The following is a 230,686-nucleotide window of genomic DNA, read 5'->3' as shown; positions in this document are numbered from 1 at the left end:
ACAGAACGATCGGAAGCGCGACCACGGAACCGATGGCGAGAAGCACCGCCACAAGCCCGCCAAAGGTGAAGGCGAGGGAGATCGCGTTGAGCTTGAAAAAACCGCGCTTCTCGTCCTCCTCATAGACCACATTGAGTGCATCGATGATGGCCTTGATGCCGCCATTGGCGCTCCACACGGCAAACAGGAAGGAGAACAGGAATGCCAGTCCCAGCGTGACGTCGCCCTTGGCAAGCACGCGATTGACCTGATCTCTGACGATGCCGAGCGCGCCCTCCGGCAGGATGCCCGCAAGCATCGTCATGTGGTCGTTGATCGTACTTGCTTTGGCGAACAGCGCGTAGGACGAGACGAGGGCGGTGATCGCCGGGAACAGGGCAAGCAGGCCGTAGAACACGACGCCTGCGGCAACCGCGAGAAGCCGGTCTTCGCTGACCTGCTGATAGGTCCTGATCAGGATGTCCTTCCATCCCCTCCAGGGAATTTGCCATGGAGATACCGCGCGGCGGCCGCGGCCCTGATCGCCTGGATCTCCCTCAGTATCCGGCTCGCCCTTGGCTGGCTCAGGGTTCGTGTCGTGCAGGTGACTCACATGGCTCATGGCGAACCGTCCCGCGTCTCTACGCCTTAATGCGCAGCGAGCGACGACGTTCCTGGGTCAAGTCGCGATGAGCAGTTGGCGATACCGCGCCGGAGCGATGCCGCTGACGGTGGCGATCTACCGGCCCCAGCGCAACACCACGGGATCGAGCTGGCGGGCGATTTCGATGAGACCGGCGCGCGCCGCCGGGTGAACCCTTTGCAGGGGGTGGCGCACCGCGTCCGAACCGATCACGCCGCCTTCCTTCATCAGGATCTTGGCAGCCTGCAAGCCGCACTGCCGGTTCTCGTAATTTATCAGCGGCAGCCAGCGCGCATAGGCTGCCATCGCTTCCTCGCGGCGGCCTGCCAGATAAGGATCGATGATCTGCCGGATGCCGTCAGGGTAGCCGCCCCCCGTCATGGCGCCGGTCGCACCGGCGTCGAGATCGGCCATCAGCGTGATCGCTTCCTCCCCGTCCCAGGGACCTTCGATGTTGTCGCCGCCGGCCGCGATCAGATCGCGAAGCTTCGCCGCCGCCATCGGCACCTCGATCTTGAAATAGCGGATGTTCGGAATTTCCCTGGCCATGCGCGCCAAGAGGTCGACCGAAAGCGGCGTCCCGGCAACGGGCGCGTCCTGGATCATGATGGGAATGTCGATGGCATCGGAGACGGTGCGATAGAACTCGAAAATGGCCTTTTCCGGCACGCGGAACGTGGCGCCGTGATACGGCGGCATGATCATCACCATCGCCGCGCCCGCGTCCTGCGCTTGGCGGCTGCGCTCGGCGCAGATGCGCGAGCCGAAATGCGTCGTCGTCACGATCACCGGCACCCGGCCGGCGACATGCTCCAGCACCGCAACCATCACTGTTTCGCGCTCGGCATCGGTGAGGACGAACTGCTCGGAGAAATTGGCCAGGATGCACAGGCCGTTCGAGCCGGCGTCGATCATGAAGTCGATGCAGCGCCGCTGCCCCGCGAGATCGAGCTCCCCTTGATCGTCGAAGATGGTCGGAGCGACGGGGAAGACGCCGCGATAGGGCCGTTGTGCTGTCGGGGTCATTTAAGGATGTTCCGTTCGAAAGGGATCAGTGATTGTATGGTCGTCCAATTCATTCATCAACATGATAGAAGGCTCGACACAATCGAGCAGTCAGACAAGGAAGGACCGATGGGGGGAGTTCTGGAGGGCGTTCGCGTCCTCGATTTCGGACGCTATATCGCGGGGCCGTATTGCGCGACATTGCTGGCGGAGTTCGGTGCGGAAGTCATCCGGGTGGAAAAACGCGACGGCAGCGAGGACCGCTTTGTCGCGCCGGTCGGCGAAGGCGGCGAGGGGGCGCTGTTCCTGCAGGTCAACCGCAACAAGAAGTGCATCACGCTCAATCCGATGAAGCCGCAAGGCCAGGAAGTGATGCGCCGGCTGGTTGCGACCGCTGACGTCGTCGTCGCCAACCTGCCGCCGCAGACGCTGCGGGCGATGAAACTCGACTATGACGCGCTGAAGGCAATCAAGCCGGACATCATCCTGACAACGGCGACCGCCTTCGGTGGGCCGGGGCCATGGTCCGACCGCGTCGGCTTTGATGGCGTTGGCCAGGTAATGTCGGGCGCGGTGTACATGACAGGCCGCGGCGATCCGCCGTACCGCGCCGCGGTGAACTGGGTCGATTTCGGCACCGCGCTGCATTGCGCGTTCGGCACGCTCGCCGCGCTGATCGAGCGCGGCAAGTCCGGGCGCGGGCAGATCGTCGAGGGAGCGCTCTTGGCGACCGCGCTCTCCTTCACCAATGCGACGCTGATCGAGCAGGCGGTGATATCAGCCAACCGCGTGCCCACAGGCAATCTCGGCCAGACCGCAGCGCCCGCCGACATCTACCGCACCAAAGACGGCTGGGTGCTGTGCCAGGTCACCGGCCATCCCCTGTTCATCCGCTGGGCGAAATTGATGGGCGAGGATCATTGGCTCAGCGATCCGCGCTTCGCCGATGACATCAAGCGCGGTGACCACGGTCCTATCATCAGTGAGCGAATGGCGCGCTGGTGCGCCGAGCGCACCACGCAGCAAGCTGTCGATACGCTCGGCCAAGCGATGATCCCGGCCGGTCCGGTCTTAAGCCCACAGCAGGCGCTGGAGCATCCGCACATCCGCGCCACCGGCTTCATGCAGGATGTCGATTATCCCGGCTTGCCGAACCCCGCGCCGACGGCGCGCGCCGCGGTGCGGCTGTCGGAGACCCCCGGCGAAATCGTCACGCGCCCGCCGACGCTCGGCGAGCACACCGATCGCGTGCTGGCCGATATCGGCTACGACGCGGACGCGATTGCAGCGCTGCGGAGAGACGGGATTATTTGAGCGTAGGGTGGGCAAAGGAGCGTAGCGACGTGCCCACCATCTATCATCGAGCGCGCTTCATGATGGTGGGCACGCTTCCGCTTTGCCCACCCTACGGGCTACAGCGGACGTGGTCGCCTTTGCCCACCTACGGATTGCGAACTGATTTGCCATGTGCCCAAGCGAAAATTCAATGCGCGGCTGCGACCAATTGGCACGACGGGCAAATCACCAAAACTCTGTCCAGCCCTTCCGGCAAAAATATTCCGCTTAACTTCGAGAGCAAATCATCTGCATAACTCCGTCCGTCTCACGGCAGATGAGGGGCGCTCGCGATCGTCACGAACGTGCGGTGAGATGCGATGGACGCTGAAAGCGCGCTGCACGTGCGCGCCCGACGCGTACGGCGAAGTCGTGTGGTTCTGGCGCCGCGGTGCTGGCGTTAAGTTGGCGGGAAGTGTCCCGCCGATGACGGTGGCAAGAAAGCCGTTCACCGGGAAGAGCACGGAGTAAGCCGTAAAGCCATTGCGCAGGGAAGGCCGGGATGCTCCCGCTGTACCTGTATGCTCGTGTGCGCGCTCTTAGTGCGCAAACTGCACACGAGACCGCGGGTGCGGCGCGCACCCGGTCTTCCCTGCGCCCTCTGATCAGGAGGGCGGGTGGTTTTCAGGCAAGCCTCGGGCGCAGTGCGTCGCGAGATCGCGAAGGTGTATCCACGTCATTGCGAGCGAAAGCGAAGCAATCCATTGTCACCTCGTCCGCGGAACGATGGATTGCTTCGCTTCGCTCGCAATGACGGGGAGAGAGCGGGGCCTGCATCCTTCGAGACGGCGCTTTGCGCCTCCTCAGGATGAGGTCCGAGACCCTCATGGTGAGGAGCGCGGCAGCGCCGCGCGTCTCGAACCATGAGGCCCGTGCCGAGAGCCGCCGCCTTCCTTGCAAAAGCTTGAAGTTTAAAATATATGCTGAACCATCATCCTGGAGGCATAACCGATGTCCCAATTGTCGCGTTCCTCCCATGCGCTCGTCACCGGCGGCGGGCGGGGCATTGGCCTTGCGATATCGGCGGCACTGTCGAATGCAGGCGCGACGGTGACGGTGCTCGGCCGCAACCGTGCGACGTTGGATGAAGCCATTGCATCCGGTGCGGCGCAGTTTGCAGCCGTTGCTGATGTCGCCGACCAGGCTTCCGTCAAGTCGGCAGTTGCCGAAGCCGCCGCGCGACAGCCGATCGACATCCTCATTGCCAACGCCGGCGCGGCGGAGTCCGCGCCGTTCGGCCGCTCCGATGCGGCGTTGTTCCAGCGGATGATGGACATCAATTTCATGGGCGTGGTTCATGCCGCGCAGGCGGTATTGCCCGGAATGCTGGAGCGCCGCCGCGGTCGGATCGTCGCCGTCGCGTCGACCGCTGGCCTCAAGGGCTACGCTTATGTCAGCGCCTACAGCGCGGCGAAACACGCGGTGATCGGCCTCGTCCGTTCGCTGGCGCTGGAGACGGCCAAGAGCGGCGTTACCGTGAACGCCGTGTGTCCCGGCTTCACCGAGACCGATCTGCTGGAAGGGTCGATCGACAACATCATCAAGAAGACCGGCCGCAGCCGCGAGCAGGCGATCACAGAGTTGTCAAAGCACAATCCGCAAGGACGCCTCGTGGCGCCGTCGGAAGTAGCTGATACCGTGCTCTGGCTCTGCGGCGAAGGCGCCGGCGCGATCACGGGGCAGGCCATCGCGGTCGCCGGTGGCGAGGTCTGACCGGCCAACGACAATAATGCAATTCAGGGAGATCCCATGAGCAAGCCTGCAAATCCCGTCACGCTGCCGCTGGCCGACTATTCGCCGAAACATTTCTTGCTGGCCGTCGTCGATCGCGTCGCCACAGTGACGCTCAACCGCCCGGAGCGGAAGAATCCGCTGACCTTCGATAGCTATCGCGAACTCACGGACTTTTTCCGCGCCTGCGCGATGGACGACGAGGTCAAGACCGTCGTCGTGACCGGCGCCGGCGGCAACTTCTCGTCCGGCGGTGATGTGTTCGAGATCATCGGTCCCCTGATTCAGATGGACACCAAGGGCTTGACCGCCTTCACCCGCATGACCGGTAATCTGGTCAAGGCAATGCGCGCGTGCCCGCAACCGATCGTGGCTTCCGTCGAAGGCATTTGCGCCGGCGCGGGCGCGATCATTGCCATGGCCTCGGACATCCGTCTCGCCGCCACCGGTGCCAAGGTCGCTTTCCTCTTCAACAAGGTCGGGCTCGCCGGCTGCGACATGGGCGCCTGCGCGATCCTGCCGCGCATCATCGGCCAGTCACGGGCTTCGGAACTGCTCTACACCGGCCGCTTCATGACCGCGGAAGAGGGCGAGAAATGGGGCTTCTTCTCCAGGATCGTCACTCCGGAACAAGCGCTGCGGCAGGCGCAATTACTGGCCAAGCAGATTGCGGAAGGACCCACCTTCGCCAACACCATGACCAAGCGCATGCTGGCGATGGAATGGGCAATGTCGGTGGAGGAAGCGATCGAGGCCGAAGCAGTCGCCCAGGCGCTCTGCATGACCACGGAAGATTTCGCGAGGGCGTTCGAGGCGTTTTCGAACAAGCGAACCCCGGTGTTTCAGGGGAATTGAGAGGACGTTGACCGTAGCCCGGGTGCAGCGAAGCGAAACCCGGGGACCACTGCCTCACCTGGCGAGAACCCCGGGTTTCGCTTTCGCTCCACCCGGGCTACGTAACTACACGCAAGCGACCCCTTGCTCCGAAATTATTTTATGCTTAAAGTAATTTGGAACTAGCCCGACAGCCTGTTTCGGAGGCGGTAGATGAAGATCGCGATAATCGGCGGCGGACCGGCCGGTCTCTATGCCGCGATCCTCTTGAAGAAACAGCGGCCGCAGGCCGAGATCACCGTCTATGAGCGCAACCGTGCCGACGATACCTTCGGCTTCGGCGTCGTGTTCTCCGATGCCACGCTGGACAATTTCGAAAAGTACGATCCGCCGAGCTATCGCCGCATCACCGAGGAATTCGCCTATTGGGACGATATCGCCGTGCATTTCCGCGGCACCGTCCACCGCGTCGGCGGCAACGGTTTTTGCGGCTGCTCGCGCCGCACGCTGCTGTTGATCCTGCAGGAGCGCGCGCGCGAACTTGGCGTGACGTTGCTGTTCGAAACCGACATCGATGACGAAGCCCGCTTCGCCGACGCTGATCTGATCGTGCTCGCCGACGGCATCAACAGCCGCTTCCGCGACAAATACATCGGGCATTTTCAGCCCCGGGTCGACCTGCGCTCCAACAAGTTCGCCTGGATGGGTTCGACCCGGCCGCTCGATGCCTTCACCTTCATCTTCCAGGAGACCGAGTGGGGGCCGTTCATCGCGCACGCCTACCAGTACGAAGCGGGCCGCTCGACCTGGATTTTCGAGACCGATGCCGTGACGTTTCAGCGGGCCGGTCTCGAAGGCCTAAGCGAGCGGCAATCCGCCGATCGCATGGCGGAGATTTTCGGCTGGTTCCTCGACGGTCATCCGCTGCTGATCAATCGCTCGATGTGGCGCAATTTCCCGATGATCCGCAGCGAGCGCTGGATCAAGGACAACATGGTGCTGCTTGGCGATGCCAAGGCGACCGCGCATTTTTCGATCGGCTCGGGCACCAAGCTCGCGATGGAAGACGCGATTGCGCTCGCCGACGCCATGGCGCAGGCGCCGACCGTCGACGCCGCGTTGCAGACCTACGAGCAGGGGCGGCGCGAAGAGGTTGAGAAGACCCAGCACGCCGCCGACGTGTCGCTGGTCTGGTTCGAGCATGTCGATCGCTTCTGGGATTTCGATCCCGTGCAGTTCGCCTTCGGCGTCATGACCCGCGCCAAGGCGATCACCTATGACAATCTGACGCTGCGCGCGCCGGAGTTTGTCCGCGAGGTCGACAAGGCGTTTGCGAAGCAGGTGCGTGCGAAAGGCTTTGACGTCGATCTCGACAAGCCCGTGGCGCCGATGTTCCAGCCGTTCAGGCTGCGCGAGATGGAAGTGAGGAACCGCGCGGTGGTCTCGCCGATGTGCATGTATTCGGCGAAAGAGGGCGTGCCCGGCGATTTCCATCTGGTGCATTACGGCTCGCGCGCGATCGGCGGCGCCGGGCTGATCTTCACCGAGATGACCTGCGTCGGCCGCGATGCCCGCATCACGCCGGGCTGCACCGGTCTGTGGAACGACGAGCAGCAGGCCGCCTGGACGCGCATCGTCGATTTCGTCCATGCCAATTCGTCGGCAAAGATCTGCCTGCAACTCGGACACGCCGGCCGCAAGGGTGCGACCAAGTTAATGTGGGAGGGGATGGACCGGCCGCTGGAGCAGGGCGGTTGGGACGTGATCTCGGCGTCGCCGCTGCCTTATTTCCCCGACAGCCAGGTGCCGCGCGAGATGGATCGCGCCGCGATGGATAGCGTCAAGGCCGAGTTCGTGGCGTCGGCATTGCGCGGCGTGGCGTGTGGCTTCGATATGCTGGAGCTGCACTGCGCCCACGGTTATCTGCTGGCGAGTTTCATCTCGCCGCTGACCAATCAACGGACCGACGAATATGGCGGCACGCTCGCCAACCGGCTGCGCTATCCGCTGGAGGTGTTCGAGGCGATGCGGGCGGCGTGGCCGGCGCACAAGCCGATGTCGGTGCGGATCTCCGCCACCGACTGGGCGGCGGGCGGCATCACCGGTGACGATGCGGTCGCGATCGCGCGGGCGTTCGCCGAAGCCGGCGTCGATCTGATCGATGTCTCCACGGGCCAGACCGTGCGCGACGCGCAGCCGGTCTATGGCCGGATGTTCCAGACGCCGTTTTCGGAACAGGTTCGCAACGAGGCCCGAGTGGCGACCATGTGCGTCGGGAACATCACCACCGCGGATCAGGTGAATACGATTTTGGCCGCCGGCCGCGCCGACCTCGTCGCGCTCGGCCGGCCGCATCTGGTCGATCCGTCGTTCACGATGCGGGCTGCGGCCTGGTATGGCGCCGACATTGCCTATCCGCCACAATATCTGCCCGGCAAGGAACAAATTTTCCGCAACAGCGTACGCGACCGGCAGGATTTCGAGGACCTCAAGGTTAAGGCTAAACCGAAAACCCGCGCCGAGCTGAAAGCCGAGGCGACAAAGCCGCTTGCAGCCGAATAGGGTGAATGGCAGGCTCTCTCCGTCACCTCCCTCTCCCCGCCCTTCGCGGGGAGAGGGCAGGGGTGAGGGGCTCTCACCGCGAGCTGTGAACGCGGTGAGTGCGGTACCCCTCACCCGGATCGCACCGGACGATGCTTCGCATCGCCGAGGCGATCCGACCTCTCGCCGCAAGTGGGGCGAGGTTGAGGAAGAGAGTTGGAGTTACGCGCATGAAAGCGATCATCGTCGGAGGCGGCATCGGAGGCCTCACCACCGCGCTGATGCTGCGCGCCCGCGGCATCGACTGCGAAGTATTCGAGCAGTCCGACACCATCCGCGAGCTCGGTGTCGGCATCAACACGCTGCCGCATGCGATCAGAGAATTGACCGGCCTTGGCCTGTTGGATCGGCTGGACGCCGCAGCTGTTCGCACCGATCAATTGTATTACCTCAACCGCCACGGCCAGGAAGTCTGGCGCGAGCCGCGCGGTCTCGATGCCGGACACGACGTGCCGCAATTCTCGGTCCATCGCGGCCGCCTGCAAAGCGTGATCCATCGCGCCGTCGAGGAACGGCTCGGCAATGAGGCGATCCACACCGGTTGCCGGCTCGGCGCATTCGCGCAGCACGAGGGCGGCGTGGTCGCGCACTTCTTCGACCGCACCGGCTCCCATGTCAAAACCGCGCGTGGCGATATTTTGATCGGCGCCGACGGCATTCACTCGCGCGTGCGCGAGATGCTGTTCCCGGACGAGGGTCCGCCGTGCTGGAACGGCCTGATGCTGTGGCGCGGCGCGCGCGACTGGCCGGCGTTCCTGACCGGCCGCTCGATGATCGTGGCCGGCGGGCTGAATGCCAAGGTCGTGGTGTATCCAATTGCGGAAGGCTCGAGTCCATCGAGCCGGCTGACCAATTGGGCTGTCATGGTGAAGATCGGCGACGGCAATTCGCCGCCGCCGCGCCGCGAGGACTGGTCGCGGCCTGGTAAGCGCGAGGAACTGATGCCGCATGTCGAGCGGTTCAAGGTGCCGTATGTCGACGTGCGCAGCCTGATCTCGGCGACGCCGGAATTCTATGAATATCCGTGCTGCGACCGCGATCCGCTGCCGTACTGGACCTGGGGACGCGTCACGCTGCTCGGCGACGCCGCGCATCCGATGTATCCGGTCGGCTCCAACGGCGCCTCGCAAGCGATCCTCGATGCGCGGGCGCTTGCTGATGAACTGGCGCGCGCCGAGCATCCGCGCCAGGCGCTGGTCGCCTATGAGAAGAAGCGCCTGCCGATGACGGCAGAGATCGTGCGCGCGAACCGCCGTGGCGGCCCCGAGGGCGTGATCGACGCCGTCGAGCAACTGGCACCGGACGGTTTTACCGATATCGAAAAGGTGCTGAGCCACGCCCAGCGCGAGGCGATCGTGCGCGGCTATGCGTCCAAGGCCGGCTTCGCCCCGCCGCCGCTTGGGCTAGCGGCGGTGCGGGCGTAGGGACATCCGCGTAGCACGCCCGTAGCCTGGATGAAGCGAAGCGCAATCCGGGACGGTCATGGCCGTGACGCGCGACCCGGATTTCGCTGCGCTCCATCCGGGCTACGGCTAAGGGATATTCTCTCACGCCCCCGGAGGCGGCGGCAGGAAGTGGATGTTGTGCTCGGCCGCCAGCGCCACCACCGCGTCCGGCGTCTGCTCCTTCATGTTGTGGATCGCCCAGAACAGGTCGTAGAGCCGCCGTGTCGGCGAGACCCAGAACAGCGTCTTCGCGGTCCGTCCCGACTTGTTGAAGATGCCGTGCGGCTTGCCCATCGGCAGCCGCACCAGATCGCCGGGTGTCGCCTGTGTGTCGGCGCCGTCGAGGAAGAAGTCGAGCTGGCCTTCCAGGATGTAGAGGTATTCGTCCTGATCGGGGTGGATGTGCGGCGGCACGAAAGTCTCGGGCGGGAACGACGCGTGCCAGGAGAAGGAATGCTCGGTAACGCTCTTCGGCACGTAGATCTGTCCGAGGATGCTCCAGGAAATTCCCTGGATTCCCTCATTGGCGCGGGTGATGCCGGCGATTTCAGTCTTCATGTGCTGTTCCCTTCCCAAACATTATTTCGCGGGCCTGCAATCCTTGGCGTAGCGGTCGCCGTAGTTGGAAAATACCTTCTCGACGATCTCGGTCTGGAATTTGCCGTCCGGACGCTTGGCGACCTTGGTCAGGTAGAAATTCTGAATCGGATAGCCGTTGACGTTGAACTTGAAGTCGCCGCGTAGCGAGGTGAACTCGGCCTTTTTCAACGCAGCGGATACTGCGTCCTTGTTTTTCAGATCGCCCTTGACCGCCTTCACCGCGCTGTCGATCAGCATGGCCGTATCGTAGCCCTGCATGGCGTAGGTGCCGGGCACGCTGTTGTAGGCGGCCTCGTATGCAGCAACGAACTTTTTGCTCTGCGGATTGTCCATGTTCGGCGCCCAGTTGGCGCCGCCGAACATGCCGACAGCGGCATCCTGCTGCGCGGGCAGGGTCGATTCGTCGACCGTGAACGCCGACAGTACCGGAATCTTGTCAGCGAGGCCGGCCTGCCGATACTGCTTCACAAGCCCGACGCCCATGCCGCCCGGCATGAAGGTGAACAGCGCATCGACTTTCGAGGAAGCGATCTTGGTCAGCTCGACCTGGAAATCCAGCGTGCCGAGCGGGGTGTAGCTCTCCTCGACGATCTCGCCCTTGTAGTCGAGCTTGAATCCGGCCGCCGAATCCTTGCCGGCCTGATAGTTCGGCACCAGCACATACATGCGCTTGTAGCCGCGGTCCTGGGCGACCTTGCCGAGGATCTCGTGAACCTGATCGTTCTGGTACGAAGTCACGTAGAAGAACGGGCTGCACTCCTTGCCGGCATAGCTCGACGGCCCCGCATTCGGGCTGATCAGGAACGTCTTGTTCTCGGTCACCGGTCGGTGGATGGCCTGCAGGATGTTGGAAAAGATCGGTCCGACGACGAAGTCGACCTTCTCGCGCTCGAGCAGGCCCTTGACCTTGGTGACGGCGCCATCGGGCTTGAGTTCGTCGTCGACGACGACGACCTCGACGTCCTTGCCGGCCATTTTGCCGCCGAGCTCCTTGACCGCGAGCTGGAAGCCATCGCGGGATTGCTGGCCGAGCACGGCCGCAGGGCCGGACAAGGTCGTGATCACGCCGATCTTGATCTTCTCCTGCGCTACCGCCGGCCCTGCGGCAACACCCAGCAAAACGGCCAGCCCGGTCAGCTTCAACGACTGCTTCATAATTATTCCTCCGTTCGGCGGCTCTGCAGCCAACCCACGCTACATCAAATGCTCGGAGTGCAGCTTATTCTGGCGGTGACTGCAGCTGCAAGCAACAACGGAGCCATGCAAGCCATGCGCCAATTGCTTGAAACTTAAACAAATCTGGACAATGATCCCGAGCTGCGGTCTGTTCGGGGTCGCCGAACGTCCAACGCAGACAAGATAACACCATGACTCTCGATTCAGAGACCAAAGCCGTCGAGCTCCCGGAGCATCATGGCGACGAACTCAGGCTATGGCTTCGCCTCCTGACCTGCACGACCCTGATCGAGGGCGAGGTACGCAGCCGTTTGCGCGAGCGCTTCGATGTCACGCTGCCGCGGTTCGACCTGATGGCCCAACTCGACAAGGTGCCAGAGGGCATGACGCTGTCCGATGTTTCCAAGCGGATGATGGTTTCGAATGGCAACGTCACCGGCCTCGTCGAGCGCCTGGTCGAGTCAGGGCATCTCGACCGTCGCACCTCGGATGTCGACCGCCGCGTGCAGGTGATCCGCCTGACCAAGGCGGGTCGCGCCGAATTCCGCAAGATGGCGGCGGAACACGAATTATGGATCGCAGATATGTTCGCGGACCTGACGCCGAAGGATGTCCGCGAGTTGATGCGCCTCTTGGCCAAGACCAAGGCTTCGGCACAGAAATCCGCGAAGGTGCGGGGCGGCTGAGGCTGACAACGGAAGGGTGATTCTTGAACGCGGATGTGGACTACGAGGCCGAATACAATAACCGCGCGCGAGTCCCCGAACATCCCGCGATCATGTCCGGCTGGTCGCGCGATGCAGCGGCTTATTGCGAGGCGCATCGCGAGCGCCTCAAGGTGATCTCTTACGGCCCGGGCGAACGCAATCGGATCGATCTGTTTGCTGGCGACGGTGCGGGTCCGATCGTCGTCTTTATCCATGGCGGCTACTGGCAGGCGCTCGATGGTTCGTCATTCAGCCACCTGGCTGCGGGATTGAATGCTCACGGCATCGACGTCGCCGTGCCGAGCTACGATCTGTGTCCCGCCGTTTCCGTTGGCGACATCATTGGTGAGATGCGGGCGGCGGCGCGGGAACTGGCAAAGCTCGGACGGCCGCTCGTCGTCAGCGGCCATTCCGCGGGCGGCCATCTCGCGGCCTGTCTGCTGGCGACCGACTGGCACGCGTTCGATCCGTCGCTGCCGGAGAATCTTGTAACCGCTGCCTATGCCATATCAGGCCTGTTTGACCTTCGTCCGCTGGTCAAGACATCCGTCAACACGGCTTTGAAGCTCGACGATGCATCCGCGAAGGCGGCGAGTCCCTTGTTCTGGAAATCGCCGATGCGCGGCAGTCTGGACGCGGTGGTGGGCGGCAATGAGAGCGCCGAGTATCTCCGGCAGAGCCGCACCATTGTCGATGCCTGGGGCGCGGTCGGCACCGCGACGCGATTTGCGACGATTCCCGAGGCCAACCATTTTACCGCCATCGCGCCGCTTACCGATCCAAACTCGCCGATGACGCTGCGGCTGAAGCAACTGGCCGGGCGCTAGTTCATCCCGCGCAGGGTCGCCGATGGCGTCTCGCCGAACTTGGCGCGATAGGCGCTTGCCATTCGGCTGAGGTGGGTAAAGCCGAGCTCGAATGCGATGTCGGTGATGCTGTCCTTAGGGGAGGCGCCGGCCAGTCTGACGTTGAGGTGCGCGAGGCGGATGTCCCGCAGCATCTCCGAGATCGACATTCCGAAATGCCGCCTGAAGCCGAGCTGCAGCGCGCGGATGCCCGTGCCTGCGGCCGCGGCGAGCTGTGCGAGGTCGAGCGGCTCGTCTGCATGCGCATGCAGGAATTCGCGCGCCCGCCGTAGCGATTGCGGCAGCGTTTCGACTCGGCCACCAAATCGCTCGATGGCATCGCTGGCGCTGTGATGCTGGCCGTGGAGCAAAGCACCCAATAATGTCTCGCGCATGTTGGCCGCGGCCATCGGCGAACGCGGTCTTCGCGGTCCGAGGCGCTCGGCGAGATCGACGAACTCCAAAATCTGCGACTGAAGCTCCCGGCCGGCTGCGGAGCAGAGATCGATCGCCGGCTCGAACTCGACCGCACTTGCCGGCCGCCCTGACAGCGCCGCTGCCCGTTGCTCCAGCAGACGACGGTCGACCAGCAGAATGATCTGGGCGCAACTACCCTGCCAGATCATTCGTGTTGGAATCGTCGGCGATAGCAGCGAGGCGCTTGCGCCGGGCGAGGTTGCGACGTCGCGCGAGGCGGTTTGGATCCACGCTGAACCGTGCACGGGAATTTGCAACAGGAAGAAACGCTCGAGACAGCCAGGGTCGATCGACACCGATCCGCCATAGGCGACGTAGTTGACGGAGAACCCGCCAAAGACCGCGCTGTTATGCAGCGCGAAGAATTCGGATGAGGCGCGGGCGGGCTTTAGCTCATGCGGGCAGAATATGCGTCCGATCGCCTCGGCGGCGTCATCGACGCTGTCGGTCGAAACGCGGTTAAATGCCGCCAGCCGGACGGTTGGGTCATGCCTGACAATGCTGGTGCCCGTCTCCACGGCCCGGCTCTCTGCATTATTTGAAGTCTATAATATCTGTGGGCCGGATGGTTGGGAAGGCGATTTGATGGCCGCTTATGCCTGATCGGAAGGCAGCCGATCGTATCGCGCCGCAGCATCCAAAAGTTTTCGCGATGGGTTCGACGGATTCGTTTTCCGGCTAGACGGCCGCCGCGCTGCGTTAGAGCCTGCGCGAACCGTTCTGGGCCTCGCAACCACCAACCACGACAGAGGAGATGGCGACATGGCAGCACTCGAAAAGGGCATCACCCGAAACGGCACCGGCTACGGCGGCAAGACCTGGAATATCCTCGGTCAAGTCTACTTCCCCAAAGCCGTAACCGATTCAACCTTCGCCTTCGAGACCAACAGCGAGCCCGGCCAGTTCGTGCCGGTGCACGTTCACCCCACACAGGATGAATTCATCCTAGTGCAGGAGGGCGTTCTCGATCTCAAGCTCGACGGCGTTTGGATGCAAGCCAAGGCCGGCGACCTTGTTCGAATGCCGCGCGGCATTCCGCATGGCTATTTCAACAAATCGGACAAGCCGGCCCGCGCGCTGTTCTGGGTTTCGCCGATGCAGAAGCTCGAAGCGCTGTTCAACCAGCTCCACAATCTGACCGACCCCGAAGAGGTGGTTCGGATCTCGGCGCAGCACGAAGTGAACTTTTTGCCGCCCGAGGCCAACGAATAACTTCCTGAGCTCATCCTAGCTGGAGACGTCGTCATGGTCAGCCGACAGAAAGTCTGCGTCATTGGCGCAGGCGTATCCGGACTTGCGGCCGCAAAAGCCTTCGCCGCGCGCGGACACGAGATCACGATCGTCGAGCGCAGCGGCGATCTGGGCGGGGTCTGGGAGCCGGCGCGGTCCTATCCGGAGGTGCAAACGCAGAGCCCGAAGGATCTCTACCGCTACACCGACAAGGCGATGCCGGATTCATACCCGGAATGGCCGAAGGGTCCGCAGGTCCACGCCTATCTCACCGAGTACGCAAAGGACAACAATCTCCTCGGCGCGATCCGCTTCCGCACGACGGTGGTGCAGATGGACCGCCGTCCGGATTCTGCGCCCGGCTGGCGGCTCGATCTGCGTGGGGCCGGATGGCGGTACCACGCACGAAGACTTCGATTTCGTCGCGGTATGCACCGGGCAGTTCAATAAGCCGCAGACGCTCAGTCTGCCCGGCGAAGACGCCTTCATGGCGCAAGGTGGACACATCCTGCACTCCTCGCAATACAACGACCCGGCGATTGCCAAAGGCCGCAGGATCGTCGTGCTCGGCGGTTCGAAGTCGGCAACCGACATCGCGGTCAATGCGGTCAATTCCGGCGCCGCGGAAGTGACGCTGGTGTACCGCGAGCCGGTGTGGCGGATTCCCTATTTCATCGGCGGCTTGGATAATTTCAAACGCATTCTCTACATCCGCGCGCAGGAGGAGATGTTCCGGAGCTGGGGCATCGGCGCGATATCGCGGTTAGCGTATGCGGTCGCAAAGCCGTTCATCTGGGCCAACTGGCGCGGGCTGGAGAGCCTTCTGAAGGTTCAGCTCAAGCTCGGCAAATGCGATATGGTGCCGAAAGAGCGGATTGAGGACGGCGTCAACTGCTCGGTGCCGATTGCCACGCCGGGATTCTTTCCGATGGTCGCGGACAAGCGCATCAAGGCTATCCGCGGCAGCTTTGAGCGCTACGACGGCAATACGATCGTGATGACCGGCGGGCAGCGCGTTCAGGCCGATGTCGCCGTGCTCGCGATCGGCTACAAATTGGGCGTTCCCTTCCTGCCGCAGGCGTATCGCGACAAGCTGGTCGATCCTGACGGGCAGTACCGGCTCTATCGGCTGATTGCCAATCCGGACCTGCCCGAAATGGGATTTGTCGGCTTCAACTCCAGCTTCTGCACGGTATTATGCGCAGACCTCGCCGCGAACTGGCTCGTGCGCTACGCCGATGGACAGCTCGCCCGTCAGCCGACGCCCAAGGAGATGCGGGACAACATCGAGATGATGCTGCATTTCAAGCGCGTCGAGCGGCCGGCCGCCGGCGTCTATGGCGGGCTTTGCGTCGCGCCCTATCACTTCAAGCATTTTGACGAACTGCTCGCCGACATCGGCGTATCCGGACGCCGGCGTAATCCGCTCGTGGAGAAATTTACCCCTCCCGATGCCGCCGCTTACGGTCGCTTCCTCGCCGCAGCGCCGAGTTACCGGGCCGTCGCCTAGGGCGGGGAGGAGTTCCCGAAACACCAATGGGAGCCGGGCGGCTGCTGTCCGGTTCTTCCCTATATGGTGGGAAGCGTCATTCCACCCTTGCGAAAAATTGTTTTAAGCCTAAAATGATTAGCGAGACGGCGTTGCCGGGCGTCCTCGATATCGATCTCGGGCCTTTCATTGATGAAAGCGAGGAGAGACGGAAATGTCAGGTAGAACTCCCAGCCGATCCCTTGGTCGGTCTCTTGGTCCGTCGAGCCACGTCGATGATTTTGCGCGGCGAAATCTGCCGCCATCAGAGCAATGGCCGGATCTGCTGCTCGACCGGCCGGAATTTCAGTATCCCGAATATCTCAACGCCGCAGTCGAACTGACCGACCGCATCGTCGAAAAAGGCTGGGGCGATCGGATCGCACTGATCGGCAACGGCCGCCAGCGCACCTACAAGGAATTGGCCGATTGGTCGAATCGCCTGGCGCACGCGCTGGTGGAGAACTACGGCGTCAAGCCCGGCAACCGCGTCCTGATCCGCTCCGGCAACAACCCGGCGCTGGTCGCAGCATGGCTGGCGGCGACAAAGGCAGGCGCGGTCGTCGTCAACACCATGCCGATGCTGCGCGCCGGTGAGCTGAGCAAGATCGTCGACAAGGCGGAGATTGCATTGGCGCTGACCGACAGTCGCATCGCCGATGAGCTGGTCGCATGCGGCAAAACCAGCCGATTCCTGAAGCAGGTGGTGAATTTCGACGGCACGTCCAACCACGATGCCGAGCTCGATCGGGTGGCGCTGAACAAGCCGGTCCGGTTCGACGCGGTGAAGACAGGGCGCGACGACGTCGCCTTGCTGGGATTCACCTCGGGCACGACGGGCGAGCCGAAGGCGACGATGCATTTCCATCGCGACCTCATGATCATTGCCGATGGCTATGCCAGGGAAGTGCTCAACGTTACCGAGGACGACGTTTTCGTCGGCTCGCCGCCGCTTGCCTTCACGTTCGGGCTCGGGGGGCTCGCAATCTTCCCGTTGCGGTTCGGCGCGACGGCGACGCTGTTGGAGAACGCCTCGCCGCCCGAGATGGTCAAGATCATCGAGACCTACAAAGCGACGATCTGCTTCACCTCCCCGACGGCGTACCGCGCGATGATGGCGGCGATGGACAACGGCGCCGATCTGTCATCGTTGCGGATCGCGGTTTCCGCCGGCGAAACCTTGCCGGCGCCGGTATTCGAGAGCTGGACCCGCAAGACCGGCAAGACCATTCTCGACGGTATCGGCTCGACGGAACTGCTGCACATTTTCATCACCAACCGCGTCGGCGATGCGGTGGCGGGCACGACGGGACATCCCGTGACGGGCTACGAGGCAAAGATCGTCGACGACGACATGAACGAATTGCCGGCGGGCACCGTCGGCAAGCTCGCGGTGCGCGGGCCGACCGGGTGCCGCTATCTCGCCGACAAGAGGCAGTCGAATTATGTGCGCGACGGCTGGAATCTGACGGGCGATACCTTTGTCCGCAACGCGAATGGCCGACTGTCCTTTATCGCCCGCTCGGACGATATGATCGTCTCTTCCGGCTACAACATTGCAGGGCCCGAGGTCGAAGCGGCGCTGCTGTCGCATCCTGCCGTCGCCGAATGCGGCGTGGTCGGCGCGCCCGACGAGGCGCGCGGCATGATCGTCAAGGCCTATGTGGTTCTGGCGGGCGGCGTTGCTGCCGATGCTGCGCTGACGCAGGCGTTGCAGGATCACGTCAAGCAGACGATTGCGCCCTATAAATATCCACGTGCGATCGAATATGTCGCGCAACTGCCGAAGACCGAAACCGGCAAGCTGAGGCGCTTTACGCTCCGGCAGATGGCTGCGGCCGGCCCAGCGTCGCCAAGCGTTGCCGCGGAATAATTTCTAACCCTGATGGAGAAAAGCCGGTGACCGCCCCCAAAGGCCCCACACTGAGCGTGGTGCCTCATCCCACGACCGATACCTCGCCGCCAAGCCCGCAAGTGCTGCAGCCGAGCGGCTGGCCGATGCCGAAAGGATACGCCAATGGCATGGCGGCCGATGGCCGTCTCGTCGTGACCGGCGGCGTGATCGGCTGGGATGCGCAGGGCCGCCTGGAGCCCGATTTCGTCGCGCAGGTGGGTCAGACTCTGCGCAACATTGCCGACATCCTTGCCGAGGGCAGCGCGAAACCTGAGCATCTGGTGCGCCTGACCTGGTATGTCGTCGACATCGAGGAATATCTCGCAAGCCTGAAGGAGCTCGGCCGCGTCTATCGCGAGATTTTTGGCGCGCATTATCCGGCGATGGCGCTGGTGCAGGTGGTGCGACTGGTCGAGAAGGAAGCGCGCGTCGAGATCGAGGCGACGGCAGTAGTGCCGCGCTGATCTTGCGTCATGTGGGCTGAAACGTCTGCACGGTCTGACGCGCGCCCAGTGCGTAGAGCTTTGCCAGCGCCTCGGTGACGGCGCCGCGCATGCGAGGATCGGTTCCGAGCGTGCCGAAGATGGAGCCGACCTCCAGCAGCGCGGGAGCAAGCCGCTCCGCGACCGGTCCGGCACGCTCGGCGATATCGGCCAATTCTCTCGCCAGGGGATCACGCAAATCGATCGCGCGGCCTTGCTCGTCGGTCCCGGTGACGTAACGCATCCAGCCGGCCACCGCGAGCGCGTGGGTATCGATCGAAAGGCCCAGCCGCAACCGGTCTTGCATGGTCGCGAGCAGCCGTTGCGGCAGCTTCTGCGATCCGTCCATCGCGATCTGCCAGGTGCGATGATGCAGGGCCGGATTGGAGAAGCGCTGCAGCAGCGATGCACTATAGGCTGCCAGATCCGTGCCTTCAGGCATCGCCAGCGTCGGCGCGGCGTCCTGCATCACCTGTCGGGCAAACGCCACAAAGCGAAGGTCGGTCATCGTTGCGGCGATGGTTTCAAAGCCTGCGAGATAGCCGAGATAGGCGAGCGCCGAGTGGCTGGCGTTGAGTAGCCGCAGCTTCATATGTTCGAACGGCGTCACGTCAGAAACAAGTTGCACGCCCGCGGCCGCAAAGTCCGGCCGTCCAGCCGGAAAGCGGTCTTCAACGATCCATTGCGTGAATGGTTCTGTGATAATGGGCCATGCGTCGATCATGCCGAGCGCTGAAGAAATCTCCGCCCGGTCGAGGTCCGTGGTCTCCGGCACAATCCGGTCCACCATGGTCGAAGGGAAGGCCACCTCCGCTTCAATCCATTTGGCGAGATTGCGCGATCGCAAGGCAGCGAACTGCGTCACGATCCGCCCGACCGTTTGGCCATTGGCGGAGAGATTGTCGCAGGAGAGAACGGTGAAGGGGGCTTCGCCCGCGATCCGTCGGCGCGCGAGCGCGGCTACCAGGAATCCGATGGCCGAGCGTGGCGTGCCCGGGTTCTGCAGGTCGTGAACGATGTCGGGATGATGCTCGTCCAGATCGCCGGTCTGCAGCGTATGACAATAGCCCTTTTCGGTGACCGTCAGCGAGACGATACGCGTGGCCGGGTTGGCCAGGCGCGCAATTAACTGGCCGGGTTTTTCGCTGGCGACGTCGATACCGAGAACCGAGCCGATGATGCGGTGATCGGTACCCACGCCGGAGCGGACGGCCAGCGTGTAAAGGCCATCCTGCGGGGCGAGGGCATCGCGTGTCGCCGGGCTGCGCAAACTGGCCCCAACGATTCCCCAATCCATTGCGCCGCCTGCCAACAGGTGGTCGATCACCACCGCCTGGTGGGCCCGGTGGAACGCGCCAATTCCGAGATGAACGATGCCTGGCGAGATGAGCGAGCGGTCATACCCGGGGCGGCGGATCTGGCCGGGAAGCCGATGAAGGTTGGCATTCGATAGGCGGAACTCGCCGTTTTTCGGGTCGGCTGGCGGGCTGTTTGCCGCGTCGCTTGACATGAGAGGCTCAATCCATCAATCTTTTGGTCAATTGGTAAGGCCAATTTTCCAGATTTATTGGCCTTACCCCGACCAAAGCAAGAAAAATCGATCACTTCAGGGGATCGTCAGGGAGAGCCGAGCGTGCCGCTCGAAGCCGTGGAAGCACGACGCCTTTATCGCCAGGTTGCCGATCAGCTTCGCGCCTTGATCGACAGCGGCGAGTACCGCGTGGGCAGCCGTCTTCCGACCGAGCGCGATCTTGCCGAACAGTTGAAAGTGTCGCGGCCGACGGTACGCGAAGCCCTGATCGCTCTGGAAGTCGAGGGCCGGGTTCGGATTCGCGTCGGTTCGGGGATTTATGTCAGTGAGCCGCCGGCGCTCGCACCGCCTTTGCCTCTGACGGCCGAGATCGAAGGCCCGTTCGAACTCTTACGCGCGCGCGAATTCCTCGAAGGCGCCATTGCCGAACAGGCGGCGCGGGTGGCGACAGCCGAAGACATCGCGCGCATCGATGCTTCGCTGGAGGCGATGGCGACCGTGCAGCATCCCGGCGAAGCCTCGATGATCCATGACCGCGCGTTTCACATCGCGGTGGCCGGATGCCTCGACAACGCTGTGCTGGTCCGCGTCGTCGGCGAGCTGTTCGACCAGCGGCTCAATCCCTATTTCGCCAAGCTCGCGCATTATTTCGAAAATCCGGAATCCTGGAATGCTGCGCTGGCCGAGCACCGCGCGATCCGCGATGCCATCGCCGCGCACGATCCCGACGCCGCCCGCGTCACGATGCGCGAGCACTTGGCGCGTTCGCAGGCCCGTTTTGCGCAAAATTTTGGGGCGGAAGCTTCGTCCGCCTCGCGCATCCGCGCAAGCAGCGGCTGAACGACGGGAATTCGAACGGTTCGGCGAAATGTCGGTCCGGTTGGGTAACAAAAGCAAATTGTAACGACGGAGGAAATTCACGTGTTAAAAAAATTGACGATTGCATTCGCGGCGTCTGCTGCTGCGCTGCTGGCCGCAACCTCATCAGGCATGGCGCAGACCAAGCTGAAATGGGCTCACGTCTACGAAACCTCGGAGCCGTTTCACACTGCCTCCGTCTGGGCCGCTGGCGAGATCAACAAGCGCACCAACGGGCGCTACCAGATCGACGTCTATCCGGCTTCCCAACTCGGCAAAGAAACCGACATTAACCAGGGGCTTTCGCTGGGCTCGGTCGATATCATCATTTCCGGCTCGAGCTTTGCAGCCAAGAGCTTTCCGCCGATAGGCGTGACCTACTATCCCTACACGTTCCGCGATGCCGATCATCTCCTGGCCTACACCAAGAGCGACGTCTTCAAGGAGCTTGCCAAGGGCTATGAGGACAAGAGCGGCCATCACATCGTGGCGGTGACTTATTATGGGGTGCGACACACCTCTTCGAACAAGCAGATCAAGGCCTGCGCCGACATGAAGGGCCTCAAGATGCGTGTGCCTGACGTGCCGGCCTATCTCGCGATGCCGCGCGCCTGTGGCGCCAACACAGCGCCGATCGCCTTTGCGGAAGTCTACCTCGCCCTGCAGAACGGCACGGTGGAAGCCCAGGAAAATCCGCTCACCACAATCGAAGCCAAGAAGTTCTACGAGGTGCAGAAGCACATCGTGCTGACCGGCCACATCGTCGATCACCTCAATACGGTTGTCGCCGGTGCGCTCTGGAAGAAGCTTTCGGAAGAAGATCGCAAGATCTTCACCGACGTCGCCCAGGAAGCGGCGGCAAAGGCCACGGCCGAGATCAAGACCAACGAGGCCAAGCTGGTCGATTTCTTCAAGCAGAAGGGGCTGACGGTCACCGAGGTCAACAAGGACGAGTTCCGCGACACCGTGATCAAGACCACGAAGTTCGAGACCTTCGACTACCGCAAGTCCGACTGGGATCGCATCCAGGCGGTGAAGTAAACGGCGGGCTTTCGTCCGTGCTTTCCGCCATTTTCGACGGCAGGCACGGCGGAAGCCTCGAATACGCCAGCTCGGGGAGGGCGCATGTCGACGGTTGAAGTGCACAAGCAGACCACGGCGGACGAGATCGCCCACACTTTTGAGGACGAGGTGCCCAAGGGCGCCGATCTCGGCCAGTATGCCGCCGAGGATTGGCTCGCGCTCGTGATCTTTTGGATCATGGCGCTCTCCGTCTTCCTGCAGTTCTTCACCCGTTACGTCCTCAACGACAGCTACGCCTGGACCGAGGAGATCGCGACCTACTGTCTGATCGGCGTGGTCTTCATCGGCTCGGCGATGTGCGTGCGGCTGTCGCGGCACATCCAGGTCGATCTCGTGTTCCGCTATCTGCCGCATCTTCCGGCGCGTGCGCTGTCGACCGTCATCGACCTGATCCGGATCGCGTTCTTCGGCTATGCGATCAAGCTGGTTTGGCAGTTCATCCAGATCATCGGCGACGAGCGGATGACCACGATCAAATTTCAAAAGGGATTTGTCTATTACGCCGTGCTGCTCGGCTTCGTGCTGATGTTCGCGCGCTCGATCCAGATCGCCGTCGAGAACTGGCGGCGGGGCTACTCCATCCTGGAGCGCCCCGGCGCATTCGACGGAACGGAAGGGTAGGGCGATGCTGCTGCTGCTTGGGGGATTTCTGCTGCTGATGCTGGTCGGCCTGCCGGTCGCGCTTTCGATGGCGGTATCGTCGCTGGTCTACATTCTCGTCACCGGCATCACGCCGGATGTCACGCTGGCGCAGCGCATGATTGCCGGCGTCGAGAGCTTCCCGCTGCTCGCGGTGCCGTTCTTCATTCTGGCCGGCAATCTCATGAACATCGCGGGCGTGACCGGGCGCATCTACAAGTTTGCGGTCGCGCTGGTGGGCTGGATGCGCGGGGGCCTCGGCCACGTCAATATCGTTGGCTCGGTGATCTTTTCGGGCATGTCCGGCACCGCGATCGCGGATGCCGCGGGGCTCGGCACCATCGAGATCAAGGCGATGAAGGATCACGGCTACTCCACCGAGTTCGCCGTCGGCGTCACCGCGGCTTCCGCCACCCTCGGCCCGATCATCCCGCCCTCGCTGCCGTTCGTGATCTACGGCATGATGGCGAACGTCTCGATCGGCGCGCTGTTCCTGGGCGGCGTGATTCCCGGCGTCGTCATGACCCTGGCGATGATGGCGACGGTGGCCTATTTCGCGCACAAGAACGGCTGGGGCAGCGATACACCATTCTCTTTGCCGCAGGTTGGCTCGGCAGCGCTTGAGATCCTCATCGTGCTGGGATTCCCGCTGGCGGTCTGGCTGCTGGTCGTCGTCGGTCTCTCGGTGAACATGGCGGTCGGAATCGGCCTTGTGGTGCTGCTGGCGCTCGACTGGTATTTCGATTTCTCTGCCGTGATGGCGTTGATGGCGCCAGTCATTTTGATCGGCGGCATGACGCTCGGCTGGTTCACGCCGACCGAAGCCGCGATTGCCGCGGTGATCTGGTCGCTGTTCCTCGGCCTCGTGCGTTACCGCTCGATGACGCTGCAGACCGTCGCCAAAGCGACGTTCGATACGATCGAGACCACGGCATCGGTGCTGTTCATCGTGACCGCGGCCTCGATCTTTGCCTGGCTGCTCACGGTCTCGCAGGCGGCGCAGATGCTGACGGATGCGATGCTGAGCATCACCCAGAACAAATGGGTGTTCCTGCTGCTGGCGAATATCCTGATCCTGTTCGTCGGCTGCTTCATCGACACCATCGCCGCGATCACCATCCTGGTGCCGATTCTGCTGCCGATCGTGCTCAAGCTCGGCATCGACCCGATCCATTTCGGCCTGATCATGACGCTGAACCTGATGATCGGCCTCCTGCATCCACCGCTCGGCATGGTGCTGTTCGTGCTCGCGCGCGTGGCGAAACTGTCGGTCGAACGCACGACCATGGCAATCCTGCCGTGGCTGGTGCCGCTGTTACTGGCGCTCGTCGCCATCACCTTCATCCCGGAGCTGACGCTCTGGCTGCCTAAATACATGGGACTCTCAAGATGACATCGATGGCTTTGGCTGCAACGCTGTTCGGACCGGAAGATCTGCGCATGATCGAGCGGCCGCTCGATCCGCTCGCCTCGGGCATGGTGCGTATCCGTTTCGGTGCCGGCGGCATCTGCGGCTCGGACATGCATTACTACCGTCATGCCCGAACCGGCGATTTCGTCGTGACCTCGCCGCTGGTGCTCGGCCACGAGATTGCCGGTGAGGTGGTCGAGATCGCAGGTTCCGCACCCGGCGTAAAAGTCGGCGATCGCGTCGCCGTCAACCCATCGCGCTGGTGCGGCCACTGCAAGCCGTGCCGCGAGAACCGGCCCAATCTCTGCGAAAACATCTTCTTCATGGGATCGGCCTCGAAGACCCCGCATATGCAGGGCGGCTTTGCGTCTTACTTCGACGCCATCCCGGCGCAATGCGTGAAGATTCCGGATCACGTGACCTATCAGGCGGCGGCGCTTGCCGAGCCGCTCGCAGTGTGTCTGCATGCGGTCGCCCGCGCCGGGGACGTCACTGGCAAGCGCGCGGTGCTGTTCGGCGCCGGCCCGATCGGTCTGTTGACCATGCTGGCGGCGCAGCGCGCCGGGATCGCAGAGACGACCGTCGTCGATATCGCGGCCGCGCCGCTGGCGTTCGCCACGAGATTGGGCGCCAATCATGTCGTTGATATCTCCGGCGGCGAAGAGGCGCTGAAGGCGCAGGCTGCTGCGCAGCCGTTCGATGTGGCGTTCGAAGTCTCGGGTACCGCGGCGGGCTGGGCCAGCGCGATCGGTGCGGTCAGGCGCGGCGGCGTCGTGGTTCAGGTCGGCAACCTGCCAGGCGGGCAGATTCAGGTGCCGGCGAATGCGGTGATGGCCAAGGAGATCGACCTGCGCGGCTCGTTCCGCTTCGGGGCGGAATTCTTCACGGCGGTCGAACTGATCGCCGACGGCAGTGTGGACGTGCTGTCGCTGGTGACGGCGCAACGCCCGCTGGCGGTCGCGCCCGACGCTGTGCGGCTGGCGCTCGACCGTTCGCAAAGCGTCAAGGTCGTGCTGACCGCTTGATTGCCGTTCTCATTTCAGGAGCTTCCGCATGATGCTGCAGGGATGGCGGTGGTACGGACCCAACGATCCCGTATCGCTCGACGATATCCGTCAGGCCGGCGCGACCGACGTAGTGACGGCGCTGCATCAGGTGCCGATCGGCGAGGCCTGGACGCGCTCAGCCGTCGAGGAACGAAAGAACCTGATCGAGAACTCGCAACCGGGCCGCTCGCCGCTGACCTGGTCGGTGGTGGAATCGATCCCCGTACCGGACGACGTCAAGCGATTGGGGGGCGGCGCGACCCGCTCGATCGAGGCCTGGATCGCGAGCATGGAGGCGGTCGCCGCCGCCGGCATCAAGATCATCTGCTACAATTTCATGCCGGTCGTTGACTGGTGCCGCACCGATCTCGAATGGGAACTGCCGAACGGCGCCAAGGCGATGCGCTTCGATCAGGACCGTTTCGCGGCGTTCGATCTGCACATCCTTGAGCGTCCCGAGGCGCCGGCGGAATATTCCGAGGCCGCGCAGCGCCGCGCGAAGCAGGTCTATGAAGCAATGACGCAGGCCGATATCGACTGCCTCATCACCAACATTGCCAGCGCGCTGCCGGGATCGACCACCGATCCCCTGACCATTCCGCAATTCCGCGACCGCCTGCAGCAGTATCGCGGCATTGATTCCAAGGTGCTGCGCCAGCACTTATGCGAATTTCTCGCGCGCGTCGCGCCGGTGGCGGAGCAGCTCGGCGTGACGCTGACGCTGCATCCGGACGATCCGCCACGTCCGCTGTTTGGCCTGCCGCGCATCGCCTCGTCGGCGGAGGACTATCAGGCGCTGTTCGACACTGTGCCATCAAAAGCCAACGGCATCTGCTTCTGCACCGGTTCGCTCGGCGTGCGCGCGGAGAACGATCTGCCTGTCATGGCCAAGCGCTTCGCATCGCGGATCGGTTTTGCCCATCTGCGGGCGACCAGACGCGAAGCAGATGGGCTTTCGTTCTTCGAATCCGATCATCTCGACGGTGATGTCGATATGATCGCGGTGCTCAAGGCTTTGCTGGCGGAGAACCGAAAGCGTTCGGCGGAAAATCAGATCGTGTTCCGGCCCGATCACGGCCACCGCATGCTCGACGATCTCACCGCAACCAAACGCGCCAATCCCGGCTACACCGCGATCGGCCGGCTGCGCGGGCTAGCGGAGCTGCGTGGTGCTATCCGCGCTATTGAACACGCCGGGTAACTGCGCTTCCGTCCGTTTCAGCCCCTGCTTCGCAGCCTCGAAGGCCGCCAGCCGCTCGGCGAATTTGCCGTTCGCAAGGCCAGCGCGCGCCAAAATGGTCGGCGTAGGCAGCGTCTCGAAGAAATGACAGGCCACGCGATGGCCAGGTGCTGCTTCGCGCAGCTCCGGCTCTTCTGCCGAGCAGCGTGCTTGTGCATGCGGGCAGCGGGTATGGAAGCGGCAGCCGGTCGGCGGCCTGAACGGGCTCGGCACGTCACCTTGAAGCATCACGCGTTTGGTGCGGAGCGCAGGATCGGGTTTCGGAATGGCCGCGAGCAGCGCCTGGGTATAGGGGTGCAACGGACGGCTATAGAGCGACTTCTTGTCTGATATCTCGACCAGCTTGCCCAAATACATCACCGCGACGCGGTCGCTGATGTGCTTCACGACAGCCAGATCATGGGCGATGAACAGATAGGAAAGACCAAATCGCTGCTGCAGGTTCTGCAGGAGGTTGACGATCTGCGCCTGGATCGAGACGTCCAGCGCCGACACGGGCTCGTCGCAGACGATCAAATCAGGATTGGCGGCGAGCGCACGCGCAATGCCGATGCGCTGGCGCTGCCCGCCCGAGAATTGATGCGGATAGCGCCCGGCATGTTCGGGCAGCAGGCCGACGATGTCCAGAAGCTCGCGGACGCGCGCTTCGCGCGAGGCGTCATCGCCGATGTCGTGAACCCGCAGCGGCTCAGCCAGGATCTCACCGACCGTCATGCGCGGATTGAGCGAGGCATAGGGGTCCTGGAAAATGATCTGCATGTGCCGACGCATCCGGCGCAGCGCGTCCTTGTCGAGGTCGGCGATCTCCTTGCCCTTGAAGCGCACAGAGCCTGCAGTCGGGTCCATCAAACGCAGGATCAGCCGGCCGGTGGTCGACTTGCCGCAGCCGGACTCGCCGACCAGCGCCAGCGTCTCGCCGCGGGCGATCTGAAAACTCACATCCTCGACGGCACGCACCAGTCCGATGGTCTTGCGGCGGATCAGCCCGCGCGTGACCGCAAAATGCTTGACCAGGCCATCGACCTGCAGGACCGGAACATCGCTCATGACGCCACCTCGACCGGCGCCTTCCAGCATGCCACCCGATGGCCGGGCGCGATGTCGCGCAAGGGCGGCGGATCAAGTCGGCAGCGCTGGTCTGCAAATGGACAGCGCGGTGCAAAGCGGCAGCCCGCCGGCTGGTTGTTGGGACTGGGCACGGTACCTTCGATGGTGGCGAGGCGCTTGCGGTCGACATCGATGCGCGGGATCGAGCCGAGCAGGCCGATCGTATAGGGATGCTGCGGATCGGCGAACAGGTCGTTGACGTCCGCGCTCTCAACGATGCGGCCGGCATACATCACCAGGACCTCATCGGCGACCTCAGCGATCACGCCGAGATCATGGGTGATGATCAGGATCGCCATGCCGAGTCGCCGCTGCAAATCGCTCAAGAGGTCAAGGATCTGGGCCTGGATGGTGACGTCGAGCGCCGTTGTCGGCTCGTCGGCGATCAACAGCGCCGGCTCGCAGGAGAGCGCCATCGCGATCATGACGCGCTGGCGCATTCCGCCCGACATATTGTGGGGGAAATCGTCGATGCGCTGCGCCGCTGACGGAATCCGCACCAATTCCAGCATCTCGATCGCCCGTGCCCGCGCTGCGCGCGGCGACATCGCGGTGTGGGCAAGGATCGCCTCGACGATCTGCTGGCCGACGGTGTGGACCGGATTGAGCGAGGTCATCGGCTCCTGAAAAATCATCGACATCTTGCCGCCGCGCAGCTTGCGGCGTTCGTCGGCCGAAAGCCGCAGCACGTCGCGATTGCCGAACAGCACCGCCTCAGCCTCGACCTTGCCCGGCGGGCTCGGCACCAGGCCCATCACCGACAGCGACGTCACGCTCTTGCCGCAGCCGGACTCACCGACAAGGCCGACGGTGCGGCCGCGCGGAACGCTGAAGTTGATGCCGTCGACGGCGCGAAACAGGCCGCGATCTGTCGCGAAGTGGGTCTTTAGGCCGCGAACCTCGAGGAGCGTGTCCATCAGAAGGAGTAATCCAGTCCCTTATAGAAGGTGTTTTGATAGAGCATGTGCGGCCGGACGCCTTTCAGCTTCTTTGAACTGGTTGTGTACATCGCGACGTTCATCACCGGCATCCAGAGATGCTCGTTCGTTACCTTCTCCTGCACGCGGGCATAGTTGAGTGCGCGCTCGGTGTCGGTCAGGGCGGCGCGGCCGGCGCGCAGCCACTCGTCGGTTTCGGCGTCCTTCCAGTTCATGCGATTGGGGGTGGGGACGTTCTTCGAGTTGAAATAAATGTTCATCAACTCGCCGGCCGACAGATAGGGAACCGTCACCGTCCAAAGCTCGTAGTCCTGCTTGCCCATCTCGGCAGGCGCAATCGTGGAATCGAAGCCCACGATCTTCCAGTCGACACCGATCTTGCGCATGTAGCCCTGAATGGCTTCGGAGACGCGCGGGAAATAGGCGACCTGCGTGAACAGCACCCGGGGGGCGAGCTTCATGCCGTCCTTCTCACGAATGCCGTCGGCGCCGACCTTCCAACCGGCCTCGTCCAAAAGCTTCTTTGCGCGTTCGACATCTTCCTTGATGACACCCTTGGTTTTTTCGGCGAAGTCGAGTGCCTTGGGGTCGACAAAGGTGAACGCCGGCTCGGCATTGCCCAGCATGACGCCCTTGACGATGTCGGCGCGGTTGATCGCGATGTTCATCGCCTCGCGCACGCGCTTGTCTGATACCATCGGGCGCGTGATCTTGTAGCCGTAGTACATGAGCTGGAAGTTCGGTTTGGCTTCCTGAACGGTCAGGTTGGGCGCAGCCTTGACCTGTTCGATGAACTGCAGTGGGACCTGATGGGTAAGGTCGAACTGCCCGCCCATGATGGCGGCGACCCGGCTGGCATCTTCGGGCACGATCTTGATGCTGAGTTTTTCGAACTTCACCGGGCCCTTGTTCTGATACATCGACGGACCCCATTTGTACGCGTCGTGGCGCTTGAGCACGATGTCGGTGCGCGGTTGCCAGCTCTCGAAACACCACGGACCGGTGCCGTCGATTCCCTTGATGCCGTAATCCTTGCCGAGTTGCTCGACGCTTTCCTGGTTGTGGATTGCGTTGGTGTACATGGTGAGCTGCAGCAGCAGCTCGGAGTAGGGCTCGTTCAGCTCATATTCGACGGTGTAGGGATCGGGCGCGCGAAGCTCCTTGATCTCGCCGGCACGCCATGCATAGGGCGCCTTGGTTTCCGGATCCTTGAGCCGCTTGAAAGTATAGATGACGTCGGCGGCGGTGAACTTCTTCCCGCTGCAGAACGTCACGTCGTCGCGCAGCTTGAACGTATAGGTCCTGCCGTCCTCGCTGATGGTCCAGGATTTCGCGAGGTAAGGGATCGCCGTCTTGCCGTCCCAGTCGAGCGCTACCAGCGTATCCTGGAACATATTGACGATATCAGACGTCGGCGACCAGGTGGTGCGCTGGCCGTCGTAATGCGGCGCGTCCAGCGACTTCATTACCCGCAAGGTCTGCGCCTCGGCCATCGCGCACATTCCGGCCGCTCCCAGCAGCGCCGCAACGCCCGTCAAAATGCTGCGCATCGTGTTCTCTCCCTCGTTATTTCTGGCGCGACACGTCCAAGCCTTTGTAGAAAGTATTCTGGTAGATCATGTGCGGCCTGGCGTCGGCGATCTTCTTGTTGGTCACCTGGTCCATGTTGATGTTGAGCACGGGCATCCAGAGGTGCTCGCGCATCACCTTCTGCTGGACCTTCGCGTAGTATTTCGCGCGGTCGGCATCGGTCAGCGCCGAGCGGCCCTGCTTCAGCCACTCATCGGTTTCGGCGTCCTTCCAGTTCATCCGGTTGGGCGTCGGGATGTTCCTGGAATCGAAGTAGATGTTCATGAGGTCGCCGGCCGACAGATAAGGCACGGTCACCGACCAGATCTCGTAGTCCTGCTCGGCCATCTTGGCGGAGGCGATGGTCGAGTCCCAGGGTTGAAGCTGCCACTGGACGCCGATGCGGCGCAGGTAACCCTGGATCGCTTCGGCCACCCGCGGCGTGTTGCCGGCCTGGGTGTAATAGACCTTGGGCTGCAGCTTGACGCCGTCCTTTTCGCGGACGCCGTCGCTGCCCATCTTCCAGCCGGCTTCGTCGAGCAGTGCTTTTGCACGCTCGATATCCTCCTTCACGATGCTCTTGGTGGCGGGGTCGTGATCGAGTGCGTCCGGGTCGACGATGGTGAAGGCGGGATCGGCATTGCCGAGCAGGACGCCCTTGGCAATTTCAGCGCGGTTGATGGCGATGCTCATCGCCTCGCGCACGCGCCGGTCCGCCACCATCGGCCGAGTCGTCTTGAAACCGAAATAGAGTAATTGGAAATTCGGCTTTGCCGCTGTGACCGTCAGCATCGGGGCCGCCTTGGCCTGCGCGATGAACTGCGGCGGGAACTGATGGGTCATGTCGAACTGGCCGGCCATCATCGCCGCCACACGGCTGGACTCTTCGGGCATGATCTTGACGCTGAGCTTTTCGAATTTAACGGGGCCCTTGTTCTTGTACATCGACGGGCCCCAACGGTAGGCATCGTGGCGCTTGAGCACGATTTCCGTGCGCGGCTGCCAGCTCTCGAAACACCACGGTCCGGTGCCATCGGCGCCCTTGATGCCGTAATCCTTGCCGAGCGCCTCCACGCTCTCCCTGTTGTGGATGACGTTGGTGAACATGGTGAGCTGCAGCAGCAGTTCGGAGTAGGGCTCGTTGAGCTCGTACTCGACTGTGTAGGGATCAGGCGCGCGCAGCTCCTTAATGTCGCCGGCGCGCCAGGCGTAGGGCGCCTTGATCGCGGGGTCCTTGAGCCGCCTAAAGCTGTAGATGACGTCATCCGCGGTGAATTTCTTGCCGCTGCAGAAGGTGACGTCGTCGCGCAGCTTGAACGTATAGGTCCTGCCGTCCTCGCTGATGGTCCACGACTTGGCGAGATAGGGAATCGGCGTGCGGCCGTCCCAGTCGAGCGCGACCAGCGTGTCCTGGAACATGTTGACGATATCAGACGTCGGTCCCCAGGTCGTGCGCTGCGCATCGTAATGCGGCGCGTCTATCCCCTTCATGAGCTGGAGCGTCTGGGCCGACGCCGGACCCGTGACGCACAGTGCCAAGGACATTCCCAGCGCGAACCTGATCATGTCTGCAGCCTCGGATCGAGGACGTCGCGGAATGCGTCGCCCAGAAGGTTGGCGGCCAGCACGATCACGAAAATGGCACAGCTTGGGATCGTCGCGATATGCGGTGCCATGAACAGGAAGTCGCGGCCCTGCGCCGCCATCATGCCGAGTTCGGCGGTCGGCGGCTGCGCACCCATGCCGAGAAAACCGAGCGCAGCGCCGATCAGGATGATCTGGCCGAAGCGCAGCGTCAGGAACACGAAAATGGTCGAGATGCAGTTCAGCGTCAGGTAGCGCCAGATCAGTTCGCCGTCGGAGACACCCACGGCGCGGCCGGCCTCCATGAATTCCTGGCCCATCACGCCGATCGCTGCACCGCGCGCCACCCGCGCCACATCAGGCACGGTGGCGACGACGAGCGCTATCACCACCGCCGTCAATCCGGCGCCGAAGATCGCGGCCACCGCAAGCCCGATCAGGATTGCAGGGAAGGCGAGCATCACGTCGACCAGCCGCATGATCCAGCCGTCCAGCCGCCGGTAGTAGGCGGCGAGGATGCCGAGAACGCCGCCGATGAAACCGCCGACGATCACGCCGACCAGCCCGAGCATCAGCGTGTTGCGCGTGCCGTAGAGAACGCGGCTGAAGATGTCGCGCCCGGTATTGTCGGTGCCGAACCAGTGCGCGGCGTCGGGCGGCCGCATCACCTTGGTAAGGTCGGTGAAGTAGGGATCGTAGGGCGCGATCCAGGGCGCAAACAGCGCCGCCAGCACGATTGCCGTGAGCGCCAGCCCGGCGAGCGCAGCAACCCGGTCTCGCGCCAGCCGGCGCAACACCCCGGCGCGCGCGAATACGCCGGTTTCGCGCTCCGGGACAAAGCCTTGTTCGAGAGCCTCGACGCTCATCTGCGCTGCACCCTCGGATCGAGATAGACGTAGAGCACGTCGACGATGAGGTTGATCGTGAGAAAAGCGACGGCGAGGATCATGATCGCGCCCTGCGCGGTCGGAAAATCGCTGGAGACGATGGCGCCGACGGCGAGCCGGCCGACGCCGGGCCATGAGAACATCGTTTCGGTGACGACCGCGCCGCCGAGCAGGAACGCCGCTTGCAGCCCGATCAGGGTGACGACGGGAATCATGGCATTGCGCAGCGCGTGGTGAATGATCACCACCCGCTCGCGCAGTCCCTTGGCGCGCGCCGTGCGGACGAAATCGGCGCCGAGCACTTCGAGCACGGCGGTGCGCGTCAGTCGCGCGATCGGGCCGATCAGCACCGCGCCCAGCGTGAGGGCGGGGAGGATCAGGCTCGGCAATCCGCCGTCCCATACCGGGCCGGTGCGGCCGGTGAACGGCAACAGCGCCCATTTGAATCCGACGAACTGAATCAGGATCAGGCCGATGAAGAACACCGGCATCGACACGCCCGCGACCGAGCAGGCCATGATGACGCGGTCGGACAGGCGCCCGCGATTGACGGCCGCCAGCGTACCGAGCGCGAGCCCGCTCGGCACCGCGATCAACATCGCCCCAAGCATCAGCTCGATCGTCGGCCCGATCGTCATCGCCAGTTCCTCGCTCACCATCCGATTGGAAATAATGGAGCGGCCGAGATCCCCGCGCAGCACACGCAGGATGTATTCGAAGAACTGGATCGGGATCGATCTGTCGAGACCAAGTTCCTGGCGGATCGCGGCAATGGTCTCGGCTTTGGCATCGGGCCCGGCGATGATCATCGCGGGATCGGCGGGCACGACTTGCAACAGGCAAAAGCAGAGGAAAAGAACCCCGAGCAAGGCGGGGAACGAAATCAGCAGACGATGGACAATCTGTTGTCCCATGCGACGCCAACGGACGGGTTGGGCCAAAAGGAACTCTCGCGCCAACGTTGACGCTTTTATTTCCCCCTCGGCAGCCGCGCTTCGTCCGACGTGCGCGGCTTTTGATTATCCTGGATAGTGGCACCTGTCGGACGCGGCGTCACGCTCAATCTGACAGTTCGCTCCCGCTGCGTCCTTTTGCGCGTCGCGCCGCGATGGCATTTCGCAATGCGAGAATTTCGTCTCACGGGAAGCGGTTAAAACGCGCGTTAGCAAGCTCGCAATCTCAGATGCTTCCTGGCCCTGCTGTGTCATCGCTCGCTGATGGCAGGCGAAACTCCAGCGGATGATGTGCATCATCTGTCAATGCTGCGGTCCCATCAGACGTCGAGCATTCTCCGCGCATAATAGATGGTGGTGAAGATTGGCGATCCATTGACGGCCGGAAGCGGTCAGGTTCAGGTACTTGATGCCTTCGTCGAGATGTTCCGAGACGCTGTTCCAGAAGAAGTCCGGATACTTTTCCACCAGATCCGCCGGACATGAATATCCAAGCTGGTGATTCATCCCTGTTTCCTCAAATTCGTAAAAAAGCGCATTGACCTTTCTTGCGTACATCGGGTCGCCAAGTTGCCCGATCAGGTCCGCGGCCTGAACCAGACGAGGTATGTTCGTCTCCGTTGGCTTCCTCTCGGGTGGAGGCGGGAAGCGTGTATGCTCGATCGCCTCAACGATGCGTGCGGCGTCCATCACTGGTGAATTTCCGAGCCGTTCCATGGCAAACAGCTTCGAACGGTCGACGTGGTAGGGCATCAGCGCGGCATCCGACGCTCCGCGAGGCAAGGCGATTCTCCGTCCGTCTTCATCGACCACGAACTCGTCGTCGGTATCGCCGCTCAATATGCCGCGAACATAGCCGATGTCGTGCAGCAGGCAGGCAACGATGAGATGCGTGTAGTCGGAAGGTTCGATACGGCGCGACATCATCATGCCTTGCAGGATGTCGCGGCCGGCCATCGTGACCAGCCACGTATGCTCATAATTGTGATAGAGAGCGTCGCTTCTTCCAATGCATTCGATGGTGATCCGGGCAAGTGAGCCGAGGCGCTCCGCCAGATCGTCATGCATGGGACCAAAGATTTCGCGGAAGTCCTTGGTCAGGAATTTGCCGAGCCTGCGGGCTGCCGACGCCGTGATGGTTCTCATCGTCACTCTCCGATGAACCGGAGCCGTTCAGTGGAAAGGTTATCACAGGTTTCGGCGACGTGGCATGCCGCGGTCGCGGTGTCACATCGCGAAGCGGTTCTTCAGGACAGGGACGGTATCTGCCTCCGCCGTTCGGGCAGCGAAAGGAGCCCAGTAGCATCGTCGGGCGGGCGAAGGGTCGACGGGGAAGCATGCAGTCGCGTGCCCGTGTCGCGAGCAAGCATGATTGCCCGGCAGCCTTGGTTGAAGCTATGCGCCTGGGTCAAACGAAAGTCGCTTCGGCCCGTATTTGATCCGGTGGCAGTCCGCCGGGCCTTCGACTATAGTCTCCGAACCCAGATTGGTTCGCCCGCCAAATGCCCGACGGCTCCGCTACTGCCCATCATTATCGCCCAAAGCTCGCGACCGTCCTGTCCGAGGGATACGATCTCGGCTGCTTTCGAAAGGATTTGCTGGCGGCCTTGACGGTCGCCATCGTTGCACTCCCGCTGTCGATGGCGATCGCCGTCGCCTCGGGCGTTTCGCCCGAGCGGGGATTGTACGCCGCCGTGATCGGCGGCTTTTTAGTATCGGCGCTCGGTGGCAGCCGTTACCAGATCGGCGGACCCGCGGGCGCGTTCATCGTCCTGGTGTCGGCAACCGTGACGAAATTCGGCATCGAGGGGCTGCTGCTGACGGTCTTCATCTCCGGCTTCATGCTGACGGTGATCGGGCTGCTGCGGCTCGGGGCGCTGATCCGCTACATTCCGCATCCGGTGACCGTCGGCTTTACATGCGGCATTGCGGTCACGATCTTTGCCAGTCAGCTCAGGGATCTCGGCGGCCTCAAGCTGCCTGCGGCCGAACCCGGACCGCTGTTGCCGAAGCTTGTGATGCTCGGCCAATCCTTGCCGACCATCAGTCCGGCCGCGCTGGCGGTTGGCGTGGGGTCGGCGGCCCTGATCTTCCTGCTGCGGCGGCTGGCACCGAATTGGCCGGGAATGCTGATCGCGGTCACGCTCGCTTCGGTCGCCGTCTTTCTGCTTCATCTGCCGGTAGAGACCATCGGCAGTCATTTCGGACAATTGCCTGATGGAGTGCCGTCACCGCAGCTACCCTCGATCTCCTATGCTTCGGTGCTCGAGGTGTTGCCGGCGGCGCTGTCCTTCACTCTTCTGGGTGCGGTCGAGAGCCTGTTGTCCGCCAAGGTCGCCGACGGCATGACCGGGCGCAAGCACCGCTACAACATGGAGGTGGTGGCGCAGGGCATTGCGAACGTCGCCTCCGCCATCTTCGGCGGCATCAGCGTGACCGGAACGATCGCGCGTACCGCGACCAATATTCGGGCGGGCGCCTGCAGCCCGGTCTCCGGCATGGCGCATGCGATCCTCGTTTTGGCTTTCATGCTGGTCGCAGCGCCGTTGGCGAGCTTCATTCCGCTCTCCGCGCTGGCGGGCGTGCTGGTGGTGGTGTGCTGGAACATGGCGGAGAAGGAAGAATTCCTTCGCTTGCTTCACGATTGGCGCAGTGCGGCGGTGCTGATCGCAACTTTCGGCCTCACGCTGATCGAAGATCTGACATTCGGCATCATCGCCGGATGCGTGCTGGCCGCAGCGTTTGCGATCTACGATCGCGTCCGCGGCTAATCTTTCGCCGCCGGCTTGGTCGCGAACTGCGGAAACATCGCCGCGACAACGGGGCCGTCGGTCCGCCAGGAATGGCAGCCGCCGATGAAGAATGGACGTTGGCCGGAGTTCTGCTGGTTCTCCAGCGTATCGCGGCCTTCCGGATTCCTGCCATAGGACATGGTCTGATACAGCGTGGTCACGGCAGGACCGAGCAATTCGGCGAGATGCGTGCAGGTCTCGAGCCGGCCGATCTTGCGCCGCACCGTCTCGCGCCAGCCCGGGCCTATTCGCTCGCCGATCAGACGCCGCAGGATCGGCTCGACCTCGATGCAGGTCGGATAGGGCGTGGCGCGCATCATCGCCTCCGCCTCGTGGATGGTCATGCCGTCGTCGATCGCAAGCCGCAGGCCGATGTCGTGGACGGGATCGCCCGGTTTCAGTTCGCCGCGGAAACGATCGGCGCGCTGGGTGAAAGGCTTGGTATCCCGCAGCCAGGCCTCGACTTCCCAGAGCCCGTCGTTCCGCAGAAAGCCTTCGCATTCGACCGACCGCCTGTGCATCAGGCGGCGCGATGGCTTGCTGTTTTCCAGAGACATCAGTCCGTATCCTGCTTCGACGCGTCGCTTCAGCCGAATTTCACGATCATCTTGCCAAGCGCCGATCGCGACTGCATGGTCTTGAACGCCTCGCGAAAATTCTCGAACGGCACGATCTTGCCGACCACGGGCTGCAATTTGCCCGATGCCAGCCAGTCGAACAATTGCGCCATCAGGCGGGCGTGAGTTTCCGGCTCGCGCTTCTGGATCTGGGCGAGGTCGACGCCGAGCAGCGCGCCGCCCTTGAGCAGCGGCAGGTTGAACGCCAGCGCTGGAATGGTGCCGGAGGCGAATCCGACGACGAGGTGCCGCCCGAGCCAGGCGATCGAGCGAAACGCCTGCAGCGATACGTCGCCGCCGACGGGATCGAAAATGACATCCGGCCCATGCCCGCCGGTCAATTCCTTCAGCGTCTCCCGCCAATCCGCCTGGGTGTAGTCGATGGTCTGATCGGCGCCGTGACGAACCGCGAAGTCACGCTTCTCCGCCGTTGAGGCAGCTGCGATCACCCGCGCGCCCATCAATCTGCCGATCTGAACGGCGGCGATCCCAACGCCGCCGGCCGCGCCCAGCACCAGCAATATCTCGCCTTCGCGCAGCGACGCGCGGGCATCCAGCGCGTACAGCCCGGTCAGATAGTTGGCCTGAAACGACGCGCCGGCCTCGAAGGGTATCTGCGGCGGCAGATGCTTGAGCGCCGCAGATGGCACAGAGATATATTCGGCCAGCGCACCGGAACGGGCCATGCCGATCACCGGCATGCCCGGCTTGAACGCGCCGACATTGTCGGCGACGGCATCGACCGTTCCGGCAAACTCCGTCCCCGGCACGAACGGCAGCGGGTCCTTGGTCTGGTAGAGACCCTGCACCTTCAAGCCATCGACGAAGCCGACTGCCGCCGCGCCGATCCTGACGCGGACCTCGCCCGCGGCGAGGCCGGGCGTATCGATCTCCTTGATCGAGATGCCGTCGATTGAATTGTAGTTCTCGACAACGACCGCCTTCATGCAAATTCTCTCATGCGTTTTCCCTTCGTACGCCAAGACCTTGCGCCGGTGTCTTGAGGTGCCTGCGGCTTCTTCAGGTGAACTCTATTCGGCCGCTTCGGCCTGCCGGTCGATCGCCAGCGCGCCTTGCTTGATGAGTGGAATCAAGTCACGGCCGATCGCGATCGTGTCGTGCGGATTCTCAAAGCCGCGCAGCAGGAAGGAATGAATGCCGAGCCGGTAATATTCCAGCACCGCTGCCGCGATCTGTTCAGGCGTTCCAACCAGGCACGACGTATTGCCGGGAGCGCCGGTGGCGCGCGCAATTCCCATCCATAGCCGCTCGTCATGGACGTCGCCGCGCGCGGCGTAACCGAGCAGGCGCTCGGCGGAGTGGTTGGTGGGTTGGGGCGCGGCGCCGGTCTTGCGCTCGACATCCGCCAGTAGCGCGTTCGCCTTGTCCCACGCCGCGCCTTCGGTATCCGCCATGATCGGCCGCAGCGACATGTTGAAGCCGACGTTGCGCCCAAAGGCGGCTGCGCGCCGCCGGAAATCCTGCACCCGTTCCCGCGTTTCCTTCAGCGGCTCGCCGAAGATCGCGAACACGTCGCAATGTTTGGCGCCCATCTCCAGCGCGCCTTCGGACGAACCGCCGAAGAAGAGGGTGGGGTAAGGCCGCTGGTAGGGCTTGATGTCGGAGAAACCGCCCTCGACGCGGTAGAACTCGCCCCTGTGATCGATCGGACTGTCGCTGGTCCAGAGTTTCTGCATGACTTCCAGATATTCACCAGCGCGGCGATAGCGGTCATTCTTGGGCAGGAAGTCGCCTTCGCTCGCCTGGTCCGCGTCGCTGGTGCCGGCGATGATATGCAGCGCCATCCGGGCCTGCGTGAGCTGGTCGAAGGTTGCGACCTGCCGCGCGGCCAGTGCGGGCGCCACCGAGCCCGGCCGGTGCGCGATCAAAAACTTGATCCGCTCGGTGTGATCGGCGGCATAGAGTGCAATCGCAAAGCCTTCGGCGGCGGAGGCGTAATATCCGACCAGGACGGAATCATAATTCCACTGCTCGTGCAGCCGGGTGAAATCGACCACCCATTGTCGCGATATCTGTCCCTTGATCAGGTGAACCGCGACGCCCTCCTGCTGGGTGCCGATCATTCCGATGATTCTTGCGGGCATGGGCGTTTTCCCGGTCGCTGATGTTTGACTGGAATGAAACGCGCAACCCCAAGGGAAAGCAAGTGTTCTGCAGCGTTTTCGCGCGAAGCATGCCCTGGGACTTGATCCGAGGGTGGATACCGGTTCGCGTGAAGAAAACGCGTCAAAAAAGACCTTATCCTGTTCCGTTACACGTCGTGTTCACGGCTGGCATCCGCTGCCGCCATCGCTTCGCCATGCCGGCGTGACAGCGCCGAGGTAATATTGCGCTCGGTCAGGTCCATCAGGCGGTGCATCGCGCGCCGCGCGCCATCGGGATTTCGCGCCCATATCTCGTCGAGGATGGCGCGGTGATAGGGCAGGCTCTTGCGCGGCGCGCCGGGGTTCAGCGTCGAGAGTTCGAACGACATGCGCAGCGCCGCTTCCACCGTAGCGCCGAAGGCGACCAGAAAGTCGTTGCCGGTCGCGGTCAGGATGCCGCGATGGAAGCGAAGGTCGGGCTCGGAATAGGCGCGGCTGTCCATCCCGGCGGCGTCCATCTCGCGATAGGCCCGTTCGATCCGGGCGAGGTCGGCGTCCGAGCCGCGCTCGGCGCAGATCGCGCAAGCCTCCGGCTCGACGATCCGGCGCACCTGCGTGAGCTGGCGAGCAAACTCTTCCGTCGGACGCAGTGCCCATGTCCATTCCAGAAGCTCGGCATCCAGCATGTGCCAGTTGATCCGCTCGCGCACATGGGTACCGGCCTTCTGTCGCGCCGCAATCAGGCCCTTTGCCTTGAGGGTGGACAGCGATTCCCGGATCGAGGTGCGGCTGACGCTGAATTGGGAAGCGAGCTCGATCTCGCGCGGCAGCGTCTTTCCCTCCTGCCATGTGCCGGAGACGATGAGCTTGGCGATTTCGCGCGCGACGTGGGTGTTGGACTGGCGGAGTTCGACGTCCCTGGGCAAATGTGGACCCTCAAGCCTTGAAACAATAATGTCTGCTTTATTGCGATATGATGTCAATTGACATCGCAAAAACAGCGCTTCTGAGGGAAGCCTCCTTTTGACAGTATATTTTATGTCGGTCATATTGTCGAAAAAGACTGTCAGGGAGGCTGCTATGACGAAGAAGAATCCGAGCCACCAGTCTGCGGGCTTCAGCAGGCGAACGCTGCTTCAGGCTGGCGCCGTCACCTTTGGCGCGGCCGCATTTCCCCTGCCGGCCATTGCGCAAACAAAACCGTTTGCCGGCATTACGCTGCGCGGCGCCTCCTTCCAGCACCGCTTCTTCACACTGCTGCAGAACTACATCCCGGAGTTCGAGGCGCAGACCGGCATGAAGGTCGATCTGCAGCTCTCCGCGTTCCCGGTCTACAACCAGCAGGCCAATCTCGAATTGTCGTCCGGCGGTTCGGCGTTCGATTTCGTCAATGTCACCTTCATCCTTGCCGCGCGCTGGGTGGCGGCGGGACTGCTCGCCAATCTCGACGAGTTCACCGGTGATCCCAATCTGACTCCGGCGGAATGGAATCCGAAAGATTTCGTCGAGGGCGCGCAGGTGCCCTACCGCGACGCCAAGGGCGCCACTTACGCCTACTCCTGGGAAGGCGGGGCCATGGTGATGGGCCTGTCGCGCATGGATTTGATGGAGAAGCGCGGTCTCAAGATACCGAAGACCTTTGCCGAGCTGGAGCAGGTTTGCGCCGCGATGCATGGCGCCGACAATGTCAGCGGCATCGTCAGCTTCCAGCTCCATCACTGGTGCCTGCCGCCCTACATCCAGGGTTTTGGCGGCAATATTTTTCGCAAGCCGCCCACCGACATCATGCCGACGCTGAATTCGCCGGAAGCTATCCAGGCCGTTGAATATTACGCGAACCTTCTGAAGAACTACGCGCCGCGCGGCGTGCTCACCTACACCGAGGATCAGGCGCGGCAATCCCACATGACCGGCCGCTCCAATATCTTCATTCATTCCAGCGCCTGGATTACGCCGATCCTGCTCTCGAACGACAGCAAGGTGAAAGAAACCTCACGCGTCGTCAGGATGCCGGCGGGCCCCGTGCATGATTTCCCAGCCGCCAACAGCCAGGGTCTCGGCATTCCCAAGAACGCCAAAAACAAGAAGGCGGCCTGGGAATTCATCAAATGGGCGCTCAGCCCTGAAATCTCGATGCGGCTCGTCAAGGAGCACGGCCATTCCTCGGTCTGCCGCAGATCCGTGATCGAGAGTGAGGAATACCGCAAGCTGAACACGGTCAACGGCCAGGACCTCGGCTCGCTCTATCTCGAAGTGCTGGGGCTGCCGGCCAAGGGCGAGAACTACATGGCCTATCGCACGGTGAAGGAGTTCCCGATCGTCGGCGATGTCCTCAACAAGGCGTTCGAACAGGTGGCGACGGGGCAGCTCACAGCTCAAGCTGCGATGAACGCGGCGCAGGAGCAGGCGGTGGCCAATCTCCGCCGGGCCGGGACCGCGCTTTGAGCGGAAAGGGATTGGTTGACGCCGAGCGCCGCCGCTTCAATCGCCTCGCGCTGGCGCCGAGCCTGATCGTGTTGTTTGTGATCGCAGGCTTGCCTGCGATCTATCTTGTCGTGACCAGCCTGACGCCGTTCCAACTCGTCAATCCGGGATCGTCGACGGATTTCAGCTCGCCCTTGCGGAACTATCGCCTGCTTCCGGGCGACCCGCGCTTCGTCAATTCGCTATGGGTGCAGGCCAAGCTGTCGTTCTGGGGCGTGCTGTTGCAGGTCCTGCTCGGCATGCTGCTCGCGCTACTGCTGCACACGCAGTCGCGCGTCGTGGAATTCGCCCGCACTCTGTTCCTGATTCCGATGGTGCTGCCGCCGATCGTCGTGGCGATCATATGGAAACTGATCTACACGCCCGACATCAGCCCACTCTACTACGCCGCAGGCCTGCTTAACGTGACCATGCCGTCGCTGACTTCGAGCGTCGATTTCGCGCTGACCGCGATCATCATCGCCGACACCTGGGAATGGATGCCCTTCACCTTCCTGATGGTATTGGCCGCGCTGCAGACCATTCCGGAGGAATTTTCCGAAGCAGCCCTGGTCGACGGCGCCAACCGGCTGCAGATCTTCTTCTACATCACGCTGCCCTTCATCACGCCGATCCTGGTCATATCGGGCATGTTTCGCCTGATCGACAGCGTCAAGGCATTTCCGCTGGTGTTCCTCTTGACCGGCGGCGGGCCGGGCAGCGTCACCGAGGTGACGAACTATTACGCTTATCTGCTCGCATTCGACTTCAACGAAATCGGCTATTCCAGTTCGGTTACGATCGTGATGCTGCTGCTCGTCATCGCGGTTAGCCTCGGCGTGGTGTGGATGGGCCGCCGCCGCGAGGCCATGGCATGAGCGGGGGCATGAGTGGCCCGGTCCGCCGTTCGGCCAGCCCGCGCCGGCTCGTGGCGATCGGTGTGACGCTGATTGTGCTGCTGTCACCGTTCCTCTGGCTCTTGCAGATGAGCTTCAAGTCCAATGACCTGATCCTGCAGTTTCCGCCGCCCTTGATCTTCACGCCGACGCTGCAAAATTATGCGTCGCTCTGGCAAGGCGCGTTCGCGGCCTCCTTTGTCAACAGCCTGATGAGTGCGTCGTTCTCCACGGCGCTGGCGCTCATTCTAGGCGTACCCGCGGGCCTACGCGTTGTCGCGATGGGCGGGGCGGGGAAAGCACGCGCTGAGCTTTGCGATCCTGGTGACGCGAATGGCGCCGCCGATCGCGTTTACGATTCCGTTCTTCCTGTTCTATCGCTGGATCGGGCTGCTCGACACCGTCACCGGACTGGTGCTGGTCTACACCAGTTTCAACCTCCCGCTGGTGATCTGGATGATGCAGCCGTTTTTTGAAACCGTGCCGCGGTCGCTGGAAGAGGCGGCGCTGGTCGACGGCGCGTCGACACGGGTCGTCTTCCTCCAGATCGTGCTGCCGATGGTCGCGCCCGGCATCGCCGCCACCGCGATCCTGTGCTTCCTCTACGCCTGGAACGACTTCTTCTTTGCGCTGATCCTGACGCGGACCAATGCACGGACAGCGCCGGTCGCCGTGGTCAACTTCATGAACTACGAGGGCTGGGAGTGGGGCAAGATCGCCGCGGGCGGCTCGCTGGTGATGGCGCCGGTCCTGATTTTCTCGCTCGCCGTGCGCCGCTATCTGGTGAGCGGGCTGACGGCGGGCGCGGTAAAAGGGTGAGAGCGATGCGGCTTCCGACCGGTGCTTCACGATTTGTCTTCATCTTTGCCCATCCGGCCGGCCATGTCGGCGCGCCCCGCCACTACACGCCTTACTTTCAAGGCGCAGGGCTGGACTGGCACATGGTGCTGCTCGACATCGCGCCGGAACATCTTTCCGAAACAATCCGCACGCCCGCGAAATCGCCGAGCGTTGCCGGCTTCAATCTCACGATGCCGCACAAGCCGGCGGCGTTCGCGCTATGCGATGCGGTCGGGCCGGCCGCCGAGTTCGAAGGTGTCGTCAACACGATCCGGATCGAGGCCGGTGGACGGCTGGTCGGGGAATCCTTCGATGGCGGCGGCTTCCTGAATGCGGCGCGCGAGGAGGGGATATTCGATCCCGACCGCCGCTGCGTCGTGATCGGGGCGGGGGGAGCCGGCCGCGCGATCTGTCACGCGCTGGCTGCCGCAGGCGTGAGGCGGCTGCGAATCCTGAACGAAACGCTGGGGCCGGTCGAAATCCTCGCCCGAAAACTCCGCAGCCGTTTTGCCGATATCGAGATCAGCCTGGACGAGAAATTCGACGACGCCGGCCTGCTCGTCAACGCCACCTCACTCGGGCTTTGCGAGACGGACGCCCTGCCGATGAATCCCGCGCGGCTGCCGGATGATTGCGCCGTGTTCGATATCATCGCCGCCCGCCGGACCGAGTTCATGCAAGCTTGCGCCGCGCGTGGCCTGAAGGTAGTTGATGGCGTCGCAATGATCAAACATCAACTGCCCCTGCAGACCGCATTCTGGCGCGGCGAATCCTGAGCCAACCCGCTCTGCAACCGCATGCCATCACGCCAAAGTTCCCCATTTCCCGGTCAATCTCCGCGATGCGCATGGTGAATTGCTGCGCTGCGTTAGATGCGGGACCAATGCACGGATCAATGCGTTAGCGGCCGAACGGCGCTACGCAGCGGGGATCCGGCATGGAAGATCTTCTATCAAAATTCGAACAGGCGTTCGCTTGGGTGCCACAATGGCTGGTCGGGCTTGGCCTCGTCGTCGGCGCCATTGCCGTGGCGCTGTTCGTGTACGGTATTTCTGCAAGAATCATCAAACGCGCGATTGGGACACGCTGGCCGGCCGTGACGTTGCTTCTGCAACGGATCGCTGGTCCGGCGCGGCTGGCGCTTTGTCTGGTGGCCGTGGCGCTGGTGCTGCCGCTGGCGCCACTGAACGACGTGCTGCGTGAACAGCTCAGGCATTTTTTCGTCGTCGCCGTGATCGCGCTGGTCGGATGGATCACGGTTCGCGCGGTGGACATGGGGGCCGCGCGCTATCTGCAGCGGTTCCGCCTCGATACCGACGAGAATTTTCTCGCCCGCAAGCACGTCACCCAGGTTCGCGTCTTCAAGCGGGTGATCGATACCTTGGTCGTCATCATTGCCGTCTCCACCGCCCTGATGACCTTCGAATCCGTTAAGCAGTACGGCGTCAGCCTGTTCGCCTCAGCCGGCGCGGCCGGCCTGATCGTCGGCCTTGCCGCAAGGCCATTGCTCAGCAACCTCATCGCCGGCGTTCAGATCGCGATCACGCAACCGATCCGGATCGAGGACGCCGTCATCATCGAGAACGAATGGGGGTGGATCGAGGACATCGCCTCGACTTATGTCGTGGTCCGGTTGTGGGACTGGCGCAGGATGGTCGTGCCGCTGTCCTACTTCATCGAGCGTCCGTTCCAGAATTGGACCCGCGACACCCAGTCGCTGATCGGGGCCATCACCTTTCACGTCGATTATTGCACCGATGTCTCGCGGATCAGGCAGCGGTTAGAGGAGGCCGTGCGCGAGTCCAAATTGTGGGATGGCGCCGTGGTCAATCTCCAGGTGATCGAGGCCAGCCCGCGGTCGATCGAGCTTCGGGCGCTGGTCAGCGCCAGATCCGCGCCGCAATCCTGGGATCTCCGCTGCGAGATCAGGGAAAAGCTGCTCACCTTCATCCGCGAGGAGATGCCGGAAGCCTTCCCGCGCGAACGCGCCATGATATCGCCCCGGCTCGCCGACTTCAGCGACACTTTCGAGCACGGCGAGGAGCGGTCCCGTTCGGTCCCGGCGAGGGCGCACAGCTAGGTCCTGCACAGGCGAACTTCCGGGTCCGACGGCCTCGCCGAAACTGCCGAATGAGGCCTTGCGTCCGCTTGTTCGGGCTGTAATGGATACGGCTGAACCACTTCAGCAAATGCATCCAGAAGAAGAGATCGATGAGCCAACTGATTGTCCGCGCCGGTGAATTTACTTTCCAGGCCCGCTTCGAGGAGCAACTGGCGCCGAAGACGGTTGCCGCCTTTCGCAAGGCGATGCCGTTCGAGAGCCAGGCGATCCATGTCCGCTGGAGCGGCGAGGGTGTCTGGATGCCGCTCGGCGATCTCGACTTCGGCGTCTCCTACGAGAACCACACCAGCTATCCCGCGCCCGGCCAGATCATTCTGTATCCCGGCGGCATCAGCGAGACCGAAATCCTGCTGGCCTATGGCGGCGTGCATTTTGCGAGCAAGATGGGCCAGCTCGCCGGCAATCATTTCATCACCCTGACTTCGGGGCTGGAGAACCTGACCGCATTCGGCAAGACCGTGCTGTGGAAGGGCGCGCAGAAAATCCGCTTCGAGGAAGTCTGATCATGGCCGCGCCGGCCTACCCGCGCGACTTCCGCGGCTACGGGCGCAACCCGCCCGATCCGAAGTGGCCCGGCAACGCCCGGGTTGCGGTGCAGTTCGTGGTCAATTTCGAGGAAGGCGGCGAGAACAATGTTCTCGACGGCGATCGTGCCTCGGAGGCTTTTTTGTCAGACGTGCTGGGCGCACAGCCCTGGCCCGGACAGCGCCACGCCAACATCGAGTCGATGTTCGAATATGGCTCGCGCGCCGGCTGTTGGCGGCTGTGGCGAGCGTTCACCGAGCGCAATTTGCCGGTCACGGTGTTCGGCGTCGCCAAGGCGTTGCAGCGAAACCCCGACGTGGTTGCTGCCATGAAGGAGGCCGGCTGGGACATCGCCAGCCACAGCCTCAGATGGATCGAGCACAAGGACATGTCGGAGAACGAGGAGCGCACCGAGATCGCGGCGGCGATCCGCGTCCACACCGAGGCGACGGGGCAGCGCCCGCTCGGCTGGTACACCGGACGCACCTCGATCAACACGTTGCGGCTTCTGATGGAGGCCGGCGGTCTGCTTTACCTCAGCGACTCCTATGCCGATGACCTGCCGTACTGGATCAAGTCGCGGGGCTCCAAGCCGCATCTGGTCATCCCCTATACGCTCGACGCCAATGACATGCGGTTTGTCAACGCGCAGGGCTTTGGCGGCGGCGATGAATTCTTCACCTACCTCAAGGACAGTTTTGACGTTCTTTATGCGGAAGGCGAGAGCGCGCCGAAGATGATGTCGGTCGGCCTGCATTGCCGGGTCGTCGGCCGGCCCGGCCGCGCGGCCTCGCTGATGCGCTTCCTCGACTACATCGGAAAGCACGAGCGGGTCTGGGTGCCGACGCGGCTGCAGATCGCGCAGCACTGGCACGCTAACCTCTCGCATCTCGCCGATGACGCCTTCGATATCGGATGAAGCAATGCTCGGCGACGAAATCGTAAGCCGGATCAACCAGCTCGGGACGATTTCCGAGACAGGCGATAATCTGACGCGGATATTCCTTTCGCCCGACCACCGCACCGCGGGCGATCTCATTCTGTCGTGGATGCGGGATGCCGGCATGGAAGCGCATCTCGACGCCATCGGCAATGTCTGCGGCCGTTACGAGGGCGACCGCCCGGGATTGCCCTGCCTGATGCTGGGCTCGCACTACGACACCGTGCGCGATGCCGGCAAATGGGACGGGCCGCTTGGGGTGATCACGGCGGTTGCCTGCGTCGCCGATCTGAACCGGCGCGGCGTGCGGCTGCCGTTTGCGATCGAGATCGTCGGTTTCGCCGATGAAGAGGGCGTGCGGTTTGCCTCCACGCTGCTCGGCAGCCGGGCGGTCGCGGGCACCTTCGACGCAAGTGTGCTCGACGCGCGCGACCGTGACGGGCTCACCATGCGCGAGGCCATGGTGCAATTCGGCCTTGACCCTGGCCAGATCGGTGCGGCGGCGCGCACCCGCCCCGAGCTGCATGCCTATGTCGAACTGCACATCGAGCAGGGGCCGGTGTTGGAACAGCAAAACATTCCTGTCGGCGTAGTGACGGCGATCGCGGGCGCCACGCGGCTCGCCGCAAATCTCTCCGGCATGGCCGGCCATGCCGGCACGGTGCCGATGGCGCTGCGGCGCGACGCGCTGGCGGGCGCTGCCGAATGCATCGTCGCGGTCGAGCAATTCTGCAAGGGCGATGGCGTCGGTCTGGTCGGCACCGTGGGCGTGATCAACGCGTCGCCCGGCGCGACCAACGTCATTCCGGGTCGAGTCTCCTTCACGCTCGACATCCGCGCGCCGGCCGATCTGCACCGCAAGCGGGCCGTCGCCGAGATCGTGCGACAGATCGAGGCGATCGCAAAGCGCCGTGAGCTGTCGCTGCAGATCGATGTTACCCATGAGAACCGCACCGTGCCCTGCGCGCCATGGCTGAAAGCGCAGGTCGCGGAAGCGGTTGCGGCCGAAGGCTACGGCGTGTTCGAACTGCCGAGCGGGGCAGGGCATGACGGCATGGCGATGATCGATATCGCCGATGTCGCCATGCTGTTCGTGCGCTGCCGCGGTGGCATCAGCCATAACCCGGCCGAGCATGTCGAACTTGCCGACGCGGATGCAGGCGCGCGCGTACTGCTGCGGCTGATCGAGAATTTCCGGCCGCGGAGCTAAACAAAGGAAGCGGACGGGCAGGGGTAGCTATTGGCTTGCAGCGGATCCTGCTCAATGCCAAGATCGAGCAACATGACAGTTTGGTGACAGGTTACCCGCGCTTTCGCGGAGAGACGAATCAATCCTGTTTGGGTACCAACGCGTGATCTCGAAGCCTCGGACATCGATCATCCACGCCTATGAATAGTGATATTTCATTTCCATCACATCGCGAGTACCGGTTTTATCAGGGACTGTTTGCGAGCTGCATCGCCAACGGCATTCAGGCCGTCAATTTTCTCAGCGACCGGTTCCTGAGAAAAGCCCATCGCCTTTCGCAGGGCATCGATGAGCTGTACCGGCACGCGATCGACAGCGCATTTTCTCCGCAGGAAGCCTTTCTCGTCACGGGGGCGCCGCACGCAACCGCCTACTACCCGCGGGACTTCGCCTGGTTCTATCCCGATGTTCTAGATCCCGAGACCATCATGGATTCCGACGATGCCATCCGCCGGGTTCGCTTGCTCGAGAAAAGCGTCCGGCTGATGTTGGAGGCCGTTCGCGCCAATGTCGTCACGACCACGATTATTCCGGCTGGCCGCGACCGGTACATCGGCATCAACTACTTTTCGCTGCCTTCGGATACTCTGCTGGGCATCCTCGCAGGTCTCGAGCAGATCATTCGGGCGGACCAAAGGGCATCTGCGTATCTGGCGATGTCGCAAGGCGCGCATGCCGGGCGTCTGCTGCTGGCGGAGTATCGCGAGGACCTGAAGAAAGCGATACTTCAGCTTGCGGAAGCGCTGGAGCCGTTCGAGGACGGCGGCGTCAGCGCTTTGCTGTGTGACGTCAGCGCACCGCGTTCCGCGGCAACCGATACCCGCGCCGAACGCAGGCGCTTTGTCACCAATGCATGCGTTTACGCGACTTTTATCCGCGGGATAGAACTCGGGGTGATCGATCGGACCGACCTGGAAGCTGTGCTCGGCCGCGAACTCCCGCAATACAAAAAGGAGCTGCTCCGGTTGTTCGGCAAACCCGGCTATATCAGGCATGCCTTGCACTCCGGCAGCGAGCTGCCGGCGTCTGCCATTGCGCTCGATTTCGTCAACGTGCACCGCGGATTTTGGGATTTGAGCGACGAGGGTGAACGCGCGTTGTTCGCGGCAACGACAGATTTGATACTCGCCGAACCGCGATTTCGAGTACCAGGTACGTCTCATTTCCTGGTGTCCGCGGATAACCCGCTGAACAAGATGATCCACAAGATCGCAGCACCCGCCTACCAGGGGCGTTCGTCCTGGCCGACGTTCAACGTCGAATTCGCCGATCGCATGCTGGAGTACGATGAACACTCCGGCACCGACAACTATAGGTCCTACGCCTGCGATATATTGAGGGACATTCGTACTGCGACCGAAACGCACGGCGGATATCAGGAGCTCTTGTCCGAAAAGGGTCAGAAATATCGCACATGGGCCTATCAGAGCGCAGATGCCCACTCCTGGTTTCCGCGTTTTCTGTCGGTCTGGCGGCGGGCATTCGGGAAACCGCTGCTTAACGGGAGCTAGGCGGCCTCATTTCTTGTCGGCCGCCGGAGATGGCAAAGAACTGAGAATCGTTACCGCCCATCGAGATTGGCGCCGCGGGCCAACGCGGCCGCGGTCTCAAGTCCGACAGGGCGCACGAGCGGGTCGGCATGGCGGTGAACCAGCCACCACTGCCCGCCTTGCCTGCGGTAGACCTGCGTCACACGAAGTGACCAGTCCTGGTTCGGCAAACCGCCGACTTCGCCGTGTTGACGCTCGATCATGGCTAGAACGACCAGATCGTTCGACGCATACGCTTGGACGAGTTCGAGCTTGGCATCGCCGTTCCCAAAGGTGCTGGCGAGCCGCGCCAGCCGCTCGGGACTCATGTCAAAACCTCGGCTGGCCTCGCCGCCAAACGGCTGCATCAGCGTAAACTCTTCTGCGATGCGCACCAGACCGGACCATTTGTCCATGTCGCCGCGCATGAAAGCCGAAGCCTGAGCCTCGGTCTTGCTGATGAGGTCGGCGAGCTCCTGGTCCCAACTTGCTGACGTTGGGGCCTCTGCGGCGCTGGCCGACAGCGGCATTGCGAGTGCGGCTTTCAGCGCCAAGTGTCTCCAGATGTTCGATTTGAGCATTTCGTGTCTTTCCTTTTGGGTTGGGCCGGCTGACCGGCGGTACCGCCCAAATCTCATTTCAATCATGCTGAATCCAGTGATATGATTTCAGCATTATGCTGAACGAAACTGACCTTTCCCGGATTGATCTCAACCTTCTCGTACTGTTCGAGATTGTCTTTCAGGAGCGGCATGTCGGCCGCTCGGCAGAGCGGCTGCACCTTTCGCCGTCGGCTATCAGCCATGGCCTTGGCCGTTTGCGAACGCTGCTTGGCGATCCCTTGTTTCTCAAGACCCCGAAAGGCGTCGTTCCGACCGAGCGCGCCTCGCAGCTCGCGCCGTCAGTGGCTGAAATTCTCGCGCGTATCCGCGGCATCGTTTCGACGGCTACACCGTTTGACCCGCGGCATTCGACGCGCCGTTTCGTGATTGGCGCGCCGGATGGAGTTTCCTCGGTCATCCTGCCTTCGCTGTTGGAGAGGTTGCGGGAGGTGGCGCCGAGCGTCGACGTGGGTATCCGGCAGCTGCTACCGACGCAAGGCTTCACGGCTATTCACCTTGCGTGGAAGGACGCGTTGAAGGAGCTCGAAGACCAGACGATGGATATCGCGATCATTCCGTTCGACGATATTCCTGTCCGTTTCCATAAACAGAAGCTCTATGAGGAAGAGTTCGTCATCGCCGTTAGAAACGGGCATTCGTTCCAGCGTAATCCGACCCTCAAGCGCTACTGCGAGATGGAGCATCTCGTCGTTTCGCATACCGGAGATGTTACCGGATTCGTGGATGTTGAACTCGCCAGGAAAGGCCTGACGCGGCGCGTGGCCCTGACCGTGCCAAACTTCAGTTTTGCCCTTTCGATGCTGGCCGAAACCGAAATGGTCTCTGCGCTGCCGAGACGATTTCTGGAGATCTACGGCGCCCGCTTCGACGTCGTCGCCGTCAAGGCGCCGCTGCCGCTGCCGCGCTTCTCGATCAACATCGTCCTTCCGAAAGTGGCGATGATGGATGCCGGTCTTGCCTGGCTGGTCCAGTTGCTTGGACAGGTGCAACCGGGAAACGCCGGATCATCAGTTCTTCGATCGGGCAAGCGTCATCGCCGTGTGCACAGCCAATGAGCAACTGCTCGCTTGTGGTGCGTTTGGTGAAGGCAGGCCGAGATCAGTATCCGCAAGTAACGGACTGACAACGCGGCTGATTTTCTCAAGAGCTACCGCTCGACCCAATTGTACACAATGGCACGCGCCTTGCTTGATTTCTCCCGAGGAGTTCTCTCGTTCGGGGCGCGTACGTCATGGCGAACTCAGCAAAGCTCGCAGCGGAGCCGGAGCCGATCGAACTCGACTGGGCGGCGACCGCGCTTCTCATCATCGACATGCAGCGCGATTTCATGGAGCCAGGCGGCTTCGGCGAAACGCTGGGTAACGACGTCAGCCAGCTCGCGCGCGCAGTAAAGCCGATCGCGGCCGTGCTGGATGCGGCGCGCGCGGCCGGCATGCTGGTCATCCACACCCGCGAGGGCCATCTGCCCGATCTTTCCGACGCGCCCCCGGCCAAGGTCGAGCGCGGCGCGCCGTCCTTGCGCATCGGCGATCCCGGACCGATGGGACGGATTCTCATTCGCGGCGAAGCCGGCCATGACATCATTCCTGAGCTCTATCCGCTCGACAGCGAGATCGTGATCGACAAGCCGGGCAAGGGCGCGTTCTACGCCACCGAGCTCGGCGACGTGCTGCAGCGCTATGGCATCGAGAACTTGCTGGTCTGCGGCGTCACCACTGAGGTCTGCGTCAACACCACCGTGCGCGAAGCCAACGACCGCGGCTATCGCTGCGTGGTGCTGGCCGATTGCTGCGCGTCCTACTTTCCCGAATTCCACGACATGGGCCTGAAAATGATCAAGGCGCAGGGCGGCATCTTCGGCTGGGTTTCGGATTCAGCCGCGGTGCTCAAGGCGATTTCACCGGAGATTCCAATAACGGCAGTAGCGGGGGCATCACGATGAGCGCAACGGGAACATCAGGTACATCTACTTTCAGGCCGGCGCTATGGACGCTGGGAGACTGGAACGCCTTGTTCGGCTTCGGCACCAACATCCTCGTCAACATGCTGGTGCTGACCGGGCTGTTGCGTTTCGTGCTGAAGATGCCTGATAGCATCGTATTCGGCCGCATCCTGCCGGCGCTCGGCCTGATGATGTGCCTCTCGACGTTCTATTACGCATATCTCGCCTACAAACTGGCGCAGAAGACCGGCCGCGACGACGTCTGCGCGCTGCCGTCGGGCGTTAGCGTGCCGCACATGTTCATCGTCACCTTCGTGATCATGTTGCCGATCACGCTCAAGACGGGCGACCCCATCAAGGGCTGGTCGGCTGGCCTGGTCTGGGTGTTCTTCCAGAGCTTTATTCTCATGATCGGCGGCTTTATCGCGCCTTATATCAGGAAGATCACCCCGCGCGCGGCGCTGCTCGGCACGCTCGCCGGTGTCTCCGTCACCTTCATCTCGATGCGGCCCGCGTTGGAAATGTACATGACGCCGCAGATCGGGCTCATCTGCTTCGCCATCATCCTGGTGGCCTGGTTCGGCGGGGTAAAGTATCCGAAGGGGATTCCGGCGGGTCTTGTCGCCATCGCCGCCGGCATGCTGATCGCCTGGGGTTCGAACCTTTTCGGCCTTGGTCTTGGTGGGCTGAGCCTGAAGGGCATCGGCGATGCCTTTGCCAATTTCGGCTTCTCGGTGCCATTGCCTGCCTTCGGTCACGTGTTCTCCGGTTTCGAATTCCTCGGCATTATCCTGGTGACGGCGATCCCGTTTGGCATCTACGATCTCGTCGAAGCCATGGACAATGTCGAAAGCGCGGAGGCGGCCGGCGACGAATATCCGACCACGCGGGTGCTGACCGCCGACGGTGTCGTCAGCCTGATCGGTTGCCTGATGGGCAATCCCTTCATCAACGCTGTTTATATCGGCCATCCCGGCTGGAAAGCGATGGGCGGGCGGATCGGTTATTCGGCAGCGACTGGCATCATGGTGGTGCTGCTGTCGTGGTTTGGCATCATCTCGGTGCTGCTGGCGCTGGTGCCCGTGGTCGCGATCTCGCCGATCCTGCTCTATATCGGCATGCTGATCGGCGCGCAGGCGTTCCAGACCACGCCGCTCAAGCACGCGCCAGCGATCGTGCTGGCGCTGACACCCCATCTCGCGGCATGGGCGAAACTGCAGATCGACACCATGCTCGGTGCGAGCATGGCTGCGGCGCAAACCGTCGGCGGTCTTGCCGCCGACAAGGTCGATGCGGTCAAGACGGCCGCCATCGCCGCGCTGCCCCAACAGGGCGTGCTCTATCACGGGCTGGAAGTGATGGGCGGCGGCTCGATTCTCGCCGGCCTCGTGCTCGGCGCGATCGGCGTGTTCGTGATCGAACGTGATTTCCCCAAGGCATCAGCCTTCGCATTGGCCGGCGCCGTCATGACCTATTTCGGCTTCATGCACGGCGAGGCCGTCGGCATCGGTGGCGGGCTCGGCGTGACGCCGGGCGTGGCGCTGGCCTATGCCGTGATGGCGGCGGGGCTGTTCGCGCTGGCGAGGAAGAGCGCGAGCGTTGCCTATCGTTCGCATGCGGAAGTGCCGGTTGCGGCGCCGGCAGAGTGATCGCTGGCGGCAGGTCCGCAATGATCTGACGTCGTGTGAAATTGCGCCGCAGAAACCGCCGCGGCGCAATTTTCATTTTGCGAGCACGAGCAGGGTGCCGCTACCAGCGGAGAAACCCGTTGCAATCCGAGTCATATAGTGTACCATAAGTACATTAAATGCATCGCTCGGAAACGGTCTTTGATGCCCAGCGCCGACTATCAAATCTTTGAAGCCGGAGACGTCGAACTTCAGTCGGGCACCGCGTTTCCGGCGATGCAGCTCGCGTACAAGACCTATGGCGCGCTGAACGCGCGAAAGGACAATGTGATTGTCTATCCGACGTCCTTCAGCGCACAGCACAGCGATATCGAATGGCTGATCCAGCGTGGCGGCGCGCTGGACCCAGATCGCTACTTCATCGTCATTCCGAATCTGTTCGGCAGCGGCCTGTCTTCATCGCCGTCCAATTGCGATGTCACGCCGTTTCCAGCCATCAGCTATCATGACGCAGTCGCGGTGCAGCGCCGCCTTCTCGAAGAGCAATTCGGCATTTCAAGGATCGCGCTGGTCTATGGCTGGTCGATGGGCGGCATGCAGGCCTATCACTGGGCAGCCTGTCATCCCGATATGGTGGAACGGGCGGCGGTTGTTTGCGGCAGCGCCAGATGCTCGCCGTACAATCACGTGTTTCTCGAGGGCGTGAAGACGGCGCTGACGGCGGACCCGGCCTGGCAGGATGGCCGTTTTGTTGCCAGGCCCGTCGCCGGCCTTCAGGCGATGGGACGCGTCTATGCGGGGTGGGCGATGTCGCACGCCTATTACCGGGATGAGGTCTGGCGCGAGGCCGGATTCACAAACCTTGAGGATTACCTGGCGCGATCGTGGGACGTCGCCTTCGCGCGGCGTGACGCCAATGATCTTCTGGCGCAGATCGGCATCTGGCAGCGCGGCGATATCAGCCAATGTCCGGAATTCGGTGGTGACATGAACCGCGCACTGGCCGCGATCAGGGCGCATGTGTTGCTGATGCCGGGCCAGACGGATCGCTACTTCGACATGCGCGACAACGAGGCCGAGCTCGGCCGCCTCGTCAATGCAAAGTCGGCCGAACTCCATCCGATTCCCTCGATCCACGGGCACCGGGCCGGAAACCCCATCAACAATCCCAGAGATCGCGACTTCATCAACGCCGAAATCTCGGCGCTGCTGCAGCGTTGAATCATCCCGGAGGCGTTAGCGACCATGAGCACAGCAATTACCGCAACGGGAGAGAAGCCGCTGACTTCGGCCGAGCTGCGCGCATTATCGGTGCGGTCGAACCTGCCCGGCATCATTCGCGCAGCCAGCCACTACGGCGCAATCGGCGTTTTCGGCACGCTGATCTGGCTCGTCGCCTCGACCTATGGCCCGCACTGGGCGATGCCGCTGATCGTCGTGCAAGGCTATTTCGTCGCCTTCCTGTTCATGGTCGTGCACGAGACCGCTCACAAGACAGCCTTTCGGACCCGCGCGCTCAATCTCGTATTCGGTCATCTGTCTTCATTCGCGATCGGGCTGCCTTACGAATATTACTGCCTGTTCCATTGGGACCACCACCGCTACACGCAGGATCCGGAGCGGGATCCCGAACTGCTGGTTGGCCCGATGCCCGCCTCGGATACGGAGCTTGCGATTGCCTATAGCGGTCTTCGGCAGGTCGCCTTCCGGGTAGGGCTGATGCTTCGCCATGCCTTCACCGGCAACGCCTCCGCCCCCTGGATTCCGGAAGCCAAGCGCCCCATCGTCGTGAAGGAAGCGCGGCTCTATGTCGCCGGCTACGTCGTGCTGCTGCTCGGCTCATTCGCGCTCCACACGGCGCTGCTGCTCTGGGTCTGGATCGTTCCCCTGATCGTCGGCCAGCTATTCCTGCGTCCCTATCTCTATGCCGAACACACCGGCTGTGAGCGAACGCGCAGCGCCTTCCAAAATACGCGTACGACCTATACCGGCATGGTCATGAAGTGGTTTGCGTGGAATATGCCCTACCATGTCGAGCATCACGCCTATCCTTCGATCCCGTTTCATGCGCTGCCGAGGCTGAACCAGATTGTCGACGGGCGGATTGTGTTCCGGGGCAGGGGCTATCTGGCCGTGACCCGCGAGACTTGGGCCTGGTTCCGACGCCAGCGGCATGGCCGTGCCCAAGGCGTCAGCGGCTCCTGATCATCAGCAGGGTGTCGACAAGATTGCGGGCCTGCGCCGGCGAGATCGGCTTGATTCCGAAGATGTAGCGGTAGAACAGGCTGCCATAGATCGCGTCGTACAGGTCCTCCGGCGTCCCGGCCGCGCCGACGCTGCCATCCCGCTGGCCGGCGGCGATCAATTCGACCAGCGCGGTCCTTCGATATCTGAGATAGCGTTCGTAGAATATCTCGGCAGATCCGGTGTTCGAGATGCATTCGGAGATCACCGCGAGCTGCACCTTGCCGAACTCGCCTTGCAGCGCCTTGGCGTAAGCCGCGGCGTGATTTCTCAGGCGCTCCGCCGCCGTGCCTGATGTCGGCAGCGGCAGCATCAGCGAAGCATGATGCAGGAACGCGTCGATCAGCAGCGCCTCTCGCGACGGCCACCATTTGTAGATGGTCATTTTCGAGACGTTGGAGTGCCGTGCCACCGCATCGATGCTGGTAGCGGCCAGACCCGTGGTCGCCATCAGCGTGTAGGCGCTTTGCAGAATGGCGTTGGTTGTTTCGGCGGAACGGGGGCGACCACGGCGGCTTGCCGCCATATCGCCATCCGCTTCGATCCTGCCCCTCGTCATGTTTGGGCTTTCCCGATCAGCGCGGCCGGCGCTGCCGACTATGCCTTAACAAACGCGAGCATCGTGCCGTTGCCCTCGGCCGGCGGCACCACCACGCCACCAGCGCTCTTCACGCCCGTCGCGCCGAGCGCCTTCTCCGCCGCCGCGAGATCGGCCGCGATCACCAGCCCCGCGCCGCCGCGCTCAGGCAGCCCCATCAGCGGGACGTCAGGGTAGCGTGTGCCAAGCTGGGTCTTGGTCAGGAATACGAAGTCGGCGCGCTCGCCGCCCGAAGGGACTGCAATGACGCCGTCCGGTTCGACCCTTGCCTCGCGATCGATCATGCTCGCGAGTTGCGCGGCGTCATCCGCCGGCTCCGGGGTAACGATCAGCACCTGCTTCAGGCGCTTGGCGCCATTGGCATGCTTCATCAGTTCAGGAATCCATACCGTCTCGCGCGTCTTGTGCTGGCAGGCAAAGATGCGCACGCCGCCTGGCGCTTCCGCCGTCGGCCATTGGAAGGTACGGAATTTCGCAGCAGATATCGTGCCATCGGGCATCGTCACGGGACGTTCGAAATCGGTTGGTCCAATCGGCGGATAGCCGCGCGCGCGAATTTCTTCCGCGCCTTCGGCGGAATCCACCGCCGTGAACGCGATGCGCTCGATGCCTTCGCCATTCTTTTCCAGATACGCCCGCGCCGGAGCGTTATGTTCTGTCGGCGTCAGCACGCCGAGCAATTCCATATAGTCGGGGTCAAACATGATGGTGTAATTGCCCGATCCCATATGTGCGCTGTGGGTGCCGCGCGGCGACACGGTGAAGCCGAGCCGCTTGTAGTTTTCGGCGGCTTTGTCGAGATCCTTCACCATGATTACGGCGTGATCGATTCCGATGACGTTTTTGAGTGCCACTCTTTTTGTTCCCTGAGGCTTGTTAGCGGGCTAAGCTAATCAGAACGATCAGTTGCCCGCAAGGAAGGATCATGATGAACACGAGCAACGTCCGCTGGCCCGATTCACTGTGGGCCGCCGTGACGCCGTCGGGGCCTGATTTACCGGAACTGATCGGCTCGCAGCAGGCCGATGTGATCGTGATCGGCGGCGGCTTCACCGGACTTTCCACCGCGCTGCATCTGCGCGAGGCCGGCGTCGATGTCGCCATCGTCGAAGCCGCGGAGCCGGGCTGGGGTGCATCGGGCTGCAACAATGGCCAGGTGATTCCGACGCTGTCGCGGCCTGATCCGGAGGACATTGTCGCAAGGCACGGCGAGGCGGGAGAACGTTTCGTCGGTATGCTGCGTGACAGCGCGTCCTATCTTTTCGACGTGACGACGCGCTATAATATCGACACCGAGGGGGAACAGGCCGGCTGGGTTCAACCGGTGCATTCGCCTGGCCGCATCAAGATCGCGGAACGGCGTGTGCGGCAGTGGTCGAAGTTCGGCGCGCCCGTTGAGTTGCTGTCGCGCGAGCAGACGCGCGACATGCTGGGTTCGGATGCGTGGTTCGGTGGTTTCTGGAATAAGACTGGCGGCCACATCAATCCGCTGGCGCTGGCCCGTGGCCTCGCGCGCACCGTGCTCGGCCTCGGCGCGCGCATTTACGCGCGCTCGCCAGCGGAAAGTTTTGAGCGCCGGGGCGACCGCTGGGTGGTCAAGACGGCCAAGGGCGAAATCTCCGGCCGTGCGTTAGTCGTGGCGAGCAATGCCTATAGCGGCGAATTCTCCAAATCGCTGGTGCCTGAGATTGCACGCGAGGTGATGCCGGTGCTGTCGTGGCAAATGGCGACGCAGCCGTTGTCGGACAACGTCCGCAAGACCATCATCCCGGGCCGGCAGGCGATGTCGGATACCCATGGCGAACTCTATTTCGCGCGCTATGACGCGCGAAACCGTCTGGTCACCGGCGGCGCGGTGATCGGCCCCGGCAACAAGGTGGAGCGGATCAAGGCGCGCGTCACCGAGCGCCTGCAGCGGCTGTGGCCGCAGATCGGCGAGGTCTCGTTCGATTATGTCTGGAACGGCTATGTCGGCATGACTACGGACTTTTTGCCGCGCATCCATCGGCTTGGCCCCAATGCCTATGGCTGGACCGGCTGCAACGGCCGCGCGGTTGCGCTGACGATTCCGCTCGGCAATGAATTGGCAAAGGCCGTTCGCGGCGTGCCGGAGAACGAACTGGCGTTGCCGTTTACCGAGCCCGTGCCCATAGTCGCCCACGGCATCCTCCGCAAGCTCGCGCCGCTGATGCTGCTGGTCTATCGCCGCAGAGATGCCCGCGAGATGGCGTGATCCGAGCAGGCGCGCTGCCGCTTCTCCCTCGCCCCGCGAAGCGGGGAGAGGGTCGGGGTGAGGGGCCTCTCTCCGCGAATCCAAACTTGAGCTCGAACCCGCGGAAGCAGCCCCTCACCCCAACCCTCTCCCCGCGAAGAGCGGGGAGAGGGAGCTGCACCGCCGCCGAGGACGCTACTACACCGCCTCCGTCGCGTGCTCCCGCGCAAATTCTCCGCCCGGAATCGAATCCAGTAGCGCCCGCGTATAAGCGTGTTGCGGATTGCCGAACACCTCCGCAGCCAGCCCGTGCTCGACAACCTCACCATCCTTCATCACGGCAACCAGGTCGCAGATTTGCGCGGCGACGCGCAAATCATGGGTGATGAAGACGATCGAAAGCCCGAGCCGCGCCCGCAATTCGGCGAGCAGCTTTAAAACCTGCGCCTGCACGGAGACGTCGAGCGCCGACACCGGCTCGTCCGCCACCAGCACGTCCGGCTTCAGTGCCAGCGCGCGGGCGAGGCCAATGCGCTGGCGCTGACCGCCGGAGAATTCGTGGGGATAGCGGTCGCCCGCGGAAGGATCCAGCCCGACCAGTGCGAACAGCTCCTTGGCATCCGCAATTGCCTTCGCGCGCGGTGTGCCGTGCACGATCGGGCCTTGCGCCACCAGCTCGGCCGCCTTGCGGCGCGGGTTGAGGGAGGCGAACGGGTCCTGAAACACCATCTGGATATGCCGCGTCTCGCGGCGGACGTTTTCGCGCGACATCTTCGCCCAGTCGTTGCCGTCCAGCACGATCGATCCCGTATCCGGATCGATCAGCCGCACGATGCAGCGCGCCAACGTCGATTTACCCGAGCCGGATTCGCCGACAATGCCTAGCGTCGTCCCGCGCGGCAGGTTGAGGGACACGTTCTTCACGGCCGGCGTCACGCGCGCGCCGCGCCCGAGAAAGCCGCCGGTGCGATAGGTCTTCGAGACATCGGTGATCGTCAGGATGTTATCAGAGGCAAGCGTCCGCGGGGGAGGCGCGTTCAGCGGCGGCACGGCGGCGATGAGCTGCTTGGTGTAGGCATGCTGCGGATGGTGCAGCACATCGGAAGCTGTACCTTGCTCAACGATGACGCCATGCTGCATCACCACCACGCGTTCCGCGATCTCCGCGACCACCCCGAAATCATGGGTGATGAACATGACCGCGGTCCTGCGGCGCTGCTGCAGGTCGCGGATCAGTTTTAGAATCTGCGCCTGGGTCGTGACGTCGAGCGCCGTCGTCGGCTCGTCCGCAATCAGAAGCTTTGGATCGAGCGCCAAAGCCATCGCGATCATGGCGCGCTGGCGCTGACCGCCGGATAGCTCGTGCGGATAGGCCTTTGCTGCAACTTTCGGATCGGGAATGCGGACGTCGGCGAGCAGGGCCAGCACTTTCGCGCCGATCTCCGCCTTCGACAATTTGGTATGGATCGAAAACATCTCGGCGATCTGGTCGCCGATGGTACGAAGCGGATTGAGCGCCGTCATCGGCTCCTGGAAGATCATGGCAATGCCTGCGCCGCGCACCTCGCGCATGTCCGCGATCGAGGCCTTGCAGAGATCGCGACCCTCGAACATCATCCGGCCGCCGTCGATCGTCACCTCGTTGGGCAATAGCCGCATGATCGCGTTGGCCATCATCGATTTGCCGGAGCCGGATTCGCCGACCACGCAGAGGATCTCGTTGGAGGCGATTTCCAGCGACACGTCCCTAAGCGCGTGCGCGCGATCGGCGCCGCCGGGCAGGCGGACGCTCAGGCGGTCGAGCGAGAGGATGGTCTCGTGCTCGCTCATCGGCCCTTCAGCCTCGGATTGAGCGCGTCATTGAGGCCTTGGCCGACCAGCGACACCGCGAGCACTGTGACGAGGATCGCAATACCCGGGATCGCCGAGACGTACCATTGCACCCGCAGCACATCGCGGCCGAGGCCGATCAGGTTGCCCCAGGATGCGACGTTGGGATCGGACAGCCGCAGGAACGCGAGCGCGCTTTCGAGCAGTATCGCGACCGCCATCACCACGCTGGCGTAGACGATGACCGGCGGCAGCGCATTCGGCAGGATCTCGCCGAAAATAAGCTGGATGTTCTTCATGCCGAGCGTCCGGCCGGCCTGGACGAATTCGCGGTTGCGCAGCGACAAAAATTCCGCGCGGGTCAGCCGCGCCGGAGCCGGCCACGACACCACGCCGACCGCGATGGTGACGGTCGTCAGCGTCGAGCCGAATACGGCAACCAACACCAAGAGCAGCACGAAGTTCGGTAGCGTCTGGAACGCTTCGGTGATCCGCATCAAGACATTGTCGAGCCAGCCGCCGTAATAGCCGGCGAAGGCGCCAACGAGGATGCCGATCAGGATCGCGATTGCGGTTGCGACGCCGCCGATCAAGAGCGATATCCGCGCACCGTAGAAAATTTGGGCTGCGATATCGCGTCCTGAATTGTCGGTGCCGAGCAGGAAACGCGGATTGGAGAACGGCCAGACCAGCGGTCGGCCAGCGAGCGCCAGCGGATCGCGTGGATAGAACCAGCCGGCGGAGATCGCCATCGCGATCACGATCACGAGCAGGATCAGGCCTGCCACCGCGGCGGGGCTTCGGAAGTAACGCTTGACCGCATCCATGGCCCTAACCCTCCGCCGTGATGCGCGGGTCGAGCCGCGCATAGATGAGGTCGACGATGAAGTTCACGGTGATGACGAGCAGCGCCGAGACGAACACGATACCAAGCAGCGTATTGAGATCGCGCTGCACCACAGACTCGTAGGCAAGCCGCCCGAGCCCCGGCAACGAGAACACGCTTTCGACCACCACTGAACCGCCCAGCATGGTGCCGGCCTGCAGCCCGATCAGCGTCACCATCGGCAACAGCGCATTGCGCAGCACGTGCCGCGTCACCACGCGCGTCTCGTCGAGGCCCTTTGCGCGCGCGGTGCGGACGTAGTCGAGGTTCAGCACTTCCAGCATCGAGGCGCGCATGATGCGCAAATAGATCGCCAGGAAGATCAGCCCGAGCGTCAGCGTCGGCAGCACCAGGTGGCTTGCGATATCGAGGGCTCGCCAGATGCCGGTCCGGACCGTTCCGATGTCCTCAAAACCGCCGGGCGGCAGCCATTGCAGATAGACCGAGAACACGACAATGGCCATCAAGCCAAACCAGAACGAGGGCGTGGCGTAGAAGATCAGGCCAAGCGTGGAGATCAGCGTATCGGGCCAACGGTTGACGCTGCGGGCGGCGATCACGCCGAAGACGAGACCGAAGAAAAATGCAAACGACAGCGAGGCCGTCATCAACAGGATCGTCGGAGGCAGCCGCTCCAGGATGACCGAGGCCACCGGCTTGCCGTAGATCGAGGAGAAGCCGAGATCGAGCCGCACCAGCCGCCAGAGGTAATTGCCGAGCTGCGCCGGGATCGAGAGGTCGAGCCCGTAGAATTTCCGCAGCTCCTTGGCGGTCGCAGCATCGCCGCCGCCCATCTGCGCCATCATGGCATCGACGGTGTCGCCCGGTGCGAACTGCAGCAGCAGGAACACACCGATCAGAATCAGAACGAGGGTCGGGATCGAGGCGGCAAGCCGCCGCCCCGCTAGGCTCAGAATGCGCATAGACCTATCTTGGCGGATATGGCGTCAAGCGGAAAGCCAAAGATCGTGCCAGCTCGTCGATCCCCAGCGCGGGGTATTGGAATGGTTGCGTGCCTTCGCTGTAATCGTGGTGACGAAAATCTGCTCGATCGGCATCCAGACCGGCAGCTCCGTGTTCACTTCCTTGACGAACTGGGTATAGAGCGCCTTGCGTTTGGCCGGATCGATTTCGGTCGCGGCATCGTCGATGGTCTTGTCGACGTTCTTGTCTTCCCAGCCCCACTGGTTGGTCCAGGGCGCGCCCTTCGGCTGACCCGAGCGATACCAGACCGTGGTCGAGACCGCGGGATCGTTACGGTATTGGTGCCAGCCGGTGGCGAGGTCGAAGGCGTGCTCGTCATAGACCTGCTTTAGGAAGCCGCCGCCGTCGTTGCGCACGATCTCGATCGGGATGCCGATCTCGCCCAGCGACTGCTGGACGAAGGTCGACCACAGCGAGATGTCCTCGCCCCACGGCGCGGGCAACAGTTTTAGCGTGAAGCGCGTGCCGCCGGTGCCCGGCTTGTAGCCGGCTTCATTCAGCAGCGCCGCGGCCTTGGCTTTGTCGTAGGGGTATTGCGGCGTGTTCGGGCCCGGATAGAAATCGGTCGAGGTCGAGGGGATCGGTCCGGTGCCGAGCTTGGCGAAATCGCCGAGAAAATTTTCGATGAAGAACGGCACGTTGATCGCATGCGCAATCGCGCGGCGGACGCGGATGTCGGACAATTCCTTGCGGCGGAAGTTGAACTCGAGCGTATTGGTGCGCGCGTTGCCTTCATTGCCCTTGGTCGAGACGATGAAGCGCTTGTCCTTGGAAAGCCGCGCCAAATCCGAGAGCGTCAGGCTCGAGAATGGAGCGTAGTGAAGTTCGCCGGCTTCCATTTGCGCCGCGGCCGAGGCGCGATCGGTGATCACGCGCCAGACGATGCGATCAAGATAGGGCGCGTTAGGGCGCCAGTAATCCGGATTGCGGTCGGCAATGATATATTGTCCGCGCTCGTATCTGACGAACTTGAACGGACCGGTGCCGACAGGCGAAAGATTGGTCGGGTTCTGGCGGATGTCGCCGCTCTCGTAGAGATGCTTGGCCGAGACGTAGCCGAGATCGGGCAGGGCGCGGAGCAGGAGATTCAGCGGCATCGGCCGCTCGTACTTGAAGATCGCGGTGTGGGCATCAGGCGTCTCGACCGCGGTCAGGAAGAGTTGCAGCGTCGATCCGTAATTGAGGATCTTCTTCCACATGTTCATGGCGGTGAATTCGACGTCGGCCGAGGTGAACGGCTTGCCGTCATGCCAGGTGATGCCCTTGCGCAGCTTGAAGGTCACGGTCTTGCCGTCGGGGGTGGCCTCCCAGCTCTCCGCGAGCACGCCGACCGGCTGGCCGCTGGCGTCGAGATCGACGAGGTTCTCCTGGATCTTGCCGCCGATGATGTAGACGCCGGTGGAAGCCTGAATGCTCGGGTTGAGCTGGCGCTGCTCGGCGGCGTAATGGACGGTAAACACGCCGCCCTTGCGCGGCGTTTCCTGCGCAAAGGCCCGCATCGGATTGACCACGTTGGCCGCAATGGCCGCCGACGTCAGCAGCGCGGTGCGGCGATTGATCTCAAGGCGCGTCAAATCCATGCGAAGTCTCCGAACAAATATTGACGGCGGACCGTTCACGCGTCCGCCTTGAGCTCGATGTTACGATGGAATGCCAACGCGAGTCATTTTCAAATCGCCGCGCGGGTGCGGAAAATCCTGCCAGAAAACAACGTGCTCGCCGGCCATTCGATCTGCCGATTTTTTGCTCGTGAGGGCGAAATCGCGGCTCGCCAGAATAGAGGCTAAGCGGCGGGCGCAGTCTGGGATTGGCGGGTAAAGTCCCGAACAAGGCGCCTCAAACCCCTTAAAAACAGGGTCCGGCGGCTTTGGAGGCCTGAATTTCAGCGAAAAATTGGACGAATCACTGCAACTCGACTAGCGAGATAGTTGTGCAGAATGTCGGAAACCCTGTTTTTTAGGCGGTTTCCGCCATATCGTCGCCTGTGCCAGAATCAATGGAGCAACCATGGCCACCCAAATGTCTAAGTCGCAGCTGATCGAGAAGATCGCGACCACCACCGAAGTTTCGAAGAAAGAGGTCAAGAGCGTGATGGACACGCTCGTCGACGTCGGTCACAAGGAACTGAAGAAGAACGGGGTATTCCTCGTTCCCGGCTTCGCGAAGTTTGTCGTGGTCAAGAAGCCGGCGACCAAGGCTCGGAAGGGCACCAACCCCTTCACGGGCGAGGAAATGATGTTCAAGGCCAAGCCGGCCCGCAAGATCGTCCGGGCCCGCCCGGTCAAGGCCGCCAAGGACGCGGTTTAAGAAAAGCGAAATGGCCCCTGGCGACGGGGGCCTTTTTGTTTGCTGGGCTTGCGCTCCCCGGATGCTGCGCAGCGCGCCGCATTTGCGGCGTGGTGCGCTGCTGATCCGGGGTCCAGCCGTAGGTCCCGGCTCTGCGGAGCAGCGTTTCACGCTGCACCGCGACGCTTAACGATGAAATCGTCTCCTCACACCACCGGTGACCGCCCGCCATCGACATTGATCGCCGTGCCGGTGATGAACGAGCCCTGCTCGGAGGCTAGGAAGCAGGCCAGATTGGCGAATTCCTCCGCTGTGCCGATGCGCCCCAAGGGCGTGCCCTTGGCAAGGTTCTTGGCAAACATCTCGAAGTCCATATCGGGTACCTGCGCGGCGTGGCGCTTGACCCACTGATCGCTCATGATCAGGCCAACCAGCATGGCATTGACCAGAATGTTGTGCTCGCCGCCCTCGCTCGCCATCACCTTGGTCAGCGCCATGCCGGCCGCGCGGGAGACCGAGGTCGGCGCCGAGGAGGCCGCCGGCGCTTTGGCGTAGGTATTGAGCACGTTGATGATGCGGCCCCACTTGCGCGCCTTCATGCCCGGCCAGACCAGCCGGCTGAAGCGGATCGCAGCGAATAGTTTGAGGTCGAGGTCTTCCTGCCAGGCCTCGTCGCTGATGTTCTCGAACGCCATCGTCCGCGCGGTGCCTGCATTGTTGATGAGGATGTCGACCGGGCCGAGATCGGCGACAATCCTTTCATGCGCATTGCCGATGTCTTCCGCCTTCGAGACGTTGCAAACGTAGTCGCGAACTTCCAGTCCGTCCTTAGCGAGCAGCTCCCGCGCCGCTGTCAGATCGGCTGCGCCGCGCGCGAGGATCGCCACTTTGGCGCCGGAGGCGGCGAATTGCCGGGCGACGGCGAGGCCAATTCCCTTGCTGCCGCCGGTGACGACGGCGACCCTGTCCTTCATCGTGACTTGCATGTTCTTCTGCCTAGTTGAACCGGAACTGGTCGAGTGAACCCATTGTTGCCGTGCCTCATCGCAGGGTCAACGCGCCACATCCGATGACGGACGCGTGAGCGGCGGAAATACCATCCGGTTTGGCAGGCGTGTTCGACAAGGATTTTTCCCGTTTGCCCCGGTCGGGAACGGCAATGTTGCTATTTTCGAACGCGCCTTGTGGGGCTCGGCGGCCGCGCCAACATCAAAAAGAACAACAATGGAGTCCAGGAGACCACCATGGGCCTGCAGCAAGCAAAACTCGAATCGCTTCCCTTCGTCACCGCCGAGCTGAACTATCTCGCGCCCACGCCGGGAAAGCCCCGCACCTACGCCTTCGATCCGCCGCCGGGCGAACCCAAATCCACCGCGCTGCCCGAGCCGCACAACGTCCCGATCTTCGACGCGCGCCTGATCGCCGCCAACCTCTCTTTGGACCGCGAGGGTTTTGCGCTGGTCCGCCATCCCACCATCGTCAGGAATTTCTACGACGATAAGGAAGTGAAGAACGTCTACTACCCCGCCGTGGAAGCCTTCCTGAAGGCGACCCTCAAAGCCGACCGCGTCTTCATCTTCGATCACACCGTGCGCAAACGCGTGGAGGGCGCCGCCGATATCAGGGGCGCTGGCCCACGGCAGCCGGCCACGCGCGTCCATGTCGACCAGACCGATAAATTAGGCGCCAACCGCGTGCGCGAGCATTTGCCGGATGAGGCTGACGAGCTTCTGAAGGGACGGGTGCAGGTCGTCAATGTCTGGCGGCCGATCCGGGGTCCGTTGCGCGATACGCCGCTGGCAATGTGCGACGGCCAGACGGTGGAGCCGGGCGATCTCGTTGCTTCCGACCTGATCTATCCAAACCGCAGCGGCGAAACATATTCGGTAAAATACAACCCGAACCATCGCTGGTACTACATTCCGGAAATGCGGACCGACGAGGCGCTGCTCTTGAAGTGCTACGATTCAGCAACCGACGGCCGCACACGGTTCGGGCCGCATACCGCCTTCGTCGATCCGACTACGCCGGCCGATGCGCCGCCGCGCGAGAGCATCGAACTGCGAACGCTGGTGTTCCACAGGAGCTGATCGCCGCGAGCGGGCGGATTCGCATTCCCACCATATTGGTGCTACCTCGCCCCGAAACAGTTTGGGGCGAGACGGCTCATGGACGACGGCAAGGCCGACGGTGCGGATGTCAATTTCCGCGCACTGATTTTTGCGCTGCTGGCGCTGGCCTGCGGTCACATGTTGTCGACGCTGCTGCGAACCATTCCGGCCGTGAGCCTCGACGTGATGGCGGCCGATTTCAAAACGCCCTCGCAGACGCTGGCGAGCCTAACCTCGATCTATCATTTCGGCTTTGCCGCCTCGCAGATTCCGGTCGGCGCAGCGATGGATCGCTTTGGCGTGCGGCCGGTGTCGCTCAGTCTGCTGGCGGGAACCATCGTCGGCGCGCTGGCGTCGGGTCTGGCCACCGGGCCGGAGAGCTTTCTGTTCGGCCAGTTCCTGCTCGGGGTCGCGACCTCGGGCATGCTGATGTGCCCGATGACGCTGGCGGCGAAACAGATGTCGGCGGCGCGCTTCGGCCTGTGGTCCGGCATCATCCTCTCGATCGGCAATGTCGGCATGCTGCTGTCGTCGAGCCCGCTGGCTTTCGTCGTAGAACATTTTGGCTGGCGCGCGGGATTCTGGATTTCCGCTGGCTTCGGCGCCGTAGTAGCAGTGGCGGTATTCGCGCTGGTGCCGAAGCAGCCGGCCGCGCATGCCGATGACTCCTCGCCATTGTCGCAAATGGCCGAAGTGCTGCGCATCGGCTTGTCGCGCCCACTGCGCGGTCTGATCGCGCTGTCGCTGGTCTCGCTGGCGGTCTCGCTGGTGTTGCGCGGATTATGGGGCGGACCCTGGCTGATGGAGGTCAAGGGTGTTGGCCGCATCGAGGCCGGCAACGCGCTCGGCCTGTTCACGCTGGCGTTGATCGTTGGTCCCCTCTTGATCGGCATCCTCGACCGCAATATCGGGCACCGCCGCGAGGTGCTGGCCGCCACCCATTCCTTCGTAGCCGTGTTGCTCGCGCTGATGGCGGCGGGCGCGCCGCATTATCCGCTTTCGGAACTGTTCGGGATGACGGCGATGCCGCCGCGACTCGACAGCGTGCTGCTGGGGCTGATCGGCATCGCCATATCGGCGCAGCCGCTGCTCTTCGGCATGACGCGGCAACTGGCGGGCGCGCAGAACGCCGGCAAGGCGCTCTCCGCCGTCAACCTCGCGTTCTTCCTCGGCGCCGCGCTGATGCAATCGGCAACCGGCGTGGTCGCGGCAATGTTCGGACTGCCTGCGGTGCTGCTGTTCATGGCAGCGGCCGCGATCGTGGGGACGGTGGTGTTTTTGCTGTATACGTAGGATGGGTGGAGCGCCAGCGATACCCATCATGCCGGCCTCCTGCGTTGATGGGTTTCGCAAGGGCTCAACCCATCCTACACTCCGGCGCAGAACGCCAGATATAACGGGTAACCATGTCCGCCAGGATCGATCCCATCACGCGCTCCGTCGTCCAGCACCGCCTCAGTTCGATCGTGAAGGAGATGGGCGAGGCGATGCTTCGCACCTCCTATTCGCAGATCCTCAATTCCAGCCGCGATTTTTCGCTCGCGATCTGCGACCCCGCTGGACGGCTGATCGCGCAGGCCGATCACCTGCCGGTTCATGTCGGCGCGCTGCCATGGGCGACGCTCGCGGTCGAGGAACGGTTCAAGGACGTCAAACCAGGCGACGTGATCCTGCTCAACGATCCCTATCATGGCGGCAGCCACCTGCCTGATTTGACCGCCTTCGTGCCGGTGTTCGACGGCGAGCGGCGGCTGCTCTGGACCATCGTGCGCGCACACCAGAGCGATATCGGCGGCGCCACGCACGGCGCCTATAATCCCGCCGCCACCGAGATCTATCAGGAAGGCCTGCGCGTCCCTCCGATCAAGCTCTACGAGGAAGGCCGCCTGCGCGACGATCTGCTCGACCTGCTGGCGCTGAACATCCGCAACCCCCGCGAATTCCGCGGCGACCTCGCAGCGATGCTGGGGGCCGCGCATCTCGGCGAGCGACGGCTGTCGCGATTGTTTGCGGAGTTCGGTGCGCCGGTGGTCGAAGCCGCGGTGGAAGCGATCCTCGACGCCACCGAGCAGCAGACCCGCGCGGTGGTCTCAACCTGGAAGGACGGCGTGTTTTTCGGCGAGGCGTTTCTCGATGACGACGGCCACGGCCGCACCGACATCCGTATCGCTGCAAAGGTCACCAAAAAGGGCAGCGACGTCGAGGTCGATCTGTCCGATTCCGATCCACAATCGACGAGCTTTGTGAATTCCTCGCATGCCAATATGCAGGCCGCGGTGGCGATGGCGTTTGCCTATTTGATCGACGCGGAGATTCCCAAAAACACCGGCGCGCTGCGTCCGCTGAAGGTAATTGCAAAACAGGGCACGGTGGTGTGGGCCGATCCGGGCCGGCCGGTGACGCTGTGCACAAGCCATCCGTCCAATGAAATCGTGGAAGCCATCGTGAAGGCGCTTTCCGCATCCTGTCCGGAACGCGCAATGGCCGGCTGGAGCCGCAGATTCCGGATCGCGATCCAGGGCGAAGACCCGCGCACCGGCAGGAATTTTATCTGGCACCTGTTTCAGGCGCGCCCCGGCGGCGGTGCGTCTTCCGGCGGCGACGGCTGGTCATCGATCGGCGAGTGGCATTCGGTCGGCGGGCTGAAGTTCGGCAGCCTCGAAGTGGCGGAGGTGCGCTTTCCCCTGCATTTCCGCACGCATGAATTCCGTCCGGGCTCCGGCGGCGACGGCCAGTATCGCGGCGGCCTCGGCGTGTCGCTCGATCTGGTGCTGGAGACGGAAAAGCCCGCGAAGGGCAACACCGCCGGCGACGGCGCGCGACACGGTCCCTGCGGCATGCTCGGCGGCGAAGACGGCAAGCCGCATCATTATCGCCTGCTGTCCGAAGGCCACGAGCCGCGCGTGCTGCGCACCAAGGAAGTCGGCATCGAGCTGCGCCCCGGCGATTGCCTCGAAATCCGTTCCTCCGGCGGCGGCGGCTGGGGACCGCCGGACAAGCGATCGGCGGAGGCGCGCCGGCGCGACCGCGAGCAGGGCCTGACCGAGGCCTCGGCGGAGCAGGCGTCCTCATGATGTTCAGGATAGGCGTTGACGTCGGCGGGACCTACACCGATCTGGTGGCCACGGACGAGACCGGGCGAACCATATTTGCAAAATCGCCATCGACGCCGGCGGATCAATCGATCGGCGTGATGGCGGGCCTGGAAGAGCTGGCGCGGCGGCTGAACGTGACGCGCGGGGAAATGCTCGCGGCAACCGACCGTCTCGTGCATGGCACGACGGTTGCCACCAATGCGCTCTTGGAGCGCAAGGGAGCAAAAGTCGCGCTCATCACCACCGAAGGCCATCGCGACGTCATCGAGATGCGCGAGGGCCTGAAACCCGATCGTTACGATTTGCGCTCACCGCCGCCGGCGCCGCTGGTGCCGCGCGATTTGCGTTTCGGTGTCAAGGAGCGGCTCAAGGCCGACGGCAGTGTCTTCGTTCCGCTTGATACAAAATCGCTAGACAACGCCATTGCCGGCATCAGGCAGTCAGGCGCGACCTCGGTCGCGGTGTGCTTTCTGCATTCCTATCTCAACCCGGTTCACGAACTTGCCGCCGTCGAGCGGCTGAAGCAGGCGCTGCCGGACATTAGCATCTCGTGCTCCAGCGACGTGCTGCCGCAGATCAAGGAATATGAGCGCGTCTCGACCACGATCGTGAACGCCTATGTCGAGCCGATCGTGCGGCGCTATCTGACCAATCTCGAAACGCGGCTCACCGAGGCCGGCTTCAGGGGGAGTCTCTTTGTCGTGCTGTCGCATGGCGGCATGGCGCCGGTCGGAGAGGCCTCTCGGCTCGCTGCGGGCACGGTGCTGTCGGGACCGGCGGGCGGCATGTCGGGCGGTCGGCGGTGTTCTGATTTGGTTGGCATTCCCGATCTGGTGCCGTTCGACATGGGCGGCACCTCCACCGATATCTCGCTGATTTCTGGGGGGCAGGTCTCGCTCTCCGCCGATGGCATGCTGGCCGGCCAGCGTATCGCGCTGCGCAGTCTCGACATTGCGAGCATTGCGGCAGGCGGCGGTTCGATCGCCAGCGTCGATGTCAGCCGCACGCTCCGTGTGGGCCCGGAAAGCGCGGGCTCGGTGCCGGGCCCGGCCTGCTACGGCAATGGCGGCCTGGCCGCGACCGTCACCGACGCCAATGTCGTGCTCGGCTATCTCGACGCCGCCGCCTTCATGGGCGGCAAACGTCCGCTCGACCGCGCGGCGTCGGAAGCAGCCGTCGACCGCATCGCGGCAGCGATGGAGCTGTCGTGCGTCGAGGCCGCCGCCGGCATCTACCGCATGATCAACCTGAACATGGCCGATGGAATCCGCCTGATGACGCTGCGCCGCGGCGTCGATCCGCGAAAATTTGCGCTGTTGAGTTTCGGCGGTGCGGCCGGTCTGCACGCGGCGGAGGTCGCGCGCGAACTCGAGATCAAGCGCATCATCGTGCCGACCGTGGCGTCGGTGCTGTCGGCCTGGGGCATGCTGACCAGCGATCTCCGCTATGAGGTCAGCCGGACGCATTATGGTGCCGGTGCGCGCATCTCGGCCGACGAAGTGCGGGAGCTGTTTGCCGGACTGGAACAGCAGGCAGCCGGCCGGCTGCGTTCGTGGTTCAGCGGGCGTATTACAATCGAACGCTCCGCCGAGATGCGCTACGGCGAGCAGATCTTTGAGATCGACGTCTCGCTCGACGGCCTCGACTGGAACGCCGCCGATCTCGTCGACCGGATCGAAGACCGCTTCCACATCAGGCACGAGGAATTGTACACCTACGCCTCGCGTGGCCAGGAGGTCGTCTTCGTCAACGCCCGCGTCGCCGCGGTCGGCGAGGTCCAACGGCAAGACGAGGGCGCTCGCGAAGCCGCATCATCCAGCGCCTGTTCGCCACGCAGCCGGCGGCAAGCCTTCTTCGGCGGCTGGCGCGAAGTCCCGGTCTACGCGCTCGACGACCTGCAGCCGGGCCATACGCTGACGGGGCCGGCGATCATTGAAGCCGAGACCACCACGGTGCTCGTCGACACTGGCGACCGCGTCACGGTCAACGAGCTTGGTTGGCTGGATATATCGTTGCAATGATATGTAGCCCGGACGAGCGAAGCGATATCCGGGGCCGGCCGTTGTCCCGCATGTCGCGGAGCCTGTCATCGGGCGCGCATTCGCGCGACCCGTTGGCTCATGCGCGCTACGTTGCTGCTCAAATCGCATTACCGATTTCGGCCCCTACACGGCCAATCTCGACCATGCACACGGCCAAGACCCAATTCGTTCGCCAGCCACAACGGAACCGTTGCCTCTTGAGGCCCCTCGCGTATCACCGGCACTACGGGCCCGCCGCATGGATCGACCCGGTCGTCCTCAGGGCGATAACGATATCGTGGAACGATATTGTAATCCCAGTAGGGAGTTGGCCTTACGACGGGCACCCTGATGATGGGCCTTTCCCGTGGTTCACGAACGACTTGGGCCGTCTGCGCATGCGCTGCGGTACCAAACGTGCCCAGGTTACACAGGACCAGGGCCGTTCCCAAAGCTACGATCGTTTTCCTCATGCCTCGACCTCCTTGCCACACACTGCTTAGACGGAACTCGGATATCCAGCGATGTTCGAATTCGTGCCGCTGCTGAGCGGTATATCGGACATCAAACACGCCTGAACCGCAACGTCTCATTTTATGAAGACTGGCGACCCATTTGGCGTGGCAATGCCGCGCCGCCAACATTTCATTTTAACAACCTGAACTCCCGCGCTATCATCGTCATCGCTGGGTGGCGTCACGAGCTCTGAACAGCTCGGGTTCGAGGGGCCGCGTTGATGAAAACAAGAATAAAATGGCTGTCACCAGCCTTCTTCGCATTGTTCTTGGCATCGATACTGGCCGCCCTGCAGCCGGCCCGGGCTGCCGGCGTGACCGACACCGAAATCCGCATCGGCAACATCATGCCCTACACCGGCCCGCTTGCCGCGTTCGCTTCGATCGGCCGGGCGGAGGCCGCCTATTTCGATATGATCAACGAGCGTGGCGGCATCAACGGGCGCAAGATCAGATTCATCTCGCGCGACGACAGCTCAAATCCGAGAACGGCGGTCGAGCATACCCGCGAGCTGGTCGAGCAGGAGCGTGTGCACCTGATGTTCGGGTCGTTCGGCACGCCGACCAATCTGGCGACGCGAACCTATCTCAACGAGAGAAACATCCCACAGCTCTTCGTCGCCTCCGGCGACGAGGCGTGGGCGCATCCGAAGCGGTTTCCCTGGACGATGGGCTGGCAGCCGACGTTCCGGGCCGAGGGGCGCATCTACGCCAACTACATTCAAGCCGCCTATCCGAGCCGGAAGATCGCCGTGCTCTGGCAGAACGATCAGTTCGGACGCGATCTGTTCCGGGGATTGCAGGAGGGGCTCGGCATCACCGCCAACATGATCGTTGCGGATATCGCCATTGATGCTGATATGTCGATCGATACCCAGGTCGACATCCTCAAGAACTCCGGCGCTGAAGTGCTCGTGCTCAACTGCGCACCGCCGATCTCGGCGCGTGCCATCCGTAGAGCGGCTGAACTGGGCTGGCATCCGGTGTTGTTGCTGGTCAATGCGGCAGCTTCGATCGCGAACGCGCTGAGGCCGGCGGGGCTGCAGAATTCCGTCGGCGTGATCTCGACCTCGTTTCTGAAGGACGCCAGCGACGCCACCTGGAAGGATGACCCCGCCATCAAGGAATGGCTCGCGTTCATGGACACATATTATCCCGACGGCGACAAGGAGGATGGCTACGCCATCTTCGGCTACGCGGCGGCCGAGACGCTGGTCCAGGTGTTGACCCAGTGCGGCGACGACCTCTCGCGCGAGAACATCATGCGGCAGGCCGCATCCTTGCGGAACTACCGGAGCACGGTTGCATTTCCGGGAATAGCGATCAACACCGGCCCGACCGACTTCCATCCGATCGAACAGATGCGGCTGGTGCAGTTCGACGGCAGCGCCTGGCAGCCGATCGGCGACGTCATCGAGAGCGCGTTCCTGGGCGCGCCGGGCGATAAATGAATGTAGGGTGGGCTAAGGCGCGAAGCGCCGTGCCCAGCACGTTTCCCATTGCACAAGCTGAATGGTGGGCACGCTTCGCTTTGCCCACCCTACGATCTACGATCATCACCACTGTCATCGCCCGCGAAGGCGGGCGATCCAGTACGCCGAGACGCACGCGATTGAGCCATGCAGGCCGCGGCGTACTGGATACCCCGCATGCGCGGGGTATGACGGCACATGGCTCCGCCTACTTCTTCTGCCCGTAATTCAACAGCCCGCCCTTGCTCTTTGGCGGATGGGCGCGCAGGCCTTCCTCGTTGGGCTCGGTGCCCCAGCCGGGGCGGTCCGGCATTATCAGATGGCCGTCGACGATTTCGGGCACGTGGGTGAACAATTCATGGTCCCACGCCAGGCGATCGATGTCGGTTTCCATGATGCGTAAATTCGGCACCGCGGCGGAGAAATGCGCGTTCTGCATGGTGCAGAGATGGCCGTAGAAATTATGCGGGGCGACGTTGACCTCAAAGTGCTCGGCGGCCGCGGCGATCTTCATCGATTGCCACACCCCGTTCCAGGGCGTGTCGATGATGGCGACGTCCATCGCCTGATCGTTGAAATAGGGCAGGAACTCGCGCAGCCCCAACAGTGTCTCGCAGGATGAGACCGGATGTGGGCTCTGGCGGCGGATGTAGCCGAGCGCCTGCGGGTTGAAGGTGTCGATCTCCACCCAGAACAGATCCATGTCCTTGATGGCGCGCAGTATCTTGAGATAGCCCTCAGTCTTGGCATTGAAGTTGAGGTCGAGCAGCAGATCGACGTCGGGACCGGCGCCGTCGCGGATTGCTTCGAGGTGCATGCAGAGATTGCGCAGCACCTTGCGATCGACGTTGATCTCGGGTTCGAACGGCGAACCGAAGCCCGGCCGCCAGCCCTGCGGCTTGCCGTCGGTATAGACGAAGATGTTGGTCTTCATCGCCGTAAAGCCCTTTTCGCGCACCTCGCGGCCGATCGATTTGACGCCGTCGAGATCGGTAATCGCCGGCTTGAACCAATCGGGATGGTTGATGCGCCAGGTCGCGCAGTGCGACCAGTAGACCCGGATGCGGTCGCGGATCTTGCCGCCGAGCAGTTCGTAGCAGGGCACGCCGAGCGACTTGGCCTTGACGTCGAGCAGCGCGTTCTCGAGCGCCCCAAGCGCCAGCGCCACTACGCCACCCGCGGCCGGGCGCGTCGCGGCGAACAGTTCAGCGTAGATCCGCTCGTGCTGAAACGCGTTCTTGCCGACGACCCGCGCGCCAAGCCGTTCGATCGCCGCCGTCACGCCGGGCGCGCCAAAACCCTCGTCGTATTCGCTCCAGCCGACGATGCCGCCTTCGGTCATGACCTTGACGAAGTGGTAGTTCCGCCAGCCTGCGTCGCATGCGAGCGTTTCGACGCTTCTTATGGTGGTGGCTTTTTTCATGTTTCCTGCCCCCGGGCTTGTTGTTGTGGTTGACTGATAACAACAACGGATTGGCTGAATCGTCAATTGCAGGGTAGCGCAGACCGTCAATGCAGATCGTGCTTATCCGGCGCGCCGTGGCCTGCGTGTTTCGAGACGCGCGGCGCTGCCGCGCTCCTCACCACGAGGGTCTTAGATTGCGGTCTCAGACCTCATCCTGAGGAGGCGCAAAAGCGCCGCCTCGAAGGATGTAACCACCGACGTTCGGGAATGCGCTAGCCCCGTGGCGAAAACAACGTCGGCTTCCGCCGCTCGAACACCTGCCGCCCGTTCTTGAATCCCATCAGCACATCGGGCAATTCCGCAATCGCGTTCGTCCCGCTGTCGGTATCGAGAATAATCAGGTCCGCCGGATTGCCCGGCATGATGCCGTAATCGCGCAGGTTCATCAGCCGCGCCGGCAAGTCGGTGACGAGATCGAGGCAGGCGTCGAACTCGCCGATGCCGGCATGCGCGACATTGGCGTAGAAATTCGCCATCCGCAGCAGCGAGGCGTCGCCGAACGGCGTGAAGGGATTGAGCACATTGTTGGTCGCGACCGAACAGAGAACGCCATCTTCAACCAGCCTGTGCGCCACCGTCAGCCCGCGCGGCGCATTGTGCGTGGCATCGCGGCCCATCAGATAAAGATCGGTTGCGGGCAGCACGGTGACGGCAACGCCGGATTTCGCCAGCCGCGCCGTTGCCGTCTTCAGCCGGTCCGGCGGCAGCGCCGATAATTTGGTGGCGTGACCGATCGCGACACGGCCCTCGTAGTTGCGCCGCTCGGTCTGCCGGCAGACCTCTTCGAGATGACACCAGGAAGGGTCAAGGTCGAAGTCGAGGTGCAGGTCGACGTCGATATCGAATTGCTGCGCCAGGTCGAGAATCTTTTCGAGATGCGAGTTCGGATCGGTGTCCATATAGGGGCAGCCGCCGATCACCTCACCGCCGTCGCGCAAGGCCGCAATGAGCAGTTCCTCGGCGCCGGGATCATTGGTCAGTCCTTCCTGCGGAAACACGCAGATAGAGAGATCGAGCGCCCAGGCATAATCGCGCTTGAGCGCCTTGATCGCCTCAAAACCGCGCAACGCAATCCGTGGATCGATCTCCACGTGGGTTCGCATCCGCGTCGTGCCATGCACGATGGCGCGCTCGATCACCCGCGCGCCGCGGGCGTAGACGTCTTCGACCGTGAAATCGCGCTTCATCGCGGCGACGGCGGCGATGGCTTCGCTGACGCTGCCGTGGTTGTGCGCGCAGCGGCCGAGCAGGCAGGCCTTGTCGAGATGGATGTGCGTGTCGACGAAGCCGGGCAAGGCCAATCTGCCGCCGACCTCGATCTCGGCCGCTTCGCAGTCAAGCCGGGGTTCGATGGCCACGATACGCCCGCCGCCGATGCCGATATCGACCGGGGTGGCCGAGGTTCGCGTCCTGGCGTTGCGGAAGATCAGGTCAAAGGCGGATTTAGTGTTCATCGGACGTCAGGCTGGTGAAGGTCCCAACCTATCGGAAGCCGGGGCGCCGGGCAGCTCCAGATTGTGTGCAATTGGAAGGCTGAACTGTTCAAAATATGTGCATGCAGTTTGCCGCTCGAATTGTAGTATTTCGCCGCACCAGGAGAAACCGCCATGTCCGTCGCCGCCGAAGCCGAAGTGAAGGGAATGTCTGACGCCGAGGTGGTCGAGGCCTACCTCACGGCCTCGATGATCCCGGATCCCGATGCGGCCGCGGCCTACATGAAGCCGGGCACGATCATCACCTTCACCGGTGGCCGGGAGTTCGATCATCCGCGCGGCCCGACCGGCTTCAACGCGCGGCGCTATCGCTGGGTCAAGAAGAAGATGGACCGTTTTGACGTCTGCCCGGGCGCCGGGGAGACCGTTGTCTACAGCATCGGCACGCTTTACGGCGAATGGCTCGATGGCACGCCGTTCGAAGGTAACCGCTATGTCGATCGTTTCGTGGTCAGGGGCGGGCTGATCGTGAAGATGGACGTCTGGAACGACAGCGCCGAGCGGATTTTGGTGCAGATGGGGATTGAGGCGTGAGGCGCGTGGCGGGGCTTCATCCTTCGAGACGCGCTGCTACGCAGCGCTCCTCAGGATGAGGTCTAAAACCCTCATGGTGAGGAGCACGGCAACGCCGTGCGTCTCCGGACGATGCTTCGCAATCGCCGGGCGAACCACGAGGCCACCGGCCACGCACAGATCCTTTACCTCGCCCGCACCACCTTCGGCATCTTCACCACCCGCTCGCCTTCGCTTTCCTCGGCATAGGGCGCCAGAATATCCAGCAAATCGCGGCCGCGCGGCGGGGCGGGGGCTACCAGCGCGCGGCTGGCCACGGAATCCAGATGGCTGTGCATCAGGCTCATCACCTTGGTCTCGTCGCCCTTGACCAGCGCTGCGATGATCGCGCGGTGCTCGTTGATCGCGCATTCCGAGGAGTGCGGCCGGCTGTAGAGCGATAGCGTCAGGCAGCAGCGATAGGCGACCTCGCTGACGTAGCGCACCAGGATCGGACTGTTCGTCATGTTGGCGAGCAGGATGTGGAATTCCGTCGCGAGGCGTATCGACACCGCATCCGAGCCGTCGCGCGCGCGGTCCTCGGCATCGACATGGGCGTTGAGTTCGGCAATCTGGCTCTTGGTCAGCTTGCCGGCGAGCTGGCGCACCACCAGGCGTTCGAGTTCGATCCGGATATCAAAGGCATCGCGCGCTTCCTGCCAGCTCGGCGTCGCCACCACGGCGATCCGGTTACGGCGAAGCTCGACCAGGCCTTCGGCGGCCAATTGGCCCAGTGCGTGGCGAGCAATGGTGCGGCTGACGCCGAACCGCTCGCCGAGCGAATCCTCGGGCAATTTCGCCCCCGGCGCGAGCGCTTGCTCGATGATGGCGCGGCGTAGCGCGCGGCAGATCACGCCGACCTTGTCGGACGGCTCAGCGGTCTTGCTGGCGGAGCGGGGCGCCATCGGCGAATCCTGACGGGTGCTTCGAATGGGGCTCTCTTATCACAATTACCGACTGATTGTGCGCCTCAGTTGCATGCACTTTGAGGGCGGAATTGCACAAAAGGAGTCCGCCGGATCGGGCGGCGAACCGTAGGCCCATTGATTTCAAAAGCAAGTTTCGCTGGCACCCGGCTTGCATGCACTTCCAGCCATGATGCGCATGCAACCATATTCCGAATTTCAAGGCGCGCCGGTTCCGGCTTCCGCCGCTCCGATCGCGATCGAACTCTCGGAGGCCTCCGTTACTTTCGGCCGCGGCGCCCGGGCGGTACCGGCCCTCTCTACGACCACGCTGCGGATCGCCGACGGCGAGTTCGTCGCCCTCGTCGGGCCGTCCGGCTGCGGCAAGTCGACCATCCTGCGGCTGGTGAGCGGTCTGGTGCAGCCGACATCGGGCGTGGTCATCGTCGGCGGCCGCGAAGTCGCCGCGCGGGCGCTCCGCGTCGGCATGGCGTTCCAGAATCCGACCATGCTGCCGTGGATGTCGATCGAGCGGAACATCATGCTGCCGCTCAAGATCGTCGAGCCGTTTCGCTCGCAATTCCGAAGGCTGCGCAAGACCGACTTCCGCGACAAGGCCAACGCGCTTCTGGAGCAGGTCGGCCTCAAGGGGTTCGGCAACCGCTACCCCTGGCAGCTCTCCGGCGGCATGCTTCAGCGCGCCAATCTCTGCCGCGCCTTGATTCACGAGCCGCGCATGCTGCTGCTCGATGAGCCCTTCGGCGCGCTCGACCAGTTCACGCGCGAAGAGCTGTGGTCGATCCTGCAGGATCTCTGGATCGCCCACCGGCCGACCGTGCTCTTGGTGACGCATGATCTGCGCGAGGCCGCCTTTCTCGGCAGCCGCATCTGCGTGATGAGTGCGCGTCCGGGTCGCATCCTCGACGACAGCCGGGTCGACTTCGCCCGGCCACGCACCGTGGCCATGACCTTCGAGCCTGATTTTGTCGCGCTGAACCAGAAGCTCCGTGCCTTCATCGTCGATGCCAGAACGGCTTCAGCGCAGGGAGCAGCCTGACATGCCCGATCTCGATTATCGCCAAAAAGCCTGGTCGGCGGCACTGATCGTGCTGTTCTTCATCGCCTGGGAATTGTTCTGCCTGATATCAGGCATGTCCGACCTGGTGCTGCCGCGTCCCTCGCAAGTGCTCGTCACGCTGGTCGAGAAATTCCCGATCCTGTGGCCGCATGTCCTGCAGACGCTGGCGACGACCATGATCGGTTTTGTTCTTGGCGTCGGCCTCGGCGTCGTATTGGGCGCAGTGATCGGCGTCTCGAAAACCGCGTATGATACGGCCTATCCGCTGCTCGTTGGATTTTCCTCGATTCCAAAAGTTGCTGTTGTGCCGATCTTCGTGCTGTGGTTCGGCTCCGGCAGCGTGCCCGCGGTGCTGACCGCGCTGTCGATCTGCTTCTTCCCGATCGTCGTCAACATCGCGACGGGACTGGCGACGACCGAACCTGAACTCGAAGACGTGCTGAAGGCGTTAGGGGCCAGCAAGTTCGACATCCTTTGGAATGTCGGCTTGCCGCGGACCATGCCGTTCTTCTTTGCCTCGCTGAAAGTCGCGATCTCCTACGCCTTTGTCGGCGCGGTGCTGTCGGAGACCGTCGCCTCGAACCGCGGCATCGGCAACGTCATGATGACCGCATCCTCGAATTTCAATGTGCCGCTGGTGTTCGCCGGCCTGTTCGTGCTCGCCGGCCTCGGCGTCGCGCTTTACGTGATCTTCTCGGTAATCGAGGGGCGCGTCACCGGCTGGGCCACCCGCAAGAACGACATGATCGCCACATGAGCCAAGTTTTGCCAACTGTCATTCAACCCTTATCGAGGAGACCCGCGATGTTAACCAGAGTAAGTGTCGCGCTGTTTGGAGCCGTCCTGTTTGCCGGCGCTGCCAATGCCCAGGAGACGACGATCAAGTTCACGCTGGGCTGGAAGACGCAAGGTTCGGATGCCGCGTTCTTCTATGCCAAGGACAACGGCTTCTTCAAGCAAGAGGGCCTCAATGTGGTGATCGACCAGGGCGAGGGCTCCGGAGCGACGGTGACGCGCATCATGTCGGGCGCCTATGACGCGGGCTTCGGTGACGTCAACGCCATCATCCAGAACGCCTCGACCAAGCCACAGGACGCCCCTGTGATGGTCTACATGATCTGGAACCAGCCGCCATTCGCCATCGTCACCAAGAAGACCAGCGGCATCAACACCATCAAGGACTTTGAGGGCCGCACGCTTGGCGGCGCGCAGGGCACGCCGACGACGCGGCTGTTGCCGGTGTTTGCCAACAAGAACAAGCTGGAGGGCGAGAAGATCAAGATCTCCAACATGGCGCCGAACCTGCAGGAGCCGATGCTGATCAAGGGCGATATCGACGCCGCACTGGTCTTCAACATCACCAGCTATTTCAATCTCGTGCTGAACCGCCAGGACCCCGACAAGGACTACAAATGGTTCTCGTTCGGCGATTACGGCCTCGATCTCTATTCGAACGGCATGATGGTGTCGCGCAAGCTGCTGGTGTCCAATCCGAAGGCCGTCGCTGGTCTGGTTCGCGCCGTCAACAAGGCCGTGATCGCGATCGCCAAGGATCAGAATGCCGGCATGAAGGCCGCGCTGAACTACGACAATCTGATCAATGCCGAGGTCGAGAAGCGCCGCTTGCAGTTTTCCTTCGACAAGCTGATCGTCTCGCCCGAGATGAAGGAGATCGGCGTCGGCGACGTCAAGGACGACCGCATGGCCCGCGCCATCGGCATCATCGTCGAAGGCTATCAGCTCGCCCGCGCACCGGCGCCATCAGAGATTTTCTCCCGCGAATTCCTGCCGCCGCGCGCGGAGCGGGAGCTGGTGTACACGGCGAATTGACAGGGTGGTGTATCAACTCGTCATTGCGAGCGTAGCGAAGCAATCCATGCCTCCGCGCGAGGAAAGATGGATTGCTTCGTCGTGGAGCCTGTCATCGGGCGCGCATTTCGCGCGACCCGTTGGCTCCTCGCAATGACGGAGTGCCCTTATGGCCACCGAAGTTGCCGCACACAGCCTATTCTCTAGCTCCGACCGCGGGCTCCTCGACAATGTCGTGCTTCATCACGACAACGGCCTCATCAGGTCGATCTCGCCGGCGACCTCACCCACAACCGGCCCGCGCTCCCTCATTCTTCCCGCCTTCGTCAACGCCCACGACCATGCCCGTCCGAACGCGTCGTCGTTCGGAGCGCTCGGCATGCCCCTGGAAAGCTGGATCCTGCGTTCCGCGCTCGGCACCCCGGTTGATCCCTATCTGACCGCCGCCTCGGCGCTGGCGCGCTCGGCGCGGGCAGGCTGCGCGGCGATGATGGTGCACTACACCCGGCCAAGCGGCACCATGCCGCTGGTCGAAGAAGCAGCGGCAATTGCACGGGCAGCCTCCGACGTCGGCATCCGCATCGCGTTCGCGCTGGCCGTGCGCGACCAGAACCCGGTGGTATATGGCGAAAGTGAGCCGGTGCTGTCAGAACTCTCCGGCGACGACCGCAAGGCGATTGAAGAGCTATTCGTCCGCGCGCCGGTGCCGCCAAAGGCCTACATCGAACTAACCGATGCGATTGCCTCGGCCATCGCGGGGCCGAAGGTGGACGTGCAACTCGGCCCGGCCGGCGTGCAGTGGTGCTCAAAGCCTCTGCTGGAGGCGGTGGCGGAGAACTCGGCGCGGACCGGCCGCTGCATTCACATGCACCTGCTGGAGACGGTCTATCAGCGCGCCTGGGCGGATGCGAACTTTCCCGGCGGTGTCGTCCGCTACCTCCGCGACATCGGCTTTCTGTCGGAGCGGCTGACGCTGGCGCATTGCATCCACGCTCGCCCTGACGAGATCGAGATGATCGCCGCCTCCGGCGCCCGCATTGTCACCAATTTCAGCTCCAATCTCCATCTGCGCTCCGGCCTCGCGCCGATCGCGGCCGCGCACAAATGCGGCTGCGCCATCGCGGTTGGCGTCGACGGTCTCGCGCTGGATGAAGATGACGATGTCCTGCGCGAGATGCGGCTGGTGCAGATGATGCACGGCGGCCTCGGCTTCCAGCGAACCTGGACCGCTTCCGAATTCCTCGCGCTCGCCATTACCAACGGCCGCAAGGCGACGGGCGCACCCGGTACCGGTGAACTCATCCCCGGCGCACCGGCCGATTTCGTCACCCTCGATCTCGACCGCCTCGACCGCGACCAGATCATCCCCGTCGAGCCCATCGACCTCTTGTTCGCGCGCGGCAACGCGTCGCTCTTGCGTGATGTGGTAGTTGATGGACGGCTGATCGTCAGCGAAGGCCGGTGCACCGGCGTCGACCTGCCTGGAATCGAGAATGAGCTGCGCGGAATCTACCGCGCCAATGCGAAAAAGCTCTCCGCCCTTCAGCGCGCCTGGCCGGTGCTTTCGACCTCGCTGCAAAGCTGGTTCGAAGCGCATTTGGATTGCCGCTAAGCCGAGCCTGTCTTGCGAATTCCGTGATGTGGAACGAAATTCCACTTGCGCAGAATCTCGGCAAAGGTTTCATGTTTAGCCACGAGAAACGAACCGGTGGCCGTGTTTTCGCCGTCGGTTGTTGCATGGGAGAAGCAAGCGGGGCGAGGTGAGGCAGTCACCCCTTCAGTTCGCTCCGACGCCTGAACGGAAACGTCGATGTCCTTCCACAAATTGCTGATCGCCAACCGCGGTGAGATCGCCATCCGCATTGCGCGCGCCGCCGGCGACGCCGGGCTTGCCACCGTCGCGATCTATTCCGCCGATGACGCCCAGTCGCTGCACGTCCGCGCCGGCGATGCCGCGCATGAAATCCCCGGCCTTGGCGCACGGGCCTATCTCGACATCGAGGCGATGATCGCGGCCGCAAAGGCGACCGGGTGCGATGCGCTGCATCCCGGCTACGGCTTCCTTAGCGAGAATTCTGCGCTCGCCCGGCGCTGCGCCGAAGAAAGCATCGTCTTTGTCGGGCCGTCGCCGCAGGCACTCGACCTGTTTGGCGGCAAGGCGCAGGCGAAGGCATTGGCGAAGCGGTGCGGCGTGCCGGTTGTCGAAGGCACCAGTGGCCCAACCAGCCTCGAACAGGCGAAGGCCTTCCTTGAGTCGCTCGGCCCCGGCGGCGCCATCATGATCAAGGCGATTGCCGGCGGGGGCGGGCGCGGCATGCGCATCGTCGATGACGTGGCTAGGCTGGAGGAAGCCTTTGCGCGCTGCCAGTCCGAGGCGATAGCGGCCTTCGGCAGCGACGGCGTGTATGTCGAGCGCCTGATCCGCAATGCCCGTCACATCGAGGTGCAGATCATCTGCGACCACCACGGCGCCATCAGCCATTTGTGGGAGCGCGAATGCACCATCCAGCGCCGCAACCAGAAACTGATCGAGATCGCGCCGAGCCCGTCGCTGACCGATAGCTTGCGCACCCGCATCATCGACTCGGCCAAGGAACTTGCCGCCGCCGCCAACTACGACAATCTCGGCACTTTCGAATTCCTGGTCGATAATGACGCCAGGACCAGCGACAAGGCGTTTGCCTTCATCGAGGCCAATCCGCGGCTGCAGGTCGAGCATACCGTCACCGAGCAAGTGCTCGGCCTCGATCTCGTGCAATCGCAGCTCGCGGTCGCAGCCGGTGCCACGCTCGGCTCGCTTGGGCTCGCGCAGGGCTACATCCCGCGGCCGCGCGGTTTTGCGATGCAGCTCCGCGTCAACATGGAGGTGATGGACGAGACCGGCGCGACCAAACCAACCGGCGGCACGCTGGCCCTGTTCGATCTGCCGTCGGGCCCCGGCGTGCGCATCGATACGTTCGGATATTCGGGTTACCGGACCAGCGCCGCCTTCGATTCGCTGCTCGCAAAGGTCATCGTGCATTCGCCAGGCGGCAACTGGACCGACGTGGTGCACAAGGCCTCGCGGACGCTGCGTGAATTTCGCATCGGCGGCGTCGCCACCAACATTCCCTTCCTCGCCGCGATTTTGGCGCATCCGGATTTTGTCGACAACCGTGTCAGCACCGGCTTCATCGACAAACACGTCGCGGCCCTGGTCGGCGAGGCCGAGGCGACGGCGGAGACGGCCCTGATCGAATCCGGCAGCGCGGCGGACGACGCCGCGCCTGAAGCCGCCGTATCGGCGGGGCCGGCAGGCTCGGAGCCGGTGCCGGCGCCGCTGCAAGGCACGATCGTCGCCGTCGACGTGAGGGAAGGGGACCTCGTCCGCCCCGGCCAGCAGATCGCCGTGCTCGAATCCATGAAGATGGAGCATCTGGTGACGGCGCCGCATGGTGGCAGGGTCACGAAGATCGCGGCTGACGCCGGCGTCACGCTGATGCAGGACGAGCCGATCCTCTTTCTGGAGCCGGCGGAGATCGACGCCCACGATGTGGCCGAGGAGGAGGATTTCGATCTCGACCATATCCGTTCCGATCTCGCCGAACTGATGGAGCGCCACGCCATCACGCGGGACGAAAATCGCCCCGCATCGGTCGAGCGCCGCCGCAAGACCAATCAGCGCACGGCGCGGGAGAATATCGCCCATCTCGTCGATCAGGGGTCGTTCGTCGAATACGGCTCGCTCGCGATTGCCGCCCAGCGGCGGCGGCGCACGGTCGACGATCTGATCCGCAACACGCCGGCCGACGGCCTGATCTCTGGCGTTGCCACCGTCAACGCCGAAAAATTCGGCGCGGACGCCGCCCGCTGCATGGTGATCGCCTATGACTACACCGTGCTGGCGGGCACCCAAGGCCACATGAACCACAAGAAGATCGACCGCATGCTGGGCCTCGCCGAGCAATGGCGGATGCCGCTGGTGTTCTATGCGGAGGGTGGCGGCGGCCGTCCCGGCGATACCGACAGGCTTGGCATGACCGGGCTCGACGGCCCGTCCTTTGTGCAGTTCGCAAAGCTCTCCGGTCTCGTGCCGGTTATCGGTGTTGTCTCCGGCTACTGCTTTGCCGGCAATGCCGCGATGCTGGGTTGTTGCGATGTCATCATCGCGACGAAGAACGCCTCGATCGGCATGGGCGGACCTGCGATGATCGAGGGCGGCGGGCTCGGCGTCTATCATCCGGCGGAAGTAGGTCCCGTGTCGTTCCAGTCGCCCAATGGTGTCATCGACATTCTGGTTGAGGACGAGGCGGAAGCGACGTCGGCGGCACAAAAGTATCTATCGTACTTCCAGGGCGCGGTATCCGACTGGAAAGCGCCGGACCAGCGCCTGCTGCGCCAGGCCATTCCCGAAAACCGCCTGCGGGTCTATGACATCCGCACCGTTATTGATCTGCTCGCCGACGAGGGATCGGTGCTGGAAATCCGTCGCGATTTCGGCGTCGGCATGATCACCGCCTTCATCCGCATCGAGGGAAAACCGTTCGGCCTGATCGCCAACAACCCGAAGCATCTCGGCGGCGCGATCGATGCGGCGGCCGGCGACAAGGCCGCGCGCTTCATGCAGCTCTGCGACGCCTTCGACATCCCGATTATATCGCTCTGCGACACGCCGGGCTTCATGGTCGGGCCCGAGGCGGAAAAGACCGCGATCGTGCGCCATGTCGCGCGGATGTTCGTGACCGGCGCGAGCCTCACGGTGCCGCTGTTCGGCATCGTGCTGCGCAAGGGCTACGGCTTGGGGGCGCAGTCGATGATCGGCGGTGGCTTCCACGCCTCGTTCTTCACCGTGGCCTGGCCGACCGGCGAGTTCGGCGGCATGGGGCTGGAAGGCTATGTCCGGCTCGGCTTCCGCAAGGAGATGGAAGCGATCGAAGACCCCACGGAGCGCGAAGACTATTACAAGGCCAAGGTCGCCGAGCTCTACGCCAACGGCAAGGCGGTCTCGATTGCGTCCGTGCTGGAGATCGACGAAGTGATCGATCCCGCCGGCACGCGGCACTGGATCATGTCCGGCCTGCGCTCGGTGCCAAAGCCGGAAGTGCGCGCGACCAAGAAGCGCCCGTGCATCGATGCGTGGTAGCGATGATCCGTAGGGCGGGCAAAGGCGCGATAGCGCCGTGCCCACCACCGATCATCGAACGCGCTGCTTGATGGTGGGCACGCTTTCCGCCTTCGCTCGTTGAGCTACGGCGGACAAGTCGCTTTGCCCACTCTACGGATTGCGGACTGATTTGCGGCGCGCAAAAGCGAAAATCTAATGCGCGGCTGCGACCAATTGGCACGACGGGCAAATCACCAAAAGTCTGTCCAGCCCTTCTTGCAAAATATTCCGCTTAACACGAGGGGCAAATCAATGGTTTGACTCCGCTCGTCTCACCCGATTGAGGGCGGCTCGCGATCGTCACGAACGTGCGGTGAGATGCGATGGACGCGGAAGGCGCACAAGACGGTGGCGCCTGATGCGTACGGCGAAGTCGTGTGGTTCTGGCGCCGCGGTGCTGGCGTTAAGTTGCGCAAGGTTCATCCTCGCGCGGCGACGGTGGCAAGAAAGCCGTTCACCGGGAAGAGCACGAAGTAAGCCGTAAAGCCATTGCGCAGGGAAGGCCGGGATGCTCCCGCCGAACCTGTATGCTCGTGTGCGCGTTTTGAGTGCGCAAATTGCACACGAGACCGCGGGTGCGGCGCGCACCCGGTCTTCCCTGCGCCCTCTAATTGGAGAGGGCGGGAAGTTCTCCAGCCAAAACTCGCGCAAATGATGCGGCGAGATCGCGAACCTACATTCAGTCGTCATCACCCGCGAAAGCGGGTGATCCAGTATTCCAGAGACAACAGTGATTAAGCCGATAAGCCGCAGCGTACTGGATCCCCCGCTTGCGCGGGGGATGACGATCTCGCGCTGCGTCACTAACTGCGCGTCATTGCAAGGAGCGAAGCAACGACGCTCCATCTATCACCGGGTCGAGGCATGGATTGCTTCGCTGCGCTCGTAATGACGGCACAACAGCAATGCTACCCCAGCCTCAACTCATCATACCCCTTCGCCGCTACCTCATCGCACCTGGCGCGGTACGCCGGCGCGCTGCCGCTGTAGCGGGCGACGATACGGGTCTGTTTGCCTTCGACATTGGTGTTGATGCCGGTCATCCAGGAGTTCACCTCGTTCGACAGCAATCCTTCGCCGAGCGCCTTGACATGATCGGTCCACGACTCGACGCTTTCGGGCGTCGCTTCGAGGCGCGTCAGCTTGTTCTTCATCGCAAACCGAAGCAGCCCGGTCACCCAGTCGACACTGTATTCGATGCTGCGCGGAATGTTGCCGAGCGCGGTGTGCGGCCCCATCAGCATCAGCATGTTCGGGAATTCATGCACCATGATGCCGAGATAGGTCTGCGGCCCGCGCTTCCATTTGTCCTTCAGCCGCGCGCCGCCAACCCCGCGAAAATCGATCTTGTCGAAACTTCCGGTGATGGCATCGAAGCCGGTCGCATAGATGATGATGTCGAATTCGTAATCCCCTTCGCTTGTCCTGATACCTTCAGGCGTGATCCGCTCGATCGGTGTCTCCGTGATGTCGACCAGCTCGACATTGTCCTGGTTGTAGACCTCGTAATAGAAGGTTTCGAGCGGCAGCCGGCGGGTACCAAAGCCGTGATTTTTCGGAATCAGCTTTTCAGCGACGGCCTGGTTGTTCACGCGCTGGCGGATCTTGCGTGCGACGAAATCGGAGATCGTCGCGTTCGCCTTGCGGTCAATCAAGATGTCGCGAAAGTTGCCCTGCCAGATGCCGAAGCCGCGCTCGCTATAGAGCTTTTCATAAAACGCCTCGCGCTCCTCGTCGGATACCTCGAACGCGCCGCGCGGGTCTGGCGTATGCAGGAAGCAGGCAAAGGTCTCCTTGCAGCGGGCGAACATTTCCGGATAGCCGGCCTTGATCTTCGCTTGGGTCTCCGCGTCGATCTTGCCGTTGTGCAGCGGCGCGCACCAGTTCGGCGTGCGCTGGAACACGGTGAGATGGCCGACTTCTCTCGCGATGGTCTGGATGGTCTGCACGCCGGTGGCGCCGGTGCCGATCACGGCGACGCGCTTGCCGGTAAAATCCACCGGCTCCTTCGGCCATCGCGCGGTGTGAAAGGAGGCGCCCTTGAAATCCTCGCGGCCCTCGACCCTCGGCAGGGTAGGTGTCGACAACGGCCCGATCGCGGTGATCAGGAAGCGCGCGCCGAACCGGCTGCCGTCCTCCAGTGTAATGGTCCAGCTCCGCGTATCTTCCTCGTAAGTAGCCACTGTCACCCGGCTCCGAAACTGGATATCGCGGCGCAGGTCGAACTTGTCGGCGACATAATTCAGATAGCGCAGCGTCTCCGGCTGGCCGGCAAAATGCTCCGACCACTCCCATTCCTCCAGCAACTCCTTCGAGAACGAATAGCCATAGGAATAGCTTTCGGAATCGAAGCGCGCGCCGGGATAGCGGTTCCAGTACCAGGTGCCGCCGACATCGGTCGCGGCCTCGAACACCCGCACGCGAAAACCCTGTTCGCGCAGCCGGTAGAGCTGGTACAGGCCCGACATGCCCGCGCCGATAATGATGGCGTCGTAGTCCGGAATCGGCGTCGCTCCCGCGTTTGTGGTTTGCTTAAAAGCTATCCGGTCTCGCGCCTGCGGACAAACCTGTATCAAGGCGTGGCAGGGTTGCGTGTTTGTCCCGCCAAGTCGGCCTCGCTCGGCTTTACTGCCGGCCGCATCTGCCCCTATCGTGGAGCCCAGATCACCCTCAAGGCGACAACAACTCAGGGAGCGAAGCGAACGCAATGAACGACCCCGTTGACGTCCTCATCATCGGCGCAGGCGCGTCCGGCGCGGCGGTGGCGTGGAGCCTGGCTGAAACCAAGATGCATATTCTCTGCCTCGACCAGGGCGGCTGGATGAAGCCCTCGGAATATCCGAGCACGGGGCGCGACTGGGAGGCGAAGTTTTATGGCGAGTGGTCGACCAGCCCGAACGTTCGCGGCCGGCCGGAGGACTATCCGATCAACGACGACAACTCGCCGATAAAAGTCGTGAACTTCAACGGCGTCGGCGGCTCGACGGTGATGTACACCGCGCATTGGCCGCGGCTGCATCCCTCAGACTTCAGGGTGAAGGCGCTGGACGGCGTCGCCGACGACTGGCCGATCGACTACGACACGCTGGTGCCGTTCTTCGAAGAGAATGACCGGATGATGGGCGTCTCGGGTCTCTCAGGCGATCCGCTGTCGCCGCTGACCCACCCGCCGATGCCGCCGCAGCCGCTCGGGCTCTCCGGCCCGCTGATCGGCAAGGCCATGAACAAGCTCGGCTGGCACTGGTGGCCGTCGGACACCACGGTCGCGACGATGGACTACGAGGGGCGGGCGCGCTGCATCAATCTTGGTCATTGCACGCCGGCCTGCGCGCAAGGCGCCAAAGCCTCGACCGACATCACCTATTGGCCGCAGGCGATCCGCGCCGGCGTTGAGCTAAAGACCCATTGCCGCGTGCGCGAAATCCTCACCAACGAGCATGGCATGGCCGCTGGCGTCGTTTACTACGACAAGGATGGCGTCGAGCAGTTCCAGCCGGCCGAGGTCGTCATCATCGCCTGCAACGGCGTCGGCACGCCGCGGCTATTGTTGAACTCGGTCTCCGGCCGCTTCCCGAGTGGGCTGGCCAATTCGTCCGGCCTGGTCGGCAAGAACCTGATGTTCCATCCCTATGCGCAGATCTACGGTTTTGTGAAGGAGCCGACTGACTCGAACCGCGCGCCGCCGACCTGCCTGTGGAGCAAGGAATTTTACGACACCGATCTCTCGCGCGGCTTCGTCCGCGGCTACGGCATCCAGTTCGGCCGCGGCGCGGGGCCGGTGTTCGAAGCCGTCGCGAGCGAGCAGAAGGGCATCTTGCCGTGGGGCGCGGACCATCACCGCGTGTTCCGCAGGCTCAACGGCCATCGGCTCGCGGTGTCTGCGATCTGCGAGGATCTGCCCGAGGAGCACAACCGGGTCACGCTCGATCCCGTGCTCAAGGACTGCCACGGAATCCCTGCGCCGAAGATCGACTACACGATCAGCGAGAACAGCCGGAAGATGATGGAGCATGGATTGGCGCGCGGCCGGGAGATTCTCGAAACCGCCGGCGCGACCGACATTTGCATCAACAACCCGATTCCCTGGGGCGGCTGGCATCTGCTCGGCACCGCGCGGATGGGAACCGACCCCGCGCGCTCCGTCGTCAACGAATGGGGACGTTCGCACGACGTGAAGAACCTCTTCATCGTCGACGGCAGCGTGTTCGTGACGTCGGGCGGCGTGAACCCGACCTCGACCATCCAGGCGATCGCGCTCTACGTCGCCGACCAGATGAAGCAACGCCTTGCCAACCTCTTCGACTGAGACCGCCATGCTCGCAACAAATGAATTGACCTCAGCCCAGCGCGATGACCTTCGCACCATAGCGGCGATGATCATTCCCGCCAGCGACGAGTACAAGGTGCCCGGCGCCGACGATCCCGCAATCCAGGCCGACATGCTGGCGACGCTCGGCCGCGATACTGCGATGGTGCGTGCCGCGCTCGACCATCTGGCGCGTATGGCCGGCAAGCCGCTGGCCGAACTCGATGAGGCCAAACGCGATGCCGTAGCGCAGGAGTTTCGCGCCACCGGCGGCGTTGCGGCTGCAACGCTCGTCCGCGTCGTCCTGCAATGCTACTACCGCGACGATCGCGTGCTGCGCTCGCTCGGCCTCGAGTTGCGTGCCCCGTTCCCGAAGGGACATGTACTGCCCGAGGGCGATTGGTCGCTGCTCGATCCGGTCAAGACGCGAGGCGGCAAGCTGCGGGTTTCCTGAAGCGGAGGGGGAGCAGGCCTGCGCACGCGCCGCGGCTCTTGCGCATCCGGTTCCCGGCCACCATCTGATGAGGCCGAAGGAAATCTCGCCATGTTGGATTTTACATCAGATACCGCCGATGACGGACTGTCATCGCGAACGGCTGAGCCTGCCCGGGACAACGACCGGGTTCTGCTCGACGCCTATTCCAATGCCGTGATCGACGTGACCGAGCGGGTCGGGCCAGCGGTCGTGCGCGTCGAAACCGGGCCGAAAGTACGCAGCGCGCGGGAGCGCGGCGGACTTGGTTCCGGCATCGTCATCTCGCCCGACGGTCTCGTGCTGACCAACAGCCATGTGGTCGGATCGTCGAAAGAGATCCGCCTGCGCGACATCGAAGGCTTCATCACCGACGCTCACGTGCTCGGCGTCGATCCCGACACCGATCTCGCGCTGTTGCGGGCCGATGGGGCGCGCGATCTGCGTTACGCCTCGCTAGGAAATTCCAAGAGCCTGCGTCGCGGCCAACTCGTGGTCGCGATCGGCAATCCGCTCGGCTTCGAATCAACGGTGACCGCCGGCGTGGTGTCGGCGCTCGGCCGCTCGATCCGCTCCATGAGCGGGCGAACCATCGAGGACGTGATCCAGACCGATGCGGCGCTCAATCCCGGCAATTCCGGCGGGCCGCTGGTTTCGTCGGCGGCCGAGGTGATCGGCATCAACACCGCAATCATCAATGGCGCGCAAGGCATCTGCTTTGCGGTCGCCAGCAACACTGCGCAGTTCGTGCTGTCCGAGATCATCCGCCACGGCTATGTCCGCCGCGCCTATATCGGCGTTGCCGGACAAACCGCCCCGATCCCGCGACGGCATGCGGTGGTCGCCGGCGTCGACAACAAGATGGGCGCGCTGCTGGCGCAGATCGAGCCGGACAGCCCGGCCGCGAAGGCCGGCCTGTTGCCGGGCGACGTCGTGATCAAGCTCGACGGCGTCGAGATCAACGGCGTCGACGATTTGATCCGCGCGCTTGACCGCGACCGTATCGGGCGGACGCTGGCGATGGACGTATTGCGGATCGGAAGGTTACGCGGGATCGAGATTCATCCGGTGGAGCGCAAGCCTATCGCACGGCAGTGATGATTGGCCCGGCGCACTTCCCCTCTCCCCTTGTGGGAGAGGATGGATCGACGCCGCGTAGCGGCGGCGAGACGGGTGAGGGGTCTGTCTCCGCGGATAGAGACCCCTCATCCGGCGCTTCGCGCCACCTTCTCCAAGGGGAGAAGGAAGAAAAAGAGTTCAATCGCTACTGCCGCAGCGCCGCCAGCAGTTCGTCAGGCGCTTCGGCCATGATCATGTGGCCGGCGCCGGGAACGACGACGATCCGCGCATTCGGCGTCGCCGCCGCCAGCGCCCTGCCGCCCTTGGCTGGTGTCATCATGTCGCGCTCGCCGAGAATGAAGGTGACGGGCACCTTGACCTGCGCCGCTGCAGCGAGTGCGTTCTGATAGGAGTTGCAGGCGTTGAGATCGCTGTAAAGCACGCCGGGGCGGGTCTGCTGCAGCACGCGCTGCGCGCCCTGATGCATCCACAGTCCCGGCGCAAGGCTGCCGCCGAGCTCGGCCTTGAAGCCGAGGCCCCAGATTGTGACCATGTCGATGGCGTCGGGGTTGTTGACCTCGGCGGCCTTGAGCAGATCGGGACCGACGGTCATCGCGGCGGCGGTGCCGATCAGGCTGAGGGCCGACACCTTGTCGGGATGCCGCGCGGACGTCTCCAACGCAATCAACGATCCCATCGAATGTCCCACCAGCTTCGCCTTGGACGCACCGGCCGCGTCGAGCAGCGCCGCGGTCCAGTCGGCCATGTCGGCGATGGTTGGCAGCGGGCTGCCTCCCGAACGGCCATGGCCGGGCAAATCGGGCGCCAGCACGGAGTAGCCGTGATGCGCGAACCATCGGCTGTGCAGCGCCCAGGTCGAATGATCGAACCCCGCGCCGTGCAGCATCACCACCGCGGGCAGCGACGGATCGAACGGGCGGCCGCCGGTCGCAACGAAGACATCAGCACCGTTGACGGAAAGCTGCATGGGTCAAACCTTTTGCGATGCGCGAAGCGCCTGGCCGAGATCGTCGATGATGTCGGAAACGGTCTCAATACCGACCGATAGCCGCACCAGCTCCTCGCCGACCCCTGCCGCCTTCAGCTGCGCGGCGTCCATCTGCTGATGCGTGGTGCTGGCCGGATGAATCACGAGCGTCTTGGCGTCGCCGACATTGGCAAGGTGGCTGATCATCCGTAAGGACTCGATGAATTTTTTGCCCGCCCCGCGGCCACCCTTGATGCCGAAAGAGACGATCGATCCGGCGCCGCGCGGCAACAGCCGCTTCGCGAGCTGATGGTCGGGATGATCTTCCAGCGCCGGATGCAGCACCCAGTCGACCGCCTTGTTGGCCGTCAGCGCCTCCAGCACCGCAAGCGTGTTGCTCATGTGGCGCTCCATCCGGACGCCGAGCGTCTCAACGCCCTGCAGGAGTTGGAACGCGTTGGTCGGCGACAGACAGGCGCCGAAGTCGCGCAGCCCCTCGGTTCGGGCGCGCATGATGAAGGCGGCCTGGCCGAACTGCTCGTCGAAGACGATGCCGTGGTAGCCCGCATAGGGCTCGGTGAGCTGGGGAAACTTGCCCGACGCGTGCCAATCGAACCGGCCGCCATCGACGATGACGCCGCCGATCGCGATGCCATGGCCGCCGATCCATTTGGTCGCCGAGTTCATCACGAGATCGGCGCCGAGCTCGATCGGGCGGCTAAGATATGGCGTGGCAAAGGTGTTGTCGATCAGAAGTGGAATCTTGGCATCATGCGCGATCTGCGCGACTGCCGGGATATCCAGCACTTCCATCCCGGGATTGCCGATGGTCTCGCCGATCACTAGCCGCGTGTTCGGCTTGATCGCGGCGCGGAATTCATCGAGCGCGCGCGGCTTGACGAAGGTCGTCGTGATGCCGAAGCGCGGCAGCGTGTGGGCGAGCAGGTTGATGGTGCCGCCATAGAGCGATGCGGAGGCGACGATATGATCGCCGGCATTGAGGATGGTAGCGATTGCGAGATGCATCGCGGCCATGCCGCTGGCCGTGCAGATCGCGCCGACGCCGGCTTCCAGCGCCGCCAGCCGCTCCTCGAGTACGGCGGTCGTGGGATTGGAAATGCGGGTGTAGATGTGGCCGGCGCGCTCCAAATTGAACAGCGCCGCGGCGTGGTCAGGATCCTGGAACACGTAGGAGGTGGTCTGGTAGATCGGAACGGCGCGGGCGCCGGTCGCAGGGTCGGGGCGCTGGCCGGCATGCAGGCTGAGGGTTTCGAAGGCAGGCGGCTTGGGTGCGGGCATGCGGGGCTCGTCAGATTATGTAGTGGCGGGAAAGTATTTGATGGCTCAGACGTGCACGGCGGTGCGGACGCGGCCGGCATTGCCGAACACGCGCAAATAGCGTTCGATCTCGGATGGCGTACCGGTGGCCTTCTCGGGATTATCGGACAGCTTCACCGCCGGCCGCCCATCGACGGAGGTTACCTTGCAGACCAGCGAGATCGGATCGAGATCGGCCGATCCATCCGGTGCGCAGCCGACGAAATCATTGGTGAGGTTGGTGCCCCAGCCGAACGAGATGCGGACACGTCCGGCGAAGTGACGATAGGTCTCCTCGATCGAGTCGACGTCCATGCCGTCCGAGAACACCAGGAGCTTATCCTTGGGATTGCGGCCCTTCTGCTTCCACCACTTGATGATGTCCTCGCCTGCCGTGATCGGCGGTGCGCTATCGGGGCGGAAGCCGGTCCAGTCGGCGACCCAGTCCGGTGCGTCGCGCAGGAACGGTTTGGTGCCGAAGGCGTCGGGCAGGGCGATCAGGAGGTTACCGCCATAGGTGTGTCGCCATTGATCGAGGATGCGATAGGGAGCCCAGCGCAGCTCCTCGTCGGAATTGGCGAGCGCGGCCGCGACCATCGGTAGCTCATGCGCATTGGTTCCGATCGCTTCGAGATCGTTGTCCATCGCGAGTAGCACGTTGGAGGTGCCGGTGAAGGAGGAGCCGAGGCCCTCCTTGACCGCCTCGACGCACCAGCGTTGCCACAGATGGCCGTGACGGCGGCGGGTGCCGAAGTCCGACAGCCGGAGACCTTCGAGCTTGCGCAGCCGCTCCACCTTCGACCACAGCTTGGCTTTGGCGCGCGCATAGAGCACGTCGAGCACGAAACGTCCCTGGCCCTTGGTCGCCTGCCGCGAGCGCAGCTCATTCATGATCGCAAGCGCCGGGATTTCCCACATCGTGGTGTGGGTCCACGGCCCGTGAAAGTGCAGTTCGTACTGGCCGTCGACCTTGTTGAGCTCGTATTCGGGCAGGCGGAAGTTGGCGAGCCAGTGGATGAAGTCCGGCGAGAACATCTGGGTCTTGCCGTAGAACGTGTTACCGGACAGCCAGATCAGCTCCTTCTTGGTAAAGCGGATGGTGCGCGCGTGATCGAGCTGCGCGCGCAGTTCGCCTTCGTCGATGATCTCGGCGAGGCGGACCTGCCGGGTGCGATTGATCACCGAAAAGGTGACCTGTTGTTCCGGGTAGAATTCCCGGATCATCTGCAGCATCAAGAGCTTGTAAAAATCGGTATCGAGCAGGCTGCGCACGATCGGGTCGAGCCGCCAGCCGTGATTATAGGTCCGCGATGCAATATCGGTTACTGCCATGCTGGAACTGTACCGCGCCGGGGGCCGCCCAACCAGTGGGTTTTGCCGGCGGCATGGCAGCTCAGCGCGCTATTCCTGCCGGATACGGCCGACCGCAGCAGGAATATCCTTCCAGACCGGCTTGTCCGGAGCAAATTGTTGCCTGAGATAAGCGACTAGTTCAGCGATCTGGCCGTCGGTCAGGCTGTCCTTGAATGCCGGCATATAGCCGAGGTCGGTCGCGGCCGGCTTTGCGATGCCGTGGAGGATGACCTGGATCAGATTGTCGGGCACGGTGCTGTGCAAATTGCTGTTGAGCGCCAGCGATGGCCGACTGCCGAACAGCGGTGCGCCGCCGACCTCGTGGCAGACAGCGCAGGCGCCCTGGTAGAGGCGCGCGCCTACGCTAGAAGCCGCAAGCGTTCGCGTGCCGGTCGAAGCTTCGAGCCTGGCGGCAAGCGCTTGCTGCGCCGGGCGATCGATCGCGGTCTCGTTGAGCGAGGCGAGATAGACCGCCATGGCGCGGATGTCGGCATCAGGTAATGCCGCGAGTTCCCTCACCACCGGCGCCATCGGCCCCGCGGCGACGCCGTGAAAGCGCGATTCGCCGGTTCGCAAATATGCGTACAGTTCGTCCTCGCTCCAAGGGATCGGCGCTTGCGACAACGAAGTCAGCGCCGGCGCTTCCCAGCCTTCGGCGAATCCGCCGGTGAGATAGGCGTTCGCTTTTTCCGCGCCGAGCGCGTTGCGCGGCGAATGGCAGGCGCCGCAATGGCCGAGGCCTTCGACCAGATAAGCGCCGCGATTCCAGATCTCGGATTTTGTAGGATCGGGCTGGAACACGGCGGGTGTGTGGAACAGCGCATTCCATCCGGCCATCAGCGGGCGAAGGTTGAATGGAAACGCCAGCATGTTCGCCGGCGTCTCCGCGCGCACCGCCGGCTGCGCCATCAGATAGGCGTACAGCGCCTGCATGTCGGCGTCGGTGGTCTTGGCGAAGTGGGTGTAGGGGAACGCGGGATAGAGATGCCTTCCGTCGCGATGGATGCCCTCACGCATCGCGCGTTCGAAAGCGGGATAGGACCATGCGCCGATGCCGGCTTCGACATCGGGCGTGATGTTGGTCGAGTAGATCGTGCCGAACGGCGTCGGCAGCGGCCGGCCGCCGGCGTTAAGCACGCCATTCGCAGCGGTGTGGCACACCGCGCAATCGCCGAGCGCGGCAAGTTGCTGGCCGCGCGCGATGGTCGCGGCCGAATAGAGCGAGGCATCCGGCCGCGCGATCGGCGCGATCGCTCGCCACGGCAGCACCGCGGCGCCAATGCCGACCACAGCTGCGCACAACGCTGCGGCGGTGGCGAAAACGCCGCGCCTTCCAGCGAACGGATTGTACCATCGGTTGAGAACAGGCTGTGGTGCGGACGCTGGCGCGGGCAACGCCTCCGCTGTGGCGGGTTGCTCGCCGTGTAGCCCGCGCAAAATGCGCTCCGGCGTGAACGGCAATTCGCGGAACCGCACACCAGTCGCGTCATAGATCGCATTGGCGATGGCGGCTGCGCTGGGGACGGAGGCGGATTCTCCGACACCGAGTGGCGGCTGATCCTGTCGCGGCAGCATCAGCACGTCGATCTCAGGCACCTCGGGAAACTTGATGATGGGGTAGGCGCCCCATTCGCGTGCCGTCACGGAGGTACGATCGAACGACACTTCCTCCATCAGCGCGCGGCTGGTCGATTGGATGACATTGCCGTGGATCTGGTGGCGCACGCCGTCCGGATTGATCATCAGGCCGGAATCCTGTCCGGCAACGACGCGCGTCACGCTGACATCGCCGGTCGCCTTGTTCACCGCGACGTCGGCGATCCACGCCGACCACGCTGCGCCATATCCGGGAAACTTGCTGTGCACATAGAGCGCATAGGCGAAGCCGCGCCCGCGCACGATATCGCCTTCGGCCTGCTTTGCCTCGCGTACCGGCCGCGGCTTCCAGCCGGCGCGTTCGGCCACCGCATTGACGAGATCGACGGCGCGTGCATCCTTCAGATAGCGCAGGCGATATCCGATCGGGTCGACGCCGGCTTCAGACGCACATTCGTCGATCCAGGACTCATGCGCAAAGGTGTTCGGCAGCGCCGAGACGCCGCGCAGCCAGGAGGCGCGCACGATCGGCGGCATGTCATTTGCTACCACGCGCAGATTCTCGTAATCGTAGGGCGGTATCGCGGTGCGATCGCCCATCTCGAAGACGGCCGGCGTGTGTGGAACGGCGCCAGTGAGTAGCAGCGCCAACGTCGGTGCACCGTTCGACGGATAGCGCGTCGCAAAATCGTAACCGGCGACGCTGCCGTCGGCGTTCAATCCGCCGTTGATATCCATCAACTGCGCAGTGCCCTTCGGCTCCCATGCGTGCTCCTGTTCGCGCGTCAATTGCACGCGCACAGGACGACCGACGGCGCGCGACAGTAGCACCGCGTCGGCGGAAACGTCGTCGGCGCAGTTGCGGCCATAGCAACCGGCCGCTTCCAGCCGGATCACCTCGATCTCGGCCTCGCGCCGGTGGATCAGTCGCGCCAGGTCGGTGCGTAGATGATGCGGATTTTGCGTGCCGGACCAGACCCGCGTCAGATCCTCCTGATATTCGGCAACCGCACAGGATGGACCGATCGAGGCGTGCATCTGGTAGGGCCAGATGTAGGTCCGTGGCATCGGCTTGGCCGCGCCGGCAATTGCAGCCTCGACATCCCCCTTGTCGATCAGCGTGCGTGACGTCGACGGATTGGCACGCAATGCGGTTTCGATATCCTTCAGGTCGGGCAGCGTCGGCACCGGCTTCCAGCTCACCTTGAGCTGCGCCGCCGCCTTGATCGCATTCTCCTCGCGCTCGGCGACGACGCCGACGAAGTCGCCGATGCGAACGACGGCAACAAGTCCGGGAATGTCGCGCACCGAGGACTCGTCGACCGCGATCAGGCTGTTGCCGATGAAGTCGCCGACATCGACGCCGACATAGGGCGGGCGAACGACGCGGCCATGCAGCATGCCGGGCACGCGGACATCGTGCACATAGACCAATTCACCGGTTGCTTTCGCCGGAAGATCGACGCGCGGCACCGATTGACCAACGATGCTGTAGGCGCTCACGGCCTTCACGGCAACGTCGTCGGCGAGTTCAAGGCGAATGGTCTCGCCCGCAATCAGTTCGCCATAGCTGACGCTGCGATTGTCCTTGCCGCGGACGAGGCCGTCTTCAATGACGAGGTCGTCGACCGAAAGCTCCAGTCGCTCAGCCGCGCGCGTGACGAGAAACTGCCGCGCCTGCGCGGCGGCCTTGCGCAGCGGCACGGCGGTGATCTGGATCGTTTCGCTCGCAATCGTCGCGCCCTGATTGGGCACGAGGGCTGTGTCGCCCAGCACGACGACGACACGCGCAAAGGACACGTCGAGCTCTTCGGCAACGATCTGCGCGAGCGCGGTTCGGATACCGGTGCCGAGATCGACGTGGCCGTTATAGGCAGTGACCGATCCATCGGCCGTGATCTTGATGAACGTCTCGAACTTGACGGCCTCGACCGGTGATGCCGGACGCACGACGGACAGCGTACCTTGCAACCGCTCGCGATTCTCGGCCGTGTCGGGGACGGTCATCGCGTCTGCGCCTCAACGAGACGGCCTGCGGCGCGCATTGCCGCGCGCATGATTTCGACGTGCGCACCGCAGCGGCATAGATGATGGCGCAGCGCTTCCAGTACCTCGTCTTCCGACGGGTGAGGGGAGCGCAGCAGCAGCGCTTTCGTTGTGATGATCATGCCGTTGAGGCAATAGCCGCATTGCGCCGCCTGCTCGCTGATGAAAGCTTGCTGCACGGGATCGGGATGCTCGCGCGTGCCGAGGCCCTCGAGCGTCACGATGTCGCGCCCGATGCACCCCTCGATCGGGATCACGCAGGAGCGGGCGGCGACGCCGTCGATCAGCACGGCGCAGGCGCCGCATTCGCCGAGCCCGCAGCCGTATTTCGGTCCGTTCAGTTCGAGGTCGTTGCGCAGCACATAAAGCAATGCGGTGTCGGGCGCGGCATCGACATCATGAGTGTTGCCGTTGACGGTCAGCCGCATCGTGCTCAGCCTCATGCTCCCTCAGGCTCTCGTTGCGCTGCAAACTACGCGCTGGACGCTCCCGAAAGATACCGTTTGTGTACAAACGTGCAAGCCGCGCGATCCCGCGCTGCAGCGCGCTGCTCGCTTTATGAACAGAGATGCGAGGCAAATGAGGTATTATGCGGCAAGCGAGGCTTTTGGCTTCCGGGCCCGCTTGACAGCGTTCAAGTCCGCGCGCAACATCATTCGTATACGAACAAATGGTCGGGCCGCGAAGAAGCAGCTCCGATCGGCGCCTTCCCGACTGCAGGCTTGTTCATGACTGACGAGACCGTTGCCACTGGCGACAAGATCCGCTGCGATGCCTGTCCGGTGATGTGTTACATCAAGCCGGGCGCGGCGGGCGCGTGCGATCGCTATGCCAACCATAATGGTGAGCTGGTGCGCGTCGATCCGCACATCGTGTTGGAGCGAACAGTGTCGCACGGCGGACGGCTGGTGCCGTTTCAGGCCGGTGGCGACTGGGACGGCAAACTCGTTCGCGAGCCGAACGTATTCGTCACGGCGATCGGCGCCGGCACGACTTATCCCGACTACAAGCCTGCGCCGTTCATCGTGTCATCGGAAATCGACGGCGTCGACATGGTCACGGTCGTGACCGAAGGTATTTTCAGCTATTGCGGCGTCAAGGTGAAGATCGATACCGATCGCTATCTCGGCCCCGAGACCGCGACCGTCCGCGTGGAAGGCGAGGCGATCGGCCATGTGACGACAAGCGAGTATGGCTCGCAGATGCTGTCGCTCGGCGGCGTGCATCATCTGACCGGCGGCTCCAAGAAGGAGGGCCGCGTTACCTGCGACGCGCTGATGGACCTTTCCAATTGCAAGCCGGTGGAACTGACGATCGATGGCGGCGCCACGGTGGTAGTGCAGGCCGGCCATCCGCCGATCGTCAACGGTGTCGCGGAAGAGCGCATGCGGGTGGGATGCGGCTCGGCAACCATCGGCATGTTCGCCAAGCAATGGCACGGCAAGGTCGATGAGGTCGTGGTCGTGGACGACCACATCACCGGCGTGCTCTCGGAACACCAGGCCGGCAAGCTGCTCGATATTCCCGATACCGGGATCAAGATGAAGGGGCGGCGCTCGACGCCCGGCCGTTACTTCCAGGTCGCCGAGCCCGGGACGGGGTGGGGCGGCACCAATATTTCCGACCCGCTGTCGGTGCTGGGACCGTTCAATCCGAAGGAGGCGCGGCCTGGGCTCACCATGCTGATGGTCTCGACCACCGGCGAGCACGCCGCCTATTACGAACTCGACGAGGCGCTGCGGCCGATCGAGAAGCAGATGCCGCCTGATCTGAAGTTCTCGGTCGAGCGTATCCAGGAGAATTGTGAGCCGGCGCTGTGCACGGTGCTGTTCATGGGCGGCGCCGGCGGTTCGCTGCGTGCCGGCGTCACCGACAATCCGGTGCGGCTGACGCGCTCGGTCAAGGACGCGCTGACGCGGGTCACCAGCGGCGGCGCGCCGGTCTATGTCTGGCCCGGCGGCGGCATCACTTTCATGGTCGACGTCACGCAGATGCCGGCCGGCGCGTTCGGCTATGTGCCGACGCCGGCGCTGGTCGCGCCGATCGAGTTCACGCTGAAACTGTCCGATTACGCGGCGCTCGGCGGTCACATGGATCATGTGCGTCCGTTGGCATCCTTGCGGGAAAACAGCGAATTCCGGCCGATGCCCTATATGCCCGGACGGCGCGCATGAAACGGCTCCCGCAAATCGCGCTTCTTCCTGACGGCAAGCGGCTGCATTTGCAGGATGGTCCGATCGATCTGGTCATCGAGGCGAAGGGAAGTGAAGGTGAGGTGCGCGCCGCTTATGAAGCCGCTGCTTGGCGCTTTACCGGCCTGCTCGATGAACTCTGCGAGGAGTTGATCGAACTTCGCAAAGCCGCCGATCCGGTGCGAAGCACGCTGAACGGTGTCGTCGCACGCCGTATGCATGCGGCAGTCGCGCCGTTCGCGGCCGATCATTTCATCACACCGATGGCGGCGGTGGCAGGCAGCGTTGCGGAAGAGATTCTTGGCGCGATGCTGGGCGCGGCACGGCTCGATCGTGCCTATGTCAACAATGGCGGCGACATCGCGTTGCATTTGACCGGTGGCGAGCAGTTCACAGTTGGATTGATGGACCGACCGGATCGTCATGGCGTGATGCGAACCATCATTATCGAAGCCGATGATCCGGCACGCGGCATCGCGACCAGTGGACGGCATGGCCGTAGCTTTTCGCTCGGGATCGCCGATGCGGTTACCGTGCTGGCGCGTACGGCATCGCAAGCCGATGCCGCGGCCACTATCATCGCCAATGCCGTCGATCTGCCTGGTCATCCCGCCATCATCCGTTGTCCGGCCAATGAGCTGCAGCCCGACAGCGACCTAGGAGCGCGCCTCGTCACCCGCGACGTCGGCGTGCTCCGGGAAAGCGAGATCGACGATGCGTTAAGGGCAGGGGTAAGCCGGGCACAACAATTGCTTGCGGCGGGATTGATCGACGGTGCGGCCTTGCGTCTACTAGGCGAGACGGCCGTGGTGGGTGCAACAGGGATTAGGGCGGGCGCGTTGCCAACGTTTCACGGAAACGCACTAGGAAGAACAGCGCATGCTTGATCGGGAGCGAGGCTGACAGATGAGCGCGATCATTCGCAAGATCGTCACGGTGGTCGAGGAAACCCATCTGGAAATGGGACAGAAGGTCGCGCCGCCGACGCGGCGCGCGGCGGCGATTGCTGTCATCGAGAATCCGTTTGCAGGGCGCTATGTCGAAGACCTTTCGCCTTTGATCGAAATCGGCGAGGAGCTTGGCGAATTGCTCTCGAAGAAAGCAGTTGCGGCGCTCGGCATCGACGGCGCCAAGGCCCACAGCTACGGCAAGGCGGCTGCGGTCGGCGAAAACGGTGAGCTCGAACATGCGGCGGCGATCTTGCATCCAAAGATGGGCGCGCCGGTGCGCAAGGTTCTGGGCAAGGGCGCGGCGCTGATCCCGTCGTCGAAGAAGCGCAGCGGGCCGGGCACAACGCTGGACGTTCCGCTCGGTCACAAGGACGCAGCCTTCGTGCGCAGCCATTTCGACGGGATGGAAGTGCAGATCAACGATGCGCCGCGCGCCAACGAGATCATGGTTGCGGTGGCAGTCACCGACAGCGGCAGGCCATTGCCGCGCGTCGGGGGACTGACGGTTGCGGAAGTCAAAGGCGAAGACGGCTTGAGATAATGACATCAACATTGGAGGTAGGGATGCGACGGAGACATTTGCTGGGAGCGGGATTGGCGATCGCGGTGGCGGGCATGGCTGGCAGCGCCATGGCGCAGAGCGAAATCAAGATCGGCGAGATCAACAGCTATTCGCTCTTGCCGGCCTTCACCGAGCCCTACCGCAAGGGCTGGCAGCTCGCGGTCGAGGAAGTCAACGCCGCGGGCGGCATCAATGGCAAGAAGCTGGTCGTCATTTCCAAGGACGACGGCGGCAAGCCGGCGGATGCGCAGACCGCAGCCAACGAGCTGGTGTCGAGCGAGAACGTCGCGATGCTGGCCGGCACGTTCCTGTCCAATATCGGTCTGGCCGTCTCCGACTTCGCCAACCAGAAGAAGGTGTTCTTCCTGGCGGCGGAGCCATTGACCGACGCCATCACCTGGTCGAAGGGCAACCGCTACACGTTCCGCCTGCGTCCCTCCAACTACATGCAGGCCGCGATGCTGGTGGAGGAAGCCGCAAAGCTGCCGGCCAAGCGCTGGGCGACGATTGCGCCGAACTATGAATATGGCCAGTCGGCGGTCGCCGTGTTCAAGAAGCTGATGTCGGAGAAGCGTCCGGACATTCAGTGGGTCGACGAGCAGTGGCCGCCGCAAGGCAAGATCGACGCCGGCCCGGTGGTGCAGGCAGTTGCCGCCGCCAATCCGGAGGCCATCCTCAACGTCACCTTCGGTGCCGATCTGGTGAAGCTCGTGCGCGAGGGCAATACCCGCGGCCTGTTCAAGAACCGCTCTGTGGTCTCGTTCCTGACCGGCGAACCGGAATATCTCGATCCCTTGAAGGATGAGACGCCGGAGGGTTGGATCGTCACAGGTTACCCCTGGTACGATATCAAGACGCCGGACCATGACAAATTCTTGAAAGCGTATCAGGCCAAGTACAACGACTATCCGCGGCTCGGCTCGATCGTCGGCTACCAGACCATCAAGGCAGCGGCGGCGATCCTTGCGAAGGCCAACTCGACCGATCCGGAGAAGCTGATCGCGGCGACCGAAGGCCTGTCGATGCCGTCGCCGTTCGGCGAGATCACCTTCCGCAAGATCGATCACCAGTCGACGCTCGGCGCCTATGTCGGCAAGACCGCGCTGAAGGACGGCAAGGGCGTGATGGTGAACTCGGTCTATCGCAAGGGCGCCGACTATCTCCCGAGTGATGCGGAAGTCGAAAAGCTTCGGCCGAAGGATTGATTCTCTCTTCTCCCTCTCCCCGCGCTTCGCGGGGAGAGGGTCGGGGTGAGGGGCTCTCTCCATGAATCGAACTCGCAGAGACAGTCACTCACCGCTATCCAGGCCTCATGGTTCGAGACGTGCGGCGGTGCCGCGCTCCTCACCATGAGGGACTAGCAGATCCTCATCCTGAGGAGGCGCGAAGCGCCGTCTCGAAGGATGAAAGCCCCGCTCTGACGATTGCCTAACCCGGACCGCCAATGGCCTTTTACTTCGTTCAGTTCCTGACCGGTCTCGCCAGCGCAGCTTCGCTGTTTCTGGTCGCGTCGGGGCTGTCGATCATCTTCGGCGTGACGCGGATCGTGAACTTTGCCCATGGCGCGTTCTATATGCTCGGCGCCTATGTCGCGTTCACGCTGACCGAGCGGTTCTCCGGCGCGCTCGGCTTCTGGGGCGGCATCGTCGTTGCAGCGCTGATCGTTGCCATCATCGGCGTGCTGGTCGAGATGGTGCTGCTGCGGCGGATCTATCATGCGCCGGAACTATTCCAGTTGCTGGCGACATTCGGCCTCACCTTGATGGTTCAGGACATGGTCGTGCTGATCTGGGGACCGGACGATCTGCTCGGCCGCCGTGCGCCTGGCTTTAAGGGCGCGGTCGACTTTTTCGGCCAGAACATTCCGAGCTACGACCTGTTCCTGATCGCGCTCTGCCCGATTGTGCTCGGTATTCTCTGGCTGTTATTCCAGCGCACCCGCTGGGGCGTCTTGGTGCGCGCGGCGACGCAGGACCGCGACATGGTGGCGGCGCTCGGCGTCAATCAGAAATGGCTGTTCACCAGCGTGTTCGCGCTCGGCGTCTTTTTGGCCGCCCTCGGCGGCGCGCTGCAGATCCCGCGCGACGCCGTGCATCACGCGCTGGACCTGCGCATCATCGTCGAAGTGTTCGTGGTGGTGGTGATCGGCGGGCTCGGCAGCATCATCGGTGCTTTCGTCGCCGCCGTGCTGGTGTCCGAGCTCAACGCCTTCGGTATTCTCATCTTCCCGAAGATATCCATCATCCTGGTATTCCTGGTGATGGCGGTGGTGCTGATCGTGCGCCCATGGGGTCTGTTCGGCAAGCCGGAAGCTGCCGCACGCCGAACGCCGGGCCTGACCGTCACGCCGTGGCGGCCGCTCACCTCGGGTGAACGGTTGATGTCACTGGGCGCGCTGGCTCTTGCGGCCATGCTGCCGTTGTTTGCCGGCAACTACGCGCTCACCGTCGGATCGGAAATCGCGATCTTCGTCATCTTCGCCGCCAGCCTGCATTTCCTGATGTCGGTCGGCGGCCTCGCCTCGTTCGGCCATGCCGCCTATTTCGGGCTTGGCGCCTATGGCGTCGCATTCCTCGCCAAGGCGGCGGGATTGCCGATGATCGTTTCGCTGCTGCTCGGCCCGATGCTGGGGCTGCTGGGTGCCGCAGTATTCGGCTTCTTCGCCGTGCAACTCTCCGGCGTCTATTTCGCGATGCTGACACTGGCCTTTGCGCAGATCGTCTGGTCGATCGCGTTCCAGTGGGTCGAGGTGACCGGCGGCGACAACGGCATTTTGGGTGTATGGCCGGAGAAATGGGCGGCGAGCCCCGCTAATTTCTATTGGTTGTCGCTCGGCATCACGGCGCTCGTGGTCACTGTGCTCCGGGTGATGGTGTTCTCACCATTCGGCTTTGCACTGCGCGCAACGCGGGACTCGCCGCTGCGTAGCGAGGCGATCGGCATCAATGGCAAGCGCGTGCAGTGGACGGCTTTCGTCATATCAGGAACGGTGGCGGGCATCGGCGGCGCGCTGTTCGCCTATCTGAAGGGAAGCGTGTTCCCGGACAGCGTCGGCATTTCGCTGTCGGTCGATGCGCTGGTTATGGTGCTGCTCGGCGGCGTCGAGACGGTTTCCGGCGCGGTGATCGGCGCCATCGTGTTCAAGGCAGCAAACATCTGGCTGGTCAGCCAGACCGATCTTTCGAAACTGGTGCTGGGCGGCTTCATCGTGCTGATGGTGGTGGCGTTCCCCAAGGGTATCGTCGGCACGCTGGAGGCGATCCGAAATCGCCGGCGCTCCTCCGATGCCAAAAAATCTGCGCTGGTCACCTCACGGATCGAGGCCGCCGAATGAGCATGGTCCCTACATTGCTGTCTGTCGAGGCCTTGAGCAAATCCTATGGCGGCGTCCATGCCGTGCGTAGCGTTTCGTTCGAACTGCGTGCGGGCGAAATTCTGGCGCTGATCGGCCCGAACGGCGCGGGCAAGAGCACCTGCTTCGACATGCTCAACGGCCAGAACATGCCGGACAGCGGCCGCATCCATCTGCTTGGCAAGGATACCGTGGGCGAGAAGCCGCGCGCTATCTGGCGGCTAGGTGTCGGGCGCACGTTCCAGATCACGGCGACATTCCCGACCATGACGGTGCGCGAGAACGTGCAGGTCGCGCTGGTGTCGTATGGCAGGCAATTGTTCAATCTCTGGGGCTCGACCGCGGCTTACGCCCGTGACGAGGCGGGCCGGCTGCTCGACCTCGTCGGCATGGGCGCCTATGCCGAGCGGCCCTGCGGCGAACTCGCTTATGGCGATCTCAAGAGGCTGGAACTTGCGATTGCGCTCGCCAACCAGCCGAAGTTGCTGCTGATGGACGAGCCGACCGCCGGCATGGCGCCGCGCGAGCGGATCGAGCTGATGCGGCTGACCGCGCGAATTGCCCGCGAGCAATCGATCGGCGTGCTGTTCACAGAGCACGACATGGACGTGGTGTTCGAACATGCCGACCGCATCCTCGTGCTCAACCGTGGCAGCCTGATCGCCGAGGGCTCGCCAGAGGAAGTCCGCGGCAATCCGCAGGTGCGCGCGATCTATCTCGGCGAAGGACTGGTCTACGATGCGCGTCATCGCGAGGGAGCCGGCGCATGAAGCTGCAGGTCGCCGATCTCAACAGTTTTTACGGCCCGGCGCATATCCTGTTCGATATCGCGCTGGAGGTTGGCGAGGGCGAAGTGGTGGCTTTGCTCGGACGCAACGGTGCCGGCAAGTCGACCACCTTCCGTTCCATCGTCGGCCTCGTCGAGAGCCGTTCGGGGCGGATCGTCTTCGAAGGCAAGGACGTCTCGCGCGAACCGACGCATGCGATCGTGCGCGGCGGGCTTGGCTACGTGCCGGAAGAGCGGCGCATCTTCACGGATCTCACGGTCGAGGAGAACCTCGAAGTCGGCCGCCAGCCAAAACGGCCGAATGCGCCGCACTGGACGCGCGAGAAACTGTTCACGCTGTTTCCCAATCTTGGCGAGATGCGCAACCGGCCGGGCGGGCGGATGAGCGGCGGCGAGCAGCAGATGCTGACGATTGCGCGAACATTGATGGGCAATCCTTCGCTGGTGCTGCTCGATGAGCCATCGGAAGGACTGTCGCCAAAAATCGTCGAACAGATGGTCGACGCCATCTTGGCGATGAAGAAGGAAGGCGTCAGCATCGTGGTCTCGGAGCAGAACCTGCATTTCGCGCGGCTGATTTCGGATCGCGCCTACATCATCGAGCGTGGCAAGATCTGCTTCGGCGGCACGATGGCCGAACTCGACGCGCGGCCGGATATCCGGGACGCGCATCTGTCGCTGTGATCGGCGAGGGGAAGGGCGGGGAACGCAGATGGGAAGGAGTGTTTCGCCGAAACGGAGCTTCAAGCCGCCGCGCCCGTCCTACATACTCGACGAACAGATCGGCTTCATCCTGCGTCAGGTCTGGCAGCGCCATGCCACCATCTTCGCCCGCGAGATCGGTATCAACCTGACGCCGACGCAATGGGCGGCGCTGGCCAAGCTGAACGAGACCGGGCCGTGCTCCCAGAATCTGCTTGGACGACTGACGGCGATGGATGTCGCCACCATCAAGGGCGTGATCGACCGTCTCACCGCGCGCGGCCTGACCGAAACCAGCCCGGATCCCGAGGACGGTCGCCGGCTGCTCGTGAGTCTGACGCGCGCCGGCCAGCAACTGGCCGAGAAGGCCGCGCCGAACGCGCTTGCGATCTCGAGAGAGACGCTGGCGCCGCTGGACGCAAAGGAGCGCGAGACGTTGATCGCATTGCTTGAAAAGTTGCGTTGAGGCTAGCTCGCGTCAGCTCAGGTTGAGCGCCAGCGCAATCGCGCCCACGAGAATGAGGCTCAGGTCCCAAGTCGTATCCAGGTTGAACCAGCTTTGCGATATGAATTTGAGGCCGAGATAGCGGTAGGCGAGCCACGCGCAAAAGCCGCCGGCGGCGGCCATCGCGGCACCGTGGACGATGGCGACCAGCAGAGCCATGCCGAGATTGGCGTTGATGAGGGTACCGGCGGCTGCGTGGCCGCGGTCGAGTTCTGATTCCCGGCAGAGCCCGAGATAGATCGGCACCAGCATCAGCGCGGCGCCATGCGCCAGCGCCACGGCAAAAGACCAAAGCCCCAGTTGCGCCGGTGATATCCGCGCTAAAACTCTCGGATGGCGGCGGTTGGCCAACCGGAACAGGCCGAAGGCGATCACCAGGAGGCTTGCGCCGATCTGGATCGTGCGCTGCCACTCGACGATGGCAACGAGCAGCGCGAAGGGAAGAAGTACGAGCAGCATCGCGAGCAGATGGCCGGCCGTAAGCGGCCCGAGCGCGGCCACCAGCGCACGCGGGCTCCGCTCCATCAGTCCAGCCGAAACAGCCAGCGGCCAGCCCATGCCCGGGTTGATGCCGTGATAGAGGCCGCTCGCGATGACAGCCAGCCAGAGCCAGGCCGGTGTCCAGTCGGATCCGCTCAAATTCAAACCGACGGATAGCAGAACGAATCCGTCGAACAGTCGCCGCCGTCGAGCCGGATCTGGTGCGCGCGGTAACCGTCGGGGAAATTAACCCAGTAATCCCTTGCCAGCTCGAGGCCGCCGTCTGGCTTCGTATTGGCCATCACCATGGCTCCCGGAACACCATCGGGATAGAACTGGTCGTCCCACGTCGAATACAGCGAGTTGGTCCAGTACACCCGCTTGCCGTCGCGGCTGATCTCGACCATCTGCGGACCGCCCGCAAAGGCTTTGCCGTTCGGGTGCGGCGTGCGGCGCGCGATGCCGCCGATGCGTACCGAGCCGGCAAGCTTCGGCCTTCGCGGTTCGTGGACATTGTATTGACGCATCTCGCCGGTGCCCCAGCAGGCGACGTAGAGGAATTTGTCATCCATCGACAAGTCGATGTCCGAGACCAGCGGCGGCACGGCGCCGAAGCCTTGCAGCAGCGGCGGCAGTTGTTCCTTCGCCGCCGGCTCGGGCGGGATCGTCGCCGTCTTCTCGATGTGAAACTTGCCGCCCTCGCGCCACCATGTCCAGATCGAGCCTTCGAGGTTTGTGGTGTCGACCACGACCCCGAGGAAGCCGTATTCGCGCACCGGATCATGCGCGGGACGCACCTCCAGCGCCATCTGATGGTTGGCGCCGAGATCGATGGTCTGGACATTGCGCCGAGCGCGCAGATCCCAGAAGTGGATCCGATGGCCGTATTTGTTGGAGAGCAGATCTTCCGGCACGATCCCGTTCTCGAACTGTGGCGGCAATGCCCACTCGCTCGTCACCATGTAATCGCGCGGCAGGTTCCACCAGAAATCATAGTGCAGTTGCTGCGGCCCGCGATCGATTTCCCACCGTCCGAGCACCTCGAAGGTTTCGCAATCCATGATGAAGACGCCAGGCGGTCCGTCGGTGCCATCCTTGCCGCCGCCGCCGAGCGTAGAGACGTAAATGCCTTCCGGTCCGCAATGAACGGTATGCGGCCGCGAGTATCCCGTCTTCTTGAAGATTTCCTCAGGCTCGATGATCTTGTGAATCGCCGCCTTGGTGGGATCCGGCTTGGTATCGACGATGTAGATGCGGGACGACCGCATGCCGGGAATGATGAGATAGCGGCGCTCGAGGAAGGCATGTCCGGTGAGCGGTGATAGCGCGGACGAGCATGCGTTCCATCCGAAATGGTGAAACTCGTCGCCCTTGTTGGGCATCGTGACGGTATGAACGACCTGGCTGTAGGTCTGGGAGTCCGGCCTGACGTCGATTACGGCCAGTGCGTCCGGCTTCGACGCGTCCGGGCTCAGCAGCACGGTGTAGGCGAAGCTCTCCGGCGGAGCTTCCATGGCAAGCTTTGGCGAAGCGTGAAACGTGGGATCGGGCCGAATGTTCATCGTACTGCCTCCCTGTTTGCCTGGGTGTACAGCAACACGGCGCAGCGGCACGCTAACGGCAAGAAAGCACCGGCGCGTTGAGTTCCTCTGGCGAGTGCCGCCGGCCGGGGTTTGCCGGTCGACAATACACGCAATGTGACCGGCCGAAAATAACGATGGTGCTACCGATCCGGGGGCCAATGCCCGCCGTTGCGCTAAAACTGGATCATAATCGTGCCTAGCACTGCGCATGCGCGGCGAGGAGCTGGCGCATCTTCGATCGCGGCTGGTCGGTGTTCTACGCGCTCGCGAACGTATCGATATCGGCGGCGATCGCGGTGCGCAGCGGCAGGTCTTCCGAGAAATTGCCGCGTCAGCATACCGCTGCCCGATCGACGAGACGGCGGAGAGCGGCGTCGGCCTTGAGCGATCCATCGCCAGATGCGGCCGGTCGATCTTGCTCACCCGAACCATTGTTACCATTTGACTCCATCTCAAATGGATTGATAACATTGTTATCATGGGCAAACCCGCAACTTCGGCAAAGGACTGGTCGATCGTGGTGAAGGGCGCAAAGCGCGAGCTTCTGCTGCGTGCCGCCCGCGATGAGTTCGCGGAGCAGGGGTTGGAGAGCGCCACCATGCGCGGCATCGCGGTTCGCGCCGGCTGCACGACCGGCGCGATCTATCCGCTGTTCGAGAGCAAGGAGGCGATCTATGCCGAACTGCTGAAACAGTCGCTCGCGGCGCTCGATGCTTTCGTTTCCGAGGCGGTGGCCACCGCGCGGACGCCGGAGGCCCAGGTCGAGGCGGCCTGCGGGGCCTTCCTGAACTACTACCTCGATCACCGCTTCGAGATAAATCTGGGACTCTACGCCTTTCGCGGCCTCAAGCGGCTCGGCGTCGGCAAGCCGTCGGATGATGAGCTCAATCAGGCGCTCTGGAAGGTGCTGGAACGCATCGCAGTGCCGCTGACCGAGGTGCGCGGGCTTAAGCCTTCAGAGGTTCGGCCGTCGGTCGCGCTGCTCACCAGTCAGATGATCGGCGCGCTTGTGCTGCAGATCGCCGGACGGCTCGATTTTCTCGATACAAATGCGCAGACGCTGCTTCGCATGATGCTGGCGCAATGCCTTCCGCGCGCGAAACGCGCGAGGGTTAGAGCCGCACGCAAATCAAAACAGTAGGGGAGTAGGCGCAATGGTCCGGATCGAGAAGCAGGGTGCGGTGTGGACCGTCGTCCACAGCCGGTTTGCCGAGGCACGTAACGCCATGGACCCCGACAGCGCCGAGGCGCTGGCGGCGGCTTTCAAGGAATTCGACGCTGACGATTCCGCAAGCGTCGCCGTGCTGTGGGGCGAGGGCGGCGCGTTCTGCGCGGGCTGGGATCTCAAATTCGCCAGCACGCTCTCTGACCGCGAAGCCTTTCAACGCCATGTCGTCGATGGCCTGGCGTTCCCGACCGGCGCAAATCCCGCGCCGCGCGGGCCGCTCGGACCGACGCGATTGGAACTGTCGAAGCCGGTGATCGCCGCCGTCGAGGGACCGGCGGTGGCCGGCGGCATGGAGCTGGCGCTGTGGTGCGATATCCGCGTGATGGCGGAGAGCGCCTATTTCGGCGTCTATTGCCGGCGCTGGGGCATTCCGCTCTTGGATGGCGGCAGCGTGCGTCTGGCGCGGTTGGTCGGGCAGGGACGGGCGATGGAAATCATCCTCACCGGCCGCAAGGTGCCGGCCGATGAAGCGCTGCGCATCGGTATGTGCGAGCAGGTCGTGGAGACCGGCGGCGCACGCGCCGCAGCCGAAGCGATGGCGCGGGAGATCGCGCAGTTTCCGCAGGCAGCCGTCCGGGCCGATCGCCGCTCGGTGGTCGAAACTTATGGCCTGCCTGTCCGCGATGCCTTGCGGCAGGAATGGGCCAACGGCGTCGAGGCCATCTTCAAGGAAGGCGTCAGCGGCGCGGCACGCTTTGCCAGCGGCAAGGGCCGCCACGGTGATTTTGCCAAAATCTGAATTCTCTCATCCAGGGAGGCCATCATGGCCAAAGTGCTCTACGAGCGCGACAGGCGTATCGCACGCATCACGCTGAACCGGCCGGAAGTCATGAATGCGATCGACGACGAACTGCCCGGCGCGCTCGCCGACGCGGTCGCGCGTGCCGACAACGATTCGGGCGCGCATGTGATCGTGCTCGCCGGGGCCGGCCGCGCCTTCTGCGCCGGGTACGACCTGACCGCCTACGCCTCCGGTGACAGGGCCAACCGCTACACTCAGGAAATGCCATGGGATCCGATGAAGGATTACGCGGCGATGTCCGACAACACCAACAAGTTCATGAGCCTATTCCGCTCGAAACGGCCGGTGATCTGCAAGGTACAGGGCTTTGCCGTTGCCGGTGGCTCCGACATTGCGCTCTGCTCCGATATGATCGTGATGGCGGAAGATGCGCGCATCGGTTATCCACCGGTCCGGGTCTGGGGCTGTCCGACGACGGCGATGTGGGTCTATCGGCTCGGCGCCGAAAAAGCCAAGCGCATGCTGTTCACCGGAGACAAGATCACCGGCGTCGAGGCGGCGGCGCTTGGCCTCGTGCTGAAAGCCGTTCCGCCCGACAGGCTGGATGAGGAGGTCGATGCGCTGGCGCACCGCATTGCCACCGTGCCGCAGAACCAACTCATGATGCAGAAGCTGATGGTCAATCAGGCGCTCTACAATATGGGCCTGATGGGCACGCAGATGATCGCCACCGTGTTCGACGGCATCACCCGGCATTCGCCGGAGGGGCTGAACTTCAAGCGCCGCTCGGAAGAGATGGGCTGGAAGCGTGCGGTCGACGAGCGCGACCAGGGTACTTTCGACTGGACCACCAATCAGCCGATCACGCAGAACAGGTAATTCAGGCGCAAGGATCAGAGTCGGCGGAGAGAATTCCGCTCTATTTGACCGTGATGGTAATTTTCTGCGAGACCACCGGAGGAACGTGCGGATAGTGTTCGGCATCGCCCAGCACGAGCTGGAGCGTATGTTTGCCCGGTGGCAACTCGATCCGGGCTTCGGTCTGGCCGGCGCCGAAATGAAGATGTGACTTGTCCTGCGGAATCGGCTCATTGGGATTGAGCGGCTCGTTCACATTGACCAGCAGGTGGTGATGGCCGCTGTTCGGGTAATTATCGCCGGCGTGCGTGACGCCCATGTTGCGCAGACCAAAGCGGCACCAAAATCCGCCCTTGATGACGGCGCCGTTCTGCGGCCAAATGAAATAGAGAAGGGCCTCCTTATGCGAGGGCTTCCCTTGAGCATACGCGGCGGGCGGCAGGCAAGTGAGCGCTGCTGACAGAGCGATCCACTGCATGCACTTCATGACCGCCCTCTTAAGGCTACTTGGGAGATAGCGCGACGCGGAAACCGTGGGTGGGATATCGCACGTTGGTGTCATAGCTGCCGCGGTTTGATACGCGGGCATAGCTTGAGTCCTTCCTCCAGGAGCCGGAGCGGATGACATGCGAGGAACATGCATTCTCGACCCATGCTGACCCGTCTCCTGGCGCGCCCTGATAATTTCTATGCCAGCAATCTTCGACCCATTGATCTACGCCGCCGCCCATATCAAACAGCCCAAAAGGATTTGGCTTGAAGCTGCCGACCTTGACCGGCTGCTCGGTCGCTGGAATGTCGCTGCAGTTCTTGCAATTGACCATGCCGGGCTGAAACTGATCGCCCCACCAGTATCGGGTCTGCGTGCCGCCGCGCGCCGCATATTCCCATTCGGCTTCGCTCGGCAGTCGGTATAGTTTTCCCGTGGTTTCCGCGAGCCACGCGACATATTGCTTGGCATCGCTCCAGCTTACGTTTGTAACAGGCGCGTCGTCCTTTCCGGCTGCCGTGAAGCCGCAGGCCTTCGCGGCGGCGCATGCGTTCCATTCCTGCACGGTGACGGGAAATTTCCCCATCGCAAATGGCTTGACCGTTACCTGACGGACCGGCCTTTCCGAAACGTCTTCGTTGCTACCCATGGCGAAGCTGCCACCCCGAAGCGAGACCATCTCGGGTTCTCGAACCGGTGCGGCCGCTTGCGTCGTCGGCGGAGTCGCGGGTGCGGCGGGGGACGCCGGCGGCGGTAGCGGCGCCGCCTGTTGTTGAGTTGGTGCTACGGTAGGAGAAGGTTGGGGCTGCGGCGCTTGTTGTTTTGCGGTAGGCGCAGGCGCCTTCGGCGCTTCCGCCGGAGATGAAACGGGAGCTGACGCTTGTTCTGCCGCCTTGCGAGGCTGCCCCAGCGTGTACCAGAGAGTGCCGCCCGCAATGATCAGTAATGCAAGAATCAGCAGGAGGGCCAGGATACGTTCGCGCCAGTTCCGACGTTCGTGCAGGGCGGAGGGGTCGGGAAGCACGCGGTAGACCCGGACAGGCTCGGTGATGTTCTTGACCTTTCGATCGCCGAGCGACTCGTATCCGCAAACCAGCTTATGCTTTATCTGCTCATAAATACCGCCGGAGATATAGACTTCGCCGGGATGGGCTATACCCTCAAGCCGCGTCGCAATATTGACGCCGTCGCCATAGACGTCGTCGGTTTCGATGATGACGTCGCCAAGATTGACGCCAATCCGGTATTCGATCCAATGATGCTTGGGGAGTGATGCATTGCGACCAACCACATTTTGCTGGATCACGATGCTCGATCGGACGGCCTCTACGGGGCTATCGAAAATAGCGATGAAGCCGTCGCCCGTGGTCTTAACGAGCCTGCCGTGATGTTCTCTGATGGTGGGTTCGATGAGGTCGCGCTCGAGCCGCTTGACGCGGTTGTGCGTCCCTTCCTCGTCGATCTGCATCAGGCGGCTGTAGCCGGAAATATCGCCTGCCACGATCGCCGCAAGGCGCCGCGGCGTTGGCTCGCGTGGTTGCTCACCACCGCGGCCCGACTTGATGTCACGAATTTGGGCCATGGTTTGGATTGATTTCCTCGAGCTGCAGCAATTTCAGCGTTGGGCAAACAATCTTTCCAGTACCCCCAGCGTACCATGCCGGCTGTTCGCCGCAAAGCAGCCATGCGCGGGTTCCATGCCGCTAAGTGTGAGTGAAATCACATGAATGAGGCTGATCGCCCGCCGCATGTACTCAGGATATGAGCACAGACCCGGAGACCAGTTAACGAGCTCCGATCCTCGCAATTGTGTGGGCAAAGGAGGAACGCGAAGCCGACGCGAAGGCGCGGCGAGTAAAGCTCCTAGCGCGGCGGCGTTGATCAATCCCGTCCCGGCCATCTGGCGCGGTAGCGAATTTCGCTGCCGTCGCTATTGGCTTGCCACGGCCCGAACTCCGCCGTATGCGGCGCCTTGGCCGACGATCCGATGAGATAGAGCCGGTCGGGCTGGCCATTGATTTTGATCTCCAGTTGCCGGTGCGCGGTGCGGAACGCGAGCTCGACGTAGCCGGCAATGATTGGCCTATCGTCGTCGCGACGGAACTGGTCGGGGCGTGGCTCGCCCGGCATGGTGTTCAAGTCGGTTTGCAGTTCGATCGCTACGTCACGGGCGGAGCTAGGCAATGCCGCGCCTGCGGGGAGGCGAACCTCAAAAACGAGAAGCGGATTGGGGGCATTCGGGTTGAGCCAGGGCGTCGCCGTCGTGACGGCGTAGACATAATAAGCGGCCCCGGCAGCGGCGCAGAGTGCAACGACCAACGCGAATGCCTTCAAGCTGTTGCGGAGGGATCCGTCGGCATTTTCTCGGCCGCGCACCCGTGCCACCAGCGTCGTGCCAAACAGGAGGCCTGCGATCGCTCCGCACGGCGCGAACACCAGCAGCGCCAACATGCCTGACATAATTGGACCGGCCCGGTTACCGAAGCCGACCAGCTCAAGCAGCAGCAGTGTCGCGACAAAACCAATGACCGCGCCGACTACTCCGCCGGCCATCTGCAGCGAATTCTTCAAATATTCCTCGAAGGTGTGAGCAAACAGGCCATCAGGCCAGCGCGCATTTGACGGGGCTGACCGGCAGTTCGTTCATCGCTTTCGAGGGTTGACGCAATTTTTTAGGCGCCCGGCGCACTCGCGGGGCCACCGGCGTCAATGCCCGCTGACGATCTCCGGCACCTTGCCGGCCGGCGGCGTGTTGCGGCTGCGCTGGGTGCGGACGATGCCGTCGATGATGGTCATGCCGATGCCGGGGAGGTCGCCGAGTTGCACGCTTTCGAGGATATTCTTGCCGGGCGAGTGCTGCGCCTTATCCATTAGGACGAAATCGGCGGAGCGGCCGACCTCGATGATTCCGCAATCGAGCTCGCGCATGCGCGCGGTGTTGCCGGTCGCAAGGCAGAAGGCGAGTTCGGCGGGCAGTTCGCCGAGTGAGGACAGCATCGAGACCATTCGCAAGATGCCGAGCGGCTGCACGCCGGAGCCGGCCGGCGCGTCGGTACCGAGGATCACGCGGTGCAAATCGCCCATCTCGCGCGCAATGCGCAACGTGTAGAGCGCTGAGCGCTCATTGCCGTTGTGAACCAGCTCCAACCCGCGCTTGCAGCCCTCGCAGATGCAGCGGATCTGGTCATCGGGCAGCGCGGTGTGGCCGCCATTGATATGGCCGACCACGTCGGTGTCGGCTTCCAGCACCACGTCCTTGTCGATCAGGCCGGAGCCGGGAATTGATGGTCCGCCGGTGTGAATCGTGCTTTGGATGCCGTATTTGCGTGCCCAGCCGACCATTTTTCGCGCGGTCGGGCCGTCCTTGACGCCGCCGAGGCCCACTTCGCCGAGCAGCTTGACGCCGGCCGCGGCCATCTCCTTGAAATCGTCCTCGACCATCTCGCACTCGATGACCGGCGCGCCGGCATGCACCTTCACCCCGCCTGGCCGCAGCGTCCAGAACGCGCGTTGCGCAAAGATCGCCATCGCCTTCAGGCCGACGACGTCGCGCGGGCGGCCGGGCATGTGGACCTCGCCGGCCGAGATCATGGTGGTGACGCCGCCATGGAGATAGCTGTCGATCCAGCTGCTCTGGTTCTGCCGCGGCGTCCAGTCGCCGGCGACCGGATGGACATGGCTGTCGATTAAGCCCGGCGCGACGGTGGTGCCGTTGGCGTTAACAACAGTGGTTGCGCCCTCGGTGTTGACGTCCTTGAAGCGGCCGATCGCTGTGATCTTGCCGTTCTCGGCCACGATCGTATCGCCGTCCAGGATCGGCTTCTCCAGCGCCCCTGACAGCATCAGCCCGATATTGTGGATCACCAGCTTGCTCGGACCGGTCGCCTGGGGTGCGTCGTGGGCCATAGATTTTCCTTTTGCTTCAATGCCTTCGCCGGACATTCTGCCCGGCTTGACGATCGGATCAAGCTGGATTATTCGTTTGTATACGAATGATCGTATACCAATGATTTAGCCGGTCAATCCGGCTTGCAGGTCAGGAAGCGGTGCGATGAGCAATTTCAACCAGGAAAGCGTGCTGAGCGTCCATCACTGGACTGATACGCTGTTCAGCTTCACGACCACCCGCGATCCCTCGTTCCGTTTCCGCAATGGCGAGTTCACCATGATCGGCCTGAAGGTCGGCGAGAAGCCGCTGCTCCGCGCCTACTCGGTCGCCAGCGCCAATTACGAGGACCGGCTCGAATTCTTCTCGATCAAGGTGCCGGATGGCCCGCTGACGTCGCGGCTCCAGCATTTGAAGCAGGGCGACGAGATCATCGTCAGCCGCAAGGCCACCGGTACGCTGGTGATCGACAACCTCGAAGACGGTCGTAACCTTTACCTGATCGGCACCGGCACCGGGCTCGCGCCGTTCCTTTCCGTGATCAAGGATCCCGAGACGTATGAGCGTTTCGAGAAGGTGGTGCTGCTGCACGGCTGCCGCCGCGTCGCCGAGCTCGCCTATGGCGAAATGATCACCGAGAGACTGCCGAACGACGAATTGATCGGCGAGTATGTCCGTAACCAGTTGATCTATTATCCGACCGTGACGCGCGATCCCTTCCGCAACCGCGGCCGCATCACCGACCTGATCACCTCAGGAAAACTGTTCGGTGACATCGGGCTGGCTGCGCTCGATCCCGCCCATGACCGCGTCATGATCTGCGGCAGCCCGGCGCTGGTGACGGACACGCGTGCTCTGCTCAACGGCAAGGGGTTTGTCGAGGGCAATCACGGCGAGCCGGCGCAGTTCGTGGTCGAGAAGGCGTTCGCGGAGCGGTAATCTCCTGCGGCACCATAGGTTTATCTCCTCACCCTGAGGAGCTTGCGCAGCAAGCGTCTCGAAGGGCGAGACCTCAGTGGGGCCTCATGGTTCGAGACGCGCGGAGCCTGTCATCGGGCCGCGATACGCGCGGACCCGTTGGCGCTCCTCACCATGAGGGGTTAGAGCTAGGGCCTAACCCCCGGTGCCTCCATCGCCATCCCGCGCGCCCGCGACATCAGGTATAATTCCAGTTCAACCAGTTCCGGCGCGCCGTAATCATAGGCTTGCGCCCGGATACCGGTGATGCAGGCGCGCAGCCGTCGCTGCAGCGAGCCCAGTGATTGCCATTCCAGCCGGTAGAGCGGGTAACCGGTCGGGTGTCCTTGTGTGATCGCGGCGCCGGCGAGCCGCTTGTCCCAATTGTCGTCATGGCAATTGGCGCAGCCGAGATTGAGCTGGCCCTGCCGCTGCATGTAGAGCTCGCGTCCTTTGGCGACGAACGGCGCGAGCTGCGGGTCGGCGCCGGTTTCGATCGGTGCCCCCTGCGACTGCCGCGCGATAAAGGCTGTCAGCGCCAGCAACTCGCGGCTCTCGAAGGGAAGCGGCGTCGCCTGCTGATGATTGGTGCGGCACGAATTGATGCGCTGTTCCAGATTGATGGGGCGGCCGGTTGCCTTGTCGAACGCGGGATAGCGGGCGGCCACGCCCTTCATGGTCGCGCGGGCATTGCCGTGGCAATCGGCGCACGCTTTGTCGGCGGCGCCCGTCTTCCGGTTCCACACTGTCTCGCCATTGAGCACCCAGAGCATGCCGGGATTGGCGGTGTCGTCATCCTGCATTGTCTTTGTGTCCGGCTTCATGAAGCTGTAGCCGGAACGGCGGTCGGCTTGCGGGATCTCGGCAGCGCCTACAGCGCCCACCACCAGCAGTGCGGCGGCTATGGCGCCCAAAAATCTCATTCGACCGAGATTGAGGCGGAAGCGGTTTCGGAAAAACCCTTGTCGCCGATCCATTCGAATTCGAACTTGCCGCTTTCGGTTGCGGTCGTGAAGAAGGAAAAGAACGGGTTGGCCGCGATGGCCGGATACAAGTCGGCGCGGAAGATTTCAGCGCCGTTAAAGCGGCAGGTAAAGCTCGTGACAATATCGCGCGGCACAGCTTCGCCTGATGCCTTATGGCGATAGCCTGACTCCATGATGTGCGACATCAGCGTCTTGATCTCGATGATGTCGCCGCGTTTGGCTTTGGCCGGAACGTTGATCAGCGCGGAAGTCATCAGATCACCTCCTCGGTGCAGGCCGCCAGTGTCACCACGACGTCGACGCTGGCCGACCAGAACGACCCGTCCGAGAGCTTTGCGATCGCGACCACCTTCTGGCTGTCGGTGAGGCGAATGCGGGTCGATACCTGCGCGCGGCCGTTATGCGGGCCGAGATGGAAACTGGCGATATTGGGCTGCGGATTCTTCTCGTTGAAAACGTGGATGCTGCTAACGTGGTCCTCCGGCGCCATCGGGTGGGCGACACTCACAGTCAGCGGCACGGTATTCCCGTTCTCGACCAAGGGCGGCACGTCGAGCTTGACCTTGCCGGTTTTCACCGCGGCGCCGCCGGTGACATTGCGGATGGAGGAAGCGAGCATCTCGGGCGTCGCCTCGGCAGGCCGAAGCGTGACGACGGGGGCCGCGCCAAGCACGGCTGCTCCTCCGGCGAGACTGAGAAACTGGCGGCGTGTCGAATTCGGTGGTGGATGCATCGGACCTTCCTATTCGCGTAAGCTTGCGAGATACGCCACGATATCCTCGATTTGTTCGGCCGACAGGATCGGCTTGCCGCGCCACAGCGTCCCGACGCGAGTGAGGCCGTCAACTCGGTAGTAGGACGGCATGATCGTCGCGGCATTGAGACGAGCGGCATCCACCAGCCGAAGCCGAAGCTGACCTTCGGACCAGCGGCTGCCGGAACCGGTAAGATCAGGCGCCAGGTCGCCCTGGAATTTCTGTTCGGGAAATGGGCCGCTGTGGCAGAGGATGCAAGTGCTGGAACGTTCGACGACGAGCGCGCGGCCGCGCGTCGCATCGCCGGTCGCCCCCGTCAGCGAGTGCGGAATGGCATCGTCGACGACGGTATAGCTGCGAAGTTCCTGCGCACCCGTGCCGCCCGGCAGGGTGAGGAGCGCTCCGGCAAGGATCGGCGCCGATATGCGAAATCCGAATCTAGCCAAAGACTTCCGCCGTAATGGTCGCGAACCAGGTTTGCGCATAGTCGGCTTCGCGTGCGCGGAAATCGCGGGGCACATCCAGCGGACTGACGCCGCCGGCGCCTTCGACATCGGCCAGCAATCCGTTCTTCGGTTGGTATACGCCGGCAATCGAGATGCCATAGTCGGGCGCCGCCAAGCTGTAACAGGTGTTGATCAGCTTTGGCGCCGCGGGCGATCCACCCGATAGTAGCGTGGCGACTGCACGCGCGCACGCCTTGGCCTGCGCATTGGCAGTGAATGCCGATTTAGGCATGCTGCCGGCGAGGCAGGCGTCACCGATGACATGGATGTGCGGGACCGACTTGGACTCGAAGGTCACAGGATCGATCGCGCACCAGCCGGTGTTGTCGGTAGCCCCTGCGATCATGGCGATGCGCCCGGCCCGCTGCGGCGGAATGACATTGGCCACCTGGGCGGTGTGGTTGCCGAAATCGGTGATCAGCGTGTTGGTCGCTGCATCAACGCCGTTCACCTTGCCGCCCTGCGATAGCGACACCCATTCGACCATTCCCGGATAGAGTTCTTTCCAGGCGTTCTGGAACAGGCGCTGCTTGGAGAAGATGTCCTTGGCATCGAGGATGAGCAGCTTGGAGCGCGGCTTCTTGGTTTTCAGGTAATACGCGATCAGGCAGGCGCGTTCGTAAGGGCCCGGCGGGCAGCGGTAGGGATTGGCTGGGGCTGCGATCACAACGAGACCGCCATCGTCCATGGCCTCGAGCTGCTTGCGCAGCAGCAGCGTCTGCTCGCCGGCTTTCCACGCATGCGGCATCTTGCCGGCTGCAGTTTCGTCGTAACCCTGTAGTGCATCGAAACGCAGATCTATGCCAGGGGACAGCACCAGCCGGTCATAGGCGAGCGAGGTGCCGTCGGCGAGACCGACGGTCCGCGCCGCCGCATCGACGGCCGTTGCCGCCTGCGCCGCCACAGTCACGCCGCTGGCGGCGATCTTGTCGTAACCGAATTTTTGCTCATCGATCGAGCGCAGTCCGGCGATGACATTGTTGCTGAACGGGCAGGCGGTGAAGGTTCGGCTCTGCTCGACGAGCGTCACCTGCAATTTCGGATCGATCTGCTTCAGCGCCCGCGCACAACTCGCGCCGCCGAAGCCGCCGCCGATTACGACCACGCGTGCTGCCGCTTGCGCGAACGCTGGCAGTGGAAAAGCGGCCGTCGCCGCGGCGGCCGCGCCGATGCGGCAGAAATCCCGGCGGCTCACGTCATGACTGATACCCATGCCGGCGGCCCCTTATTTCTGTGCCGCGAACCACGTCGCAATCGCGCGCGACTCTTCGTCAGTGAAACCCTTGGCGATGCGGTTCATGACCGTGGCCGGAAGCGAGCCGTCGCGAAATTTGGCCATCGCCGTGGCGATGTCGCCGGCATCGCGGCCGTACAGCCGCGAAATCGACGAGGCGGTTGTTCCGGTGGAATGGCAGCCGGAGCAGGATGCCGCGCCAGGTGGAGGATCGGAAGCCGCAAGCGCCGAGCTCCACGCCGCGACCGCGGCAGCTGCGATGGCGACGCGCAACGCTTTCATCAGCAATCTCCCGATGAGGATACGGCGGCCCCGGAGTGGGGCCGCCGTCCGCTAGTGTCAGGCAAACGTAATATTCTGGTCCTTCAGCGGCACCGAACGAATGCGTTTGCCCGTGGCCGCGAAGTAGGCGTTGAGCACCGCGGGCGCGGCGACACCGATGGTCGGCTCGCCGACGCCGCCCCAGAAGCCGCCGCTCGGCACCATGACGCATTCCACCTTCGGCATCGCGGCGATGCGCATGGAATCGTAGGTATCGAAGTTGGTCTGCTCCATCTTGCCGTCCTTTACCGTGCAGCCGCCGTAGAACAGGGCGGACAGGCCATAGACAAAGGAGCCCGCGATCTGCCGCTCGACCTGCGCCGGATTGACGACGTAGCCCGGATCGGTCGAAGCGACGATGCGATGCACCTTGATCTTGCTGCCGTCGGTGACTGAGATCTCCGCAGCACCCGCGACATAGCTGCCATAGCCCATCACCTGCGCAATGCCGCGATAGACGCCTTGCGGTGCCGGCTTGCCCCAGCCGACTTTCTCGGCCACGGCATTGAGCACGGCGAGATGTTTTGGATGCTTGCTCATCAGCTTGCGGCGGAATTCCACCGGATCCTGGCCGACCGAATGCGCCAGTTCATCCATGAAGCACTCCAGATAGATCGCGTTCTGATTGACGTTGACGCCGCGCCAGAAGCCGGGCGGGACGTGCGGATTGCGCATGGAATGCTCGACCAGCAGGTTCGGCACCGTGTAGCCGATCGCCGCGTCGCCGGAAGGGCTCATGCCCTGGAACGCAACCGTGTCCATGCCGTTCACCAGCGCCGCGGGACGCACCGTGAACAGGATCGATTGGCCGGACAGTCTAACGTGCAGCGCGGTCAGATTGTTGTCGGCATCGAAGGCGCCGGTCAGCTTGCATTGCGTGACCGGATGAAACTTGCCTTGCGCCATGTCTTCTTCGCGCGACCACAGCAGCTTGACCGGCGTGCCGGGCATCTGCTTGGCGATCAGAACCGCCTGTCTGACGTAGTCGGTCATGCCGCGACGGCCGAAGCCGCCACCGAGGATGAGCTTGTGTACCTCGCATTTTTCGGCCGGCAATTCCGATGCTTCCATGGTCGCGGCGAATGCCGCTTCGCCGTTCTGCGTGCCACACCAGACCTCGCATTTGTCCGGCGTATAGAGCGCCGTTGCGTTCATCGGCTCCATGGTCACGTGGTTCTGGTACGGATAGTTGTAGACCGCCTCGACCTTCTTCGCCGCGCTCGCAATCGCGGCCTTGGCGTCGCCGTTCTGGTTGCCGATAAAGGCCGGCTGGGAATTGTCGAGACCTTCCGCCAGCCACTTGGCAATCGACTCGCTGGAGACTTTGGCGTTCTCGCCTTCGTCCCAGACGATTGGCAGCGCATCCAGCGCGGTCTTGGCGTGCCACCAGGTATCGGCGACCACGGCGACTGCGCTGTCACCGACCCGGACCACCTTCTTGACGCCCTTCATGCCGGTGATTTTGGCTTCGTCGTAGCTCTGGAGCTTGCCCCCGAAGACGGGACAATCCTTGATCGCGGCGTTGAGCATGCCCGGCAGCTTGACGTCGGCGCCGTAGATCATCGCACCCGTGGTCTTGCCGACGGTGTCGAGCCGCTTCACGGCTTTGCCGGCGATCTTCCAGTCCTTGGGATCCTTCAGTTTCACATCCGCCGGCGGCTCGAGCTTTGCTGCGGCTTCAACCACCTTGCCATAGGTCGTGGTCCTGCCCGACGGCGTATGGGTGATGACACTGTTGGCGGCGGTACATTCCGAGACCGGCACCTTCCACTCGTTTGCGGCGGCCTGCACCAGCATCATGCGCGCGGTGGCGCCGCCCTTCCGGACATACTCCTGGCTGGAGCGGATGCCGCGGCTGCCACCGGTCGAGAAATCGCCCCAAGGGCGCTTGCGTGCGACACTTTGCCCGGGGGTCGGATATTCGGTTACGACCTTCGACCAGTCGCATTCGAGCTCTTCGGCGACGAGCTGCGCGAGGCCGGTGAGGGTGCCCTGACCCATCTCGGAGCGGGCAACGCGAATCACGGTCGTATTGTCCGGGCGGATCACCACCCAGACGTTGACCTCGGGCGAGCCGTCGGCGGCGCGGACAACCTTGGGTCCGCCGAAGGGAATGTCGAGGCCGATTGCGAGGCCCGCACCGGCGGCAGCGGTGCCGATCACGAAGGCGCGGCGATTCAATTTGGGCATGACGTGCTGATTCATCGTATCACCTCAAGCGCTCGCGGCGGCGTGGATCGCCTCGCGGACCTGCTGGAAGGTCCCGCATCGGCAAATATTGGTGATGGCTTCGTTGATGTCGTCGTCGGTCGGCTTCGGCTTCTCTTTGAGAAGGGCGGCAACCGCCATGATCATGCCGCTCTGGCAATAGCCGCATTGCGGCACGTCGTTCGCCACCCAGGCCTGCTGCACTTTGTGCAGGGCGCCTTCTGAGGCAAGACCTTCGATCGTGGTGATCTGTTTGCCGACGGCCTCGCTGACTGTCATGCCGCAGGAGCGCATCGCGACTCCGTCGACATGGACGGTGCAGGCGCCGCATAGTGCAATGCCGCAGCCATATTTGGTGCCGGTCAGTCCAACATTTTCCCTGATCGCCCAAAGCAGTGGCGTGCCGTCTTCAACGTCCACATTGATTGTTTTGCCGTTAATGGTGAGGTTTGCCATCGCGTATCCCCTGTTCGTCTGACCCATCGGTCGAGACCCGGCGCAATCTGGCCTGCAACCTGGAATCGTTCAAATCAAGAAAACGCGCGGTGGCGATGGGGAAGAAAGCCGATCCGCCGGTGTTGCGTCGGCACGCGCCCGTCGCATGGCTGTCATGTCCGTTCTGCACCCACGGCCAGACGCAGGAAACTCATCAGGCTCCCAAACGCGGCAAAGCCGGCCCCGAGCGCCAGCGCCACCGTGGCGCCGTTGTGACCGGCGAGCGCAAAGCACAATGCCGCCAGCGCGGCGCCGAGGGTTTGCCCGGTCAGGCGTGCGGTTGCGACGATTCCGCTCGCGCTGCCGCTGCGATGCGGCGGCGCGCTCGACATCAGCGCCCGCAGATTCGGCGTTTGAAAGAAGCCGAATCCGATTCCGCAAATCACCATGCGCCAGACGATGTTGGCAACGCTGGCGTCCGGCGGAAGCGTCGCCAGCAGCGCCATGCCGATGCCGAGCAATACCAGTCCGAGGCCGCCGAGGATGCCGACGGGATAGCGATCGGAGAGCCGGCCCCCGATTGGCGCCATGATCGCCACGACCAGCGGCCAGGGCGTCATGAAGAAGCCGGTCTCGACCTGCGACCGGTGCAGCACGTCCTCGAAGTAGAAGGGCAGCGAGACGAACGCCAGTCCCTGCACCGCGAATGTACAGACCGACGTGGCGGCCGACAGCGCGAACATCGGCCGCCGGAACAGATCGATCGGCAGCATTGGCGCCGGATGGTCCGCATCTCTACGCATCATGATCCAGCCGAGCAGCAATGCCGCGCCAAGCGTCAGGCCGACCAGGAGAGGCGGGGCCTGATGCGCCGCGATGCCGATGCCGATGATGAAAAGCCCGAGGCAGCTTGCAGTCAGCGCCGCGCTCGCAAAATCGAACGCGTGCTTCGCGCGCGGCGTTTTGGGCAAGGTCTTCAGGCCGATCCAGATTGCGATCACGCCGAACGGGATGTTGATCGCGAACAGCCACGGCCATGTCCCGATCGCAAGAATGGCGGAGGCGATGGTCGGACCGAACGTGAATGCCGTTCCGACCACCAGCGCGTTATGGCCAAAGCCACGGCCGAGCATATGGGTCGGATAGACGAAACGGACCAGGGCCGCATTCACGCTCATGATGCCGCTGGCGCCCAGCCCCTGCAGCGCGCGCGCCGCCGTCAGGCTGGGTAGCGACCATGCCAAGGCGCAGCCAAGCGAGGCCAGCGTGAACAGCACGAGGCCTCCGATATAAATGCGCTCGTGGCCGACGATCTCGCCGAGCGCGCCCAGCGGCAGCAGCGTCGCGACCAACGCGATCTGGTAGATATTGACGACCCAGACCACGTCGGCCGGGCTGACATGGAGGTCAGCCGCGATGGCGGGCAGCGCGATATTGGCGATCGCCGTATCCAGCGAGGCCAGCGCCAGCGCGGTAAAGATCGCCGCGACCGCCCAGCGCCGGAGTTCCGGCGGCAAGCCGTCGATGGGCGTCGGGGCGGTCGACTTTGCGGTTGTATCCAGTGACATTCTCTCGGGCTCTCCACGCCGGGGCGGTCGCGCCCTCTGCGGCGTGTACTACGGACGCAGCACGGACCACAGGCGCGCCGCTGCATGATGCGTATGCGGACTGATCGTTAGCATTGAAAAAGTCCCCCTCCGCGCCAAATCCGCGCGCCGACTATCGGATACCTTCCCGCCCGCCAAGCGATCGACTAGGCTTGAGGCGCACAGCGACCGCAATTTCATAAAAAGACGGTCACGGCGAGAGGAAACGCTTTGAACGGACTGGCGAGCCGGCGCAGCGAAGCCATGCGTAGCGCAAGTGGGGGCAGGCATGGGCGCGTAGGAGCCGGTCTGTGGGTGTCCCTCCTGCTGGCGATCCTCGGCTTTCTCGTCATCTACCCGATCCTGATGCTGCTGCTCGGCGCGCTTACCGACACCAATCCGGTGGTCGAAGGCATCAGCCTCAGTCATCTCTCGGTGACCAACTTCCTCACCGTGCTGGCCAACCCGAATGTCGCCGAGGCGCTCGCCACACGCTGATTGCCTGTGGCGGCGGCACGCTGATCGCGGTCGCGGTCGGGTTGCTGTTTTCCTGGATCGTCGTCCGCACCAATACGCCGTTCAAGGGCTTCATCGCGGCCGCCAGCATCCTGCCATTGTTCGCGCCGCCGCTGGTCGCGGGAGTCGCATGGGCGATCCTCGGCTCGCCGAAGACCGGCCTGATCAACACCATGTTCAAATGGGCAGGGCTGGATTGGCGCGTCGATTTCTATTCGATGTGGGGATTGGTGTTCGTGTTCGGCATCTACTACGCGCCGTACGTCTACATGTTCACCTCTTCGGCGCTGCGCAACATGGATCCGAGCCTGGAGGAGGCCGCCGAGATTTCCGGCGCCAGCGCGTTCGCCACCTTGTTCTCGGTGACGTTTCCGCTGATCATGCCGGCGATCGTCTCGGGCATGCTGCTGTCGTTCATCGTGATGCTCGGCATCTACGGCATTCCGGCGGTGTTGGGTGCGCCGACCAACCTTGCCGTGCTGACCACCTATATTTTCAAGCTCACCAACTGGTCACCGCCGCTCTACAACACCGCCGCAGCGGTGGCGATCATCCTGATGGTCGTCACGGGCCTGCTCGTGTTCCTGCAGCACAAGGTGCTGAGCGGCCGCAGCTACACCACCGTCGCCGGCAAGGCGTTCCGTCCGCGCAGCCTCGATCTGGGGCTCTGGCGCTGGTTCACCTTCGGTCTCGGCGTTGGCTATCTCCTGGTCGTCGTGGTGCTGCCGTTGTTCGCGCTGATCGTTGCCGCGTTCCGCAAGTTCATGTTCATACGCGATGTCAGCAGCCTGTTCGATGCCAGGCAATATTCCCTGATGCATTTTGAAAGTATCTTCGACAATCCGCTGACCATGCGTTCGATCTACAACGCAGTCGAAGTCGGGCTGATCACCGCGGTGGTGGGCGGCGCGCTGGCGTTTGCGATCGGCTACACCATTCACCGCACCCAGGTGATGGGCCGGCGCTGGATCGACGTGATCTCGACCCTGCCGGTCGCGATCCCCGGCCTCGTGGTCGGCGTCGCCTACCTCTGGGCCTGGATCGGCATTCCCGCAGGGCTTTACGGCACAATCTGGATTCTGGCGCTGGCTTTCATCGCGCGCTTCATGCCGGACACGGTCAAGGCGCTGTCGACCTCGTTCCTGCAGATTCATCGCGAGCTCGAGGAGGCTGCCTGGGTCTGCGGCAAGGGCGTGCTCGGCACCATCAGGACGATCGTGCTGCCGCTGGCGCGGCCGGGCGTGATCGCCTCGATGACGCTGTTGTTTGTGCTGGCGATCCGCGAACTTGGCTCATCGCTGTTTCTCTACACCAGCAACACCATGGTGATGTCGGTGCTGTTGCTCGACTATTACGAAGGCGGCAACCTCGGAAAGACCGCCGCATTCAGCCTGGTGCAAACCGTTCTGCTCGGCGTTCTCATCGGCGGCGCCAATTGGTTGTCGCGCGGTGCGGCGCAGGGCAGCGTCGCCCGAACCGGATAACAAAACGAAGGGGAGGATTGCTATGACTGGAAGGACCTTCACCAACATTGCTGCAATCGCAGGCGTCGCCGGTCTTGCGCTGACATGGAGCGCAGCGGCACAGGCGCAGGAGTTCGGCTCACCCGAATTGATCGCCGCGGCGAAGGCCGAAGGCAAGCTGGTGTACTACACCGCGAATTTCGCCGAGGTCGAGCAGCAGGTCATCAAGGCCTTCAACAAGCGTTTCCCCGAAATAAAAATCGAGATGGTGCGCGCGCCCGGCGGCCAGCTCATCACCCGCGTCAAGACCGAGGCCGCGGCCGGTAAACTGATCGCCGATGTTGTCGATCATTCCGATCGCGCGCTGATGCAGCCCCTGGCGGACATGTTCCAGGATTACGCGCCGCCGAATGCGGCCGACTACAATCCCGACGCGCAGATCGCACCGCAGCTCTGGCCGCGTGTCACGCTGGTGTGGGCGATCGCCTACAATACTGAACTGGTAAAGAACCCGCCCAAGACCTGGATGGACCTCACCAAGCCCGAATACAGCAAGTTGACCGGGCAGGTGATCGCTCCGTCGGGCGGCACCACGTGGACCCGGGTGATGTTCGAGCGCCAGGTGCTCGGCGAGGACTATTGGGCCAAGCAGGCTGCAACCAAGCCGGTGTTGTATCCATCGGGCGCGCCGATGTCGGATTCGCTGGTGCGCGGCGAAATCGCGATGGGGCCTTTGCTCTACAATGCAATCTATCCGAAGCAGAAGGACGGCGCGCCGATCCAGATCTTCTTTCCGCCGGAAGGCGCGCCGGTCAATCCTTATGCCACGGGCATTCCGAAGACCGCCGCGCACCCTAATGCCGCAAAACTGTTTCTCAACTGGTGCCTCTCGAAGGAGGGGCAGACGTTCATGATCAAGGAACTCGGCAACCTCACGTCACTGAAGGTGCCGCCGGCATACCCGGAAGGCTTTGATCCCAAAGTGGTTAAGGTCTGGTTCCCGAAGTTCGACGAGTATGTGAAGTTGCACGCCGCCTGGGTGGCCGAGTGGAACAAGGCCTACGGCTACGGGCAATGATCGTCACATCAGGGAAATTATCGAACCGATGACGGCAACCCTCGAAGTCACCGACCTGCGCAAGCAGTTTGCGATCGGCCGGCCGGCGATCGATGGCGTCAGTTTTGGCGTGCCGGCCGGAGAGATCGTAGTTCTGCTCGGTCCCTCCGGCTGCGGCAAGACCACGACGCTGCGCTGCGTCGCGGGCCTGGAGCACCCGACATCGGGTGAAATCAGCATTGCCGGCAAGGTCGTCTCGTCACCCGAGCGTGGCATTTTGGTGCCGCCGCGGTTGCGCGATCTCGGCATGGTGTTTCAGTCCTACGCAGTGTGGCCGCATATGACGGTGCGGCAGAACGTGGTCTATCCGCTCAAGCACCGGAAATTTTCGCGCATTGAGGCCCGCCGCAAGGTCGACGAGGCGCTCGAACTGGTCGGCCTGTCGGAATACGCTGATCGAGCGGTGGTCGCATTATCAGGCGGCCAGATGCAGCGCGTGGCGCTGGCGCGCAGCATCGTGTACCGGCCGCAGTTACTGCTGCTCGACGAGCCCCTGTCGAACCTCGACGCCAAGCTGCGCCTGCGGCTGCGCGATGATCTCCGGGTGATCCTCAAGCAAACCGGGATGACTGCGCTCTATGTCACCCATGACCAGGCTGAAGCCGTCGTGCTCGGCGACCGCATCGGCGTGATGCGCGACGGCAAATTGCTGCAGATGGATACGCCGGATGCGATCTATAACCGCCCGGCGGATTTGTTCGTTGCCAACTTCACCGGCGCGACCAACGAGCTCGCCGGCACGCTGGTCTCGCGCAACGGCCAATTCGGCATCGTCGATTTCGGCGACGGGCGGCGGGGCGAGGTGGCATTGCTGCATTCGCTCGGCCTGGACGAGAAGGTGCGCATTGCGCTGCGGCCGGAGAACATCGCGATCGGCCAGCATGACGGCGCCAACATTTTTCCCGCCCGCGTTCTCGACCGCCGCTATCAGGGCACGCAGACGGCCTACGGCATCGAACTGTTCGGCCGGCGGCTGGAGGTGGTTGAGCTCGGCACCGCGGCTCGCCATCAGGTCGGCATCGAGACCCGCGTTTCGCTGCCACGGGAGAGTTGCTGGGCCTATCGCGATACAGGACCGACGGCATATGAATAGCGGTTGATAGGCCTACGTGCCCGGGCTCAATCCCAGTCGCGCGTAGATACGCCGCGCATAGGCGCCAAACTCGTCCGTGGTCTTGATCGGCAATGCGCGGGGAAACGGCAGATCGATCGGGAAATATTCTGCCATTCGCGCCGGACCTGCGGTGAGCACTGCGCAATGCGAGGCGAGGAACACGGCTTCCTGGATCGAGTGCGTCACGAACAGGATGGTCTTGCCGCTTTCGCGCCAGATTCGCAGCATTTCGAGGTTCATCTGCTCGCGGGTCAGCGCATCCAGCGCGCCGAACGGTTCGTCCATCAGGATCAGTTTGGGATCGTGGATGAAGGCGCGGGCAATCGCGGTGCGCTGCTGCATGCCGCCGGACAATTGCTGCGGATATCGGTCCTCATAGCCAGCCAGGCCGACCAGGTTGAGCAGATCGCGGGCGCGGCTCCGTGCAGCCTTCATCGGCAAGCCGACGATTTCGGCCGGCAGCAGCACGTTGTCCAAAATGGTTCGCCATTTCAGCAGCAGGGCCTGCTGGAACACCATGCCGATGTCGCGCGCCGGATCAAACGGCGTTTTCGCATTACCGATTTTAATCGTGCCTCCGTCGGCGTCATGCAATCCGGCCAGGATCTTCAGCACGGTGGTCTTGCCGCAGCCGGACGGGCCGACCAGCGAAACCAGTTCGCCTTCCCCGACGTCCATGGTGACGTCGGAGACGGCGAGGAATTCCGCGCCCTTGGACCGGTAGACCTTGCGGACGTTGCGCAGGCTGATGAAGGGCTCTTCCGCAGTCATGCCAGCCATTTCTGCAGGTTCTCCCGCACGAAGCTATCGTCGGAGAGATCGGCATGTTCGCGGCAGACGCGGTCGATCTCCTGCATCTGGCCCGGGCTCAGCCCTTCAGCGGGATCGAGGCACCAGAGGCCCTGCATCAATCCCTGCCGCCGCAAGATTTCGTGGCAACCTGCGATGCAGCCGTGAAAATTATGGGCAACGTCGAAGAACGCGCTGTTGCAATCGGTGACACGCGCGTCGAGCGCCAGCAAATCGGCCGGCAGGGTGTCCTTGCCGCGCGCCGCCTTGCACATTTCAAACTGCTTGATCGCGCTTGCGGTCCACACCGACCAGTGCCCGAGCAGGCCGCCTTTGAAGTAGGCTCGAGTGGTGACGCCCTTGTCGCGGAGGTCGAACGGCAGAGTGAGGTCAAGCAGGATGTGATCGTCATTGCCGGTATAGAGCGCGACGCGGTCGAGCGCGTTCGCCGCCGCCACCCCACGCAGCACGTCCAGCGTCCGATAGCGATTGAACGGCGCAACCTTGATGGCGATGACGTTGTCGATACCTGCGAAGCGACGCCAGAAATCGGCGCTGAGGATGACGCCGCCGACGGCCGGCTGCAAATAGAAGCCGACCAGGGGGATCTCGCGTGCCACCGCCTCGCAATGCGCGATGATCTCGTCCTCGGATGCCGATTTCATCGCAGCCAGGCTGAGCAGGCCGGCGTGGTAGCCGATGCCGCGTGCGGTCTGCGCTTCTGCGATGGCCTGCTGCGTCGGACCGGCCAGTCCCGCGACCATCGCGACCGGCCGCCTGGTCCATGAAGCGGCGGTCTCGGCCGCCAGCTCCAGCACCGGACGGTACATGCCGACGTCGCGGATCGCGAATTGCGTGGTGTGCACGCCCACGGCCAATCCTCCGGCGCCGGCATCGAGATAATAGCGGGTCAGTGCCCGCTGGTGCCTGATATCGAGTGCGCGGTTGGCGTCGAGCGCGAGCGGATGCGCAGGGAGCACGGTACCGTCGGCGATCAGCTTTCGAACCTCGGCCTTGATTTCGCTATGATGCATGGCGGCGCTTCCTATCCGAATTCCGGGCCGGCGACGGCGAACGGTAGTTGCGCGGGCGAGGCAGTCGCGGAGCCAAAGCGCATGCGCTGAAACGGCCGCTCGATATTCCAGCCCGAGCGAACGAGACCGCGCAGAAACGCATCCTGAGAATGAACGGCATCGATCAGCCAGGGGCCGGTCTCAGAGCTAGTGATGGCGTCGACCAACGCCAGCGCCTGATCGGCGTGGTCGGCCAGGACCGGACCGATGTGCCGCGCGGTGCGTCCATCGCGGACGAGGGCCATGGCTCGAGCATCCGACACGATGCGAGAACCCGGGCGCGCAGCAAATTCCGACAGCAATGTGCTGCGGTCGAATCCCATGGCGCTGCCATCGCGCGCGGCCAGGGCTTCGAGGTTGCCGGCCGCTAGCGGCCTTGTCGCTGTGGTGCCTTGCGGCTTTTCCAACCGCAACCTTCGCAATTGCAGCGTCGGCGCAAAACCGAGCGGACCATAGACGGTCGCGCCAGCCGGCGTAGCGTCAAGCCAGGTTGTGAGCCCGCGCCGCGCGGCCGCTTCCAGGCATGCATCGACGAGCCTGGTCGCAAGGCCGCGGCGACGAAAGTTGGCGGTCACCAGCACCATGCTGATCCAGGCATTGCCCGCCGAGTAGGGCATCAGCGCCGCTGTCGCCACCAACCGGTCTGCGTCGCGCGCGCCGAATACGACCCCTTGGCTCAGGAAAAATCGCCAGTCGGCTTCGTTCTGGTTCCAGCCGGCTTCGGTCGACAGCACGAGCCCGGCCTTCGCATCGCTGATGCCGAGCTCGACGATGGGCTCAATAGCGGCCATCGCGCACCTCGTATTTGGTGGGCTTGCCGAGGCTCGGCATTGATCGCGACACCCAATCGGCTGTCCAACTGATGAGCTGCTCGGTATCGACGATCGGCAGGCCGAATAATTTTACCGCCTGCGACGTGTCGGTGAGCCACGCCGTCGGCTCCTCTTTGCCGACAATCACGGGTGCGCGGCCGAAGCGCTGGCCGAATTTCGCGGCGAGATCGCGCACCGCCAGGATCTCGTGGCCACTGACATTGATCGGGGAGGTCGGCGTATCGCAATGCGCCAGACAGCGCAGCGCTTGCGAGGAAGCGTCGCCTTGCCAGATGAAATTGACATGGCCGAGGCTGACGTCGATCGGCTTGCCGTGCAGCACCTTGCTTGCGATATCGTGCAGCACGCCGTAACGCATGTCGATCGCGTAGTTCAGCCGGAACAGCCGTCCGGGAGTTCCATGCTTGCGTGAGAAATACTCGAACATGCGCTCGCGCCCGACGCAGGATTGCGCGTATTCGCCCGGCGGATCGGGCGCCATATCCTCGGCCGAACCCTTGCCGGAGACCGGCACGAACGGATAGACGCAGCCGGTCGAGAACGCGACGATACGCGACGCCGCAAAGGCCTGCGCGACCAGGGCCGGGACGTGCGAATTCATCGCCCAGGTCAGCGAGAGGTCGCCCTCGGCACCGAACTTGCGTCCGGCCATGAAGACGATATTCGGAATCTTCGGGAGCGCCTTGATGGCGCTTTCGTCGAGCAGGTCGCAATTGATGGTCTCGATGCCGCGCGCCTGCAGCCAGTCCTTGACGGCGGGATCGCTGAAGCGGGCCACGCCGATGACGCGGCGCTCCGGCGCGGCCGCCTTGGCAAGGCCGGCCAGCGTCGGCCCCATCTTGCCGGCAACACCCAGGATCATGATGTCGCCGTCGACCTTGCGCAAATCGTCGATCAACGCCTGACTCGGGCGGCACAACAGCTCGTCGAGTGCGGTAGTATCGGCGATCGTCTGCGGCAGGTTTTCGCGCGTCAGCAGCATCTTCATTCCCTGTCTTATTGCAGCCGGATGTCACGGACGACGAACATCCGTTCGAGGCCGAGCACGAGGCCATACAGCGCCACACCGAGCAACGTCAGGAGCACCACTGCCATCACCATCGCCGGCGTATCGAGCGAGGATTGAACCTGGATCATGAGGTAGCCGAGCCCGCGTTCTGAGGCGATGAATTCGCCGACGATCGCGCCGGCCACCGCCAGGATGGCGCCGACCTTCATTCCGGAAAACACGTATGGCAGCGCACCTGGCAACTGGATCTTTCGGAACAGCGTCCAGCGCGAGCCGCGCAGCGACTTCACGAGATCCAGCAGATCAGGCTCGACCTCGCTCAATCCGCGCGCAGTGGTGAGCAGGATGGGAAAGAAGCAGATGGAAAACGCTATCAGGATGTTCGGGAAGATGCCGTAAGAGAACCAGACGATGAACAGCGGTCCGAGCGCCACTTTCGGGATCATGTTCAGCGTCACGAACAGCGGCAGCAGCAACAGGCTGACCAGCGGCGACCAGGTGAACAGCACGGCCAGCACGATGCCAACCAGCGCGCCGAGGCAGAATCCGCCGAGAATTTCGATGGCGGTAACCGCGAGATTGGAGAGCCAGGCATAGCTGGGCGAGCCCAGGGTCGCGACGGTCGCGAGCGGCGAGGGGAGGATGAATTTTGGCACCTGGAAGACGTCGACCATAACTTGCCAGAGCACGATCACGGTGAGGTGCACGATCAGGATGATCGCGAAAGACCGAGCCGATCCGCCGTCACCGCTGAACACCGTGTGCGCTCCCTTTGGATGCGCGGCCGGTTCCCCGCCGCGCGGCGGCAATCTACCGCGGCCCCTTCCAGTAATCAACCATCTGGTTGATTATGGCCGCAGTGAGTGCATCACCAGGTCGACCACGTGCCTGCGGCGGGCCTGCCGCGCGGCTCGGCTCGACAGATCCTTGCCGAAGATCGCCGACAGGGTCGGCGTGTTCGAAAAGTAAAAATAGCTGAGCCCGGCAATCGAGATATAGAGGTGCAGGGGGTTGATACCTTTACGGAATATGCCGGCCTTCACGCCCTCGTCGAGAATGGTCGAGACGAGACTGACCAGCGGCGAATGCATCGCTTCCAATTTTCGCGATCCGCGCACATGCCGGGCGCCGCCCCGGTTTTCGTCGTTCAGCAGCACGATGAAGTCCGGATGCGCGGCGAGGTGATCGAACGAACTTTCGATCAGTTTCTTGATGGCCTGTTCGGGTGGCAGTCCCTCGAGGTTGAGCTTGCGCTCCTGGGCGCGGATCTCTTCATAGACCCATTCGAGCACCGCCAGATACAGCGCGTCCTTGTCACCGAAATAGTGATAAACGAGCTGCTTGTTGACGCCTGCGCGCGCAGCGATCTCGTCGACCCTGGCCCCGGCGAGGCCGCTGCCGGCGAATTCGCGCCGTGCCGCGGTCAGCAGTTTTTTGCGGGTCGCGGCCGGATCGCGCCGCTGCGGCCTGGTATTCTCAGAACGTTTCTTCGGCATTTCCAACCAAATAGTTGACAAGTCGTCTGGTCCCTTGTTGCATTGGTAGCGTCACGGATGCGCGACGACAAGATCGGTTGCAGAACGAGGAGGGTGCAATGAAGGCTTTGCGAATTGCGGGATTGGCGCTTGCGCTTGCCGCGCCGGCTGCGCCCTGTGTGGCCGCCGAGTCCGTTAGCCTGATCCTGAACTGGACGCCGACGGCCGATCATTCGCCGTTCTATTACGCCAAGTCCCAAGGCTGGTACGAGAAGGCCGGCATCGATCTCACGATCGAAGTCGGCAAAGGCTCCGGCGTCTCATCGCTGAAAGTCGGCTCCGGCGGCTCGCCGTTCGGCATCGCCGATCTCGCGACCGCGCTGGTGGCCAAGAGCAAGGGCGCCGACGTGGTGGCGCTGATGAGCATCTACGCCAACACCGGACAGACCTTCTACTGGCTGAAGAGCTATGGCGTGAACGGGCCGAAGGACTTTCCGAACCATAAGATCGGCAATCCGCCGGGCGATGCCTCGCGGGTGATGTGGCCGGCCTTTGCCAAGGCCGCCGGCATCGCGCCTGAATCGGTGAGCTTCGTCAATGTCGGTCCGACCGCCAAGATCGCGGCGCTGAAGAGCCATACCGTCGATATCATCAGCGATTTCTACAATGAGCACGATTTGAAGGTGATCGAGTTCGGCGCCGATCTCGGCTACGTCAACTGGAAGGATATCGGGCTGAACCCTTACGGCAATTCGCTCATCGTCAACGGCGCCTATCTGCAAAAGAATCCAAAACTGGTCGAGGATTTCGTCAAGATCAGCCAGAAGGCCTATGCCGCCTGCGTCGCCGACGTCGCGCCCTGCCTCAAGGCGCTGCTGGATCAAGCCTCCGGCCTCGACAAGGAAAACCAGCAGCGGCAGTGGGAGCGGATCAAGTTCCTGATGACGGACGAATTCACGACGACTAAGGCGCTCGGCTGGATCGACGCCGAGCGGATGAAGAAAGACTACGAGTTGGTGCAGACCTATCTCGGCATGGAAAAGCCGTTCGACGTGAACACTGCTTTTTCGGTCAAGATGCTGGATACGAGCATCAAGATGGATGCCAGCAAGGTGAAGAAGTAACGGGGCGGTCGGCGTCTCCCGCCGTCATTGCGAGCGCAGCGAAGCAATCCATTTTCTCAGCTTGCCGAGCTATGGATTGCTTCGTCGCTTCGCTCCTCGCATGACGTGAGGCTCGTTTAGGAGGCAGACATCACTGCAGCGCCATGCCTGACGTCGCGATCACCTTCGTCAGCTTCTCGTAAGGCCTTCATCAGCGCGGCAAGCTCGAGGGCAAATGGTGGCTTCCGGAAATCCGGCCTCCGCAATCGTCGGCACATCGGGCAGATCGGCGACGCGCTTGTCGGTCACGAGGGCAAGAGGCTTCACGCTGCCGGTCTTGATGTGCTTCCAAGGGTTAGAGTGTCGCTGACGCTGTTCGAATTTTCGACCTTCTGTTTCTTTCGCGTAAGGGAGCACACAACAATGAGCCAACCAGCCACGATCGAAGCGAAGGAATCTCCAAAGGAAGCGTCCGCGTCCGTTATCGCGCAGCATGCGGCGACGCTAAAGGCGCTGCCGTTCTCCGACACGCGTGATTTCGACGATGCCGCGCGCGGCTTCCTCGGCACGATCGAGAATGCGAAGATCACCTCGCCTCAGGGCAGGGTGGTCTGGAGCCTGGAGCCTTACGGCTTCCTGTCCGCGGAAGAAGCGCCGCCGACGGTCGATCCCAGCCTGTGGCGGCAGTCGCGGCTCAACATGCATCATGGCCTGTTCGAGGTAATGCCCGGCGTCTACCAGGTGCGCGGGCTCGATATCGCCAACATGACGCTGATCGAGGGCGACAGCGGCGTAATCGTGGTGGATGCGCTGACCTCGATCGAGGGCGCGCGAGCGGCGATGGAGCTCTACTTTCAGCACCGGGGCAAGCGGCCTGTTGCGGCCGTGATCTTCACCCATACCCACACCGACCATTGGGGCGGCGCGCGCGGCGTACTCGATGATGCAACGCTGAGCCGCGGCAGCGTGCCGATCATTGCGCCCAATCTGTTCATGGAGCATGCGGTTTCGGAAAACATCATTGCCGGCCCCGCCATGCTGCGGCGCGCGCAATATCAGTTCGGGCCGTTTCTTGCGAAAGGCGTGCGCGGGCAGGTCGATTGCGGGCTTGGCAAGACCATGGCGGCGGGGGCGGTTGCGCTCGTGCGCCCGAGCGACCTGATCATCGCGACCCGCGACCGGCGGACCATCGACGGGATCGAATTCGAATTCCAGATGGCGCCGAACAGCGAAGCGCCGGCAGAGATGCATTTCTTCATACCGCGTTACAAGCTTCTCAACCTTGCGGAAAACTGCACGCATAATTTCCACAATCTGCTGCCGTTCCGCGGCGCCGACGTACGCGACGCACTGGCCTGGTCGAAATATCTCGGCGAGGCCCTGCAGATGTGGGGCGGCAAGGCGGATGCGATGTGCGGCCAGCACCATTGGCCGGTCTGGGGCCGGGAGCGGATCGACACCATGATCCGGCAGCAGCGCGATCTCTATAAATTCGCGCATGACCAGACCATCCGTCTGATGAACCATGGGCTAACCGCAGCCGAAATCGCCGAAACCATCCGCCTGCCGGCGAGCCTTGAGGGCGCCTGGCATGGCCGTGGTTATTACGGCCACATCAGGCATAACGTGAAAGCGATCTACCAAAAATATCTCGGCTGGTACGACGCCAATCCCGTCAATCTCGATCCGCTGCCGCCGGTCGAATCGGGCAAAAAATATGTCGAGTATATGGGCGGTGCGGACGCGGTCCTGGCGCGCGCGCGCGAGGATTTTGCCAGGGGCGAATTCCGCTTCGTCGCACAGGCGGTGAGCCATCTAGTGTTCGCCGATCCCGACAATCAGGCGGCACGCGCGTTGCTCGCCGATACGTTCGAGCAGCTCGGCTACGCCTCGGAAAGTTCGACCTGGCGCAATGCGTATCTGTTCGGCGCGCAGGAACTGCGGCAGGGGATGCCCAAGACGCCGCCGCGCGCCGCGATGCCGCGTGAAACGCTGGCGGCGCTGCGCACCGAGCAGCTCTGGGACGTGCTCGGCGTGCGCCTCAACGGTCCCAAGGCCGAAGGCAAGCGCATCGTGCTGAACTGGAATTTCACCGATACCAAGGAGAGTTTCATGCTCAACCTGGAAAACTGCGCGTTGACCTATGTCGCCAGTGCGCAAGCCGGCGATGCCGACGCCAGCCTCACGCTGCCGCGCAGCGTGCTCGACGAAGTGATCGCCAAACTGACGACGTTCCCGGAAGCAGTCAGCGCCGGCAAGATCCAGGTCAGCGGCAATCCGGTGCGGCTCGACGAATTGATGATGCTGATGGACGAATTCCCGCGGATGTTCGAGATCGTCGAGCCGAAACGGACGGTGGTCTCCTGACGTGGTTGTGATCTCGTAGGGTGGGCAAAGTCGTGTGAGCGCCGTGCCCACCATCTGTCCGGATCCATGCGATGGTGGGCACGCTTCGCTTTGCCCACCCTACGGTCGTCTTGCGACGACGAGGGCAGGTGCGACTGCTATTACTCCGCGCTGCTCACGAGCTTGATGCGCGGCTCTTCCTCCATTAGGCCGCGATACGCAACAAGATAGTCGAGCGCCATTCGGCGCGCCGTGAAACGGGCTTCGAACCGCTTGCGGATGGCGCCGCGATCCAGCGTGGATAGTCGATCGACCACGGCCACCGCGCTGGTTTCATCTTCCACCACGAAACCTGTGAGACCGGGGTCGATGATCTCCGCCACCGAGCCACGGTTGTAAGCGACCACCGGTGTGCCGCAGGCCATGGCCTCGATCATGACGAGGCCGAAGGGCTCCGGCCAGTCGATCGGCACCAGCAGCCCGATGGCGCCGCTGAGGAAGTCGGGCTTTTCGCGGTCGCTGATCTCACCGATGTATTCAACCAGCGGATTGGCTTTGATGAGTGGGGAAATCAGCTCGTCGTAGTAGTCCTGGTCGGCGCGATCGACCTTGGCCGCGATTTTCAGCGGAATGCCGCATCGGGTGGCGATGCTGATGGCGCGATCCACGCCCTTTTCCGGCGCGATCCGCCCGAGCACCGCCAAATAGGACGGCTGCACCGGCTGCGGCGTCAGCAGATTCTCCGGCAACCCGTGGTGAATGGTGCGCACCCAATTGGCCTGCGGCACCGGCCGACGCTGCGCGTTGGAAATCGAGATCACGGGCACCTTGGAGAAGGTATTGAATACCGGCTGATGCTCCGGCAGGTCGAGCCTGCCGTGCAGGGTGGTCAGGAACGGCGTCGGCTGTCGGTAGAACAGCGAGAACGGATAGTAGTCGAGATGAAAGTGCAGAAAATCGAACTCTTCATCGTCGCATTTCTGCCGCACGCGTTCCAGCATCACCATGTGCAGCGCGTTAGGGTCGCGCACGGAGCCGTCGAGGCGCAACGCCTTCGGCCACGTCGCATCGAGTTTCGCCGAGGTGCGGGAATCCCCGCTGGCGAACAACGTGACTTCGTGCCCTAACGCTACCAGTTCTTCGGTAAGCCAGTGCACCACCCGCTCGGTGCCGCCGTACAGTTTGGGGGGAACAGCCTCCGTCAGCGGGGCGACCTGCGCGATGCGCATCTCTCGTCTCCTGTTTCGAATGTTAGTTGGATAAAGCCCTCAGCCCGCAGATCGGCACCGGCGTGCCGGAAGCTGGAACGTTCTTGCATCTGCGAAGTTCCAACTGTCGGCGCATCTTGGTTCTTCCACACGACTGTCTTGCTGATGCCATCTGACACCAACAGATTTGAGGCGACCTCGATGCTGCAGAATTGTTGCGCGGTGATGGCCGCGCGCCCACAAACCCGAAGCGGCACCGTTCACGTCCTCGTGCGCGATATGCGTTAGGGATTCCCTTTCACTCTCAACAGGTTTGCAGACGACATGGATAATCTTTCAGGATATGCGCGGCGGCCGCTTCCATTTGTCTTGCGCTATCTGCGCCGGCGCCGCGGAGCCCATGTGGTCATTGTGTCTGCCGTCGTTGCAGCGGTTGCCTGCTCGGTGGGCACGCAATATGGCGTCAAGTATCTGGTCGACAGCCTGACGGCCGGTTCGTCGCACGCGAGCAGCGTATGGCTGGCATTCGCTTTTCTCATGTCGCTTATTGCGGCGGATAATCTGCTGTGGCGGGTCGCGAGCTGGACGGCGAGCTTCACTTTCGTGGGCGTCACCGGCGATCTCCGCCGTGACATGTTCCGCCACCTGACCGGTCACGCCCCCAGCTATTTCTCTGACCGCTTGCCGGGCATGCTGACCAGCCGTATCACGGCGACGTCCAATGCCGTCTTCACCGTCGAAAACATGTTCGTCTGGAATGTGTTACCGCCGTGCATCGCGACCGTTTCGGCGATACTCCTTATAGGAACTGTCAGTCTGGCGATGTCCGCGGGCTTGATCATCATCGCGGGTATTATGTTGATGGCGATGTTTCACCTCGCCGCGGCGGGCAAGCCGCTGCATGATGATTTTGCCGACAAGGCGGCTGCGGTGGACGGCGAGATGGTCGATGTTATCAGCAATCTGCCGCTGGTCCGTGCGTTCTGCGGCCTCAGCTACGAACACGACCGCTTCGACGCCACCGTCGAGCGGGAACTCGATGCCCGTGGGCGCAGCCTCCGCTATCTCGAGAAGCTGCGGCTGCTTCACGCCGTTGTGACGATTCTGCTGACGATCGCGCTGCTGGCGTGGGTTATCACGCTCTGGCAGCGGGGCGCGGCGACCACCGGCGATGTCGTGCTGGTATGTACGCTCGGGCTCTCGATTTTGAGCGCGACGCGCGACCTCGCGGTGGCGTTGGTCGACGTCACCCAGCATGTTGCCCGCTTGACGGAGGCGATCGCCACCTTGCTGCTGCCGCACGAATTGAAGGATCATCCCGAGGCCGAGCCGCTGATCCGCAGCGGCGCCGCCGTCGCCTTCAACAACGTCTCGTTCCACTATCCCGGCGGCGTTCAGGTGTTCGAGAAATTCTCCTTGCGCATTCAGCCGGGACAACGGGTCGGGCTGGTCGGTCATTCCGGCGGCGGGAAATCCAGCCTGTTTGTGCTGCTGCAGCGCTTCTATGACGTCCAGCACGGCAGCATCACCATTGACGGCCAGGACATTTCGCGGGTGACGCAGCAGAGCCTCCGCGAGGCGATCTCGGTGGTGCCGCAGGACATCTCGCTGTTCCACCGCTCGATCATGGAAAATATCCGCTACGGACGTCCGAACGCGACCGACGACGAGGTGCTGCGCGCGGCGATTGCAGCGCGCTGCGATTTCATCGAAAATCTGCCCGAAGGCATGGCGACGATGGTTGGCGATCGCGGTATCAAGGTCTCCGGCGGGCAGCGGCAGCGGATCGCCATCGCGCGCGCCTTCCTGAAAGACGCGCCGATCCTGTTGCTGGACGAGGCAACGGCGGCGCTCGACAGCGAATCCGAAGAGGCGATCCGCGAGGCGCTGGCGCGGCTGATGCGCGGACGCACCGTGATTGCCATCGCCCACCGTCTCGCCACCTTGCGCAATTTTGACCGCGTGGTGGTGCTGGATCACGGGCGAATCATTGAAGATGGGCCGCCGGATATTCTCGTGCAGGGAAGAGGGCCTTACCGAGAATTGGTCGCGCGCGAAATGGGCCGCCTCGCCAGCCATGCGGCCTGATCTGTGGCAGTTGCGTTTGCGTCCCGATGCGTCCATCACAACGCAAGGAAATCGCTTGAGGGGTCAAAATGACAGCCGAAGTCACCCAACTGATCACCATTCAGGCTGCCGAACACGTCGCGGAATCACCTTTCTACATCCCGATGACGGGGCCGGCGACGCGGCAGCGCCGCTCGCTCAAGCACGACGATACATTCATCGTGCTGGACAGCCATGGCGATATCGGCGCCTCCGCCGGCGGGCCCGACGGTCTGTTCAACGCCGACACCCGTTATCTCGCCCGGCTGGAGATGGTGCTCGACGAAGTCCAGCCGCTGTTGCTCGGTTCCAATCTGCGCGATGACAATTCGGCGCTGACCATCGATCTCACCAATTCGGACGTGTACCGCAACGGCAGGCTGGCGTTGCAGAAGGACACGCTGCACATCGTGCGCTCGATTTTCCTGTGGCGCGGTACCGCCTACCAGCGCATCGCCCTGCAAAATCACGGCGACCGGCCGGCGAGCTTCGACCTGACGCTGTTGTTCGACAATGACTTCGCCGACTTGTTCGAGGTGCGCGGCGAGCGCCGGTCGCGCCGGGGAGTGGGCTCCAGCCGGTTGCTTGGCCCCAGCGATGTCGTGCTGGAGTACAGCGGGCTCGACGGTCAGGTCCGCGTTACATCGTTGCATTTCGAGCCACGGCCGACGCGGCTCGCAGTCAATTCGGCAACCTATCATTTCGAGTTGGCGCCGAAGGAAGTGATCGCATTGTTCGTCGCGGTGTCCTGCAACAAGCCTGCCATGCAGAAGCCGGTACCGTTCTATCGCGGCCTGCTGGCGCATCGCCGCGAGATGCGGCGCTCGACGATCGGCGCAGCCAGCATCGAGACGTCGAACGACATCTTCAACGAGGTTCTGTGCCAGGCGATGGGCGACCTCAACATGCTGATGACCGAAACGCCGCAGGGGCGATATCCCTATGCGGGCATTCCCTGGTATTCGACCACGTTCGGTCGCGATGGACTGATCACCGCACTGCAGATGCTGTGGGTCGATCCGCGTATTGCCCAGGGCGTGCTGCGGCGGCTGGCTCATTTTCAGGCCAAGGCCGTCGATCCGCTCGCCGATGCCGAACCTGGCAAGATCCTGCACGAAATGCGCGGCGGCGAGATGGCGGCGCTGCGCGAAGTGCCGTTTGCGCAATATTACGGTAGCGTCGACTCGACATCGCTGTTCGTGCTGTTGGCCGGTTATTATGTCGAGCGCACCGGCGACGAGGAAACGCTGGCCGAACTGTGGCCCGCGATCGAGGCGGCGTTGCGGTGGATCGACGGGCCTGGCGACCCCGATCATGACGGTTTCATTGAGTACCAGCGTGCTACCGAACAGGGGCTCGCCAACCAGGGCTGGAAGGATTCCTACGACGCGATCTTCCATGCCGATGGGCAACTCGCCGAAGGCTATATCGCGCTGGCGGAAGTTCAGGGCTATGTCTTCGCCGCCAAGCGGCTGGCCGCCCGTTGCGCACGGCGGTTGGGAAAAATTGATCAGGCGGCGAAGCTCGAATCCGAAGCCCTGCTGCTGGCCGAGCGCTTCGAGGAGGCGTTCTGGTGCGAGGAACTCGGCACCTACGCGCTGGCGCTCGATGGTGCCAAGCGGCCGTGCAAGGTTCGAACGTCCAATGCCGGCCAGCTTCTCTTCACCGGCATCGTCCGGACCGACCGCGCCCGCCTCGTTGCGGCCGATCTGATGAGCCAGAAATTCTATTCGGGATGGGGCATCCGCACCGTGGCCTACGGTGAGGTTCGCTACAACCCGATGTCCTATCACAACGGATCGATCTGGCCGCACGACAATGCGCTGATCGCGCTCGGTTTTGCACGCTACGGCCTGAAACATTCGGTAGCGCATCTGTTCAAGGGCCTGTTCGACGCTGCGAGCTACATGGACTTGCGGCGGCTGCCGGAATTGTTCTGCGGATTCCGACGGGAAAAGCGGCGCGGACCGGTGCTTTATCCGGTCGCCTGCGCGCCGCAGGCCTGGGCCAGCGCGACGCCGTTTACGCTACTTGAAGCAGCGCTCGGCCTTGAATTCGATGCCGCGCGCGGCGAGATCCGGCTTCGTGACCCGCGCCTGCCGGAATTCCTCAACGAGGTGGTATTACGCGATCTGCGGCTCGGGCCTTCCAGCGTCGATTTGAGGGTGCGCCGCCACGGCGAGGAAGTGTCGCTCGAGGTATTGCGCACGCGCGGACAGATTCAGGTGTCGATCGTGTTGACGCATTAGCGGTCGTGCATTCCCATCCGTGCGTCTTCGGAGTTCAGGAGGGCCATATGCGCGCCGGTATTGTCATCATATCGCTGATCGCCGGGCTAGCGATGAGCCTTCCGGTTTCGGCAGCGGAAGATAGTGGAACGCAGGGAAGCCGTGCCGCTCCGGCTGATGCAGCGAAAGATGCCACGAAAAAGGAACCGGCGCCTCCGCCGTCGGTCACTGTGATCGGCGCCCGCGACGCGCTCGGCATTCTTGGCCGCGAGGTCCGCAGTGCGGCCAACGAAAATATGGGACGCATCGTCGATGTGATCGTGGACCGCGAGGGCACGGTGCGCGCCGCCGTCATCGATTTCGGCGGCTTTCTCGGTGTCGGTAGCCGAAAGATCGTCGTCGACTGGAGTGCGCTGCATTTTGGTCGTGTTGCCAACAAGAGTGACAGCATCACGCTCGAGCTGACCAAGGAACAGGTGATTGCGGCGCCGGAATACAAGCAGGACGCGCCGGTCATCGTGCTCGGTGCGGCCGGCCGCTTACAGCCGTGGGATTTCGACAAATAAAGGAGAAACGGCCTGATCGCGCGCCCCTCCCAGTCGCTCGATCCGATGAACGACGATCGCCATGGGCGATCCGCCGGCGAGGGCAACGTTGTGCCGCTGCCGCCCGCGCCCGGCGAGCGGCCCAAACCGTCGCGTGAGAGCCAACGCGGCCTCGATTGGTTCATCTTCTTTCTCGCCGACGTGCAGACCGGATTTGGTCCGTTCATCGCGGTTTACCTGACGACGCAGAAATGGACGCAGGTCGAGATTGGCTTCGTGCTGTCGATCGGCGGGATCATCGGCCTGCTTGGGCAGATGCCGGGCGGAGCCGTCGTCGATGCTGCCCGTTCCGAGCGGCTGGTGGCGGGGCTCGCGGTCGCCACCATCGGCTGCGCCGCGCTGGCCTACGCCTTGTGGCCGATCTTCCCGGTAGTGACAGCGGCCGCCACGTTGCACGCGCTTGCGAGCTGCGTGCTGGGTCCGGCTATCGCCGCGATCAGCCTCGGCCTGGTTGGGCCGCTTGCGATCGGGGAACGGCTCGGGCGCAATGCCCGTTTCGCGTCCCTCGGTAATGGTTCAGCGGCGGCGCTCATGGGCGCATGCGGTTATCTGCTGTCAAGTCAGTCGGTCTTCTTCGTCACGGCCCTTCTCGCAATCCCCACCCTGTTGGCGCTTGCCCGGATTCGTGGCCAGGAAATCAACGTGGCGCAGGCGCACGGTGCCTTGAGCGAGGACGGCGATACCAAGGCCGCCGACAAGGAGGCGACCAGTGTGCTTCACCTGCTTCGGCAGCGCCCGCTGTTGATCTTCGCCGGCGGCGTCCTGCTGTTTCAACTCGCCAACGCAGCCATGCTGCCGCTGATGGCTGGCGTGGTCACGACGCGATCGGCCCAATGGGCGCCGGTGCTGATCGCCGCCTGCATCATCGTACCTCAAGCGATCGTCGCGCTGACCTCACCCTCAGTCGGCCGCAAGGCGCAGGCCTGGGGAAGGCGACCGTTGCTGCTAATGGCTTTCGGCGCACTGGCAATCCGTGGCCTGCTGTTTGCGGTCGTGCGCGATCCCTATCTTCTGGTCCTGGTGCAGGTGTTCGACGGCATTACCGCGGCCGTGCTCAGCGTGATGGTGCCGCTGATCGTGGCCGACATCGCTTATGGCAGCGGCCACTTCAATCTGGCGCAGGGCGTGGTCGGCACTGCGACCGGCATCGGCGCGTCACTCAGCACGGTGCTCGCCGGCTATATCAGCGATACCTTTGGCAGCAGCATCGCGTTTACCGGGCTTGCAGCGATTGCGGCGCTCGGCCTGACGATGATCTGGCTGCTCATGCCGGAGACCCGGCGGACGGCTTGAGCGCGAGCCGCGCGGTCAGCAGAGCCGCCACTGCCAGCGCGGCGCCGACCCCGGTGATACAGGCGGTCCAACCGAACCGATCGAACAATTGGCCCAGGATGGCGCTGCCGACGAGGCCACCGAGGAAATAGCAGGCAAGATAGGTTCCGCTGGCAGCGCCGCGATGGTCGCTGGCGGCCTGGCCGACAAAGCCGGTGGCGCAGGCCTGCGCAAAGAACGTCCGACGCCCACCAGCACCATGCCGGTCAAAACTTGCGGCAGGTGGGAAGACAGCATCAAGGGCAATCCAGCGGCTGCCACCGCCAGCGCGCCCCAGATCGCCGGCCGCGTGCCAAAGCGGGCGACCGCCCTACCGGCAAACAGCGTCGTGACCACGGAAGGCGCAAAGACGAAATAGACGAAGCCGAGATCCATCCGCCCGAGCGCCAGCGGTTCGCGCACCAGCACGAAATTGACGAAGGTGAAGGTGCCGATGAAGGCGAACAGGATGCAAAAGCCGATGGCAAAAGCAGCGCGCAGCGCCGGGTCGCGCCAATGGCCGAGCCTTGCCGCGAAGGGCGATTGCGTCGAGGGCATCGCGTGCATCGGTTTGACGCGATGGATGGTAAAGTACACTAGCGCTGCACCGGCAAGGTTCAGCAGCGCAAAGAAATAGAAATTCGAGGCCAGCCCGAGCGTGTCGACCACTGCCGCCGACACCAGCCGGCCGATCAGATTGCTCGCGACGTTGCCGGTGATATAGGCCGCGAACGCGCCGCCCGCATCCATCGAACTGCATTGCTCGCCGAGATAGGCCAGCGTCAACGCGAACGCCGAGGCCATGCAGAGGCCTTGGGCGATGCGGAGCACCGTAAACGTCGTGAGATCAGGCGCGATCGCCAGCAGCGTCGTGGGGACTGCGAGCACGACCAGGCTGACGAGAATGCCGAGCCGTCGATCGATATGCGGGCTCAGGAAGCCGACGACGAGGCCGGCGACGGCCATGCCGATGGTGCTGGCATTGACCGCGATACCCATCGCGGCCGGGGTTACATTGTAGTGCCGGGTCAGCGAGGGAAGAATCGCTTGCGTCGCAAACAGATCCACCACGGTCAGGAACGCCGTGAGGCCAATGACGAGAGATCGCAGGGCCACGCCCGGTGAGTGACCATGCATTTCCATCGCTTGGGATTTCATCGGCGCGGATATGCCGGTCATGGCGCTTCTCTTATCGAGAAAGAAGGATGTGACGCCTGGGCGTGTGGGGCGACACGGGGACCCCAGGCCGTCACATCCGGCAACGAGACGTCGGGTGGCGCTCGTTACAGCTCCTTACATGTTGTGGTCGTGCGGATCCTTGCGGACGTCGCCGACATAGAGAATGACGGTCTCGTTGCCGAGATTCTTCCACCAGTGCGAGGTACCGGCGACTTCCGGCCTGATCTCGCCGGCCTTGTGCACGATCGGCTCCGAGCAGTTGCTGGCGTATTCGACGATCTCGCCCTGCTGGATGTAGATCAGCGCAGGCCGGTCGTCATGACTGTGCCAGGGCACGATGCCGCCGGGCTCGATGGTCAGCTTGCGGAAGCGCAGCTCGCGATCCTTGATATTAGCCGGCTGCTTCTCGAGATTGATCGAGCCGAGAGTGACGTCGGTGACGCCGACCGGCTTATGGTCGACCATCGGGCGGACATTTGCCTGCATCTTCCCGGCCGGGCATTCGCCGGCCACGGCGGTAGCAATCGAACCTGCGCTCAATCCGGCAAGCGCGAGGCCGTGCCCGACCGTGCGGGACGTGACGTTGGATTTGGACATGTAGTGATCTCCTCTGGTTTTGCCTTGGCCCCGGATGGTCTGGCCGGCTACGTCACGATAATCGCGGAAATTGCACACGAGAGGAAATGCCGGCTAGCTTTTGACTCGATAGCCCCGCGCTATGCGGCTCTCGATACGCCGTGGCTATCGAACCGATTGTGCAACGGCATTTCACATCAAGCGGCGTCCATTCTCTGATGGGTCAGCGCCCGATTGGCGGGCGTGATGTCAATCTTGAGGAATTCCGCATGACCACCCTTTCCAAGACCTTGATTGCCGCCGCGGCCTTTGCTGCCGTCGCCACGACCGCCTTCTCGCAAGTTTCCTGGGAATTCAATCCGGGCATGGCCTACATGTATGCCGGGCCCGGCAAGATGTCGGCCATGGCGATGGCTGCGACGCCAAAGAACCACGACGCAATGATGAAGAACGCCAAGAAGGTGCCCAACAACACCGTATTCTTCATGGACAAGGGCCAGCTCTATTCGACCTCGGGCATGCTTGATCCGACCGGAAATTTCTATCTGCCCTGAAGCGGTAGCGCTGCGGCGTTCGGGCCGCCCTTGCGGGGCGGCCCGAGCCGGAAAATAATGCTGATATGCCGGAGCAAGCCATGACAACGCTATCGCCAGCCAACGCCGAACGCCTCAAGCAGGCGTTCCAGCAATGCCGCGACATGGAGGGCACCTTGCGCGAGCAGCTAGAGGCCTACGCCGCGGCGGGGCGGGAGATCTTTCCGGCCTATGGCGAAGCGGTCGACCGATTGGTGGCGCGGCTCAATGAGAACGGCGGCGGCGAAAACGCGCCGAGGCCGGGCGAGGTGATGCCGCCATTCCTGTTGCCGGACGAGACCGGCCGGCTGATCAGCCTGAAATCACTCCTCGATCACGGTCCGGTCGCCGTAATGTTTTATCGCGGCCATTGGTGTCCTTACTGCAGGCTGAACGTGAGGGCTGTGATCCAGGCCCAGGACCGGATCAAGGCATTAGGTGCGCAGACGGTTGCGATCATGCCGGAGACGCAGGCCTATGCCGCGGAATTCAAATCCGAGGCCGAAGCGCCGTTCCCGGTGCTGACCGATCTCGACAACGGCTACGCGCTGTCGCTCAACCTCGCGATCTGGCTCGGTACCGAAATCCAGCGGCTGCTTTCGTATCAGGATATGGCGAGTTTTCAGGGCAATGACGGCTGTGTGCTGCCGATCCCGGCTACCTTCGTGGTCGGCCGCGATGGATTGGTAAAAGCCCGCTTCGTCGATCCCGATTTCCGCAAGCGCATGGAGATCGATGACCTGATCGCCGCGTTGAAGAGTGCAAGCGAAGAGTGATGGCTTCTTGCCGCCTTGTGCATGGCGGAAGGCGCTGCTTACCGTCCACCATCCATCACTTCGGTAACTTCATACAGATGCGGATCGATCTCGCTCGTGATGTCGTCGAGGTGGCCCCACTGCTTGCGAAACTCCGGCGACTGATGGGCCGATCGCAGCAGATCGCTGTTCTGCCATTGCACGTAGTTGACGATGCGGCGTCCATCCAGACTGCGATGCAGGCTGATCGATATGAAGCCCGGCTGACGCGCCATGAAGCGGGCGCGCTCGGTCATGACCGACAACGCCTCCGCCTGCTTCTCGGGTTCCGACTCGACGATCGTGATCTGGGTAACGGGTTGTCTGTCCGCGTGGATCTGCGGCATGGCTGATCTCCCTTGACCGATTTCGGCGCAGCTTCGCTGCGCAGCGCCTGGCGCAGGTCCCCAGCGGCGCTGGCCCGGGCCGGCATCCGCAAGCTCGGATGATGCCGGCGAGCAGTTCGACCTCGCCTCAGCTACGGAAATTCCGGGAAGGGGAAGCAGTTCCGAGAATTGCCTGACGGCGTGCAGGACACGCGCAACCGGGATCGCTGCCGCACAAGACCGCCGGCGACCGGATGCAAGCGTTGGTAGTGGAACCGGCAGAGAAACTTCAAGGACGAGAGATCTCCGAGAGGAAAAATCTCGAAGAAGCCCGGAACGTGATCGCGCGTCGAAGGTTATGTCCACAAGGAGCAAGTAACCTTCATAGAAGGTGAAATGCTCCGAAGGCCCCGTCATTCACGATTCAAATGGCGGGGTCGCTTTTTATCGAGCAGGTATTCACCTTAGCAGGCCTTCGCCGCGGTTCGCTCCCGGCGGCGCAGTGCATCAGCGCGGCGGTTGCATACCTGGGGAAGTCAGCCAATTTTTGATTTCGACCGCCTTCCTCATTTGCAACGCCTTGCGTTTGGCGGCTTCCTTGTCATCGCCGGGCGGCAGCCTATCCGCCGTCTGCTGCAAATCCTCGGCGATCTGTTCCCAATCTTTGCGGTTCGGGCGCGGATGAGGTTTCATCAGTCCCTCCAACTCCCAGCCAATTTCTATATTGGTGCGGCCGTCCTGGATTTTAAGGGGACCGATAGTCAGCGGAAATGCGGCGGAAAGCCCGGGAACCGACCCAGCCGGAGCTCTTACGGAGTTCCATTCCTGCCGATGAATTGCTGCCAATTGGCGCCGCGCAGCATCCGCATGGCGGCGGATGCCACCACAGTCCGTTCACGTCCGGCCACGCCGTAAAGGTTCACCGTTCGCCGGGCATCCAGCCCTTCGACGCTGGCGCGCTTTAGCGTCGGCGGGATAGACGCTGTATCGGGCACCACGGCGACGCCGATATCGGCCTCCAACAGTTCGATCAGATCGCGCTCGGATGCGATCTCGTGGCTGCGATCGACGTCGAGGCCGTGTTCGCGAAGCGAAGAGTTCAGCCGCGCCGCATGTTCGCAGTAGTTCCGCGACAGTAATTGTTCGGCGCGAAGATCGCTGAAGTCGAGTTTATCGCGGTCTGCCAGCGGATGCTTCCGGTTGACGACGAGCTGAAAGTTTTCGGTAAACAGCGGCCAAGTGTCGAGCCGGTCCCACTCTTCGCTGATTTCGGCGGCAATGCCGAGTTCGGCTTCGCCCTTCTTGAGATATTCCGCGACTTCGCGGGCGTTGCCGCGCAAAAAGCGAAACTCCAGACGATTGAACATCCGCTTGATCTGATCGAGATGTGGAATCAACAGCGACAGATCGACCGAATGGGTCAGTGCGATCCGGAGCGCGCCGACTTCGCCGCTCTTGAAGGATGAGGCAAGTTCGCGCGCGCCGGTAGCCGCCTCATAGCACTGCTTGAGCAGCGGATGCATGCGCTGGCCGAGTTCGGTCAATTGCGCGGCTGGACGCTCGCGGCGAAAGAGATCGCCGCCGAGTTCGGCTTCGAGTTGCTTGATCGCCCGCGTCAGCGACGGCTGCGTGACGTTGCACTCGTCGGCGGCGCGCGTGAAGTTGAGCACGCGCGCGACCGCAAGGAAGTAGCGAACCTGATGCATCTCCATGGCCGTGCCCCGGTCTGTCGTGCAGGAAAGCTACCCGATCGCGCCCCTCGATGACTACCCAAACCGCCATAGCACGGGCGTATGGTTTTGGAAGCCAAAGAGCATTTCCTTGAAGCCGTGCCCGGCGTGCAGATTGCGGCGGAAATAGTCTCGTTACGATGCTGACCAGTCACGCGAAAGGGCGGCCCATGAATATTCAGCTCAAGACACAGGGCGCTTCGGCCTTGCGGCCGCTGACAGGCAAGGCGTCGCTGGTCACGGGCTCGACCAGCGGTATCGGGCTCGGGATCGCCCGCGCGTTGGCCGAAGCCGGCTCGGCCGTGGTGCTGAACGGTTTCGGCCTCGCGGCCGAGATAGCCAAGACACGCGATCAGCTTATCGCCGATTTCGGCGTCGACGTCAGCTATTCCCCGGCCGATATGACCAGCCGGGAAGCAATCGCCGAGATGATCGCTAACACGGTCGCCAGTCACGGCCGGCTCGATATTCTGGTCAACAATGCCGGCATTCAACACGTCGCGCCGCTCGATCAGTTTCCGATCGAGAAGTGGGACGCGATCCTGTCGATCAATTTGTCATCGGCATTTCACACCATGCGGCTGGCATTGCCCGCGATGCGGCAGAACAGGTTCGGGCGGATCATCAACATCGCCTCGGCGCACGGCCTGGTCGCTTCGCCGTTCAAGGCGGCCTATGTCGCGGCCAAGCACGGCATCGTCGGCCTGACCAAGGTAGCTGCGCTGGAGACCGCGGAAGACGGCATCACCTGCAACGCGATTTGCCCGGGTTACGTCTACACGCCGCTGGTCGAGGCGCAGATCGACGGCCAGGCCAAGGCGCACGGCATTTCCCGCGAGCAGGTCATCCACGACGTGCTGCTGGCGCAGCAACCGAACAAGCGTTTTGCCACTGTCGAAGAACTCGGCGCGCTGACGGTGTTTCTCGCCAGCGACGCGGCGGCATCGATCACTGGCGTCGCGCTGCCGGTCGATGGCGGCTGGACCGCGCACTAGCGCAACGAATCTTTCGAGGGAGCGTGACATGAAGGACGTTCGGGATATCGGTTCTTCGCCGAACTTGCGATCGCTCGCGAGGTCCGAGCCGGGTCAGATCGTGTTGGTGCTGCAGGGCGGCGGCGCGCTGGGCTCCTATCAGGCCGGCGTCTACCAGGCGCTACATGAGGCCGGGATCGAGCCGGACTGGATCATCGGCACCTCGATTGGTGCGATCAACGCGAGCCTGATCGCCGGCAGCGCGCCGCAGAACCGATTGTCGCGCCTTCGCGCGTTCTGGAAGAAGATGGAGCAGAATCCGGTCTGGACCTTTCGCGACATCTTTCCTGGTTTCAACGAAAAGCTTTCTTATTGGTCGACCGTGACCAACGGCATTCCCGGGTTCTTTCGGCCCAACCCGTTGGCCCATGCCGGCGATTCCTATCCGCTCGGCGCTGACAATGCCGGCTATTACTCGACCGCGCCGCTGGAGCGAACCTTAAGCGAGCTGGTCAATTTCAAGCTGGTCAATCAATGCTCGCCACGCCTGACGGTCGGCGCCGCCCATGTCCGCACCAGCCAGATGCGCTATTTCGATAGCCGGGACTGCGAACTTGGCGTCAGGCACATCATGGCGTCGGGCGCGCTGCCGCCGGCATTCCCGGCGGTCCCCATCGATGGCGAGCTTTACTGGGACGGTGGCATATTGTCGAACACGCCGACGGAAGCCGTCTTCGACGATAATCCGCGCAAGAACTCGCTGGTCTTCGCCGTGCATCTTTGGAATCCGTCTGGAGCCGAGCCGACCACGATGGCGGAGGTGCTGAACCGGCACAAGGACGTGCAGTATTCTAGCCGGATCGCCAGCCACATCGCGCGACAGCAGCAGGCGCATCGGCTGCGACACGTCATCAACCAGCTCGCCGCGCGTCTGCCGGAGGCCGAGCGCAACAGCGACGCGGTGAGGGAGCTGACGGGTTATGGCTGTCCGACCCGGATGCATGTGGTGCGGCTGCTCGCCCCGCAGCTCAGCCGGGAGGACCACACCAAGGATATCGATTTCAGTCCATCCGGAATCATGCAGCGCTGGGATGCCGGTTACCGCCACACCAAAGCAGTGCTCGAGAAGAAGCCCTGGGTCGGCGAATTTGATCCGCTATCCGGCGTCATTCTCCACGAGCAGACGGAGGTGATGCCGGAAGCGGCGGAGTAGATCGGATTACGCCGCGATGGAAGGCGCGACTGTCTTGCGGTAGAGCGCGTTGTAGCAGGCGGCTGAAAGGTCCCAGCTAAACGATCGTGCCATTGCGTTGCGTCGCATCGTGTCGAGCCGGTCCTTGGCGCGGAAGGCTTCGAACGCCCGCCGCACGCCGCCGAGAAACGACTCCGGCGACGGCTTCGAAAACAGGAATCCGGTTTCGCCGTCCTTGATGGTCTCCGCCAGCCCGCCGGTCTGGTGGCCGATCGGCAGCGATCCGAACCGCTGCGCATACATCTGGCTCAGCCCGCACGGCTCGAACCGCGACGGCATCAGCGTGAAGTCGCTGCCGGCAAACATCCGCCGCGCCTGTCCATCATTGAAGCCGATGACGACACCGATCGCGTCCGGCCGGCGCAGATGTGCCTCGACCAGCGCCTTCTCGATTTGGGGCTCGCCGCTGCCGGTCACCACGATCTGGCCGCCGGCATCGATGATTTTATCGGCGGCTGACAATACGAGGTCGACGCCCTTCTGGTGGACGAGGCGGGCGACAAGCGCAAAAATCGGCCCCCGTGATACCGCCAGGCCAAACTGCCTGCGGACATAGTTCGCGTTCGCCTGCTTACCCTCCCAATCGCCGGCGCCGAAAGTCTGCGCCAATTGTGCGCAGGCGCGCGGATCCCAGCTTTCATCAATACCGTTCAGGATGCCGGTCAGTTGGTCGGCGTCCGAGCGGCGCTTCAGCAGGCCTTCGAGCCCGCAGCCGAGCTCGCGCGTCGTGATCTCCTTTGCGTAGGTGGCGCTGACGGTAGTCAGATGCGAGGCGTAGACGAGGCCGCCTTTCAGGAACGACACGTGATCGTAGAATTCGAGCCCGTCGATGTGGAAGGAGCTTTCGGGCGCCCCGATGCGGCGCAGCGAGTCCGGGGGAAACAGTCCCTGATAGGCGAGGTTATGGATGGTCAGGATCGAAGGGACTTTTGCGTCCTTCCAGGCCAGGTAGGCCGGCGTCAATGCAGCCTGCCAGTCATTGGCGTGAACCAGGTCCGCTGCCCAATTCTTGTCCACCTTGCCCAAGGCAAGTTCGGCGGCAGCGGATGCAAACCGCCCGAAGCGGATGTCGTTGTCGGGCCAGTCGCGGCCGGATTCATCGCCATAGGGGTTGCCGGGCCGGTCATACAACTGCGGGCAGAGCAGGACGTACACCGGCAGGCCGTCCTTGGTCGCGGCCCGCCCGACCGAGCAGGCCGGCATCTCCGCCAGCGCGTCACATTGTCCAACAATATCAACGTGAGTGAGTTGCTCGACGACGTCCCGATAGCCGGGCAGCATGACCCTGACGTCGCTTCGTCGGCGAAGCGCCCGGGGCAGGGCGGCGGACACGGCAGCGAGCCCGCCCACCCGGACGAAATCATCCATTTCCGTAGTGATGAATAAGACTCTCAAAGGAATGCCCTCTACCAGCCTCTGATGAGGGGAAATGCAAGAAAGGGTCCAGTTTAGTCTTAAGGTCTAGTCTACTGGCGATAATGCCGGGCCCTCGCTATCGGTTCCTAATGCGAAAGACTTTCCTGCCGCGGCGGTGCCCTTTAGGGTCACGCCGCGCTAGCAACACCAACAACAACTGCCGTCAGGCCCAAGGAGCTACACGACAATGACGATAGCCGGTAACGAGCAGAGGAATGTGACAGGCAGCTTCGCAGGCCTACGCGTCCTCGATTTCTCAACCACGATTGCCGGGCCTCACTGCACGCGCATGCTAGCCGATATGGGGGCGGAGGTCATCAAGATTGAAACCGAGGAAGGCGAGACGATGCGGACCCGTCCCCCGGTTCGCAATAATTGTTCGACCGCTTTCGGCCAGCTCAATGTCGGCAAGAACAGCCTAGTGCTCGATCTGAAATCGCCCAGGGGCGTCGAAGCCGTTCGCCGACTGACCGCGACTGCTGACGTGCTGGTCGAGAATTTTCGCCCCGGCGTGATGCGGCGATTGAAGCTCGACTATGCCTCCCTGTACGGCCTCAACCCCAAACTGGTCTATTGCTCCATCTCGGGATATGGCCAGACCGGGCCGTCAGCGGAGCTGCCGGCCTATGCGCCGGTGATTCACGCGGCATCAGGCTATGAGATGGCGCATCTTGCCTACCAGCCGGGACGAAGCCGGCCGGACTATTGCGGCATCTATCATGCCGATGTGTTGACAGGCGTCTACGCATTCGGTGCGATCTCGGCGGCGCTGTATCAGCGCACAACAACCGGGCAGGGCCAGCACATCGACGTCTCGATGCTGGAATCTATGCTGAGCCTGACGCTGAACGAACTGCAATGGTCGCAATTCGAGGTGAAGCCGACGCAGCGGCCGATGTTCGGCCCGATCGAGACGACGGACGGCTATGTGATGATGGCAATCGCCAGCGAGAAAACCTTCCAAAGCCTGATGCAGGTGATTGGTCATCCCGAGTGGGTGAGCGATCCGCGCTTTGCCAAATATTCTGATCGGAGGGAGAACTGGACGAGCCTGATGGAAGGCGTGGAAGCGTGGTCGCGCACCGTGACGACCGCGCAGTGCCTCACCGCGCTCAATGCGCATGGCGTGCCGTCCTCGGCTTATCGCACGGTAGCCGAAGCGTTGCGCGATCCGCAGATTGCCCATCGCGGCGCATTGGCCGAGGTGGAGGACGGTGGCGGCACCTTCAAGGTCCTCAATTTACCGTTCCGCATGTCGGGCGCCAATGTGTCGGCGGCCAAGCGCATGTCGACGCTCGGCGAGCACACGCGTGCCTACCTGAAGGAGACCGGCCTGTCGGAGGACGAGATCGCATCCTTCGCTGGCAAGGCGCAGTTGGCTGAGCGCGCCTGACGGCGGGCGTCGCGACGCAAGGGTGGCGATGCTGCGGCTTTTCATCCGCGGCTTGCAAACGCCCTTGCCCGCGACGGCGTTTCCGGACAATCTCCGCGAGCCATCGACGATCCGGAATACCGGACGAACGACATATCGGAGGGAACATCCATGGAAGCGGCGACCCGTTCGAGCGCGCTTGCGCGAATATTTCTTGTGGCGGGATTTGGCGTGGCATTGTCAGCAATGCCGGCCAGCGCGCAGAAAGCGGGCGGCAGCATCACCTTCGGCCTTGAGCTCGATATCCCCGGTTTCGATCCTCTGAAAGTCGGTGTGTTCGATACCTCGGCCGGAACTGCAGCGGCGGCGATTTTCGACACGCTAACAACTCTGGACGATAAGGGCGGTGTGCAACCGAAACTTGCGCTGTCCTGGACTCCTTCCGCGGACTTCAAGACTTGGACCTTCAAGCTGCGACCTGGCGTCAAATTCCACGACGGCACACCCTTCAACGCCCAAGCAGTCAAGGAAAATTTCGATCGGCAGAAAGATCCTGCCAACAAGTGTCGCTGTGCCTTTTACATCGCCTACGTCAACAACGTGCAGGCACCCGACGAGCTGACGGTGGTCTACAATCTGAACGACCCACAGGTGAACATGCCGGCACTTGTGAGCTTTCCTAGCGCCAACAATTCGGTGCAGTCGCCAACCGCGTGGAAGACCAAGGGCGATGACTACAACCGCAACCCCGTCGGCACCGGACCTTATATCCTGAAGTCATGGAGCGCGGGCGACCGCATGGTGCTTGAGAAAAATCCCGACTATTGGAACAAGGGCCGTCCCTATCTCGACCGCATCACGTTGAAGCCACTGCCGGACGCGCAATCGCGGTTTGCCAGTCTGCAATCCGGCGAGGCCGATATCATCTGGGACGACGAATACGACGCCGACAACATCATGAAGGCGCAGAAGGATCCGAAGCTGACCGTGCACACCTATGTCGGGTCCGGCGCGCAGGTCTACGCCTTCAATACTAAGGTCGCGCCGTTCGACGATGTGCGTGTCCGCCAGGCGCTGGTCATGGCGCTTGACCGCAAGAAGATGTCGCAGGCAATTACCAATGGTCTCGCAAGGCCTGCCAGCAACCCCTACGGCGACGGCTCCTGGGTCAAATGCAAGGACGATGGTGCGCTTCCCGAAGACCTTGAGAAGGCCAAGGCGCTGATCAAGGACTATGGCAAGCCCGTCGAATTCAAGATGCTCGTCACGGCGACGCCCCGGGGGCGTACCGTTGGCCAGGTGCTGCAACAGTTCTGGAAGCGGGCCGGCGCCAACATGGAGATAGAGCAGGTTGACCAAGCCACGATCCCGCCTCGTGCCTTCATGCGTCAATTTCAACTGACGCCATGGCGAATCATCGATCTCGCCGATCCTGACATTCAGATGTATGCCAACTTCCGTACCGGCAGCCCGGTTGCGCTCGCCAACTATTCCAATCCCGAACTCGATAATCTGCTCGAGCGCGCGCGGACCACGGCCGATGTGAACAAGCGCATCGAGGACTATTGCGCGATCAGCCGTATTATCAACAAGGAAGCGATCTGGTTCTGGACTTTCCAGAACACCTATTACGCGCTGTCGAGCGCGAAGCTCAAGGGCTTGCCAAAAATGTACAGCGGGGTGATCGACGTATCCAACACCTGGCTGGAATGATCTTCCATGCTGCTCTTCGTGGCGCGTAGGCTTCTGTACCTGATACCGGTCCTGATCGCCGTATCGCTGTTGACGTTCTTCATCGCGTCGCTGTTGCCGGGCGATCTCGCCTATACGATCCTCGGCGACCAGGCGACGCCGGAGAACGTCGCCGCCCTTCGCAAGGACATGGGGCTCGATCAGCCGGTCTGGATCCGTTACCTCGGCTGGCTCGGCAACATCCTGCATGGCGATTTCGGCCGGTCGTTCCGCACCGGGCAAACCGTGCTACAGGCGGTGACCGAGCGGCTGCCGGTCTCGATCGAACTGATGTTGTTGGCGCAACTCGGCGCGCTCGGAATCGGCGTTCCCCTGGCGATCATCTGCGCGGCGCGGAGCGGTGGACCGTTCGACCGCTTCATGACCGGCACTGCTTTCGGCATGCTGTCGGTGCCGACCTTCCTGTCGGCGATCCTGTTGATCTATTTCTTCGCGGTCGAACTGCGCTGGCTGCCGGCCACCGGCTATGTGCCGTTTGGCGAAGACCCGCTCGCCAACCTGCGCTTCTTCATTTTACCGTCGCTGACGCTGGCACTGGCGGAATGGCCGAGCATCATGCGCGTGCTCCGTTCCGACATGATTGCGACCTTGCAGGAAGACTATATCGCGCTCGCCAAGGCAAAAGGCCTGCCGCCGGCGCGAATCCTCTTCGTGCATGCCCTCAAACCATCGTCGCTGACTCTGGTCACGATCACCGGCATCAATATCGGCCGGTTGATCGGCGGCGCTGTTATCGTCGAGACGATCTTTGCGCTTCCGGGCATTGGCCGGCTGCTGATCGGCGCGATTCTGACGCGCGACCTGATCATTCTGCAAGGGGTGGTGCTGTTGGTCGGGGCGGGCTTCGTCATCATGAACTTCATCGTCGACATGCTCTACGCGGTTCTCGATCCCAGGATTCGCCATGGCCACGCTTGAACTCGATATTGCCGACGTGGCTGTAACCCAGCCTGCGCCTAAGGGCCGGCGGCTTGGCATGCTGTTCTGGGCGGCGATCGGCTGGATGACTTTCGTTTTCGCGATGGCAGTCTTTGCGCCCGCCCTGCCGCTGCCGAGCCCGACCGACATGGACATGCTGGAACGGCGGGCCCCGTTCTCGGCGGAGCATTGGCTCGGCACCGACGGGCTCGGCCGCGACGAACTTTCGCGCCTGATCTATGGCGCGCGGATTTCGCTCGTGGTCGGTCTCTGCGCGCCTGTAATCGGGCTCACCATCGGCGGCGCGCTCGGCATGCTCGCGGGCTATTTCCGCGGTCGGTTCGAATCGATCGTTGTCGGCAGCATGGACGTGCTGCTGGCCTTTCCGCCGCTTATCCTGGCGCTGGCCGTAACGGCGTATCTCGGCCAGTCGATTCTCAATCTCACTCTCATTCTCGGCTTCCTTGGCGTTCCCGCCTTCATGAGGGTGGCGCGCGCTGCGACGCTGACGTTGTCACGGCGTGAATTCGTTATAGCGGCGCAGGCACTGGGTGCCACGCATGCGCGCATCCTGTTGCGCGAACTGTTGCCGAACGTGATCCTGCCGCTGTTTGCCTTCTTCCTGCTCGGCGTTGCCATCACCATCGTCGTCGAGGGCTCGTTGTCATTCCTCGGCCTCGGCGTGCCGCCGCCGATCTCGAGCTGGGGCAGCATGATCGGGGAGGGGCGCGAGAGCCTCGACGTGGCCCCGCGGCTCGCCTTCTTGCCGGCAGCCGCGATGTTTCTCACCGTGCTTTCCTTCAATCTGGTCGGCGACACTTTGCGCGCGCTGACCGATCCGCGGCAGGGCGCGCTGTGACTGGGAAGATTCTGCTCTCTGTCGAAGACGTTGTTGTCGATCTGCCGACGCCGCGCGGCAATCTGCGCGCGGTGGATCACGTCGACCTCACTGTCGGCGCCGGGCGCACGCTCGGTATCGTTGGCGAATCCGGCTGTGGCAAGACCATGCTGTCGCGGGCGGTCCTGCAATTGCTGCCCAAGAAGGCAAAGCTCTCCGGCCGGGTGATGTTCGACGGACAGGACCTGCTGCAGCTTCCGCCGGAGAAACTGCGCAAGCTGCGCGGTCGGTCGTTGGCGGTCGTGTTCCAGGATCCAATGACATCGCTCAACCCGGTGCTCACGATCGGCACGCAGTTGATCGAGACATTGCAGGAGCACCTCGAACTGGACGACGCCGCCGCCGCCAGACGTAGCGTCGAACTGCTCGCGGCGGTCGGTATTCCTGCACCCGAGCAGCGGCTGGCGCAGTACCCGCACCAGCTTTCCGGTGGAATGCGCCAGCGGGTGGCGATCGCGATCGCGCTGTCGTGCGAACCAAAACTCCTGATCGCTGATGAACCGACCACCGCGCTCGACGTCACGATCCAGGCGCAGATCCTTGATCTCCTGGCGAGGGAGCAGCGCCGCCGCCACATGGCGATGATCATCATCACCCACGATCTTGGCGTCGTCGCCGGCCGTACCGACGACGTTGCGGTGATGTATGCCGGCCGCGTGGTCGAGCGCGCGCCGACGCCTGCCTTGTTCAAGAAGATGCGGATGCCCTATACCGAAGCGCTGCTGGCGGCGCTTCCCAAACTCGATGCCGCGCCGCATACGCCGCTGCCGGCGATATCGGGACGTCCCCCGGATCCGACGCGGCCGCTGAAGGGGTGCTCGTTCTCGCCGCGCTGCCGCTATGCAGTGGCCCGCTGCCAGAACGAGAAACCGGCGCTCGAGGCGGCAGAGACGAAGGCCCATCAGTTCGCCTGCTTCCACCCGATCGAAGCCCATGCGGATGCCAACGTATGATGCCGCAATCCGCTCCATCGATTTCGTCGGACGCGTTGCTCGAGGTCGACAATCTCGTTGTCGAATATCCCGTCGGTTCCAGGATCGTTCATGCCGTGTCCGGGGTCTCCTTGCAGATCGCCCGCGGCGAAACGCTGGGTCTGGTCGGCGAATCCGGGTGCGGGAAATCGACGCTCGGCCGCGCCGTTCTGCAACTGCGCCGCCCAACCGCCGGGCGCGTGCTGTTCGACGGCCACGATCTCACGACGATGCACGGCGAGGCTCTGCGGCGGACGCGCCGTCGTGTGCAGTTGATCTTCCAGGATCCGATCTCATCGCTCAATCCGCGCCGCAAGATCGGCGACATCGTCGCCGAGCCGCTGGTGATTGCGGGCGTCAAGGATCCGGAGAAGCGCAAGCAGCTCGTCCATGAAGTGCTGAGCGCGGTCGGGCTTGATCCGGCCCTGGTCGTGGGGCGGCTGCCGCATGAATTTTCCGGCGGCCAGTGCCAGCGCATCTGCATTGCACGCGCGCTCATTCTCAATCCCGAGTTCGTCGTGTGCGATGAGCCGGTCTCCGCGCTCGATGTATCGATACGCGCCCAGATCCTCAATCTGCTCGAGGAGATGAAGGCCCGGTTCGGGCTGACGCTACTGTTCATTGCGCACGATCTCGCGGTGGTGAAAGCCGTGAGCGACCGCGTCGCGGTGATGTATCTGGGGCGGCTCTGTGAGGTCGGTCCCTCCGAGCAGCTGTTCGCCAGGCCGGCGCATCCCTATACCGCGCTCCTGATCGAGGCGATTCCGATGCCCGACCCGGACGTGCGCCCCGCCGAGACCGTGCCGGTCGGGGAGCCTCCGTCGCCGATCGCGCCGCCGTCCGGCTGCCGGTTTCGCACCCGCTGTCCCCGCGCGGATCAACGATGCAGCGACGAGATGCCGGAACTGCGCGCTGTGGCGCCGGGCCAGTTCGTGGCTTGCCATCACCCGCTGATCTGAATACCGCGGGGAGCGCGCCCGCGTTTGTCTCGACGGGACGGACGTGGCAATCTCCGTTCTCAAGTCTAGCGCCCAAGAAATGGTTCAAGAACAAGAGAAATGGTTCAAGAACAAGAATGACGGGAGAGAAGCGATGAAGAGTTTTCAGGTCGCCGAGTTCAATGCGCCGCTGAAAGAGGTGGATCAGGAGACGCCGCAGCCCACGGGCACGCAGGTGCTGATCAAGGTGAAGGCAGCCGGCGTCTGCCATAGCGATCTCCACATTTGGGAAGGCGGTTACGATCTCGGCCACGGCCGCAAGCCGCTGTCGCTGAAGGCCCGCGGCGTGTCGCTGCCGCGCACGATGGGCCATGAGACGGTCGGCGAGATCGTGGCGTTCGGGCCGGACGTGACCGCCGCCGACAGAGGCGATCTCAAGGTCGGCGACGTCGCGCTGGTCTATCCCTGGCTTGGCTGCGGCAAATGTCCGACCTGCGTCGGCGGCGATGAGAACATGTGCGTCGTCAAGCCGAACTCGCTCGGCGTGTATTGCGACGGCGGCTATGCCGACTACATGACCGTGCCGAACCCGAAATACCTTCTGAACTTGAAAGGGCTCGACCCCGTTACCGCGGCGCCGTATGCCTGCTCCGGCGTCACCACCTATAGCGCGCTGAAGAAGGTCGAATTCGCCTTCAACTCGCCGATCGTCATCTTCGGCGCCGGTGGGCTCGGCCTGATGGCGCTGTCGCTGTTGAAGGCGATGGGCGGCAAGGGCGCCATCGTCGTCGACATCGATGCGCGCAAGCGCGAAGCGGCCGAGGCCGCCGGTGCGCTTGCAACCGTCGACGGCAAGGCGCCGGACGCGCTGGAGCAGCTCGCGAGAACGGCCGGCGAACCCATTCGCGCCGTGATCGACCTCGTCGGTAATGCGGCCACCACGCAACTCGGCTTCGACTGCCTGACCAAGGGCGGCAAGCTCGTCATCGTCGGCCTGTTCGGCGGCGGCGCACCCTGGGCACTGCCGCTGATCCCGATCAAGGCGATCACGATCCAGGGCAGCTATGTCGGTAACCTGCGCGAGACCAAGGAATTGCTCGAACTCGTTCGAAACAAAATGATCGCGCCGATTCCGGTGACGACGATGCCGCTCGCGAAGGCCAACGAAGCGCTCGCCGATTTGCAGAAGGGCAAACTGGTTGGCCGCGCGGTGCTGACGCCGTAGGTTACACCGTCGCCGCCGTCATTGCGAGGAGCGTAGCGACGAAGCAATCCATCTGTCCGCTATGCCGCGAGATGGATTGCTTCGCTTCGCTCGCAATGACGAGGAAAAATCCCAAATCTCTTCAAGGAACCCCCATGTCCGCGAATAACGCTCTCCATATCGCCGTTCTCGGCGGCGATGGCATCGGCCCTGAAGTAATGGCGCCGGCGCTGGAAGTCCTGCGCAAGATCGAGACGACAAGCGACCTGAAGTTTCGCTTCACCGAGGCGCCGGCGGGCGCCAACAATTATCTCGCGACCGGCAAGTCGATGCCCGACAGTACCGTCCGGCTGTGCGAAGAGGCGGACGCTATCCTGCTCGGCGCCTGCGGCCTGCCGTCGGTACGCTACCCTGATAACACCGAGATCGCTCCGCAGATCGAACTGCGCTTCCATTTCGATCTCTATGCCGGCGTGCGCCCGGCGCGGCTGATCCCCGGCGTGCCGAGCCCGATCGTCGGCGCCGACCAGCGCGGCATCGACCTCGTGCTGATCCGGGAATCGACCGAGGGCCTGTTCGCCTCGATGGGCAAGGGCGTCGTCACGGACACCGAGGCGCGAGAGACGCTGGTCATCACCCGCAAGACCTCGGAGCGGCTGTTCGAATTCTCGTTCCGCCTCGCCGAACGCCGCAAGGCGCGGGGGAAGACGAATGGCGGCCTGACCTGCGTCGATAAGGCAAATGTGTTCAGGGCGTTCGCGTTCTTTCGCGAGATGTTCGATGAAGCTGCAAAACGCCATCCAGACGTCAAGGCTGACCGGCTCTATGTCGACGCCTGCTCGCTGATGATGGTGAAGCGGCCCTGGGACTTCGACGTCATGGTGACGGAGAACATGTTCGGCGACATTCTGTCCGATCTCGCCGCCGGCCTGATCGGTGGGCTCGGCATGGCGCCATCAGCCGACATCGGCGACCGCTACGCCGTGTTCCAGCCCTGCCACGGCACCGCGCCCGACATCATGGGGCAGGGCAAGGCCAATCCCACCGCGATGATTTTGTCGGCCGCGATGATGCTGGACTGGCTCGCTGAGAAGCACGGCCTTGAAAGCGCAGCCGAAGCCGGCGAGCGCGTCGAGCGTGCAGTCGACAAGGCCTATGCGGGCGGAATCAAGCCGATGGAGTTCGGCGGCAACAACGGCACGGCGGACGTTGCCAAGGCGGTGATCGCGGCATTGTAGGATGGGTTGAGCGAAGCGAAACCCATCCTACCTCGGACGGCGGTGATGAGCTTCGCGAAGGATTTAACCAACGCAACCCACCAGGGCGATCTGCAATGAGTCATTTTTTATGTGGTGAGATCTCATTCCGCGGCAACGAGCCGTGGGCTGATCTTGAATACGATGCCCGTCTATTTCGATTGATTGAAGCGGCTGCCAAGCGACGACTTTGCGTCCAATTCGGCGCCAATATCAATCAGAAGATCGTTTTTGATATCATCGGCTCAAGCCACGACAACATTCAACTTAGTAGCTTGCCATTTCTTGCACTTGGTTCACCGGTCTCAAACACGTCGGACGAGTTATTCTATCCTCCTTCGTCCAGCTTCTCACCGAAGGAGCGTATCGAGCATCTCAAGAGTAGAGTTGATGAAGTCATTTCCTGGGTAAATCGTATCTTCGATGAACCAAGTGTAATTGGAGTGTGCATTTATCTCTCGGAGGGATACGACACAAATTACGATCAGAAGGAATGCGCTATCGGCGATTTTCAGACGACCCTCCAACAAACTCTCCTACGAGACGAGTTTGTGCCGAGCACTAAGATTGTCATTGGCTCGGTACAACCCGCTGCCTGAGCAGTTGCAGGGCGGTAGTGGAGCGCAGCGATATCATACGTCGTGGCTCAGCGACGACGGTTTCGCGAAGAGCTCAACCCATCTTGTGCGAACCACTAACTACTTCCCCTTGAACTGCGGCTTGCGCTTTTCCATGAAAGCCGTTCGTCCCTCTCGGAAATCTTCCGAATCCATGCAGGCGCGGCCGATCGCCTTGATCGCATCCATGTCGCGCTTGCTTTCGTCCTTCAGCACTTCGGCGATGGTGATCTTGGCGGCCTTGATGGCGAGCGGCGCGTTGCCGGAGATGGTGCGCGCGATCTTCATGGTGGCGTCCCATAACTCCTCATCCGGCAGCACGCGGTCGACGAGCCCGATCCGCAACGCTTCCGCAGCGTCGATCCGCATGCCCGTGTACATGATGAGCCGCGCCCAGGATGGGCCGACCAGCGAGACCAGGTGCTTGAGCCCGTCATAGCCATAGGCGATGCCGAGCTTGGCGGCTGGAATGCCGAACTGGCTATTGTCGGAGGCGATGCGGATGTCCGTGAGCATCGCAACCTGCATGCCGCCGCCGAGGCAGAAGCCGCGGATGCAGGCAATCGTCGGTTTCGGATAGCTCGCCAGAAGCGCGCGTTGCGCCTCGCTCCGCTTGGAATACTCTTCCGACGCCGCCGCATTATGGCGGGTCTTTTCGAACTGGCTGATATCGGCGCCCGAGACGAACGCCCTGTCGCCGGCGCCGACCAGGATCACGACATGCACGTCAGGATTGTCCCGCAGTTCGGTCAACGCGTGGCCCAGACCTTCCCACATTTCGAGCGACACCGCATTGCGCTTGTCGGGATTGTTGAACGTGATGACGCCGACGCCATCGCTGACGATTTGCAGGATCTTGCCGTCGGCATGGGATATTTCGGCAGTTTTGGCGATGTCGAGCATCGGTTGCGGCTTTCCCTCGTGAGGCTTGATCCATTGTCGGACAAGCGTCGCGCCGAGGTCAATTGCCGCCTTTGCACGTGTGACCAGCAGAGGGCGCCGGATAGTAGGTGAGGCCGTCAGGGCAGGATCGGGCTCACGCGCATTGCGTGTGGCGGGATATCGGCGTGACGGTGATGCAGTCGTTGTTGATGGTCAAACCGGCGGTGATCGTCGGAAACTTGCCGCGTCGGCTTTTTCGCTGCGGTGCGTCTGGGCTCCGCCATCCCCATTCCCGATGGCGTCGTACGAGTCTAGTCCCGGCCAGCTCAAGCTTTGGCCCAGCGCAGCAACAGGCTACCCGGCGATTTCTCGCGCGAATGATCGGGTCCGCGGTGCTGCGATCCAGGCGCGATAATGCCTAGCCCTCGTGGGCGGCGATCGATTCCATCAAAGACACCAACTGACGCTGTACAGTCTGGTCCTTGATCTTGCTGTAGGCGCGCAGCAGCCTCAGGCTGAACGCGCTGTCCAGGAAGAGCAGGCTCTCGACTTCGCGCGCCTTGCCGTCGCCGTCGTAGAAGAACGTCACCGGCACGTCGAGCGCGGTAGCGATTTGCTGAAGACGAGCTGCGCCGACACGGTTGACGCCCTTCTCGTACTTCTGAACCTGCTGGAAGCTGACGCCGAGCTTATCGCCGAGCTCCGCTTGCGAGATTTTCTGTTCCACACGCCGCAGGCGAATCCGCTTGCCCAATTCAATATCGGGTTTGCCGGCGCTGCGCTGTTTCATCTTTTTCGCTGCTGATCTGTTCATTCTGGTTTTACCGTCCTTCAATCGGGAAACCCTGGCAAAAGTAGGTCAGGGATTCATCCATATGTACCGCGTTAAAGTCAGTCCGGTCCGTGAGTTGGTACAGGGAACCACGGCATTCCTGAGAGATTGCGGGATGGTAGCCAACCGCTTGTGCGTGTTGGAAGCATCCTGATACCGGCGCCGCCAACTACCTAAAGCTGTTGGCGCCCGGGGCATATTGACAAAACCCCGCCCGCTACATTTGGCAAAATATTCGACAAACCACAACCACCGCGAGTTCAATGGTCACAGATTTTGGCCGGCATGCTTACTGTGTCGCGATCAAGTACCGGATTTCTACGGGCTGCCGGGCCGATTGCGCAATCGCCCGCAGCGCATCGGCGGTTGTTGCTAAAAATTTCCGCGGAAACTGATGCCTGATAAAATGCAGCAGAGTTCAGCTCCGCGTTCGGACCAGGTGTGCTGGGAAATAGCAGCAAGCCGCGTGCTCGCCGCGCTATCGGAATCCTGCAAATCGATCCGGCGCAGCGTCGTTCGAACGGGAACGCCTTGCCCGCCGGACGGGCCGGATCCGACACCGCGCAATATTTGCGGCGTGCCGGTTGTACTGTGCCGGCATCCCACCGATGGATCGATGTCGCGCAGCGGCGCGCATGCCGCGAAACGGTGTCGGGCGCTTACGGCTATTGGCGCCCGGGAGACGCAGGTTCGGCCGAGGAGCCGGGGCGGGATTGCCCAAAATGATTGCAATCATCGGCCTCGCCGTCTGCGGCTTATTGGCCTGGGGTACTACTTAAATTGGCTTCCACAGCCGCACCGATTTGCATACGCTTTGCGGTAGTGGCCGCGTCGGCCAGGCCAAAGTCCCGCTAACAAGGGACGGGCGTTAATGGGGAGGAAGCTATGAAACGAAGAACCGTACTTGCAGGGCTCGGTGCGACGGCTGCTGCCGGCGTGCTGGGTATGCCATCGATCGTCAGGGCACAGGCGCCCGTTACCCTCAACGGGGCGGTGCAGTTCAACGACGATCACGCCTTCACCAAGGCGCTGACCAGGTTCGAAGAGCTGGTGAAGAAGTACTACGGCAAGCCGGTCAACTTCACGCTGCACAAGAACTCGTCGCTTGGTCTCGAGAAGCAGTATTTCGAGTACATGTCGCAGGGCAAGGCGGTCGATTACGGCATCGTATCGCCGGCCCACATGTCGACATTCGCAAAGTCGGCTCCCTTCATCGATGCACCCTTTGTGTTCAAGGGCATCGAGCACATGAATAAGGTGGTCGAAAAGAATATTCTGGCACCTGTGGCCGACGAAATCGCGACCAAGGCGGAGGTCGTCCTGATCGGCTATGCGGGCGGCGGCATTCGCAACATCTTCGCCAACAAGCCGCTCAGGAACCTCGCCGATCTCAGGGGACTCAAGGTGCGGGTGCAGGGCGCTCCGATCTGGTCGAAGACGTTTGCAGCCGTCGGCATGAGCCCGACGGTGATCGCCTACAACGAGGTCTACAACGCCATCCAAAACGGCGTGATCTCGGCGGGCGAAAACGAGGCCGCCGGCGTCGAGGCGATGAAGTTCTACGAAGTCGCGCCCCATCTCAGCCTGACGCAGCACGCGGTATCGATCCGGCCGATCTGCTTCTCGGTGAAGACGCTGAAGACCCTGCCGAAGGACCTACAGGACGCGATCATGAAGGCGGGCAAGGAAGCCGGCGACTACGGCCGTCAGCTCGAGTCGAGTGAGGAGGTCGTCAAGCTCGATACGCTGGAAAAGGCGGGCAAGCTCAAGCGCGTTCCGTTCGAGGAGCGCGACGCCATGAAGAAGCTCGCCGATCCCGTGATGGCTGGCTACGCTAAGGAAATCGGCGCCGAAGCCATCTTCGAGAAGATCAACGTCGCCTGAGAATTGTCGCTGCCCGCACGATAGGAATGGGGCAAGCCATGCGGCTTGCCCCATTCCGTGATTGTTACCTCCCGGAGCCACGATGACTGAAATATCGATGCCGCCGAACCCGTCGCTATGGCGACGCGCAACGGCGGCCTATGCAAAATTATTGGAAATCCTGCTCGCCGCATGTGTCGGCATTCTGGTCGTTCCGGTCACCCTGCAGGTCATCTCGCGCTACACGCCGTTCATTCCGTCCTACATCTGGACCGAGGAGATGGCGCGTTTCCTGTTCATCTGGACCATCATGATCGGCGCCATGGTCGGAATCAGGGAGGCGCAGCATTTCGAGGTCGACGTCTGGCCCACCCTGTCGCGGCGGGCGGAAGCCGCGGTGCGGATCGTCGCGCGTCTCGGCGTGCTGGCGATGGCGCTGGTCTTTGTGTGGGCTGGCCTGGAATTCACGCGGTTCGCCTGGAACCGAACGTCGGAACTGGCCGATCTACCGCTCTGGATGATTCATGTCGCATGGCCCGTGGCGGGTGTGACGTGGATCGTCTTCGCAGGCGAACAGATCATCGACGAATTGAAAATTCTGGCGGGGCGAAGCGATGAACGGTGGTAATGTACTTTCCGCCGGTGAGGCCGCACTGGTCCTGTTCGGCGTTTTCGTTGGCCTGCTCATCGTGCGCGTGCCGGTAGCGTTTGCGCTCGGTCTTGCCTGCGTACCGATCCTGCTGATCGAGCCCCGCCTGTCGATGATGTCGCTCACGCAGGAGACCTTCAACGCCTACAACTCGTTCATCCTGCTCGCCGTGCCCTTCTTTCTCTTGACCGCCAACCTGATGGGTATCGGCGGCATCACCGACCGCCTGGTGGCGTTGTCGCGTTCGATGGTCGGGCATTGGCCGGGCTCGCTGGCGCAGATCAATGTCGTGCTGTCGGTGTTCTTTGCCGGCATTTCCGGCTCTTCCACCGCGGACGCCGCGAGCCAGTCCAAGATCTTCATCGATGCCCAGACCAAGGAAGGCTACGATCTCTCGTTTTCGATCGCCATCACGGCAGTATCGGCGGTGCTCGCCGTCATCATCCCGCCCTCGATCCTGATGATCGTTTGGGGCGGACTGATCTCGACCTCGATCGCAGCGATGTATCTGGCCGGCATCGTCCCCGGCCTGTTGATCGCGGGCGCGCAGATGGCGACGGTGCATGTCTACGCGGTGCGGCGCGGCTATCCGACCTACCCGAAATCGAGCTGGACCGACATCGGCTATGCCATCTGGCGATCGATACCGGCGCTGACGACGCCGTTCATCATCGTCGGCGGCATCCTGCTCGGATGGTTCACCGCTACCGAATCCGCCTGCGTCGCCGTGCTCTATTCCGTGGTGCTGTCGGCGTTCTTTTACCGCGAAACCGGCCCGCGCGAACTCTACAAGGCGCTGCTCGATACCGGGCGCCTGGCAGGCGTCGCGCTGTTCTGCATCGGCACCGCCAGCGCGTTCGGCTGGCTGTTGGCCTACTATAAGATACCGCAGGAGCTCCTGGCCAACGTTTCGACCTGGGGCATGGGCGCGGTCGCGGCCGGGTTCTTCATTGCATTCTGCTTCCTGGTCGTAGGCTGCTTTCTCGACGCCATTCCGGCGATCGTGATTGTCGGCACCGTGCTGGAGCCCTTGGCGAGGTCGGTCGACCTGCACCCCGTTCAGTTCGCGATCATCTCCATCGTGTCGTTGGCGTTCGGACTGGTGACGCCGCCCTATGGCCTGTGCCTGATGATCGCCTGCTCGATCGCCGGCGTGCGGCTGCGCTACGCGCTGAAAGACACGCTGATCATGCTGATACCGATGCTGCTGGTATTGGCCGCGCTGATCATCTGGCCCGAGGTCTCGTTGTTCCTGCCACGGTTGATCGTGCCGGAGATGCTTAAATAGCTATTCCTCCCTGTCGAGCGCGCAGCTTACCGTGTAGATAACGCCGCGCGGCAGAAAGTCGACGGTTGCTTCGCCGCCGAGCTGGTCGCGTGCGCTGCGCTCGATCAGCCGCGAGCCGAAGCCACGCTGCACCGGTGCGGTGACGGGTGGGCCGCCTGCCTCGGTCCAGATCAACCGCAACTTGCGCCCGTCGCTTCCTTCGAGGATCTCCCAGTCCACCGCGACGGTCCCGGTGTCGTTCGATAGCGCGCCGTATTTAGCGGCATTGGTTGCGATCTCGTGCACGATCATCGACAGCACGACGGCGAGCCGCGGCGGCAGCGGGACCTGCGGTCCGAACATCCGCACCCGCTCCGGATTGTTGAGCAGGTAGGGCTGCAGCACCCGCGAAATCACTTCCCGCAGCTCCGCGCCCTGCCACTTCTCCTGGCTGAGTAAGTTATGCGCCTCCGCCAGCGCGCCGAGCCTTCCCTCGAACTTCTCGCGCTCCGCCCGGCTCGCGCTGCGGAAGGTCTGGGTGGCGATCGACTGCAGGACCGCGAGCGTATTCTTGACGCGATGGTTGAGTTCCTCGATCAGAAGATTGTGGAGCATCTCGCCGCGGGCGATCTGGGTTGCCATCCGCACCGCGAAGCCGAGCCCGACCATCAGCAGCACGGCGCCAACTACGCTGGTGATTGCGAGGTTGCGCCACAGCGGCGCGACCAGCGAGCTTTCGGCGATGCCGGCGGCAATGGTCCAGCCGGTGAGCGAGGAGCGGGCGAAGCTTGTAATCAGCGGCACGCCCTCAAGCGACACCGTCGGCAGGGTGGCTTCTGGATTGTTGAACATCTGCGTATAAAGGGAGGGCGATGCACGCTTGCCGATGGTCTCCTGCGGATTCGGCACGCGCGCGAAATTGACACCTTCGCCATCGAAGATAGAGATCGTCCAATCCTTGCTCGGTCGCTGCTGCTCGACCATCGCCTGGAAAATCTCGATCGGTGGACTGAAGGAGATGTCGTAGAGTACTTCGCCATCTACGATGACGGGCACTTCGACCGTTACGATCAAGCGTTTCTTGACCGCCCCAAAGAACAGGTTGGAATAGACCGGCTTCTTTTCCGCGAACACCCTCTCGACCATCGGGAGGTTGTTGCGTGATGGCAGGTTGGCCGTATCAGGCGTGAGAGAAGAGAACACCTGGCGGCCTTCGCGGTTCGCCACCAGCACGACGCCGCCTTCGCCATACTGGTCGAGGAAGCCTTGGCAGATGCGGCGGAAACCCTCGAAATCCCCGTCGCGCACTGCGTTTGTCAGCGATAGCACCTGGAGTGCGCCGGTGATCCGCTGCATCTCCGAGTCGAGCACGAGGCGTATGCTGCGAACCGTTTCAAGGACCCGTTGCGTCGCGTTCTGGCGGTCCTGCTTGTATTGGTTGAAAACGATGCCGGCCGCGAAAATAATCAACGGCAGCGTGGTTCCCGCGACCAGAAGGGCAAGACGCACTGGCAGTGAAAGTTTCGGCAACGCAAGCCCCGGATCGGCGCCCCCAATCGGGGCAAGCATAGGAGAAGCCGCCGAATTTCGCCAAGAACAATAAGAGAATAAAGTAAGATATTGAGCCGACTGGAGAAGCGGCCGGGTTCCGTGTGGCCCGGCCGCCGACCTCAGAGGTTGCTGTCGGCAATCGCGGCATACACCATGGTGCGCAGCTCGCGCCGCAAGGGATAGGCGCTCGACGGCAGCACCTGCGTCATGAAGATCGTGATCAGCTCTTCTGCCGGATCGATGAAGAACGAGGTCGTTGCCGCACCGCCCCAGTTGTATTCACCGGGACTGCCGGCAATCAGCGTCTGCGCCGGGTTCATGGTGACGGCAAAGCCGAGGCCGAAGCCGATGCCGTTATAGGCCGCTTCCGAGAACAGCGAGCGCGACATCGCCGGCAGGTCGACCCCGCCAGGCAGATGGTTCGACGTCATCAGTTTCAGCGTCTTGGGACCCAACAAGCGGACACCGCCGAGCTCGCCGCCATTGAGCAGCGCCCGGCAGAAGGTGAGATAGTCGGCCGTGGTCGAGCACAGGCCGCCGCCGCCGGAGATGAACGATGGCGGCTCCAGGAACGAACTCGTCGCGGGGTCGTCCTGCAGCGTCAGCGTTCCCTTGCGCTCGGTGGCGAGCGGGTTGAAGCCGCCCTGCGGGTCGGCCGAATAACACGCCGCGAACCGATGCGCCTTGTCCTTGGGCACGAAGAAATCGGTGTCGTTCATGCCGAGCGGATCGAGGATGCGCTCCTTCAGATACTGCTCGAACGGTTTGCCGCTGATCAACCCAATGAGATAGCCGATCACGTCAGTGGCGACGGAATAATTCCAGGCCTCGCCCGGCGAAAATTCCAGCGGAATTTTTGCGAGGTCGTCGATCATGCCTTGCAGTGTGCCGGTCTTGATGACCTCGCCGATCTTGTTCTCGCGATACGCCGCATCGACGTTGCTGCGTTGTTGGAAGCCGTATGTCAGGCCGGAGGTGTGCCGCAACAGATCCACGATCAGCATCGGCCGCGACGGTGGCCGGGTGAGAAAGGCCGGGTGCGTACCGGCCACGAACACGCCGAGGTTCTTCCATGCCGGAATATATTTGTGCACGGGCTCGTCGAGCGCGACGCGGCCTTCCTCGACCAGCATCATGAAGGCGACGGAAGTGAGGGGCTTCGTCATCGAATAGATGCGGAAGATCGTATCGCCCTTGACCGGCACCTTGCGTTCGAGATCGGCAAAGCCCTGCGCGGACGAATGGACGACCTTGCCACGGCGATAGATCAGGAGCTGCGTCCCCGGGAAGCGGCCGGCATCGATATAGCGCTCCTTCAGATGATCTTCGAGGCGATCAAGGGCGGCCTTGGACATTCCGGCGGATTCGGGGGAGGCGGGAGCTAACATCGGCATCTCCGGCTGGCGACTGCGGTCTTGATAGCCGAAAAGTGTCTCCTGTTCCAACGGGCCGTGCTTATGCGGGCTGCAAGGGTGGTATAGATTGACTTAAGCCATCGCATATCCCCGCAGGACAGCAAAAATGCGCCAATTCAGCGAGACCGAACTGACCGCCGCCGTCATCCGCAGCTTCGACAATACGCCGGATCCGCGCGCTAAATTCCTGCTGCAGGAACTGGTGAAATCACTCCACGACTATGTCCGCAAAACCGATCTCACCTTCGAGGAGTGGGAATATGCCATCGATTTTCTGACGCGGACCGGCCAGAAGTGCACCCCGATCCGGCAGGAGTTCATTCTGCTGTCTGACGTGCTCGGCGTCTCGATGCTGGTCGACGCCGTGAACCACCGCGAGCGTGAGGGCGCCACCGAGACCACGGTGCTCGGCCCGTTCTATGTCGGCGAGCACAAGGTGACGCCGCATGGCACCGATATCTCGGAAACGCTGCCCGGCGAGCGCATGTTCGTGCAGAGCCGCGTCACCGACCTCAATGGCAAGCCGCTGGCGGACGTGCCGGTAGACGTCTGGCACGCCGATGACGACGGCTTCTATGATTCTCAGAAGCCGGCCTATGCGACGGAAGGGGCGTCATCGCGGGCGCGTTTCATCACCGACGCCGATGGGAGGTTTTTCTTCCGCACCATCCTGCCGTGCAGCTACCCGATTCCGACCGACGGCCCGGTGGGCGAGATGATCGTGCAGACCGGCCGCCACCCGATGCGGCCGGCGCATGTCCATTTCCTGGTCGATGCGCCCGGCTATCAGCCGCTGATCACCCACGTCTTCATCGATGGCGATAAATATCTCGATTCCGACGTGGTGTTCGGGGTCAAGGACGAGCTGGTCGCCAAAATCGAAAAGCGCACCGATCCGACGATGCCGGACGGCAAGCCGGCGGCCTCGGCCTGGCACCTCATGATCTACGAATTCCGCATGAAGCCGGGCGAGGGAAGTGCGCCGAAACCAATGATGGCGAAGGCGGCTGAAGACGCATAAGGCAGTGTGCCGCTTGGTCTGCTCAATTCTTGTGCGCCGCACAAGGATTGAGCGAATCGCAAGTTTCGAATGCGACGACTGGTTCCTGACCCTTGCCGTTTTTTGCGGCAGTTATCGACCAATTCATTGAAATAAAAAACGTTTTTGCGGTGCGGGAGGCTTGGCACGAAGCTTGAATAGCTAGTGCCGACGCCATTGTCGCCGTCCCTTGAGACCACTCATCCGAATTGTGACGCCGCACGTCCGGGGCAACACCGGCGCGCGCCCTTATGCGTCTCGCGCGGCGACACGAAACGGAGGGCCCCATTCACACGCAAAGGAGCGCACTACCCATGACGAAGCCCACCACTCCGACCTCACGCCGCGGTTTCAGCCGCCGCCAGCTTCTTAAGGCGAGCGGCGCGACGGCAGCATTGCTCGCCGCCGCCAAGCTGAACCTCCCAGCCGGCGCGTTCGCGCAAGGCGCGGGACCGGAAGTGACCAAGGCGACGCTCGGGTTCATTGCGCTGAGTGACGCCGGGCCGCTGTTTGTCGCCAAGGACAAGGGCTTCTTTGCCAAGCACGGCATGCCCGATGTCGAAGTCGCCAAGCAGGCGTCGTGGGGCACCACCCGCGACAACCTGGTGCTGGGCTCGGAAGGCAACGGTATCGACGGCGCGCACATTCTGACGCCGATGCCGTATCTGATCTCGGCCGGCAAGGTGACGCAGAACAATCAGCCGACGCCGATGTACATCCTGGCGCGGCTCAATCTCGATGCGCAGTGCATCTCGGTCGCTAAGGAATATGCCAATCTCAAGGTCGGCGTCGATGCCTCGCCGCTCAAGGCGGTATTCGAGCAGAAGAAGGCTGCCGGTAAGTCGGCCAAGGTCGCGATGACCTTCCCGGGCGGCACCCACGATCTCTGGATTCGTTACTGGCTCGCCGCCGGCGGCATCGATCCCGACAAGGATGTCGAGACCATCACGGTGCCACCGCCGCAAATGGTCGCCAACATGAAGGTCGGCACCATGGATGCCTTCTGTGTCGGCGAGCCGTGGCCCGGACAATTGGTCCATCAGGGTATCGGCTATACCGCGATCAACACCGGTGAAATCTGGAGCAAGCACCCGGAAAAGTCGCTCGGTATGCGCGCAGCCTGGGTCGACAAGAATCCGAAAGCCGCCAAGGCGATCCTGATGGCTGTTATGGAGGCGCAGCAGTGGGCCGACAAGATGGAGAACAAGGACGAACTGGCCACCATCATGGGCAAGCGGCAGTGGATCAACTGCCCGGTCGAAGACATCGCCGATCGCGCCAAGGGCAAGTTCAACTACGGCATTCCCGGCAAGGTCGTCGAGAACTCGCCGCACATCATGAAGTACTGGCGCGACCACGCCTCCTATCCGTTCCAGAGCCACGATCTCTGGTTCATGACGGAGGACATCCGCTGGGGCAAATATGAAGCGGGCTTCGACAGCAAGGCGCTGATCGCCAAGGTCAATCGCGAGGATATGTGGCGCGACGCGGCCAAGACGCTCGGCGTTGCCGCGTCCGAGATCCCGGCTTCCACCTCGCGCGGCAAGGAGACCTTCTTCGACGGCAAGGTGTTCGATCCGGAAAATCCGGCTGCGTATCTGAAGTCCCTGTCGATCAAGCGTGTTGATGTCTGATCAAGCCCGGGCCGCGCGCTGTTGCGTGCGGCCCGCTCATTGAAACACGGAGATACAACTTCAATGTCGATGCCTGCGATCAAAGCCGAAGCCACCGCGGTGGCCGTTCCGACCGCCTCGGGCACCTCGCCGAACACGGCGGCGCCAGTGGTGACGATGACGCCGAAGCGGGCGCCTCGTGCCGAGAAGTACATCAAGATGGCGAAAGAGGCTGCGGTGCGCGTCGTGCCGCCGCTGATCGTGCTCGCGCTGCTGATGCTATTCTGGGAACTGGTCTGCCGCCGCACCGGCTCGACGCTCCCGCCGCCGTCGAAAGTCTTCAAGGACACCAAGGAACTGATCTTCGATCCGTTCTTCGATAATGGCGGCATCGACAAGGGCCTGTTCTGGCACCTGTCTGCCTCACTCCAGCGCGTCGCCTATGGCTATTCGATTGCCGCCATCGTCGGCATCGCGCTCGGCACGCTGGTCGGGCAGTCGGTGTGGGCGATGCGTGGGCTCGATCCACTGTTTCAGGTGCTTCGCACCATTCCGCCGCTGGCGTGGCTGCCGCTGTCGCTCGCCGCATTCCGTGACGGTCAGCCGTCGGCGATTTTCGTCATCTTCATCACCTCGGTCTGGCCAATCATCATCAACACCGCAGTCGGCATACGCAACATCCCGCAGGACTATCGCAACGTCGCAGCCGTCGTGCAGCTCAATCCGCTGGAGTTCTTCGCCAAGATCATGATCCCGGCGGCGGCGCCCTACATCTTCACCGGCCTTCGCATCGGCATCGGCCTGTCCTGGCTGGCGATTGTGGCTGCAGAAATGCTGATCGGCGGCGTCGGCATCGGCTTCTTCATCTGGGACGCCTGGAATTCCTCGCACATCAGCGAAATCATCCTGGCGCTGTTCTATGTCGGCATCATCGGCTTCGTGCTCGACCGCGTGATCGCGGGACTGGCGAAGATCGTAACCCGCGGCACCGCCCTGAACTGAAGGACACATGTCATGCAGGCCTATCTGAAGCTCGACCACATCGACAAGACCTTCACCCGCGGCAACGCCACCACAGAGGTGCTGAAGGACATCAACCTGACGATCGAGAAGGGCGAATACGTCTCGATCATCGGTCATTCCGGCTGCGGCAAGTCCACGCTGCTCAACATCGTGGCTGGCCTCACCGACGCTACCAATGGCGGCGTGCTCTTGGAAAACCGCGAGGTCAATTCGCCGGGACCGGACCGCGCCGTAGTATTCCAGAACCACAGCCTGCTGCCGTGGCTGACGGTGTACGAAAACGTCAAGCTCGGCGTCGACAAGGTGTTTTCGTCAACCAAGAGCCGCGCCGAGCGCGACGCCTGGGTGATGCATAATCTCAATCTGGTGCAGATGGCGCACGCCAAGGACAAGCGCCCGTCGGAAATTTCCGGTGGCATGAAGCAGCGCGTCGGCATTGCCCGTGCGCTGGCGATGGAGCCGAAGGTGCTGTTGCTCGACGAGCCGTTCGGCGCGCTCGACGCGCTAACCCGCGCACATCTGCAGGACTCGGTGATGGCGCTGCACCAGAAGCTCGGCAACACCATCCTGATGATCACGCATGACGTCGACGAGGCCGTGCTGCTGTCGGACCGCATCGTGATGATGACCAACGGCCCGAGCGCGCGGATCGGCGAGGTGCTGGAGGTGCCGCTGGCGCGTCCGCGCAAGCGGCTCGAGCTCGCGACCAATCCCGGCTACCTCAAGTGCCGGCAGCGTGTGCTCGAGTTCCTCTACGAGCGGCATCGCTTCGTCGAGGCGGCGTAGCTGCCTCTCTTATTCGCGTGTTGGCGGTGAACTAATGTTCCCGCCGCACGACCAACTGGATTGCCCTTAACACGCGAGGAGAGTTTCGGTGAATCCAACACAAATCAATCTGGTTCAGGAGAGCTTCGCCAAAGTCGTGCCGATTTCAGAGCAGGCGGCCGTCATATTCTACGATCGTCTGTTCGAAGTCGCGCCAACGGTGAAGGCGATGTTTCCCACCGACATGAAAGAGCAGCGCAAGAAGCTGATGGCGACGCTGGCGGTGGTGGTGAACGGATTGAGCAATCTTGAATCCGTGCTGCCCGCTGCGAGTGCATTGGCAAAGCGCCATGTCAGCTATGGCGCCAAACCCGAGCATTATCCCGTCGTCGGCGGCGCATTGCTGTGGACGCTGGAGAAGGGACTTGGCGTGGCATGGACGCCCGAAGTCGCTGCGGCATGGACCGCAGCCTACGGCACACTGTCCGGTTTCATGATTTCCGAAGCCTACGGCCAGCCTTTGGTCGCGGAGTAAGGACGCAACACGTGAGTGAGCCGCTGGTCATCGTCGGCAATGGAATGGCCGCCGCGCGTCTGGTTGACGAGCTGGCGAAAATAGCGCTCGGGCGCTACGCCATCGCCGTGATCGGCGACGAACCGCGGCTCGCGTATAATCGCGTGTTGTTGTCATCGGTGCTGGCCGGCGAAACCACGTCGCAGGACATCGAGCTGCGGCCGGCGTCCTGGTGGCGCGATCGCGGCGTTACCTTGAAGTATGGTTGCGTGGCGACCGAGATCGATGTCGGCCGCCGTGAGCTCAAGATCGAGAACGACGAGAGCATTCCGTTTTCGAAACTGGTGCTGACCACCGGCTCGTCGCCGCTGCGGCTCAATATACCCGGCGCCGATCTCGCCGGCGTGCATACGTTTCGCGACAGCCGCGACGTCGATCTGCTGCTGACACTGGCCGCGCAGAAAAAGCGCGTGGTGGTGGTTGGCGGTGGACTGCTGGGCCTCGAGGCGGCCTATGGCCTCGCCAAGGCCGGCGCACCGGTGACACTGGTGCATCTGATGGACCGCCTGATGGAGCGTCAACTCGATGCGCCCGCGGCCGAACTTCTGAAATCGCTTGTCGAGCGCAAGGGCATCGAGATCCTGCTCAACGCCAACACCGCGCGCGTCCACGGCGAGAAGCGTGTCGAGAGCGTCGAACTGGCGGACGGACGTCGGATCGATGCCGACGCCGTGATCTTTGCCGCAGGCATTCGTCCGAATATCGCGCTGGCGAAGGAAGCCGGCATTGCCGTCAACCGCGGGATCGTGGTCGACGATGTCATGCAGACCGACGCGGCAGATGTCTTCGCGATCGGTGAGTGCGCCGAACATCGCGGCGTCTGCTACGGCTTGGTCGAGCCGGCCTATGAGCAGGCGAGGGTGCTGGCGCGGCATCTCGCGGGACGTGAGGCGGCCTATACCGGCAGCATCGTCGCAACCAATCTGAAAGTTTCCGGCGTCAGCGTGTTCTCCGCAGGCGATTTCATGGGCGGCGACGGCAGCGAGGCCATCGTGCTCTCCGACATTAACCACGGCACCTACAAGAAACTGGTGATCGCGGATGGGCGATTGACCGGCGCGGTGCTGATCGGCGATGTCGCCGACGCGCTCTGGTACCTCGAATTGATCCGCACGCGTCAGCCGACAGCCCGAATCCGTGGCGACATGATGTTCGGCCGCTCGCTCGCGATCCGTTCGGAAGCCGCATGATCCGGTTGCCTGCATGACCGTCGTCGATCCCGATCTCCGTGCTGTCAGCACCACCTGCGCCTATTGCGGGGTCGGTTGCGGCATTCTGGCGACGCCGGACGGGCGGGGCGGGGCGGGGATCTCAGGCGATGCCGAGCATCCCGCCAATTTCGGCCGGCTGTGCTCGAAGGGTTCGGCGCTTGGCGAGACGCTCGGGCTAGCGAACCGGCTGCTCTATCCAATGATCCGCTGCGGCAAAGGAACCATGGAGCGCGTGGCGTGGAGCGACGCGCTCGACCATGTCGCGCACCGTTTCCAGCACATTATCGCGCGCGACGGCCCGGGTGCGGTCGCCTTCTATCTATCCGGTCAGTTGCTGACGGAGGACTACTACGTCGCCAACAAGCTGATGAAGGGGTTTATCGGCAGCGCCAATGTCGACACCAATTCGCGGCTGTGCATGGCCTCGTCCGTCGCCGGCCACCGCCGCGCTTTTGGCGCCGACACCGTGCCGGGATGTTACGAGGATCTCGACGAGGCCGATTTGCTGGTGCTGGTCGGCTCCAACGCGGCCTGGTGCCATCCAGTGCTGTATCAGCGCATGCTCGTCAACAAGCAGAAGCGGGGCGCGCGTGTCATCGTGATCGATCCGCGGCGGACCGACACCGTCGGCGACGACGATCTGTTCCTCGGCCTGAAGCCAGGCACCGATACCGCGCTGTTCAGCGGCTTGCTGGTTTACCTCGCGGACAATGGCGCGCTCGACCGCGACTATATCGAACTCCACACCACCGGCTTCGACGGTGCCGTCGCCCGCGCACGCAGCATCGCGGGCAGCGTCGGCGCGACCGCACTGGCGACCGGCCTGTCCGAGCAGGACGTCGCGACGTTCTTCCAGATGTTTGCCAACACGCCGCGCGTCGTGACGCTCTATTCACAGGGCGTCAACCAGTCGGCGCAGGGCACCGACAAGGTCAACGCCATCCTCAATTGCCACCTCGCGACCGGGCGGATCGGCCTGCCGGGCGCGTCGCCGTTCTCGCTCACCGGGCAGCCCAATGCGATGGGCGGGCGTGAGGTCGGCGGGCTTGCCAACCAGTTGGCCGCCCATATGGGCTTCACGCCGCCGGATATCGACCGCGTGCGGCGGTTCTGGAAGGCGCCGCGCATCGCCACCCATGAGGGCTTGAAGGCGGTGCAGATGTTCGAGGCGATTGCGCGCGGCGAGATTAGGGCGTTGTGGGTGATGGGCACCAATCCGGCGGTCTCTCTGCCGAACGCCGATGGCGTTCGCGACGCGCTGAAGAAGCTCGATCTGTTCGTGGTTTCCGAGAACGTGATCTCCAACGACACGGTGGACGCGGGCGCGCATGTGCTGTTGCCGGCACAGGCCTGGGGCGAGAAATCCGGCACGGTGACCAACTCGGAGCGGCGCATCTCGCGGCAGCGCGCGTTTCTTACCCCGCCGGGCGAAGCCAAGCCGGATTGGTGGATCATGGGCGAGGTCGCCAGGCGCCTCGGCTTCGGCACGGCCTTCAGCTTCACCTCGGCGGCGAATATTTTTCGCGAGCATGCCGCGCTCTCGGCGTTCGAGAACGAAGGCGCGCGCGATTTCGACATAGGCGCGCTGCAATCGCTGTCGGACAGCGATTTCGACGCGATGGCGCCGGTGCAATGGCCGATACGGCAGGGCACCGAGCCGCAAGCGCGCTTCTTCGCCGAAGGCGGTTTCTTCGCCAACGATTTCAGAGCCCGTTTCATCGCGCCGGAAATTCCGGCGCTGCGAACTGAGATCAGCGCGGCGCGGCCGCTGCGGCTCAACACCGGCCGCATCCGCGACCAGTGGCACACCATGACCCGCACGGGCGAGAGCCCGCGGCTCGGCCAGCATCTGCCGGAGCCGTTCGTCGAGGTCCATCCGGACGACGCGGCAAAATACGGCGTCGCCGATGGCGATTTCGCGCGGGTCACGACCGATTACGGACAATGCACGCTCCGCGTTATGGTCAGCGAACGGCAGCAGCGCGGCATGCTGTTCGCGCCGATCCACTGGAGCGAGGCCAATGCGACCGGCGCGCGCGTCGGCTCGCTGGTGGCGCCCGTCACCGATCCGTTCTCCGGCCAGCCCGAGAACAAGGCGACGCCGGCCTCGATCACTCCCTATGAATATGTCTTCCGCGGCTTCGCGCTGTCGCGCAAGCCGCTCGAACTGCCCGCGCATGCCTGGGTGGCGCGCGTTGCTGTCAACGGCGGCCATGGCTACTTGTTCGCTGACAATGCCGATGTCGCCGGCTGGCAATCCTGGCTGAAATCTTTCGTTCGCAACGATCTCGCCGAATACAAGGATTTTGGCGGCGGCGTCTACCGCGCCGCATCCTTTGACGGCGACCGTATCGACACCTGCTTTTTCATCGGCCCGGCGCACGACGCTGGCGACTGGAACGTGGTCAAGAGCCTGTTTGCGGCGGATACGCTGGACCACGACCAGCGCCGCATGCTGCTGTCAGGCAAATCGGCCGACGGCCTCGCCAACACCGGCCCGATCGTCTGCGCCTGCTTCGGCGTCGGCCGCAACACGATCTGCGAGGCCATCGCGGCGGGGGCGTGTTCGGCGGCCGATATAGGCGCGAAGCTGAAGGCCGGCACCAATTGCGGCTCCTGCATTCCGGAATTGAAGCGCTTGATCGCGCACGCGGAGCCGAATGCCATGCCAGAGAAATTGGCCGTCGCGAACAGCTAGGCATGCTGGGTCCTCAGGCGTCATTGCGAGGAGCGAAGCGACGAAGCAATCCATGGCTCGGCGCGCGGAGCTATGGATTGCTTCGCTGCGCTCGCAATGACGGCACCTCACCCCTTCCTGTTCCTCGCATTCACGGCGATCGCCGCCGCCGCGGTGCGGTTCTCGACGCCGAGCTTGGAGTAGATCTGCTCGAGATGCTTGTCGACGGTGCGCGGCGAGAGTCCCAAGATTTGCGCGATGTCGCGGTTGGTCTTGCCCTTGGACAGCCACGACAGCACCTCGCCCTCGCGCGTCGTGAGGCCAAGTTCGCTGGAGAATTCCGATGGTGTATCCGCGCCGGAATCTCTCGCCAGCCGCAGCAGGAATTCGTTCGAGCCGAGCTTCCCCATATACTGCAGGCGAAGCTGCTCGTTGCCGGGTAACGCTGCCATGACGGTCGTCTTCGTGCCGGCCTTGCCCTTGCGCGCCTCATCGAGCCATTGCGGAATCGGGTCCGGCAGCACCACGTCGTCGTCGCCGCCGGCGGAAAGCGTGTCCGACAGCAGCTTTTGCGCCTGCGGCGTCGCCCACATGATCTTGCCCGCGGCATTCACCGCGAGCAGATAGCGGCCGGAGACGTCGAGTGCGGCGCGGGCGCTCTGGGTTAGCCGGGCGTTGGCGAGGTGAACGCGGATGCGCGCCAGCATCTCCTCGACCGCGATCGGTTTTGTTACATAGTCGACGCCGCCCGCCTCCAGCCCACGCACGATGTGCTCGGTTTCCGCAAGGCCCGTCATGAAGATGATCGGCACATGATCGAGCCCGGCGTCGCGCTTCAGCCGCCGGCAGGTCTCGAATCCATCCATCCCCGGCATCACGGCGTCGAGCAGCACGATGTCAGGCGTGATCTGGTCGATGATCCGCATGGCGGAAGCGCCGTCGAGTGCGACCATGACGGTCATGCCTGCGCCGTCGAGTGCGTCGGTCAAGAGCCGCAGCGTCTCCGGAGAGTCGTCGACGACGAGAGCGACGTCGCGCTTTTTTGGTTCAATGATCATAGCTGTGCAGGGTTTTGAGCGTCGCCATGTACTGATCGAGATCGAAGCGGTCGATCAATGCGCGCATTTGCGACACGAAGTCGGCGTGTTCAGGATAATCGCTGCCGATCTCGTCGAGCTTGACCTGGATCGCGCGGACGTAACCCAGTTGCCCGAGTCCGATCAGTTCCTCGACATGTTTTACTGGCGGCCGCGAGCCTGTCTCCGGCCTCCAATGTGGGGCAGGGACTTCGCCGGCCTCATACTGCCATTCGAGCTTCAGCAATTGCCGGATGGTTTCGAGCAGCTTCGGAATATCGATCGGCTTCATCAGGTAACCGTCGTGGAACGGTTGCGCCAACGGCGCGCCATGCGCTTCAAGCGCGCTCGCCGACACCATCAGCATACGGGCCTGGTGATGGCCGCTCGCGCGCAGCGTTTCTGCAGCCGTCCATCCGTCCATGCCGGCCATCGAGATGTCGAGCAGGAACAGATCAGGCCGGCAATGCTGCGCCAGGGCGAGGCAGCCGGGTCCATCGGGCGCGCTGAGCAGGATAAAGCCGAGCGGCGTGAGCACCTCGCGCAGGAGATCGCGGTGAGTGGGATCATCGTCGGTGATCAGTATCGTCTTGCGCGGCCCGTGGTAACCGAAGATCGGCGCCTGCACCGGCGCGATCCGCGTCGGATTGGTCACTTCCGACAGCAGGATTTTCACCCGAAACGTGCTGCCGCTACCGACCTCGCTCGTTACCCTGATGTCGCCGCCCATCACGCCGGCGAGGAGTCGGCTGATGGTCAATCCAAGCCCGGTGCCGGTCTGCGGCTGCGAGACGCCAAGCGCGCCGCGCTCGAACGGCGCAAAAATGCGTTCGAGGTCGTCGGGCTGGATGCCGGGGCCAGTATCGATGATCTCGAACTCCGCAACGGGGCTGCGGTAATGCACGACGAACTGCACGCTGCCGGTCTGCGTAAACTTCAGTGCATTCGACAGCAGGTTGATCAGAACCTGTCGCAGCCGTTTCTCATCGGCATAGACGACGAGCGGCAGCACCGAAGGCCGCTTGAAGATGAAGTCGATGCCCTTGGCAGCGGCCTGAACGCGAAACATCCCGACGAGCTGATCGAGAAATTCGCTCAGGCGGACCTCGTCGCGCGACAGATAAAGCCGGCCTGCTTCGATTTTGGAGATATCGAGGATGCCGTCGATCAGTCCTGACAAATGGTCGGCGCTGCGCCGGACCACCCGCACTTGGTCGCGGGGCTTTGCGGGGAGGTTGGAATCCTGCTCCAGCAATTGCGCATAGCCGCTGATGGCGTTCAGCGGCGAGCGCAGCTCGTGACTCAATCCCACCACATAGCGGCTCTTGGCGAGGTTGGCGGACTCCGCGACTTCCTTGGCGCGCTGCAACTCGGCATCGGTGCGCTTGTGCGCGTCGATTTCCTGGATCAACAGCGCCGTCTGCCGCCGCGTTTCCGCCTCCGCCGCACGGCGGCTCTCCTGCGCCAGCACGAAAAGCCACGCCACCACGCCGATGATGATGGTGAGCGCGAAGAACACCTTCCACAGCACGTCCGCCGGCGCAAAATCTCCGCTGGGAATCGTCGCCGAGGTCTGCAGATAGATCAGCCCCAGCGTCAGCCCGACGAGGCCGGCGGATACCGCGAACACGCCGAGATAATGCCCGAACTGCGAATTGATCCGCGTGTAGATCGCCTCCGGCAACAGTTTCCCTAGCATGTCCGAGACCTGCGCGCCGGCCCGCGCATGCGGCTTGCAGAGATCGTGGCAGCGCGCATCGAGCGTACAGCACAGCGAGCAGATCGGCCCGGCATAGGCGGGGCAGGAGGCCATGTCCTCCGGCTCGAACGAATGCTCGCAGATACAGCACTGAATCGATTCCAGGTTCTGCCAGCTCCGCTTCGGCTTTCGCGCGATGTAATATTTTCCGTCGGTCGCCCAGGCGATCAGCGGCGCGGCGATGAAAGCGACAGCGAGCGCGACGAAGGCGGACAGCGCCTTCGCCGTCGGCCCGAACAGGCCGTAGAACGCGCTGATCGAGACCACAGTGGCGATGGTCATGGCGCCGACGCCGACCGGATTGATGTCGTAGAGATGCGCGCGCTTGAACTCGATGTGTTGCGGCCGCAAGCCGAGCGGCTTATTGACGACGAGATCGGCGACCAGCGCGCCGACCCAGGCAATCGCCACGTTGGAGTAAAGCGCCAGCGTCTGCTCCAGCGCCTTGTAGACGCCGATCTCCATCAATAGCAGCGCCACCAAGACGTTGAAGACGAGCCACACCACACGGCCGGGATGGCTATGCGTCAGCCGCGAGAAGAAGTTCGACCAGGCGATCGAGCCGGCATAGGCGTTGGTGACGTTGATCTTGATCTGCGAGAGAATGACGAAGGTGCCGGTCAGCGCCAGCGCCATGTCCGGCTGCGACAGCACGTAACGGAACGCCTCGAGATACATATGCGCGGGCTCGGCGGCCTGCTCGCTGGAGACGCCATGGCTCAGCGCGAAGTAGGCGAGGAACGAGCCAAGGAGCAGCTTGAGCGCGCCGAAAATGATCCAGCCGGGGCCGGCGCTGAGCAGCGCAATCCACCACGACGTCCGCGACGTGCGGCGGTCGCGGGGCAGAAACCGCAGGAAGTCGACCTGCTCGCCGATCTGCGCAACAAGCGAAAACACCACCGAGGCGGCTGTGCCGAACAACAGGAGATCGAGATGGCCACCGGCGTCGCCGTGTTCGCCGGCGAACTTCCGCCATTCCGTGAACGATTGGGGATTGGCATAGGCGATCGCAACGAAGGGGAGAATGTGCAGGACGATCCAGAGCGGCTGTGTCCACAATTGAAAGCGGCTGATCAGCGTGATGCCGTAAGTCACCAGCGGGATGATGATGACGGAGCTGATGAGATAGCCGAGCGGCCGCGGGATGCCGAAGCACATCTCGAGCGCCGCAGCCATGATAACCGCCTCGATCGCGAAGAAAATGAAGGTGAAGGAAGCATAGATCAGCGAGGTGATGGTCGAGCCGATATAGCCGAAGCCGGCACCGCGGGTCAGCAGATCGATATCGATGCCGCATTTGGCGGCATGATAGGCAATCGGCAGGCCGCAGAGGAAGATGATGACGCTGACGACCAGGATGGCAACGGTGGCATTGATGGCGCCGTAATTCAGCGTAATGGTGCCGCCGATCGCCTCCAGGGCGAGAAAAGAGATCGCGCCAAGCGCGGTATTGGCGACGCGGGCGGCAGACCATCGCCGCGCGCTCTTGGCGGTGAAGCGGAGTGCGTAGTCTTCCAGCGTCTGGTTCGCGACCCATTGGTTATATTGGCGCCTTACGCGGTCTATCCGCTGCCGCCCTGCCACCTGCAACTCCTGCCCAGTTCGACCGACCCGCTTGGCCCAGCAAACTCCGTACCAGAAACCTACGTCGCTATTTTGCGGTGCAGTATACGCAATCCCACGTATCTGTGCAGTGCACAATTCTGGGCAATCCTCGCCTGACCAATAAGCGTTCTCGAACAAAAATGGGGTGCTCATGTCAGACGAACCAAACAGGGGCCTGCAGTCTCCGCTTCGCCGCAAACTGCTGATGGGCGCGGCGGCGCTGCCGCTCGTTTCGATCCTTCCTCGGCCCTCATTCGGGGCAGGTCCCGCAACCGCCACCGTCAACACCACGGGTCTCGCGGTCACCGATACGGAGGTCACCGTCGGCATCCTGCACTCGGCCACCGGCACGATGGCGATCTCGGAGACGGGTTCGATTCAGGCCGAAAAGCTCGCGATCGAGCAGATCAATGCCGCCGGCGGCGTGCTCGGGCGCAAGATCAAGTTCATCCAGGAAGACGGCGCCAGCGACTGGCCGACGTTTGCGGAAAAAGCCAAGAAGCTGCTCGTCAACGACAAGGTCGCGGCGATCATGGGCTGCTGGACTTCAGCCTCGCGCAAGGCGGTGCTGCCGGTGGTCGAGCAGTACAATGGCATGCTGTACTATCCGACCTTCTATGAAGGTCTCGAGCAATCCAAGAACGTCATCTACACCGGCCAGGAAGCGACCCAGCAGATCCTCGCCGGGTTGAACTGGATCGCCAAGGAGAAGGGCGCCAAATCGTTCTTCTTCATCGGTTCGGACTACATCTGGCCGCGCACCTCAAACAAGATCGCGCGCAAGCACGTCGAGAACGTGCTGAAGGGCAAGGTGGTCGGCGAAGAATATTACGCGCTCGGCAGCACCCAGTTCAATTCAGTGATCAACAAGATCAAGCTGACCAAGCCCGATGTCATCTTCACCGACGTGGTCGGCGGCTCCAACGTCGCCTTCTACAAGCAGCTTAAGGCGGCCGGCGTCGACCTGTCGAAACAGGCGCTCTTGACGATTTCGGTGACCGAAGACGAGATCGACGGCATCGGTGGCGAGAACATCGCGGGCGCCTATGCCTGCATGAAGTACTTCCAGTCGCTCGACAATGCCAACAACAAGACGTTCGTTCCCGCCTTCAAGAAGATGTGGGGCGAGAAGACCGTGATCGGCGACGTGACGCAGGCCGGCTATCTCGGCCCGTGGCTGTGGAAGTTAACCTGCGAGAAGGCCGGCAGCTTCGACGTCGACAAGATCGCAGCCGCTTCGCCCGGCGTGGAATTCAAGCAGGCGCCCGAAGGCTACGTGCGCATCCATGAAAACCATCACCTCTGGTCGAAGACCCGCGTCGGGCGCGCCAAGCTCGATGGTCAGTTCGAGCTGATCTTCGAGACCGCCGACCTGATCGAGCCCGATCCGTTCCCGAAGGGCTACCAATAAGCGCGGAGCCTTCCCGCAACTTTTCAACCGCTCCCTGGCGTGGACCGTCAATCCGCGCTTGACGACCCCGCGTCGCGAATTCTCTCGCGACGCGGGACCTTCCTCCGGCGGAGAAGTCAGATGTTCGGCGACTATTCGATTGGCGACCTGGGCTCCATCTTCGTCATGCAGGGCTTTGCGGGCCTGATCCTGTTTTCCGTCTACGTGTTGATGGCGCTCGGACTTGCCATCATCTTCGGCCAGATGGGCGTCATCAACATGGCGCATGGCGAGTTCATGATCCTAGGGGCCTACGTCACCTGGATGACGTCGAACTTATTCCAGAGCTATCTGCCAGGTCTTTTCAGCGGCTATTTCTTTCTCGCGATGATGCTGGCCTTCCTCGCCTCCGGCGCGCTTGGAATGGTGGTGGAGTGGGTGCTGATCCGTCATCTCTACAAGCGCCCGCTCGACACGCTGCTCGCCACATGGGGCCTCAGCCTGATACTGCAGCAGGCCTATCGCTCTGTCTTCGGCGCGCGCGAAGTCGGCGTCGAGCTGCCGCAGTGGATGCTGGGCTCGCTCAAGGTGACCGACAGCATCGAGGTGCCGATCAACGGCATCTTCGTGATGGGCCTCACCGTTTCGATCACGTGCGCGGTCGCTTACGTCATTTACAAGTCGCGCTGGGGCCGTCAGGTCCGCGCGGTCGTGCAGAACCGGATCATGGCCGGGGCCGTCGGCATCAATACCGAAAAAGTTGATCGCTACACCTACGGCCTCGGTTGCGGGATCGCCGGCATCGCCGGAAGCGCGTTCACCATGATCGGTTCGACCGGGCCCACGTCAGGCCAGCTCTATATCGTCGATACCTTCCTGGTGGTCGTGTTCGGCGGCGCCGCTAGCCTGCTCGGCACCATCGCTTCCGCCTTCTCGATCTCGCAGACCCAGTCGACGCTGGAGTTCTTCATGTCGGGCTCGATGGCCAAGGTGCTCACGCTTCTCGCCGTCGTCGGAATTCTGATGCTGCGGCCGCAGGGGCTGTTCGCCCTCAAGGTCCGCAAATAGCGAAAGCAGGCACGGTCATGATCATCAACTCGCGCTTCTTCAATCGATCCGAGCTCATTGGTTTCGTTGCACTGGGTCTGGTCCTGTTCGTGATCCTGCCGCTGTCGCTGGATGTGTTCCGTCTCAACCTGGTCGCGAAGTATCTGACTTACGCCTTTGTCGCGATCGGCCTCGTGCTGTGCTGGGGATATGGCGGCATCCTGAGCCTGGGGCAGGGCGTGTTCTTCGGCCTCGGCGGCTACTGCATGGCGATGTTCCTCAAGCTGGAGGCATCGAGCGTGGAGAACACCAAGATCCAGTCCACGCCCGGCATTCCGGATTTCATGGACTGGAATCAGATCACTGCGCTGCCGCTGTTCTGGCAGCCATTCCACAGTCTCACCTTCACCGTTCTCGCCATCATCCTGGTCCCAGGCCTCTTCGCCCTGATCATCGGCACGGCGATGTTCAAGCGCCGTGTCGGCGGCACCTATTTCGCGATCATCACCCAGGCCGTCGCCGCCATCCTGACCATTCTGATCGTCGGGCAGCAGGGCTACACCGGCGGCATCAACGGCATGACCGACCTGCGTACGCTGAAGGGATGGGACATCAGGCCGGACCACGCCAAGGTCATCCTTTATTTCTTTGAAGTGTTCCTGCTGTTCGGCTGCATCCTCATCGCGCAGTTCATCCGGCTGACAAAGCTTGGCCGCATCCTGGTGGCGATGCGCGAGCAGGAAGATCGCGTCCGCTTCTCCGGCTACAGCGTCGCCAACTTCAAGATTTTCGCCTTCTGCATGGCTGCGATCTTCGCCGCGATAGGGGGCGCCATGTTTGCGCTCAATGTCGGGTTCATGTCGCCGTCCTTTGTCGGCATCGTGCCGTCGATCGAAATGGTGATCTACACCGCAGTCGGCGGCCGGATGTCGATTTTCGGCGCGGTGTGGGGAGCGCTGCTGGTAAATTTTGCCAAAACCAGCCTTTCGGAATCATTCCCGCAGCTTTGGTTGTTCGGCCTCGGCGCGCTGTTCATCGCGGTCGTGCTGGCCTTCCCGAACGGTCTGTCGGGACTCTGGGCTGATTACGTTCAGCCGCGTATCGATCGGCTGTTGGCATGGCGCAAATCAAAGTCGGGCGCGTGGACCGGCAATTCCGTCGCCGACGGTGCACCGGCAGAGTGAGGAGGCAGACATGCTCATCGGTCATCTCGGTTGCCGATGCCACACTGGCGAAATGAGGAGATAGATCATGCTCATCGGTCACCAGCCCAAACCCTTCCTGCTCGCGGTCGAGGCCCTCACGGTGTCCTTCGACGGCTTCAAGGCGGTGAACAATCTTTCCTTCTATGTCGAGGAGAACGAGATCCGCGTCATCATCGGCCCCAACGGCGCCGGAAAGACCACGGTGCTCGACCTGATCTGCGGAAAGACCAAGGCGACCTCAGGCTCGATCCAGTTTCGCGGCAAGGAGCTGACGAAGCTGAAGGAGAACCAGATCGTGCAGACTGGCGTGGGGCGCAAGTTTCAGACCCCGTCAGTGTTCGAGGATCTGACGGTGTTCGAGAACCTGGAGATTTCCTATCCACGCGGCCGCACCGTGTTCGGCTCACTCGCCTTCCAGCGCGATGATGCCGTCAAACAGCGCATCGAGGAAGTCGCCGAGATGATCTTCCTGAAGGATCGTCTCGACACCTATGCCGATCAGCTCAGCCACGGTCAGAAGCAATGGCTCGAGATCGGCATGCTGCTGATCCAGGATCCGGAACTCCTGATGCTCGACGAGCCGGTCGCCGGCATGAGCGTCAGCGAGCGCGCCAAGACCGCCGAGCTCTTGAACCGCATCATCAAGGATCGCTCAGTGCTCGTCATCGAGCACGACATGAAATTCGTCGAGGACATCGCCCACAAGGTCACGGTGCTGCACCAGGGCCAGATCCTGTCGGAGGGCACGATGGAGAAGGTGAAGAACGATCCGAAAGTGATCGAAGTTTACCTGGGACATTAGCACATGATCCCGGAAAGTGGCGTCCGGTTTCCGGACAAGATCATGCGCAGGAACTAAAGGGAGCACGTTCATGCTGGCTATTTCGAATCTTCACGTCGCCTACGGCCAGAGCGAAGTGCTGCACGGGCTCGATGTATCCGTCGCGCCCAACGAGATCGTTGCGATCATGGGCCGCAACGGCATGGGCAAGACCACGCTGATGAAGTCGCTGATGGGCATCGTGCCGTCCAAGAGCGGCTCGGTGAGCATGGAAGGCACCGAGCTCAGCACGCTGCCGAGCTACGAGCGCGTCGCCAAGGGTCTCGCCTACGTGCCGCAGGGCCGCATGATCTTTTCGACCATGACGGTGAAGGAGAACATCGAGACCGGCCTCGTGGTGTCGGGCGGCTCGGAGGTGCCCGAGGACATCTACGAATTATTCCCGGTGCTGCTGGAGATGAAAGGCCGCCGCGGCGGCAATCTTTCCGGCGGCCAGCAACAGCAGCTCGCGATCGCCCGCGCGCTCGCCACCAAGCCAAAAGTGCTGCTGCTGGACGAACCGACCGAGGGTATCCAGCCGTCGATCATCAAGGACATGGCGCGCACCCTGAAGCGCATCCGCGACGAGCGCGGCCTGTCGATCGTAGTCTCCGAACAGGTGTTGAGCTTTGCGCTCGACATTGCCGACCGCGTGCTGGTCATCGAGAACGGCGAGATCGTCCGCGACGAGCCGCGCGACAGCGTCGATGCCGCGCAAGTCTCGAAATTCCTGTCCGTGTAAACCCGCAAACCGTGCTGTCTAAAAGGGGAGCTATCGATGCCAGAGACACTGATCAAGGTCGATCTTTCGAAATCGGCCTACGACAACGACATGATTCACAACCGCTGGCATCCCGATATTCCGATCGTCGCGTGGGTCAATCCGGGCGACGATTTCATCATCGAGACCTATGACTGGACCGGCGGTTTCATCAAGAACAACGATTCCGCTGATGACGTCCGGGACATCGACCTCTCGATCGTGCACTTCCTGTCCGGCCCGATCGGCGTCAAGGGCGCCGAGCCCGGTGATCTCTTGGTGGTCGACTTGCTCGACGTCGGTCCGCTGAAGGAGAGTCTCTGGGGCTTTAACGGCTTCTTCTCCAAGCAGAACGGCGGCGGCTTCCTGACCGACCATTTCCCGCTGGCGCAGAAATCGATCTGGGACATCAAGGGTCTCTACACCTCGTCGCGCCATATCCCGGGCGTGAACTTTGCAGGCCTGATCCATCCCGGCCTGATCGGCTGTCTGCCGGACCCGAAATTGCTGGCGACCTGGAACGAGCGCGAGACGGCGCTGATCGCGACCAACCCGACACGTGTGCCGGGCCTCGCCAATCCGCCGTTCGCCGCGACCGCGCATGCCGGCCGCGCCAAGGGCGACGCCAAGGCCAAGGTCGGCGCGGAAGGCGCTCGCACCGTGCCGCCGCGTGAGCATGGCGGTAATTGCGACATCAAGGATCTGTCGCGCGGCTCGAAAATCTTCTTCCCGGTCTATGTGCCGGGCGGCGGGCTCTCGATGGGTGATTTGCACTTCAGCCAGGGCGACGGCGAGATCACGTTCTGCGGTGCCATCGAAATGGCCGGCTGGCTGCATCTGAAGGTCGATATCATCAAGGATGGCGTCGCCAAATACGGGATCAAGAATCCCGTGTTCAAGCCGTCGCCGATCACGCCGAACTACAAGGACTATCTGATCTTCGAGGGCATCTCGGTCGACGAGGCCGGCAAGCAGCATTACCTCGACGTCCACATCGCCTATCGCCAGGCGTGTTTGAACGCGATCGAATATCTGAAGAAGTTCGGTTATTCCGGCGCGCAGGCCTATTCGATCCTCGGCACCGCGCCGTGCCAGGGCCACATCTCCGGCGTGGTCGACGTGCCGAACGCCTGCGCCACGCTGTGGCTGCCGACGGAGATTTTTGACTTCGACATCATGCCCTCATCGGCCGGGCCGATCAAACACATCACCGGCGACATCCAGATGCCGATCTCGCCGGACAAGTGATCTCCGCGCGAGAAGGATGCGGGACGGCGCCGCGTGTCACGCCGCCCCGCATCCGTCATCGCGAAATTCTCTTCTAATATTAGCGCGAGCAAAGCAAATGCCCGTCTACGAATATCTCTGCAACCATTGCGGCCCGTTCACGGACATGCGGCCGATGGCCGAATGCGACGATCCGCAGGACTGCCCGAATTGCGAAAACGAATCGCCGCGCGTGATCCTGACCGCGCCGGCGTTCTTCTGCATGCCATCGGACAAGCGGAAAGCGATTGCCACCAACGAGCGCAGCGCGAATGCGCCGAAGACATCAGCGGAATACAAGACTTCGCATGGTCCCGGCTGCGGTTGCTGTTCAACCGGCAAGAAGAAACCGGCCCGGCTCATGACCAGGACGAAGAGCGGCGCCAAAGGCTTTCCGACCGCGCGACCCTGGATGATCAGCCACTAAAGCATGATGAAATTAGATTTGATTGCGACCACGAAGAAGGTGCGCTCCCTCTCCCGCTTGCGGGGGAGGGTTGGGGTGGGGGTGTCTCCGCGGGCGACACTGCCCGAGTGGAGAGAGCCCCCACCCGGCGCTTCGCGCCGACCTCCCCCGCAAGCGGGAGAGGTAAAGCGCGTCCGCGGCTAAACTCATCCAACCAAAATCATCATGCTCTAGCGATCCCTGAAAACCCAAACCAGAACAAGAGGCGATCCAATGCTCCACGGTGACATTTCCTCCAGCAACGACACGGTCGGCGTCGCCGTCGTCAATTACAAAATGCCACGGCTGCACACCAAGGCCGAGGTACTCGATAACGCGCGCAAGATCGCCGACATGATCGTGGGCATGAAGCTCGGCCTGCCGGGCATGGATCTCGTGATCTTCCCGGAATATTCCACCCACGGCATCATGTACGACTCCAAGGAGATGTACGAGACCGCCTCGCAGGTCCCTGGCGATGAGACGGAAATTTTCGCTGCCGCCTGCCGCAAGGCAAAAGTCTGGGGCGTGTTCTCGCTCACCGGCGAGCGCCACGAGGAGCACCCGCACAAGGCGCCGTATAACACCCTGATCCTGATGAACGACAAGGGCGAGATCATCCAGAAATACCGCAAGATCATGCCGTGGGTGCCGATCGAAGGCTGGTATCCCGGCAATTGCACCTATGTCTCCGATGGCCCGAAAGGCCTCAAGGTCAGCCTGATCATTTGCGATGACGGCAACTTTCCGGAGATCTGGCGCGACTGCGCCATGAAGGGCGCCGAGTTGATCGTGCGCTGCCAGGGTTACATGTATCCCGCCAAGGAACAGCAGATCCTGATTTCCAAGGCGATGGCCTGGGCCAACAATGTCTATGTCGCGGTCGCCAACGCTGCAGGCTTTGACGGCGTCTACTCCTATTTCGGTCACTCCGCAATCATCGGCTTCGACGGCCGTACGCTCGGCGAGACCGGAGAGGAAGAGTACGGCATTCAGTACGCGGGATTATCGAAGAGCCTGATCCGCGACGCGCGCCGCAACGGCCAGTCGCAGAACCATCTCTTCAAGCTGCTGCACCGCGGCTATACCGGCATGATCAATTCCGGCGAAGGCGCGCGCGGCGTCGCGGCCTGTCCCTACGATTTCTATGCGAAGTGGGTCGCCGATCCCGAAGGGACGCGCGAAATGGTCGAGGCGATGACGCGACCAACGGTCGGCACCGACGAATGCCCGATCGAAGGGATCCCGAACGAGGTAACGGCGAGTAATTATTGAACCTGCATCGTCCCCGCTGTCATCGCCCGGCTTGACGGGGCGATCCAGCGCGCCGCGGCCCATCGATTGAACATAGCCGTCTCTGGAATACTGGATCACCCGTTTTCGCGGGTGATGACGGCGTGAGGGTTCCGAGAGACTTTCACGGCATGGTCGTCTAGAATCGCCTCACGCGAATTGTTCAGACGAGGCGAACTTGCAAACCAGAAAATTCGGCACCAATAACCCGGCAGTCTCCGTGATCGGGCAAGGCACCTGGTATCTCGACCGCAGCGACCGGAAGGCGGCGATCGCAGCACTCCGCCGCGGCATCGAAGCCGGCATGACCCATATAGATACCGCCGAAATGTATGGCGATGCGGAACCCGTGATCGCTGACGCGATCGCGGGACTGCCGCGCGAAAAACTCTTCCTGGTCTCAAAAGTGTTGCCGAGCAACGCCTCGCGCCGCGGCACCATCACCGCCTGCGAGCGCTCGCTGAAGCGGCTGAGGACGGATCATCTCGACTGCTATCTCCTGCACTGGCGCGGCTCCTATCCGTTCGAGGAGACGGTGGCGGCGTTCGAGGAACTGGTGAGAAGCGGAAAGATCCGGTCCTGGGGCGTCAGCAATTTCGATTCAGATGATCTCGACGAACTGCTCGATGTCGCAGGCGAGGGCAAGGTCGCCTGCAACCAGGTGCTCTATCATCTGCAGGAACGCGCGATCGAGCACGCCGTGATTCCGTGGTGCGAGAAGCATGGCGTCGCCGTCGTCGCCTATTCGCCGTTCGGCCACGATGCCTTTCCGTCGCCGCGCAAAAAGGGCGGCGAGGTGCTGCAGGCGATCGCGGACGCGCACAAGGCAACCCCGCGCCAAGTCGCGCTGGCGTTTCTCACGCGCACGGCTTCGGTGCTCGCAATTCCGAAAGCCTCAAGCGCGGAACACGCCGCCGAGAACGCCGCCGCCAGCGATCTGAAGCTGAGCGATGCGGAGATCGCCGCGCTCGATAAGGCCTTTCCGCGCGGGCCCAAACCGCGGGGCCTGCCGATGCTCTAGCCTCTCCCTCTCCCCGCCCTTCGCGGGGAGAGGGTCGAGGTGAGGGGCTCTCACCGCGAATGCTGCGGCTTGTTGATAGACCTGTATCCCCTCACCCGGATTGCTTCGCAATCCGACCTCTCCCCGCAAGTGGGGCGAGGTTGAAGAAGAGCGTGCGGCCATCATCGACGCGATCACTGCGCCGCGGAACACGGTCCTTAACAAAATATTGCCATCGCGCCGTCTGCGCATATCCGCATCCTGTTTTCGGACCTAGTCGCGCCGGGCGAATTGGTGTTTTTTACAACCTCGCCCGATTCGAAAATTGCTGCCTTCGAGATTGCCGTGACACCGCCCCCCGCCGCAGCCGCGAGGCTGGACAGCGCCCATCTGCCTTTGCCCGAAAAGAACTCCACCGTCCGCAAGGCGCCTGCGCGCGCCGATCGGCCGTTCAAGGGCATCGCGCTGGTGCTGGCCTCGACGATTTTTCTCGGTACTTCCGACGTGACGGCGAAATATCTGTCGGCGACGCTGCCCTCGATCGAGATCGCCTGGATCCGCTTCCTGGTGTTCGCGATGATCATGACGCCGGCGATGCTGCCGGGTTCCCCGCTGTACGCGCTGCAGACCAAACGCCGCGGCCTGCATCTGCTGCGCGGCGCGGCGCTGTTGGGCTCGTCGCTGTTCTTCATCTCCGGCCTGCGGTTTCTTCCCATTGCGGAGGCCTCCGCCACCGGCTTCGTCGCGCCGCTGTTCGTCACCGCGTTGTCGATCATCTTTCTCGGCGAGAAGGTCGGCTTGCGCCGCTGGATCGCGACCGGCGTCGGCCTGGTCGGCGTGCTGATCATCCTGCGTCCCGGCACCGGCGCGTTTCACCCCGCGGCGTTCTTTCCGTTGGTCTCGGCGCTGGCCTGGGCCTGCACGCTGATCATGACGCGGATGATGAGCGGCACCGAGCGCGCCATCACCACCATGACCTATTCGTCGATCGCGGGCCTTCTCATTCTTTCCGCGCTGGTGCCGTTCGTCTGGGTGACGCCGACCTGGCACGACATCGCCTTCGGTATCCTGATCGGCGTTGCCTCGACCGCGGGGCAGTGGATCGTGGTGCTGGCGTTCCGCTACGCCGACGCCTCCGTGTTGGCGCCGTTCTCCTACACGCAATTGCTGTGGGTCAGCCTGCTCGGCTTCTTCATCTTCGGCGAAGTCCCGGATGCCTACACCATCACCGGCGCCGCCTTCATCGTGGCCTCAGGTCTCTACACCGCCCATCGCGAGCGGGTCCGCCGGTCGCAGCTTCTGACCGTCTCGGGCGAGTCGTCGCCGAACGCCTGATCCGGGCCGCCGACAAGAAGGCACCAATTCCTGGCGCATCGGTTCTGATTTCAATCAGAGCCGATAATACTCTAAGGTGAGCAAAAATCACCGGGAGGATCCTTCGTGCGCGCAGCCATTTTCCGCAACGGGGAAATTGTCGTCGACGAGATGCCGGAGCCGAAACCCGGTGCCGGGCAGGTGCTGGTGAAGTCGCTGGCCTGCGGCATCTGCGGCTCCGACCTGCACGCGCGCAAGCATGCGCACCGCATGGTGGAGCTGGCGAAACATTTCCCCGGCCGCAAGCCGATGGACCTTTCGCGCGACGTCGTGTTCGGCCATGAATTCTGCTGCGAGGTACTGGACTATGGTCCTGGCACCACGGGCAAGTTCAAGGCGGGCACCAAGGTTTGCTCGCTGCCGGCGCTGCTGAGCCCGGAAGGCCCGAAGGGCATCGGCTATTCCAACGATAATGTCGGCGCCTATGCCGAGCGCCTGCTGCTCAGCGAAGCCTTGTTGCTCGAAGTCCCGAATGGCCTTGCCGCCCAACACGCCGCACTGACCGAGCCTCTGGCCGTTGGTGTACACGCCGTCGCGAAAGCCAACATCAGAGGCGACGAGGTGCCGCTGGTGATCGGCTGCGGCCCGGTCGGGCTCGCCGTCATCGCGGCGCTGAAGATCAGGGGATTGCACCCGATCATTGCTGCGGATTACTCGCCGGCACGCCGCGCGCTCGCCGAGAAGCTCGGCGCCGACGTCGTCGTCGATCCGGCGCGCTCGCAGCCCTACGCGACCTGGGCCGAGCACGCCCAGATGTCGTCGGAGGAAAAGACGGCGCGCCCGCTGCTGCAGGCGTTGTTGCCGGCGCTGAAGCCAGCATTGATTTTCGAATGCGTCGGCGTGCCCGGCCTGATCCAACAGGTGTTCGAGGGCGCGCCGCGCGATGCCCGCATCGTCGTGGTCGGCGTCTGCATGGAGACCGACCGCTTCGAGCCGATGCTCGGCATCATGAAGGAACTCAACGTTCAGTACGTGCTGGGCTACACGCCCGAGGAGTTCGCCTATTCGCTCCGCCTGATCGCGGAAGGGCAGGTGGATGCGGCGTCGATGGTCACCGCCACCGTCGGCATCGACGGCGTCGCCAAGGCCTTCGCCGATCTCGCCAACCCGGAAGTGCACACCAAGATCATCGTCGAGCCCTGGCGGTGAGGGAAGCGTAGGGTGGGCAAAGGCGCGTGAGCGCCGTGCCCACCATCTATCCATGTTCTCGATCTTATGGTGGGCACGCTTCCGCCTTCGCTCTTCGAGCTACGGCGGACAAGTCGCGTTGCCCACCTTACGGCATTTGACGTTTCGGATACTCCAACTGCATCGCGACGAAGTCGGCGGTATCTGTTCCGTAACGTGCAGCAATGCCCGCGAGCGCGTGGTCCAGCGCCTCCGCCGGTTTCGGATTCTCGCTCGTCGGAAGCAATCGCGCCGCGGGCCAGTTCGCCGCGATCTGGTCGGGAAGTATCCGCAAGCCGCCGCGACTCTGCTGCGCGCCGGTAGCACTGGCAAACGTCAGCGCGTGCGACCGATAGGTCCGCGACCATGCGTCGGTGACGAGCGCCAGCGACACCTCGTCGACGCCAGGTTTGAGCTCGATGCCGAGCTGCTCGTGGGCCCAGAACGCGGCCGTGTTGCGGACGGCCGTCAGCGCAAACGGGCGCGTGAACTTGAACGCATCGCTCTGATGGCGCGCATCCCAGTCGGGAAGGCCGATCTCGCGGCCGACGGCGCGCGCCTTGTCGCGGCCGGAAATCGCCTCGACCAGGGTGAGCGACATCGGCATCGACGCCGTGATCCCGGTGGTCGTCGCCACGCCCTTGTCAACCACCAGCCGCCGGTCTTCGACATAACGCATTGTCGGATGCTTGCCGCGCAACTCCTTGACGAAATACCAGTGCGTGGTGGCCTGCTTGTCGTGCAGCAGCCCGGCATCGCCAACCACCTTGGCGCCGGCGCAGACGCCGATCACGATTGCGCCCTTGGCCGATTGGCTCTGGATCCATCGCAGCGCCTCGGGATCGTCGTCGCGGCTCATGGCGGGGACGATGACATAGTCAGCGCCGTCAGAATGCTGCACATCAAATTCCGCGGCGGTCGCCTGCGGTTCGATCTTGAGCGTCGGATAGAGCGTCACCGGACCCGGTTTCGTCGCCAGCGCGACGACGTCGGCGACGTCGGCGCGCTTGAGGATGCCATAAGGGATGAGATAGTCGGTGGTCTCGGTGGCATCGTTGATCCCGATGATCGCGATCAGCGGCCGCTGCCGCTTCGGCGGCTTCAGCCCCGCGACCATCGCATCGCGCTCGTCTTGCGCGATCGCTGGCGGGGCCGCAGTCGAAGGCGCCGGCGGCAGCGAGAAAATCCAGGCTCCGCCGATCAGGGCAACAAGTGCGACTGCGGCGAGCGCGCTCCATATTACACGTCGCGAATTCATCGGTTTGCCGGCACGTGCCTCACTCATATCGACCAACCGCAGTCTACTGCCGCGGTGATCCATCTGAAATGACGTAAATCCGGCGAAAACGGCCATGCGTGGAGAGTGCGAAACGACAGAGGTGACCTCGACGACGCAGTCCGCTTCGATCTCGTGTCCCGGACGCGGCGCAGCGTGAAACGCTGCGACGCAGAGCCGGGGACCTATGCCACCGCGTGGACCCCGGCTCTGCAGCGCACCGCTTGCGCGCTGCGCTGCGTCCGGGGAACGCAAGAGATCGCGGCGGCGGTTCCATGGATTGTCAGCCTTCAGGCCGACGCAGCACGAAGGGCTACCGCTGCCGGGATCCTCCCGGTTTGCGGGAATGTCCATCCGGCGTGGCAGTTATTGTCTCATGCCGGATGAGGCCGCAGCTTTGCGGGCGAGCATCACCTCCTCTGGACAAGGAGGGCTTCATGCCATCGGACAGACGTATGTTCCTGGGCGCGGGCCTCGGCGTCACCGCCGCGCTCGCTTCGCGCACCAGCGGGTTGACGGCATCGGCGCAGCCGGTGTCGTCAGACGGTCCGCCTCTGCCTGCCGATGTACGCCTTGAGCCGGAAGTTCGCGCCGCCGCAGCCCATGATTTTGGCCGCCTCATTCAGAAGCAACCGCGCGGCGTGCTCAGGCCCGCATCGAGCACCGACATCGCGCGCCTGATGCGCTGGGCCAGAGGCGCTGATGTCAAAGTAGCGGCGCGCGGGCAGGGCCATTCGATCTATGGCCGCTCCCTAGTCGAGGACGGCATCGTGGTCGACACGAGCGCGATAAACGCGATCCGCGATATCAAGCACGATCACGTCGTGGTCGACGCCGGGGCAGTGTGGCGCGATCTGCTCGACGCGACCTTGGCGCAAGGACTCACGCCGCCGGTACTGACCAACTATCTCAGCCTCTCGGTCGGAGGAACGATCGCGGTGGGCGGCATCGGAGCGACGTCATCCCGGCATGGCATGCAAACCGACAACGTCATCGCGCTGGACGTAGTGACGGGTGACGGAAACGAGTTGAGCTGCTCGGCAACTGCGGATCCGGATCTCTTCGACAGCGTCCGCGCCGGTCTCGGCCAATGTGGCATCGTTACCCGGGCAACGCTGCGCCTGGTGCGCGCGCCCGAGCGCATCAGGCGCTTTCAGCTCTTCTACCGCGATTTGCCATCGCTGACGGCGGACCAGCGGCGCGTGCTGACGGAAGGGCGCTTCGACCAGTTGCAGGGGGACCATTCTTCCAGGTGGCAGCGGCGGTTGGCGGTACCAGCTCGACGGCGCAATATCTTATGACAGCGGTTCGGATCCCGATGACAAGGCGGTGCTTTCCGGATTGTCGGATGATCGCGGCGCCGCCGTGATCGCCGACCTGACCTATCGCGAGGACGCCTTTGCGTTTGGGAAGTTCGAAAATCTGCTCCGCTCCAAAGGCCAATGGTCCAACCCGCAACCTTGGCTTTTGACGTTCCTGCGCGGCAGCAACGCCGAACGGGTCGCCGGCGACATTCTGGCTGGTCTGAAGGGCGATGCTGTTGGTCCGTTCGGGCGGATAACTCTTTACCCTCTGCTCACGAGCGCATTTCATACGCCGCTGGTTCGCCTGCCGAAGGAAGACATGGTCTTCGTCTTCAATCTCATTCGCATCCCTGCATCGAACGATGCAGCGGCGGCGGAGCGGATGGTCGCCGACAATCGCAGGCTCTACGATCGCATTCGAGAAGCCGGCGGCGTTCAATATCCGGTCAGTGCCTTTGCCATGTCGCCTGGCGATTGGGAGGTTCACTTCGGACCAAGCTGGCTGCAGTTTCGCGAAGCCAAGCGGCGCCATGATCCCGGACATCTGCTGGCGCCCGGCTACAACATATTCTGATGCGCGGATATTTTAGAAGCTAGAGTAGATCGGCCTTCAGGCTGCTCGCCAGAAAATCCGAGAATCGCCGGACGCGTTCCAGCGGCGCCCGTGTCGGCGGCCAGACCAGTTGGATCTGCATTCCCTCGGCTTCAAATTCCGGCAGAACGATCGTGAGCGCACCCTGCGCGACGAGATCGCCGATCTGCCATAGCGGCAGCCGGGCGAGGCCTGTGCCTTCGCGCGCGGCGGCGCGGATCGAAGCGGCGCTGTTAGAACGAAAGCGGCCGTGCACCCTGATCGACTGCAGCCGGCCGTCGATCCGAAACGGCCATTTGTCGATCACCTCGGCGCCAGCCCGCAAGATGCAGGCGTGCTGCTCGAGATCGCCTGGACGCTGCGGCTGGCCATGTTCGGCGAAATAAGACGGCGCGCCAACGACGACCACGCGCAGCGTATGCAATCGGCGCGCGATCAGGGATTCATCGGCGGACTCGCCGATCCGCACGGCAATATCGAGGCCCTCCGCAACGAGATCAACCTGCTCGTCGGAGGCGCGAAGCTCGACATCCAGGTTGGGATAGAGTTTTAGAAAACGGCTGACGATCGGCGCCACGTAGGACGATGCAAACAGGACCGGCGCACCGAGTTTCAACGGCCCGAGAATTTCGCCGCGCAGATTGGCTGCCTCGGCCCGTGCCTCGATGATTTCTGCAACCGCCGGCTTGATGCGTTCGTAGAACACCCGCCCGGCCTCAGTTGGCTCCGAACGCCGCGTGGTCCGTTTCACGAGTTCGACGCCGAGCGCGCCTTCCAGCGCCATCAGCGACCGGTTGAGGGATTGCAACGGGCGCCGAAGATGACGCGAGGCCGCCGCCTGGCTGCCCTTCTCGATGACCGCCAGGAAGGCTTCGAGATCGTCCAACCGTTCCAATTCGATATACCGCGTCTGATACACCGCCCTTTCGGATGCTGCATCGAACATCCAGCGATTGCAAGGTCGGCAGGCGCGACAGGCAAATCACTTCTGATTTTCCGAAATCGTGTCAAGACCAGGAATCAAAAATATTCCGCTTCACGCGAGAGGCAAATCAGCCGCATAACTCTGCCCGTCTCACCCGATGGAGGGGCGGCTCGCGATCGTCACGAACGTGCGGTGAGATGCGGTGGACGCGAGAGGTGCGCTAGACGTGCGCGCCCGACGCGTACGGCGAAGTCGTGTGGTTCTGGCGCCGCGGTGCTCGCTTTAAGTCCGAGAGAAGCGAAGCTTCTCGGGGGCGACGGTGGCAAGAAAGCCGTTCACCGGGAAGAGCACGAAGTAAGCCGTAAAGCCATTGCGCAGGGAAGGCCGGGATGCTCCCGCTGTACCTGTATGCTCGTGTGCACTTTTGTTTGCGCAAATCGCACGCGAGACCGCGGGTGCAGCCAGCACCCGGTCTTCCCAGCGCCCTCTGTTTGAGAGAGGGCGGGAAACGAAGTTGCAAACCTCGGGCGATCAGCGTCGCGAGAATACCGCCATATGTTCAGTCGTCATCCCCCGCGAAGGCGGGGATCCAGTATTCCAGAGACAGCAGTGATTGAACCTATAGGCCGCAGCGTACTGGATCCCCGCCTTCGCGGGGATGACGGTCGAGTATGCGTTGCTATCTCCACGTCATTGCGAGCGAAGCGAAGCAATCCATCCGTCCACGCCAACAGTCTGGATTGCTTCGTCGCTGACGCTCCTCGCAATGACGGGGAGAGAGCCGCGCAATCACACCGGCAGCGCGATCGAGTACTTCACCTGGCTCAGCGCAAAGCTCGACTCAATGGACGCGATGCCGTCGAGCCGCGTCAGCTTGTTCTTCAGGAACGCTTCATAGGAGGAGAGGTCGGCGGCGACCACGCGCAACAGGTAATCGCGATTACCGGTCATCAGATAGCACTCCAGCACCTCGTCCCATTTCGAGATCGCTTTGGCAAAGCGGTTGAGGTCTTCCTCCTTCTGCCGTGCCAACTTGATCGAGATAAAGACGCTGACATGGAGCCCGAGCGATTTCTGGTCGACGGTTGCGATGTAGCGGGTGATGACGCCGCGTTCTTCCAGAAGCTTGACGCGGCGATGGCAGGGCGACACGGACAGGCCGACCCTGTCGGCGAGCTCCTGCATGGTCATGCGGCTGTCGGATTGCAATAGGCTGAGGATTTTGCGATCGATGGCGTCGAGGGAGATCATTGGGACAAACTCGGGGTTTGGAGGCTACTCATGGGAAATTATCCCAATATCGGGCGGTATGTCGCAGGAAATTGAGAATTTTGGTAGCCCACCGCCCGCTAAAATCGGCGCATACTGAACGCCTCCGGAGCATGGCCATGCCGATCGAGCCCGCACGCCTGGAAATGCTAACCGCGCTGGCGCGCAAGGTGTTGTGGTTGTCGTCATGGACCATCCATCACGCCAATCACGTCAGGCCCAACGTCGATGGCTTAAAGGTCGGCGGCCATCAGGCATCATCCGCCTCGCTCGCCAACATCATGTCGGCCCTGTACTTCTCGGTGCTGCGTCCGCAGGACCGCGTCGCGGTGAAGCCGCATGCAAGCCCGGTGTTCCACGCCATCCAGTATCTGTTCGGCCAGCAGACCCGCGAGAAGCTTGAAAATTTTCGCGGCTACAAGGGCGCGCAATCCTATCCGTCGCGCACCAAGGATGCCGACGACGTCGATTTCTCGACCGGCTCGGTCGGCCTCGGCGTCGCGCAAACGCTGTTCTCGTCGCTGGTGCAGGATTACGTCACCGCGCATGGCTGGATGAAGGATCGGCCCGAGGGTCGCATGATTGCGCTCGTCGGCGACGCCGAGATGGACGAAGGCAACATTTTTGAGGCACTGCTCGAGGGCTGGAAGCATGCGCTGCGGAACACCTGGTGGGTGGTCGATTACAACCGCCAGAGCCTCGATGCGGTCGTCCGCGAAGGGCTGTGGGCGAAGTTCGAGACGATGTTTCGCAATTTCGGCTGGGAAGTCGTGATCGTGAAATACGGCCGCCTGATGCAGGCGGCGTTCGCCGAGCCCGGCGGGGAAGCCTTGCGGCGCTGGATCGACAATTGCCCGAACCAGATGTATGCGGCGCTGTGCTTCCAGGGCGGCGCGGCGTTCCGAAGACATCTGCAGGACGACATCGGCGATCAGGGGCAGGTCTCGCAACTGATCGACCGCCGCAGCGACGACGAGTTGCTGGCGCTGATGTCCAATCTCGGCGGCCACGACATGGCCAGCATGATCGAGGCATTTGAATCGATCGATCACGATCGGCCCGTCTGCTTTATCGCCTACACCATCAAAGGCGTCGGCCTGCCAATGCAGGGCCACAAGGACAACCACGCGGGGCTGATGACGGTCGCGCAGATGGAGAAGTGGCGCGCCGCGCAGAACATCCGATCCGGCCATGAATGGGACAAGTTCGAAGGGCTGTCGCAGCCGCCGGCCGAGCTCGAAGCTTTTTTGGCGGCAGCGCCCTTCAACCAGGAAGGCCGCCGCCGGCTGACCGCGCCGGTGATCGAAGTGCCCGAGCGGCTTACCTTCAAGCCGGCGGTGCAGATGTCGACGCAGCAGGGCTTTGGGCTGGTGCTCAATGAACTCGCGCGAGGCGATAGCGAACTGGCCGCGCGGATCGTTACCGCATCGCCTGACGTCACCGTCTCGACCAATCTCGGCGCTTGGGTCAACCGCCGCGGGCTGTTCGCCAAAGCGGAAAACCACGACCTGTTCCGGCAGGAGAAGATCCCGTCTGCCTATACCTGGGAATTCTCGCCGAAGGGACAGCACATCGAACTCGGTATCGCCGAGATGAATCTGTTCATCATGCTCTCGGCGCTCGGGCTGTCGCATCAGATCAACGGCGAGCGGCTGCTGCCGGTCGGCACGCTGTACGATCCTTTCATCGAGCGCGGCCTCGATGCGCTGAACTATGCCTGTTATCAGGACGCGCGCTTCATGGTGGTGGCGACGCCATCCGGCATCACGCTGGCGCCGGAAGGCGGCGCGCATCAGTCGATCGCGACACCTTTGATTGGCATGGCGCAGGACGGGCTGGCCTCGTTCGAACCGGCGTTCGTCGATGAACTTGCCGTGATCATGGGGTGGGGCTTCCGCCACATGCAGCGTGAAGACGGCGAGGGCGGTTCGGTCTATCTGCGGCTGTCGACCCGCACGGTCGACCAGCCGCAGCGCATCATGACGCCTGCCCTGCAGAGCGATATTACCGAGGGCGCCTATTGGATGCGCCAGCCGGGGCCAAACTGCGATCTCGTGATCGTCAATACCGGCGCGGTCGCGCCGGAGGCGATCGAGGCGGTTGGCTTCATCGGCGAAAGCCACCGCGATGTCGGTTTACTGGCGGTAACCTCCGCGGACCGGCTGCATGCGGGTTGGTCCGCCGCGCGGAACTTGCGGCGCGACCGCCGGGGCGTGCAGCACCTCAGCCATATCGAAAAATTGCTGGCGCCGCTGTCGCGGGATTGTGGCCTCGTCACCGTCATTGACGGCCATCCGGCCGCGCTCGGCTGGCTCGGCAGCGTCCGCGGCCACCGCGCTGAAGCGCTCGGCGTCGAGCAGTTCGGCCAGACCGGCACGATCGGCGACCTCTACCGCCACTACGGCATCGACGCCAACGCCATCATTGATGCTGCCGAAAGCCTCACGGTGGGCGCGCCGGTGCGGCATCGGAAGATGGCGGTGTGAGAGACTGATGCGAGACTTCCGATGCGGCGCAACCCCCACCCCGACCTTCCCCCGCAAGAGCGGGAGAGGGGGCGCAGCGCGGGCTTGGCGACGATTGCGTAACAGCGTGAGACATTGAAGTTGCGTCTAGACGCTACATTGAATTTTCACTCGCTGTTCGCAGCGAGCCCTCCCTCTCCCGCTTGCGGGGGAGGCCAGGGGTGGGGGTCTCTCCGCACGGCACGGCAGATGCCACCATGAGCGCCTTGCCCCTTCCACGCCCCCCATCTTATATCCAGCGCCTGCCGCATCGCGGCACCCCGCATATGGCGGGTTCAACTGCCCTGGCTTTCGTGCAAGGATGCCTGCCGAACGCTTCCGTTCCTCCTCCATTGCTCCGAGATTAAAGAGGTTTCCGATGGTCAATCGCATGCAGTTCTACATCGATGGCGCCTGGGTTGATCCCGTCGTCAAGAAATCCACCCCGGTCATCAATCCGGCGACCGAAGAAGCGATGTATGAAGTTGCGCTCGGCTCCAAGGCCGACCTCGACAAGGCCGTTGCCGCCGCCAAGCGCGCCTTCGTGACCTATTCGCAGACCAGCCGCGAGGAGCGCGTCGCGCTGCTGGAAAAGATCATCGCGATCTACAAGGGCCGCATGAAGGAGATCGGCGCGGCTGTCTCGGACGAGATGGGCGCGCCGCTCCCGATGGCGGAAAAGCTGCAGGCCGGTGCTGGCTTGGGCCACATCATGTCGACGCTGGAAGTGTTGAAGAACTATCATTTCGAAGAGACGCTCCCCTCGGCCGTGGTCGTGCGCGAGCCGCTCGGCGTCGTCGGCATGATCACGCCATGGAACTGGCCGCTCAACCAGATCGCCTGCAAAGTCGCGCCCGCGCTCGCCGCCGGCTGCACCATGATCCTGAAGCCCTCGGAATTCACCCCGACCTCGGCGCTGATCTTCGCCGAAATCCTGCATGAAGCGGGCGTGCCGAAGGGCGTGTTCAACCTGCTCAACGGCCTTGGCCCCGAAGTCGGCGCCGCGATGGCCGAGCATCCCGACATCGACATGATCTCGTTCACCGGCTCGACCCGCGCCGGCGTCGACGTCGCCAAACGCGCCGCACCGACCGTGAAGCGCGTCAGCCAGGAATTGGGTGGCAAGTCGCCGAACGTCATCCTCGAAGGCGCCGACCTCACCAAGGCCGTCACCGGTGGTGTGATGCACATGTTCAACAACTCCGGACAATCGTGCAACGCGCCGTCGCGTATGATCGTGCCGCTGTCGAAGATGAAGGAGGTCGCCGCCATCGCCAAGGGTGTCGCCGACAAGACCAAGGCCGGCGATCCCCGCGCCGAGGGCACCACCATCGGCCCGGTGGTCAACCGCGGCCAGTGGGACAAGATCCAGGCGCTGATCAAGAAGGGCATCGATGAAGGCGCCACGCTGGTTGCCGGCGGTCCCGGTCTCCCCGAGGGCGTCAACAAGGGCTTCTACGTTCGCCCGACCATCTTCGCCGACGTCACCAACGAGATGACGATTGCGCGGGAGGAAATCTTCGGACCGGTGCTAACCATCATCGGCGCCAAGGATGAAGCCGATGCGGTGCGCATCGCCAACGATACACCCTATGGTCTCGCCGGTTATGTCACGGGCGATACGGTCGAAAGCGCGCGCCGGGTGGCGCGCCAGATCCGCGCCGGCAACGTCAATCTGCAGGGCGTGCCGAACGATCGCACCGCGCCGTTCGGCGGCTACAAGCAGTCCGGCAACGGCCGCGAGTGGGGCAAGTACGGCCTCGAGGAATATCTCGAGGTGAAGGCTGTCGCCGGCTACAACGCGGCGTAAGCCTTAACGTCATTGCGAGCGACGCAATCCATCTGTCGATCAGCAATGGACTGCTTCGTAGGGTGGGCAAGGCGCATTTGCGCCGTGCCCACCATCTCGCGCATCGCAAGAATGGTGGGCACGCTTCCGCCGTCGCTCTCCGAGCTACGGCAGACAAGTCGCTTTGCCCACCCTACGTTCGCGTCGACATGCAGTCGCAAGAAAAGTAGAGGGTGGAGATGAAGAAAATTGCCGTCGCGCTTGTCGCGCTGATGTCGCTTGCCGGCACAGTGCAGGCCCAGACCGTCAAGGATCTGCTCGAAACTCTCAGGGCAAAGTGGAACACGCCGACCGAGCCGTTCAAGATGATCGGCAACGTCTATTACGTCGGAACCGATGGCCTCGCCTCCTATCTGATCACATCGCCGCAAGGCCATATCCTGGTCGATACAGTGATGCCGGAATCGACCTCGCAGATCAAAGCGAACATCGAAAAGCTTGGCTTCAAGATCACCGATATCAAATACCTCCTCAACACCCATGCCCATATTGATCACACCGGCGGCCTCGCCGAGATGAAACAGGCCAGCGGCGGCCAGATGGTCGCCGGCGAAGCCGACAAGCCGCTGCTCGAAGGCGGCTACTATCCGGGCGCGCAGGAGGACGACGCGCTCAAGTTCCCGCCCGTGAAGGTCGACCGCACGGTGCGCGAAGGCGACAAGGTTACGCTCGGCGATGTCACGCTGACCGCGCGCGAAACGCCCGGCCATTCGCCGGGCTGCACGAGCTGGGAATTCCCGGTGAAGGACGGCGATGCGGCGCGCTCGGTCCTGATCTTTTGCAGCGGCACGGTGGCGCTGAACCGCCTCGTCAGCAACCCCACCTATTCCGGAATCGTTACCGATTACCGGAAGACGTTCGCGCGGGCCAAGGACATGAAGGTGGACGTGCTGCTCGCGCCGCATCCGGAAATGTACAAGATGGCGGAAAAGCGCGCCAAGCTCGCCGAAGGCGGTTCCAATCCGTTTGTCAGTCCCGGCGAGTTCAATGATTATGCTGCAACGCTGGAGAAGGCGTTTGAAGACGCGCTCGTCAAGCAAACTGCCGCTGCGCAGGAGAAGAAGGGGTGAGCGCCGGCGGGCGGGGAGCTATCCGCCCGGCGCGCCCTGCGTGTTCACGTAAAGCGCGTAGATCGACTGGCTTGCGGCCATGAACAGGCGGTTGCGCTTCACGCCGCCGAAGCAGAGATTGGCGCAGCGCTCGGGTAGCGCGATGCGGCCGATCATGACGCCGTCGGGTGCGAACACGACCACGCCGTCGAGTTCGGGATCGCCCATGCCCCAGCCGCACCACAGATTGCCATCGATGTCTATTCGAAAGCCGTCCGGCGTGCCGGGGCCCGCATCGACAAACACGCGCTTGTCGGAAAGCTTGTCGCCAGAAGGCGAGACGTCATAAGCGAGAATCTTGCGGTTGGGCACGCCTCGGGACTCGATGATATAGAGGATTTTTTCATCCGGCGAGAAAGCGAGCCCGTTCGGTCCCAGCACGCCCTCGGCGACAATGGTGGCCTTGCCGGTCGCGGCATCCAACCGATAGACGTTGGCGTCAATTTCGGGCTCGGCCTTGTAGCCCTCGTAATTGCCGAGCAGGCCGAACACCGGATCGGTGAACCAGATCGAGCCGTCGGACTTCACGACGACGTCGTTCGGCGAATTCAGCCGCTTGCCGTCGAAGGAATCGATCAGCACCGTGATCGATCCGTCATATTCGGTACGCGTCACCCGCCGCCCGCCATGCTCGCAGGTGATCAGGCGTCCCTGGCGGTCTCGGGTGTTGCCATTGGCGAAATTCGACGGCTTGCGGAAGATGCTGACCGCGCCGGTCTCCTCCTCCCACTTGATGATGCGCTGGTTCGGAATGTCGCTGCACAACAAATATCGCCCGTCACCGAACCACACCGGCCCTTCGGCCCAGCGTAGCCCCGTTGTCAGCCGTTCCACGGCCGACAGCTTGAGGCAGTATTTTTCGAACCGCGGATCGAGCGCACGGATAGCCGGATCAGGGTAATAGGTCGCCGGGCGCCAGCCGGCGGAATGCGATGCTGCATCGGACATTTGCTGTTCTCGTTGGTGCGTTCCCATAGCGTTTGGGTTAGCTATCATTCCCTGCTAATGACCGCAAATCGGTCGCAAGACTAAGAGGAAACAAATGCCACGCATATTGATGACCGGCGCGGCCGGCGGGATCGGCACATCCTTGCGCAAGCTGCTGCCGCCGATCTATCCGGACCTGCTGTTGAGCGATTTGAAGCCGCCGGCCGATCTAGGCAAGGATGAGAAGTTCAAGGCGGCCGATCTCGCCGATCTCACCCAGGTCGAGGCGATCTGCGAAGACATCGACGGCATCCTGCATTTCGGCGGCTATTCGGTGGAGGGTCCCTGGGATTCGATCCTGCAATCCAACATCATCGGCGGCTACAATCTGTTCGAGGCCGCGCGGAAGAAGGGCGTCAAGCGCGTGGTGTTCGCTTCGTCGAACCATGCGGTCGGCTTCTACCCGCGCCATCACCGCATCGGCACCGACGTCACCGCGCGACCCGACAGCCGCTATGGCGTTAGCAAGGTGTTCGGCGAAGCGGTCGGCGCGCTCTATGCCGACAAGCACGGACTTGGTGTCACCTGCATCCGGATCGGAAATTTCGGCGAGAAGCCGCTCGACCATCGCAGGCTTTCGATCTGGCTGAAGCCGGAAGACCTGGTGCAGCTCTGCCGGATCGGACTCGACCATCCCGACATTCACTTCGAAATCCTCTACGGCGCTTCCTATAATGAACGCGCCTGGTGGGACAACCATCGCGCCTACGAGCTCGGCTATCGGCCGACCGGCAGGGCTGAGGATTTCCGCGAACACGCCATGGCCGAGCAGGCCAAGCTCAAGCCGGACCCAGTCGGCGATTACTACCAAGGCGGCACGTTCTGCTGCATGGAGTTCGACGGCGACGAGAGCCGGATTATCGACTGGAAGTGAGATATCGAATTCCGGGTCCTACGCCCTTGCGGCGCCGGCCCGAAGACCATACTGACGATCATATGTGACCCGGCCTCACCAAGACGCCTGGAAACCGGAGCCTCGAAAAACGGGAACAAGACGATGGCCGACGGACTTCGCAAGGGACTGACGAGTTATGGCGATGCTGGCTTCTCGCTATTCCTGCGCAAGGCCTTCATCAAGGCGATGGGCTATTCGGATGATGCGCTCAATCGGCCGATCGTCGGCATCACCAATACCTACAGCGACTACAATCCCTGTCACGGCAACGTTCCGCAGATCATCGAAGCGGTGAAGCGCGGCGTGATGCTGTCGGGCGCGATGCCGATGGTGTTCCCGACCATTTCGATCGCGGAGAGCTTCGCTTATCCGACCTCGATGTACCTGCGCAATCTGATGGCGATGGACACCGAGGAGATGATCCGTGCGCAGCCGATGGACGCCGTGGTCGTGATCGGCGGTTGCGACAAGACGTTGCCGGCGCAGATCATGGCCGCAGTCTCAGCCGACCTCCCGACCGTCGTCATTCCAGTGGGTCCGATGGTGGTCGGTCATCACAGGGGCGAGGTGCTCGGCGCCTGTACCGATTGCCGCCGGCTCTGGGCGAAATATCGCGCCGGCGAAATCGATGACAACGAGATCGAAGCCGTCAACGGCCGGCTGGCGCCTTCGGTCGGCACCTGCATGGTGATGGGCACCGCCAGCACCATGGCGTGCATCGCCGAGGCACTCGGTTTGTCGCTGCCGATGAGCGCAACGATCCCGGCGCCGCATGCCGAGCGATTCCGTTCGGCGGAGGCCAGCGGCAGGGTGGCGGCCGAAATGGCGAAAGCCAAGGGACCGAGGCCGAGCGAGATTCTGACACCGACATCGTTCCGCAATGCGCAGGTCGTGATGCAGGCGATCGGCGGCTCGACCAATGGCCTGATCCATCTCACCGCGATCGCTCATCGCTCCCCGCACAAGATCGACCTCGAGATATTCGACAAGCTCGGCCGCGAGGTGCCGGTGCTCGTCGATCTGAAGCCGTCGGGCGAACATTACATGGAGCATTTCCACCATGCCGGCGGTGTGCCGAAGCTAATGGCGCAGCTTGGTGACCTCATCGATCTCGACGCAAAGACCATCACCGGCCAGACGCTGCGCGAGATTGTGGCCGGCGCCGAAGATGTTCCGGGACAGGACGCCATCCGTCCGCGCGACAATCCGATCAAGAGCGAAGGCGCGATGGCGGTGCTGCACGGCAACCTTGCGCCGCGCGGGGCCGTTATCAAGCAGTCGGCGGCCAGCCCAAAACTGCTGCAGCACACCGGCCGTGCCGTGGTGTTCGAATCGGTCGAGGACATGACGCTGCGGGTCGACGACCCCGATCTCGACGTCAACGCTGACGACGTGCTGGTGCTGCGCAACGCCGGTCCCAAGGGGGCGCCGGGCATGCCCGAGGCTGGCTATTTGCCGATCCCGAAGAAGCTTGCGCGTGGCGGCACCAAGGACATGGTGCGGATATCAGACGCGCGGATGAGCGGAACGGCGTTCGGCACCATCGTGCTGCACATTACGCCGGAGTCCGCCGTGGGCGGGCCATTGGCGCTGGTGAAGAATGGCGACATGATCCGGCTCGACGTCGCAAAACGCAGCATTGACCTGCTGGTGGATGACGCTGAACTGGAGAAGCGGCGGACCGCGCTCGCGCCGGCTGCAACGCCCGATTGGGCGAGGCGCGGCTATGCGCATCTGTTCAACGAGACGATTCTGCAGGCTGATGAAGGCTGCGATTTCGATTTCATGCGCGGGCAGGGAAAGAAATAGCCCTGCGGCGTCATGCCCCGAAGGCGGGGCATCCAGTACTCCGAGGCGCTGAATTCGAATCGAGAGTGCGCAGCGTACTGGATCATCCGCTTCGCGGATGATGACAGTTGAGCAGGCGGTATCAACGCGCCGCTACTTCCCTTTGCTGGTGAACTTCTTCACCGCAATGCGAAATTCATCGGTTTGCATGGCATCGATGATCTTCGCTTCCTCGGCATCGAGCTGCTGCTTCGTCGGCGTAACCGCGGCCTGATAGACCAGCGACTTGGTGCCGCTGATCGCCGCTGGCGGGTTCTGTGCCAGCCGCTCGGCGAATTTGCGCGTTTCAGCCTTCAGTCCTGCCGCCGGAACGACGCGGGCAACCAGACCCCACTCATAGGCCTGCTGCGCGGTAAAACTGTCTTCGGCCAGAAAGATCTGCAGCGCGCGGCGGGTGCCGACGGTGCCGACCATGCCGACCGTGCTGCCTCCGTCAGGCGAGACGCCGATCTTGGCATAGGCCGGCGTAAAGCGGGCGTCGTCGGCGGCAATGCAGAGATCGGCGACGAAGGCGAGCCCCATGCCGGCGCCGGCCGCGGAGCCGTGAACGCTGGACAGCACGATCTTGGGCATCCGCCGTACTGCTTCGATGAAGGCATGGTAGTGCTTCAGTAGTTCGCCGACCACGGGGGCGATCGTATCGTTGGCGGCGGCGGCGCCGATGGTCTGCAGATCGCCGCCGGCCGAGAAGGCGCGGCCTTCACCCTCGATCACCAGCACCCTTATGTCGTCATTGCCCTCGACCTCCGCGCCGAGCTGCTCGAGCTTTTGTGCGATCGACAGATTGATCGAGTTGAAAGCCGCGGGGCGATTGAGCGTAATCGTGGCGATCGGCCCCTCGATCCTGAGCAGGGCAGGGGCGGCGGTATCATCGGAAGTCGACATGGCAAGGCCTCGCGGCGCGCTGCGGATGTACCGGGCATTTAAATGGAGAAGGCAAGATGTGACAATCCCCGGCCAGGCCCGCAAATGCGGTAAAGACCGCCCTCAGGGCCGCTGATGCCCTTGCGTCTCGTCGCACCATGAGGTCAGATAGCGCCCGTCATCGTTCGGGACGGACACGAGCGCCGCTCCCAAGGGACGAGGCAGGCAAGCCAAAATCACTGGAGAGGAAACGACATGGGTCATTCCCGTGCGCTCGAACGTAGGATGTCCCTATGATGGCAGGAGCGGTTGTGATCATCGGCGCAGGCCATGCCGGCTATCAGCTTGCGGCTTCGCTGCGCCAGCACGGCTTTTCGGAACGCATCGTGTTGTTGAACGATGAAGGCCATCTGCCTTACCAGCGGCCGCCGCTGTCCAAGGCCTATCTGAAAGGAACCGGCGGACCCGATAGCCTGATGTTCCGGCCGGAAAAATTCTATCTCGACCAGAATATCGACCTGATCTCCGATCGCGCGGTGTCGATCGACCGCGCGGAGCGCAAGGTGGCGCTCGCCTCCGGCGCTTCGCTCGATTACGGGCATCTGGTGCTGGCGACCGGCGCGCGCAACCGCCTGCTCGACATTCCCAACGCCAATCTCGACAGCGTGCGTTACTTGCGCACGCTCGACGAAAGCCAGTCGCTGCGCGACTACATCACCGAAGGCCAGCGCGTGGTCGTCATCGGCGCCGGTTTTATCGGCCTGGAGTTTGCGGCGACGGCGCGGGCCAAGGGCCTCGAAGTCGACGTCGTCGAACTCGCCACGCGCGTGATGGCGCGCGCGGTGACGGCGGAGATCTCGGAGTTCTTCCAGTCGCGGCATACTGCGGCCGGCATCCGGATTCACCTCGGCGTGCAGGTCACCAGCATCGAGAGCGACGGCCGCAAGGTTACGGGCGTCAGCCTCAGCGACGGCCGGCACATGAAAGCCGACCTGATTGTGGTCGGTGTTGGCGTGTTACCGAATGTGGAACTGGCAATGGACGCCGGCCTGCCGGTCGCGTCGGGCATCATCGTCGATGAGCACTTGCTGACCGCCGATCCCAATATCTCGGCGATTGGCGACTGCGCGTTGTTTGCGAGCCCGCGTTTCGGTGGCTCGCTGCGGCTGGAGTCGGTGCAGAACGCCACCGACCACGCGCGCTGCGTCGCGTCCCGGCTGACCGGCGATGCCAAGCCGTATGACGGCCTGCCTTGGTTCTGGAGCGATCAGGGGCCAGACAAGCTCCAGATCGCGGGACTAACCACCGGCTACGACCACGTGGTGGTGCGCGGTGATCAAGCCCAGGCGGCATTCTCGGCTTTTTGCTACAGGGGCGGGCAACTCGTCGGCATCGAGTCCGTCAACCGCGCGGGCGATCACATGTTCGGACGGCGCCTGCTTGCCGCCCATGGCTCGATCACGCCCGAGCAGGCGGCCGATGCGAGCTTCGACCTGAAGAAGGCCCTGACTTAAGCGGAGGCGGCCGAGTTCTGTAGCCCGGATGGAGCGAAGCGCAATCCGGGGCTGTTGCAAGCGGGTGAGCGTCCCGGATTTCGCTTCGCTCCATCCGGGCTACGAGCTCAACACCGTCGCCACTTCGGCTGCCGTCGGCATCGACGGCGCGGCGCCCATTCGCTGTACGCAGATCGATGCGGCGGCATTGGCGTATTCGAGCGCGTCGCCGATCGTTTCTCCTCTGGCAAGCTGCGCAGCGAGGGCGCCGACGAAGCAATCGCCGGCGCCAGTGGTGTCCACGGCCTTTACGGCCCGTCCCGCAATCAGCGTGGGCTCGCCGCGTACAATCGCGAGCACACCGCGCTTGCCAAGTGTAACGCAGATGATCTTGTCTGAAGCCGTTGGCAGGCGCAGCGCCGCTTCGACGAATCGGGAAGGGTCGTCGGTGTCGTGAAGCTCGGTCTGCGCGAGAAGCCCCAGCTCGGTTTCGTTGAGAACAAGGATATCGACGAGATCGAGCAACTCGGGGCCGCAGGCGATCGCCGGCGCCGGATTGAGGATGGTAGTCGCGCCGGCGGCGCGCGCTCGTTTGAAGAAGGCGACGATCGTGGGCTGCGGAATCTCGAACTGACTTACGGCAATGTCGCCTTTGGCAAGCGTGGGGACGGCGATATCGTCGGCACTGACCAGCGCATTGGCGCCGGGCACGACGACGATGGTGTTGTCGGCGTTGGCGATCGTGATCACGGCCGTTCCGGTATGGACATCCGCAGTGTCCTTGACCAGAGCGAGGTCGACGCCTTGGGCGGTGAGAAATTGCCGCAATTGCTGGCCGAACGCATCCGCGCCTAGCCGGCCGATCAGCGTTGACGGTGCGCCGAGTTTTGCGGCGGCCACGGCCTGGTTGGCGCCCTTGCCGCCTGGAAAATAATGCACCGCTTGACCTGCGACGGTCTCGCCGACCTTTGGATGCCGGTCGGCCGTCGCCACCACATCCATGTTGATGCTGCCGGCGACGAACACGCGCCCCATGCCTACTAACCCCCGTTCGCTTCCTCAGGCGCTGACCTGAAACTCTCGCGTGATCGCCTCGAGGTCGGCGCGCGTGGGCAGGCCGGCCTCATTGCCGAGACGCTGGACCTTGAAGGTCGAGGCGGCGCGCGCAAGCTCGAAATGCTCCTGCCAGCTTTTAGCGGGATTGGCGAGATAGGAATAGACATAGGCGCCGTGGAAGACGTCGCCTGCGCCGTTGGTATCGATGACGCGCTCGGGTGTGACCGGAAGTGCGGGAAGGCGACGGACGGTGCCGGTCTCGTCATACCAGAGCAGGCCCTTCTCGCCCATGGTGACGCCGCCGATCCGGCATCCGCGGCTCTTCAGATAATCCAGCATGGCCTCCGGCGTCTTGTCCATCTGTTCGCACAGTCGTTCGGCCACGATCGCGACATCGATGAATTCCAGCAGCTCATGGGTGTTGGTGCGCAGGCCGCCGCCGTCGAGCGATGTCAGAATGCCGTCCTCGCGGCAGAGTTTGGCATAGTGGATTGCAGCGTCCGGCTGATGGCCATCGACATGCAGCGCGCGACAGCCCTTCAAGTTCAGCATCGGGAAGGGATGAATGTGCTCGTCGTCGCGGCAGCGTACGATGGCGCGTTTGCCGTCTTTCGGCATGATGAACGACAGCGACGAGGAGTTGACCTTGCGCGGATGGATCGAGATGCCGTATTTCGCGGCCATGTCCTGAAACATGCGGCCGAGCCAGTCGTTGGCCATGGTCGCGATCAGGTCCGGCACGATCCCGAGCTTGGCGCAGCAGAACGCCGCCGTCACGGCGTTGCCGCCAAACGATACCGCGTAGGCGGAGGCCACATGTTTTTCGTCGCCGGTCGGCATGTGGTCGGTGATGAAGGTAACGTCGATATAGGTCTGTCCGATGAAGAGGGCCTGCATGCGTTTTCCGTCATGTCCTGCAGAGTGTTGGGCGAAGATGGTCCCGGCGCGGCGCACACACATTAGCACTGGTTATCGGATGCATTCGCTGAAATTATTCGCAACCGCGCCGTCTTTGCTGCTTGAGATGGGAGTATAGAGGAGACTGCGACCGTCCTTAAGGGGGGCTTGGGCATGCCGTCGTATAACGGCTGACGGCTGCCCGGGTTTCCCCAGCGGCGCGACAAAAGTGGAGGAAATGATGACGGTTTATTCCGGTCCCGTGTTCGACATGGCGGTTAATCAGTTTGGCGTCATCGCCAACCATCTGGAAATCCCGATGGACGAGCGCGACCGCATCCTGATGCCGAAGCGGGCGGTTACTGTCTCTTGCCCGATCCACCGCGACGACGGCACGGTTGCCGTGTACGAAGGCTATCGGGTGCAGCATCATCTCACCCTCGGTCCGACCAAAGGCGGCACGCGGTTTGCACCCTCTGTCGACATCGGCGAGGTCGCGGCGCTCGCGATCTGGATGAGCTGGAAATGCGCGCTCGTCGGGCTGCCGTATGGCGGTGCCAAGGGCGGCGTCAATGTCGATCTCTCCACCATTTCTAAGCGCGAATTGGAAGGGCTGTCGCGCCGCTACATGCAGGAGATGATCCCGTTCGTCGGTCCGCATACCGATGTGATGGCGCCGGACATGGGCACCAACGAACAGGTGATGGCCTGGTTCATGGACACGTATTCGATGTACCAGGGCCAAACCGTGACCGAGATCGTGACCGGCAAACCGGTCTCGTCGGGCGGCACGCTCGGCCGCCGCGAAGCCACCGGGCGCGGCGTCGCCTATCTCGCCAAGCGAGTGCTCAAGGAGCTATCGATCAATCCGGGCAGCGCGACCGCCGTGATCCAGGGCTTTGGCAATGTCGGCTCCTATGCCGCGCTGGAACTACAACAATATGGCCTGAAGATCATCGCGGTCAGCGATCACACCGGCGCGCTACATGATCCGAAGGGGCTGGATATTCCAGCATTGATGCGACATGCGGGCGCGCATGGAAGTATCGCCGGGTTCTCCAACGAGCTGACTTTCGATCCCGAGCAGATCCTCACGCTGCCCTGCGACGTGCTGGTGCCTGCGGCGATGGAGCGCGTGATCGATGCCAAGGTCGCCGAAAACCTGAAGTGCCGCGTGCTGGCCGAGGGTGCCAACGGTCCGACCACGCCGGAAGCCGATCTGGTGCTGGAGAAGCGCCAGGGCGAAGTATTCCTGATCCCTGACATTCTCTGCAATTCCGGCGGCGTCGTGGTCAGCTACTTCGAATGGGTGCAGGACCTGCAGCAATTGTTCTGGGAGGAAGAGGAAGTGACACGGCGCGAATACGCGATCCTCGATCGCGCCTTCGACCAGATGGTGCAGCGGGCCAAAACCGACAACATCCCGCACCGCACGGCGGCGATGGCCATCGGTGTCGAGAAGGTGCGCGCCGCCAAAAACGTGCGGGGGCTCTTTCCGTGATCACCGGCCTCGATCACGTCGTCGTTCTCACCGGCGACATCAACGCAGCCTCCGCCGCTTACCAGTCCTTGTTTGCCCGCGCGCCGGCCTGGCAGAACAGCGGCGAAGGGGCCGATCGCGTCCTGTTCACGCTCGACAATACCACGCTGGAATTGATGGCGCCGAGCGGCGACGGCGCCAATACCGATCGGATTCGCAGCGTTCTGGCCGCGCAAGGCGAGGGACTCGCAAGCATCTGCTTCCGAACCAGCGACATCGCCAAGATGCATCGCAGGCTCGACCGGCTGACGCTGAAGCCGGACGTAATCGCCGACGTCGAAAGCCGCGACGCGATCTCGGGTGCTGTGCTGTCGTGGAAGCGCACACGCGCGGCGACGGAGGCCACGCGCGGCGTTCGTATGTTCTTCCTCGAGCGCGACAAGGAGCGCCCGCTGTCGGTGCGAACCACGCGCGGATCGATCTCAGCGATGGACCATGTCGTGGTCTCGACCTCAGACCCTGAACGGGCCGCGGCGCTCTACGGCGCGCGGCTCGGCCTCGACATGGCGCTCGACCGTTCGCACCCCGATTGGGGCCGGCTGATGTTCTTCCGCTGCGGCGACCTCATTGTCGAGGTCACGCACCGGCCGGGCAAGGAGACGGATATGTCGCAGGACAAACTTCAAGACAAACTTCGCGGCCTGTGCTGGCGCGTCGCCGACATCGACGCCACCCATGCGCGGCTCGTGCAGGCGGGCGTCGACGTCTCGGAAGTCCGCACCGGCCGCAAGCCGGGAACGCGGGTGATGACGGTACGGAACGGGACGTGCGGTGTGCCCACGCTGCTGGTACAGCCGTCGGCGGGGCTGGCGAGCGCTGCCGACTGACCCAGCCGTCATTGCGAGGAGCGTTAGCGACGAAGCAATCCAGTCTTGCTTTGGCCTCTGGATTGCTTCGCTTGCGCTCGCAATGACGGTCGGGATAGAGCATCCCTCGTTCTCAAACGCTTCCCTGCATGCTACAGCTTGTGTTGCACGATCACCGGGCGATTGATTTGGCAAAGGCAAAACGCGTTCAGAAATGGCAGCGCGACCCCGAGGGGATGCGGCTTCGCATTCTCGAGGCCGCCAAGCAGGAGTTCGCCGCCCATGGCCTGGCAGGCGCGCGCGTCGACCGCATCGCGGCCAACGCCGGCGCCAACAAGCGCATGCTGTACTACCACGTCGGCAACAAGGAAGACCTCTACCTCGCGGTGCTCGAAGGCGCCTATGAGAAGATCCGTTCCGAGGAGCGCGGGCTCGATCTCGAACATCTCGATCCGCCCGAGGCGATCGAACGGCTGATCGAGTTCACCTGGAACTATTTCCTCCGCAACCCGGAATTCTTGGCGCTGCTCAACACCGAAAACCTCGCTAAAGCGCGCCATCTGAAGCGCTCGACCAAGGTCAAATCGATGCATTCGCCGTTCGTCGAGATGATCCGCACCGTGGTGACGCGCGGCGTCGAAAGCGGCGATTTCCGCGTCGCCGTCGATCCGGTGCAGCTCTACATCTCGATCGCGGCGCTGTGCTTCTTCTATCTCTCCAACAGCGCGACGCTTTCCGTGATCTTTGGCCGCGACCTCCTGAAGAAGGAGGCGAGGGATGAGCGGCTGGCGCATATGGTCGCGCTGGTGCTGGCGGCGTTGACGGGCAAATCGACCGCGGATTTCGGCAAGGCCGCGGAGCCGGCCGTGCGGCCGCCGGCGCATCAGCCAGTGTGAGCCGTCGCTCCTGCGAACGCAGGAATCCATAGCCCTTGACCCTAATTAGCTGCACCGGGAAGCGGCCTCAGCCTTCGCAAAGTACGCAGCCGTGATTATGGGCCCCCTGCTTTCGCAGGGCGATGGAACAGGCCATTTCGCCGCACAAAAACCCGCTTGCCAGTATTTATCCAACGGGTTAATTTCCCACTCAGAAGAGACTGATGACCGGGAGCGAGACGTGGCCGAGCTGAAGCGCGAGAGTGGCGTGTCGAAAGCGCTGAACGCGGCGTGGGTGCGGCCGTTTCTGTTCCTGCTGTTCATCGTGGTGATGTGGGACCTCACCATCCGCCTGTTCCAGATTCCGGCCTACCAGATACCGGCGCCGGGCGATGTCGTGGCGGTGCTGCGGACGGATTGGCCGGAACTGCTGCGGCAGGCCTGGCCCACCACTTACGCCACCATCTGCGGCTTCCTGCTGTCGGCCGTGTTCGGCATTCCCGTCGCGATGCTGATTGCGGGATCGAAGACGGTGGAGAGCTATGTCTATCCGCTGCTGGTTTTCTCTCAATCCGTGCCGAAGATCGCGATCGCGCCGCTGTTCGTGGTGTGGTTCGGTTTCGGCATCATCCCGAAGGTGATTTCGGCGTTTCTGCTCGGGTTTTTTCCGGTGGTGGTATCAGCCGTGCAGGGCTTCAAGTCGGTCGACCCTGACATGGTCGATCTCGCGCGCGCCATGCAGGGCAGCCGCTTCCAGGTGTTTCGCGCCGTCAACCTGCCGCACGCGATGCCCGCGATCTTCTCCGGCCTGAAAGTCTCCGTGACGCTTGCCGTTGTCGGTGCTGTCGTCGGCGAGTTCGTCGGCTCCAATTCCGGCATCGGCTACGTGATGCAGCGCTCGATCGGTACCTTCGACCTGCCGACGATGTTTGCCGCGCTGGTGATCCTGGCGCTGCTCGGCGTCGTCCTGTTTTGGGTCGTCGACCGCATCGAGCGCCTCGTGATTCCCTGGCACGTCAGCCAGCGCGAGGACATTGTTTTTGCTTCTTGAGGGAATACCGGACGAAAACAACAACACAGAACGTCATTGCGAGCGCAGCGAAGCAATCCATGGCGCCGCAAGTCGAGGAATGGATTGCTTCGCTTCGCTCGCAATGACGAAGCAAAACGGGAGGATGAGCATGATACGAGTGATAACGGCGATCTCCGCCGCCCTGATCTGGACCGCGCTTGCAGTTGTTCCCGCATCGGCTGCCGATAAGGTGGTTCTGATGCTGAACTGGTACGTCTATGGCGAGCACGCGCCGTTCTATTACGGCAAGGCCAAGGGCATTTATGCCGCCGAAGGCATCGATCTCGAAATCCAGGAAGGCCGCGGCTCGGCGGCGACCACGCAGGCCGTTGCGGCCAAAACCGCCAATTTCGGCTATGTCGATGTCCCCACCATGATGCGTGCGGCGGTCAAGGGCGCGCCGATCATCTCTACCGGGGTGCTGCTGCAGACCAGCCCGATGTCGGCGATGGGCTTTGTCGAAAAGAACATCAAGAAGCCCGAGGACATCAAGGGCAAGACGGTGGCGATCACGCCGGCTGACTCGATGACGCAGATCTGGCCGCTGTTTTTGAAGAAGACCGGCCTGAAGGAAAGCGACTTCCAGACGGTGGCCGGCGACGGCCAGACCAAGCTGAACGCCGTCATCAACGGCCAGGCTGACCTGCTGCTCGGCTATGTCATGGACCAGTCGATGAAGATCAAGGACGCGACGGGTAAGGACGTCAACGCGATCAAGTTCGCCGACTACGGCATCAACATGGTTTGCTCGGGCGTCGTCGCCAACACCGACTTCGTCAAGGCCAATGCCGATCTCGTCAAGCGCTTCATGTCGGCGACCACCAAAGCGGTCGAAGCCGCCGAGAAGAACCCGAAGGGTGCAGCGCAGGCGATTCTCGACGCCAACCCGAAGGGCGGCAAGCTCGAGACGCTGACGAAGGGCTTTGAGCTGACAATCCCGCTCTACCGCACGGCTGAAACCAAGAACAAGCGGCCGTTCCAGGTGACCGACCAGAACATGACCGACACGGTCAATCTGATGGTCGAATATGGCGGGTTGGATGCCAAGGCCAAGGACAATCCGAAGGCGTTTTACACCAACGACTACCTGCCGCAGGGCGGTTCGTGAAGGACGCGTGAACTTGTCGTCCCTGCGAACGCAGGGACCCATAATCGGCCGTAGTTGTTGCAGAGGGTCTCTCCCAGAGTGCCCGAAGGAATAGTTACGGCGTATGGGTCCCTGCGTTCGCAGCGACGACGGGCGGAGAGGACTTTTCCAAATGGACTTGACTGAATGAACCCGGCGGCCAAACCAACCGAGATCAATCAACCAGCCGCGCATCTGCGCCTGGTGCCCGGTCGCGCAGGCGGCGCGGCGGCAGGCATCACGCTATCAGGCGTCTCCAAAACCTATCGCTCGCGCGACGGCGACGTGCCGTCGCTGCGGCCGCTGGATTTCCACATCAACGAGGGCGAGTTTTTTGTCGTGGTCGGCCCGTCCGGCTGCGGTAAGTCCACGCTGCTCAAGATGATATCCGGGCTGCTGGCACCGTCGACCGGTGAAATCCTGGTTGAAGGCGAGCAGGTTACAAAGCCGCACGGCAATGTCGGCATTGTGTTCCAGAACGCGCTGCTGCTGCCGTGGCGCAACATCCTGGCCAACGTGATGTTGCCGATCGACATGAAGAAGCTGCCGCGCGACGAATATCTGCCGCGGGCGAAAGCGCTGTTGAAGCTGGTTGGGCTCGAAGGGTTCGAGAAGAAACTGCCTTGGCAGCTCTCCGGCGGTATGCAGCAACGCGCCTCGATCTGCCGGGCGCTGGTGCACGACCCCAAGATCATGCTGATGGACGAGCCGTTCGGCGCGCTCGATGCCATGACGCGCGAGAAGATGAACGTCGAGCTGATGCGAATCCAGCGCGAGACCGGCAAGACCGTGCTGCTGATCACGCACTCCATTCCGGAAGCTGTGTTCCTGGCCGACCGCGTGCTTGTCATGACCGAGCGGCCCGGTGCGATTGCCGCGATCTACGACGTGCCGCTGCCGCGCCCGCGCTCGCTCGACGCGATGGCCGATCCCGCCTTCACCGAACTGGTGCAGCGAATTCGCAAGCATTTTTTCACGCAAAGCGCGCTGGACTGAAAGCTGGCTCGATGCCGTTACGCTTGGCCGTACGAGACATCTCCTTTTTCGAACGTCCGGTCACCTTCGCCCGGCCGTTCCGGTTCGGCGCGGTCGTCGTCAATGCGACGCCGCAGGCTTTCGTGCGGGTCGAGATCGAGGTCGAGGGCAGGGGAACGGCAACTGGTGCCAGCGCCGAATTTCTGGTCCCGAAATGGTTTGACAAGCGGCCGCATTTGTCGCCGCAAGAGACCGTTGCTAAGCTGCGGCGCTCGCTTCTGATCGCGCGGGATATCTATCTGGCGCATTCCGGCTTCGAGACTGCGTTTGGCCTGCATGCGGCCTGCATCGGCGCGCAGATCGAGGCCTGCGCGCGAGAAGACATTCCGCCGCTGGCGGCGGCCTACGGGCCGGCCGAAATCGATAAGGCGCTTCTCGACGCGCTGCTGCGTTGCACGGAAACCAGCTTCTTCGACGGCATGGCCGACAACATCGCAGGCGTGGATGCACGTCTGTCGCGCGATCTCGGCGATGATGACGTGTCGCACTTTCTCGCGGGCCGAAAACGGCTGGAGCGCGTCGCGATCCGGCATACGGTTGGCATGGACGACAAGGTCGAAGGCGATGGGGGTGTTGCGGACATCAGTGAAAACGCCGGCGCGCGCTATTTCAAGCTGAAGCTCAATGGCGATCCCGTACACGATGCCGATCGGCTGATCCGGATCGGCAACGAACTCGCCACGCTGTCTCATGATTACCGCGTCACGCTCGACGCCAATGAACAGTACGCCGACCTCGCCGCATTGAATGCGCTCGTCGAGCGGCTCGATCGCGATGCTGCCCTGCGGCCGATCGCACAGAAGCTGCTCTATATCGAACAGCCGATGCCGCGCGACATTACGCGTCAATCGCCGCTCGGCGCGCTGGCGCGGCGCGATTTTATCGTCGACGAGGCCGACGATTCCTACGACGCGTTCCCGGTGGCGCGGGCGCTCGGTTATCGCGGCATCTCGTCGAAATCCTGCAAGGGCATCTACAAGTCGCTGATCAACGCCACGCGCGCGGCCAAATGGAGCGCGGATGGCGAAAAGCGCTTCATCGCCGGCGAGGACCTGACCTGCCAGGCGGGGTTGGCCGTGCAGCAGGACCTCGCGCTGGGCGCGCTGATCGGCGTCACCCATGCCGAGCGCAACGGCCACCACTATGTCGATGGTTTTGGCGACACGCCCGCCACGGAAGCGGAAGCGTTTCTCGCGGCCCATCCCGATCTCTATGTCCGCGACGGCAACAAAATTCGCCTCGCGATCCATGACGGCGATCTGCTCACGGGATCGCTGACCACACCTGGCTTCGCTACAGCGGTGCATCCGGACTGGTCCGCGATGTCGCCGCTCGCGCAGCCCACAGCAATTCCCCTGGAGAAAGCAGTATGACGACCAAACGCCTCGGCCTGATCATGAACGGCGTGACCGGCCGCATGGGGCTCAATCAGCATTTGGTCCGCTCCATCATCGCGATCCGTGATCAGGGCGGCGTGCTGCTGTCCAACGGCGACCGCATGCTGCCCGACCCGATCCTGATCGGCCGCGATGCGGACAAGGTGGAACGGCTGGCCAAGCGCTTCAGCGTGGAGCGCTGGTCAACCGATCTCGACAAGGTGCTGGCCGCGAAGGACGACGCGATCTTCTTCGATGCCGCGACTACGCAGGCGCGCCCGTCGCTGCTGACCAAGGCGATCGAGGCCGGCAAGCACGTCTATTGCGAAAAGCCGATCGCGACCAATCTGGAGGAGGCGGTCGCGGTGCTGAAGCTCGCCAAGGCCAAGGGCATCAAGCACGGCACGGTGCAGGACAAGCTGTTTCTGCCTGGCCTGAAGAAGCTCGCCTTCCTGCGCGATTCCGGCTTCTTCGGCCGCATGCTCTCGGTGCGCGGCGAGTTCGGCTACTGGGTGTTCGAAGGCGGCTGGCAGGAAGCGCAGCGGCCGTCGTGGAATTACCGCAGCGAGGACGGCGGCGGCATCATTCTCGACATGGTCTGCCACTGGCGCTACGTGCTCGACAATCTCTTCGGCGAGGTCGAGAGCATCTCCTGCCTCGGCACGACCGACATCCCCGAACGTTTCGACGAAAAGGGCAAGAAATACACGGCGACCGCCGATGATTCCGCCTATGCCACCTTCCGTCTCAAGGGCGGCGTGATCGCCCATATCAACATGAGCTGGGTGACGCGGGTCTATCGCGACGACCTCGTCACCTTCCAGGTCGACGGTACCCACGGCTCGGCGGTGGCCGGCCTGACCGACTGCGTGATCCAGGCGCGCCAGGCGACGCCGCGGCCGGTGTGGAATCCGGACGAGAAGCGCACGCATGATTTCTACGCCGACTGGCAGAAGGTTCCCGACAACGTTGTCTATGACAACGGCTTCAAGGAGCAGTGGGAAATGTTCATCCGCCACGTCTGTGAGGACGCGCCCTACAAGTTCACGCTGCTGGAAGGCGCCAAGGGCGTGCAGCTTGCCGAATGCGCGCTGCAGAGCTGGCGCGAGCGGCGCTGGATCGATGTCGCCCCGATTGAGGTGTGAGGAGGGATAGCCATGAACAAGCCTGTCCTGCCGACGTCATCGCTGTCGCTGAAGTTGCCGACCGCGGATCGTTCGATCGAGACCTATCGCCTGGCGGCGTCGCGGGCGTTTCCGGCCAAGCTTGACGGCACGCTCAATCGCGTGGCGTTCTCGGCCGCCCATGTGGTGGCGGATCCGCTTGCCGATAACGATCCCTGGCTTAGCGCAGCGATCGACTGGGACCGGACCATTGCGTTCCGCGAGCATGTCTGGGACCTCGGCCTTGGCGTCGCCGAGGCGATGGACACCGCGCAGCGCGGCATGGGGCTGGATTGGCCGACCTCGCTGGAACTGATCCAGCGTTCAGTAAAGGCTGCGAAAGCGAAGGGCAATGCGCTGGTGTTTTCCGGTGCCGGCACCGATCATCTCGCCGCAGAAGATGCGAAGTCGATCGATGACGTCACCCGCGCCTATGAGGAGCAGATCGCGGCGGTCGAGAAGGCTGGCGGCCGGATCATCCTGATGGCGTCGCGCGCGCTGGCCAAACTTGGCCGCAGCGCCGACGACTACGCCAAGGTCTATGACCGCGTGCTGTCGCAGATTCGCGAGCCCGTGATCATCCATTGGCTCGGCGACATGTTCGATCCGGCGCTGTCGGGCTATTGGGGCACCGCCGATCTCGACAAGGCGATGGATACGGCGGTTGCGATCATCAACGCCAACGCCGCCAAGGTCGACGGCGTCAAGGTTTCGCTGCTCGACAAGCAGCGCGAGATCGACATGCGCCGGCGACTGGATAAGAACGTCAAGATGTATACCGGCGACGATTTCAACTATGCCGAATTGATCGCAGGCGACGAGCAAGGCTTTTCGCATGCGCTGCTCGGCATCTTCGATGCCATCGCGCCGGCGGCGTCCTATGCACTGTCGCGGCTGGCTGCCGGCGACGAGGCCGGTTTCCATGACGTGCTGGGGCCGACGGTGCCGCTGTCGCGGCATATCTTCAAGGCGCCGACGCGGTTCTACAAAACCGGCATCGTGTTCATGGCCTATCTCAACGGCCACCAGGATCATTTCACCATGATCGGCGGGCAGGAGAGCACGCGCTCGACGCTGCATCTGGCTGAACTGTTCCGCTTGGCCGACAGGGCTGGGCTGCTCTCCAACCCTGAACTGGCAACGCGGCGCATGAAGACGGTGCTGGCAACGCGCGGCATCGAACCCTGATGCGCGATTTCTCGAGCGATCATCGCTGGCTGTCGCTGAACACGGCTACCGTCCGGAAGCAGGGCGACCTCGTTGCCATCATCGACGCCTGTGCGCGCCATGGCATCCGCGCCATCGATCCCTGGCGCGACCAGGTTGCGGCCATCGGCCTCGGGCGCGCAGCGCGGGCCGTGCGCGACGCCGGCCTTGAACTGTCCGGTTATTGCCGCGGCGGCATGTTCACCGCTGATGCGGCGCACCGCATCGAGGTGCGCGACGACAACCGCCGTGCGGTGGACGAAGCCAGGGCGCTGGGTGCACCCTGTATCGTGCTGGTCGTCGGCGGCCTGCCGCAATATTCGCGGCCGGGAAGCGCAGCCTCGAAAGATATTGTGGCCGCGCGGACGCAAGTCCATGACGCCATCGCGGAAATGCTGGAGTACGCGAGAGAGGTCAACATGCCGCTCGCGATCGAGCCTTTGCATCCGGCCTACGCCGCCGACCGTGCCTGCGTGAACACGACGAAGCAGGCGCTGGACATCTGCGACCAGCTCGATCCGCAGCGCACTGGCGCGCTCGGTGTTGCGCTCGACGTCTATCACATCTGGTGGGACCCGGAACTGATGCCGCAGATTGCGCGCGCGGGGAAGGATCGATTGCTGGCGTTTCACGTCTGCGACTGGCTGGTGCCGACAAAAGACATCCTCAACGACCGCGGCATGATGGGCGACGGCGTTATCGACATCACATCTGTGCGATCAGCGGTCGAGGCGCATGGCTTTGCCGGCTATTCCGAGATCGAAATCTTCTCCAACGAGTGGTGGACAAGGCCGATGGATGAGGTCCTGCAGACCTGCATCGCGCGGCATCGGACGGTGGTCTAGCAGCCGTCACTCGAAAACGCTTGTTCCGCTGTCTCAATGACGGACGATGTTGTCTCGTATGTGAACTGCCGCCCCACTCCTTTTCTGATGCCGTCGCATGAAGAGACAGCACGCGGTTCCCGATTTAACCTTTTCCGCGGGTATTTAGCTTAACAAAGGGTTACCGTTGCGCCTGGATAAACTCCGGCGCTAGCTAATCGCACGGAGACAGTCTCCACGAGCGATGAGCGACAACATGAAAATCCTTTACGCAATTGCGACACTGGCCCTGCTGTCGACATCGGCGCAGGCCTGGCAGGTCGTGGAACGCTGCACCTACAGCAAGTTCTATGGCAGGGTGTGCACGACGTCCTATCTGGACGATCCGGTGCGCAACGAGACGCAGGACCAGGAAGACGCAAAGGCAAGGCGCGCCAGCATCGAGAAGTGGGAAGCGTTCTGCAAGCCGAAGCGCACCTACGACAACGAAGGCGTCGTCCGCCTGGTTTACGCCCGCAAGGGCTGCGAGTTCGGCCGCAGCGAGTAGCACGCTTCTCCTCGCCGCGAGCAAGGAGAATTCCGAGCCCTACAGCTCGATGAAGGGCGGGCAACGCGCAGCGCGCCCGACAGACCGCTAAATCTTTATCGACCAAATTGCGATCCGGTTAGTCAAACAGCTTTACGCCGCCTCAATGCTTGTAGGTCATTCCTGACACACGGCATTCATTTATAGGGGCAGTGTCCATGCGCGTCTTCATCGCAATCTCGATTGTGGTCGCTTCGGTCTCGTCCGCGTCTGCGCAGTTCGCGATGGACCACGGCCATGCCGCGGATGCCGTGCAGGCGGCGCGCGCGGCGCGGGCCGCAGCGGATGCCAAGGCCGCGGCGATTGCCTCAGGCGCGCCGCTGCTTCCCAGCCAGCAAACCAATTTCTACGTCGGCAGCCGCGGCACCGTGAAGATCGTGCCCCGGACCACGGAAGAACTGAAGGCCGATGAAGCCGCCCAGGCTGCCTGGAGGGAACGCTGCCGGCCGACCGTGGTTGAAGACCGCGAGGGCCTGCGGCGCGTGAGATATGCCGAACGGGATTGCGATCTCTCCCGCTTCAATACCGCCGGGAATTAGGGCGCGTGTTCATAAGTGCCGTCATGTCCGGTCTGCTTTCAAAGCGGCTCAATCGCTTCGAAGCCGCGAAATGACTGGATCGACCAAGAGCAGACCGCGACCGCCTAACTAGTCCAATCGCAGCCGATAGCAATCGAACTCCGTTCCGTAGGCCCGTTTACGACCATCTGGCCGAAAACCGAGTTTATTCGCAACTCGTACGGACCTTTCGTTCTCGGGACTGATGCAGGCGATAAGCTCCTTCAGCCCGACCTCGTCCCTCGCGTACTGGACTACGCGAAGGGCAGCTTC

The 230,686-nt window shown here is 62.9% G+C and carries 198 protein-coding genes and 2 pseudogenes (2 of these 200 only partly in view); 124 read left to right on the top strand and 76 right to left on the bottom strand.

Annotated features, from left to right (window positions below):
• Together RX328_RS34820 and RX328_RS34815 are read right to left on the bottom strand one after the other, a co-directional pair.
• Nucleotides 1-601, bottom strand: partial view of a YihY/virulence factor BrkB family protein gene (locus RX328_RS34820; protein WP_213249363.1) — the 5' portion only. It extends 425 nt beyond the left edge of the window; only the first 601 of its 1,026 coding nucleotides appear in the window; it begins with the start codon at nucleotides 599-601; its stop codon lies off the left edge, out of view.
• Between the two features lie 117 nt (nucleotides 602-718).
• A complete protein-coding gene (locus RX328_RS34815) occupies nucleotides 719-1,648 on the bottom strand; it encodes a dihydrodipicolinate synthase family protein (protein WP_213249365.1) in 930 nt (309 codons plus the stop codon).
• A gap of 108 nt (nucleotides 1,649-1,756) precedes the next feature.
• Here RX328_RS34815 and RX328_RS34810 point away from each other — a divergent pair, with 108 nt between their 5' ends.
• From RX328_RS34810 to RX328_RS34790, 5 genes are all read left to right on the top strand, one after another.
• Complete coding sequence (locus RX328_RS34810; RefSeq protein WP_213249367.1) at nucleotides 1,757-2,941, top strand: CaiB/BaiF CoA transferase family protein; 1,185 nt, start codon at nucleotides 1,757-1,759, stop codon at nucleotides 2,939-2,941.
• 972 nt (nucleotides 2,942-3,913) lie between these two features.
• Nucleotides 3,914-4,675, top strand: a complete 762-nt coding sequence (locus tag RX328_RS34805; RefSeq protein ID WP_213249369.1) for an SDR family NAD(P)-dependent oxidoreductase — start codon at nucleotides 3,914-3,916, stop codon at nucleotides 4,673-4,675.
• A gap of 36 nt (nucleotides 4,676-4,711) precedes the next feature.
• Nucleotides 4,712-5,548 carry an enoyl-CoA hydratase family protein gene (locus RX328_RS34800; RefSeq protein ID WP_213249371.1) on the top strand — a complete coding sequence of 279 codons (837 nt, stop codon included), beginning with the start codon at nucleotides 4,712-4,714 and terminating at the stop codon, nucleotides 5,546-5,548.
• Nucleotides 5,549-5,740: 192 nt separating this feature from the next.
• Complete coding sequence (locus RX328_RS34795; RefSeq protein ID WP_213249373.1) at nucleotides 5,741-8,089, top strand: bifunctional salicylyl-CoA 5-hydroxylase/oxidoreductase; 2,349 nt, start codon at nucleotides 5,741-5,743, stop codon at nucleotides 8,087-8,089.
• Between the two features lie 209 nt (nucleotides 8,090-8,298).
• On the top strand, nucleotides 8,299-9,552 hold the full coding sequence (locus RX328_RS34790; RefSeq protein WP_213249375.1) for a flavin-dependent oxidoreductase: 1,254 nt from the start codon (nucleotides 8,299-8,301) through the stop codon (nucleotides 9,550-9,552).
• A gap of 123 nt (nucleotides 9,553-9,675) precedes the next feature.
• Here the strand turns inward: RX328_RS34790 and RX328_RS34785 are convergent, their stop codons facing one another.
• Together RX328_RS34785 and RX328_RS34780 are read right to left on the bottom strand one after the other, a co-directional pair.
• On the bottom strand, nucleotides 9,676-10,131 hold the full coding sequence (locus RX328_RS34785) for a cupin domain-containing protein (RefSeq protein WP_213249378.1): 456 nt from the start codon (nucleotides 10,129-10,131) through the stop codon (nucleotides 9,676-9,678).
• A 21-nt stretch (nucleotides 10,132-10,152) separates the two neighbouring features.
• Complete coding sequence (locus RX328_RS34780) at nucleotides 10,153-11,328, bottom strand: ABC transporter substrate-binding protein (RefSeq protein WP_213249379.1); 1,176 nt, start codon at nucleotides 11,326-11,328, stop codon at nucleotides 10,153-10,155.
• A 212-nt stretch (nucleotides 11,329-11,540) separates the two neighbouring features.
• Here RX328_RS34780 and RX328_RS34775 point away from each other — a divergent pair, with 212 nt between their 5' ends.
• Nucleotides 11,541-12,035, top strand: coding sequence for a MarR family winged helix-turn-helix transcriptional regulator (locus tag RX328_RS34775; protein WP_213249380.1), 495 nt, complete (start codon nucleotides 11,541-11,543; stop codon nucleotides 12,033-12,035).
• Between the two features lie 23 nt (nucleotides 12,036-12,058).
• The gene (locus RX328_RS34770) at nucleotides 12,059-12,883 is read left to right on the top strand and encodes an alpha/beta hydrolase (RefSeq protein WP_249726215.1); all 825 of its coding nucleotides are present in this window, start codon (nucleotides 12,059-12,061) and stop codon (nucleotides 12,881-12,883) included.
• On the opposite strand, the gene RX328_RS34765 is transcribed toward RX328_RS34770, so the two are convergent.
• Complete coding sequence (locus tag RX328_RS34765; RefSeq protein ID WP_213249382.1) at nucleotides 12,880-13,896, bottom strand: AraC family transcriptional regulator; 1,017 nt, start codon at nucleotides 13,894-13,896, stop codon at nucleotides 12,880-12,882. The two genes, RX328_RS34770 and RX328_RS34765, sit on opposite strands and share 4 nt — an antisense overlap.
• 244 nt (nucleotides 13,897-14,140) lie before the next feature.
• On the opposite strand from RX328_RS34765, the gene RX328_RS34760 reads away from it, so the two are divergent.
• From RX328_RS34760 to RX328_RS34745, 4 genes and pseudogenes are all read left to right on the top strand, one after another.
• On the top strand, nucleotides 14,141-14,590 hold the full coding sequence (locus RX328_RS34760; RefSeq protein ID WP_213249384.1) for a cupin domain-containing protein: 450 nt from the start codon (nucleotides 14,141-14,143) through the stop codon (nucleotides 14,588-14,590).
• A gap of 33 nt (nucleotides 14,591-14,623) precedes the next feature.
• A pseudogene (locus tag RX328_RS34755) lies at nucleotides 14,624-16,118 on the top strand (flavin-containing monooxygenase).
• Nucleotides 16,119-16,311: 193 nt separating this feature from the next.
• Nucleotides 16,312-18,009 carry a benzoate-CoA ligase family protein gene (locus tag RX328_RS34750; protein ID WP_213249386.1) on the top strand — a complete coding sequence of 566 codons (1,698 nt, stop codon included), beginning with the start codon at nucleotides 16,312-16,314 and terminating at the stop codon, nucleotides 18,007-18,009.
• A 26-nt stretch (nucleotides 18,010-18,035) separates the two neighbouring features.
• The gene (locus tag RX328_RS34745; RefSeq protein ID WP_213249388.1) at nucleotides 18,036-18,494 is read left to right on the top strand and encodes a RidA family protein; all 459 of its coding nucleotides are present in this window, start codon (nucleotides 18,036-18,038) and stop codon (nucleotides 18,492-18,494) included.
• A gap of 7 nt (nucleotides 18,495-18,501) precedes the next feature.
• On the opposite strand, the gene RX328_RS34740 is transcribed toward RX328_RS34745, so the two are convergent.
• Nucleotides 18,502-20,022, bottom strand: coding sequence for a mannitol dehydrogenase family protein (locus RX328_RS34740; protein ID WP_213249390.1), 1,521 nt, complete (start codon nucleotides 20,020-20,022; stop codon nucleotides 18,502-18,504).
• 123 nt (nucleotides 20,023-20,145) lie between these two features.
• Between RX328_RS34740 and RX328_RS34735 the strand changes: the two genes are divergently transcribed.
• The 6 genes from RX328_RS34735 (at nucleotide 20,146) to uxuA (ending at nucleotide 26,281) form a co-directional block, all read left to right on the top strand.
• Nucleotides 20,146-20,883, top strand: coding sequence for a FadR/GntR family transcriptional regulator (locus RX328_RS34735; protein WP_213249391.1), 738 nt, complete (start codon nucleotides 20,146-20,148; stop codon nucleotides 20,881-20,883).
• Nucleotides 20,884-21,033: 150 nt separating this feature from the next.
• Nucleotides 21,034-21,942: a sialic acid TRAP transporter substrate-binding protein SiaP gene (locus RX328_RS34730; RefSeq protein ID WP_249726234.1), complete on the top strand. Its 909-nt coding sequence runs from the start codon at nucleotides 21,034-21,036 to the stop codon at nucleotides 21,940-21,942.
• A gap of 84 nt (nucleotides 21,943-22,026) precedes the next feature.
• Nucleotides 22,027-22,605, top strand: coding sequence for a TRAP transporter small permease (locus tag RX328_RS34725; RefSeq protein ID WP_213249392.1), 579 nt, complete (start codon nucleotides 22,027-22,029; stop codon nucleotides 22,603-22,605).
• A 4-nt stretch (nucleotides 22,606-22,609) separates the two neighbouring features.
• The gene (locus tag RX328_RS34720; RefSeq protein WP_213249393.1) at nucleotides 22,610-24,016 is read left to right on the top strand and encodes a TRAP transporter large permease; all 1,407 of its coding nucleotides are present in this window, start codon (nucleotides 22,610-22,612) and stop codon (nucleotides 24,014-24,016) included.
• Nucleotides 24,013-25,059 carry an L-idonate 5-dehydrogenase gene (locus RX328_RS34715; protein ID WP_213249394.1) on the top strand — a complete coding sequence of 349 codons (1,047 nt, stop codon included), beginning with the start codon at nucleotides 24,013-24,015 and terminating at the stop codon, nucleotides 25,057-25,059. The genes RX328_RS34720 and RX328_RS34715 overlap by 4 nt, the downstream gene beginning before the upstream one ends.
• A gap of 31 nt (nucleotides 25,060-25,090) precedes the next feature.
• Nucleotides 25,091-26,281, top strand: coding sequence for a mannonate dehydratase (gene uxuA / locus RX328_RS34710; protein WP_213249664.1), 1,191 nt, complete (start codon nucleotides 25,091-25,093; stop codon nucleotides 26,279-26,281).
• On the opposite strand, the gene RX328_RS34705 is transcribed toward uxuA, so the two are convergent.
• The 7 genes from RX328_RS34705 to RX328_RS34675 all read right to left on the bottom strand — a co-directional run bounded on the left by RX328_RS34705 (nucleotide 26,234) and on the right by RX328_RS34675 (nucleotide 34,504).
• Nucleotides 26,234-27,367: an ABC transporter ATP-binding protein gene (locus RX328_RS34705; RefSeq protein WP_213249395.1), complete on the bottom strand. Its 1,134-nt coding sequence runs from the start codon at nucleotides 27,365-27,367 to the stop codon at nucleotides 26,234-26,236. The genes uxuA and RX328_RS34705 overlap by 48 nt on opposite strands.
• A complete protein-coding gene (locus RX328_RS34700; protein WP_213249396.1) occupies nucleotides 27,364-28,344 on the bottom strand; it encodes an ABC transporter ATP-binding protein in 981 nt (326 codons plus the stop codon). The genes RX328_RS34705 and RX328_RS34700 overlap by 4 nt, the downstream gene beginning before the upstream one ends.
• Nucleotides 28,344-29,915: an ABC transporter substrate-binding protein gene (locus RX328_RS34695; protein ID WP_213249398.1), complete on the bottom strand. Its 1,572-nt coding sequence runs from the start codon at nucleotides 29,913-29,915 to the stop codon at nucleotides 28,344-28,346. Before RX328_RS34695 ends, RX328_RS34700 begins: the two co-directional genes overlap by 1 nt.
• Nucleotides 29,916-29,931: 16 nt before the next feature.
• Complete coding sequence (locus RX328_RS34690; RefSeq protein WP_213249400.1) at nucleotides 29,932-31,500, bottom strand: ABC transporter substrate-binding protein; 1,569 nt, start codon at nucleotides 31,498-31,500, stop codon at nucleotides 29,932-29,934.
• The gene (locus tag RX328_RS34685) at nucleotides 31,497-32,384 is read right to left on the bottom strand and encodes an ABC transporter permease (RefSeq protein ID WP_213249402.1); all 888 of its coding nucleotides are present in this window, start codon (nucleotides 32,382-32,384) and stop codon (nucleotides 31,497-31,499) included. Before RX328_RS34685 ends, RX328_RS34690 begins: the two co-directional genes overlap by 4 nt.
• Entirely contained in the window at nucleotides 32,381-33,319 is a 939-nt protein-coding gene (locus RX328_RS34680) for an ABC transporter permease (protein WP_213249404.1), read from the bottom strand. The genes RX328_RS34685 and RX328_RS34680 overlap by 4 nt, the downstream gene beginning before the upstream one ends.
• Nucleotides 33,320-33,661: 342 nt before the next feature.
• Nucleotides 33,662-34,504, bottom strand: coding sequence for an HD domain-containing protein (locus RX328_RS34675; protein WP_213249406.1), 843 nt, complete (start codon nucleotides 34,502-34,504; stop codon nucleotides 33,662-33,664).
• A gap of 356 nt (nucleotides 34,505-34,860) precedes the next feature.
• Here RX328_RS34675 and RX328_RS34670 point away from each other — a divergent pair, with 356 nt between their 5' ends.
• Nucleotides 34,861-36,129 carry a SulP family inorganic anion transporter gene (locus RX328_RS34670; protein WP_213249408.1) on the top strand — a complete coding sequence of 423 codons (1,269 nt, stop codon included), beginning with the start codon at nucleotides 34,861-34,863 and terminating at the stop codon, nucleotides 36,127-36,129.
• Here the strand turns inward: RX328_RS34670 and RX328_RS34665 are convergent.
• The 4 genes from RX328_RS34665 to RX328_RS34650 all read right to left on the bottom strand — a co-directional run bounded on the left by RX328_RS34665 (nucleotide 36,126) and on the right by RX328_RS34650 (nucleotide 39,798).
• A complete protein-coding gene (locus RX328_RS34665) occupies nucleotides 36,126-36,707 on the bottom strand; it encodes a DUF2889 domain-containing protein (protein ID WP_213249410.1) in 582 nt (193 codons plus the stop codon). The two genes, RX328_RS34670 and RX328_RS34665, sit on opposite strands and share 4 nt — an antisense overlap.
• Before the next feature lie 29 nt (nucleotides 36,708-36,736).
• A complete protein-coding gene (locus RX328_RS34660; RefSeq protein WP_213249412.1) occupies nucleotides 36,737-37,714 on the bottom strand; it encodes an NADPH:quinone oxidoreductase family protein in 978 nt (325 codons plus the stop codon).
• Nucleotides 37,715-37,798: 84 nt separating this feature from the next.
• Nucleotides 37,799-38,872: an LLM class flavin-dependent oxidoreductase gene (locus tag RX328_RS34655; RefSeq protein WP_213249414.1), complete on the bottom strand. Its 1,074-nt coding sequence runs from the start codon at nucleotides 38,870-38,872 to the stop codon at nucleotides 37,799-37,801.
• A gap of 167 nt (nucleotides 38,873-39,039) precedes the next feature.
• Nucleotides 39,040-39,798, bottom strand: coding sequence for a FadR/GntR family transcriptional regulator (locus tag RX328_RS34650; protein ID WP_213249416.1), 759 nt, complete (start codon nucleotides 39,796-39,798; stop codon nucleotides 39,040-39,042).
• Between the two features lie 154 nt (nucleotides 39,799-39,952).
• On the opposite strand from RX328_RS34650, the gene RX328_RS34645 reads away from it, so the two are divergent.
• The 9 genes from RX328_RS34645 (at nucleotide 39,953) to RX328_RS34605 (ending at nucleotide 49,418) form a co-directional block, all read left to right on the top strand.
• Nucleotides 39,953-41,317, top strand: a complete 1,365-nt coding sequence (locus RX328_RS34645; protein ID WP_213249418.1) for an ABC transporter substrate-binding protein — start codon at nucleotides 39,953-39,955, stop codon at nucleotides 41,315-41,317.
• A gap of 11 nt (nucleotides 41,318-41,328) precedes the next feature.
• Nucleotides 41,329-42,213, top strand: coding sequence for a carbohydrate ABC transporter permease (locus RX328_RS34640; protein ID WP_249726216.1), 885 nt, complete (start codon nucleotides 41,329-41,331; stop codon nucleotides 42,211-42,213).
• A 351-nt stretch (nucleotides 42,214-42,564) separates the two neighbouring features.
• On the top strand, nucleotides 42,565-43,050 hold the full coding sequence (locus tag RX328_RS34635; RefSeq protein WP_249726235.1) for a carbohydrate ABC transporter permease: 486 nt from the start codon (nucleotides 42,565-42,567) through the stop codon (nucleotides 43,048-43,050).
• Between the two features lie 5 nt (nucleotides 43,051-43,055).
• The gene (locus RX328_RS34630; protein ID WP_213249424.1) at nucleotides 43,056-43,847 is read left to right on the top strand and encodes a shikimate dehydrogenase family protein; all 792 of its coding nucleotides are present in this window, start codon (nucleotides 43,056-43,058) and stop codon (nucleotides 43,845-43,847) included.
• A 161-nt stretch (nucleotides 43,848-44,008) separates the two neighbouring features.
• The gene (locus RX328_RS34625; RefSeq protein WP_213249426.1) at nucleotides 44,009-45,151 is read left to right on the top strand and encodes a mechanosensitive ion channel family protein; all 1,143 of its coding nucleotides are present in this window, start codon (nucleotides 44,009-44,011) and stop codon (nucleotides 45,149-45,151) included.
• Between the two features lie 131 nt (nucleotides 45,152-45,282).
• Nucleotides 45,283-45,696, top strand: a complete 414-nt coding sequence (locus RX328_RS34620) for a DUF3830 family protein (protein ID WP_027536371.1) — start codon at nucleotides 45,283-45,285, stop codon at nucleotides 45,694-45,696.
• A 2-nt stretch (nucleotides 45,697-45,698) separates the two neighbouring features.
• A complete protein-coding gene (puuE, locus tag RX328_RS34615; protein ID WP_213249428.1) occupies nucleotides 45,699-46,637 on the top strand; it encodes an allantoinase PuuE in 939 nt (312 codons plus the stop codon).
• Nucleotides 46,638-46,641: 4 nt separating this feature from the next.
• Nucleotides 46,642-47,868: an allantoate amidohydrolase gene (locus RX328_RS34610; RefSeq protein WP_249726217.1), complete on the top strand. Its 1,227-nt coding sequence runs from the start codon at nucleotides 46,642-46,644 to the stop codon at nucleotides 47,866-47,868.
• 179 nt (nucleotides 47,869-48,047) lie between these two features.
• A complete protein-coding gene (locus RX328_RS34605; protein WP_213249432.1) occupies nucleotides 48,048-49,418 on the top strand; it encodes a hypothetical protein in 1,371 nt (456 codons plus the stop codon).
• Between the two features lie 50 nt (nucleotides 49,419-49,468).
• Here the strand turns inward: RX328_RS34605 and RX328_RS34600 are convergent, their stop codons facing one another.
• A complete protein-coding gene (locus RX328_RS34600) occupies nucleotides 49,469-50,017 on the bottom strand; it encodes a YybH family protein (RefSeq protein ID WP_213249434.1) in 549 nt (182 codons plus the stop codon).
• A gap of 95 nt (nucleotides 50,018-50,112) precedes the next feature.
• Here RX328_RS34600 and RX328_RS34595 point away from each other — a divergent pair, with 95 nt between their 5' ends.
• The 5 genes from RX328_RS34595 to RX328_RS34575 all read left to right on the top strand — a co-directional run bounded on the left by RX328_RS34595 (nucleotide 50,113) and on the right by RX328_RS34575 (nucleotide 55,834).
• Nucleotides 50,113-51,114 carry a LysR family transcriptional regulator gene (locus tag RX328_RS34595; protein ID WP_213249436.1) on the top strand — a complete coding sequence of 334 codons (1,002 nt, stop codon included), beginning with the start codon at nucleotides 50,113-50,115 and terminating at the stop codon, nucleotides 51,112-51,114.
• 176 nt (nucleotides 51,115-51,290) lie between these two features.
• Nucleotides 51,291-52,001, top strand: coding sequence for a cysteine hydrolase family protein (locus tag RX328_RS34590; RefSeq protein WP_213249438.1), 711 nt, complete (start codon nucleotides 51,291-51,293; stop codon nucleotides 51,999-52,001).
• Complete coding sequence (locus RX328_RS34585; RefSeq protein WP_213249440.1) at nucleotides 51,998-53,650, top strand: regulator; 1,653 nt, start codon at nucleotides 51,998-52,000, stop codon at nucleotides 53,648-53,650. The genes RX328_RS34590 and RX328_RS34585 overlap by 4 nt, the downstream gene beginning before the upstream one ends.
• A gap of 183 nt (nucleotides 53,651-53,833) precedes the next feature.
• Nucleotides 53,834-54,850, top strand: a complete 1,017-nt coding sequence (locus RX328_RS34580) for an alpha/beta fold hydrolase (protein ID WP_213249442.1) — start codon at nucleotides 53,834-53,836, stop codon at nucleotides 54,848-54,850.
• A gap of 24 nt (nucleotides 54,851-54,874) precedes the next feature.
• On the top strand, nucleotides 54,875-55,834 hold the full coding sequence (locus tag RX328_RS34575) for a fatty acid desaturase (protein ID WP_213249444.1): 960 nt from the start codon (nucleotides 54,875-54,877) through the stop codon (nucleotides 55,832-55,834).
• Here the strand turns inward: RX328_RS34575 and RX328_RS34570 are convergent.
• Nucleotides 55,821-56,432 carry a TetR/AcrR family transcriptional regulator gene (locus RX328_RS34570; RefSeq protein ID WP_213249446.1) on the bottom strand — a complete coding sequence of 204 codons (612 nt, stop codon included), beginning with the start codon at nucleotides 56,430-56,432 and terminating at the stop codon, nucleotides 55,821-55,823. The two genes, RX328_RS34575 and RX328_RS34570, sit on opposite strands and share 14 nt — an antisense overlap.
• A gap of 38 nt (nucleotides 56,433-56,470) precedes the next feature.
• The gene (locus tag RX328_RS34565) at nucleotides 56,471-57,325 is read right to left on the bottom strand and encodes a VOC family protein (RefSeq protein WP_213249448.1); all 855 of its coding nucleotides are present in this window, start codon (nucleotides 57,323-57,325) and stop codon (nucleotides 56,471-56,473) included.
• A 74-nt stretch (nucleotides 57,326-57,399) separates the two neighbouring features.
• Here RX328_RS34565 and RX328_RS34560 point away from each other — a divergent pair, with 74 nt between their 5' ends.
• Nucleotides 57,400-58,704: an NAD(P)/FAD-dependent oxidoreductase gene (locus RX328_RS34560; RefSeq protein WP_213249665.1), complete on the top strand. Its 1,305-nt coding sequence runs from the start codon at nucleotides 57,400-57,402 to the stop codon at nucleotides 58,702-58,704.
• A gap of 177 nt (nucleotides 58,705-58,881) precedes the next feature.
• On the opposite strand, the gene RX328_RS34555 is transcribed toward RX328_RS34560, so the two are convergent.
• Genes RX328_RS34555 through RX328_RS34540 form a run of 4 tightly spaced genes read right to left on the bottom strand, consistent with a single transcriptional unit; the run spans nucleotide 58,882 to nucleotide 63,963 of the window.
• The gene (locus RX328_RS34555) at nucleotides 58,882-60,513 is read right to left on the bottom strand and encodes an ABC transporter ATP-binding protein (RefSeq protein WP_213249450.1); all 1,632 of its coding nucleotides are present in this window, start codon (nucleotides 60,511-60,513) and stop codon (nucleotides 58,882-58,884) included.
• A complete protein-coding gene (locus RX328_RS34550; RefSeq protein WP_213249452.1) occupies nucleotides 60,510-61,340 on the bottom strand; it encodes an ABC transporter permease in 831 nt (276 codons plus the stop codon). The genes RX328_RS34555 and RX328_RS34550 overlap by 4 nt, the downstream gene beginning before the upstream one ends.
• A 4-nt stretch (nucleotides 61,341-61,344) precedes the next feature.
• Nucleotides 61,345-62,322, bottom strand: coding sequence for an ABC transporter permease (locus RX328_RS34545; protein ID WP_213249454.1), 978 nt, complete (start codon nucleotides 62,320-62,322; stop codon nucleotides 61,345-61,347).
• Nucleotides 62,323-62,346: 24 nt separating this feature from the next.
• Nucleotides 62,347-63,963, bottom strand: coding sequence for an ABC transporter substrate-binding protein (locus tag RX328_RS34540; RefSeq protein ID WP_213249456.1), 1,617 nt, complete (start codon nucleotides 63,961-63,963; stop codon nucleotides 62,347-62,349).
• 427 nt (nucleotides 63,964-64,390) lie between these two features.
• Between RX328_RS34540 and RX328_RS34535 the strand changes: the two genes are divergently transcribed.
• Nucleotides 64,391-64,690 carry an HU family DNA-binding protein gene (locus RX328_RS34535; protein WP_057843247.1) on the top strand — a complete coding sequence of 100 codons (300 nt, stop codon included), beginning with the start codon at nucleotides 64,391-64,393 and terminating at the stop codon, nucleotides 64,688-64,690.
• Between the two features lie 185 nt (nucleotides 64,691-64,875).
• Here RX328_RS34535 and RX328_RS34530 read toward each other — a convergent pair whose 3' ends face one another.
• Nucleotides 64,876-65,655 (bottom strand): SDR family oxidoreductase, encoded by a 780-nt coding sequence (locus tag RX328_RS34530; protein ID WP_213249458.1) that lies wholly within the window; start codon nucleotides 65,653-65,655, stop codon nucleotides 64,876-64,878.
• Between the two features lie 258 nt (nucleotides 65,656-65,913).
• Here RX328_RS34530 and RX328_RS34525 point away from each other — a divergent pair, with 258 nt between their 5' ends.
• The 5 genes from RX328_RS34525 to RX328_RS34505 all read left to right on the top strand — a co-directional run bounded on the left by RX328_RS34525 (nucleotide 65,914) and on the right by RX328_RS34505 (nucleotide 73,862).
• The gene (locus tag RX328_RS34525) at nucleotides 65,914-66,759 is read left to right on the top strand and encodes a CmcJ/NvfI family oxidoreductase (RefSeq protein WP_213249460.1); all 846 of its coding nucleotides are present in this window, start codon (nucleotides 65,914-65,916) and stop codon (nucleotides 66,757-66,759) included.
• A gap of 78 nt (nucleotides 66,760-66,837) precedes the next feature.
• Entirely contained in the window at nucleotides 66,838-68,073 is a 1,236-nt protein-coding gene (locus tag RX328_RS34520; protein ID WP_213249462.1) for an MFS transporter, read from the top strand.
• A 113-nt stretch (nucleotides 68,074-68,186) separates the two neighbouring features.
• The gene (locus RX328_RS34515; protein ID WP_213249463.1) at nucleotides 68,187-69,854 is read left to right on the top strand and encodes a hydantoinase B/oxoprolinase family protein; all 1,668 of its coding nucleotides are present in this window, start codon (nucleotides 68,187-68,189) and stop codon (nucleotides 69,852-69,854) included.
• Entirely contained in the window at nucleotides 69,851-71,896 is a 2,046-nt protein-coding gene (locus RX328_RS34510) for a hydantoinase/oxoprolinase family protein (RefSeq protein ID WP_249726218.1), read from the top strand. Before RX328_RS34515 ends, RX328_RS34510 begins: the two co-directional genes overlap by 4 nt.
• A 736-nt stretch (nucleotides 71,897-72,632) precedes the next feature.
• Nucleotides 72,633-73,862 (top strand): ABC transporter substrate-binding protein, encoded by a 1,230-nt coding sequence (locus RX328_RS34505; protein WP_213249465.1) that lies wholly within the window; start codon nucleotides 72,633-72,635, stop codon nucleotides 73,860-73,862.
• 229 nt (nucleotides 73,863-74,091) lie between these two features.
• On the opposite strand, the gene RX328_RS34500 is transcribed toward RX328_RS34505, so the two are convergent.
• Complete coding sequence (locus RX328_RS34500; protein ID WP_213249467.1) at nucleotides 74,092-75,306, bottom strand: mandelate racemase/muconate lactonizing enzyme family protein; 1,215 nt, start codon at nucleotides 75,304-75,306, stop codon at nucleotides 74,092-74,094.
• 254 nt (nucleotides 75,307-75,560) lie between these two features.
• Nucleotides 75,561-76,802, bottom strand: coding sequence for an amidohydrolase family protein (locus RX328_RS34495; RefSeq protein ID WP_213249470.1), 1,242 nt, complete (start codon nucleotides 76,800-76,802; stop codon nucleotides 75,561-75,563).
• A gap of 153 nt (nucleotides 76,803-76,955) precedes the next feature.
• Between RX328_RS34495 and RX328_RS34490 the strand changes: the two genes are divergently transcribed.
• On the top strand, nucleotides 76,956-77,375 hold the full coding sequence (locus RX328_RS34490) for a nuclear transport factor 2 family protein (protein WP_213249472.1): 420 nt from the start codon (nucleotides 76,956-76,958) through the stop codon (nucleotides 77,373-77,375).
• A 164-nt stretch (nucleotides 77,376-77,539) separates the two neighbouring features.
• Here the strand turns inward: RX328_RS34490 and RX328_RS34485 are convergent, their stop codons facing one another.
• Nucleotides 77,540-78,298, bottom strand: a complete 759-nt coding sequence (locus tag RX328_RS34485; protein WP_213249474.1) for a GntR family transcriptional regulator — start codon at nucleotides 78,296-78,298, stop codon at nucleotides 77,540-77,542.
• A gap of 193 nt (nucleotides 78,299-78,491) precedes the next feature.
• On the opposite strand from RX328_RS34485, the gene RX328_RS34480 reads away from it, so the two are divergent.
• The 5 genes from RX328_RS34480 (at nucleotide 78,492) to RX328_RS34460 (ending at nucleotide 86,307) form a co-directional block, all read left to right on the top strand.
• Nucleotides 78,492-79,355 (top strand): ABC transporter ATP-binding protein, encoded by an 864-nt coding sequence (locus RX328_RS34480; RefSeq protein ID WP_213249667.1) that lies wholly within the window; start codon nucleotides 78,492-78,494, stop codon nucleotides 79,353-79,355.
• A 1-nt stretch (nucleotide 79,356) separates the two neighbouring features.
• Nucleotides 79,357-80,133, top strand: a complete 777-nt coding sequence (locus RX328_RS34475) for an ABC transporter permease (RefSeq protein WP_213249476.1) — start codon at nucleotides 79,357-79,359, stop codon at nucleotides 80,131-80,133.
• A gap of 47 nt (nucleotides 80,134-80,180) precedes the next feature.
• On the top strand, nucleotides 80,181-81,206 hold the full coding sequence (locus tag RX328_RS34470; protein ID WP_213249478.1) for an ABC transporter substrate-binding protein: 1,026 nt from the start codon (nucleotides 80,181-80,183) through the stop codon (nucleotides 81,204-81,206).
• Between the two features lie 148 nt (nucleotides 81,207-81,354).
• Nucleotides 81,355-82,797, top strand: coding sequence for an amidohydrolase family protein (locus tag RX328_RS34465; protein WP_213249480.1), 1,443 nt, complete (start codon nucleotides 81,355-81,357; stop codon nucleotides 82,795-82,797).
• Between the two features lie 198 nt (nucleotides 82,798-82,995).
• The gene (locus RX328_RS34460) at nucleotides 82,996-86,307 is read left to right on the top strand and encodes a carboxyl transferase domain-containing protein (RefSeq protein ID WP_213249482.1); all 3,312 of its coding nucleotides are present in this window, start codon (nucleotides 82,996-82,998) and stop codon (nucleotides 86,305-86,307) included.
• 929 nt (nucleotides 86,308-87,236) lie between these two features.
• Here the strand turns inward: RX328_RS34460 and RX328_RS34455 are convergent.
• Nucleotides 87,237-88,796 (bottom strand): flavin-containing monooxygenase, encoded by a 1,560-nt coding sequence (locus tag RX328_RS34455; RefSeq protein ID WP_213249484.1) that lies wholly within the window; start codon nucleotides 88,794-88,796, stop codon nucleotides 87,237-87,239.
• A 239-nt stretch (nucleotides 88,797-89,035) separates the two neighbouring features.
• Between RX328_RS34455 and RX328_RS34450 the strand changes: the two genes are divergently transcribed.
• The 3 genes from RX328_RS34450 to RX328_RS34440 all read left to right on the top strand — a co-directional run bounded on the left by RX328_RS34450 (nucleotide 89,036) and on the right by RX328_RS34440 (nucleotide 92,204).
• A complete protein-coding gene (locus RX328_RS34450) occupies nucleotides 89,036-90,634 on the top strand; it encodes a GMC family oxidoreductase (protein WP_213249486.1) in 1,599 nt (532 codons plus the stop codon).
• Between the two features lie 7 nt (nucleotides 90,635-90,641).
• The gene (locus RX328_RS34445) at nucleotides 90,642-91,088 is read left to right on the top strand and encodes a hypothetical protein (protein WP_213249488.1); all 447 of its coding nucleotides are present in this window, start codon (nucleotides 90,642-90,644) and stop codon (nucleotides 91,086-91,088) included.
• A 90-nt stretch (nucleotides 91,089-91,178) separates the two neighbouring features.
• Nucleotides 91,179-92,204, top strand: a complete 1,026-nt coding sequence (locus RX328_RS34440) for a S1C family serine protease (protein WP_213249490.1) — start codon at nucleotides 91,179-91,181, stop codon at nucleotides 92,202-92,204.
• 166 nt (nucleotides 92,205-92,370) lie between these two features.
• Here RX328_RS34440 and RX328_RS34435 read toward each other — a convergent pair whose 3' ends face one another.
• The 5 genes from RX328_RS34435 to RX328_RS34415 all read right to left on the bottom strand — a co-directional run bounded on the left by RX328_RS34435 (nucleotide 92,371) and on the right by RX328_RS34415 (nucleotide 99,908).
• Nucleotides 92,371-93,153, bottom strand: a complete 783-nt coding sequence (locus tag RX328_RS34435; protein ID WP_213249493.1) for an alpha/beta fold hydrolase — start codon at nucleotides 93,151-93,153, stop codon at nucleotides 92,371-92,373.
• A gap of 3 nt (nucleotides 93,154-93,156) precedes the next feature.
• Nucleotides 93,157-94,452 carry an O-acetylhomoserine aminocarboxypropyltransferase gene (locus RX328_RS34430; protein WP_213249495.1) on the bottom strand — a complete coding sequence of 432 codons (1,296 nt, stop codon included), beginning with the start codon at nucleotides 94,450-94,452 and terminating at the stop codon, nucleotides 93,157-93,159.
• Between the two features lie 45 nt (nucleotides 94,453-94,497).
• Nucleotides 94,498-95,802: a nicotinate phosphoribosyltransferase gene (gene pncB, locus RX328_RS34425; RefSeq protein ID WP_213249496.1), complete on the bottom strand. Its 1,305-nt coding sequence runs from the start codon at nucleotides 95,800-95,802 to the stop codon at nucleotides 94,498-94,500.
• Between the two features lie 69 nt (nucleotides 95,803-95,871).
• A complete protein-coding gene (locus RX328_RS34420; RefSeq protein ID WP_213249498.1) occupies nucleotides 95,872-99,426 on the bottom strand; it encodes a molybdopterin cofactor-binding domain-containing protein in 3,555 nt (1,184 codons plus the stop codon).
• The gene (locus tag RX328_RS34415) at nucleotides 99,423-99,908 is read right to left on the bottom strand and encodes a (2Fe-2S)-binding protein (RefSeq protein WP_213249500.1); all 486 of its coding nucleotides are present in this window, start codon (nucleotides 99,906-99,908) and stop codon (nucleotides 99,423-99,425) included. The genes RX328_RS34420 and RX328_RS34415 overlap by 4 nt, the downstream gene beginning before the upstream one ends.
• A gap of 285 nt (nucleotides 99,909-100,193) precedes the next feature.
• On the opposite strand from RX328_RS34415, the gene RX328_RS34410 reads away from it, so the two are divergent.
• The 8 genes from RX328_RS34410 to RX328_RS34375 all read left to right on the top strand — a co-directional run bounded on the left by RX328_RS34410 (nucleotide 100,194) and on the right by RX328_RS34375 (nucleotide 108,476).
• Nucleotides 100,194-101,639, top strand: a complete 1,446-nt coding sequence (locus RX328_RS34410) for a 6-hydroxynicotinate reductase (protein ID WP_213249502.1) — start codon at nucleotides 100,194-100,196, stop codon at nucleotides 101,637-101,639.
• Entirely contained in the window at nucleotides 101,636-102,544 is a 909-nt protein-coding gene (locus RX328_RS34405) for a UPF0280 family protein (RefSeq protein ID WP_213249504.1), read from the top strand. Before RX328_RS34410 ends, RX328_RS34405 begins: the two co-directional genes overlap by 4 nt.
• 19 nt (nucleotides 102,545-102,563) lie before the next feature.
• Entirely contained in the window at nucleotides 102,564-103,148 is a 585-nt protein-coding gene (locus RX328_RS34400; protein WP_213249506.1) for an amino acid synthesis family protein, read from the top strand.
• Nucleotides 103,149-103,171: 23 nt separating this feature from the next.
• On the top strand, nucleotides 103,172-104,374 hold the full coding sequence (locus tag RX328_RS34395; RefSeq protein WP_213249508.1) for an ABC transporter substrate-binding protein: 1,203 nt from the start codon (nucleotides 103,172-103,174) through the stop codon (nucleotides 104,372-104,374).
• Nucleotides 104,375-104,613: 239 nt separating this feature from the next.
• A complete protein-coding gene (locus RX328_RS34390; RefSeq protein WP_213249510.1) occupies nucleotides 104,614-106,503 on the top strand; it encodes an ABC transporter permease in 1,890 nt (629 codons plus the stop codon).
• The gene (locus RX328_RS34385; protein WP_213249512.1) at nucleotides 106,500-107,291 is read left to right on the top strand and encodes an ABC transporter ATP-binding protein; all 792 of its coding nucleotides are present in this window, start codon (nucleotides 106,500-106,502) and stop codon (nucleotides 107,289-107,291) included. The genes RX328_RS34390 and RX328_RS34385 overlap by 4 nt, the downstream gene beginning before the upstream one ends.
• A complete protein-coding gene (locus RX328_RS34380; protein ID WP_028347398.1) occupies nucleotides 107,288-107,992 on the top strand; it encodes an ABC transporter ATP-binding protein in 705 nt (234 codons plus the stop codon). Before RX328_RS34385 ends, RX328_RS34380 begins: the two co-directional genes overlap by 4 nt.
• Nucleotides 107,993-108,020: 28 nt before the next feature.
• Entirely contained in the window at nucleotides 108,021-108,476 is a 456-nt protein-coding gene (locus tag RX328_RS34375; protein ID WP_213249514.1) for a MarR family winged helix-turn-helix transcriptional regulator, read from the top strand.
• Nucleotides 108,477-108,488: 12 nt separating this feature from the next.
• Here RX328_RS34375 and RX328_RS34370 read toward each other — a convergent pair whose 3' ends face one another.
• Both RX328_RS34370 and RX328_RS34365 read right to left on the bottom strand, forming a co-directional pair.
• Complete coding sequence (locus RX328_RS34370; protein ID WP_213249516.1) at nucleotides 108,489-109,154, bottom strand: hypothetical protein; 666 nt, start codon at nucleotides 109,152-109,154, stop codon at nucleotides 108,489-108,491.
• Between the two features lie 2 nt (nucleotides 109,155-109,156).
• Complete coding sequence (locus RX328_RS34365; RefSeq protein ID WP_213249518.1) at nucleotides 109,157-110,557, bottom strand: selenium-binding protein SBP56-related protein; 1,401 nt, start codon at nucleotides 110,555-110,557, stop codon at nucleotides 109,157-109,159.
• Between the two features lie 499 nt (nucleotides 110,558-111,056).
• Between RX328_RS34365 and RX328_RS34360 the strand changes: the two genes are divergently transcribed.
• The 3 genes from RX328_RS34360 to RX328_RS34350 are packed head-to-tail and all read left to right on the top strand — an operon-like array spanning nucleotide 111,057 to nucleotide 113,427.
• Nucleotides 111,057-111,719: a TetR/AcrR family transcriptional regulator gene (locus RX328_RS34360; protein WP_213249520.1), complete on the top strand. Its 663-nt coding sequence runs from the start codon at nucleotides 111,057-111,059 to the stop codon at nucleotides 111,717-111,719.
• A gap of 13 nt (nucleotides 111,720-111,732) precedes the next feature.
• Nucleotides 111,733-112,545 (top strand): crotonase/enoyl-CoA hydratase family protein, encoded by an 813-nt coding sequence (locus tag RX328_RS34355; RefSeq protein ID WP_213249522.1) that lies wholly within the window; start codon nucleotides 111,733-111,735, stop codon nucleotides 112,543-112,545.
• A gap of 24 nt (nucleotides 112,546-112,569) precedes the next feature.
• Nucleotides 112,570-113,427 (top strand): crotonase/enoyl-CoA hydratase family protein, encoded by an 858-nt coding sequence (locus RX328_RS34350; RefSeq protein WP_213249523.1) that lies wholly within the window; start codon nucleotides 112,570-112,572, stop codon nucleotides 113,425-113,427.
• Between the two features lie 40 nt (nucleotides 113,428-113,467).
• Here the strand turns inward: RX328_RS34350 and RX328_RS34345 are convergent, their stop codons facing one another.
• The 4 genes from RX328_RS34345 to RX328_RS34330 form a co-directional block, all read right to left on the bottom strand.
• Nucleotides 113,468-113,893, bottom strand: a complete 426-nt coding sequence (locus RX328_RS34345; RefSeq protein WP_213249524.1) for a DUF4399 domain-containing protein — start codon at nucleotides 113,891-113,893, stop codon at nucleotides 113,468-113,470.
• A 16-nt stretch (nucleotides 113,894-113,909) separates the two neighbouring features.
• Nucleotides 113,910-115,478, bottom strand: coding sequence for an SUMF1/EgtB/PvdO family nonheme iron enzyme (locus RX328_RS34340; protein WP_213249525.1), 1,569 nt, complete (start codon nucleotides 115,476-115,478; stop codon nucleotides 113,910-113,912).
• Between the two features lie 299 nt (nucleotides 115,479-115,777).
• Entirely contained in the window at nucleotides 115,778-116,467 is a 690-nt protein-coding gene (locus RX328_RS34335) for a hypothetical protein (protein WP_213249526.1), read from the bottom strand.
• Between the two features lie 135 nt (nucleotides 116,468-116,602).
• On the bottom strand, nucleotides 116,603-117,802 hold the full coding sequence (locus RX328_RS34330; RefSeq protein WP_213249527.1) for an amidohydrolase family protein: 1,200 nt from the start codon (nucleotides 117,800-117,802) through the stop codon (nucleotides 116,603-116,605).
• Nucleotides 117,803-117,947: 145 nt separating this feature from the next.
• On the opposite strand from RX328_RS34330, the gene RX328_RS34325 reads away from it, so the two are divergent.
• Entirely contained in the window at nucleotides 117,948-118,721 is a 774-nt protein-coding gene (locus RX328_RS34325; protein ID WP_213249528.1) for a ferredoxin--NADP reductase, read from the top strand.
• Between the two features lie 167 nt (nucleotides 118,722-118,888).
• On the opposite strand, the gene soxA is transcribed toward RX328_RS34325, so the two are convergent.
• The 9 genes from soxA to RX328_RS34280 all read right to left on the bottom strand — a co-directional run bounded on the left by soxA (nucleotide 118,889) and on the right by RX328_RS34280 (nucleotide 126,752).
• A complete protein-coding gene (gene soxA, locus RX328_RS34320; RefSeq protein ID WP_213249530.1) occupies nucleotides 118,889-119,662 on the bottom strand; it encodes a sulfur oxidation c-type cytochrome SoxA in 774 nt (257 codons plus the stop codon).
• Entirely contained in the window at nucleotides 119,659-119,979 is a 321-nt protein-coding gene (soxZ, locus tag RX328_RS34315; RefSeq protein WP_213249531.1) for a thiosulfate oxidation carrier complex protein SoxZ, read from the bottom strand. Before soxZ ends, soxA begins: the two co-directional genes overlap by 4 nt.
• Nucleotides 119,979-120,458, bottom strand: coding sequence for a SoxY-related AACIE arm protein (locus tag RX328_RS34310; RefSeq protein WP_213249533.1), 480 nt, complete (start codon nucleotides 120,456-120,458; stop codon nucleotides 119,979-119,981). Before RX328_RS34310 ends, soxZ begins: the two co-directional genes overlap by 1 nt.
• A 9-nt stretch (nucleotides 120,459-120,467) precedes the next feature.
• Nucleotides 120,468-120,926 (bottom strand): sulfur oxidation c-type cytochrome SoxX, encoded by a 459-nt coding sequence (gene soxX, locus RX328_RS34305; RefSeq protein ID WP_410733921.1) that lies wholly within the window; start codon nucleotides 120,924-120,926, stop codon nucleotides 120,468-120,470.
• Nucleotides 120,919-122,199 (bottom strand): NAD(P)/FAD-dependent oxidoreductase, encoded by a 1,281-nt coding sequence (locus RX328_RS34300; protein WP_213249537.1) that lies wholly within the window; start codon nucleotides 122,197-122,199, stop codon nucleotides 120,919-120,921. Before RX328_RS34300 ends, soxX begins: the two co-directional genes overlap by 8 nt.
• 12 nt (nucleotides 122,200-122,211) lie before the next feature.
• Nucleotides 122,212-122,502, bottom strand: a complete 291-nt coding sequence (locus tag RX328_RS34295) for a c-type cytochrome (protein WP_213249539.1) — start codon at nucleotides 122,500-122,502, stop codon at nucleotides 122,212-122,214.
• A gap of 57 nt (nucleotides 122,503-122,559) precedes the next feature.
• On the bottom strand, nucleotides 122,560-124,746 hold the full coding sequence (locus RX328_RS34290; protein ID WP_213249541.1) for a xanthine dehydrogenase family protein molybdopterin-binding subunit: 2,187 nt from the start codon (nucleotides 124,744-124,746) through the stop codon (nucleotides 122,560-122,562).
• A 9-nt stretch (nucleotides 124,747-124,755) separates the two neighbouring features.
• Entirely contained in the window at nucleotides 124,756-125,205 is a 450-nt protein-coding gene (locus RX328_RS34285) for a (2Fe-2S)-binding protein (protein WP_213249543.1), read from the bottom strand.
• Between the two features lie 152 nt (nucleotides 125,206-125,357).
• A complete protein-coding gene (locus RX328_RS34280) occupies nucleotides 125,358-126,752 on the bottom strand; it encodes an MFS transporter (protein ID WP_213249545.1) in 1,395 nt (464 codons plus the stop codon).
• Between the two features lie 333 nt (nucleotides 126,753-127,085).
• On the opposite strand from RX328_RS34280, the gene RX328_RS34275 reads away from it, so the two are divergent.
• From RX328_RS34275 to RX328_RS34260, 4 genes are read left to right on the top strand one after another with little or no spacing between them, the layout of a single operon-like run.
• Entirely contained in the window at nucleotides 127,086-127,268 is a 183-nt protein-coding gene (locus RX328_RS34275; RefSeq protein ID WP_249726220.1) for a hypothetical protein, read from the top strand.
• A 41-nt stretch (nucleotides 127,269-127,309) separates the two neighbouring features.
• Nucleotides 127,310-128,770, top strand: a complete 1,461-nt coding sequence (locus RX328_RS34270) for an ABC transporter permease (RefSeq protein WP_249726221.1) — start codon at nucleotides 127,310-127,312, stop codon at nucleotides 128,768-128,770.
• 22 nt (nucleotides 128,771-128,792) lie between these two features.
• Nucleotides 128,793-129,827: an ABC transporter substrate-binding protein gene (locus RX328_RS34265; protein ID WP_249726222.1), complete on the top strand. Its 1,035-nt coding sequence runs from the start codon at nucleotides 128,793-128,795 to the stop codon at nucleotides 129,825-129,827.
• 28 nt (nucleotides 129,828-129,855) lie between these two features.
• Nucleotides 129,856-130,959 carry an ABC transporter ATP-binding protein gene (locus tag RX328_RS34260; RefSeq protein ID WP_213249547.1) on the top strand — a complete coding sequence of 368 codons (1,104 nt, stop codon included), beginning with the start codon at nucleotides 129,856-129,858 and terminating at the stop codon, nucleotides 130,957-130,959.
• Nucleotides 130,960-130,971: 12 nt separating this feature from the next.
• Here RX328_RS34260 and RX328_RS34255 read toward each other — a convergent pair whose 3' ends face one another.
• The 6 genes from RX328_RS34255 to RX328_RS34230 all read right to left on the bottom strand — a co-directional run bounded on the left by RX328_RS34255 (nucleotide 130,972) and on the right by RX328_RS34230 (nucleotide 136,180).
• Nucleotides 130,972-131,760, bottom strand: coding sequence for an ABC transporter ATP-binding protein (locus RX328_RS34255; protein ID WP_213249549.1), 789 nt, complete (start codon nucleotides 131,758-131,760; stop codon nucleotides 130,972-130,974).
• Nucleotides 131,748-132,803, bottom strand: coding sequence for a dihydrodipicolinate synthase family protein (locus RX328_RS34250; RefSeq protein WP_213249551.1), 1,056 nt, complete (start codon nucleotides 132,801-132,803; stop codon nucleotides 131,748-131,750). Before RX328_RS34250 ends, RX328_RS34255 begins: the two co-directional genes overlap by 13 nt.
• 11 nt (nucleotides 132,804-132,814) lie before the next feature.
• Entirely contained in the window at nucleotides 132,815-133,633 is an 819-nt protein-coding gene (locus RX328_RS34245; protein ID WP_213249553.1) for a GNAT family N-acetyltransferase, read from the bottom strand.
• Entirely contained in the window at nucleotides 133,620-134,657 is a 1,038-nt protein-coding gene (locus tag RX328_RS34240) for an NAD-dependent epimerase/dehydratase family protein (protein WP_213249669.1), read from the bottom strand. The genes RX328_RS34245 and RX328_RS34240 overlap by 14 nt, the downstream gene beginning before the upstream one ends.
• A gap of 14 nt (nucleotides 134,658-134,671) precedes the next feature.
• Nucleotides 134,672-135,442 (bottom strand): ABC transporter permease, encoded by a 771-nt coding sequence (locus RX328_RS34235; protein WP_213249555.1) that lies wholly within the window; start codon nucleotides 135,440-135,442, stop codon nucleotides 134,672-134,674.
• 90 nt (nucleotides 135,443-135,532) lie between these two features.
• Nucleotides 135,533-136,180, bottom strand: a complete 648-nt coding sequence (locus RX328_RS34230) for a TetR/AcrR family transcriptional regulator (protein ID WP_213249557.1) — start codon at nucleotides 136,178-136,180, stop codon at nucleotides 135,533-135,535.
• A gap of 98 nt (nucleotides 136,181-136,278) precedes the next feature.
• Here RX328_RS34230 and RX328_RS34225 point away from each other — a divergent pair, with 98 nt between their 5' ends.
• Both RX328_RS34225 and RX328_RS34220 read left to right on the top strand, forming a co-directional pair.
• Entirely contained in the window at nucleotides 136,279-137,283 is a 1,005-nt protein-coding gene (locus RX328_RS34225; protein ID WP_213249559.1) for an ABC transporter substrate-binding protein, read from the top strand.
• Between the two features lie 402 nt (nucleotides 137,284-137,685).
• Nucleotides 137,686-139,629, top strand: coding sequence for an alkyl/aryl-sulfatase (locus RX328_RS34220; protein ID WP_213249563.1), 1,944 nt, complete (start codon nucleotides 137,686-137,688; stop codon nucleotides 139,627-139,629).
• Nucleotides 139,630-139,769: 140 nt separating this feature from the next.
• On the opposite strand, the gene RX328_RS34215 is transcribed toward RX328_RS34220, so the two are convergent.
• Entirely contained in the window at nucleotides 139,770-140,837 is a 1,068-nt protein-coding gene (locus RX328_RS34215; RefSeq protein WP_213249565.1) for a glycosyltransferase family 4 protein, read from the bottom strand.
• A gap of 303 nt (nucleotides 140,838-141,140) precedes the next feature.
• Here RX328_RS34215 and RX328_RS34210 point away from each other — a divergent pair, with 303 nt between their 5' ends.
• The 4 genes from RX328_RS34210 to RX328_RS34195 all read left to right on the top strand — a co-directional run bounded on the left by RX328_RS34210 (nucleotide 141,141) and on the right by RX328_RS34195 (nucleotide 147,048).
• Complete coding sequence (locus RX328_RS34210) at nucleotides 141,141-142,904, top strand: ABC transporter ATP-binding protein (protein ID WP_213249567.1); 1,764 nt, start codon at nucleotides 141,141-141,143, stop codon at nucleotides 142,902-142,904.
• Between the two features lie 68 nt (nucleotides 142,905-142,972).
• The gene (locus tag RX328_RS34205) at nucleotides 142,973-145,171 is read left to right on the top strand and encodes an amylo-alpha-1,6-glucosidase (RefSeq protein ID WP_213249569.1); all 2,199 of its coding nucleotides are present in this window, start codon (nucleotides 142,973-142,975) and stop codon (nucleotides 145,169-145,171) included.
• Nucleotides 145,172-145,218: 47 nt separating this feature from the next.
• Nucleotides 145,219-145,716: a PRC-barrel domain-containing protein gene (locus RX328_RS34200; RefSeq protein ID WP_213249571.1), complete on the top strand. Its 498-nt coding sequence runs from the start codon at nucleotides 145,219-145,221 to the stop codon at nucleotides 145,714-145,716.
• A 45-nt stretch (nucleotides 145,717-145,761) separates the two neighbouring features.
• Nucleotides 145,762-147,048 carry an MFS transporter gene (locus tag RX328_RS34195; RefSeq protein ID WP_213249573.1) on the top strand — a complete coding sequence of 429 codons (1,287 nt, stop codon included), beginning with the start codon at nucleotides 145,762-145,764 and terminating at the stop codon, nucleotides 147,046-147,048.
• On the opposite strand, the pseudogene RX328_RS34190 reads toward RX328_RS34195, so the two are convergent.
• A pseudogene (locus RX328_RS34190) lies at nucleotides 147,020-148,245 on the bottom strand (MFS transporter). The gene RX328_RS34195 and the pseudogene RX328_RS34190 overlap by 29 nt on opposite strands.
• Before the next feature lie 114 nt (nucleotides 148,246-148,359).
• Nucleotides 148,360-148,842 carry a cupin domain-containing protein gene (locus tag RX328_RS34185; protein WP_213249575.1) on the bottom strand — a complete coding sequence of 161 codons (483 nt, stop codon included), beginning with the start codon at nucleotides 148,840-148,842 and terminating at the stop codon, nucleotides 148,360-148,362.
• A 248-nt stretch (nucleotides 148,843-149,090) separates the two neighbouring features.
• Here RX328_RS34185 and RX328_RS34180 point away from each other — a divergent pair, with 248 nt between their 5' ends.
• Entirely contained in the window at nucleotides 149,091-149,375 is a 285-nt protein-coding gene (locus RX328_RS34180) for a hypothetical protein (RefSeq protein WP_213249577.1), read from the top strand.
• Between the two features lie 80 nt (nucleotides 149,376-149,455).
• The gene (locus RX328_RS34175) at nucleotides 149,456-150,169 is read left to right on the top strand and encodes a peroxiredoxin-like family protein (protein ID WP_213249579.1); all 714 of its coding nucleotides are present in this window, start codon (nucleotides 149,456-149,458) and stop codon (nucleotides 150,167-150,169) included.
• Between the two features lie 38 nt (nucleotides 150,170-150,207).
• On the opposite strand, the gene RX328_RS34170 is transcribed toward RX328_RS34175, so the two are convergent.
• From RX328_RS34170 to RX328_RS34160, 3 genes are all read right to left on the bottom strand, one after another.
• A complete protein-coding gene (locus tag RX328_RS34170) occupies nucleotides 150,208-150,534 on the bottom strand; it encodes an antibiotic biosynthesis monooxygenase family protein (protein ID WP_213249581.1) in 327 nt (108 codons plus the stop codon).
• Nucleotides 150,535-151,020: 486 nt separating this feature from the next.
• Complete coding sequence (locus tag RX328_RS34165; protein ID WP_213249583.1) at nucleotides 151,021-151,206, bottom strand: hypothetical protein; 186 nt, start codon at nucleotides 151,204-151,206, stop codon at nucleotides 151,021-151,023.
• Nucleotides 151,207-151,322: 116 nt separating this feature from the next.
• Nucleotides 151,323-152,225 carry a LysR family transcriptional regulator gene (locus tag RX328_RS34160; protein ID WP_213249585.1) on the bottom strand — a complete coding sequence of 301 codons (903 nt, stop codon included), beginning with the start codon at nucleotides 152,223-152,225 and terminating at the stop codon, nucleotides 151,323-151,325.
• Between the two features lie 188 nt (nucleotides 152,226-152,413).
• On the opposite strand from RX328_RS34160, the gene RX328_RS34155 reads away from it, so the two are divergent.
• Complete coding sequence (locus RX328_RS34155; RefSeq protein WP_213249587.1) at nucleotides 152,414-153,238, top strand: 3-hydroxybutyrate dehydrogenase; 825 nt, start codon at nucleotides 152,414-152,416, stop codon at nucleotides 153,236-153,238.
• Between the two features lie 28 nt (nucleotides 153,239-153,266).
• A complete protein-coding gene (locus tag RX328_RS34150; RefSeq protein ID WP_213249589.1) occupies nucleotides 153,267-154,430 on the top strand; it encodes a patatin-like phospholipase family protein in 1,164 nt (387 codons plus the stop codon).
• A 6-nt stretch (nucleotides 154,431-154,436) separates the two neighbouring features.
• Here RX328_RS34150 and glgA read toward each other — a convergent pair whose 3' ends face one another.
• Nucleotides 154,437-155,837, bottom strand: coding sequence for a glycogen synthase GlgA (gene glgA / locus RX328_RS34145; RefSeq protein ID WP_249726224.1), 1,401 nt, complete (start codon nucleotides 155,835-155,837; stop codon nucleotides 154,437-154,439).
• A 235-nt stretch (nucleotides 155,838-156,072) separates the two neighbouring features.
• On the opposite strand from glgA, the gene RX328_RS34140 reads away from it, so the two are divergent.
• The 9 genes from RX328_RS34140 (at nucleotide 156,073) to RX328_RS34100 (ending at nucleotide 165,793) form a co-directional block, all read left to right on the top strand.
• Nucleotides 156,073-157,278, top strand: a complete 1,206-nt coding sequence (locus tag RX328_RS34140) for a CaiB/BaiF CoA transferase family protein (RefSeq protein ID WP_213249593.1) — start codon at nucleotides 156,073-156,075, stop codon at nucleotides 157,276-157,278.
• Between the two features lie 150 nt (nucleotides 157,279-157,428).
• Entirely contained in the window at nucleotides 157,429-158,970 is a 1,542-nt protein-coding gene (locus RX328_RS34135; RefSeq protein WP_213249595.1) for an ABC transporter substrate-binding protein, read from the top strand.
• A 6-nt stretch (nucleotides 158,971-158,976) separates the two neighbouring features.
• Nucleotides 158,977-159,927, top strand: coding sequence for an ABC transporter permease (locus RX328_RS34130; protein WP_213249597.1), 951 nt, complete (start codon nucleotides 158,977-158,979; stop codon nucleotides 159,925-159,927).
• A complete protein-coding gene (locus RX328_RS34125; protein WP_213249598.1) occupies nucleotides 159,914-160,786 on the top strand; it encodes an ABC transporter permease in 873 nt (290 codons plus the stop codon). Before RX328_RS34130 ends, RX328_RS34125 begins: the two co-directional genes overlap by 14 nt.
• Nucleotides 160,783-161,778, top strand: a complete 996-nt coding sequence (locus RX328_RS34120; protein ID WP_213249600.1) for an ABC transporter ATP-binding protein — start codon at nucleotides 160,783-160,785, stop codon at nucleotides 161,776-161,778. The genes RX328_RS34125 and RX328_RS34120 overlap by 4 nt, the downstream gene beginning before the upstream one ends.
• Entirely contained in the window at nucleotides 161,775-162,755 is a 981-nt protein-coding gene (locus tag RX328_RS34115) for an ABC transporter ATP-binding protein (RefSeq protein WP_213249602.1), read from the top strand. Before RX328_RS34120 ends, RX328_RS34115 begins: the two co-directional genes overlap by 4 nt.
• Before the next feature lie 133 nt (nucleotides 162,756-162,888).
• Nucleotides 162,889-163,959, top strand: coding sequence for an alcohol dehydrogenase (locus tag RX328_RS34110; RefSeq protein ID WP_213249604.1), 1,071 nt, complete (start codon nucleotides 162,889-162,891; stop codon nucleotides 163,957-163,959).
• A gap of 134 nt (nucleotides 163,960-164,093) precedes the next feature.
• Nucleotides 164,094-165,176: an isocitrate/isopropylmalate dehydrogenase family protein gene (locus tag RX328_RS34105; RefSeq protein WP_213249606.1), complete on the top strand. Its 1,083-nt coding sequence runs from the start codon at nucleotides 164,094-164,096 to the stop codon at nucleotides 165,174-165,176.
• A 95-nt stretch (nucleotides 165,177-165,271) separates the two neighbouring features.
• Complete coding sequence (locus RX328_RS34100; protein ID WP_213249608.1) at nucleotides 165,272-165,793, top strand: hypothetical protein; 522 nt, start codon at nucleotides 165,272-165,274, stop codon at nucleotides 165,791-165,793.
• Between the two features lie 99 nt (nucleotides 165,794-165,892).
• Here the strand turns inward: RX328_RS34100 and RX328_RS34095 are convergent, their stop codons facing one another.
• Nucleotides 165,893-166,714, bottom strand: coding sequence for an enoyl-CoA hydratase (locus tag RX328_RS34095; RefSeq protein ID WP_213249610.1), 822 nt, complete (start codon nucleotides 166,712-166,714; stop codon nucleotides 165,893-165,895).
• 397 nt (nucleotides 166,715-167,111) lie between these two features.
• A complete protein-coding gene (locus tag RX328_RS34090; RefSeq protein ID WP_213249670.1) occupies nucleotides 167,112-167,507 on the bottom strand; it encodes a helix-turn-helix domain-containing protein in 396 nt (131 codons plus the stop codon).
• A gap of 903 nt (nucleotides 167,508-168,410) precedes the next feature.
• Between RX328_RS34090 and RX328_RS34085 the strand changes: the two genes are divergently transcribed.
• The 3 genes from RX328_RS34085 to RX328_RS34075 all read left to right on the top strand — a co-directional run bounded on the left by RX328_RS34085 (nucleotide 168,411) and on the right by RX328_RS34075 (nucleotide 171,325).
• Nucleotides 168,411-169,409, top strand: a complete 999-nt coding sequence (locus tag RX328_RS34085; RefSeq protein ID WP_213249612.1) for a TRAP transporter substrate-binding protein — start codon at nucleotides 168,411-168,413, stop codon at nucleotides 169,407-169,409.
• 82 nt (nucleotides 169,410-169,491) lie between these two features.
• A complete protein-coding gene (locus tag RX328_RS34080; protein WP_213249614.1) occupies nucleotides 169,492-170,016 on the top strand; it encodes a TRAP transporter small permease in 525 nt (174 codons plus the stop codon).
• The gene (locus RX328_RS34075; protein ID WP_213249616.1) at nucleotides 170,003-171,325 is read left to right on the top strand and encodes a TRAP transporter large permease; all 1,323 of its coding nucleotides are present in this window, start codon (nucleotides 170,003-170,005) and stop codon (nucleotides 171,323-171,325) included. Before RX328_RS34080 ends, RX328_RS34075 begins: the two co-directional genes overlap by 14 nt.
• Here the strand turns inward: RX328_RS34075 and RX328_RS34070 are convergent, their stop codons facing one another.
• Both RX328_RS34070 and RX328_RS34065 read right to left on the bottom strand, forming a co-directional pair.
• Complete coding sequence (locus tag RX328_RS34070; protein WP_213249618.1) at nucleotides 171,326-172,834, bottom strand: sensor histidine kinase; 1,509 nt, start codon at nucleotides 172,832-172,834, stop codon at nucleotides 171,326-171,328.
• A gap of 140 nt (nucleotides 172,835-172,974) precedes the next feature.
• Nucleotides 172,975-174,249 carry a serine hydrolase domain-containing protein gene (locus RX328_RS34065; protein ID WP_409410761.1) on the bottom strand — a complete coding sequence of 425 codons (1,275 nt, stop codon included), beginning with the start codon at nucleotides 174,247-174,249 and terminating at the stop codon, nucleotides 172,975-172,977.
• A 127-nt stretch (nucleotides 174,250-174,376) separates the two neighbouring features.
• On the opposite strand from RX328_RS34065, the gene RX328_RS34060 reads away from it, so the two are divergent.
• The 7 genes from RX328_RS34060 (at nucleotide 174,377) to RX328_RS34030 (ending at nucleotide 183,193) form a co-directional block, all read left to right on the top strand.
• On the top strand, nucleotides 174,377-175,291 hold the full coding sequence (locus RX328_RS34060; RefSeq protein ID WP_213249622.1) for an intradiol ring-cleavage dioxygenase: 915 nt from the start codon (nucleotides 174,377-174,379) through the stop codon (nucleotides 175,289-175,291).
• 332 nt (nucleotides 175,292-175,623) lie between these two features.
• Nucleotides 175,624-176,943 carry a CmpA/NrtA family ABC transporter substrate-binding protein gene (locus RX328_RS34055; RefSeq protein ID WP_213249624.1) on the top strand — a complete coding sequence of 440 codons (1,320 nt, stop codon included), beginning with the start codon at nucleotides 175,624-175,626 and terminating at the stop codon, nucleotides 176,941-176,943.
• 63 nt (nucleotides 176,944-177,006) lie between these two features.
• A complete protein-coding gene (ntrB, locus tag RX328_RS34050) occupies nucleotides 177,007-177,924 on the top strand; it encodes a nitrate ABC transporter permease (RefSeq protein WP_213249626.1) in 918 nt (305 codons plus the stop codon).
• A 12-nt stretch (nucleotides 177,925-177,936) separates the two neighbouring features.
• Nucleotides 177,937-178,731: an ABC transporter ATP-binding protein gene (locus RX328_RS34045; protein WP_213249628.1), complete on the top strand. Its 795-nt coding sequence runs from the start codon at nucleotides 177,937-177,939 to the stop codon at nucleotides 178,729-178,731.
• Nucleotides 178,732-178,819: 88 nt separating this feature from the next.
• On the top strand, nucleotides 178,820-179,245 hold the full coding sequence (locus RX328_RS34040) for a globin family protein (protein ID WP_213249630.1): 426 nt from the start codon (nucleotides 178,820-178,822) through the stop codon (nucleotides 179,243-179,245).
• A 44-nt stretch (nucleotides 179,246-179,289) separates the two neighbouring features.
• A complete protein-coding gene (locus RX328_RS34035; protein ID WP_249726241.1) occupies nucleotides 179,290-180,474 on the top strand; it encodes an NAD(P)/FAD-dependent oxidoreductase in 1,185 nt (394 codons plus the stop codon).
• 13 nt (nucleotides 180,475-180,487) lie between these two features.
• Nucleotides 180,488-183,193 (top strand): nitrate reductase, encoded by a 2,706-nt coding sequence (locus RX328_RS34030; protein ID WP_213249634.1) that lies wholly within the window; start codon nucleotides 180,488-180,490, stop codon nucleotides 183,191-183,193.
• Between the two features lie 107 nt (nucleotides 183,194-183,300).
• Here the strand turns inward: RX328_RS34030 and RX328_RS34025 are convergent, their stop codons facing one another.
• Both RX328_RS34025 and RX328_RS34020 read right to left on the bottom strand, forming a co-directional pair.
• Nucleotides 183,301-184,230, bottom strand: a complete 930-nt coding sequence (locus tag RX328_RS34025) for a response regulator (RefSeq protein ID WP_213249636.1) — start codon at nucleotides 184,228-184,230, stop codon at nucleotides 183,301-183,303.
• Nucleotides 184,220-187,591: an ATP-binding protein gene (locus tag RX328_RS34020; protein ID WP_213249638.1), complete on the bottom strand. Its 3,372-nt coding sequence runs from the start codon at nucleotides 187,589-187,591 to the stop codon at nucleotides 184,220-184,222. The genes RX328_RS34025 and RX328_RS34020 overlap by 11 nt, the downstream gene beginning before the upstream one ends.
• Nucleotides 187,592-187,763: 172 nt before the next feature.
• Between RX328_RS34020 and urtA the strand changes: the two genes are divergently transcribed.
• From urtA to RX328_RS33965, 11 genes are all read left to right on the top strand, one after another.
• Nucleotides 187,764-189,023 (top strand): urea ABC transporter substrate-binding protein, encoded by a 1,260-nt coding sequence (gene urtA, locus RX328_RS34015; protein WP_213249640.1) that lies wholly within the window; start codon nucleotides 187,764-187,766, stop codon nucleotides 189,021-189,023.
• A 120-nt stretch (nucleotides 189,024-189,143) separates the two neighbouring features.
• A complete protein-coding gene (urtB, locus tag RX328_RS34010; protein WP_213249642.1) occupies nucleotides 189,144-190,070 on the top strand; it encodes an urea ABC transporter permease subunit UrtB in 927 nt (308 codons plus the stop codon).
• Between the two features lie 17 nt (nucleotides 190,071-190,087).
• On the top strand, nucleotides 190,088-191,233 hold the full coding sequence (gene urtC, locus RX328_RS34005) for an urea ABC transporter permease subunit UrtC (RefSeq protein WP_249726225.1): 1,146 nt from the start codon (nucleotides 190,088-190,090) through the stop codon (nucleotides 191,231-191,233).
• A gap of 67 nt (nucleotides 191,234-191,300) precedes the next feature.
• Nucleotides 191,301-192,056 (top strand): urea ABC transporter ATP-binding protein UrtD, encoded by a 756-nt coding sequence (gene urtD, locus RX328_RS34000; protein ID WP_057843159.1) that lies wholly within the window; start codon nucleotides 191,301-191,303, stop codon nucleotides 192,054-192,056.
• Between the two features lie 70 nt (nucleotides 192,057-192,126).
• Nucleotides 192,127-192,816: an urea ABC transporter ATP-binding subunit UrtE gene (gene urtE / locus RX328_RS33995; protein WP_213249644.1), complete on the top strand. Its 690-nt coding sequence runs from the start codon at nucleotides 192,127-192,129 to the stop codon at nucleotides 192,814-192,816.
• Nucleotides 192,817-192,852: 36 nt separating this feature from the next.
• A complete protein-coding gene (gene fmdA / locus RX328_RS33990; protein ID WP_213249646.1) occupies nucleotides 192,853-194,082 on the top strand; it encodes a formamidase in 1,230 nt (409 codons plus the stop codon).
• 97 nt (nucleotides 194,083-194,179) lie between these two features.
• Nucleotides 194,180-194,527 (top strand): FmdB family zinc ribbon protein, encoded by a 348-nt coding sequence (locus RX328_RS33985; RefSeq protein WP_213249648.1) that lies wholly within the window; start codon nucleotides 194,180-194,182, stop codon nucleotides 194,525-194,527.
• Nucleotides 194,528-194,779: 252 nt separating this feature from the next.
• Nucleotides 194,780-195,820, top strand: coding sequence for an aliphatic amidase (locus tag RX328_RS33980; protein WP_213249650.1), 1,041 nt, complete (start codon nucleotides 194,780-194,782; stop codon nucleotides 195,818-195,820).
• Between the two features lie 196 nt (nucleotides 195,821-196,016).
• The gene (locus RX328_RS33975) at nucleotides 196,017-196,859 is read left to right on the top strand and encodes an aldo/keto reductase (RefSeq protein WP_213249652.1); all 843 of its coding nucleotides are present in this window, start codon (nucleotides 196,017-196,019) and stop codon (nucleotides 196,857-196,859) included.
• 369 nt (nucleotides 196,860-197,228) lie between these two features.
• Nucleotides 197,229-198,173 (top strand): DMT family transporter, encoded by a 945-nt coding sequence (locus RX328_RS33970; RefSeq protein ID WP_213249672.1) that lies wholly within the window; start codon nucleotides 197,229-197,231, stop codon nucleotides 198,171-198,173.
• Between the two features lie 105 nt (nucleotides 198,174-198,278).
• Nucleotides 198,279-199,361, top strand: a complete 1,083-nt coding sequence (locus RX328_RS33965; protein ID WP_213249654.1) for a zinc-binding dehydrogenase — start codon at nucleotides 198,279-198,281, stop codon at nucleotides 199,359-199,361.
• Nucleotides 199,362-199,488: 127 nt separating this feature from the next.
• Here the strand turns inward: RX328_RS33965 and RX328_RS33960 are convergent, their stop codons facing one another.
• Nucleotides 199,489-200,637, bottom strand: a complete 1,149-nt coding sequence (locus RX328_RS33960; RefSeq protein ID WP_213249673.1) for a DJ-1/PfpI family protein — start codon at nucleotides 200,635-200,637, stop codon at nucleotides 199,489-199,491.
• Nucleotides 200,638-201,092: 455 nt separating this feature from the next.
• On the opposite strand from RX328_RS33960, the gene RX328_RS33955 reads away from it, so the two are divergent.
• Together RX328_RS33955 and RX328_RS33950 are read left to right on the top strand one after the other, a co-directional pair.
• Nucleotides 201,093-201,956, top strand: a complete 864-nt coding sequence (locus RX328_RS33955) for an FAD-binding protein (protein WP_249726226.1) — start codon at nucleotides 201,093-201,095, stop codon at nucleotides 201,954-201,956.
• A gap of 28 nt (nucleotides 201,957-201,984) precedes the next feature.
• Nucleotides 201,985-202,533, top strand: a complete 549-nt coding sequence (locus tag RX328_RS33950; protein ID WP_409410762.1) for a hypothetical protein — start codon at nucleotides 201,985-201,987, stop codon at nucleotides 202,531-202,533.
• Nucleotides 202,534-202,552: 19 nt separating this feature from the next.
• Here the strand turns inward: RX328_RS33950 and RX328_RS33945 are convergent, their stop codons facing one another.
• Both RX328_RS33945 and RX328_RS33940 read right to left on the bottom strand, forming a co-directional pair.
• Nucleotides 202,553-203,470, bottom strand: coding sequence for a LysR family transcriptional regulator (locus tag RX328_RS33945; RefSeq protein WP_312017971.1), 918 nt, complete (start codon nucleotides 203,468-203,470; stop codon nucleotides 202,553-202,555).
• Nucleotides 203,471-204,265: 795 nt separating this feature from the next.
• The gene (locus tag RX328_RS33940) at nucleotides 204,266-204,727 is read right to left on the bottom strand and encodes an Lrp/AsnC family transcriptional regulator (RefSeq protein WP_213252177.1); all 462 of its coding nucleotides are present in this window, start codon (nucleotides 204,725-204,727) and stop codon (nucleotides 204,266-204,268) included.
• Nucleotides 204,728-204,864: 137 nt separating this feature from the next.
• Between RX328_RS33940 and RX328_RS33935 the strand changes: the two genes are divergently transcribed.
• The 3 genes from RX328_RS33935 to bla all read left to right on the top strand — a co-directional run bounded on the left by RX328_RS33935 (nucleotide 204,865) and on the right by bla (nucleotide 210,168).
• Nucleotides 204,865-207,231 carry a transketolase gene (locus tag RX328_RS33935; RefSeq protein ID WP_213252176.1) on the top strand — a complete coding sequence of 789 codons (2,367 nt, stop codon included), beginning with the start codon at nucleotides 204,865-204,867 and terminating at the stop codon, nucleotides 207,229-207,231.
• Between the two features lie 397 nt (nucleotides 207,232-207,628).
• On the top strand, nucleotides 207,629-209,059 hold the full coding sequence (locus RX328_RS33930) for an aldehyde dehydrogenase family protein (RefSeq protein ID WP_213252175.1): 1,431 nt from the start codon (nucleotides 207,629-207,631) through the stop codon (nucleotides 209,057-209,059).
• Nucleotides 209,060-209,277: 218 nt separating this feature from the next.
• Nucleotides 209,278-210,168 carry a subclass B3 metallo-beta-lactamase gene (bla, locus tag RX328_RS33925; RefSeq protein WP_213252174.1) on the top strand — a complete coding sequence of 297 codons (891 nt, stop codon included), beginning with the start codon at nucleotides 209,278-209,280 and terminating at the stop codon, nucleotides 210,166-210,168.
• 18 nt (nucleotides 210,169-210,186) lie between these two features.
• Here the strand turns inward: bla and RX328_RS33920 are convergent, their stop codons facing one another.
• Nucleotides 210,187-211,155, bottom strand: a complete 969-nt coding sequence (locus RX328_RS33920) for an SMP-30/gluconolactonase/LRE family protein (RefSeq protein ID WP_213252173.1) — start codon at nucleotides 211,153-211,155, stop codon at nucleotides 210,187-210,189.
• A 94-nt stretch (nucleotides 211,156-211,249) separates the two neighbouring features.
• Here RX328_RS33920 and RX328_RS33915 point away from each other — a divergent pair, with 94 nt between their 5' ends.
• Both RX328_RS33915 and RX328_RS33910 read left to right on the top strand, forming a co-directional pair.
• On the top strand, nucleotides 211,250-212,068 hold the full coding sequence (locus RX328_RS33915) for an NAD-dependent epimerase/dehydratase family protein (protein WP_213252172.1): 819 nt from the start codon (nucleotides 211,250-211,252) through the stop codon (nucleotides 212,066-212,068).
• 123 nt (nucleotides 212,069-212,191) lie between these two features.
• Entirely contained in the window at nucleotides 212,192-213,898 is a 1,707-nt protein-coding gene (locus tag RX328_RS33910) for an IlvD/Edd family dehydratase (RefSeq protein WP_213252171.1), read from the top strand.
• 132 nt (nucleotides 213,899-214,030) lie between these two features.
• Here RX328_RS33910 and RX328_RS33905 read toward each other — a convergent pair whose 3' ends face one another.
• Nucleotides 214,031-214,822, bottom strand: a complete 792-nt coding sequence (locus RX328_RS33905; protein ID WP_213252170.1) for an enoyl-CoA hydratase/isomerase family protein — start codon at nucleotides 214,820-214,822, stop codon at nucleotides 214,031-214,033.
• Nucleotides 214,823-215,094: 272 nt separating this feature from the next.
• Between RX328_RS33905 and RX328_RS33900 the strand changes: the two genes are divergently transcribed.
• The gene (locus RX328_RS33900) at nucleotides 215,095-216,315 is read left to right on the top strand and encodes an NAD(P)/FAD-dependent oxidoreductase (RefSeq protein WP_213252169.1); all 1,221 of its coding nucleotides are present in this window, start codon (nucleotides 215,095-215,097) and stop codon (nucleotides 216,313-216,315) included.
• A 99-nt stretch (nucleotides 216,316-216,414) separates the two neighbouring features.
• Here the strand turns inward: RX328_RS33900 and rbsK are convergent, their stop codons facing one another.
• Both rbsK and RX328_RS33890 read right to left on the bottom strand, forming a co-directional pair.
• Entirely contained in the window at nucleotides 216,415-217,329 is a 915-nt protein-coding gene (gene rbsK / locus RX328_RS33895; protein ID WP_213252168.1) for a ribokinase, read from the bottom strand.
• A 24-nt stretch (nucleotides 217,330-217,353) separates the two neighbouring features.
• Nucleotides 217,354-218,247: a sugar kinase gene (locus tag RX328_RS33890; protein WP_213252167.1), complete on the bottom strand. Its 894-nt coding sequence runs from the start codon at nucleotides 218,245-218,247 to the stop codon at nucleotides 217,354-217,356.
• 241 nt (nucleotides 218,248-218,488) lie between these two features.
• Here RX328_RS33890 and RX328_RS33885 point away from each other — a divergent pair, with 241 nt between their 5' ends.
• The 12 genes from RX328_RS33885 (at nucleotide 218,489) to RX328_RS33830 (ending at nucleotide 230,395) form a co-directional block, all read left to right on the top strand.
• Nucleotides 218,489-219,748: a Glu/Leu/Phe/Val family dehydrogenase gene (locus RX328_RS33885; protein ID WP_213252166.1), complete on the top strand. Its 1,260-nt coding sequence runs from the start codon at nucleotides 218,489-218,491 to the stop codon at nucleotides 219,746-219,748.
• Nucleotides 219,745-220,614: a VOC family protein gene (locus RX328_RS33880; protein WP_213252165.1), complete on the top strand. Its 870-nt coding sequence runs from the start codon at nucleotides 219,745-219,747 to the stop codon at nucleotides 220,612-220,614. Before RX328_RS33885 ends, RX328_RS33880 begins: the two co-directional genes overlap by 4 nt.
• A 167-nt stretch (nucleotides 220,615-220,781) precedes the next feature.
• Nucleotides 220,782-221,489, top strand: coding sequence for a TetR/AcrR family transcriptional regulator (locus RX328_RS33875; protein WP_213252164.1), 708 nt, complete (start codon nucleotides 220,782-220,784; stop codon nucleotides 221,487-221,489).
• Nucleotides 221,490-221,709: 220 nt separating this feature from the next.
• Nucleotides 221,710-222,519: an ABC transporter permease gene (locus RX328_RS33870; protein WP_057844504.1), complete on the top strand. Its 810-nt coding sequence runs from the start codon at nucleotides 221,710-221,712 to the stop codon at nucleotides 222,517-222,519.
• A 130-nt stretch (nucleotides 222,520-222,649) separates the two neighbouring features.
• A complete protein-coding gene (locus RX328_RS33865) occupies nucleotides 222,650-223,648 on the top strand; it encodes an ABC transporter substrate-binding protein (protein ID WP_213252163.1) in 999 nt (332 codons plus the stop codon).
• Nucleotides 223,649-223,813: 165 nt separating this feature from the next.
• Entirely contained in the window at nucleotides 223,814-224,662 is an 849-nt protein-coding gene (locus RX328_RS33860; RefSeq protein WP_213252162.1) for an ABC transporter ATP-binding protein, read from the top strand.
• Between the two features lie 11 nt (nucleotides 224,663-224,673).
• A complete protein-coding gene (locus RX328_RS33855; RefSeq protein WP_213252161.1) occupies nucleotides 224,674-226,074 on the top strand; it encodes a hypothetical protein in 1,401 nt (466 codons plus the stop codon).
• Nucleotides 226,071-227,222 carry a Gfo/Idh/MocA family protein gene (locus RX328_RS33850; RefSeq protein ID WP_213252160.1) on the top strand — a complete coding sequence of 384 codons (1,152 nt, stop codon included), beginning with the start codon at nucleotides 226,071-226,073 and terminating at the stop codon, nucleotides 227,220-227,222. The genes RX328_RS33855 and RX328_RS33850 overlap by 4 nt, the downstream gene beginning before the upstream one ends.
• Nucleotides 227,223-227,234: 12 nt before the next feature.
• Nucleotides 227,235-228,428 carry a dihydrodipicolinate synthase family protein gene (locus RX328_RS33845; protein WP_213252159.1) on the top strand — a complete coding sequence of 398 codons (1,194 nt, stop codon included), beginning with the start codon at nucleotides 227,235-227,237 and terminating at the stop codon, nucleotides 228,426-228,428.
• Nucleotides 228,428-229,291 carry a sugar phosphate isomerase/epimerase family protein gene (locus tag RX328_RS33840; RefSeq protein ID WP_213252158.1) on the top strand — a complete coding sequence of 288 codons (864 nt, stop codon included), beginning with the start codon at nucleotides 228,428-228,430 and terminating at the stop codon, nucleotides 229,289-229,291. The genes RX328_RS33845 and RX328_RS33840 overlap by 1 nt, the downstream gene beginning before the upstream one ends.
• Before the next feature lie 235 nt (nucleotides 229,292-229,526).
• Entirely contained in the window at nucleotides 229,527-229,817 is a 291-nt protein-coding gene (locus tag RX328_RS33835; RefSeq protein ID WP_213252157.1) for a hypothetical protein, read from the top strand.
• 197 nt (nucleotides 229,818-230,014) lie between these two features.
• The gene (locus RX328_RS33830; protein ID WP_213252156.1) at nucleotides 230,015-230,395 is read left to right on the top strand and encodes a hypothetical protein; all 381 of its coding nucleotides are present in this window, start codon (nucleotides 230,015-230,017) and stop codon (nucleotides 230,393-230,395) included.
• A 108-nt stretch (nucleotides 230,396-230,503) separates the two neighbouring features.
• On the opposite strand, the gene RX328_RS43925 is transcribed toward RX328_RS33830, so the two are convergent.
• Nucleotides 230,504-230,686 carry the 3' portion of a GNAT family N-acetyltransferase gene (locus RX328_RS43925; RefSeq protein ID WP_410733920.1) on the bottom strand. 93 nt of this gene lie beyond the right edge of the window, so the window shows 183 of its 276 coding nt (coding positions 94-276); the start codon falls outside the window, past its right edge — the gene reads right to left on this strand; the stop codon is at nucleotides 230,504-230,506.

The sequence above is a fragment of the Bradyrhizobium sp. sBnM-33 genome (assembly GCF_032917945.1).
Lineage (GTDB): Bacteria > Pseudomonadota > Alphaproteobacteria > Rhizobiales > Xanthobacteraceae > Bradyrhizobium.
Note: the sequence above shows the minus strand (reverse complement) of the source record. Positions and strands in the feature narration are given on the sequence as shown.

Bases quoted from the DNA above. Each gene is read 5' to 3' on its own strand.
- RX328_RS34515 (WP_213249463.1), top strand. From the start codon at position 68,187: ATGTCCGCCAGGATCGATCCCATCACGCGCTCCGTCGTCCAGCACCGC.
- RX328_RS34180 (WP_213249577.1), top strand. From the start codon at position 149,091: ATGACCACCCTTTCCAAGACCTTGATTGCCGCCGCGGCCTTTGCTGCC.
- RX328_RS34380 (WP_028347398.1), top strand. From the start codon at position 107,288: ATGAAGCTGCAGGTCGCCGATCTCAACAGTTTTTACGGCCCGGCGCAT.
- RX328_RS34610 (WP_249726217.1), top strand. From the start codon at position 46,642: ATGCTCGGCGACGAAATCGTAAGCCGGATCAACCAGCTCGGGACGATT.
- RX328_RS34725 (WP_213249392.1), top strand. From the start codon at position 22,027: ATGTCGACGGTTGAAGTGCACAAGCAGACCACGGCGGACGAGATCGCC.
- RX328_RS34280 (WP_213249545.1), bottom strand. From the start codon at position 126,752: ATGTCACTGGATACAACCGCAAAGTCGACCGCCCCGACGCCCATCGAC.
- RX328_RS34340 (WP_213249525.1), bottom strand. From the start codon at position 115,478: ATGGCCCAAATTCGTGACATCAAGTCGGGCCGCGGTGGTGAGCAACCA.
- RX328_RS34185 (WP_213249575.1), bottom strand. From the start codon at position 148,842: ATGTCCAAATCCAACGTCACGTCCCGCACGGTCGGGCACGGCCTCGCG.
- RX328_RS34325 (WP_213249528.1), top strand. From the start codon at position 117,948: ATGAGCAATTTCAACCAGGAAAGCGTGCTGAGCGTCCATCACTGGACT.
- RX328_RS34075 (WP_213249616.1), top strand. From the start codon at position 170,003: ATGAACGGTGGTAATGTACTTTCCGCCGGTGAGGCCGCACTGGTCCTG.
- soxZ (WP_213249531.1), bottom strand. From the start codon at position 119,979: ATGACTTCCGCGCTGATCAACGTTCCGGCCAAAGCCAAACGCGGCGAC.
- RX328_RS34125 (WP_213249598.1), top strand. From the start codon at position 159,914: ATGGCCACGCTTGAACTCGATATTGCCGACGTGGCTGTAACCCAGCCT.
- RX328_RS33980 (WP_213249650.1), top strand. From the start codon at position 194,780: ATGCTCCACGGTGACATTTCCTCCAGCAACGACACGGTCGGCGTCGCC.
- RX328_RS34390 (WP_213249510.1), top strand. From the start codon at position 104,614: ATGGCCTTTTACTTCGTTCAGTTCCTGACCGGTCTCGCCAGCGCAGCT.
- RX328_RS34475 (WP_213249476.1), top strand. From the start codon at position 79,357: ATGCCCGATCTCGATTATCGCCAAAAAGCCTGGTCGGCGGCACTGATC.
- RX328_RS34680 (WP_213249404.1), bottom strand. From the start codon at position 33,319: ATGGGACAACAGATTGTCCATCGTCTGCTGATTTCGTTCCCCGCCTTG.
- RX328_RS34080 (WP_213249614.1), top strand. From the start codon at position 169,492: ATGACTGAAATATCGATGCCGCCGAACCCGTCGCTATGGCGACGCGCA.
- RX328_RS34665 (WP_213249410.1), bottom strand. From the start codon at position 36,707: ATGTCTCTGGAAAACAGCAAGCCATCGCGCCGCCTGATGCACAGGCGG.
- RX328_RS34030 (WP_213249634.1), top strand. From the start codon at position 180,488: ATGACCGTCGTCGATCCCGATCTCCGTGCTGTCAGCACCACCTGCGCC.
- RX328_RS34220 (WP_213249563.1), top strand. From the start codon at position 137,686: ATGAGCCAACCAGCCACGATCGAAGCGAAGGAATCTCCAAAGGAAGCG.
- RX328_RS34170 (WP_213249581.1), bottom strand. From the start codon at position 150,534: ATGCCGCAGATCCACGCGGACAGACAACCCGTTACCCAGATCACGATC.
- RX328_RS34260 (WP_213249547.1), top strand. From the start codon at position 129,856: ATGACGGCAACCCTCGAAGTCACCGACCTGCGCAAGCAGTTTGCGATC.
- puuE (WP_213249428.1), top strand. From the start codon at position 45,699: ATGGCCGCGCCGGCCTACCCGCGCGACTTCCGCGGCTACGGGCGCAAC.
- RX328_RS34775 (WP_213249380.1), top strand. From the start codon at position 11,541: ATGACTCTCGATTCAGAGACCAAAGCCGTCGAGCTCCCGGAGCATCAT.
- RX328_RS34785 (WP_213249378.1), bottom strand. From the start codon at position 10,131: ATGAAGACTGAAATCGCCGGCATCACCCGCGCCAATGAGGGAATCCAG.
- RX328_RS34805 (WP_213249369.1), top strand. From the start codon at position 3,914: ATGTCCCAATTGTCGCGTTCCTCCCATGCGCTCGTCACCGGCGGCGGG.
- RX328_RS34405 (WP_213249504.1), top strand. From the start codon at position 101,636: ATGAAACGGCTCCCGCAAATCGCGCTTCTTCCTGACGGCAAGCGGCTG.
- RX328_RS34800 (WP_213249371.1), top strand. From the start codon at position 4,712: ATGAGCAAGCCTGCAAATCCCGTCACGCTGCCGCTGGCCGACTATTCG.
- RX328_RS34345 (WP_213249524.1), bottom strand. From the start codon at position 113,893: ATGAAGTGCATGCAGTGGATCGCTCTGTCAGCAGCGCTCACTTGCCTG.
- RX328_RS34580 (WP_213249442.1), top strand. From the start codon at position 53,834: ATGCCCAGCGCCGACTATCAAATCTTTGAAGCCGGAGACGTCGAACTT.
- glgA (WP_249726224.1), bottom strand. From the start codon at position 155,837: ATGGATGATTTCGTCCGGGTGGGCGGGCTCGCTGCCGTGTCCGCCGCC.
- RX328_RS34385 (WP_213249512.1), top strand. From the start codon at position 106,500: ATGAGCATGGTCCCTACATTGCTGTCTGTCGAGGCCTTGAGCAAATCC.
- RX328_RS34440 (WP_213249490.1), top strand. From the start codon at position 91,179: ATGTTGGATTTTACATCAGATACCGCCGATGACGGACTGTCATCGCGA.
- RX328_RS34095 (WP_213249610.1), bottom strand. From the start codon at position 166,714: ATGCTCGACATCGCCAAAACTGCCGAAATATCCCATGCCGACGGCAAG.
- RX328_RS34545 (WP_213249454.1), bottom strand. From the start codon at position 62,322: ATGCGCATTCTGAGCCTAGCGGGGCGGCGGCTTGCCGCCTCGATCCCG.
- RX328_RS34130 (WP_213249597.1), top strand. From the start codon at position 158,977: ATGCTGCTCTTCGTGGCGCGTAGGCTTCTGTACCTGATACCGGTCCTG.
- RX328_RS34525 (WP_213249460.1), top strand. From the start codon at position 65,914: ATGGGCCTGCAGCAAGCAAAACTCGAATCGCTTCCCTTCGTCACCGCC.
- RX328_RS34730 (WP_249726234.1), top strand. From the start codon at position 21,034: ATGGCGCAGACCAAGCTGAAATGGGCTCACGTCTACGAAACCTCGGAG.
- uxuA (WP_213249664.1), top strand. From the start codon at position 25,091: ATGCTGCAGGGATGGCGGTGGTACGGACCCAACGATCCCGTATCGCTC.
- RX328_RS34630 (WP_213249424.1), top strand. From the start codon at position 43,056: ATGCGGCTTCCGACCGGTGCTTCACGATTTGTCTTCATCTTTGCCCAT.
- urtD (WP_057843159.1), top strand. From the start codon at position 191,301: ATGCTCATCGGTCACCAGCCCAAACCCTTCCTGCTCGCGGTCGAGGCC.
- RX328_RS33845 (WP_213252159.1), top strand. From the start codon at position 227,235: ATGAACAAGCCTGTCCTGCCGACGTCATCGCTGTCGCTGAAGTTGCCG.
- RX328_RS34570 (WP_213249446.1), bottom strand. From the start codon at position 56,432: ATGACGAGGGGCAGGATCGAAGCGGATGGCGATATGGCGGCAAGCCGC.
- RX328_RS34660 (WP_213249412.1), bottom strand. From the start codon at position 37,714: ATGAAGGCGGTCGTTGTCGAGAACTACAATTCAATCGACGGCATCTCG.
- RX328_RS34165 (WP_213249583.1), bottom strand. From the start codon at position 151,206: ATGAAACCTCATCCGCGCCCGAACCGCAAAGATTGGGAACAGATCGCC.
- RX328_RS34025 (WP_213249636.1), bottom strand. From the start codon at position 184,230: ATGATCATTGAACCAAAAAAGCGCGACGTCGCTCTCGTCGTCGACGAC.
- RX328_RS34255 (WP_213249549.1), bottom strand. From the start codon at position 131,760: ATGGCTGGCATGACTGCGGAAGAGCCCTTCATCAGCCTGCGCAACGTC.
- RX328_RS34670 (WP_213249408.1), top strand. From the start codon at position 34,861: ATGCCCGACGGCTCCGCTACTGCCCATCATTATCGCCCAAAGCTCGCG.
- RX328_RS34300 (WP_213249537.1), bottom strand. From the start codon at position 122,199: ATGGGTATCAGTCATGACGTGAGCCGCCGGGATTTCTGCCGCATCGGC.
- urtC (WP_249726225.1), top strand. From the start codon at position 190,088: ATGATCATCAACTCGCGCTTCTTCAATCGATCCGAGCTCATTGGTTTC.
- RX328_RS34620 (WP_027536371.1), top strand. From the start codon at position 45,283: ATGAGCCAACTGATTGTCCGCGCCGGTGAATTTACTTTCCAGGCCCGC.
- RX328_RS34265 (WP_249726222.1), top strand. From the start codon at position 128,793: ATGACTGGAAGGACCTTCACCAACATTGCTGCAATCGCAGGCGTCGCC.
- RX328_RS33885 (WP_213252166.1), top strand. From the start codon at position 218,489: ATGACGGTTTATTCCGGTCCCGTGTTCGACATGGCGGTTAATCAGTTT.
- RX328_RS34460 (WP_213249482.1), top strand. From the start codon at position 82,996: ATGTCCTTCCACAAATTGCTGATCGCCAACCGCGGTGAGATCGCCATC.
- RX328_RS34550 (WP_213249452.1), bottom strand. From the start codon at position 61,340: ATGGATGCGGTCAAGCGTTACTTCCGAAGCCCCGCCGCGGTGGCAGGC.
- RX328_RS33840 (WP_213252158.1), top strand. From the start codon at position 228,428: ATGCGCGATTTCTCGAGCGATCATCGCTGGCTGTCGCTGAACACGGCT.
- RX328_RS33910 (WP_213252171.1), top strand. From the start codon at position 212,192: ATGGCCGACGGACTTCGCAAGGGACTGACGAGTTATGGCGATGCTGGC.
- RX328_RS34685 (WP_213249402.1), bottom strand. From the start codon at position 32,384: ATGAGCGTCGAGGCTCTCGAACAAGGCTTTGTCCCGGAGCGCGAAACC.
- RX328_RS34360 (WP_213249520.1), top strand. From the start codon at position 111,057: ATGGGCAAACCCGCAACTTCGGCAAAGGACTGGTCGATCGTGGTGAAG.
- RX328_RS34485 (WP_213249474.1), bottom strand. From the start codon at position 78,298: ATGGCGCCCCGCTCCGCCAGCAAGACCGCTGAGCCGTCCGACAAGGTC.
- RX328_RS33960 (WP_213249673.1), bottom strand. From the start codon at position 200,637: ATGAATTCGCGACGTGTAATATGGAGCGCGCTCGCCGCAGTCGCACTT.
- bla (WP_213252174.1), top strand. From the start codon at position 209,278: ATGAAGAAAATTGCCGTCGCGCTTGTCGCGCTGATGTCGCTTGCCGGC.
- RX328_RS34575 (WP_213249444.1), top strand. From the start codon at position 54,875: ATGAGCACAGCAATTACCGCAACGGGAGAGAAGCCGCTGACTTCGGCC.
- RX328_RS34430 (WP_213249495.1), bottom strand. From the start codon at position 94,452: ATGCCCGCACCCAAGCCGCCTGCCTTCGAAACCCTCAGCCTGCATGCC.
- RX328_RS34135 (WP_213249595.1), top strand. From the start codon at position 157,429: ATGGAAGCGGCGACCCGTTCGAGCGCGCTTGCGCGAATATTTCTTGTG.
- RX328_RS34815 (WP_213249365.1), bottom strand. From the start codon at position 1,648: ATGACCCCGACAGCACAACGGCCCTATCGCGGCGTCTTCCCCGTCGCT.
- RX328_RS34285 (WP_213249543.1), bottom strand. From the start codon at position 125,205: ATGGCAAACCTCACCATTAACGGCAAAACAATCAATGTGGACGTTGAA.
- RX328_RS34175 (WP_213249579.1), top strand. From the start codon at position 149,456: ATGACAACGCTATCGCCAGCCAACGCCGAACGCCTCAAGCAGGCGTTC.
- RX328_RS34445 (WP_213249488.1), top strand. From the start codon at position 90,642: ATGCTCGCAACAAATGAATTGACCTCAGCCCAGCGCGATGACCTTCGC.
- RX328_RS33835 (WP_213252157.1), top strand. From the start codon at position 229,527: ATGAAAATCCTTTACGCAATTGCGACACTGGCCCTGCTGTCGACATCG.
- RX328_RS34375 (WP_213249514.1), top strand. From the start codon at position 108,021: ATGGGAAGGAGTGTTTCGCCGAAACGGAGCTTCAAGCCGCCGCGCCCG.
- RX328_RS34115 (WP_213249602.1), top strand. From the start codon at position 161,775: ATGATGCCGCAATCCGCTCCATCGATTTCGTCGGACGCGTTGCTCGAG.
- RX328_RS34400 (WP_213249506.1), top strand. From the start codon at position 102,564: ATGAGCGCGATCATTCGCAAGATCGTCACGGTGGTCGAGGAAACCCAT.
- RX328_RS34230 (WP_213249557.1), bottom strand. From the start codon at position 136,180: ATGCCGAAGAAACGTTCTGAGAATACCAGGCCGCAGCGGCGCGATCCG.
- RX328_RS34690 (WP_213249400.1), bottom strand. From the start codon at position 31,500: ATGATCAGGTTCGCGCTGGGAATGTCCTTGGCACTGTGCGTCACGGGT.
- RX328_RS34060 (WP_213249622.1), top strand. From the start codon at position 174,377: ATGCGCCAATTCAGCGAGACCGAACTGACCGCCGCCGTCATCCGCAGC.
- RX328_RS33915 (WP_213252172.1), top strand. From the start codon at position 211,250: ATGCCACGCATATTGATGACCGGCGCGGCCGGCGGGATCGGCACATCC.
- RX328_RS33865 (WP_213252163.1), top strand. From the start codon at position 222,650: ATGATACGAGTGATAACGGCGATCTCCGCCGCCCTGATCTGGACCGCG.
- RX328_RS34045 (WP_213249628.1), top strand. From the start codon at position 177,937: ATGCAGGCCTATCTGAAGCTCGACCACATCGACAAGACCTTCACCCGC.
- RX328_RS34495 (WP_213249470.1), bottom strand. From the start codon at position 76,802: ATGAACACTAAATCCGCCTTTGACCTGATCTTCCGCAACGCCAGGACG.
- RX328_RS34720 (WP_213249393.1), top strand. From the start codon at position 22,610: ATGCTGCTGCTGCTTGGGGGATTTCTGCTGCTGATGCTGGTCGGCCTG.
- RX328_RS33935 (WP_213252176.1), top strand. From the start codon at position 204,865: ATGCCGATCGAGCCCGCACGCCTGGAAATGCTAACCGCGCTGGCGCGC.
- RX328_RS34750 (WP_213249386.1), top strand. From the start codon at position 16,312: ATGTCAGGTAGAACTCCCAGCCGATCCCTTGGTCGGTCTCTTGGTCCG.
- RX328_RS34760 (WP_213249384.1), top strand. From the start codon at position 14,141: ATGGCAGCACTCGAAAAGGGCATCACCCGAAACGGCACCGGCTACGGC.
- RX328_RS34195 (WP_213249573.1), top strand. From the start codon at position 145,762: ATGAACGACGATCGCCATGGGCGATCCGCCGGCGAGGGCAACGTTGTG.
- RX328_RS33920 (WP_213252173.1), bottom strand. From the start codon at position 211,155: ATGTCCGATGCAGCATCGCATTCCGCCGGCTGGCGCCCGGCGACCTAT.
- RX328_RS34355 (WP_213249522.1), top strand. From the start codon at position 111,733: ATGGTCCGGATCGAGAAGCAGGGTGCGGTGTGGACCGTCGTCCACAGC.
- RX328_RS34140 (WP_213249593.1), top strand. From the start codon at position 156,073: ATGACGATAGCCGGTAACGAGCAGAGGAATGTGACAGGCAGCTTCGCA.
- RX328_RS34110 (WP_213249604.1), top strand. From the start codon at position 162,889: ATGAAGAGTTTTCAGGTCGCCGAGTTCAATGCGCCGCTGAAAGAGGTG.
- RX328_RS34435 (WP_213249493.1), bottom strand. From the start codon at position 93,153: ATGCAGCTTTCCGTCAACGGTGCTGATGTCTTCGTTGCGACCGGCGGC.
- RX328_RS34155 (WP_213249587.1), top strand. From the start codon at position 152,414: ATGAATATTCAGCTCAAGACACAGGGCGCTTCGGCCTTGCGGCCGCTG.
- RX328_RS34555 (WP_213249450.1), bottom strand. From the start codon at position 60,513: ATGAGCGAGCACGAGACCATCCTCTCGCTCGACCGCCTGAGCGTCCGC.
- RX328_RS34225 (WP_213249559.1), top strand. From the start codon at position 136,279: ATGAAGGCTTTGCGAATTGCGGGATTGGCGCTTGCGCTTGCCGCGCCG.
- RX328_RS34420 (WP_213249498.1), bottom strand. From the start codon at position 99,426: ATGACCGTCCCCGACACGGCCGAGAATCGCGAGCGGTTGCAAGGTACG.
- RX328_RS34645 (WP_213249418.1), top strand. From the start codon at position 39,953: ATGACGAAGAAGAATCCGAGCCACCAGTCTGCGGGCTTCAGCAGGCGA.
- RX328_RS34290 (WP_213249541.1), bottom strand. From the start codon at position 124,746: ATGAATCAGCACGTCATGCCCAAATTGAATCGCCGCGCCTTCGTGATC.
- RX328_RS34705 (WP_213249395.1), bottom strand. From the start codon at position 27,367: ATGAGCGATGTTCCGGTCCTGCAGGTCGATGGCCTGGTCAAGCATTTT.
- pncB (WP_213249496.1), bottom strand. From the start codon at position 95,802: ATGGCAGTAACCGATATTGCATCGCGGACCTATAATCACGGCTGGCGG.
- RX328_RS34590 (WP_213249438.1), top strand. From the start codon at position 51,291: ATGGCGAACTCAGCAAAGCTCGCAGCGGAGCCGGAGCCGATCGAACTC.
- urtA (WP_213249640.1), top strand. From the start codon at position 187,764: ATGTCAGACGAACCAAACAGGGGCCTGCAGTCTCCGCTTCGCCGCAAA.
- RX328_RS34675 (WP_213249406.1), bottom strand. From the start codon at position 34,504: ATGAGAACCATCACGGCGTCGGCAGCCCGCAGGCTCGGCAAATTCCTG.
- RX328_RS33890 (WP_213252167.1), bottom strand. From the start codon at position 218,247: ATGCAGGCCCTCTTCATCGGACAGACCTATATCGACGTTACCTTCATC.
- RX328_RS34330 (WP_213249527.1), bottom strand. From the start codon at position 117,802: ATGGCCCACGACGCACCCCAGGCGACCGGTCCGAGCAAGCTGGTGATC.
- RX328_RS34500 (WP_213249467.1), bottom strand. From the start codon at position 75,306: ATGAAAAAAGCCACCACCATAAGAAGCGTCGAAACGCTCGCATGCGAC.
- RX328_RS34530 (WP_213249458.1), bottom strand. From the start codon at position 65,655: ATGCAAGTCACGATGAAGGACAGGGTCGCCGTCGTCACCGGCGGCAGC.
- RX328_RS34585 (WP_213249440.1), top strand. From the start codon at position 51,998: ATGAGCGCAACGGGAACATCAGGTACATCTACTTTCAGGCCGGCGCTA.
- RX328_RS34160 (WP_213249585.1), bottom strand. From the start codon at position 152,225: ATGGAGATGCATCAGGTTCGCTACTTCCTTGCGGTCGCGCGCGTGCTC.
- RX328_RS33900 (WP_213252169.1), top strand. From the start codon at position 215,095: ATGATGGCAGGAGCGGTTGTGATCATCGGCGCAGGCCATGCCGGCTAT.
- RX328_RS34695 (WP_213249398.1), bottom strand. From the start codon at position 29,915: ATGCGCAGCATTTTGACGGGCGTTGCGGCGCTGCTGGGAGCGGCCGGA.
- RX328_RS34365 (WP_213249518.1), bottom strand. From the start codon at position 110,557: ATGAACATTCGGCCCGATCCCACGTTTCACGCTTCGCCAAAGCTTGCC.
- RX328_RS33855 (WP_213252161.1), top strand. From the start codon at position 224,674: ATGCCGTTACGCTTGGCCGTACGAGACATCTCCTTTTTCGAACGTCCG.
- RX328_RS34245 (WP_213249553.1), bottom strand. From the start codon at position 133,633: ATGGCCGCTATTGAGCCCATCGTCGAGCTCGGCATCAGCGATGCGAAG.
- RX328_RS34520 (WP_213249462.1), top strand. From the start codon at position 66,838: ATGGACGACGGCAAGGCCGACGGTGCGGATGTCAATTTCCGCGCACTG.
- RX328_RS34395 (WP_213249508.1), top strand. From the start codon at position 103,172: ATGCGACGGAGACATTTGCTGGGAGCGGGATTGGCGATCGCGGTGGCG.
- RX328_RS33830 (WP_213252156.1), top strand. From the start codon at position 230,015: ATGCGCGTCTTCATCGCAATCTCGATTGTGGTCGCTTCGGTCTCGTCC.
- RX328_RS34625 (WP_213249426.1), top strand. From the start codon at position 44,009: ATGGAAGATCTTCTATCAAAATTCGAACAGGCGTTCGCTTGGGTGCCA.
- RX328_RS34465 (WP_213249480.1), top strand. From the start codon at position 81,355: ATGGCCACCGAAGTTGCCGCACACAGCCTATTCTCTAGCTCCGACCGC.
- RX328_RS34240 (WP_213249669.1), bottom strand. From the start codon at position 134,657: ATGCTGCTGACGCGCGAAAACCTGCCGCAGACGATCGCCGATACTACC.
- RX328_RS34455 (WP_213249484.1), bottom strand. From the start codon at position 88,796: ATGTCGGGCCTGTACCAGCTCTACCGGCTGCGCGAACAGGGTTTTCGC.
- RX328_RS34150 (WP_213249589.1), top strand. From the start codon at position 153,267: ATGAAGGACGTTCGGGATATCGGTTCTTCGCCGAACTTGCGATCGCTC.
- urtE (WP_213249644.1), top strand. From the start codon at position 192,127: ATGCTGGCTATTTCGAATCTTCACGTCGCCTACGGCCAGAGCGAAGTG.
- RX328_RS34595 (WP_213249436.1), top strand. From the start codon at position 50,113: ATGCTGAACGAAACTGACCTTTCCCGGATTGATCTCAACCTTCTCGTA.
- RX328_RS34410 (WP_213249502.1), top strand. From the start codon at position 100,194: ATGACTGACGAGACCGTTGCCACTGGCGACAAGATCCGCTGCGATGCC.
- RX328_RS33850 (WP_213252160.1), top strand. From the start codon at position 226,071: ATGACGACCAAACGCCTCGGCCTGATCATGAACGGCGTGACCGGCCGC.
- RX328_RS34790 (WP_213249375.1), top strand. From the start codon at position 8,299: ATGAAAGCGATCATCGTCGGAGGCGGCATCGGAGGCCTCACCACCGCG.
- RX328_RS34605 (WP_213249432.1), top strand. From the start codon at position 48,048: ATGAATAGTGATATTTCATTTCCATCACATCGCGAGTACCGGTTTTAT.
- RX328_RS34655 (WP_213249414.1), bottom strand. From the start codon at position 38,872: ATGCCCGCAAGAATCATCGGAATGATCGGCACCCAGCAGGAGGGCGTC.
- RX328_RS34560 (WP_213249665.1), top strand. From the start codon at position 57,400: ATGAACACGAGCAACGTCCGCTGGCCCGATTCACTGTGGGCCGCCGTG.
- RX328_RS34105 (WP_213249606.1), top strand. From the start codon at position 164,094: ATGTCCGCGAATAACGCTCTCCATATCGCCGTTCTCGGCGGCGATGGC.
- RX328_RS33860 (WP_213252162.1), top strand. From the start codon at position 223,814: ATGAACCCGGCGGCCAAACCAACCGAGATCAATCAACCAGCCGCGCAT.
- RX328_RS34450 (WP_213249486.1), top strand. From the start codon at position 89,036: ATGAACGACCCCGTTGACGTCCTCATCATCGGCGCAGGCGCGTCCGGC.
- RX328_RS34065 (WP_409410761.1), bottom strand. From the start codon at position 174,249: ATGCCGATGTTAGCTCCCGCCTCCCCCGAATCCGCCGGAATGTCCAAG.
- RX328_RS34085 (WP_213249612.1), top strand. From the start codon at position 168,411: ATGAAACGAAGAACCGTACTTGCAGGGCTCGGTGCGACGGCTGCTGCC.
- RX328_RS34250 (WP_213249551.1), bottom strand. From the start codon at position 132,803: ATGCATCATAGCGAAATCAAGGCCGAGGTTCGAAAGCTGATCGCCGAC.
- RX328_RS33955 (WP_249726226.1), top strand. From the start codon at position 201,093: ATGCCATCGGACAGACGTATGTTCCTGGGCGCGGGCCTCGGCGTCACC.
- RX328_RS33930 (WP_213252175.1), top strand. From the start codon at position 207,629: ATGGTCAATCGCATGCAGTTCTACATCGATGGCGCCTGGGTTGATCCC.
- RX328_RS34210 (WP_213249567.1), top strand. From the start codon at position 141,141: ATGGATAATCTTTCAGGATATGCGCGGCGGCCGCTTCCATTTGTCTTG.
- RX328_RS34510 (WP_249726218.1), top strand. From the start codon at position 69,851: ATGATGTTCAGGATAGGCGTTGACGTCGGCGGGACCTACACCGATCTG.
- urtB (WP_213249642.1), top strand. From the start codon at position 189,144: ATGTTCGGCGACTATTCGATTGGCGACCTGGGCTCCATCTTCGTCATG.
- RX328_RS34055 (WP_213249624.1), top strand. From the start codon at position 175,624: ATGACGAAGCCCACCACTCCGACCTCACGCCGCGGTTTCAGCCGCCGC.
- ntrB (WP_213249626.1), top strand. From the start codon at position 177,007: ATGTCGATGCCTGCGATCAAAGCCGAAGCCACCGCGGTGGCCGTTCCG.
- RX328_RS34350 (WP_213249523.1), top strand. From the start codon at position 112,570: ATGGCCAAAGTGCTCTACGAGCGCGACAGGCGTATCGCACGCATCACG.
- RX328_RS34205 (WP_213249569.1), top strand. From the start codon at position 142,973: ATGACAGCCGAAGTCACCCAACTGATCACCATTCAGGCTGCCGAACAC.
- RX328_RS34535 (WP_057843247.1), top strand. From the start codon at position 64,391: ATGGCCACCCAAATGTCTAAGTCGCAGCTGATCGAGAAGATCGCGACC.
- RX328_RS34310 (WP_213249533.1), bottom strand. From the start codon at position 120,458: ATGCATCCACCACCGAATTCGACACGCCGCCAGTTTCTCAGTCTCGCC.
- RX328_RS34780 (WP_213249379.1), bottom strand. From the start codon at position 11,328: ATGAAGCAGTCGTTGAAGCTGACCGGGCTGGCCGTTTTGCTGGGTGTT.
- RX328_RS34470 (WP_213249478.1), top strand. From the start codon at position 80,181: ATGTTAACCAGAGTAAGTGTCGCGCTGTTTGGAGCCGTCCTGTTTGCC.
- RX328_RS34700 (WP_213249396.1), bottom strand. From the start codon at position 28,344: ATGGACACGCTCCTCGAGGTTCGCGGCCTAAAGACCCACTTCGCGACA.
- RX328_RS34635 (WP_249726235.1), top strand. From the start codon at position 42,565: ATGGCGCCGCCGATCGCGTTTACGATTCCGTTCTTCCTGTTCTATCGC.
- RX328_RS34490 (WP_213249472.1), top strand. From the start codon at position 76,956: ATGTCCGTCGCCGCCGAAGCCGAAGTGAAGGGAATGTCTGACGCCGAG.
- RX328_RS34090 (WP_213249670.1), bottom strand. From the start codon at position 167,507: ATGAACAGATCAGCAGCGAAAAAGATGAAACAGCGCAGCGCCGGCAAA.
- RX328_RS34600 (WP_213249434.1), bottom strand. From the start codon at position 50,017: ATGCTCAAATCGAACATCTGGAGACACTTGGCGCTGAAAGCCGCACTC.
- fmdA (WP_213249646.1), top strand. From the start codon at position 192,853: ATGCCAGAGACACTGATCAAGGTCGATCTTTCGAAATCGGCCTACGAC.
- RX328_RS33985 (WP_213249648.1), top strand. From the start codon at position 194,180: ATGCCCGTCTACGAATATCTCTGCAACCATTGCGGCCCGTTCACGGAC.
- RX328_RS34810 (WP_213249367.1), top strand. From the start codon at position 1,757: ATGGGGGGAGTTCTGGAGGGCGTTCGCGTCCTCGATTTCGGACGCTAT.
- RX328_RS33940 (WP_213252177.1), bottom strand. From the start codon at position 204,727: ATGATCTCCCTCGACGCCATCGATCGCAAAATCCTCAGCCTATTGCAA.
- rbsK (WP_213252168.1), bottom strand. From the start codon at position 217,329: ATGGGGCGCGTGTTCGTCGCCGGCAGCATCAACATGGATGTGGTGGCG.
- RX328_RS34505 (WP_213249465.1), top strand. From the start codon at position 72,633: ATGAAAACAAGAATAAAATGGCTGTCACCAGCCTTCTTCGCATTGTTC.
- soxA (WP_213249530.1), bottom strand. From the start codon at position 119,662: ATGAGATTTTTGGGCGCCATAGCCGCCGCACTGCTGGTGGTGGGCGCT.
- RX328_RS34480 (WP_213249667.1), top strand. From the start codon at position 78,492: ATGCGCATGCAACCATATTCCGAATTTCAAGGCGCGCCGGTTCCGGCT.
- RX328_RS33905 (WP_213252170.1), bottom strand. From the start codon at position 214,822: ATGTCGACTTCCGATGATACCGCCGCCCCTGCCCTGCTCAGGATCGAG.
- RX328_RS34715 (WP_213249394.1), top strand. From the start codon at position 24,013: ATGACATCGATGGCTTTGGCTGCAACGCTGTTCGGACCGGAAGATCTG.
- RX328_RS34540 (WP_213249456.1), bottom strand. From the start codon at position 63,963: ATGGATTTGACGCGCCTTGAGATCAATCGCCGCACCGCGCTGCTGACG.
- RX328_RS34215 (WP_213249565.1), bottom strand. From the start codon at position 140,837: ATGCGCATCGCGCAGGTCGCCCCGCTGACGGAGGCTGTTCCCCCCAAA.
- RX328_RS34200 (WP_213249571.1), top strand. From the start codon at position 145,219: ATGCGCGCCGGTATTGTCATCATATCGCTGATCGCCGGGCTAGCGATG.
- RX328_RS34740 (WP_213249390.1), bottom strand. From the start codon at position 20,022: ATGTCAAGCGACGCGGCAAACAGCCCGCCAGCCGACCCGAAAAACGGC.
- RX328_RS34295 (WP_213249539.1), bottom strand. From the start codon at position 122,502: ATGAAAGCGTTGCGCGTCGCCATCGCAGCTGCCGCGGTCGCGGCGTGG.
- RX328_RS34035 (WP_249726241.1), top strand. From the start codon at position 179,290: ATGGCCGCCGCGCGTCTGGTTGACGAGCTGGCGAAAATAGCGCTCGGG.
- RX328_RS34100 (WP_213249608.1), top strand. From the start codon at position 165,272: ATGAGTCATTTTTTATGTGGTGAGATCTCATTCCGCGGCAACGAGCCG.
- RX328_RS34415 (WP_213249500.1), bottom strand. From the start codon at position 99,908: ATGAGGCTGAGCACGATGCGGCTGACCGTCAACGGCAACACTCATGAT.
- RX328_RS34795 (WP_213249373.1), top strand. From the start codon at position 5,741: ATGAAGATCGCGATAATCGGCGGCGGACCGGCCGGTCTCTATGCCGCG.